Below are 230686 nucleotides of genomic sequence, written 5' to 3'. Positions count from 1 at the left end.
TCGTCGCTCGCCGGCGGCGCGGACTCCGCCGGGGTGGTGCGTGGTGTCGCCGGGGACCTCGGTGGCACGGTGTTCATGTTCCCCGGGCAGGGGTCGCAGTGGGTCGGCATGGGCCGACAGCTGTACGACACCTTCCCGGTTTTCGCGCGCAGCCTCGACGAGTGTGCGGCCGCGATGGCCGATTGGGTCGACTGGTCACTGCTCGATGTGGTGCGTGGCGTGGAGGGGGCGCCCACGCTGGACCGGGTGGATGTCGTTCAGCCCGCGCTGTTCTCCGTGATGGTGTCCATGGCCGCTCTGTGGCGGTCCTGGGGCGTGGAACCGGCCGCGGTGGTGGGCCACAGCCAGGGTGAGATAGCCGCCGCCCACGTGTGCGGTGCGTTGTCTCTGAGGGACGCCGCCGGAGTCGTGGCGCTCCGCAGCAAGGCCCTGGTGGATCTGATCGGGCATGGCGGGATGGCGTCAGTCGCGGAGTCCGCGGACATCGTGGCGGAACGTATCGCTCCGTGGAACGACCGGGTGAGCATCGCCGTCGTCAATGGACCCCGCTCGGTGGTGGTGTCCGGGGAACCGGACGCACTCGACGAATTCGTCGAGAAGATGAAGGCCGAAGGTGCTCAGGCCCGGAGGATATCGGTTGATTACGCCTCCCATTCTCCCCAGGTGGCCCGGGTCCGCGACCAGGTGATCGGACCGCTGTCCCACGTGAGCCCGAAGGCGTCGACGCTTCCCTTCTATTCGACCCTGTACGGCAAAGTCATGGACACCACAAAGCTGAACGGTGAGTACTGGTACAGCAATCTGCGCGAAAAGGTACTCTTCGCATCGTGCGTGCAGCGGCTGGACGACGACGGGTTCCGGGTGTTCATCGAGATGAGCCCGCACCCTGTTCTCACTGTCCCGGTGCACGAGATGGTCGAGGAAGTGGACGACGCTCTGGTCCTGTCGTCGTCACGGCGGGATCAGAGCGAGGTGGAGGCTCTCGTCGGCTCTCTGGCGCAACTGCACGTCCGGGGCGGGGCGGTGGACTGGGACGCGGTGTTCGGGGCACGTCGGCGGGTGGATCTGCCGACGTACGCGTTCCAGCGGGAACGGTACTGGCTGAACTCTTCGCCGACGGCGGTCTCGGCGGACATGCCCCCGACGGAGCTGCCCGCAGGCGGCGATGACCTCGTTCCTCTGCCGGACCGGCTCTCCGCCCTCTCCGGCGATGATGCGAAGGCACTTGTGCTGGACCACGTCCTCGAGAAGGTCGCCGTCGTCCTCGGACACAGATCCGCCGAAACCATCGACCCCGACCAGGAGTTCAAGGACATCGGATTCGACTCGCTGCTCTCGGTCGAGCTGAGCAAACGCCTGGCCGCGTCGACCGGCCTCAAGCTGCGGGCGAATCTGGTGCTCCGGCATCCGTCACCGAGACGGATCGCCGGGCACATCATGTCCTCGATGCCCGACCGTGATCCACAGTGAACTGACTGTGTTCCGGGCGCCTTTCCGTCCGGTAGGACCATCCCGCCGGCGGGACACCGCACGTTCCACAGCGTATGTCCCGCCCGGCACTCGTTGTGTTGACCGATGTATCCGCGCCTGTAAAAGTAGAGGCGATTTCTGAATTCCTCCGGTTTGCGGGCCTGTTTGTGAGGGACTGATCTGTGTGCGTTCGTTCGGTGCGTCGTCTGCACATAAAGGGTTGTGGCTGGCGCAGAAAATGGCTCCCGACACGCTGAACCATGCGCTGACCATGTGGGATGTGGACGGTGAGCTGGACACGACGGTCATGGAATCCGCGTTTCTGCACGTGATGGGCGAGGCGGAGGTGCTGCGCGTCAATTTCGTCGACGACAGCAGCGGCCTCCGCCTGGTGCCACGCGCATTGGGGGACTGGCAGCCGTTCTTCCTGGATCTCAGCGCTGAGGCCGATCCTGAGCAGGCGGCGCGCGAAGCGCTGGCCGACACGGTGCGGCAGCCGTTCGACCTGGAGCGGGATCTGCTGTTCCGGCTGGGTGTGGTGAAACTCGCGGCAACCCGTTCCCTCGTGGTGATCGCCTACCACCACCTCATATCGGACGGGTACGGCGCGGGTGGCCTGCTCTCGCGGCGCCTCGCGGAGGTGTACACGGCCCTGGTGCGGGGGGCGGAGATACCGGAGCTGCCGCACCCGTGGGACGCCGAGTCGTTCGCGGTCGAGGCGACGGACTATCTCGCCTCCCGGAAGTTCACCGAAGACACGGAGTTCTGGCGCGACTACCTGAAGGATGCGCCCGCGCCCGCGCAGGTACCGCGCGTCGCCCTGTCCGACGCGATGCGGTCCGCGCTCGACGAACCGATGAGCAGCGCCGACCGCTGGGGGCAGCTGGCCGGCTGCATCGGCATGGTGAGCCGGACGCTGACCGTTCCGCGGGCCGAGGCGGACACGTGGACCGAGGCCGCGAAGTCCATGGGCGTGTGGATGTCGTCGATGCTGACCGCGGCGGCGGCAGCGTACTTCCGGCACCGCTGCGATCAACCGGAGTTCCTCCTCTCACTGGCCGTGGCCAATCGGGTCGGCGTGGCGGCCAGGACGCCCGGTCTGACGGTGAACGTGGTGCCGGTGCGCGTGGCGGTTCCGCTCAACGCGACCTTCAGCGAGATCGCCGACGCGGTGGTCGACGAGACGTACGAACTCTTCGATCACACCGCGTGCCACTACTCGGACATCCAGCGCGCGAGCGGAACCGTACTGAGCGGTCGCGGCAGTTTCGGTGCCGTCATGAACGTGGTCGAGTTCGCGGAGGAACTCCGGTTCGCCGACGCTTCGGCGCGCCTCCTCGGTGCGACGACAGGGGCCTTCGACGAACTGTCGATCGGCGTCTGCACTGACGGCAGCGCCGACAGCGACTTGTTCGTACGGCTCGACGCCCCCGCGGGCCTGTACTCCCGCGCGGAGCTCCGCTTCATCGGCGCGGAGCTGATCGAGTACATCCGTGCCGTGGTGGCTGCCGCTGCGCAGCCGGTCGGCCGGCTGGACGTGGTGAGCGGCGCCGAGCGGCACAGATGCCTCACGTCACCGAACGACACGGCTGTGCCGGTACCGGGGCTGACGGTAGCGGAGCTGTTCACCCGCCAGGCGGAGCTGACCCCCGAGGCCGTCGCGGTGGTGTCCGGCGACTCGTCGGTCTCGTACCGGGAACTGGACGAGCGGTCGAGCCGTCTGGCCGTGGCGCTGCGACACCGGGGGGTCGGTCCCGAGACGGTCGTGGCGGTGGCACTGCCCCGGTCGGTGGACCTGGTCGTCGCCTTGCTCGGCGTGGTGCGAGCGGGTGGAGCCTACCTGCCGATCGACCCGGCGGACCGGGTCGGGCCAGTGCAGAGCGACTCCTCGGTGCGCGCACTGCTCACCGATGCGGCGGCAGCCGACCTGCTCGCCACTCAGCCGGACGTTCCGGTATACCTGTTCGACGCCCTCAGCGCGGACAGCGCCGATGAGGACAGTGAGGGCGCGCCGGAAGCTCCGGTCCCGGCGCATCAGGACCACCTGCTGGCCGTGTTGCCCGGCTCCGGACCCACCGGTCCGTCCTGCGGAGTCGCCGTGACGCACCGGAACCTGGAGCGGTTCGCCATGGACCGCCGCTGGCGGGACGGCGGCCACAGCGCTGTGCTGTGGCACACGCCGCACACGTCCGACGTGCTCGCCCTCGAAGTGTGGATGCCTCTCCTGAACGGTGGCCGGGTGGTCGTGGCTCCTCCGGGAGTGCTGGACGCCGCTGCGCTGGCCGAGGTCCGAGCGACACATGACATCTCCACGGTGTGGCTGCCCGCCGGTCTGTTCTCGGCGGTCGCGGCGGAGCGCCCAGAGAGCCTTGCCGGGGTGCGCGAGGTGTGGACCGGTGGTGACCGTGTGTCCGCGGCCGTGGTGCGACGGGTGCGGGAGGCCTGCCCCGAGCTGACCATCGCCCGCGGTCACGGCCGGACGGAGACGACGGTGTTCGCCGCGTGCCACCGTCCGGCAGCGGACGCACCGGAGCGTCACCCCGGCGCGGTCGGCCACCCCATGGACAACACCGCGCTGTACGTGCTGGGGCCGGGACTCGCGCCGGTGCCCGCCGGCGTGGCCGGAGAGCTGTACGTGGCCGGTCCCGGCGTGGCGAGGGGGTATTCCGGCCGCCCCGGGCGGACCGCGGAGCGGTTCGTGCCCTGTCCGTTCGGTCCGGCAGGCGGGGTCATGCACCGGACCGGAGACCGGGTGCGGTGGGGAGCCGACGGCCTCGAGTACCTGGGCCGGATCGAGGACCAGGCGCGGATAGGCGGTGTCCCGGTCGAGCCGGCCGAGGTCGAGGCGGTGCTGTCCGAGCACCCGGGCCTCGCCCAGTCGGCGGTGGTCGTCAGGGGGGACAACTCCGGGCAGCAGCGGCTGGTCGCCTATGCGGTGCCGATCGCCCCAGGGGCCGGCCTCTCCGATGAGGAACTGCGCCGGTACGCCGCGGGGCGGTTGCCGGAGTCCATGGTGCCGTCGGTGTTCGTGGTGATGGAACGCCTGCCGGTGACGGTGGATGGGGGAATCGACCGGGCGTCGCTGCCGGAGGCCGTGTTCGAGGACGAGCGGTACCGGGCACCGCGCAACCGCACCGAGCGTGTTCTCGCTGAGGCGTTCGCCGACGTGCTCGAGGTGGACCGGGTGGGCATCGACGAGGACTTCTTCGACGTCGGCGGAAACTCGATGCGGGCGATCAGGCTGGTCGGCCTGATCCGGGCGGAGCTGAACCAGGAGGTGTCCATCCGCGCGTTGTTCGCTGCGCGAACCATCGCCGGTTTGTCGGACATGTGGGGGGACCTCAACCGGTCGAGCAGGCCGGCCTTGCGCAAGAGGACGAAGGACGGCGAAGTGCTCTGAGGATCTGTGCCCCGCACCACCGGTGCACCCACCAGCCGGTGGGCGGTACGGGGAAGGCCAAGCGCGTGCATTCGTGTCCCGTCGGCGGGACACGAATGCGTGGCCCGCACGGCAGAGCAGATTCATCGATGCGCATCGGCTGTGTCCGGCATACTTGAATGGCTCATCGTGCCGGTCTACGTTGGCGGCACAACCGATGGAAATTCGAACCCGCCCGGACGAGTGTCCTTCTGAGAGCGGGAGATTACCGGTCGAAGATGCGAACAACGCATCGCACTGCCATGCCAGCGGGAGAATTCTCTATGAGTGATCGTGAACATGAGATCTACGACGTGGTCGGTATTGGGTTCGGTCCGTCCAACCTGTCGCTCGCCATCGCCCTGGAAGAGTCCCGGGCGAGTGTTCTGGAGAATGAGGTCAGCACGCTTTTTTTCGAGCGTCAGCCCTCTTTCGGCTGGCACCGCAACATGTTGTTGCCGTCGGCGACCATGCAGATATCCTTCCTCAAGGACCTGGCCACCCTGCGTAATCCGACGTCGGCTTACAGCTTCGTCGCGTTCCTGTACGAGTCGGGGCGGCTCCCGCAGTTCGTCAACAACCAGGACTTCTTCCCCACGCGCCAGGAGTTCCACCAGTACCTCGAGTGGGCGCAGGCACGGTTCGCCGATCGTGTCGTGTACGGCTCGTCAGTGACCTCGATCCGGTTGCCGCCGGGCACCGAACCGGAGCTGGCGGACCGTCTGCGACTGGAGGTGACGGATGCCGCCGGCCAGGTCGGCCGCGTGGTCGAGGCGCGGAACGTGATCGTCTCGACGGGACTGGTCCCCAGCATGCCCGAGGGGGCCGTGCAGGACGAACGGGTGTGGCACAGCTCCGAGTTCTTGGAGAAGTACCGCCGGATGAACCCCGCGGAGCTGCGCCGGGTGGCGGTGGTGGGGGCGGGCCAGAGCGCCGCCGAGATCACCAGGTTCCTGTACGACGAGCTTCCGCACGCCGAGGTGGTGGCGGTCATCCCGTCCTACGGCTACTCCGTCGCGGACGACACGCCCTTCGCCAATCAGGTCTTCGATCCCGCGGCCGTCGACGACTACTACTTCGGTACTGACCAGACGCGGGAGGCGTTCTGGCGGTACCACCGCAACACGAACTACTCGGTCGTCGACGACGAAGTGATCCGGGCTCTGTACCGCAGGTCCTACGACGACGTCGTACAAGGTGTCAGCCGCCTGCAGTTCCTCAACCTGACGAGGGTCACCGGTGTGAAGCGTGTGGGTTCCGAGACCCGCGTCACCCTCCAGGTGGGCCCCGACGCCGAGGTGCGCGAACTCGACTTCGACGCATTCGTCTGCGCGACCGGCTACAACGCGATGGAGCCAACCAAACTGCTTGGCGATCTCGACCGTCACTGTCTGCGCGACGAGTCGGGCAGATACCGGATGGAGCGGGACTACCGCGTTGTCACCGCCCCGGAAATGCGGTGCGGCATCTATCTTCAGGGCGGCACCGAACACACCCACGGACTCACCTCCTCGCTGCTGTCGAACCTCGCTGTTCGTAGCGGTGAGATAGCCGAGTCCATCATCTCCCGGCGTGCCGGGCAGAACGCCGAGCGCGCGATTCCCGCCAGGGCCGGAGGAGATGTCCGCTGAACGCCGCAGCATGAACGGCGGGACCAGTTCCGCGTCTGCGACGCCTGGTCCCGCCCGCGGTGGAATCCGGGTGGGCCGGGAAGCGCCCTGGTACATCGCGGTATTTCACCGATCGCGCCGATCACTACGTGGCTCGGGCGTGCGGAAGGAGACCTTGGATGAGAAGTCCGGCGGAAGAGCGGTGGATACGCCGCTTCCGTGATGACGACGGGTGCGGGACGAAGCTCATCTGCTTCGCCCATGCGGGCGGGTGGGCGAGCGCATTCCGCACCTGGCCTTCGGGGCTGCCGTCGGACATCGGTGTGCTCGCCGTCCGATACCCGGGCCGGGAGGATCGGTTCGCCGATGCTTTCCCTTCCGGACTGGAGGCCCTCGCGGACGACATCACCGACGCGCTCCGGGAGCTGACGCGGCATCGGCTGGTGCTGTTCGGTCACAGCATGGGGGCATCGGTGGCACATGAGGTGGCCGTGCGCCTCCAGGAACGGGGAAGTCCGCCGGCCGCCCTGTGCGTGTCCGGCAGACGTCCGCCGCATGCGATGGAGGGCCAGCGTCGGTTGTCCGGCACGGACGAGGAGATCATCGCGGATGTCGTGCGCTTCGACGAGAGCAGCGCCGCTGTCTTCGCGGACCCGGACCTGCGGGCGTTCGTGCTCCCTTCCGTCCGCGCGGACTACCGGTTGGTGGACGACTATGCCGGTGGCCGCCGGACTCCGCTGCACTGCCCGGTGTACGGCTACTCCGGTGATCACGATCCCGAAGTGACTCCGGAGCAGATGCGCGGCTGGGCGGACATGACCCACGACGCCTTCCGGCTGCGGGTGCTGCCCGGTGGCCATTTCTACCTCAAGACCGAGCAGGCCGCGCTGCTGGCGGACATCAGCGACGTACTCGGACGCATCAAGGACCGTGCGAACGCCGCCCCATGATGCACGCCCTCTGCACGTCTTGCCGGAGGTCGTCCTCCACCGCGCCGGTCCTCGTGCGGGCCTCGGCACCCGGCCGCTGAGCAGCGGCTTGCGCCAAGCCGCTTCCGCGGGGACTGCCCAGGCGGCAGCGATCGGCTTCATTGCACGCCGGAACGCTCCACCACGACGTCGCCGATCACGGTCCGGGCCTCGACGCACACAACCTCCTGCTCGCGCGTATCCAGGAGCGAGAGGGAGGTGTAGGCGGTGCCGGTGGCGGAGTCGAGGGACAGGTGAGCGCCGCTGGTCTCGGCCACGCCGACCCGGATGTTGCCGAACGTGGTGACAGCGACCACGGACCCTTGCATCACCTCGGCCACGTCGATGTCGCCGTGGGTCGTTCGGGCCTCCACATTGGCGTGTGCCCGGCTGATCCTGATGGCACCCTTCTCGAGGTTCAGGCAGGCGGCGCCGCGTGCCTCTCCCATGGTGGCGTCGCCCTCGCCCTTCGCGCGGATCGTGGTCCTGCCCTCGATCAGCCCGAGGCGCACGTCGCCATGGTCCGCCGTGACCTCGACGGCGCCTACCGCATGGTCGACCGTGATGTCACCCAGGGCGGCTGCCAGCCGCAGACTGCCGGTGCGGTGCAGTTTGATGTGCCCCAGGCCCGTGCTGAGCCGGCACTCTCCCAGCTCCCCCGCTCCGAGGAAGTCCGCAGCCACACCCCGGCCGTGCAGGCTCGATCCGGTCGGCACGGCGATCGCCACGATGATGGCACCACCGCTTCCGTCCTGCTCCGCAACGCTCACGAGCAGCCGGCCGTGGACGTGGTCGACGCGCAGATGCTCGGCGGTCCGCACGTCGTCCTGGTCGTCGCTGTCGCGCGGATACACCTCGACCGTCGTCTCGGTGCTGTCACTGGCGACGATCCGGACCTGGCCGAACGCCAGGTCGAGCACCACCAGCACCGGTGAGGGCGTGTCGAACGTCAGCATGGGGCCCGCCTCCGGGGTCTCTGTGGCTGCCGGTCCGACGCGGACGACAGCCCGAACGACGCAGTTCCACGCTTCGTCGCGGGGGTTCGCCGCCGGCCCCGGGAGCTTCCCTCCTCCACTGGTGCCATAGTGGCACCATAGCGGCACCCGAACAGGGGTGGTCACTCCTCGTGTCACCGATGGCCGGGTGCGGCGCCGGCCTCGATGCCGGGACCGGATCTCACCGAGGCCCGGTCCCGGAGGTGCGTGGTCGGGGAGCCCGGAGAGGTCTCACCTCCGGACTCGGCGGAGAGGAGTGTGGAACGGCGCTGAGCGGAATCGCCTGATTTCCCGGGGGGCGGCAGGAGGGCAGCAGCTCTCGCTGAATCCGTGGCAGCGCGCAGGCGTCGGATCATCATAAGGGAGTGCAATGCAGGGGGCGGATGTGTCCGGAGGCAGCGCAGGTGTGCCCCTGTGGCATGACGCAAGAACACAGCGGCGAGTACGGGTGGGTCGCTTCGGCGTCGCCGCCCTTGTGTGCGGCCATGCTCGCGATTCCGTGGCAGCACTGCTTCAATGTTCCGGAAATGGCCGTGGACACGAAGGGACCAAGGGGTCGCACATGCCTGAGGAAAAGTTTATGAACAATGCCCGTGCGGCGGTGCCCCGGCGATATCTGATGTGCCGTCCCACGTACTTCGGCGTCACGTATTCAATCAATCCGTGGATGGACCCGAGCATAGCCACATCGGCCGAGGTCGGTCTGTCCCAGTGGAAGCGGCTGCACGACACGTTCGTGGAGTTGGGGCACGACGTGCAACTCATTGAGCCCGTGCCGGGGCTGCCCGACATGGTGTTCGCCGCGAACGGCGCCATCGTCGTGGACAGCAAGGTCCTTGTCGCCCGCTTCCGGCACGCGCAGCGCGACGAAGAATCCGCCGCGTACCTCGAGTGGTTCGGCCGCGGTGACTGGTCCGAGGTCCGGCAGGCCGAGTACATCAACGAGGGAGAGGGTGACTTCCTCTGCGCGGGCGGGGAGATCCTGGCCGGCAGCGGCTTCCGCTCCGACGTCCGGGCGCACGACGAGGTCCGTGAGTTCTTCGGCCGCCCCGTGGTGAGCCTGACGCTGGTCGACCCCCGCTTCTACCACCTCGACACGGCGCTCTCCGTGCTCGGGGACGGGGAGATCATGTACCACCGGGCGGCGTTCTCTCCGGAGAGCCAGGCGATCCTGGCCGAGCGCTTCCCCGACGCGATCCTGGCCGGCGAGGAGGACGCTGCGGCATTCGGCCTCAACGCGCTGTCGGACGGCCGGAACGTGATCCTGCCGCGGCAGGCGGTCGGCCTCGCGGCACAGTTGCGCGAGCGCGGCTACACACCCGTGGGAGCCGACCTGGCTGAGCTCCTGAAGGCCGGCGGCAGCGTCAAGTGCTGCACGCTCGAGCTGCGGACCAAGCCGAGTTGACGGTCCACCGCGGCCGCCGCGTCCGACTGTCCCGTTGACCGGACACCTGTGGCCGGCGCGCTTGTCTCCGCGCGGGCGCCTTCCGGTCCACGTCCTGTAGCCGCGGGGTGCAGGCGTACCCGGGACCGAGTACCCGGGGGCTCGTGCCGTGGCCCTGGAGACCCGTTCACCCCGTTGGCGGGCGGGGCGGCACCCTCGCCGAGGTGCTAAGCGGTAGCGGCAAGGTGTTGATACGCGTACGCGGAGGAAACGAGGGTCGCGTGGTGGTACCAGCCGGGAAAGGAACGGCCCTCGAAGTCACCGAGGCCGAAGTCACGCTTCAGGGCGTCGACGGCGGCGGCGGCGCTCGCTTGCCGCGTGGTCAACGACATGATGTCGTCGAAGGGGCGGTGGGTGAGGTTGGTGATCCACACGGGCCCGGGGCGATCATCCTGGGTCACTTCGGTGAGGAGCCGAAAGGGGCCGTCGGGAGCAGCGGTGCCTCGGGCTCCGGGCAGGTGCACCAGGGCGGACCGGACCTGCGTGTGCCACTGCCGGCCGGACTCGGTGGTGACCAGGGCGGTGTCGACGGCGCCGGCGGCCAGGCACTCCCCGGCGCCGACGAGTCCGCGGCTGTGCGGGGCACCCTCCCCGGTGGGACAGACCCACAGGCGCGGGTGGAGTGCGACGACGAAGTCGTGTCCCCGCCGGCTGAGCCCGCGCACCAGGGTCTCGCAGGCGGAGGTGTCGCTGACGTCGGTCACGACCGGGACGGAGCCGTGCGCCGCGCGGCTGGCGAGCGCGTCGACGAGATCGAGCATCTGCCTGCTCAACGGCCGGTGCTGCACGGTGTCCGGGATGCGTGCGCGTCGACGCAGTTGCGCATCCTTCGTCCATGGAGCGGGCAGGTGCAGCCGCCAGTCGACGGGCACCTGCACCGGGCCGATGGAGAGGAACGCGCCGATGCTCAGCTGGCAGTTGAGGGTGCGATTCGCCGACGGGTCGAAGTACCGGTGCACGCCCACCGACCGGTCACCGGACTTGGGTGTGACGACGCGATGGAGCGTCCAGGCGGAGGCGGGCTTGCACGCCTCCACCCAGCGGGTGAGCTTGCGCATGACCGGGTCACAGTCCCAAGGGCTGCTGGACACGAACTGGCGAAGTGACTGGGCGGCGGTCCGGGAGGTGGAAACGTGCCCCGCCAGGCGGCGTACGGACTTGTTCCCCGGCGTGATCAGCAGCCCCGACAGGTAGGCCTGAGCCCACCTCCGTTGGTCGGCCCGCCTGATGTCGCTGAAGATGGTGTCGGAGAAGGCAGCCAGGGTGGTACTGCCGTCGGCCACGAGCGAGCCCCCGCCGGTGGCCGCGCCGGGTCCGGTCATGTTCAAAGGTGCCTTCCCCCCTGCCTCGGACCGGTGCAAGAGCGGGTCTTCGATCCTGAGCGGTACGTCCGTGTGCCGCGGCTGATCATCGGTCACTGCGCGTAGTTCACCTGCCGTTCGGTGCTCCCCGGTGGCGAGAGACCCGCGGCCGGAGAGTTCGCATTGCTCACCCAACTTGATTACACGGGCTGCGGGTTGGGAACAACGATACGACGTTGCCGCTGGTCCCGGACGGGGAGTTGCAAGTGATCCTCTCCCCCGCGCACGGGCGGGCAAGGCCTGCCGTCACCGGCGCTCAGGCGCACCCGCCGGGTGGCGCACCCTCGTGCCCTCCGACCGCGGGCCTCACGCCACCGGGGCATCGAACGGCGGGTGCGCCGCGCGGAGTGACGGAGAGTCAGCGGCGGCGAACAGGGCGTACCGCGTTGGCGTGTTACGGGCCGGGGGTTCGCGCGAGGGCTTGGTCGAGGACGGGGATGTGCTCGGCTGTGGTGTCGCCCCGGAGTTGCCCGGTCGCAGGATGCCGGCGAGGGCTTCGCCGGTGTTGGCCAGGAAGCAGAGCATCGGGTGGTAGCTGAGCCGCGCTTGCAGGTGGCAGCGGCCTGTTCCGTCTCGGAGTGGCCGGTGACCGGGGTGGCGTCGAGGTCCAGGACCAGGCCCCGGTAGTGGTTGACCACCCCGTATCCGTCGGCGCTGACGACGAGCTTGGGGCGGCACCGGGTGCTGTGCCGCAGAAAGTGCTTTCGCTGTACGGATGGGACCTTGGACAAGCCGCATCGTTGCAGCTCACAAGGCACTTTCGTTTTTCCGGCAATGATGTGGGCGCGCTCCCAAATGAACGCGCAGGTTAAGGCGTGCACCGCCACGAGGGGACTGTCCGTTTGGTGGGAGTTCATAGGGATGTGGAGCGCTCCACGGTCCTAAACCTGTCGGAACTAAACCTGCCGGAACTTGAATCCCCGGACCGGTGCAGAAGAGCCGGAGAGGCCTGCACTGTGCGAACTTCGATAAGTCTGAACCGGGCGAGGCAAGTGGCTTGATCTCGACTCCCCCTTGAGTTTTACTCGGAGACCAGTTCGAGGGGTGCATCGCAGAACGGGGGTATTCGGTCGTGTCAAAATTGGACCCAGCACAGTCTGTTCTGTTCCGGCGAAGAGCAGAAGCAGTTCCGCGGAAGAGTAGAGGTGTCAGCGAAGAGCGGCAGTCCAATCAGGTGCTCACGACAAAAGTCGGCCTGCAGTTTCCGGCCGGACTGACTTTCGAGAATTGGGAGTCGGCCGGTCGTCAGCTCTCCGGAATCGTGAATTCTACTTCCTGGTGGCTCGGTGACTGGCTGGTGTACGGGAAAGACCACTACAGTGACCGGTACGAGCGTGGAGTTCGTGCTGCCGGTCTCCAGTACCAGACGCTGCGGAATTACGCGTGGGTGTCCCGCCGGTTCGCCATCAACCGGCGCCGGGGAGCGCTGAGCTTCCAGCACCACGCCGAGCTCGCTTCCCGTCCGGTCGAGGAGCAGGAGCGTTGGCTCGACCAGGCCGAGCAGCAGGGGTGGAGCACCAAGCAGTTGCGCAGGGCCATGCGTCTGGAGCGCGGGGACGAGGCGCGCGAGGTCGGGCAGGCAGCCGCGACGCGGCAGCTCGCCGTGCCGGACAGCCGGCTCCAGTGGTGGCACAAGGCGGCGGCAGAGTCCGGGGTCGAACTTGAGCAGTGGGTACTGGCCACCCTCGACAGCGCGGCTGAACAGATCCTGGAAAAGCTGGCGGCTGAAGAGATCCTGGAGAAGTTGCAGGAGCAGGCCGGTGGCGCATCGGGAGGGGCGGGCCGACCGCCGGTGAGTCTTTCCGATCCGCGCCGCGGCGAGTAACGACCGTCCACGGCTGACAGCGAGGAGTACTTTGCTGCCTGCCGCACTCCGGTGATGTGCTTCGGGCTGATCCGGTAGTTGCTCCAGGGCTCCGGCCTCGCACGGAAGGCTTCAGGGTCCCGGTCGTGCGACGATGCCGGTATGAATCGCCTGGCCGACTCGCAGTCCCCCTATCTGCTCCAGCACGCCTCCAACCCGGTGGACTGGTGGCCCTGGGGGCCGGAGGCTTTCGGGGAAGCGCGGCGGCGCGATGTACCTGTTCTGCTGTCGGTCGGCTACTCCGCGTGTCACTGGTGTCATGTCATGGCGCACGAGAGTTTCGAGGACTCGCAGACGGCCGCTTATCTGAACGAGCACTTCGTCGCCGTCAAGGTGGACCGCGAGGAGCGGCCCGACGTGGATTCCGTCTACATGGAGGCGGTGCAGGCAGCCACCGGCCAGGGCGGCTGGCCGATGACGGTCTTCATGACCGCGGACGGTGAGCCGTTCTATTTCGGCACCTACTTCCCGCCCGAGCCGCGGCACGGCATGCCCTCCTTCCCGCAGGTACTGGAGGGGGTACGGACGGCCTGGCAGGAGCGCCGGGACGAGGTGGGCGAGGCCGCCGCGCGCATCACCCGCGACCTGGCGGCCAGGGACCTGGCCTACGACGCGCCCCGGCCCCCGGACGAGGCGGATCTGGCGAACGCGCTGCTGGGGCTGACCCGGGACTTCGACGCGGCCCGCGGCGGTTTCGGCGGGGCCCCGAAGTTCCCGCCGTCCATGGCGCTGGAGTTCCTGCTGCGGCACCACGCCCGTACCGGAGCCCGGGGCGCGCTGGAGATGGTGGAGCGCACCTGCGAGGCGATGGCCCGCGGCGGTATTCACGACCAGCTCGGCGGCGGATTCGCGCGCTACTCGGTGGACGCCTCCTGGGTGGTGCCGCACTTCGAGAAGATGCTGTACGACAACGCCCTGCTGTGCCGGGTGTACACCCATCTGTGGCGGGCCACCGGCTCGGAGCTCGCCCGGCGGGTCGCGCTGGAGACCGCGGACTTCATGGTCCGCGAGCTGCGCACCGCCGAGGGCGGTTTCGCTTCCGCGCTCGACGCCGACAGCGACGACGGCACCGGACGGCACGTCGAAGGCGCCTACTACGTCTGGACCCCCGGACAGCTGCGGGAGGTGCTGGGCGAGGACGACGGGCGGCTGGCCGCCGCGCTCCACGCGGTGACCGAGGCAGGCACCTTCGAAGAGGGAGCGTCCGTGCTCCAGCTGCCGGGGGACGCGGCCCCCGGGGAGCTGCGGGAGCGGCTGCTGACCGCCCGCGAGCAGCGGCCCCGCCCCGGCCGGGACGACAAGGTCATCGCGGCCTGGAACGGCCTGGCGATCGCCGCGCTGGCGGAGACCGGGGCCTGCTTCGACCGGCCGGACCTGGTGGCCGCGGCCGAGGGGGCCGCGGAGCTGCTGGCCGGCCTCCACCTGGACGAGGCGGGCAGGCTGGTCCGCACCTCCCGGGAGGGCACCGCGGGGTCCAGTGCCGGGGTGCTGGAGGACTACGCGGACGTGGCGGAGGGCCTTCTGGCGCTGTATGCGGTGACCGCGGTGACCCGCTGGCTGGATCTCGCCGGCTCGCTGCTCGACACCGTGCTGCACCGCTTCACCGGCGAGCAGGGCGCGTTCTACGACACGGCGGACGACGCGGAGGAGCTGATCCGCCGCCCTCAGGACCCGACGGACGGCGCCACCCCGTCCGGCTGGACGGCCTCGGCCGGAGCGCTGCTGTCGTACGCGGCCTACACCGGCAGCAGCCGGCACCGGGAGGCCGCGGAGCGGGCCCTGGGCATCGTCCGGGCGCTGAGCGGCAAGGCGCCGCGCTTCATCGGCTGGGGCCTGGCCGTGGCGGAGGCCGCGCTGGACGGTCCGCGGGAAGTGGCCGTGGTCGGCCCGGCCGGGGATCCGCGCACCGTCGAGCTGCACCGCACGGCACTGCGGTCGACGGCGCCCGGGGCGGTGGTGGCGCTGGGGGATCCCGCCGTGCAGGACGGCGGCGGTCTGCCGCCGCTGCTGCGGGACCGGCCGCTGCGGGACGGAAGCCCCACGGCGTACGTGTGCCGGCACTTCACCTGTGACGCACCCACGTCGGACCCGGAGGCGCTGGCGGCCCAGCTGGGCGGAGCGCCGGCCTGAGGCGCGGGCTTTCGCTTCGCGCCGGCCGAGGCCCGGGCCGCCGCTCAGGTGTGCTGGTAGGCGACCAGTGAGATGCCGACGTAGTGCACGGCGAAGGCGGCGAGGGTGAGGGAGTGGAACACCTCGTGGAAACCGAACCAGCGCGGTGAGGGGTTCGGGCGCTTCAGGCCGTAGATGACGCCGCCCGCGCTGTAGAGCACCCCGCCGGTGATGACCAGCACCAGCACGGTGATGCCGCCGGCCCGCAGGAAGTCGGGCAGGAAGAACACCGCGGCCCAGCCCATCGCGAGATAGCACGGGGTGTAGAGCCAGCGTGGGGCGCCCACCCAGAAGACCCGGAAGGCGATGCCGGCCACGGCCGCCGCCCAGATGCCCCAGAGCAGGGCCCGGCTGCGTCCGCCGTCGAGCAGCAGGATGGTCAGCGGGGTGTAGGTGCCGGCGATGATCAGGAAGATGTTGGCGTGATCGAGCCTGCGCAGCACCGCGGAGGCCTTCGGCCCCCAGGTCCCGCGGTGGTAGAGGGCACTGACGCCGAACAGCAGGCAGGCGGTCAGGGTGAAGACGGCGCAGGCGATCCGGGCCTCGGTGCTGCCGGCCAGCGCGGTGAGGAACACGCCCGCAACCAGCACTGCGGGAAACATGCCGGCATGCAGCCAGCCGCGGAGTCGCGGCTTGAGGAGCGGAGGGCTTTCCGCGGTGCTCGCCAGGGTGTCCGTCATAGCACTGATGCTACCTACGGGACCGTAGGTTCTGCGGGGGTGCAAGCCCTCGTGTCCAGGGTGGGGTTGGCCACACTCGGCCCGGGAAGTGGTGATGCTCACCTGAGCCGTACTGGACACAGACGAGTACAAGGAGGAGGATCAGATGAGCGTGGTCGATACCGGATGAGCGATCAGTGGCGGCGTCCGGATCGCAGCCCCCACGGGGCCGCATTCGTGTGATCAGCCTGTTGTCCGGACGTCCGTGCAGACGTTCGGCGAGCACCCTCAACCTCAGGAGCGAACAGTGGCGCCCTCCACCACGGCTTCCACCATCCAGGCACCCACCAAGCACCAGGAGCTCCTCGCCTGGGTCGACGAGATCGCTGCCCTCACCCAGCCCGACCGCGTCGTGTGGTGCGACGGCTCCGAGGCCGAGTACGAGCGCCTCTGCGAGGAGCTCGTCGCCAAGGGGACCTACCGGAAGCTCAACCCGGCCAAGCGCCCCCACTCCTACTACGCCGCCTCCGACCCCAGTGACGTCGCCCGGGTCGAGGACCGCACCTTCATCTGCTCCGAAAGGCAGCAGGACGCCGGCCCGACCAACCACTGGAGGGCCCCCGCGGAGATGCGGGAGCTCTTCTCCGGTGAGCAGGGCATCTTCCGCGGCTCGATGCGCGGCCGGACGATGTACGTCGTGCCGTTCTGCATGGGGCCGCTCGGTTCACCGCTCTCGGCCCTCGGAGTGGAGCTCACCGACTCCGCCTACGTGGCCACCGCCATGCGCACCATGACCCGCATGGGGCAGGCCGTCCTCGACGAGCTGGGGGACGACGGCTTCTTCGTCAAGGCCGTGCACTCGGTCGGCGCCCCGCTCGCCGAGGACGAGCGGGACGTGCCGTGGCCGTGCAACTCCACCAAGTACATCTCGCACTTCCCCGAGTCCCGGGAGATCTGGTCCTTCGGCTCCGGGTACGGCGGCAACGCCCTGCTCGGCAAGAAGTGCTACGCGCTGCGCATCGCGTCCGTCATGGCGCGTGACGAGGGCTGGCTGGCCGAGCACATGCTCATCCTGAAGCTGACCCCGCCGCAGGGCGAGGCCCGCTACATCGCCGCCGCCTTCCCGTCCGCCTGCGGCAAGACGAACCTGGCCATGCTGGAGCCGACCATCCCCGGCTGGAAGGTCGAGACGATCGGTGACGACATCGCCTGGATGCGCTTCGGCGAGGACGGCCGGCTCCACGCCATCAACCCCGAGGCCGGATTCTTCGGCGTCGCCCCCGGCACCGGCGAGGACACCAACGCCAACGCCATGCGCACCCTGTGGGGCAACTCCGTCTTCACCAACGTCGGTCTGACCGACGACGGCGACGTCTGGTGGGAGGGCATGACCGAGGAGCCGCCCGCCCACCTCACGGACTGGCGGGGCAACGACTGGACCCCGGAGTCCGGCACCCCCGCCGCGCACCCCAACGCCCGGTTCACCGTGCCCGCGTCGCAGTGCCCGATCATCGCGCCCGAGTGGGAGGACCCGAAGGGCGTGCCGATCTCCGCCATCCTCTTCGGCGGCCGTCGCGCCACCGCCGTCCCGCTGGTCACCGAGTCCTTCGACTGGCAGCACGGAGTGTTCCTCGGGGCCAACGTCGCCTCCGAGAAGACCGCCGCCGCCGAGGGCACCGTCGGTGAGCTGCGCCGCGACCCGTTCGCCATGCTGCCGTTCTGCGGCTACCACATGGGCGACTACTTCGGCCACTGGCTGAAGGTCGGTGCGCGGGCGGACGCCGCCAAGCTCCCGAAGATCTACTACGTCAACTGGTTCAAGAAGGACGGACAGGGCCGGTTCGTCTGGCCCGGCTTCGGAGAGAACAGCCGGGTGCTGAAGTGGATCGTGGAGCGCCTCAACGGTGAGGCCGAGGGTGTCGAGACCGCCATCGGCACGCTCCCCGCCCCCAACGCCCTGGACACCGAGGGTCTCGACCTGTCGCAGGAGGAGCTCGACTTCCTGTTGGAGGTCGACCCGGAGGTCTGGCGCCAGGAAGCCGCCCTCATCCCCGAACACCTCAACACCTTCGGCGACCACACCCCGAAGGAACTGTGGGACGAGTACCGCGCCCTGGTCGAGCGCCTCGGCTGACCGGGCGCGCGGCACGCGCGTCCCGTACCGACCGGAACCCACCCGCGCCCCGGCGCCGGGTGGGTTCCGGTGTTGCGGGCCCGGCTCGCCGGAGCCGTACCGATCATGGCCGGTCGCTGCATTCCCGACGGCGGTGAAAAGGCGTTCGGCAGCAAGGAAGGGGGGACTATAGTCCGACCGAAATAGCAAAGGGCGCCGGCTGAGCGGCCGGACGTGCGGCCGACGACGACAGTGAGGGAACCGCGACGATGAACGACGTGACGCCGGAACCGAAGGGCTTCGCGGTGCACACCGCACCGGTGGGTCTGGCCGACGACGGGCGGGACGACTTCACCGTGCTGTTCTCCACCGAGCCCGCCACCGTCAGTGCGGTGTTCACCCGTTCGCGCTTCGTGGGGGCCAGCGTCGAGCTGAGCCGGGAGGCGGCACGCGACGGGCAGGCCCGGGGAGTCGTCGTGCTCGCCCGGAACGCGAACGTGGCCACCGGGCCGGAGGGACTGCGGAACGCCCGGGAGGTACGCGACACGGTCGCCGCCTCGCTGGGCGTCGACGCCGGCGAGCTGCTCATCGCCTCCACCGGGGTCATCGGCCTGCAGTACCCCATGGAGCGGATCCGCCCGCATCTCAAGGGGATCACCACGCCGCTGCCCGAGGGCGGGTTCGGCCGGGCGGCGCGGGCCATCATGACCACCGACACCCGGCCCAAGGAGGTGCGGGTCCGGTGCGGTGACGCCACGCTCACCGGAATCGCCAAGGGCGTCGGGATGATCGAACCCGACATGGCCACCCTCCTCACCTTCTTCGCCACCGACGCCCGGCTCGACCCGGCCGAACAGGACCGGATCTTCCGGCGGGTGATGGACCGCACGTTCAACGCCGTCAGCATCGACACCGACACGTCCACCAGTGACACCGCCGTGCTCTTCGCCAACGGGCTCGCGGGGGACGTCGTGCCGGAGGAGTTCGAGCAGGCCCTGTACAGCTGTGCGCTCCAGCTGGTCAAGGCCATCGCCGGGGACGGCGAGGGCGCGAGCCGGGTCATCGAGGTCCGGGTCACCGGCGCCCGGGACGACGCGCAGGCCAAGCGCGTCGGCAAGACCGTGGTCAACTCACCGCTGGTGAAGACCGCCGTGCGCGGCGCCGACCCCAACTGGGGCCGGGTGGCCATGGCGATCGGCAAGTGCTCCGACGACACGGACATCGACCAGGAGAAGGCGCGTATCCGGTTCGGTGACACGGAGGTGTACCCCCTCGGCGGTGGTGAACGGACCGACGCGGAGGTACGGGAGGCCGTCGCCGGGCACATGCGGGGCGAGGAGGTCCTCATCGGCATCGATCTGGCCATCGGCACCGGCGAGTTCACCGTCTACGGCTGCGACCTGACCGAGGGGTACGTCCGCATCAACTCGGAGTACACCACCTGACCGGCCACGAGCGTCCGGCAGCCAGTACTGACCGCCCGGGCGGTCAGTACTGGCTGTAGCCGCCGAGGAAGTTCCCGATGCGGGTGATCGCGTCGGTGAGCTGCTCCACCGACGGCAGCGTGACGATGCGGAAGTGATCGGGCTCCGGCCAGTTGAAGCCCGTGCCGTGCACGATCATGATCTGTTCCGCCCGCAGCAGGTCAAGGACCATCTGCCGGTCATCCTTGATCTTGAACACCTTCGGGTCGAGCCGCGGGAAGACGTACAGCGCGCCCTTCGGCTTCACACAGCTGACCCCGGGGATCTGGGTGAGCAGCTCGTAGGCCGCGTTCCGCTGCTCCAGAATGCGTCCTCCGGGCAGCAGCAGGTCCTCGATCGACTGCCGTCCGCCGAGGGCGGCGGCAACCGTGTGCTGGGCGGGCATGTTGGCGCACAGCCGCATGTTCGCCAGGATCGTCAGGCCCTCGATGTAGTTGGTGGCGTGCTCCTTCGGCCCGCACACCGCCATCCAGCCGCAGCGGTACCCGGCGACCCGGTAGTTCTTGGACAGGCCGTTGAAGGTCAGTGTCAGCAGGTCGGGGGCGATCGCCGAGGTGGGGGTGTGCGTGGCGCCGTCGTACAGGATCCGGTCGTAGATCTCGTCCGAACACACCACCAGCCGGTGCCTGCGGGCGATCTCGGTCAGCTCGCGCAGGACCTCCTCGCTGTACACGGCGCCGGTGGGGTTGTTCGGGTTGATGATCACCAGGGCCTTGGTGCGGTCGGTGATCTTGCGCTCGATGTCGGCGAGGTCCGGCGACCAGTCGGCCTGCTCGTCGCAGCGGTAGTGCACCGCCGTGCCGCCGGCCAGGGACACCGAGGCGGTCCACAGCGGATAGTCCGGCGCCGGGACGAGCACCTCGTCCCCGTCGTCCAGCAGCGCCTGCATGGACATCTGAATGAGCTCGGAGACGCCGTTGCCGAGGTAGATGTCGTCGACCCCGAGCAGGATGCCCTTTGTCTGGTAGTGCTGCTGCACCGCCCGCCTGGCGGCAAGCAGTCCTTTGGCATCGCCGTAGCCGTGGGCGTTGCCGACGTTGCGGAGGATGTCCTCCAGGATCTCCTGCGGGCAGTCGAAGCCGAACGCTGCCGGGTTGCCGGTGTTCAGCTTCAGGATGCGCTGCCCCGCCGCTTCGAGACGCTCCGCCTCCTCGAGTACCGGACCCCGGATCTCGTAACAGACATTGGCGAGCTTCGTCGACTGGATCACCTGCATGTCCGCCACTCTACGAGCCCGCGCGCGGGAGCGCCCCGTGTTTTGGGCCACGTGGGTCCCGCACGGACCGTCCCGTCCCCCCTTGTCGCGGGTGCCCGGTCCCACGGGGTCACGCCGGGCCGGGCGGGCCGCCCTCCGTGGCCGTCGGTGTGCGGCGCACCGAACGGCCGGCCAGCGCGTCGGTGCGGCGGCCGTCGCGGAGGGCGAACGCACCGTTCACCAGGACGTGCGGGATTCCGGTGGGCAGGACCCGGGGCGCGGCGTAGGTGGCGCCCTCGGCGACCGTCAGCGGGTCGAAGAGCACCAGGTCGGCCCGGTAACCCTCGCGCACCAGGCCGCGATCGGGGAGCCGCAGCCGGCGGGCCGGGCGGGACGTCAGGTGCGCCACGCACTCCGTCAGCGGCAGGATGCCGAGGTCGCGGGAGTAGTGCCCGAGGTACCGGGGGAAGGTCCCGTAGGCCCGGGGGTGCGGCTTCTCGCCGCACAGGATGCCGTCGCTGCCGCCGGTGTGAGCCGGGTGGCGCATGATGGCCCGCACATTGTCCTCGTGCCCGACGTGCTGCAGGATCGTCGTGCCGAGCCGGTCCGCCAGCAGCAGGTGCCGGGCCTGAGCGAAGCCGCTCACCCGCCGGCCGATGTGTTCGGCCGCGAGCGCCGGGTCCCGTACTCCGGAGATCTCGACGGTGTGCCAGTCCACCGGGACGCCGTGGCAGCCGTCGGAGCCGCCCACCTCCAGGTCGTGGCGGATCCGCTCCGCCACCGCGTCGTCCCGCAGCCGCGCCAGCAGCTCCCCGGGGCCGCCCTCGTGCGCCCAGCTGGGCAGCAGCGCGGCGAGCGTGGTGCAGCCGGCGAGGTAGGGGTAGGTGTCCAGGCTGACGTCCAGACCTCCGGCCCGCGCCGTGTCGAGCAGCTCCAGCAGCTCGCCCGCGCGGCCGGCGTTCACCTCGAAGTTCATGGTGGCGTGGGCCAGGTGGAGTGCGCAGCCCGACTCCTGGCACAGCCGGGCCATCTCCGCGTAGGCCGCCAGGGCTCCGGCTCCGTAGGACCGGTGGTGGGGGCAGTAGTAACCGCCGTACCCGGCGACCACCCGGCACAGTTCGGTGAGCTCGGCCCCGGTGGCGTACATCCCGGGGGTGTAGGTCAGCCCGGAGGACATGCCGACGGCGCCTTCCGCGAGTCCCCGGGCGACGTGCTCCCGCATTCCGGTGAGCTCCCGGTCGGTGGGAGGCCGGTCCTCCCAGCCCATCACCAGGGCGCGGACAGTGCCCTGCGGCACGAGGTAGGCGGCGTTGAGCGCGACACCCCGGTCGAGCCGGTCCAGGTACTCGCCCACGCCGCGCCAGTCGGGCTCGGCGTCACCGTCGTCACCGTTCCAGCCGGCGATGGCCGCCCGGATCCCGGGGAGGCTGCGGTCGTCGACAGGGGCGTAGGAGAGGCCGTCCTGGCCGAGGACCTCCAGCGTGACGCCCTGGGCGAGCTTGGCGGAGTGGTCGGGGTCGCGGAGCAGCGCCAGGTCGCTGTGCGCGTGCATGTCGATGAAGCCGGGGGCCAGCACCAGCCCCGCGGCGTCGATGACGTCCCGCCCGCCGAGCCGCCTGCCTCCGGCCGTGATCGCGGCGATCCGCGGCCCGGAGACCCCGACGTCGGCGGTGTACGCCGGGGCGCCGGAGCCGTCGATGACGGTGGCGCCCCGGAAGACGGTGTCCACGGCGCCTCAGTCCAGCACGGCCAGGGCGTCGATCTCCACCAGCAGTCCTGCCGGGAGACCGACGTACACCGTGGTCCGGGCGGCCGGCGCGGCCCGCAGGTCGGCGAAGTACTCGTTCCAGAGCTCGTTGAACTCCGCGAAGTGTGCGGTGTCGGTCAGGTAGACGCGCACCATCATGGCGTCCTCCCAGCTCGCGCCGCCCTCCTCCAGCACCGCCCGGACGTTCTCCAGTGTCCGCAGGGACTGCTCCCGCAGTCCGGGGCCGACCGGTGCGGGGGCTTGCCCGGGCACGGCCGGGCCGAAGCCGACCTGTCCGGCGACCTGCAGGATGTTTCCCTTGCGCACCCCGTGCGAGAAGCGCGCCGGCGGGGTGGTGTGAGTGGCGGGGGTGAGGGCGCGCTTGGTGGCCGGCCCGGTCTGTTCGGTCATGCGGTGGTGCCTTTCGGGAGAGGGCGCCCGGAGTAGTCGGCGCTGACGGTGTCCGCGGTCCGGCGGACGTGGGGGAGCAGGGCGGTGAGGTCGCTCTCGCTCGCCACCACACTCGGGGCCGAGACGGACAGCGCCGCGACGACACGCCCGTCCGGGCCCCGGACCGGCGCGGCGACGCAGTTGATGGACTCCTCGTGGCCGCCCAGGTCGGCGGCCCAGCCCTGCTCACGGACCCGGGCGAGCTCGGTGAGAAACGCCGCCGGCCCGGTCGTCGAACGGGAGGTGTATCTCGGGTAGGTGAGCCGCTGGGCGACTTGCCGGCGCTCGGCCTCCGGCAGGTCCGCCAGCAGCAGTTTCGCCACGGCGGCGACGGTGAGCGCGACCGGTTTGCCGATCCTGGAGTACATCCGTACCGGGTACCGGCTCTCCACTTTGTCGATGTACAGCACCTGATCGTCCTCCCGGACGGCGAGGTGCACGGTGTGCCCGGTGCGCTCGTTCAGCGCTGCCAGGTGCGGGTGGGCGATCTCCCGGACGTCCAGCTGCTCGACCGCCTCCTGAGCGAGCGCGAACAGCTGTGCGCCCAGCCGGTAACGCTGGTCGGCCTGCCGGTGGACCAGCCCGTGCTCGTGCAGGGTGCGCAGCAGCCGCAGCGCGGTGGACTTGTGGGCGTCGATGTGGCGGGCGGTCTCCTCCAGGTTCGCGGGCCCACGGGCCAGCAGGGGGAGGATGCGCAGGGCGCGGTCGAGGGTCTGGCTCATGCGGGACTCTCCTGCCGTGTCCAGCCCTGGCGCAGCCGCAGCGCCGCCCACTCGGCGGGCGGCAGCGCCGCCAGGCGGTCGGCCAGCTCCCGGGACGGCGGCACCGCCATGTCGCCGGGCTCGGTGAGCGCGGCCGCGGCCGTCAGGTGGCCGTGCCGCAGCCGGGCCGCGGGCGGCAGGCCCCGCAGCAGGGCGGAGAGGTAGCCGGCTGCGAAGGCGTCCCCGGCGCCGACCGGGGCGACCACGTCCACCTGTGGCGCGGGCTCGTGCACCGAGCCGGACGCCGGCAGCAGGGTGGCGCCCCGTGCGTCCTGTTTGACGACCACTGCGGCGGGTTCCGGCAGCGCGGCCCGGATGGCGGCGGGACCCCCGGTGATGCCGAAGGCGGCTTCCGCCTCGTCCTCTCCCACGAACACCAGGTCGCTGCCGCGCGCCAGTTCGAGCAGGACGGTGCCGCCGTCCGCCCGGCTCTCGTGCCGGGCCCACAGCGCGGGGCGGTGGTTGACGTCGAAGGACACCAGGGGACGCCCGGGGGTACGGGCGGTCAGCTCGCGCAGCAGGCGCAGGCAGCTGTCCGACAGCGCCGCGGTGACACCCGACAGGTGCAGGATCCGGGTGTCCGCCCAGGCACTGTGAGGCGGGGAGCCCGGAGCCATCGCGGCGGCGGCGGACCCCTGCCGGTAGTGGACGGCCTCGGCCCTGCGGCCTGCGGCCTCCGCGTCCCCCGTCCCGCCGTCGGTACGGAAGTAGAGGCCGGTGGGCCGCCCGGGGTCGCGGTGGACGGCGGAGACATCGACCCCGGTGGCGGCGATCGTGCGCAGCAGGTGGTCGCCGAATCCGTCGGTGCCCAGGCGGCTGACCCAGCGGACCGGGTGCCCGGAGGCGGCCAGTGAGCAGGCGACGTTGGACTCGGCGCCACCGACCCCGCGCGTGAAGTGCGGGGCGTCGGCGAGGCTCTGCCCGGCGGCGGAGGGCCGGAGCACGAACAGGGACTCGCCCACACACACCACGTCGGGCATCGGGCCGGCTCCGTCCGTTCGTTGACCAGGTCTGCGGCGGATGTTAGACAGGGCTTCGCGGTACACGCAATGGTTGTTGCGCCCTGTGCAACATACCCGGTGGGCATGTTGCGTGCTTCCTTCCTCCTCGACACTCCCAGCACTCGGAGACGTTCATGCGCACCGCACTCGACCGGCTCGCCGACGAGGTCGTCGACCACCGCTTCAAGGGCCTGCCTCCCGACGCGGCCGGCCTGACCGTCGGGGAGCTTGCCGCGGAGCGCCGCAGCCTCCACCGCGGCGGCTTCACCACCCCGGTCCTGACGCTCTCCGCGGAGGCCGTGGAGCACAACCTGCTCTCGCTGGACCGCTTCGCCACCCGCCACGGTCTGGAGCTCGCCCCGCACGGCAAGACGTCGATGGCCCCGCAGCTCTTCCAGCAACAGCTCGATCACGGAGCCTGGGGCATCACGCTGGCCGTCCCGCATCAGGTGCGGGTCGCCCGGGCCTTCGGGGTGCAGCGGATCTTCCTCGCCAACCAGCTGGTGGACGCCGCCGCCCTGGCGTGGCTGTCCGGAGAGCTGGACGCCGACCCCGACTTCCGCTGTGTCACCTACGTGGACTCCGAGCGGGGGGTGGCCCTGATGGATGCGGCCCTCCGGCGGGCCGGCGCGGTCCGTCCCCTGGAGGTCGTGGTGGAGCTGGGGGCGGCCGGCGGGCGCACCGGAGTGCGCGACGAGGGTGAGGCGGCGGCGGTCGCCGATGCCGTGGCGGCGGTGCCGACGCTGCGGCTGGTGGGGGTCGCCGGATACGAGGGGGAGGTGCCGGACGCCGACGGTGAGTCCGTGCGTGCCTGGCTGCGCCGGCTCACCGGGCTGGCCGTGGCCTTCGACCGGGCCGGAAGGTACTCCGGGACCGCGGAGATCGTGGTCAGCGCCGGCGGCAGCGCCTGGTTCGACGCGGTGGCGGAGGCTTTCGCGGAGCTGCCGGCGCTGTCCCGGCCCGTGTGCAGGCTGCTGCGCTCCGGCGCGTACGTCAGTCACGACGACGGGCGCTACCGGTCGGTCACCCCGTTCAACCGGGTCCCGGAGGAAGGCTCGCTGCTCCCGGCGTTCCGGCTGTGGGCGCAGGTCGTGTCCCGTCCGGAGCCGGGCCTGGTGCTGATCAACGCCGGCAAGCGGGACATCGCCCACGACCTGGATCTGCCGGAGATCCAGGTGATCCGGGACGTGGCCGGCGTCGTCCGCGGCGGCGACGGGCTGGCCGTGACCCGCCTTGCCGACCAGCACGCGTTCGTCGTCGATACCGGTGGTGGCAGCCTGCCCGAGGTCGGTGACTGGGTGGGGCTCGGCATGTCGCACCCCTGCACCATCTTCGACAAGTGGCAGCTGATTCCGCTGGTCGCGGGGGACGGCACGGTGACGGACTACATCCGCACCCTGTTCTGACCCGGGTCAGCCGGGCCGCTTCCGGGGGCGGCGACCGCGGTGTCACACCTTGCGCTTGAAGGCCCGCACCGACAGCGGTGCGAAGACCGCCGCGATCGCGCCCGCCCACAGCAGCGACTGGATCACCGGTGCGGCCACCGGGCCGCCGAGCATCAGCCCTCGGCAGGCATCGGCGAGGAGACTGACCGGGTTGACGTCCACGAACGCCTCCAGCCAGCCGGGCATGGTCTCGGCGGGCACGAAGACATTGCTGACGAAGGTGACCGGGAAGAGGGCGGTGAAGCCGAAGATCTGCACCCGCTCGGCATCCTTGGCGAGCACCCCGACCAGCACCGCCACCCAGGAGAAGGCCAGCGCGAACACCAGCAGCAGGGCGAAGGCCGCCAGCAGCCCCAGCAGGTCGGTGCCGATCCGGAAGCCGAGAATCATGCCGACGCCCAGCACCAGCACGATCGACCACAGCTGCTTGACCTGGTCCGCGGCGATGCGCCCGGCCAGGGGCGCCCAGCGGGCGATCGGCAGCGAGCGCAGCCGGTCGAACACCCCTTTGGTGAGATCGGTGTTGAGACCCTGTCCCACGTACAGCGTCACGAACAGCATGTTCATCACGAGCATGCCGGGCAGCATGAACGTCAGGTAGTCATTGACCGAGCCCATGATCGCGCCGCCGAACACGTAGGTGAACAGCAGCACGAACATGATCGGCTGGATGCTGAAGTCGCTGAGCTCCCAGGGGTTGTGCCGGACCTGGACGACGGTCCGCCAGGCCAGCGTCATGCTCTGCCGGATGCCGGTGGCGAGGCCGACCCGGGCAGCGAGCTCCCCGGGCGCGGACGCGGGCGTTCCGGGCACCGCCGTCCCGGGGGCAGGCGGTCCGCTCATGAGGACGTCCCTTCGGTTCCGGGTCCTCCGCCCGCCGCCACGCTGCCGGAACCCCCCGGCGTCCGAGGGGGCCCTCCGGTGAGGGAGAGGAAGACGTCGTTGAGGCTCGATCCGCGCAGCGCCAGCTCGGTGACCACCACACCCGCCTCGTCCAGCCGCCGCAGCAGGACGGACAGCAGCGCCGGGTCCGAGACCGGGGCGGTGACCAGCTGTCCCTTCACGTCCGGCGGGTTGCCGGACACCTCCGCGACCACGTCGCGCACGACAGCGAGGTCCGCCTCCTTCGCCGGACGCACCGCGAGGGTCTGCGCACCGATCCTCGCCTTCAGCTCCTCCGGTGTGCCGGCGGCGATCACCCGCCCGAGGTCCACCACGACGATCCGGTCGGCCAGTGCGTCGGCCTCCTCCATGTACTGCGTGGTGAGCAGCACCGTCACCCCTTCGGCGGTCAGCTGCCGGATCAGGTCCCACAGCTCGCTGCGCGCCCGCGGGTCGAGGCCGGTGGTGGGTTCGTCCAGGAACAGCAGGGGCGGCCGGCCCACCAGGCTTGCCGCCAGGTCCAGGCGCCGCCGCATGCCGCCGGAGTACGTCGAGACTGCCCGGTGCCCCGCCTCGGCCAGGGAGAACTGCTCCAGCAGTTCCCGGGCCCGCTTCTTGGCCCGGGCCCGGGGGATGCCGAGCAGCCGCCCGATCAGCAGCAGGTTCTCCGCCCCGGTCAGCAGTTCGTCGACCGAGGCGTACTGCCCGGTGAGGCCGATCAGCTGCCGCACCCGATGGCCGTCGGACCGCACGTCGTAGCCGCCGACGGTGGCGGTGCCGCTGTCCGGCTCCAGGAGGGTGGCCAGCACCCGCACCACGGTGGTCTTGCCCGCGCCGTTGGGCCCCAGAAGCCCGACCACGGAGCCCTGCCGGACCGACAGGTCCACCCCGTCCAGCGCGGTGGTCGTGCCGAAGCGCTTGACCAGCCCTTCGGCCGTGATCGCCTGGTCCATCGTCTCTCCTCAGCGGGGCATACCCGGTGCCGCCGTGGGAAGCGGGAGCCCTTGCCCGGCCCCGCGGAGCCCCGGTGCGGCACCCGCGTGCTTCCACTATGACCAGGGTCACCGCCGAAAGGCGACTCAACAGCACATATATGGGCGTTTCGCGCCGAGCGGCCGCACGCCGCTCCGGCCCGCCGTCCCGTGCTCGCAGTGCGGGCACGGGACAGCGGGCCGGGGAGTGAGGGCCGGGGAGTGAGGGCCGGGGTCAGGGCAGGCCGTGCACGTGCGGTCCGACGACACGGGACCAGGCGTCGCCCGCGTGCCGGTCCCAGTTCACCGACCAGGTCATCGCCCCGCGCAGATCCGGGTAGGTCCGCTCCGGCACGAAGCTGCCGCACCGGGTGCCCCGGGTCAGGCAGTCCAGTGCGGCGGTGACCGTCTCCGGGCTGACGTAGCCGCTGCCGGCGCCTCGGGGGGAGGCGGGCACCCCGATGCCCACCTGGGAGGCGTCCAGCCCGCTCTCCAACTGGATGCAGGCCAGCGCGGTCAGGAAGTCGACACTGCCGGCGGAGTACACCTTGTTGTCGCAGCCCATCATCGAGCCACTGTTGTAGTACTGCATGTTGACGACCGTCAGAAAGTCCTTCGTGCCGAGCGCCAGCTTGAAGTACTCCGAGCCGGTGTGCTGCATGTCGATGGTCTGCGGCGCCATCGTGTACACCAGGCTGTCGCCGGCAGCCGCGTGTATCGCCTCCATGGCCTCGGTGAGGTACCTGGCGTTGATGCCGTGCTCCAGGTCGATGTCGACGCCGTCGAAACCGTACTCGTCCATCAGCGCCAGTGTGCTCGTCGCGAAGCGCTGCGCGGAGGCCGCGTCGTTGACGATGACGTTCCCCACCTCGCCACCGACCGAGATGATCACGGACTTGCCCTCCGACTGCTTGGCGGCGATGTCCTGGATGAACTCCTGCTCGGAGCCGTAGCCGAGAACCGGGTCCAGGTTGAACTCGATCTCACCGGGCCGGGCGGTGGCGTCGGCGAAGGCGACGGCGATGATGTCGTACTCGTCCTGCACCTCGCGGAGCTTCATGAGGGCCGAGCCGTTGTCGAAGTTGTGCCAGTAGCCGGTCAGCGCGTGGCGGGGCACGCCACCGCCACCACCACCCGGTCGCGGCCGGGTGGTGGCCGTCACCGGTGCCGAGCGGGCCGATTCCCCGGCGGCGTTCTCGGACCGCACCCGGAAGGAGTACGCGGTCTGCGGCTCGAGACCGCTGACGGTGGCCGAGGTGGCGGAGGTGCTGACCGTCCGGGAGCCGTCGACATAGACGTGGTACCGCTCGGCATCGCTGACCGCGTCCCAGCTCAGCGCAACGCTGGTGCTGGTGCTGGTTCCCACGGTGAGCCCGCCCGGGACGGACGGCGGAGCTTCCGGCGGCTCGGTCGGGCCGCCGCCCTCGCCGCCGGGACCGGTCAGCGCCACGTCGTCGGCGTGATAGGCGGCGGAGCCGTACCAGCCGTGCAGATGGACCGTCACCTCCGTGGTGCCGCTCCCGGTGCGGAAGCCGACCTTCAGCTGCTGCCAGTCGCCGCTGCCGGATGTCCAGGTCGAGGTCTCCTGCATTCCGGATCCTGCGGCGCCCACGAACGTGTAGCCGCCGCGGACCCAGGTGCTCAGCTCGTACTCCTCGTCCGGCTGCACGCTCACCCGCTGCTCGCAGCGGGCATGGTCGTGCCCGGAGGGGGTGGCGACCAGGGCCGAGGTACCGCTGCGGACGGGGTCGCCGGTGACGGCACCGGTGCCGCCGCTGCAGCTCCACCCGCTGAGTCCCTGCTCGAAGCCGGGGTTGGTGATCAGGTTGCCGGCGCTGCCGCCGGTCTCCGAGGCGGTGGCCGTGGCGGCCCAACCGCCCAGTGCCAGTGCTCCGGCCATTGCCACAGCCGCGGTGCGCACCGAACGGCTGTGCCGTCCGGTGCGCCGTCCGCGCGGTGTACGGGTGCGTTCCACGTTGCTGCCTCCGTGCCTGAAGGAAAGGGGGGTGCGGAGAGGGATGCGGGTGGCCACCGCTTGGCGAGCAGACTGGTCCAGACCAATTGTTCTGTCAATACCCCCGGCAGCAGCCTCCGCTGACGGCCCCTCGGCACTTTCCGGCCCGAACGAGCGTCTCCGTACCGCATCGGCGCTGGTTCCCCGGGTAAGCGTGTCGATAAGCTGCCCAACTGGCAGACTCGCCTACACAGCACGGGCAGTTCGGCCCGGGGGGAGCGGCATGGTCATGGCTATCGCGGTCACCAGCGCCGATCTGGTGCTGCCCGCCACCGACCGGCACACACCGGGCGCACACGTGCTGACCTCGCCGAGGCAGCAGGACTTCCCCTCCGCCCTGAACGAAGCCCGGCAACTGCTGGACCGGTTCGGCTCCTACCTGGTGGTCTACCCCTCCACCACCCCCCTCCCGTACGTGCAACGCCTGCACGCCGTCCGCGCCCTCCTCGAATCGGACCGGATCGCCCTGCTGCCCAGCTCACTTCCCCCGCTCGGCACCGCCCTGCTGATCCGTCAGCTCCGACAGCTCTCCAGCTGCGACTTCGGCCCAGGAGTGCTCGGCTCCGCCGCCCGGCTCCTGACCCACTACATCTACACCGGTGCCCTGCTGGCCTCCGGCCGCGCGGCCGCCCGCACCCCCGTGCCTCTCCCGCCCGGCCACGGGGCGCGACCGCCCAGCGGCCAGTGCGCCGTACTCGCCGGACCCACCCCGCAGCTCATCAGAACCGCCGGCGAGGGGACGCTCACCGGGCCGCAGTTCGGCACCCTGCTCACCTACGCCCAGAGCGGCGGCCTCTCCCACCACTGGGTCACCGGCCGGCTCGCCCGGCAATGGCAGGTCCAGGGCACGGACGCGGTGCCGCTGCCCGCCGAGTCCACCGACTGGTGGGGCACCTCGCGGCTCGTGGAGTTCGCCGCCGCCATCCCCGATGTCTCCCTGCTCCACCAGATGGTGAGCTCGGTGCGGCAGGAACGCTGCCACTGGTGCAGCCTCGCGCTCATCGGCGACCGCTGCGCCTTCTGCTCCGCCACCGTCATCCCGGCCTCGGAACGCAGACTGCACGCCATACCCGCCGCCACCGCACGCCGGGCCCTGACCTGACCCGCATGAACAGCCGGCGACACCACCCAGCGCACCAGCGCCCCGACCATCCGGCGCAGCGTCCCCGCACGCAAGGGTCCGCCCACCGCGACACGTATCGCCGCGTCACCCGTCCAGAGCCGGCAGAGGGAGAACTCGCCACATGAACGCCCGCCAGCGCCGCGGCACCATCCTGCTGCTCGTCTCGGTCCTGCTCGCCCTCGGTGCCTTCGCCGCCGTGCTCGCACTCATCAGGGACGTGGAATCACAGGTGGGCCCAAAGATCACCGCGTACGAGCTGAGCGAGGACATAGCACCCTACGAGGAGCTGCGCCCCGAGCAGTTCCGTGAGATCAGCGTGCCGGAGCGGTACGTACCCGACTCGGCGGTCACCGACCTCGCCGAGATCCAGGGCCGGGTCGCCGTCAACCCACTGCGCGAAGGGTCACTCCTGCAGGCCGACATGATGGCCGAGGAGCCCGAACTTTCCCCGGGGCAGCAGGAAATCGCCATCATGATCGACGCCTCCACCGGAGTGGCCGGCAAGATCCACCCCGGCGCGACGATCAACATGTACGCCGCCTACCGGGTCGAAAGCCGCACCGGGGAGGACGACGAGGAGTTCGAGATCGTCCGCCTCATGGTCAACAACGCCCGGGTGATCGAGGTCGGCGACCTCACCGAGATCGAGGCCGAACGCAGCCGCACCGACGCGGTGCCGATCACCTTCGCGCTGGACCACACCGACGCCCAGCGGGTGACCTTCGCCGAAGCCTTCGCCGAACAGATCCGATTGGCGCTGGTCGCCCCCGGGGAGGAGCAGGACATCCCCGAGGACGAACGGACCTACACGATCATCGGCGACATCATCGGCGACCCGCACGTCGATCTCTCCCGCCTTCTCGAGAACTGAAGCAGACAGATCTGATGACGACGCGCATTCTTCCCGCGGTGGGTGACCCGGATACCGCCCGCGCCATGGTCACCCTGCTGAGCCAACTGCCCGACACCGAGCCGCTGCGGGCGGTGCCCGACTCCGGCACCCTGCTCGACACCCTGGCCGCCCTCACCCAGGAGTCCCTGGCCGACCTGCCCGAAGTGGTACTCGTCCACGAAGGCATCGGACCACTCCCCGCACTCGAACTCATCCGCGAGATCGCGCTGCGCTTCCCCGCCGTGGGCGTCGTCCTGATGTCCACCGACCCCACGGCCGGCCTGTACTCGGCGGCGATGGACGCCGGCGCCCGCGGACTCGCAGGGCTGCCGCCGACCTACGAGGAGCTGTCCGCCCGCGTCGGCGCCGCCGCCCAGTGGTCCCTCGGAGTACGCCGTCACCTCGGTGCCGGGGACCACCTCCCGGCCGGCCCCGGAGGACGGATCGTCACCGTCTCCGGTGCCAAGGGCGGCGTCGGAGCCACCCTGCTGGCCACCCAGCTCGCCCTCGCGTCCCGGGGCGGAGAGGCCGAGCCACGCTCCGTCGTCCTGGTCGACCTCGACCTGCTGTGCGGCGACGTCGGCTCCTACTTCGACGTCCAGTTCCGCCGGTCGATCGCCGACCTCGCGGGGATGATCGACCTCTCGGCGCAGGTGCTGACCGAAGCGGTCTTCGTGCATGAGACCGGACTGGCGCTGCTCCTCGCCCCCGCGGAGGGCGAACGCGGCGAGGACGTCACCGAGCCCACCACCCGCCAGTTGCTCACCGCCTTCCGTACCCGGTACGACGTCGTGATCGTCGACTGCGGCTCCCAGATGAACAGCGCCACCGCCGCCGCCGTGGAAATGGCCGACACCGCCCTCCTCGTCACCACCCCGGACGTGATCTCCGTACGGGCCGTGAACCGTATGACGCGGATGTGGGACCGGTTGCAGATCCGCAAGACGGAACAGACCCTCACCGTCGTCAACCGGCTGGGCCGCACCAGCCACATACAGCCCCAGCTGATCTCCCGGATCACCGGCACCCCCGTCGCCCGGAGCATCGTCCCGGCGAACCACAAGGAGCTCCAGGAAGCCCAGGACGCGGGCCGGATCCAGGACCTCGACCCACGCGGCCCGGTGCGCCGCGCCATGTGGGCCCTGGCCGCCGAGCTCGGACTGTCCACCGGCAAGCCCGCCGCTCCGGCCGGCGGTCTGCGACTGAGAGGCAGGCGTTCATGAGCCCTCCCTCCCGCGGCGACCCGGCCGCGGTCCGGCGCCGGGACCGCGGTGCGGCCACCGTCGAGTTCGCCGGGATGTTCCCACTCATCCTGCTGATGATGGCGGTGATCTGGCAGTGCATCCTGATCGGCTACACCTTCTCGCTGGCGGCGAACGCCGCGGACGAAGGCGCCCGCGCGGGGGCGGGGGCGCGCACCGGTGCGCCGGCCGCCTGCACCGCCGCGGCCATGCGGCACCTGCCTGGCTCCTGGGAGGCGGAGACCGTCACCTGCCCGGTGGAGGGCACCGTACGGAAGGCCGAGGTGCGGCTGCGCGTCCCGGCGATCTTTCCCGGAGCGTTCCACCTGCCGATGACGGTCACCGGCACCGCCGGCGCGGCGGAGGAAGGGCGGGCCGGTCCATGACCGGGCCCTCGCACGACCGCGGCGTCACCGCCGTGGAGTTCGCGGGCTGGCTGCCGCTGCTGGTCCTGGTCGCGCTCGCCGCCCTCCAGCTGGGCTTCGTCGGTCACGCGGCCCAGCAGGCCGGTTCGGCCGCCCGGGCCGCCGCCCGGGTCGCCGCCCAGGAGGACATCGCAGACCAGTACGGCACCGCGGGACAGTCGGCGATGAGCAGCTGGCTCGACGGCTCCCTCAGCCTCGACGAGAGCTGCGGAGACGTGGCCACCGTGACCGCGAGCGTCGAGGTGCCGTCGGTCCTCCCGTTCGTCTCCGGCTTCGGCCGGGCCAGCCGGACCGTGACGATGCCATGCGACTGACGTACGCGACGAGACCGAGGCGAATGAGGAGCACCCATGGGTCTGAGGTCCCGGCTCACCAGCCAGGAGGAGCCGACCGCCGTAGGCCAGAGCGACCCCCGGCTGGTGGCGACATACCGCGCCAAGCTGCTGGAGGAGATCGACCTCGCGGAAATGTCCACCCTGCTCCTGCCCGAGCGGAGGGAGCGGCTGGAGCGAGTGCTCGGCCACATCCTCAGCCGGGAGGGGCCGGTGCTGTCCACTCAGGCGCGCGCCCTGCTCATCCGCCGGGTGGTGGACGAGGCGCTGGGGCTCGGCATTCTCGAACCGCTCCTGGAGGACGCCTCGATCACCGAGATCATGGTCAACGGCCCCGACCAGATTTTCGTCGAGCGCTCCGGCCGGGTGGAACAGCTGCCGTTGCGCTTCGCCTCCGAGGAACAGCTGATGCAGACCATCGAACGCATCGTCTCCACCGTGAACCGGCGGGTCGACGAGTCGAACCCGATGGTCGACGCCAGGCTCCCCACCGGCGAGCGGGTCAACGTCATCATCCCGCCGCTGTCCCTCACCGGGGCGACGCTGACCATCCGGCGCTTCCCGCGGGCGTACACCCTGGCCGAGCTCATCGACTTCGGCACGCTCGACGAGCAGCTGCTGCTCCTGCTCTCCGGCCTGGTACGCGCGAAGTTCAACATCATCGTCTCCGGCGGGACCGGCTCGGGGAAGACCACCCTGCTCAACGCCCTGTCCGGCCTCATCCCGGACGGCGAACGGGTCGTCACCATCGAGGACGCCGCCGAGCTGCAGCTCCAGCAGAACCACGTCATCCGGCTGGAATCCCGGCCGCCCAACGTGGAGGGCAGGGGCGAGATCACCATCCGGCACCTGGTCCGCAACTCGCTGCGCATGCGCCCCGACCGGATCATCGTCGGAGAGGTGCGTGGCGGGGAGACGCTGGACATGCTCCAGGCCATGTCCACCGGCCATGACGGCTCCCTGGCCACCGTGCACGCCAACAGCGCCGAGGACGCGCTGCTCCGGCTGCAGACCCTGGCGTCCATGTCCGAGCTTCAAGTGCCGTTCGAGGCCCTGCGCGACCAGATCAACAGCGCCGTCGACGTCCTGGTCCAGCTGGTCCGGAACCCGGACGGCTCCCGGCGCGTCGCCGAGGTCGCCGTCCTCGCCTCGCACGGCCGGGAAACCTTCCGGATCGCCACCGTCGCCCAGTTCCGGGCCGACCCCATGACCCGGGACGGCGCCGTGCACGGGCACTTCCGCCACCACCCGGTGCCGCGTGCCGTCGCGGACCGGCTCTACCTCGCCGGAGAACAGATCCCGCAGGCCTTCGGCGTCCACCTCGACGACAGCCTGATCACCACCCGGGAGGCCGGGTAGCCGATGAACAGCCTCTCCCAGCTCACCGCCGGCCTGGCCCTGCTGGCAGCGGTGACCGCAGTAGCCGGCATCCAGCTCTGGGCCTCCGGCCGGGCCCGCCGCCGCCGGCTGCTCCAGCGCCTCGCCGGCCCCGAACCGGGGGCGCCGGGTTCCCCCGCCGACCTCACCAAGCAGGCGCCGCACACCCCCCGACGCCGCTTCGACGCGGTGGACCGGCGGCTGCGGAAAACCGAGGCCGGCCGCCGGCTCACTCTCCGGCTCCGTGCCACCGGCCTTGACTGGACCGCGGGGGAGTACGTCGCGTACACCCTCGGCGCGGTTGCCGCCCTCTGGCTGATCGGCTCCGCCGTCCTGGCGCCCTTCTTCGGCCCGGTCTTCGCCCTGGTCGGGCTGTGGGGCGGCAACGCCTTCCTCGCCTGGCAGCGGAACAAGCGCACCGAACAGTTCATCAGCCAGCTCCCCGAACTGTCCCGGCTCATCGCCAACGGCACCGCCGCCGGTCTGGCCCTGCGTACCGCCCTGGCCATGGCCGCCGAGGAGATGGACGACCCCGCGGGCGCCGAACTGGCCACCGTCGCGGACCAGCTGGCCGTCGGCCGTTCCCTGGAGGACACCCTCGGCGAACTCGGGGAGCGGCTGCCGTCCCGGGAGCTGAACGTCCTGGTCACCACCCTCATCCTCGCCAACCGGGCCGGCGGCACCATCGTTGCCTCGCTGCGCAACCTGACCAGCACGCTGGAGCAGCGCAAGGAAACCCGCCGTGAGGTCCGCACGATGCTCGCCGAGATCAACGCCACCGCCGTGACCGTGCCGCTGCTGGGCCTCGGAGCACTTCTGATGATCAACACGATGGCGCCGGGGGCACTCGCCCGGGTCACCGCCAGCACCGCCGGGCAGATCGCCATGGTCGTGGCGCTCAGCATGTACGCCGTCGGCTTCGCCGTGGTGCGCCGGTTCGGCCGGATCGACGTCTGAGGAGATTGCCGTGACAGCAGTACTGGTGGCGCTCGCCATGGGCCTCGCCGTGTTCGGTGCCCTCGCAGGCATCCGGACCCTGCGGGCCGGTGCCCCGCTGCCGCCCGACCTGGTGCTCGCCCTGGAGATGGGTTCCACCCGGGTGACAGCCGGTGGTTCCGCGGTGGACCGGCTGGGGATGCGTTTCGCCCCCACCGTGCTGCGGCTGATGGGGCCCAAGGCCGTGGACCGGAAGCGGCGCCGGATCGACCAGGCCGGCAACCCCGACGGCCTGACCCTCGACCGGTACGCCGCCCGCCGTGCCGTCTACGGCATCTTCGGCGTACTGATGACGCTGATCTTCTTCTCCGCGGGATGGCCGATGCTCGGCCTCTTCGCCCTCGCCTTCGGACTGCTCGCGGCGGATGCCACGATCTGGCAGGGCATCCGGGCCCGCAAGGACGTCATCGAGCGCACACTGCCGGACTTCCTCGACGTCCTGGCCGTGGTGGTCTCCGCCGGCCTCGGATTCCGGCAGGCCCTGGACCGCGTTTCAGCCAGGTATGAGGGCCCATGGGCGGACGAAATCCGCATCACACTGCGCCAGATGGACATGGGAGTGCCCCGCAGACAGGCCTTCGACGAACTGCGCCGGAGGAACGACTCGGAGGCGGTCAACCAGTTCGTCACTGCCCTGCAGCAAGGTGAGGAGCTGGGTGCCCCCATCGCCGACACGCTGATCCAGATCGCCGACGACATGCGCCGGACGGATGCTCAGAACGCCCGTCGCCGGGCGGCGAAGGCCATCCCGAAGGCCACGCTGGCCACCCTCGTCTTCATGGTGCCGGCCACAATGATCATTATCGTGACGGGCATGATCCTGGGCTCCGGCACCGACCTGATGGGCGTCCTGGGCGACTGACCCGCGTGGCCCTGCCGGTGCTGCCCGACGCGGCCAGGCCGGTGATGCACTGTCAGCCGAGGGTCCGGTGGCGGCGCTCCGCCGACCACTGCACAATAAAGTTCGGAGCACTCACCAGCCCTGCCGGGCAACCGACTTGCCCGCTGGGTACAGGCTTGGATACGACGGGTCAGGTGCCAATCCGCGTGTCATGTGGCACAGTCAGTGGCGGTAGGTGTACGGGTTGGCCCGCGGGGAGGGGGTCGGGCATGGCACATCCCGCTTCCGGGTGGGCGCCCGTCGAACAACGCTGCCCCCTGCATCCGGTATCCAGCAGCCCAGATCCGCAGTGCGTCACGGATCGGCTGGGTACAGGTAGCGAGTGGACGGCTGGACGCGGGCCGGCCGAAAGGGAGGGACGACATGAAGAGCATGTTGCTGCACTGGAGACTGCGCGTCTCCGAGCGCCTGCGTGGCCGGTACGCCGACCGTGGTGCCGGTTTCGTGGAGTACGCGGGACTACTGCTCCTGATAGCCGGCGTGGTGGTGCTGGTGATCGGTCTCGGGCTGCCTGCACAGGTCTCAAATGCTGTGCAGAACGCTGTGAACGACATTCTTGGCAACTGAGGCTTCCCGCCAGGGCCAGAGACGACAAGGGTTCCGCCTTCCCGTTGTATATATGGATGGTGAGCGGATTACTGCTCATCGCCTTCATCTTCTTTGTGTTCGCTCAAGCAGCCTTCACGAGGAGTGGAGGTCAATCAGCTGCGGATGCTGCCGCTCTCGCCGCTGCGCGGGAATCACGTGATCATCTGCACGAGCTCTTTCTTGAAGCTGCCGGCGGAGGTGAGGACCTCGAGGAGCTGCTGGACGGCGAGGGTTTCGAGACCGATGGCGCCTGTGTTGAGGCCTCCCGGTTGGCGGAGCGCAATGACGCGAATGTGGTGTCGTGTCTTCCGGAGCCCGAGCGGGTCGGATACACCATCGATATCGAGACGCGAAGGTCCGTGGGGGAATCCGTGATACCTGGTACAGAGGACCAGAGGTCACGCGCTCAAGCGACTGCTGTCATTCTGGGGCTCTGTGAAGTCAGCGAAGAGGCTGACGACAGGGTCGAGCTGACCTGCGACGAGCAGAACTGGGACTTCGACCCGGATGACGAGGAAGCCCTTCCTGAGCCTCGTGATCTGTTCCACATCTATCTTGAAGACTGAACGTCGACGAGTTGAGCGCAAAGGACACGCACCCGATGAATCTCCGTGACAGCAAGTCCCGCCTCATCCTGATCGTTGTCGGGTTGGGTGCTGCACTGGTGATAGCCGTAGCCAGTTGCGGAGGAGGCGGGGATGACGGAAGTGCTCAGAGCACAGCCGAACGAGACGTCGCGGAGGGTGCTGAATCGGATAACGGTGCCGGGGAGGAAGGAGGTGACTCGGGTGGCGATTCGGGTGGAGAAGCGGCCGAGGAAATTCTGGCCACTGTCTCGGGAGAGGACAGCCTCACGCTGACCTTCACACGGGCTGTTCGGGAAGACGGTGGCTTCCTCACAGTGGAGGGAACGCTTCATAACGGAGGTAGTCGAACATGGTTCGACAGTGCTTGGTACGGCACTGAGCGAGAGTTGCAGGAGAACGGATTCTCCATGGCTGGCTCGACATTGACCGCCAAGAGTGAGGGGAGGCGGTACCTGATCCTCCGTGACACCACCGGTCGTTGTCTGTGCACTGGATTCGGTAGCGGCGTCGGCGCGGGCGATACCGTGCACTGGTTCGCGCAGTTCCCGGAACCGGATGCCGGGACCACCGAAGTTGAGTTCCACATTGGTCAAATGCCACCGGCCACGATCGAGATTCGTTGAGGGGCGACTGTCATGGGGTATCGCAGGGATCACGCAGTACGGGTCACCGTGGTCACGGTGGCCGGAACGGCCATGCTCGCTCTTTCCACTCCTGCATGGGCGAACGAGGTAGATGACTTTGAGCAGCCCCCCGGTTACGAGGCGCCGCCGCTTCCCGAGATCGACATGCGGGCGTCCGGATTGAAACTGGGGGATGGGGCAACGCTCGCAGAGCCCCGGGTGCTCGACATCAAGTTCATCACTGAGGACATCGGCGAGCCGGTCCAGTCGGACGACGGCAGTACCACCGGCGACGATGCGGTCGAGGAGGATTCCCTGGAGGTCGGGGCCGGTGGTGCCGAAGAGCCGGCAGATGAAGAGGAGGCCGAAGACAGCGAAGAAGGTGAGGGCGACGGAGGTGCAGGGGAGCAGCACCGAGAGGAAAGGACGGGTGATCTACGGAAGTTCACGCTGCAGACCGACGTACTCTTCGGGAAGGACAGTGACGAGGTCTCCGAGGAGACCCGAAAGGCTCTGAAAGTGGTAGCAGAGGCCCTCGACGAGCATCGGCCGGAGCGCGTCAATATTTTTGGGTTCACCGACAACCTCGGACCGTACGAGCATGGTATCCCGTTGTCCGAAAATCGAGCTAAGAATACCCATGCTGCTCTTCTCGACCTCTTGGACGATGCCTCTGGTATCAGATTCAATGTCCGTGGCTACAGCGAGGACTATCCGTTGTACGACAACGACACGGAAGAGGGCCGGCAGAAGAACCGGCGAGTGGAGATTTCCTGGCCCAGTGGCGCCTGATATACCGTGGACTACTCTCGGGTCATCCACTGCGTGGCGCTGAGCGTATAACTGCGGAGATTTTCGTTGAACGGGTCTTCGCTAACCTGATCAATCCACAATAGTACCAGGTTATTCTGTCTGGTTTCGAAGCAAATCCCCATACCTTCGTCCAGCACGGTATCCCGCAGTATCTGCTCTGCTGTGATCGGGTTGGGAAGCGTGGGGGCGTGTGCTGCTTTGCGGCATTCCTCCGGGGAAGGGTCGGGGGCATCGATGGTGCCTGCATAGATCTCGGGATGAAAGGCGATGCCGTCGTCCGGGATTCCGCCCTGCCCGCAGTGCAAGTAGTGAAAATCAGCTTCCTCGTCCAGGTGCTGCATCGATCCATACTTCACGCCGGTTGTGATGGTGAGTTCGTCCAGGTAAACCTCTGTCAGGTTGGCGCCGTAGCAGCGGCCGGAGGAGACTGTTACATCCTCGCGGAAGAGCGGTGCTCGCAAGGCAATCTCGGTCTTGTCTTCGGGGGGCCAGTAAGCGGAGTCCGACCCCCCGGTCCGGGCGGCCTCCGTCTCCTCGTCGTCGCCTTCCTCGCCGGTATCCCCCGATGGGGCCGTCATATCTTTGCCAGGACCGTTCGGAGTATCTCCGCTGCCGGCCTCGTGGGTGTCGGAGTGGGAACGGTCGGTGCTCGTCAGCTGCCAGACGGCAGTGCCGCTGATCAGCGCTCCGACCGCTGCTGCTGCCGCAGCAAGGGCGACTGTCCGGCGCCGGCCGCCGGTCGGGCGAGCAGTCATGGAGGGCGGGGACGCCGGCTTCTGCGGAGCTGTGGCGGGAGAGATGAGGGCCTGGTCCGGGGGCGTGGCGTGCAGGCGGTGGGTGACCTGGGTGGCGACCGGCGCGGGGAGCCAGTTCTCCTGGCGTTGCAGGGTGCGGCCAGGGGAGAGGGCGCGGCAGGTCTCGATGATGTCGCCCGGGCTCGGACGGTGGGCCGGATCCTTCGCCAGGCAGGCGCCGATGAGGTCGCGGAGCGGCTCCGGGGCGCTGTGCAGGTCCGGCTGCTCCTGGACGATGCGGTACATGACGCCGTGCGCCGAACCGTCGCCGAACGGGTGGCCTCCGGTCGCCGCGTGCTGGGCGATGATGCCCAGGGAGAAGATGTCGGTGGCCGGTGTGGCGGATTGTCCGGTGACCTGCTCGGGTGCCATGTATCCGGGAGTGCCGACGCGGACGTCGGATCCCGTGAGCGGCGTGGCGTCCGCGGCGCGGGCGATGCCGAAGTCGATGACCTTGGGGCCGTCGCCGGCCAGCAGGATGTTTCCCGGCTTGAGATCTCGGTGGACGACTCCGGCGGTGTGGATCGACTGCAGAGCCTCGGCGACCCCGGCGATCAGGAGCAGCACGGTGTCCAGCGGCAGTGGGCCATGGGCGCGCAGGACATCGGCGAGCGTAAGACCGGGGACGTACGCGGTGGCCAGCCAGGGGGCGTCGCCCTCGGTGTTGCTGTCCAGTACGGGGACGGTGAAGAGCCCTTGCACCCTGCGAGCGGCCCGTACCTCAGCCTCGAAGCGGCGGCGGAAGTCCGGGTCCTCGGCGAACTCCGCACGGATCACCTTCAGCGCGATGGGTTGTCCGCCCCGGGTGTACGAGAGGTAGACGCTGCCCATGCCTCCCGAACCGATCCGGGCACGGATTCCGTATCCGGCGACCTCGCGTGGGTCCCCCGGCCCCAGCGGCCGGAATGGTGACGATGCGTCATGCGGTGTCATGGTCCCCCCATATGGCCGGTAACTCCGAACCCACGCATCGTAATATCGTCACAGGGAAGCGCTTCCGGCGGCTCGGGGCGCCTGTCGGGCAAGGGTGCAGAGGGCAGCCGAAGGGGTGGGCATGTCCGCGCGGGCGCTCCGTCAGTCGACGTCGACAGCCTTGACGGCTCGCGCGGCCAGCTGCTCCAGGGCCGCCTTTTCCTCCTCGGTCAGCGGCGGACTCTCCTCGGCCGCGTAGTAGTTGAGGCTGACGAGGACGTTGGCCCGGCGTGCTTCGACGGTGACTCGGACGTCGCCGAGCGGATCGCGGTAGCTTTCGTCACCGAAGTGCAACTCCTCTGCATCGGCGTGCTCGCGCCGCTCCGCGAAGACTCCTCGGGCCTCACCGACCGCGTCATCACCGGTGCCCTGCCAGGGATGCAGACGGAACTCCAGGTGCAGCAGCCGGTCCTCGTTCTCCCAGCGGCAGGAACGGCGTTCGGTACGCAGATCCGCGTAACCGGAGCCGGCCGCCGCCGCGTCGGGAACAAGAGCCGCCACCTGCTCCGTACCCGATGCGCAGGGTTCCGGCAGGTCCCCGGCAAGGCCGCTGCCCGGCCACCAGGGAGCGGTCCACGGCCGGTCCAGCGGCAGGGTGGCGGCGAAGGCGAGGAGTACGACGCTCACGGCGCCCCATCGTCCGGCGGGGGCCATGGGGCGGCGGCTCTGCAGCGCGTGCCACAGCACGATGGCGATCAGCAGGAGCCCCAGCCACTGCAGGGCCGACAACTGCCAGTGGAACGCCCACCACACGACGGCGACCAGCAGCAGCGTCACCCCACTGTGGGACCACGGCCAGCGTCGGGCGGCCCGTGTCCGTGTCATCCCCACCTCCCCATGACAGGCTTGGCCTCGCCGACATCCTGCCCCATGGTGCGGTAGGCGTCCCCCTCCCGACGAGCGGGACGGAAGGGAGCGGAGCGGCGATGGGCACAGCGGGTTTCACCTATCAGGAGGTGGGGGCCACCCGGGACATGGACCGGCCGCTTCCCGCCGGCTACCACACCCTCCGGGTCCGGACCCGGCTCGGCACCGGTGGCGCCGTACAGCGGGTGGCCGGCAGCGCCGTGCTCAACTGGCGCATGCACCGGGCGGTCCTGGGCGTGACGCTCGAACCGGAGGCGCGGGAGGCAGCGCCCGGGGTGGGGGTCATCGTCGGCATCGGGGTGGGGCGGCTCCGGTTGCGCGCCCCCTGCCGGGTGGTGTGGACGCTCCGGGAGGCAGACCGCACCGGCTGGGGCTACGGGACACTGCCGGGGCATCCGGAGAGCGGCGAGGAGGCGTTCCTCGTCGAGCGGCTGCCTGACGACTCGGTCTGGCTGACGGTCACCGCGTTCAGCCGTCCCGCCGTCTGGTGGACGAGAGCCGCGGGACCGTTCGCCCGGTGGGGGCAGCGGGCGTATGCCCACCACTGTGGACGGGCACTGAAGCGGCTGGCCCGGGCCCACTGAAGCAACGCTCGGACCCTCGGCGCCAGCGGGGGGTGACCGGTCGGTAGCTTTCTGCGCCGGGACTCCCGGGCGGCCGGTCCCCCCGAGAGATCGAGGCTGGCCAGGGCGCTGGTCGAGGGGTGCACGAGTCATGCGGAAGAGTGCGTGGCAAGGGGTCCCACGGCCCTGCCCGGTGCGGTATCGTTCGGGCGTGCCGCCCCAGGGTGGCACCCGCTGACGGCCAGCGTCGCCACTCCCACCCCGGCGACGGCTGGCAGGGTGGACCGTGAGCCAACCCCCCCGGCTCCGGTCGAGCCCGCACCATGGGCCGGTCTGCCCTCTCCCCCCACTTGGGCAGGCCGGCCCACATACCTCTCTGTCAGCGGGGCGCGTCGCGGACTCAGCACCGACCGCCCGGCTTTCCCCCCGCCCCCGCTTCCGGCGTCGCTACGCTCGGGCCGTGCATCAGTTTCTGATCGTTCTCGCAGCCGGATACGGCGCCGTCACCGGACCGCTTCTCGCGCGACCCGGCTACCGGCTCTCCGTGGAGCCGGGGCAGCCCTGGCGCTCCGTCTGCCCGCACGGACACGCGGTTCCCCGCGGTCCGCGCGGCTGGCTCGGGACCACCGGCTGTGCCTCGTCCGTCGGCTGCCCGCAGGCTGCGGCGCACGGCCCGCGGAAGATCCCGCTGGCCCTGGTGACCGGGGGCTGCTGTGCGGCCGTGGCTGCCGCCGCCGGGATCCGCCCGGAGCTGATGGTGTGGCTGCTCCTGATCCCCGGCATGGTGCTGCTCGGTGTGGTGGACCGAGCCGTGCAGCGGCTGCCGGACGTTCTCACCCTTCCGCTGGGGGTGCTGGCAGCCGGTGGGCTGGGGCTCGCCTCGCTGCTCCCGGAGGCCGGAGGCAGCTGGTCCGGGGCGCTGCTGGGGGGTGCGGGACTGGGCGTCGGCTATTTTCTGCTGTTCCTGATCCACCCGCGTGGCATGGGCTTCGGTGACGTCAAGCTGGCGATTCCGGTCGGCACCGTCCTGGGGTGGTACGGCTGGGACGCTGTCTTCCTCGGTACGTTCGCCGGTTTCCTGCTGGCGGCCGGGTACGGCCTGCTCCTCGTCGTGGCGCGGCGGGCGAGCCGGCGGACGGAGATCCCCCTGGGCCCCTTCATGCTGCTCGGCGCGCTGGCCGCCGTGCTGCTCAGCGGACTCGCGGGGTGAATCCGCGCCGGTTGCACCCGTCGGGGACCGACATGCGTTACGGTGGAAGCCCCCCCTCGGGCCGGTCCGTAACCCCCCCCACGGACCGGCCCGCTTTTTCTGCGCCCCTTGTGCGCCCCCAGCGTCATGGGATGCCGGCTGTCCACTCCGTGAACCGGCCCATGAGCCCAGGTGTAACCTGACGCGGTACCGCACGGAGGGGCAGACACACGATGAAGAGCAAGCTGCGGCGGCTGGCTGTCAAGCTGTACGCGCGGCGGGTGGAAGGTCGTCTCGACACCGACCGGGCACCCAAGCACATCGGAGTGATCCTCGACGGAAACCGCCGCTGGGCCCGGGCCGCCGGCGGTACCACCAAGCAGGGTCACCAGGCCGGCGCGGCGAAGATCCAGGAGCTTCTCGGCTGGTGTGCCGAGACCGATGTCGAGGTGGTCACCCTGTGGCTACTGTCGACGGAGAACCTGGACCGGCCCGAGGAGGAGCTGGGTCCGCTGCTGACGATCGTCGAGGGTGCGGTGCGGGATCTCGCCGAGGACGGCCGTTGGCGGGTGCACCATGTGGGTGCCCTGGACGTGCTGCCCGAACGGACGCAGAAGGTGCTGAGCGAAGCCGAGGAGCTGGCCGGTGAGCGGGACGGCATACTCGTCAACGTCGCGGTCGGCTACGGAGGCCGTCAGGAGATCACCGATGCGGTCCGGTCACTGCTGGCGAAGCGGGCCGCGGAAGGGGCTTCACTCGAGCAGGTGGCGGAGCAGCTGGGCGTCGAGGACATCTCCGAGCACCTGTACACCCGTGGGCAGCCCGACCCGGACCTGGTGATCCGCACCAGTGGGGAGCAGCGGCTGTCGGGCTTCATGCTCTGGCAGAGCGCACATTCGGAGTACTACTTCTGCGAGGTCTACTGGCCCGCGTTCCGCAAGGTCGACTTCTTGCGCGCACTCCGGGACTACGCCGCACGTCACCGCCGCTTCGGTCACTGACAGCGTACTGACGGGGCGCGCTGACCGAGCGCACTGACCGAGCGCGCTGACCGAGCACGGACGTCGTACTCACCCGGCCGGTCTCCGGGCCCCGTCCGCCCCGCTTCGCCCGTCGGGTGAGGCGGGGCGGCCATGCCCGCGCGCCCCGCCGCACCGTGCGGTACCGCGTGGTGAGGGGGTGCGCCTGCCTGCTCCGCGGGCGCTACCGCGTCGGTCGTCCGTGGGCACTGAAGTGGCATCAGGCATGACAGGGCCGGTCACCGGGCATATCTGTGGCGGGCCGGTGCGTCGTCACCGGTCCGCCGGGAGGCCCGCTTGCGCATCACGGACTCAGCAGAGGACCGGTCCGCCGGCCCGTGCGGCACGGGCAGCGACCGGCCAGACCCCCGGCGCTCCACGCGCCTCGACTCACCAACCTCATCCGAGGGGGTTCGTCCACACGTGGTCAACAGCCAGAAGCGCCCGCAGGACCGGCGCATGTACGTTCTCGACACGAGTGTCCTGCTCGCCGATCCTTCTGCCCTGACCCGCTTCGACGAGCACGAAGTGGTCCTGCCGGTGGTGGTGATCTCCGAGTTGGAGGCGAAACGCCATCATCCGGAGCTCGGCTACTTCGCCCGGCAGGTGTTGCGCCGGCTCGATGACTACCGGGTCCGGTTCGGGCGTCTCGACACGCCGCTGCCGATCGGTGATCTGGGCGGGACTCTGCGGGTCGAGCTGAACCATTCCGATCCGGCGATCCTGCCGCCCGCGATGCTCAACGACCGGGGCAGGATGGGGGACAACGACACCCGCATCCTGGCGGTGGCCCGGAACCTGCAGGCGGAGGGGTACGACGTCACGGTCGTGTCCAAGGACCTGCCGCTGCGGATCAAGGCCTCGTCGGTCGGCCTGCAGGCCGAGGAATACCGCGCCGAGCTGGCCATCACCGAGTCCGGCTGGACCGGGATGGCGGAGGTCACGCTCAGTGGGGAGGCTGTGGATGAGCTCTTCGCCGCCGAGGAGACCGGCGGCCCCCCGGAGATCGCGGAACTCCCGGTGCACACCGGGCTCGTCATCGCTTCGGAAAAGGGCCGGGCGCTGGGCCGGGTGACACCGGACGGCCGGATCCGGCTGGTGCGGGGCGACCGGGAGGCGTTCGGTATCCACGGCCGGAGCGCCGAGCAGCGCATCGCGCTCGACCTGCTGCTCGACCCGGACATCGGCATCGTCTCGATGGGCGGCCGGGCGGGCACGGGGAAGTCAGCGCTGGCGCTGTGCGCCGGGCTGGAGGCGGTGCTGGAGCGCCGGCAGCACCGCAAGGTGATGGTCTTCCGTCCGCTGTACGCCGTGGGCGGTCAGGACCTGGGGTACCTGCCCGGCTCCGAGGCAGAGAAGATGCACCCGTGGGCGCAGGCGGTCTTCGACACGCTGTCCGCAGTGACGTCCCGTGAGGTCATCGAGGAGGTGGTGGCCCGCGGGATGCTGGAGGTCCTGCCGCTGACGCACATCCGGGGCCGGTCGCTCCACGATGCCTTCGTCATCGTGGACGAGGCGCAGTCGCTGGAGCGGAACGTGCTGCTGACGGTGCTGTCCCGGATCGGGCAGGGATCACGGGTGGTGCTGACCCATGATGTCGCGCAGCGGGACAATCTCCGGGTGGGCCGGTACGACGGGGTGGTCGCGGTGGTCGAGAGGCTGAAGGGGCATCCGCTCTTCTCGCATGTGACGCTGACCCGGTCGGAGCGGTCCCCGATCGCCGCGCTGGTCACCGAGATGCTGGAGGAGGGCCGCCAGTAGGAAGGTGTCGCCCCGGCGGGTGTGCCGGGCTGTCGGGCGGCCTGCCCGCTCCTCGAGCGGGCAGGCCGGCTGCTGCGTGCAGGTGCCGCCGGTGCGCGGTACTGTCCGGTCCGTTCGCGGAACGGCAGGCCGGACGGACCGGCAAGGGGCGGCGCAGCGCCACCCGGGGACGCCGGATGCTCTGGACAAAGGGGGCGTCCGGGACGGAGGGCGGGCGAAGCGTAGTGCCTGAGAGATGAGCCGATGCAGTCTTTCCGGAAGATGACAAGCACAAACGCCATGTGACCTTTCCCACACTCCGGTGAATTGCTTCCGCTCGCCGCCTCCGGCAGTGTGTGCCTCTGTCAGGCCCCGCATGCGGCATTGCCGTCCCTACAGGGACGGTTGGCACAGTAGCCATACAACTGAACAGCCGTTCGCCGCATGCCGCCCGAAGTACCATGCGGGTGCTGTGCAGAGTTGCACAGTCACCCTCACCGGGCCCGCGCCTCCCGTGACCAGTGGAGGACCGTGCCAGGGGCACGATTGCGCCCGCGTGGTCACCCGAGCGGGCGATGTTGGAAGGAAACCGTGTGAGCCGGATTTCGGTCCGGGGATTCGCAGTGGCGTCTGCTACCGCGGTGACAACCGTCGGTGCTGCCGTCGGTGTTGCCTCGGGAGATGGACAGAGTGGCACGGACGACCTCGAGGTCGTGGCAGCCGATGCTTCGCTACTTGTCGAGATACCCGTTGGCGGGAATGCCCAGCTTCACACTGCGTCGCTGACCAGGCAGGCAGAGACGCAGTCCACCGCCGCCGACGCGGCGACCAGGAAGGCTGCTGAGGAGACCGCCCGCAAGAAGGCCGCCGAGCAGGCCGCGGCCAAGAAGGCAGCAGCCGAGCAGGCCGCGAAGGAAAAGGCCGAGCGCGAAGCCGCCGAGAAGGAGCGGGAGCAGCAGGCCCGGGAGGCCGCCGCCAGTCGCAGCGCCGAGCGCACGGACGTGAGCACCGCGAGCGCTCCGGTCCAGGCTTCCTACACCAAGGCCCAGATCCAGGCGATGGCCCAGGAAATCGTGGGCGCCGGCCAGTATCAGTGCTTCTCGAACATCGTGGAGCGGGAGAGCGGCTGGAACCACACCGCTACCAACCCTTCGTCAGGTGCGTACGGTCTGGTGCAGTCCTACCCTGCATCCAAGATGGCGTCGGCGGGCAGTGACTGGCGGACCAACCCGGCCACCCAGATCCGCTGGGGCCTGAACTACATGAACGAGCGGTACGGCAGTCCGTGCGGCGCCTGGGAATTCTGGCAGGCGAACCACTGGTACTAGTCCTCCGGCGGTGGCCGATGATCCGGCCACGTTCCGAGCTTCACGCAGCCCTTCGTACTCATCCGGTGCGGGGGGCTGCTGTGGTTCTGGGCGCGGGGGCGCAAGGTACTCTCGGGTCGCACTGAGCAGGGCCGGGGGCGGAGGGAAAACGGGATGTCACGACTGGACCGGTTGAGAACCGGTTTGGCGCGCTTCGGTTCGCGGGTTTCCGCCTACCGGGAAGCCGCGGAGCGGGAGGCGGAGCGCCGGGAGCGCGAGGCCGCGGAGCGGGTCGTCGGGCCGGTTGAGCCGGTGCTGCCGGTGAGCCCGGTGCAGCTCGGGACAGCGGAGGTTGCTTCCGGGCGGGCCGGCGAGCCGGTGGCGTCCGGTGGTGAGGGGGGCGCGGGCGGCAGCGGCGGCGAGCCCCAGGGCTCTCCCTTGCCTCCGCAGGGCCCTCCCCGGCCGGAGCCCGCCGTCGCGATCCCGTGGGGGCTGCGGGTCGCGGCCGAGGCCGGCTGGCGGCTGCTGGTGCTGGCGGCGGCGGTCTGGGTGCTCCTCCAAGTAGTGGAAGCCATCAGCCTGCTGGTGATCGCGTTCGCCGCGGGCCTGCTGATCACCGCGCTCCTCCAGCCGCTCACCGGCAGGCTGAAGCGGATGGGTCTGGGACGTGGACCGGCCACCGCGGTCACCTCGGTCGGCGGCTTCGCAGCCATCGGTCTGATCGGCTGGTTCGTGGTCTGGCAGGTCATGGAGAGCGTCGACGATCTTGTCGACAGCGTGACCGAGGGCATCAACGAGTTGCGGGACTGGCTGCTGGACAGCCCGCTCGGAGTCGACGACGACGACTTCAACGAGCTCGTGGACAACGTCAACCGGTGGCTCAGTGAGCACAGCGCGGAGCTCACCACCGCAGGTCTCGAGGGCGTCAACTATCTGGTGCGGTTCTTCACCGGCGCCGGTGTGGCGCTCTTCGTCGTGCTGTTCCTGCTCTACGACGGCCGCAACATCTGGTACTGGTTCCTCAAGTTCTTCCCCGCCCCCGCGCGGCCGGGCATTGCCGGGGCGGGGCCGCGGGCCTGGATCACGCTCACCGGATATGTGCGGGGCACCGTGCTGGTGGCACTCATCGACGCGCTCGGTATCGGCATCGGGCTGTACATCCTGCAGGTGCCGATGGCCGTGCCGCTGGCGGTCATCGTGTTCGTGTCGGCGTTCGTGCCGATTCTCGGTGCCATTGTGTCGGGCGCGTTGGCCGTCGTGGTGGCCTTCGTGACCGAAGGGCCGCTCACTGCCGTGCTGGTCCTCGGCGTGGTGCTCCTGGTCCAGCAGGTGGAGAGTCAGATCCTGCAGCCGTTCATCCTGGGCCGGCTGGTGCGGGTGCACCCCCTGGCCGTGGTGCTCGCGGTGACCGGTGGCACGCTGCTGGCGGGCATTCCCGGAGCGGTGGTGGCGGTACCGCTGGTGGCGGTGCTCAACACCGTGGTGGTCTATCTGAGGGCCTATCAGAACGAGGCCGAGATGCGGGCGGATCCGCGTCGCAGTGGTGCGACGATCGCCTCGCTCGCGCCGACGGCGCCGTCGGTGGTCACCGGGGGCGGGCCGGAGCCCGGGGCCGGGCGGCCGGAAGAGCCGGAGCATCGTCCGGGGGAGCCACCGGACCGGAAGGACGACCCCGGCGACCACCGGGCTTAGCGTCGCATCGGCCGGGTTCTGCCCCGTCGCGGAAACCCCTGACCGACCCGGCACCGGTGCCGGGTCGGTCAGGGCTCACTCCGGCGTGCCGGTCAGGCCGGAGCGGGGCGGGTGACGGGCCTCGAGCAGGTGTTTCAGCTCGGTGGTCTCCTGCGGGCTCCAGGCGGCGGGCGGGACGATCGCGGCCCAGGCGTCCACGGGGTTCGAACCGTACCGGTGGCCGTGCGGCGCGGGGGCACCGTAGGAGACCGCCATGTCCACGGTCGTCTGCCAGAAGGTGACGAAGGGGAACCAGTCGATCGCCGTTGTCACGTCCGGGCCCAGCGGCGGGCGCAGCCACTCGGGCCGCTGGAACAGCAGATTCGGGGACCACCACACCACAGGGTCCGAGGCGTTCTGCAGGTAGACGACGCGCGGCTCCTGCCAGGGGATGTCCGGCCGGTTCAGGTCCCGTTCCGGGAATTGCGCGAAGCGCACATGCTCCCCGCCCCGGTACAGCGGGCGCCAGACCGGGCTGCCCGGATCCCGGTGCTCGGTCAGGGCGGCGTGGATCGGGCTGGAGTCGGGCGGGCCGATGAGCAGTGCCCCGTCGGTCCGGTCGATCAGGTCGTCCACGCTGTCGAAGGAGGCCTCGATGGCGGTGACCGCCAGGCTCTCCCCGAACACGACCAGCTTCGGACGTGTCTCGGGAGGTTCCTGTGCCCAGCGGGCGTGCACGGCTTCCACCAGCTCCCGGGTGGCGGCGCCCGCCTCCTCGCGGTCCACGGTGAATGAGGCCCAGCTCGGCAGGTAGGAGTACTGCATGGTGACGACGGCGGTGTCCCCGCCGTGCATGTACTCCAGAGCCTCCACCGTGGTGGGGTTGATCCAGCCGGTGCCCGTGGTGCCGCCGATGGCCAGCACCGAACGGTCGAACGCGTCGGTCCGCTCCAGCTCCCGCACCGCGAGCGCGGCGCCCTCCGGGTAGCTGTCGTAGGCGGCGCGGCCGGCGTAGACCCGGATCGGCTGGACGGCCTCCCGGCCGGTGAAGCTCTCGATCTCGTCGGTGGAGAGGACCGTCCCGGTGAAGGTCCGGCCCTTGTTCCCCAGGTCGTCCCAGTGGATCAGCGAGTCCGGGCTTCCCGAGACGCGAGGGGAGTACGGACGCAGGATGCCCGGATCGGTGCTGCGGTCCTTGGCCGCCGCGACCCGGTCGGCGAGGTGCAGTACCCCGCGCTCGAAGACCACATCCCGGGTGCCGAAGATCACAAGGGCGCTGCTGAGTGCCAGCGCCAGCGCCACAGCGGCCGGCCAGGGCACGAAGCGGTGCAGCAGCTCCGTGAGCCTGCGGGTGCCGAGCCGGATGACCCTGGCGAGGAACAGCAGGAGCCCGCACACCCCCAGCGAGATCAAGGTGATCATCAGGGAGTGCCAGGTCAGGGTGGGCGGCAGCCCTTGCAGCCGGCGCAGTTCACGCTGCATCTCGGCGCTCTGCGACAGCAGGAAGATGACCAGCGGCGGAGTGAGCAGATAGAACGTCAGCCAGCATCGGGCCCTGGCGGTCCGGCTGGGACGCCAGCGGAAGAGCAGCCGGTACAGCCAGCTGAGCAGCGCGCCGAGGCCGTAGCCGATGGCTGCCGTGATTCCTCCGATGGCGCCTTGCAGATACCACGGACGGGGGACCAGGGAAGGGGTCAGGGAGAGCCAGAAGAAGAAGACGGCGAGCAGGCAGGCGGCGAGGTCGGGCCAGCGCCGGACCACCCAGGTGGAGTCCGGGCGTTCCCAGTACGGCGCGCGCAGGAAGGCCGCTCCGTGCTCTCCGGTGCGCCGGACCGCGGCGTGCAGGGCGGCGGTGGCCGTCGGCAGGCCGCGGCGGGGTACGGGGGCCTCGCCCCCGGCGGTGTGCAACATGCCCCGGCCCCCGACCCCGTTCCCGTGCGTGAGTGCTCCGTCCTCGCGCTGAGGGGACGGACGCAGGCACCCAGCGTAGCGTTGCCCCGGGCCCGGGGTGGGCGTATTGGCCGCGGGGGCGGAACGGTGACCCGGGATGTTCGCAGCGGTTTGCTCTCTCCGTGTATACACGGCGGTTATACATGGTGTGTATAGTGCTCGCATGTCCATCAGCCAAACACTGCTCGGGCTCCTGGAGTCCGGTCCTCGCCACGGTTATGACCTCAAACGGACCTTCGATGACCGCTTCGGTCACGACAAGCCGTTGCACTACGGTCAGGTCTACTCGACCATGTCCCGCCTCTTGAAGAACGGCCTGGTGGAGGTCGACGGAATAGAGGCGGGGGAAGGCCCCGAGCGCAAGCGCTACGCCATCACCGATGCCGGTATCACCGATGTCGAGAACTGGCTCACCCGCCCGGAGAAGCCCGAGCCCTACCTGCAGAGCACCCTCTACACCAAGGTCGTACTGGCCCTGCTCACCGGCAGGGACGCCGACGCGCTGCTCGACAGCCAGCGCGCCGAGCACCTGCGGCTCATGCGGGAGCTCACCCGCCGCAAGACCGGGGGCGATCTCGCCGACCAGCTCATCTGTGACCATGCGCTGTTCCACCTCGAGGCCGACCTGCGTTGGCTCGAACTGACGGCGGCCCGGCTGGACCGGCTCGCCACGGAGGTCCGCTCGTGAACAGCTTCCCGCACCCGCCTCCGGACGCCCTGCTGTGCGCGGAGAACCTGCACAAGGCCTACGGCTCCACGCCGGCCCTGGCCGGCGCGGACTTCCGCATCTCCGCCGGGGAGATCGTGGCCGTCATGGGTCCGTCCGGCTCGGGCAAGTCCACCCTGCTGCACTGCCTGGCCGGCATCGTCCCGCCGGACGCGGGCACCGTCCACTTCGACGGCAGCGAGCTGTCCGGGCTGTCCGATGCCCGGCGCAGCGCCCTGCGGCGCTCAGCGTTCGGTTTCGTCTTCCAGTTCGGGCAGCTCGTCCCCGAGCTGACCTGTCTGGAGAACGCCGCCCTGCCGATGCGGCTGACCGGCACCGGCCGCAAGGAGGCCGAGGCCCGTGCCGCGCGCTGGCTGGAGCGGCTGGAGGTCGGCGATGTCCGTCACCACCGCCCCGGACAGGTCTCCGGCGGCCAGGGCCAGCGGGTCGCTGTCGCCCGTGCCCTGGTGAACAGCCCTCGGGTGATTTTCGCGGACGAGCCCACCGGCGCACTGGACTCCCTGAACGGCGAGCGCGTCATGCACCTGCTCACCGAGGCCGCCAGGGAATCCGGCACCGCGGTGGTCCTGGTCACCCACGAGTCCCGGGTCGCGGCGTACTCCGACCGCGAGGTCGTCGTCCGTGACGGCAGGGCCCGCGACCTGGCAGGTGCCGCATGACCGGCCCCGCTCTCGCGCCCGGCCGTGCCCCGGCGGCACCCGCTCCACCGGAGCCGCCGGGCCCCCCGGCCGGCTTCCGGCGCTGGGCGGCCGACCTCGCGCTGGGCCTGCGCTTCGCCCTGGCCGGCGGCCGTGAGGGCTGGACGAGGACGGTGCTCACCGGCGTGGGGGTCGGGATCGGGGTGGCCGTGCTGCTGCTGGCCGCCGCGGTGCCCAGCCTGCTCGGGGCACGTGTGGACCGGGAAGCTGCCCGTGGCTCCGGCTGGTCGGGCGAGCTGATGGAGCCGGGCCCGGGGACGATGCTGTACGCCAAGACCGACACCACCTTCCGGGACCGCGCCGTCCGGGGCCGCGAGCTCGAGCCCGACGGTGACCGGCCGCCCCTGCCGCCGGGCGTCGCGGAGATCCCGGGGCCCGGTCAGATGGTGGTCTCGCCGGCGTTGCGGGAGGTCCTGGAGTCCGACGACGGCGCGCTGCTGCGCGCCCGGCTGCCCCACGAGGTCACCGGCACGATAGGCGACGCCGGGCTGGTATCACCGACCGAGCTCGTCTATTACGCGGGCTCCGACACGCTCCACACCGTCCAGCCGAGCTGGGAGCTCCACCGCATCGACAGCTTCGGGGAGGCGCCCGCGAGCAGACCCCTGGACGCCTTCCTGCTGCTGCTCGTCGTGGTCACGTGTGTGGTGCTGCTGCTACCGGTCGGCGCCTTCATCGCCACCGCGGTACGTCTCGGCGGTGAGCGCCGCGACCGGCGGCTGGCCGCACTGCGTCTGGTCGGCGCCGATATCCGGATGACCCATCGGATGGCGGCCGGCGAGGCACTGGCCGGTGCCCTCCTCGGGCTGCTGCTGGGGATCCTGATCTTCTTCGTGGGCCGCCGGATGCTGGCCGGTGTCGAGGTCCTCGGCCTGAGTGTGTTCCCCACCGACGCCGTGCCCCACCCTTTGATCACCGTACTGATCCTGTGCGCGGTGCCCTCAGCCGCCGTCGTGGTCACCCTGCAGGCGATGCGCCGCATCTCCATCGAGCCGCTCGGTGTGGTCCGCGGCGCCGGGGTGCGCACCCGGAGACTGTGGTGGCGGCTGCTGCCGGCCGCGGTGGGGCTCGCCCTGCTGCTGCCGATGTCCGGGGCGGTCGGCGTCGGCGGTGAGTCCCTCGCTGTCGAGCAGGCTGCCGTGGGGATCGTCCTCCTGCTCGTGGGCGTGACGACGGTCCTTCCCTGGCTGGTGGAAACCGTGGTGGGGAGGCTGCGCGGTGGCCCGCTGCCGTGGCAGCTGGCCGTCCGCCGGCTGCAGCTGGACAGTGGCCCGGCCGCCCGCGCGGTCAGTGGCATCACGGTGGCCGTGGCGGGCGCCATCGCCGCCCAGATGCTGTTCAGCCCGGCCTCCGGGGAGTACTCCCAGGGCACCGGATACGACACCGGCCGTGGTGAGTACCTGGTGGAGACAGAGCGCCCGGGCGGTCCCGATACCGGGGAACTGCAGGACGCGCTCAACGCGGTGGAGGGGGTGGAGCGGACGCTCCCGTGGAGGGAGCGGACAGCCATGCACGGCCTGGGCGCCCTGCCGGGGGAGCCCGTCTTCTACCTTTCGCTCACGGTGGCCGACTGCGCGGCTCTCTCGGCCCTCGCCGATCTCCACGACTGCGCCGACGGCGATGTCTTCCTGGCTTCCGGTGAAAGCCTGCCGCTGGACCCGGCGGGAGAGGAGTTCGACCTGGCGTGGACGGACAGCGAAGAGGGGCCCGAAGTACCGGCGTCCGGGCGTGTGACCTGGACGGTGCCCACCGACGCGCGCACCGTGCCCTCATTCGTCAGTCCGATGGGATACGAGGTGCACGGTGTGTACGCCACCCCGGGTGCACTCGGCACCGGCCTGCCGGACGACGGCAGGACGAGCGTGCTGGTGCGCGGCGGGTCCGGGGACCCGGACATCGTCGAGCACCTCCGGAACACGGTGCACGGATTCGGCCCCTTGGTGAAGGTGTACCAGCTGAAGAGCACCTCCGTCGACCGGCAGTACGCCTCGATCGAGCGCTCACTGCACGTCGGCGCCATGGCGGTGCTGCTGCTGATCGGCGCGGGCATGCTGGTCGCCCTGCTCGAGCAGTTGCGGGAGCGTCGACGGCTGCTGTCCGTGCTGGTGGCCTTCGGCACCCCGCGGGCGGTCCTCGTCCGGTCGGTGCTGTGGCAGACCGCGATACCGGTGCTCCTGGGCATGACGATGGCGGTGGCCGGCGGGCTGGTCCTGGGCGCCGTGCTGCTGTCCATGGTCTCCCAGCCGTTCACGGCCAACTGGTCCGCGGTGGCGCTGCTGGCCGGCCTCGGCGGGGCGGTGATCATGCTGACCACACTGCTCGGCATGCCCGCCCTGTGGCGCATGATGCGGGCGGACGGTCTGCGTTCGGAGTGACCCCGCGCCGGAGCGCGGGGCGAGCGGTTCTACTCTGGTGGGGCTTTCCCGGTCTGCCGATGGAGATGACCCAGATGCCAGCCACCCCCCGCCCCGCCCCTCCGGAATTCACCTACACCGACCTGCTGCCCGTCGGCGCGGACGACACCCCCTACCGACTGGTCACGGCGGAGGGGGTGAGCACCTTCGAGGCCGCGGGCCGGACGTTCCTGAAGGTGGAGCCGGAGGCGCTGCGGCTGCTGGCCGCGGAGGCGATGCACGACATCTCCCACTACCTGCGGCCGGAGCACCTGACGCAGCTGCGGAGGATCCTGGACGACCCCGAGGCCTCGCCCAACGACCGGTTCGTCGCCCTCGACCTGCTGAAGAACGCCAACATCGCGGCCGCCGGTGTCCTGCCGATGTGCCAGGACACCGGCACCGCGATCGTGATGGGCAAGCGGGGCCAGCAGGTGCTCACCGAGGGGCGTGACGCCGAGGCGCTGTCCCGCGGCATCCACGACGCGTACACCCGGCTCAACCTGCGGTACTCGCAGCTGGCCCCGCTGACCATGTGGGACGAGAAGAACACCGGTTCCAACCTGCCGGCCCAGATCGAGCTGTACGCCGAGGACGGTGACGCCTACCGTTTCCTGTTCATGGCGAAGGGCGGCGGCTCGGCCAACAAGTCCTTCCTCTACCAGGAGACGAAAGCGGTCCTCAACGAGACGTCGATGATGAGGTTCCTGGAGGAGAAGATCCGCTCCCTGGGCACCGCCGCCTGCCCGCCGTACCACCTGGCCGTGGTGGTCGGCGGGACCTCCGCCGAGTACGCCCTGAAAACCGCGAAGTACGCCTCCGCGCACTACCTCGACGAACTGCCGGCCGAGGGTTCGCCGGCCGGCCACGGCTTCCGGGACCGGGAGCTGGAGGAGAAGGTCTTCGACCTGACGCAGCGGATCGGCATCGGCGCCCAGTTCGGGGGCAAGTACTTTTGCCACGACGTGCGCGTGGTGCGGCTGCCCCGGCACGGCGCCTCCTGCCCGGTGGCCCTGGCGGTGTCCTGCTCGGCCGACCGGCAGGCCAAGGCGAAGATCACCGCCGAGGGGGTATTCCTGGAGCAGCTCGAGACCGACCCGGCGCGCTTCCTCCCCGAGACCACCGAGGAGCACCTCGCCGACGACGTGGTGCGGATCGATCTGAACCGCCCGATGGACGAGATCCGGGCCGAGCTGACGCGGCACCCCGTGAAGACCCGGCTCTCGCTCACCGGCCCGCTGGTCGTCGCCCGTGACATCGCACACGCGAAGATCAAGGAGCGGCTGGACGCGGGCGAGGAGATGCCGTCCTACCTGAGAGACCACGCGGTGTACTACGCGGGCCCGGCCAAGACCCCCGAGGGCTATGCCTCCGGCTCCTTCGGTCCCACCACGGCCGGCCGGATGGACGCCTACGTCGACCGGTTCCAGGCTGCCGGCGGGTCACTCGTGATGCTCGCCAAGGGCAACCGCTCCCAGCAGGTCACCGACGCCTGTGCCGCGCACGGCGGCTTCTACCTGGGCTCCATCGGCGGTCCGGCCGCCCGGCTGGCCCAGGACTGCATCCGCAAGGTCGAGGTGCTGGAGTACGAGGAGCTCGGCATGGAGGCGGTCTGGCGGATCGAGGTCGAGGACTTCCCGGCGTTCGTTGTCGTGGACGACAAGGGCAACGACTTCTTCGCACCCGAGGATCCCGGCCGGACGTTCGTCCCCTCCATCCCGGTGCGCCGAACCCCGTAGCGGACCAGGCGGAGGCGCCTGCAGTGCTTCCCGGCGCACCGGTCGGATCCGCCCGCCCCCGGCGCGCGGACCGGCCGCGCCGGGACCCGGGACGTAGATTCCTGGTATGAGTGCGAGGAGAGAACCCCAGAGCCGGGCGGACCACCGCATCGAGCACGACTCGATGGGAGAGGTGGCCGTACCCGCGCATGCCAAGTGGCGGGCACAGACCCAGCGTGCCGTGCAGAACTTCCCCGTGTCCGGCGTGCGGCTGGAACGCGCGCACATCGAGGCGCTCGCGCGCATCAAGGCTGCCGCAGCCGTGGTCAATGCCGAGCTGGGCGTCCTGGAGGCCGAGATGTCCACAGCCATCGCGGCGGCTGCCGGAGAGGTGGCCGACGGTGACTGGGACGCGCACTTCCCGGTCGACGTGTTCCAGACCGGCTCCGGCACCTCGTCGAACATGAACATGAACGAGGTCGTGGCGACGCTGGCGTCCGAGCGCCTCGGGCGAGCTGTGCACCCCAACGACCACGTCAACGCCAGCCAGTCGTCGAACGACGTGTTCCCGTCCTCGATCCACATCGCGGCCACCGCAGCCGTCACCCGGGACCTGATCCCGGCCCTCGACCACCTTGCCGAGGCGCTGGAACGCAAGGGGCGGGAATTCGCCGAGGTGGTGAAATCAGGGCGGACCCATCTCATGGACGCCACCCCGGTCACGCTCGGTCAGGAATTCCGCGGGTACGCCGCCCAGATGAGGTACGGAGTGGAGCGGCTGCGTACCGCACTGCCCCGGCTCGCTGAACTGCCGCTGGGCGGCACCGCGGTGGGCACCGGGATCAACACCCCGCCCGGTTTCGCTCCCGCGGTCATCGCCGAGGTGGCTCGCACCACCGGACTGCCGCTCACCGAGGCCCGTGACCACTTCGAGGCACAGGGCGCCAGGGACGCCCTGGTGGAGACCTCCGGCCAGCTGCGCACCGTCGCGGTGTCCCTGACCAAGATCTGCAACGACCTGCGCTGGATGGCCTCCGGTCCGCGCACCGGGCTCGCCGAGATCACGCTCCCCGACCTCCAGCCCGGCTCCTCGATCATGCCGGGCAAGGTGAATCCGGTGATTCCCGAGGCCGTGCTGATGGTCGCGGTACAGGTCACCGGGAATGACGCCGCGGTCGCCGCGGCCGGTGCCACCGGAAGCTTCGAGCTGAACGTCATGCTCCCCGTGATGGGCAAGAACCTGCTGGAGTCGGTCCGGCTGCTCGGCAACGCGGCCGTGCTCCTCGCCGACCGCACCGTGGACGGCATCACCGCCGACGCCGAACGCTGCCGCGAGTACGCGGAGTCCTCGCCCTCGGTGGTGACACCGCTCAACCGCTACCTGGGGTACGAGGAAGCCGCCAAGGTGGCCAAACGGGCACTCGCCGACCGCATCACCATCCGGGAGGCGGTTCTCGCCGGAGGATACGTGGACCGGGGCGTGCTCACCCGGGAGCAGCTGGACACCGCCCTGGACGTCCTCGGGATGACCCGGCCCTGACCCGCCCCGTCCGGTGCCGGCGGAGACCCGTGCTGACCGGCCGGGCAGGCCGGTCCGTGCTACCCACAGCAACGGCATCATTGGGAACGGTCACCCCTCCGGGCGGGATCACCCCTAAACTCCGGTTATGACGACACCATCCGCGCGCGATCCCCGGACTCCGGAGAGGTGGGAGACCGGCGACCACATCCTGTGGCGGTACCGGGCGAACGGGGCGGCGGAAGTCCACATCTGCCGCCCCGTGACGGTCGTCCGAGACACCCCCGAGATTCTCGCCGTCTGGATTCCTCCCGGCACGGCGTGCATCCGGCCGCAACTCGCCGACGGCACCCCGGTGCACCGGGAACCTCTCCCCACCCGCTACACCAAGCCGCGCACCACCGTACGGTCGTACTGGACGGGACCCGGTGTGCTGAAGCTCGCCCGCCCGGGGGATCCATGGTCGGTGTGGCTTTTCTGGGACCGGGGGTGGCGCTTCAAGAACTGGTACGTCAACCTGGAGGAGCCGCTGCACCGCTGGTCGGGCGGGGTCGACTCGGAGGATCACTTTCTCGACATCGCGGTGTATCCCGACCGGAGCTGGGAGTGGCGTGATGAGGACGAGTTCGCCCAGGCCCAACAGGCGGGTCTGCTGGACGCCGAGCAGGCGGAGCGGGTCCGGGAGGCCGGCCGGGCCGCCACCGAGCTCATCCACTCCTGGCAACGGCCCTTTTCCGACGACTGGCAGATCTGGCGCCCCGATCCGCGCTGGAGCACCCCGGACCTGCCGCACGACTGGGACCGGCCCGGCCGCCCCTCCGGTCCCGCGGGGGGAATGAACGGACAGCCGCAGCACCCGAAGGCCTCTTGATATGCCCCCCGGCGCCGCCCGTAGGATCGACCCCCACGACCACAGATCAAGAGCGTTACCCCGCACGCCAGTTCCCACCTGGACGGATGGACATCCCCTCGTGACGGACCCGACTCCACCGCAGCCCGCGGCTCGCACGGCGGACGCACCTCCCCGTGCCGAGAACTCGGCGATCCCGCGTGCCCGGCCCGAGCACGCCACCGAGGCCCAGGAGTCCGTACGGCCCGGCCGGCCCGGAACCCCGGCCGCCCAGGAGCCGCCGGCCGTCAGAGAGCCCGCTGCCGGCGGAAAAGCGCGTGAATCCGAACGCCTGAGCTTCGTGGGAGCCGCGACCCGCCGCATCGCCCGGGGCATCGACCTCGACGAGACCGTCCTCGGCCTCTGCCGCGCCACCGTGCCGACCTTCTCCGACGCGATCCTCGTCTACCTCCGCGACCCGCTGCCCGTCGGCGACGAGCAGCCGGTCAACCCCATGGTGCTGCGGCTGCGCCGCACCGACCGGATCCCCGAGTCGCTGCCCGGCGGCGGTGCCCTGGCCGCCGTCAACGGCGCGGGCCTCGGCGCTCCGGCCCTGCCGCTGCTCACCGCTGCCGCCTCCCGGCTCGAGGTACGGGCCAACGGGCCGCTCGCCGAGGTGATGCGCGGAGTCCGGCCGGTCTTCGCGCTGTCCGATGTGCCGCGCTCCGCGCTGCGCGAGCTGACCGGCAGTGCCCACCTCCCCGAGGGGCAACGCGCGATCCTCGCCCCACTGCGGGGACGGCGCCGCGTCATCGGGGCGACGGTGTTTCTCCGCCGTCCGGACCGGGCGGCCTTCGAGCACGACGATCTGCAGGTCGCCGCGCAGCTCGCCACTCACTCTGCGCTCGGGGTCGACAAGGCGGTGCTGTACGGCCGAGAGGCGTCCATCGCCGACGAACTCCAGCGCACCATGCTCCCCGATGACCTGCCGCAGCCCACCGGCGTCCGCCTCGCCAGCCGCTACCTGCCCGCCGCCCAGTCCGCCCGGGTCGGCGGTGACTGGTACGACGCCATCCCGCTGCCCGGCAGCCGGGTGGCCCTGGTGGTCGGGGACGTGATGGGCCACTCCACAACCTCGGCCGCGATCATGGGCCAGCTGCGCACCACCGTGCAGACCCTGGCCGGGCTCGACCTGCCGCCGCAGGAGGTGCTGCACCACCTCGACGAGCAGGCACAACGGCTCGGCCAGGACCGGATGGCCACCTGCCTGTACGCGGTGTACGACCCGGTGGCCCACAAGATCACCGCAGCCAACGCCGGCCATCCGCCTCCGGTGCTGCTGCATCCGGACAGCAGTACCGATCTGGTCCTGCTGCCGCCCAACGCCCCCATCGGCGTCGGCGGTGTCGACTTCGAGGCCGTCGAGCTGGACGCCCCGGCGGGGTCGACGCTGGTGCTCTACACCGACGGCCTGGTGGAGTCCCGCACCCGCGACGTGTGGACGGGGGTGGAGCAGCTGCGGGAGAAGCTGACCGAGACGGTGCGGCTGACCCGCCCGGATGCGGCGCCCCCGCTGGAGCCGCTGTGCGACGAGGTCCTGGACATCGTGGGCCCGGGCGACCGGGACGACGACATCGCACTGCTCGCCGCACGTTTCGTGGGCATCGCGCCGGACAACGTGTCCTTCCGCCGCCTGGACCCGAAGGCCGAGTCGGTCCGGGAGGCCCGGAAGCTGGTGCGGGAGAGCCTGCAGCGGTGGCACCTGGAGGAGCTGCTGGACTCGGTCGAGCTGCTGGTGAGCGAGGTCGTCACCAACGCCGTGCGCTACGCGGAGCGGCCGGTGACGCTGCGGTTGCTGCGCACCGACGTGCTGCGCTGCGAGGTGGGCGACGATGTCCCGCAGCTGCCCCGGCTGCGGCAGGCGGGGCCGGCGGACGAGGGCGGTCGCGGCCTGTACCTGGTGCAGCGGCTGGCCCGCAATTGGGGCGCCACCCGGCTCAGCACCGGGAAGCTGGTCTGGTTCGAAGTCGCGATGTCGGCCGGGCCCGATCAGCCGCGGCCCTGACCCGTCACGGCCCCTGACCGGTCACGTCCGAGCCGTTGCCGTCCGCCGACGCAGGCGGCCAGGTCGCACAGGGCGCGTGTCACCGGGGGTGAGCAACGGAGCCGGACACCGGCCCGTGGTCCGGTCCCGGCCGAACGCGTGGGAACGGGGCGGCAGATGACTGGTCGCGATGTATCGCGTTCGGTAGGCTGGAGCGGTGAGTGCTGAGAATCCTCCTGCCGTGCCCTTGGGAAAGCGGAACGAGCCCGCGGCTGTCCGGGCCTCGGACGCCGACCGCGACCGGATCGCCGACATTCTGCGCGAAGCCCTCGCCGAAGGGCGTCTGGACAGCGAAGAGCATGCCGAGCGGATCGACGCCGTCTACCGGGCCAAGACCGTCGTCGAGCTGGAGCCGTTGATCCGCGACCTGCCGGCCGGCCAGCACGGGAGCCGCCCCGACCCCGCACTCCCACCGCACCCCGCGCGGCCCGCCGCCGTACCCGGCAGAGGGCCGGCCACCCGGAGTGCCAGGAACGTGGTGGCCATCCTCAGCGGAGCTTCCCGGCAGGGCCGCTGGCGGGTCGGTACACAGGTCAACGCCGTGGCGATCTGCGGCGGGGTCGAACTCGACCTGACCGAGGCGCTCTTCGAGCAGCAGGTGGTGACCGTGAACGCCACGGCGATCTGCGGCGGCATCGAGATCAAGTTGCCGGAGAACGTCACGGTCCGGCAGTCCGGCAGCGGCATTCTCGGTGCGTTCGAGGTCGAGGAGAGCGAGGCCCTGGACCCGCAGGCACCGGTCATCGTGGTGCAGGGAGTGGCGCTGTGCGGGGGTGTGGAGGTCCGTCAGGTGCGCGGCAAGCAGCTGCGCAATCTGCGCGGCGGCAGGGAGAGCTGACTCGCGCCGGCAGTGGGGACGGCCGCGCGTGTCGTCGCTCCGTGCATAAGAGTGCGCACAGCGGGTAGGGCACCCTGGACCGTCACCCACATGGCCGCAGGGTGAGCCGGGGGGCTGCGGCTCGTCACCAAGGACGGGTGAGGGCCCACCGGCCAGGAGCGACCCCCCGTAGCCGCCTTCAGGAGTTGACCGTGCTGCAACCGCCGCAGGATTCCCCGTGGTCCCCCGCCGTGCCCGACCCGCGCGCTGCGCGGAATGTGGCGGGCCCCTGGCACTCGGAGGCCGCTTGCCGGCGGGATGAGGCGGGGCTGTTCTTCGCCCCGTCCCATGAGCCCACGGCGTCCCGGCTCTCCCGCGAGCAGGCCGCCAAGGCGGTGTGCGCCCGATGCCCCGTGCTGCTGGAGTGCCGGGAGCACGCCCTGCTGCTCCCCGAGCCCTACGGGGTGTGGGGCGGCCTCACAGCCGCCGAGCGTCGCGTGGTGCTGACCCGCCGCCGGCGACGGGGAGCCGCCGAGCCGGCGCCCTCCCACGGCATCGGCCGCATCGCCTGAGCCCGCCGTCGGCGCCCCGCGGACACCGCGGGGCGCCGACGGCGTATCCGCCCTCAGCGGGCGCGGTCGAAGTCCACCGCACTGTAGGCCCGGAGCTTGGACAGCCGGTGCGTGGAGTCGATCTGACGGATCGTCCCCGAGCGGGAGCGCATCACCAGGGACTGGGTGGTCGCGGTCTCCGCGCTGTAGCGCACCCCGCGGAGCAGATCGCCGTCGGTGATGCCGGTGGCGGCGAGGAACACATTGTCGCCGCTGACCAGGTCGTCCGCGTGCAGCACCCGGTCCAGATCGTGGCCCGCGTCGAGGGCCGCGCGCCGTTCGGCCTCGTCCTTGGGCCAGAGCTTGCCCTGCAGGCTGCCGCCCAGACACTTGATCGCACAGGCGGAGATGATGCCCTCGGGGGTGCCGCCGATACCGAGCAGCAGATCGACGCCGGTGCCCTCCCGGGTGCTCATGATGGCGCCGGCCACGTCGCCGTCCTGGATGAACTTGATGCGGGCGCCGGACTCCCGGACTTCCTTCACGATGTCGTGGTGGCGCGGCCGGTCCAGGATCACCACCGTGACATCCTCGGGCGCCTTGCCCTTGGCCTTCGCCACCCTGCGGATGTTCACCGCCGGCGGCGCGTCGATGTCGACGAACTCGGCGGCCTCCGGCCCGGTGGCCAGCTTGTCCATGTAGAACACCGCGCTCGGGTCGAACATGGCCCCGCGGTCGGCCACCGCCAGCACCGAAATGGCGTTCGCCATGCCCTTGGCGGTCAGCGTGGTGCCTTCCACCGGGTCGACGGCGACGTCGCACTCCGCGCCGGTGCCGTCTCCCACTCGCTCACCGTTGAAAAGCATCGGTGCTTCGTCCTTCTCGCCCTCCCCGATGACGACCACACCGTTCATCGACACAGTGGAGACGAGGGTGCGCATGGCGCGCACGGCGGCGCCGTCCGCACCGAGCTTGTCGCCCCGGCCCACCCAGCGGCCGGAGGCCATCGCACCCGCTTCGGTGACCCGCACCAGCTCCAGGGCGAGGTTGCGGTCGGGGGCTTCGGGACTGACCTCTAGCGGGGGCGGGAGATGGTTCTCGGACATCGGGACGCACCTTTCTGCACGGCGGTGCCGTGGTTCTGAGGGTGCTCTCGACTCTATCCGGCGACTGTACATCTGAGCCTATTGGCCCACGAATGAGCGGAGAGTCGGGCGGTGGCTCCGGGGGGCCGCCTGCGGAGCCCCGGAGTCCATGCGGGACGATGGGGGAGTGGTGAGCGAGACACGTACGGCGCCCGCATCGGACGCGCCCGCCGAGAAGCAGGACGGGAAGCCCGACGAGAAGCCCAGGCTCAAGACCGTCAGGGACATGCTGCTGTCCCTTGCGGTGGTCAGCGCTGTCGCCTTCGGCCTGTACTTCTACCTGCCGCACGATGCGTCGCAGGACCCGGTCAAGCCGGTCGAGTACCAGGTGGAGGCAAACCTGGCGGCCCGGGCCGCCCCCTACGGGCTGCTGGCTCCCGAAGGGCTGCCGCCGGAGTGGCGTGCCACCTCGGTGCGCTACCAGCCGCAGGGTGAGCACGGCGCCACCTGGCGGCTCGGCTTCATGGATCCCGAGAACGAGTACGCGGCTCTGGCCCAGGCCGACGGGGCTCCCGGTCCGTTCGTCGACGCGCTGACCCACGGCGCCGAGGACACCGGCGAGACCCTCCGGATCGACGGCCGGGAGTGGACCCGCTACGAAGGTGCCAAGTACGACGCGCTGGTGCTGGCCGAACCGGAGGTGACCACGCTGGTCCTGGGAACCGCCCCGGTCGACCGGTTGGAGCAGCTCGCTGCCGCACTGGAGACCCGGGCCGACACCACCGCGTGACCCGCCTCACACCATGACGCGGCACACGGCCCGCCGGTGAGCCCCGGCGCGCCGCCCGGGGTCAGTGTTCCCCGGCCGCCTCCGACGCCGGTCCGTCAGCCCCGGACGTGCCCCCGTCCTCCTCCTCGGCCAGGGCCGCGTCCAGCCGGGCACGCGCTCCCTCCAGCCACCGGCCGCAGATCCTTGCCAGCTCCTCCCCGCGCTCCCACAGCTCGAGCGACTCCTCCAGGGTGGAGCCGCCGGTCTCCAGCCTGCGCACCACATCGACCAGCTCGTCCCGCGCCTGCTCGTAGCTGAGCGCGGCGCGCGCGTCCGTGTCCGTCGTCCCCGGGTCCGTCATGCGGGCCAGCTTAGGGCTGCCCGCCGACAGGTGCGGACGGCCGGGCGACCACCGGCAGCTCGCCGCCGGCCACCCGGGCACGCAGCTTCTCCCCCTCGGACACCTCCTCCGGCGCACGCACCACCGCGCCGTCCTCCCGCTGCAGCACCGCGTAGCCGCGCTGCAGCGTGGCGGCCGGGGACAGCGCGAGCACCCGCGCCCGGGTATGGCCCAGATCGCTCTCCGCGCGGTCCAGAAGATGCCCCAGCGTGCGCCGGCTCCGCTCCAGCAGCCCGCGCAGCTGCTCCGCCCGGACCTCCACCATCAGCTGCGGCTCCGCCATGCACGGCCGGCTGCGTGCCGCCGTGAGACCGCGTTCCTCCCGGTCCACGAAGCCCTCCAGGACCCGGCGGGCCCGGTCGCGCAGCTGCGCCACCCGGACCAGCTCCTCGCCCACATCGGGCACCGTCCGCTTGGCCGCGTCGGTCGGCGTCGAGGCCCGCACATCGGCGACCAGATCGAGCAGCGGGGAGTCCGGCTCGTGACCGATCGCGGAGACCACCGGGGTGGTGCAGGCGGCCACCGTGCGGACCAGCCGCTCGTCCGAGAAAGGGAGCAGGTCCTCCACGCTGCCGCCGCCCCGGGCCACGATGATGACGTCCACCGCCGGATCCGCGTCCAGCCCCTGGACCGCCTCGATCACCTGCGGCACGGCGTGCACGCCCTGCACGGCCACGTTGCGCACCGCGAATCGGACGGCGGGCCAGCGGTGCCGGGCGTTCTCCAGCACGTCCCGCTCCGCGGCCGAGGCACGGCCGGTCACCAGACCGATCCGCTGCGGCAGAAACGGCAGCCGCCGCTTGCGGTCGGCCGCGAACAGCCCTTCGGCGGCCAGCGTGCGCTTCAGCTGCTCGAGCCGCGCCAGCAGCTCACCCATCCCGACCGGGCGGATCTCGGCGACCCGCAGCGACAACTGGCCGCGCGGCGCGTACCACTCCGGCTTGCCGTGCACCACCACCCGGGAACCCTCCCCGACGATGTCCGCGACCTTGTCGAACACCGCGCGGAAGCAGGTGACGGTCAGCGACACCTCGTGCGAGGTGTCGCGCAGCGTGAGGAAGACCACGCCTGCGCCGGGGCGCCGGGACAGCTGAGTGATCTGGCCCTCCACCCAGACTGCGCCCAGCCGGCCGATCCACCCCCCGATGAGCCGTGACACCTCGGCGACGGGGAGCGGGGTACCGGGAGACGTCTGAGTGGCCATGGGGCCACGCTAACCGTGCCCGGCGACAGTGGGGACCGCCCCCGTACGATGGACCGCATGACTGCGAAGACTCCCGCGACCGCCCACCGCCGGGTCCTGCTCGCCGCCCCCCGTGGCTACTGCGCGGGTGTGGACCGCGCCGTGATCGCTGTGGAGCAGGCTCTGGAGCAGTACGGCGCACCGATCTACGTACGGCACGAGATCGTGCACAACAAGTACGTCGTGCGGATGCTGGAGAAGAAGGGCGCCGTCTTCGTGGAGGAGACCCAGGAGGTGCCGGAGGGCGCCATCGTGATCTTCTCGGCGCACGGGGTCGCTCCGGCGGTCCACGAGGAGGCCGAGCGCGGCAAGCTCGCCACCATCGACGCCACCTGCCCGCTGGTCACCAAGGTGCACAAGGAAGCCGTCCGCTTCGCGAAGGACGACTACGACATCCTGCTCATCGGCCACGAAGGTCACGAGGAGGTCATCGGCACCAGCGGCGAGGCCCCGGACCACATCACCCTGGTCGACGGCCCCGAGGGCGTGGCGAACGTCCGGGTCAAGGACCCGGAACGGGTCGTGTGGCTCTCCCAGACCACGCTCTCGGTGGACGAGACCATGGAGACCGTGGACGCCCTGCAGCAGCGTTTCCCGAAGATGATCAGCCCGCCCAGCGACGACATCTGTTACGCCACCCAGAACCGCCAGACGGCCATCAAGCAGGTGGCGGCCGGGTCCGACCTGGTCATCGTCGTGGGATCGCAGAACTCCTCCAACTCCGCCCGGATGGTCGAGGTCGCCCTCGGTGCCGGGGCGCAGGCGGGCTACCTGGTCGACAACGCCTCGGAGATGGACGAGGCGTGGCTGGAGGGCGTCACCACGGTCGGGCTCTCCTCCGGGGCCTCGGTGCCGGACGTCCTGGTGGACGGCGTGCTGGAGTGGCTGGCCGAGCGCGGCTGGGCCGATGTCGAAGTGGTGCAGCCCATGGACGAGCACATTCAGTTCTCGCTCCCCAAGGAGCTCCGGCGCGACCTGCGGGCCGAGGCCGCCGCCAAGCTGCAGAGCTGATCAGCGCCGGGCCGCACGTCCCGCCCGGCGCCGCCTGCGCAACAGCTGGAGCGCGCCGCGGACCAGCACGATCACGGTGGCAAGGAAGGTCCCGGCGAACAGCCAGGGCGCGCCCATGGCCAGTTCGGTCACCACGGTCAGGGCCTTCGCGGAGGGGAGCAGCCCCACCGCGAAGGCGATCGGGGCGGCGATGGGCGCGCAGATCAGGTCGGCCGGCCGCACCCACACCGCGGCGGCGGCGCAGGCCAGCAGGAACAGCACTCCGTAGAGAACCGGCGCGCCGCCCAGCTGTCCGCTGAGCCACCCGGCCGCCGCCATCACGACGGTGGCCAGCACGCCGCAGCCGAAACCGGTCAGCCGCGGACGCGGCAGCCGCGAGAGCGCCACGACCACCGGCGACGGCCGGCGGCCCGGTGGGCGGGGCGGGTGCCCGGCCGCTTCACCGGACCGGGCCGCACCGCCCGGCCCGGCCGGGGCCCGGGCGCCCGGGCCGGGCCCTGCGGGCCCCGCCGGCCGCGGCAGACGCGGCCGTTCCGGGGCGGTTCGTTGCCGGGAGTGCCGGGTTGTGCGCGTACTGTGCTCCACGCGCTCACGGTAGGACGGCTCCGCGGGCCGACAGGGTGATCAACACACCTTTTCCGCGCCCCCGCGCGGCAGGTTGCTCCATCCGGAGCCGCGCAGGGTGTCCCCGGCCACCTGGACGGAGGCGCCTAGTATGGACAGCTGGCCCTGTCATCCCCTCACGCACCCGGGAACCCCACGTGTCGCTCACGATCGGAATCGTCGGCCTGCCGAATGTCGGCAAGTCGACCCTGTTCAATGCCCTGACCAAGAACGACGTGCTGGCGGCCAACTACCCGTTCGCCACGATCGAGCCCAACATCGGCGTCGTGGGGGTGCCCGATCCCCGGCTCGGCGTGCTCGCCGAAATCTTCGGGTCCCAGCGGCTGATGCCCGCCACCGTCGACTTCGTGGACATCGCGGGGATCGTGCGGGGAGCGAGCGAGGGGGAAGGGCTCGGCAACAAGTTCCTCGCCAACATCCGTGAGTCCCACGCGATCTGCCAGGTGATCCGGGCCTTCAAGGACGAGAACGTCGTGCACGTGGACGGCCGGATCTCGCCCAAGAGCGACATCGAGACGATCGACACCGAGCTCATCCTCGCCGACCTGCAGTCCATCGAGAAGGCCCTGCCTCGTCTGCAGAAGGAAGCCCGGGTCAAGAAGGACAAGCAGCCGGTCATCAAAGCCATCGAGGAGGCGCAGGCCATCCTCGAGGACGGCCGCACGCTCTTCTCCGCCGGTATCGCCCAGGGCACGGAGCGGGCGGAGGCGCTCCACGAGCTGCACCTGCTGACGGTCAAGCCCTTCCTGTACGTCTTCAACGTGGACGAGGACGAGCTGACGGACGAGGCGTTCCAGGCCGAGCAGCGTGCCCTGGTCGCCCCGGCCGAAGCCGTCTTCCTCAACGCCAAGCTGGAGTCCGACCTCAGCGAGCTCGACGACGAGGAAGCGCTGGAGCTGCTGCAGTCCGTCGGGCAGGAGGAGCCCGGCCTGGCCACCCTGGCCCGGGCCGGCTTCGCCACCCTCGGCCTGCAGACCTACCTGACCGCCGGGCCCAAGGAGACCCGGGCCTGGACGATCAAGCAGGGCGCCACGGCACCCGAGGCCGCCGGTGTGATCCACACCGACTTCCAGAAGGGCTTCATCAAGGCGGAGGTCATCTCCTTCGACGACCTGGTCGAGGCCGGTTCCGTCGCCGACGCCCGGGCCAAGGGCAAGGCCCGCATGGAGGGCAAGGACTACGTCATGCAGGACGGCGACGTCGTCGAGTTCCGCTTCAACGTGTGATCGATCAATAACTCTGGCTTTGCGCCGGAGGGGCCCGACTCGTCGGAGTCGGGCCCCTCGCGCCTTCCCGTGCCGGGATGGTGCGGGGATTCCCCTGGGTTCGACTGTCCGGGGGCTTGATGCCACCTGCGGTCCCGGCGATGTGCTGACCGCCTGGCCGCTGCGAGCGGCGGAGGCAGGACGAGGCACGGGAGTGGGGGAGCGCGATCAGTCCGTAGCCGTCTGGTTTCTCGTTCTGTTCAGCGCATTGCCCCAGGGCCAGGCTCCTGGACAGGGTCGCCCGGCAGGCTCAGGTAGGTGTCACGCATCGAGGCGAGTATCGGATGTTCCGTCGGCAGCGCGGTGTCGTCGATGGCTGAGATCGTCCGGACGCCGATGCTGGTGCTGGTGACGAAGGCGGCCCGCATCCCGCGTGCCGCTTCGGCCGTCACCGGCGCGGTGGTGTGGGCGTGGTGCTGCTGGATCAGGGCCATGGTCACGCCGGGCAAGACGGCGCCCTCGGGCCAGACGAGGGCGCCGCCGGGGTCGATGAAGCCGACGTTCCAGGTACCGCCTTCGGACACGAGGTCATCGGGGCCGACGAACAGGGCGTCGTCGAATCCGGACAGCTGGGCGGTGCGCCGGGCGTGCAGGGCGCCGAACAGGCCGAGGTGCTTGACGCCGGGCAGGTCGCGTACGTACGGGATGGTTCTCACGCGCAACGGCGGCAGCGGCATGGGTCCGGTGGGGCGGGTGGTCACCAGGATGTGGGGGGTCGCCGGCGAGGAGGGGTGCCCGATGTCCAGCGCCGGGTCGAACACGCTCACCCGGACCACGAGCGAGCCGCCCTGCCCACTTATGGCGCGACGCACGTACTGCCGTACCCGGTCGGTGTCGAGCCGGGCGTCGAACACCGTCCGGCAGTCCCGTTCGAGCCGTTCCATGTGCAGGGCGAGACCGCGTACGCGCTGGTTGTCCACGCGCATCGAGGTGAAGTGCCCGTAGTTGGTCAGTGCCAGGGCCTTCAGGGACTCGGCTCCGGCGGGTTGGCCGTTCAGTTCCATCACGCGGACCAGTGTGGCAGCGGGCTGCCGGCTGCACGGTCCCTCAGCCCGGTGCCGGATCGGCGGCGTCACCTCTCCGGGGGCAGTCGATCCGGGCACTGACCAAGATCACACACCGTGATGTTGCCGTGATGTCAACCGCAGGCTACTTGTGAGTAATCTGACATTCACAGAAGCACTGGCCTGCTTCTGGTGGTGGGCGCGCGCTCCCTGAAACCCCCCTCAACAGCAGTAGCCACTGCTTGCCTGACAGGAGTTCAGATGCGCCTGCGTCATGTCCGCACTTTCCTCGGCGCCCTGTTGGCCGCCGTGCTGGTCGTACCCCTCACCTCGACCACCGCCCAGGCCAACACCTCGGAGCCCGTCGTCTTCGTGCACGGCTTCTCCGGCAAGAGCGGCCAGTTCTCCACGATGACCGCGAACTTCAGGGCGAACGGCTACTCCGCCGACCAGCTGCACGTCTTCGGATACAACTCGTTCCAGTCCAACACCACCACCGCGCGCCAGCTGTCCGACTACATCGACAACGTCCTCAGGCAGACGGGCGCGAGCAAGGTCGACATCGTCACCCACTCCATGGGCGGTCTCTCCTCGCGCCACTACATCAAGCACCTCGGCGGCGCCAACCGGGTCGACGACTGGGTGTCGATCGGCGGACCGAACAACGGGACCGCGATTGCCGGCTTCTGCAGCTTCCTCATCACCTCCTGCCAGGAGATGCGCGCCGGGTCGAGCTTCCTGGGAAACCTCAACGCGGGTGACCCGACTCCCGGCAACGTCAACTACACGACGTTCCGCTCGCCCTGCGACCTCGTCATCAACCCGGTCAACAGCACGGTCCTCGCCGGCGCCGACAACCGTACGACCGCCTGCCTCGGGCACATCGGGATGATCTCGAACACCGGGGTCATCAACGCGGTGCGCGCCGTCGTCTCCTGAGCAGGCACCCCCGCCCCACGGTCAGCCCGCTCCGAATCCGCATCGGCTTCGGAGCGGGCTGACGCGCTGCCCGGCCGGGCGGCCGCCTCCGGGCCCCCGGGGGGTCCGCTCCTGTCGCCGTAGCGCAAGATGCCTGCATGCAGGGCTCGTTCCGACAGAAGCAGGTGGTTCACGGGTGGACAGGTCCCAGGAGTCGACGGCCGTTCCGCGATGGGACCTGGGCGCATGGAACGGTTGGGCGATTCTCTCGCTGGTGGCCGGAGTGCTCAGCTTCGGAGCGTTCGGCCGGTACCTTCTCGGTGCCGGGCTGCTGCTGGGCGTCGTCGCCCTGGTGCTGATCCGCAAGCGCGGAGGCCGGGGCAGGAGGCTGGCGTTCGCCGGCATGGCGCTGTCCTCGGCCGCTCTGCTGTTCCACGGGCTGATCGCGGTGCTGGTGCTCCTCGGCCACGGGGAGGCGGAGAACGCCGCGGAGACCCTGGAGGAGGCTGCCGCCCGGGACGCTTCCGTCTTCGCCCTGCGACCCGGCGACTGTTTCGACTTCTCCGCCACCGCATGGGGTTCGGCCGGCCACGTGGACGAGGTGCAGCAGGTCCCGTGCGAGGAGGTGCACGAGGCGGAGCTGTTCGCCGTTGCCGAGTTGCCCCGGGGTGCGTATCCCGGCGGGCTCGCGATCGAGGTCACCGCCCGCAGGGAGTGCGGGCCGGCCCAGCACGCTTACGCCCCCGACACGTGGGCGCTGCCGGACGGAGTGGCCTCCTTCTTTCTGCACCCCACTCCCGAGTCCTGGGAGCAGGGGGACCGGGATCTGCTCTGCGTTTTCCGGGGGCCGCAGGAAGGGCTCCGTGGTTCCGTGCGTCAGGACAGCGGTGCTTTGGACGAGCACCAGTTGGTCTACCTCACCGCCACCCACGTGTTCCACGCGGCCTGGGAAGCCGAGCCGGCCGAGTACGCGTACGAGGACCTGGAAGCGAACCAGAAGTGGGCGGGTCTGATGGCCGAGGCTCTCGGGGACCAGGCCCGACAGCTGGGGGAGCACGCGTGGCCCGACGAAGCATCGGCTCCCGTCGGGGCGCTGATCCTGGAGCTGGAGGAGGCCCGGCTGCACTGGGAGCGGGCGCGGGACGCGTCGCACGCAGCAGCGTTCGACACGCTTGACACCTCCGGGCTTCAGGCGGCGAGCGAGCGGACCGTCGAGGTGCGGCGCGCGCTCCGTCTCCCCACGGAGTAGCGCACGGCCCGCCGGGCAGCTCTCGATGTCGAACGGTTGTGCGTCAACTACGCCGGACGGAGGACCTTGTCGGCCGCAGGGCCCGCCGGTGGCGGGGCCGGTTGCCTGACCTGCGGTTCCGGATACTGCCTGACGTGTCGTCAGCTCGCGTGATGGGCAGAGTGACGGTAAGTCGTCGACGACCTCAGTCGACTCGACGTCACCATGCATTACCCGCCAGTACCTGCAGAATCTCTTGTCGCCTTCCTGTGTATCAACAAACCTTTCGCCTGGCGGTGCAGTGGGTCGCACATACCTGCTTCCTCCCGTGCTGCTTTGTCATGTCTGCGTCCGTCGCACCCCATGTACCGACGAGAGGACTCCCCCACGATGGCAGTCAAGCGCAACTCCCGCCGCTGGAGAGCCAGAACAGCAGTGGCCACGGCCTCGCTCCTTGCTCTCGGGCTCGGCGCCGCCGTCCCGGCCGTGGCCGCCGACGACACTCCGACCGGAACCATCGAGAACGCCGGTGCGAACGACACCATCGAGGGCAGCTACGTCGTCGTGCTCGCCGACGACGGCTTCTCGGCGTCCTCCGCGGAGAGCGCTTCCCTGGCCGCCGCCTACGACGCGGAGATCACCAGCGTCTTCGAGCACGCCCTCAACGGCTTCGCCATCAAGACCTCCGAGGAGCGGGCCCTGGAGCTGGCCGCCGACCCGGCGGTGGCGAAGGTTGTCCAGAACGAGACGGTGGAGCTCTTCACCGAGACCCAGACCAACCCGCCGTCCTGGGGCCTGGACCGGATCGACCAGGTGGACCTCCCGGCCGACGACAGCTACACCTATCCCGCGCACGGCGGGGAGGGCGTCACCGTCTACATCATGGACACCGGTGTCCACTACAGCCACGAGGACTTCGAGGGCCGTGCGCGCTTCGGCTTCGACGCCTTCGGCGGGGACGGCAGCGACGGCCAGGGCCACGGCACGCATGTCGCCGGCACGGTCGGCGGGGCCGCGCACGGCGTGGCCAAGCAGGCCGACCTGGTGTCGGTGAAGGTCCTGAACGACAACGGCTCCGGCACCATCGAGTCAGTGGTCGGCGGCATCGACTGGGCCACCGCCGACGCCGACGGGCCGGCCGTGGCCAACATGAGCCTGGGCGGCAACGCCAATGCCGTGCTGGACGAGGCCGTCGCCGCGTCGGTCGCCTCCGGCATCACCTATGCGGTCGCCGCGGGCAACGACTACGGGGCCGACGCGGGCAGCAGCTCTCCCGCCCGGGTGGCCGAGGCCATCACCGTGGCCTCCACCGACCGCGCCGACCTGCGTTCGGGCTTTTCCAACATCGGCACCTCGGTGCAGATTTTCGCACCCGGCTCGGCCATCACCTCGGCCTGGCACACCAGCGACACGGCGACCAACACCATCTCGGGCACCTCGATGGCCGCACCGCACGTGGCGGGCGCCGCGGCGCTGCACCTGGCCGGCAGCCCGGCGGACAGCCCGGCGGAGGTCTGGCAGGCGCTCAGCGCCTCCGCGGTGCACGGGAAGGTGACCAACCCCGGTAACGGTTCCCCGAACAAGCTGCTCCACATCGGTGAAGGTGACGGCGGTGAGCCCGAGCCGCTCGACCCGCCGAACGGCAAGCGGTTCACCAACGACACCGAGGTGCCGGTCCTGGACCACCAGACGGCTGAGTCCGTGATCGCGGTCAAGGGCGTGGGCAAGGGCGTGATCCCCGCCAACCTGGAGGTCGACGTCGACATCACGCACACCTGGCGCGGTGACCTGACGATCGACCTGATCGCTCCCGACGGGACCGAGTGGAACCTGAAGGCGGCCAGCCCCTTCGACAGCGGCGACGACGTGCGGGAGACCTACACCGTGGACGCCACCGTCCTCGACAAGGCCAAGGGTGACTGGACCCTGCGCGTGCACGACGGCGCCACCCGGGACGAGGGGCACATCAACTCCTGGTCGCTGCAGTTCTGAGTCACCGCAGTGCTGCGGAACCGTCCACCGGTACGGTTCCCGCCCCCACGGCCGCGGGCCACGCCCCCCCGGCCGTGGGGGCTTCCCCCTGAAGGGGGCCGCCTGAGTGGTGACGGCGACTCATCACTTCGGGTGAAAGGACGGGCATTGCTTGTCCGTGACCACCCTCGGTTGCCAAGCTGTTGCTGATCGTCAACTCGGGCGGGAGTCCCTGGGGGGTCATGTGCCGTTCGGTGAGCAGCCCGCGTATCTCCGAGTCGCCGAGGACCTGCGGCAGCAGATCGCCGACGGCCGGCTTCCGCCCCAGGCCCGGCTTCCCTCGCAGGCAGACCTCCGCCGCGAGTACGGAGTTTCCGACACCGTCGCCCTGCAGGCGCGCAGGGTGCTCATGGCCGAAGGGCTGGTCGAAGGGCGTTCGGGTTCCGGCACCTACGTGCGGGTCCAGCCGGTGCCCCGCAGGTTGTTCCGCAGCGGCTACCGCACGCTGGGGGAGGCCGGCCCGTTCCGTCAGGAGCAGGCCGACGAGCGGCAACGCGGCACCTGGGAGGCGCACAGCGAGCGCCAGGAGGCGACCCGCACGGTGGCGGAGCGGCTGCGGACCGAGCCGGGCGCGGCGGTGATGTGCACCCGGTACGTCTTCCGCACCGGAGGGGAGCCGGAGATGCTGTCCACCTCGTGGGAGCCCCTCCGGCTGACCGGGCGCACTCCCGTGATGCTCCCCGAGCAGGGCCCGCTGGCGGGGTGCGGGGTGGTGGAGCGGATGGCGGCCATCGACATCATGGTGGACAACGTCACCGAGGAGGTGGGGGCCCGGCCCGCGCTTGCCCCGGAAGCGCAGGTGCTGGGCGGGCAGCCGGGACGTCCGGTCCTGGTGATCGCGCGCACGTTCCACGCGGGCAGCCTGCCGGTGGAGACGGCCGATGTGGTGCTGCCCGCCGACCGCTACCGGGCGGCGTACCACCTTCCGGTCCGCTAGCCGCACTGTCCAGGGAGGTTGGTCCTTCTGGCGGGGTCGTCTGCCGCCGGACGCGGTGGTGCGGTGCCGCCCTGAGGTTTGCCACCGTGTGCGCCGTGACATCGTGGTGACATGACCGTCTCAGTTCGCCCGGCTTCGGTCTTCGAGGACGTCCGTGCCCTGGTCGGTCCGAAGTCGCCGGAAGCCAACGTCTGCTGGTGCCTGAGCCACCGGATCCCGTCCAAGCTCAACAACGAGCTCCGTGGGCCGGCCCGCGGCGATTACGTGGCCGGGCTGTGCCGGGCGGAACCTCCGCCAGGGGTGCTTGCCTACGACGGTGACGATCCGGTCGGCTGGGCCGCTGTGGCACCGCGCTCGGACACGGCCTTCGCGCGCAGCCGTACGATCCCGCACGTTGACGACCTGCCGGTCTGGTCGCTGTGGTGCATCCGCGTACGCCCCGGTCATCGCAAGAGGGGTGTCTCGCACGCCCTCATCGCCGGCGCGGTCGAATTCGCCCGCGCTCACGGCGCACCGGCGATCGAGGCGTACCCGCTCGACAGCGGGGGCGCCAGGGTCGACATGACGATGGCGTATCCCGGGATCCGGAAGAACTTCGAACGCGCCGGGTTCACCCACGCCGCCGACACCACCTCGGTGCTCTCCGGTCATCCCCGGGTCGTGATGCGGCTCTACCTGCGCTGACGGAGCAGCCCGGGTCCCCACCGGAGCAGCCCGGGCCTCCACGGCCGGCTCCGCCGGTCTTCGGGCCCCAGCCCTTCGCTCAGGGCTCCTGCGTGCCCGGGAGCGGGAGTTCGCACCAGACGGTCTTGCCCAGTGGCCCTCGGCGCGTGCCCCACCGGCGCGACTCACGGGCCAGCAGATGCAGGCCGCGGCCGCTTTCCGCCTCGGGGTCGGCGGGCCGTTCCCGGGGCGGGTCCGGCAGCGGGTCGGAAACCTCCAGCAGCAGTGACTCCCCGCGCACCAGGCGCACCCCGATGGGGCCGTGGGCGTGCCGCAGCGAGTTGGTGACCAGCTCGCTGACGAGCAGCACCGTCAGGTCGGTGACCTCCTCCAGGCCCCACAGGAGCAGGGTGCGCCGGACGACGGTGCGGGCCCGGCCCGGGGCGGAGCTCTCCGCGGGGAACGTCCAGGAGGCGGCCCCGCCGTCGGGGATGCCGCCGAGCTGGGCGGTGAGCAGCGCGATGTCGTCGGTGAGGCCGCGCCCGGCCGGGGCCGTGCCCGGCCCGAGGCTCTGGATGATGTGGTCGCAGACGTCCTCCAGGGAGGGGTGCGGGCCCTTCGTCCGGCCCAGTGCTGCGCACAGCCTGTCCAGCCCTTCGGTGATGTCCTCGTCGCGCTTCTCGATCAGTCCGTCGGTGTAGAGGACCAGGACGGACCCCTCAGGGACGGTGCAGTGCCGTTCCTCGAACGTGAGGTCGCCCACCCCCAGTGGCGGCCCGGCCGGTACCTCCAGCAGCCCGGCCCGCCACAGCCCGGTGCGGGCGTCGCGGGTGGCCAGCACCGGCGGCACATGCCCCGCCTTGGCCACCGTGCAGCTGCTGGTCGCGGGGTCGTAGACGGCATACACGCAGGTGGCCATCAAGGGTTCCTGCGGACCCGGTGACAGGTCGTCGCTGAGCTCGTTCACGCGGTGCAGAAGTTCGGCGGGAGGCAGATCCAGCCCGGCGAGGGTGCGGACAGCGGTGCGCAGCCGGCCCATCGTGGCGGCGGCCCGCAGCCCGTGCCCCATGACATCGCCGACGACCATGGCCACCCGGCCACCGGTCAGCGGGATCACGTCGAACCAGTCACCGCCGACTTCCGTTCCGCTGCTGCCCGGAACGTAGCGGAAGGCGATCTGGACCCCGGGGAGGGAAGGCACGTGCTGCGGCAGCAGACTTCGCTGCAGCATCAGGGCCCCCTCCCGTTCGCGGACGTAGAGCCGGCCATTGTCCAGCGAGACGCCTGCCCGGGCCGCGATCTCACCGGCCAGCACCAGATCCTCGTGCTCGAACGCGGCCCGGCGGTCGGCCCGGCTGATCACCAGGAGCCCGAGGACGGTGCCGCGGGCCCGGATGGGAAGAGTCATCAGCGAGTGGATGCCGAGATCGAGGGCCGCCTGTGTCTTGGGATCCCCGGCATAGGTGGTGCCCAGCAGCTCGTTCCGGGAGCGGACGAGATGCGGAGCGCCGGTGGCAAGAACGCGACCGAAGACGGACTCCGTATCGAAGGTGATGTCCTGGTTGAGCTGCATCATCCGGTCCACGGTGGCGTTGTGCTGTTTGGCCGCGACACCGAGCTGGAGCAGGGAGGCCCCGGCGGGACCGGATGCCTCGGGGAGATCACCGCCCTGTGCCACCCCGGCGAGCAGCAGCACCGTCGCGTAGTCGGCGAACCGGGGGACGAGGGCGTTGGCGAGGGCTTCAGCGATGCGCCGGACATCGAGCCGTTCGCCCAGCGCGATGCCGACGTCGTCGAGAAGGGCGAGCCGCTGCCGGGCGCGTTCGATCTTCTCCAATGCCTCGCGGCGCTCGGTGATGTCCATCACCGTGCAGCTGATTCCGAGTGTCTGTCCCGATCCGTCGCTGAGCCGGCCGAACGACAGGGAATGGGCGCCCTTCCCGTCGGGGGACAGGGTCACCAGGTCGATCACGGAGCGGCCGGAGGTGAGGACCTCCCGGTGCAGTTCATCGAGTTCACGGGCGAGGTGGTCGGGCATCACCTCACGGATTCTTCTGCCGAGCAGCATGTCCGGGCGCCCCCCGTAGAGCTGGCAGAAGGAGTCGTTCACCCGGACGAAGCGTCCGTCGGTGTCGTAGATGGCGATACCGAGGGGCGAGGAGGAGAAGAGGGCGTCGAGAGCCGCCAGATCCTGCTCGATCGTGCGGAGCCGGTCCATCTCGACCAGATTGGCGAGAATGAACCGGGTGCCGTCCGCGTCCCGCAGCAGGGTGGCGCGGCCGTCCAGCTCGATGGTGTGGCCGTCGAGATGGCGCAGCGGGAGCACTCCTCGCCAGCTCGATTCCCGCAGCAGCGTCCGGTAGACGCCGGTGCCGGGGGTGACCTCGCTGCGGACCGGGAGGAAGTCAGCGAGGTGCCGGCCGACGGCGAGCCGGTCCGGCCAGCCGAGGATCTCCTCGGTCATGGGGCTCCACAGGATGATGCGCCCCCGGCTGTCGAGCATGACGATGCCGACCCGCAGCTCGTCGAGGAGGGTGCGCCCAGCATGCCGGTCCGCGGGGGGCAGCCCTGGAGAGCCCTGCTGCTCCGGCGCACTCGCACTCACGCTGACCACGTCCCTGCTCGGGTCCCCGACCGGTGATTTCCGGCGAAGTGGGCGAATTGCCCATGTACCCGATTGTGCCTGGGGTCAGCGGCGAGCGCTTTCTCCTTGCCCGACACGCTCCACCAGATAGCGCCACCGCGAACCCGCGGGGCGTGCGCCGGCGCCCATCTCGAGCCGCCGGATGAGGCGCTGGGCCTCAGCGCGGGTGGCGCAGTGGCCTATCCGGTAACGACCGCCGTTCTCGTCCTGCCGGATCACCTGCCAGGGCAGCAGGCTGCTGTCCTTCATTACTCACCCCCCGGTCCGCATATGCCGGACTGTAACGCAGCACCCCGGGCAGCGCACGTGTCTGTGGCGATCGGGTGTGACGCAGGGCTACCGGAAGGGGGGCTTTCCGGCCGTTCGGCTCTCCGGCGTTGCGGGCGCCGCGCAGGCCGGTGCCCGGCCGCACTCACTCCGCTCCGCGCCGCCGGATCTTGTTGCCCAGCCAGACCAGCGGGTCGTAGCGGCGGTCCACCACCCGCTCCTTCATCGGGATCAGCGCGTTGTCAGTGATCCTGATGTTCTCCGGGCACACCTCGGTACAGCACTTGGTGATGTTGCAGTACCCGAGGCCGTGGTCGCGCTGGGCGGCCTGTTTGCGGTCCACCCCCTGCTCCTCCGCAGCGTCCAGCGGGTGCATGTCCAGCTCCGCCACCCGCATCAGGAAGCGCGGGCCGGAGAAGGCCTCCTTGTTCTCCTCGTGGTCCCGGATCACGTGGCAGACGTCCTGGCACAGGAAGCACTCGATGCACTTGCGGAACTCCTGTGACCGCTCCACGTCCTGCTGCTGCATCCGGTACTCGCCGGGGCCGAGGTCCTTCGGCGGAGTGAAGGGCGCCACCTCCCGGGCCTTGGTGTAGTTGTAGCTGACGTCTGTGACCAGGTCCTTGATCACGGAGAACGCCCGCAGCGGAGTGACCGTGATGGTCTCCCCGGGGGTGAACTGCGACATCCGGGTCATGCACAGCAGCCGGGGGCGTCCATTGATCTCCGCGCTGCAGGAGCCGCACTTGCCGGCCTTGCAGTTCCAGCGCACCGCGAGGTCCTGGGCCTGCGTCGCCTGCAGCCGGTGAATGATGTCGAGGACGACCTCGCCCTCGTTGACCGGCACCCGGAAGTCCTCCAGGCCGCCGGACGTGTGGTCGCCGCGCCAGACCCGGAAGCGGCCCTCGTAGCCGGCGGCGCCGGGCGTGGTGTCGTCCGTCGGCGCGTCGGTCTGCGGCCCGGCGGTCTCGGCTGCGTCGCTCACTCCGTCGTCAGCTCCTCATCGGTCAGGTACTTTGCCAGCTCGTCCTTTTCGAACAGCTCCAGCAGGTCGGGCCGCATGGCCGGCAGCTCCCGGCGGACCAGCGCGATCCTGCCGCCGTCCGCGCCGTCCTCGCGCAGCGAGCAGAGCAGATTGACACGCCGCCAGGCGCGGTCCATCGCGGGGTGGTCCTCCCGGGTGTGACCGCCGCGCGACTCGGTGCGCTCCAGGGCGGCCCGTGCGATGCACTCGCTGACGAGCAGCATGTTGCGCAGGTCGAGGGCCAGGTGCCAGCCGGGGTTGTACTGGCGGTGGCCCTCCACTCCGGCTTCCGCCGCCCGGACCGTGAGCTCCGCGAGCCGCTCCAGCGCCTGTTGCATCTCCGGCTCCCGGCGGATGATCCCGACCAGGTCGTTCATGGCCTGCTGGAGCTCCTGGTGCACCGTGTACGGGTTCTCGGTGGCGCCGGACCCTCCGCTGCCGGAGAAGGGCCGCACAGCCTCGGCGGCGGCCTCCGCGATGTCGGTGTCCCCGATTGCGGGCCGTGGGCCGCCGTCAGGTGACCTCGCGTACCGGGAGGCGTGGAGCCCGGCCCGCCGGCCGAAGACCAGCAGGTCGGAGAGGGAGTTCCCGCCCAGGCGGTTGGAGCCGTGCATGCCGCCGGCCACCTCGCCCGCGGCGAAGAGGCCGGGGACGCCGGTGGCCGCCGCGGTGTCCGGGTCGACATCGACCCCGCCCATCACGTAATGGCAGGTCGGTCCCACCTCCATGGCCTCAGCGGTGATGTCCACGTCCGCCAGCTCCTTGAACTGGTGGTACATGGAGGGGAGTTTGCGTCTGATGTCTTCGGCGGGGAGCCTCTTGGACACGTCGAGGAACACCCCGCCGTTGGCGGTGCCGCGGCCTGCCTTCACCTCGGAGTTGATGGCCCGCGCCACCTCGTCCCGGGGCAGTAGCTCCGGCGGCCTGCGGTGCCCGGCCGGGTCCTCGTACCAGCCGTCGGCCTCCGCCTCGTTCTCGGCGTACTGCGTCCGGAAGACCTCGGGAATGTAGTCGAACATGAAGCGTCGGCCCTCGCTGTTGAGGAGGACCCCGCCGTCACCGCGCACCGACTCGGTGACCAGAATGCCCTTCACCGAGGGGGGCCAGACCATGCCGGTCGGATGGAACTGCACGAACTCCATGTTCACCAGCGGGGCCCCCGCCAGCAGCGCCAGGGCGTGGCCGTCCCCGGTGTACTCCCAGGAGTTCGAGGTCACCTTGAAGGACTTGCCGACCCCGCCGGTGGCCAGCACCACGGCGGGGGCCTCGAGGACGAAGAACCGCCCGGCCTCACGCTCATAGGCGAAGACGCCCGCCACCCGGCCCTGCTCGTCCTGCAGGACACGGGTGACCGTGCATTCCTGAAAGATCTTGAGGCCGGCCTCGGGGTCGCCCAGCTCGCGCTGATCCTGCTGCTGGAGGGCGACGGTCTTCTGCTGGAGGGTGCGGATGAGCTCCAGACCGGTGCGGTCCCCCACGTGCGCGAGCCGTGGGTACTCGTGTCCGCCGAAGTTCCGCTGGGAGATCCGGCCGTCGGGCGTGCGGTCGAACAGCGCGCCCCAGGTCTCGAGCTCCCACACCCGGTCGGGCGCCTCCTGGGCGTGCAGCTCGGCCATCCGCCACTGGTTGAGGAACTTCCCGCCCCGCATGGTGTCGCGGAAGTGCACCTGCCAGCGGTCCTTCTCGTTCGCGTTGCCCATGCTGGCCGCGATGCCGCCCTCGGCCATCACCGTGTGGGCCTTGCCGAACAGCGACTTGCAGATCACCGCGACCCGGCTGCCCTGCTCCCGGGCCTCGATCGCGGCCCGCAGCCCAGCGCCGCCGGCCCCCACGATCACCACGTCCCACTGCTGTCGCTCCACTGTGCTCATCGCTTGCGCTTCTCCTTCTCCGGCGGCCGGAAGGTCAGAACAGCATCGGGTCGGTGAACGCGCCGGTCGCCAGCAGATAGACGTACAGATCCGCGACCGCCAGGCTGATCAGCGAGGCCCAGGCCAGCTCCATGTGCCGGCCGTTCAGCCTGCTGATCCAGCTCCACAGCCGGTACCGCACGGGATGGCGGGAGAAGCTCTTCAGCCGGCCGCCCATGATGTGCCGGCACGAATGGCAGGAGAGGGTGTAGCCCCAGACGAGCAGGATGTTCGCCAGCATGATGAACGTCCCCAGGCCCATGTGGCCCCACTCGTAGTCCGCGTTGCGGAAGCCGAGCACGGCGTCGTAGGTGAGGATCACCGCGATGGCGAAGGCGGGATAGAAGAAGTACCGGTGGATGTTCTGGAAGATGAGCGGGAAGCGGCTCTCACCCGTGTAGGTGCGGTGCGGTTCGGCGACCGCGCAGGACGGCGGCGAGGCCCAGAAGGCGCGGTAGTAGGCCTTGCGGTAGTAGTAGCAGGTCACTCGGAACCCGAGCGGCAGGGCCAGGAAGATGAGCGCGGGGGACAGCGTCCACCAGTCGCCGAAAAGCGGATAGTTCGGCCCGGCCTGCATGTCCGGGCAGCTGGACGCGAGGCAGGGGGAGTAGAACGGCGACACGTACGGTGCCGCGTAGTAGTGGGCGTTGCTGAAAGCCCGCCAGGTGGCGTAGACGATGAAGGCGGCCAGCACCAGGACCGTGACGGTGGGCGCGAGCCACCAGCGGTCGACGCGCAGGTGCTTCGCCGTGATCGCCGCCCGGCCGGGGCCGGTGATGCCGCCACCGGGTGGCGGCGTCGGGCCGGATGCGGTTTCGGTGGCCAAGGATGTCTCTCCGGTGGGTGAGCTGAGCGAGGGCCTGCGGGCGGTGTGCACACCGGCGACGCCTAGGGCGCGTGGCGGTCGCAGACTCCCAGGCCCTCGTCGTCGGCATCGGCCCACAGCCTGCTGTCGTACGGCGTGTCCGAGACCGTGATCATCTCCGGCCCGGCTCCGGAACGGGACGGAGGCGCGGCGGCGGACAGCAGCGACAGGCTTTCCCGTAGATGGTCGGCGTCGCTCCGGACCCGGCGCATCTCCAGGCAGCTGCCCGCCTCCTGCTCCAGCCGCGTGACACAGCGGCTCAGGTCGTCGAGACAGCGTTGGGCGGAACGCAGTTCATCCTGCAGAGACATGGACTCCCGCCTTCGGTGGCCGTGGATCACCGGACGCATCGAGTGTGACGTGAACCACACCGTGTTGGGAAGGGATCGAGCGACATCTCCATGGAATTCCCCCGTAGGCGTGACGCCCCCCGGGAGCGAAGCCCGCGAGCGGCGTGGACGGGGCACGGTCCGTGGAATTCCTCAGGCTCGCCGGTGAGGTATGTCACTCACTCCCTCGCGGCAGCACCGCCGCAAAGGGGCTCGGGAGCGTGGAACAGGGGGCCTGCCCTTCGGGCGCGGTGGCTGCTACCACGCGGTTTACCCTGCGGCGGCACCGGCCCCGTACGATGTTGTACGAGGCCGGTGCATGAGTCTGCCGGGCCACTCGTCCATTTATCCGGGAGAAGCACCGCCGCATGCCCACGCGCCACGACATTCGTAATGTCGCTATCGTCGCCCATGTCGACCACGGCAAGACGACGCTGGTCGACGCCATGCTCAAGCAGGCAGGGGCCTTCGCAGCCCATCAGCACGTCGATGACCGGGTCATGGACACCGGCGACCTCGAGCGCGAGAAGGGCATCACCATTCTCGCGAAGAACACCGCTGTCAAGTACCACCCCAAGGGCAGCGCCGACTCGGTCGTCATCAACATCATCGACACCCCGGGGCACGCCGACTTCGGTGGCGAGGTCGAACGCGGGCTGTCCATGGTCGACGCCGTGGTCCTTCTCGTCGACGCCTCCGAGGGCCCGCTGCCGCAGACCCGCTTCGTCCTCCGCAAGGCTCTGATGGCCCGGCTGCCCGTCATCCTGTGCATCAACAAGACCGACCGGTCCGACTCCCGGATCGCCGCGGTCGTCGACGAGACCTACGACCTCTTCCTCGATCTCGACGCGGACGAGGAGCAGATCGAGTTCCCGATCGTCTACGCCTGCGCCCGGGACGGCGTCGCCTCGCTGACCGCGCCCGAGGACGGCACGGTACCTGCCGACAGCGACAGCCTGGAGCCCTTCTTCACCACGCTGCTCGAGACGGTGCCGGCGCCGGTGTACGAGGACGGCGCGCCGCTCCAGGCGCACGTGACGAACCTCGACGCGGACAACTTCCTCGGCCGCATCGCGCTCTGCCGGATCAAGAACGGCCACCTCCGGAAGGGCCAGTCCGTCACCTGGATGCGCCGGGACGGCACCGTGCAGAACGTACGGGTCAGCGAGCTGATGATGACGGACGCGCTGACCCGCAAGCCCGCCGAGGTGGCGGGGCCGGGTGACATCTGCGCGGTCGCCGGCATCCCGGACATCATGATCGGTGAGACCCTCGCCGATCCGGAGAACCCCGTCGCGCTCCCGCTCATCCAGGTGGACGAGCCGGCCATCTCGATGACCATCGGGGCCAACACCTCGCCGCTCGTCGGCCGCGGCGCCAAGGGCAACAAGGTCACCGCCCGGCTGGTGAAGGACCGGCTGGAGCGCGAACTGGTCGGCAACGTCTCGCTGCGGGTGCTGCCGACCGAGCGCCCCGACGCCTGGGAGGTGCAGGGCCGGGGGGAGCTGGCGCTGGCCATCCTGGTGGAGCAGATGCGCAGGGAGGGCTTCGAGCTGACCGTGGGCAAGCCCGAGGTCGTCACCCGGGAGATCGACGGCAAGGTGCACGAGCCGATCGAGCGGATGACCATCGACGCCCCCGAGGAGCACCTGGGAGCGATCACCCAGCTCATGGCCGGCCGCAAGGGCCGGATGGAGACGATGACCAATCACGGATCCGGCTGGGTCCGCATGGAGTTCCTGGTGCCCTCGCGCGGGCTGATCGGCTTCCGGACCGAGTTCCTGACAGACACCCGCGGAACGGGCATCGCGCACAGCATCTTCGAGGGCCACGAGCCGTGGGCCGGTGAGCTGCGCACCCGCAACAGCGGATCCCTGGTCGCGGACCGGGCCGGAACCGCCACCCCGTTCGCGATGATGAACCTCCAGGAGCGTGGCACGATCTTCGTCGAGCCCGGCCAGGAGGTCTACGAAGGCATGATCATCGGAGAGAATTCCCGCTCCGACGACATGGATGTGAACATCACCAAGGAGAAGAAGCTCACCAACATGCGGGCGGCCTCCTCGGACACCACCGAGAATCTGGTGCCGCCGCGCAAGCTCTCCCTCGAGCAGTCGCTGGAGTTCTGCCGCGAGGACGAGTGCGTCGAGGTCACCCCGACCGATGTCCGCATCCGCAAGGTCGTGCTGGACCAGAAGCAGCGTGGCCGCGCGGCCTCCCGCGCCAAGCACAGCTGACCCGTTCCCCGGCCGGGAGCCGCCGGGGGCGGGAAAGAGGCCCGTTCCGCACTGCCGCGGGGCGGGCCTCTTCGCGCGCTCAGCCGTGCGGCTTTTCGGGGCCTCACTCGCCCGTCAGGATGATGGTGTGCCAGGTGTATCCGTCGGCCGAGATGCGGTAGTGACCCTGGTGCTCCAGGCTCTGCGCCAGATGGCCGGCCGGGGTGCGGACGACGAATTCGGGGGGCGGGCCCTCCCGGACCTCGGTGAAGGTGCGGCCGCCGTCCTCGCTCCGGTGAATGCCGTCCTGGGCGTGCACCGTGAGGCTGCCGTCCCCGGCCGCCACCGGCTGGCCGAGGACAGTGGCCGGACCGGGCCCGGACGACGGGTCCCAGGTGCGCTCCCAGGTGTCTCCGAGGTCCGTGCTGCGGTGGATCCCGAGGACCGTCCCGTGTGCGTCGGGGCCACCGGTCACGGTCGCGTACAGCACATCGGGGCCGACCGTCAGCGCGTGGAAGACGGGGGCGTACTCCGGATCACCCGGTTGCGGGCCGGGCAGCCTGCTCGTCCGCCAGTTGCGGCCCCGGTCCGCACTGACGGCGACCGCGGGCTGTGCGGTCTCCGGATCGAGCCCGCTGACCGCGTGTGAGCCGTCCGGCAGCGTTCCGGCCACGGGGGTCATGTTCCGCAGCGGCGGCTGCTCGGCCAGCACGCCGAACTCACCGGTCTCCGGATCGAGCGCGGCGAGCCGTTCCGGCTCCTCGGCCTCTCCGGTGCCGTCACCGCCCCCGGGAGCGGTGGTGCCGGGGACGCTCAGCGTGTGCAGCGGGGCGGCGGCGGGGATCTCCTCGAGGGTGCCGGGCGTTCCGGTGCCGGCCGGCTCCCAGCTGCGGGCGCCGTCGAACGTCTTCCAAGCGGTGAGTTCCTCCTCCCCCTCGTGCGCGCCGAGGTACCCGGCATCGGTCTCCAGCCGGGCCCGGCCGGGGCCGGCGACGAGCAGCCGGGTGACGCCGGTGTCCTCCCCGGCGAGCTCCGGTGGAAGGTCCCGCAGCTCCCAGTCCGCCCCGTCCTCCAGGGCAAGGAGGTGCGAGCGGCAGCCTTCCTCCGGAGCCTCGGAACAGGCCAGGAGCTGAGCGAAGCCATGGCGCTCGTCGGCGAGGAGCAGCCGCTGGACTTCCCCCGGCAAGCCCTGTGCCGAGGGGATGCGCGGGGGCTCGACGGCGTGGGGATCGGCCGTCGCGGTCGTGGGGCCGGTCTCCCGGGGCGCCCCGTCCGTGGTGCAGCCGGTCAGGGGCGCGACGGCCAGGAGCAGCGCACCGCCCCAGGTCAAGGCACCGGTTCTCACTCGCCTGGACATGAGGAAGACGGTAGCCCGGCAGTCCTGTCCGCCGGTAGAGCGCTCCGGCATCCGAGGGGTTCTCGGTAACAGTTGGTGTGCCAGGTGGGCGATTCGGGGTGTGAGAGGTGACAAAACCTCTCTTATGGGTCCGGTAGCTGACTTATCGGAGCCGAGGAGGATCTGATGCGTGCAGGCACGCGCCTGACCCGGGTCGTCGCCACCGCGACGGCCATCGCCCTGGCCGCCACCGCCTGCGGAGGGGGAGACGACGACACGGGAGGCGTCGGGGCCGCTACGGCCGCCGACGGCAACGAGATCGTCCGCGCCTCGTGGGGTGATCCGCAGAATCCGCTGGAGCCGGCGAACACCAACGAAGTGCAGGGCGGCAAGGTCCTGGACATGATCTTCCGGGGGCTGAAGCGGTACAACCCGGACACCGGTGAGGCCGAGGATGCCGTCGCCGAGTCGATCGAGACCGAGGACCAGCAGACGTTCACCGTGACCATCGAGGAGGGATGGACCTTCCAGGACGGCACCCCCGTCACCTCGCACTCCTTCGTGGACGCCTGGAACTACGGCGCCAACATCGAGAACACACAGGTCAACAGCTACTTCTTCCAGTTCATCGAGGGCTACGAGAATGTCCACCCCGGTGATGAGGGCGACAGCCCGACCGCGGACTCCATGTCCGGTCTGGAGATCATCGACGACCGCACCTTCGACGTCACCCTGAGTGAGCCCTTCTCGTTGTGGCCGGAGACCCTCGGCTACAACGCCTACGCCCCTCTGCCCCAGGCGTTCTTCGACGACCACGACGCCTGGCTGGAGCAGCCGATCGGCAACGGCCCCTACATGATCGACTCCTATTCCAGGAGCCAGAGCATGAACCTCGTCAGGTACGAGGACTACGCGGGCGACGACGAGGCGCAGAACGACGGCGTCGAGCTGCGGGTGTACACCGACAACAACACCGCCTACACCGACCTGCAGGCCGGCAACCTGGACATCGTCGACGACATTCCCGCCTCCCAGCTCATCAACGCCGAGGACGATCTCGGCGACCGCTACATCAATGAGCCGGCAGGCATCATCCAGACCATCTCCTTCCCGCTGTACGACGAGGCCTGGCAGGGGGAGGACATGGCCCGGGTCAGACAGGGTCTGTCGATGGCCATCAACCGGGAGGAGATCACCGAACGGATCTTCTTCGGCACCCGCACGCCCGCGACCGACTACACCTCCCCCGTGCTGCAGGAAGCCGGCGGCTACCAGGAGGGGCTGTGCGGGGAGTTCTGCGAGTACGACCCGGACCGGGCCCGGGAGCTCATCGAAGAGGGCGGCGGCCTGCCCGGCGGCGAGGTCACTCTCAGCTCCAACGTCGACACCGGCTCCCACCGGCAGTGGATGGACGCGGCCTGCAACAGCATCAACAACGTGCTGGGGGACACCGGAGCCTGCACCGTCAACCCCGTCCCCACCTTCGCGGACTACCGCAACCAGATCACCGACCGTGAGATGACCGGGATGTTCCGTACCGGCTGGCAGATGGACTACCCGCTCATCCAGAACTTCCTGCAGCCCCTCTACTACACCGATGCCTCCTCCAACGACTCCGAGTACACCAGCGAGGAGTTCGACCGGCTCGTCAACGAGGCGAACGCGGCGGAGGATCCGGACGAGGCCATCGACACGTTCCAGGAGGCGCAGGAGGTCCTGATCCGGGACATGCCGTCCATTCCGCTCTGGTACCAGAACGGCACCGCGGGCTACTCGGAGAACGTCAGCAACGTGCAGCTCAACCCCTTCTCCGTGCCGGTCTACACGGAGATCACGGTCGACTGACCGGCCTCCCGTCCGGGGCCGCCACCGCGCACCGGTGGGCGGTGGCGGCCCCGGTGACCGACCCTCGCATCCGCAAGGAGGCCCCGTGGGGCGTTACGTCGCCAGGCGCCTGCTCCAGATGATCCCGGTCTTCCTCGGGGCGACTTTTCTGATCTTCGTCATGGTGTACGCCCTCGGCGACCCGGTCGCCGGGCTGTTCGGCGACCGGGCACCGGACCCGGCCACCGCCCGGGTACTGCGTGAGCAGTTCCATCTCGACCGGCCGGTGTGGCAGCAGTACCTGCTGTACCTGGGCAACATCTTCACCGGTGACTTCGGCACCGCCTTCGACGGCCGGCCCGTCATCGAGCTGATGGGCGCGGCGTTCCCGATCAGCTTCCGGCTCATGTTGATCGCACTCGCCTTCGAGATGGCCTTCGGACTGGTGCTCGGCGTCGTCTCCGGACTCCGCCGCGGGAAAAGCATCGACACCTCGGTGCTGCTGATGACACTGATCGTGATCGCGATCCCCACGTTCGTCCTCGGCACCACTGCGCAGTTCTTCCTCGGCGTCGAGCTGGGCTGGATGAACCCCGCGGTGAGCCCCGAGGCCCGCTTCTCCGAGCTGATCGTGCCGGGCCTGATCCTGGCCCTGGTCTCGCTGGCCTACGTCACCCGGCTCACCCGGACCTCGATCGCGGAGAACGCCCGCGCCGACTACATCCGTACCGCGGTGGCCAAAGGACTCTCCCGTTCCCGGGTGACCACGCGCCACCTGCTGCGCAATTCCCTGATCCCGGTGGTCACCTACCTGGGAGCCGACATCGGCATTCTGATGGCCGGCGCCATCGTCACCGAACGGATCTTCAACATCCAGGGGGTCGGTTACCAGCTCTACCAGGGCATCCTGCGGCAGAACTCGCCCACGGTGGTCGGATTCGTCACGGTCCTGGTGCTGATCTTCCTGTTGGCCAATCTGCTCGTCGATCTTCTCTACGCCGTGCTCGACCCGAGGATCCGCTATGCCTGACCCGCACCGGGACCCGCCCCTGGAAGCCCAGGAGGACGCGGCTGCCCGGGCCGCCGCCGGCGGCGACTCCGCCCCCGACCCCGGGGCGGCCCGCAGCCTCACCTCGGACGCCTGGCACGACCTGCGGCGCAACCCGGTCTTCCTCGTCTCCTCCGTCCTGATCCTCTTCCTGATTCTCATCGCGTTGTGGCCCGGGCTGATCACGGCCCAGGACCCGCTCACCTGCCGGCTCGGCCGGTCGCTCGACGGGCCGTCCTCCGGTCACTGGTTCGGCTTCGACACCCAGGGCTGCGACGTCTACGCGCGCACCGTGCACGGGGCCCGCGCCTCGATCGCGGTCGGGGTCTGCGCGACTCTGGGAGTCGCCCTGCTGGGCACCGTGGTGGGCGGCCTGGCCGGATTCTTCGGCGGGTTCTGGGATTCGCTGCTCTCCCGGGCCACCGACATCTTCTTCGCCATCCCGCTGATCCTCGGGGCGATCGTCTTCCTGAGCATGATCACCCTCTCCGGCATCTGGCCGGTGGTCCTGGTGATCGCGGTGCTCGGCTGGCCACAGATCGCCCGCATCGCCCGCGGCGCGGTGATCACGGCCAAGCGGCACGACTACGTGGAGGCCGCCCGCGCGCTGGGCGCGGGCAACGCCCGGCTGCTGCTGCGGCACATCCTGCCCAACGCCATCGCGCCGGTCATCGTCATGGCCACCATCATGCTCGGCACCTTCATCGCGCTGGAGGCCACCCTGAGCTTCCTGGGCGTCGGGCTCCAGCCGCCGACCGTCTCCTGGGGCGTGGACATCTCGACGGCCTCCGACGGCATGCAGTTCCGCAACGCCCCACACATCCTGCTCTACCCGGCCGCCGCACTGAGCATCTGCGTGCTGGCCTTCATCATGCTCGGCGACGCGGTCCGCGACGCCCTCGATCCCAAGCTGCGCTGAGGGAGCCGCACATGACCGAGGCGATCAGAACTCCCCGGACCGGCACCTGGGACGGTCCGCTGCTGGACGTGCGGGGCCTGCACGTCACCTTCCGCACCCGGGACGGCGTCGTGAGCGCCGTCAACGGTGTGGACTGCACGGTGGACGCGGGCGAGACGCTGGCCGTGCTGGGGGAGTCGGGATCGGGCAAGTCGGTGGCCGCTCAGGCCATCATGGGCATCCTCGACACGCCCCCCGGCCACATTCCCCGGGGAGAGGTCCTGTTCCGTGGCAGGGATCTGCTGACCCTCGGCCGGGAACAGCGGCGGGCCGTCCGTGGGGAACGGATGGCGATGATTTTCCAGGACGCCTTGTCGGCGTTGAACCCGGTGCTGTCGGTGGGATTTCAGCTGGGGGAAATGTTCCGGGTGCATCGGGGTGCGTCGCGGAAGGAGGCGAAGGCGCGGGCGGTGGAGTTGATGGAGCGGGTGCGGATTCCGGCTGCGCGGGCGCGGGTGAATGACTATCCGCATCAGTTCTCGGGGGGTATGCGGCAGCGGATCATGATTGCGATGGCGCTGGCGCTGGAACCGGATCTCATCATTGCGGACGAGCCGACGACGGCGCTGGATGTGACGGTGCAGGCGCAGGTGATGGAGCTGCTGGCGGAATTGCAGCGGGAATACCGCATGGGTCTGATCCTGATCACGCATGACCTGGGGGTGGTGGCGGATGTGGCGGACAGGATCGCGGTGATGTACGCGGGGCGCATTGTGGAGACAGCCCCGGTGCACGAGTTGTACAAACGGCCGGCGCATCCCTACACGAAAGGGCTGCTGGAGTCGATTCCGCGGCTGGACGACAAGGGCAAGGAGCTCTACGCCATCAAGGGACTCCCGCCCAATCTCCTCAGCATTCCGCCCGGCTGTCCCTTTCACCCGCGCTGTCCGAGGGCCCAGGACATCTGTGTCACCGACCGTCCGCCGCGCTACGGGGCCGGGGAGGGCCGGACCAGCGCCTGCCATTTCTGGAGGGAGACGCTCGATGGGTGAGCCGCACACACCTGCGGGTGCCGGGCCGGCCGGGGACGGCGCGGTACTGCTCGACGTCAGGAAGCTGGTGAAGCACTTTCCGCTCACCCGGGGTGTGGTGTTCCGGCGGCAGGTCGGCAGCGTGCGGGCGGTCGACGGGGTCTCCTTCCGGCTGTACCGGGGCGAGACGCTGGGCATCGTCGGTGAGTCCGGCTGCGGAAAGTCGACCGTGGCCAAGCTGCTGATGAACCTGGAGCAGCCGACCTCCGGGGCGGTCCTCCACAAGGGGGAGGACCTCACCCGGTTGTCGGGGAGGGCGCTGAAGGCGGTGCGCCGAAACATCCAGATGGTGTTCCAGGACCCGTACACCTCGCTGAACCCCCGGATGACGGTGGGTGACATCATCGGTGAGCCGTACGAGATCCACCCCGAGGCGGTTCCCAAAGGTGACCGGCGCCGCCGGGTACGGGAGCTGCTGGACGTGGTGGGGCTCAACCCCGAGTACATCAACCGGTATCCGCACCAGTTCTCCGGCGGCCAGCGTCAGCGCATCGGCATCGCCCGCGGCTTGGCACTCCAGCCCGAGATCATCGTGGCCGACGAGCCGGTCTCCGCGCTCGACGTCTCGGTGCAGGCCCAGGTCATCAACCTGATGGAGCGGCTTCAGGACGAGTTCGGGCTGTCCTATGTCTTCATCGCCCACGACCTGTCCGTGGTGCGGCACATCTCCGACCGGGTGGCGGTCATGTATCTCGGAAAGATCATGGAGATCGGCACGGACACCGAGATCTACGACCATCCGACCCATCCCTACACCCAGGCACTGCTGTCCGCGGTGCCGGTGCCCGATCCGGAGAGCCGGGAAAAGCGCGAGCGCATCATCCTGACCGGCGACGTGCCCTCCCCGGCCGATCCCCCGTCCGGCTGTCCCTTCCGGACCCGCTGCTGGAAGGCGCAGGACAAGTGTGCCCGGGAGGAGCCGCCGCTGCTCGTCCCGGAGACCTTCAGGTACGCGACGGGGCCGGTGAAACACCCCTCGGCCTGCCACTTCGCCGAGGAGAAACCGCACGTGACACATGGCTGAGCGCGGCTTCCGCGGTGCGCCGCGGGCGTGCGCCCCGCATCTGCATCGATGCACCGACACATGCTGTGGCCTGGGTGGTTATGATCCGTGACGCGTGGTGGGTATGACACCGGTAGTTCTCGGACGCATCCGCCGCCGACCCCACCCTCATCCGCACGTGCCCCTGGAGGTAAACCGCCGTGGCCCTCTCCGTATCCGCGGTGCTGCTGCTGGCGATCGTTGTCTTCTTGCTGGTCAAGAAGTCCGGGCTGAAGGCTGTGCACGCGCTCGTCTGTGTCCTGCTCGGTTTCTACCTGGCCAGCTCGAACCTGGCGCCGACGATCAGCGATGTGACCTCCAGCGTGGCAGGCATGATCAGCAACCTGAGCCTCTGAGCGGCGTCCTCCGGGCACCGGCGTAGGCTCGCACGCATGAGATCAGCGGTCCGAAGTCTCCTGCTGGTGCACGCGCACCCCGATGACGAATCGATCGGCAACGGCGTCACCATGGCCCGTTCCGCGGCCGCGGGCGACCACGTGACGCTGGTCACCTGCACGCTGGGTGAGGAGGGCGAGGTCATCCCCCGGGAGTTGGCGTCCCTCGCCCCGGACCGGGACGACCGGCTCGGTCCGCACCGTGCCGGTGAGCTGGCCGCCGCGATGAGGGCGCTGGGCGTCCGGGACCACCGGTTTCTCGGCGGCCGGGGCCGGTGGCGGGATTCCGGGATGATGGGGGCCGGCGGCAACGACCGGCCGGAGGCCTTCTGGCAGGCGGACGTCGACGAGGCGGCCGGTCTGCTGGCCGGGATCATCCGGGAGACGACGCCCCAGGTGATGATCACTTACGGCCCGGACGGCGGTTACGGTCACCCGGACCACATCCAGGCGCACCGGGTGGCGATGCGGGCGGCCGAGATCGCGGCCGGCCCCGGCCCCGAAGCCCACCGTGTCACCCGCATCCTGTGGAACTGCCTGCCCCGCTCCGCGGCCGGGGCCGCGCTCGAGCGGCTGCGGGCCGTGGGGCCGGGGAGGTTCGCGGGAGTGGCCGGCATCGGGGACCTGTCCGGGGTCGGGCCGGACGGTCAGGTTGCTCTCGCTGTGACGGGCAAACCCCGGGAACTGGCTGCCAAGGCGGCCGCGATGCGTGCCCATGCGACGCAGATCGACGTGGAGGACCGGGCGGGGGAGCCGGCGTTCGCCCTGTCCAACGCCCTGGTCCAGCCCCTGTGGTCCACCGAGTACTACCAACTCGCCGCAGGGGAACCCTTCCCTCCCGGGGCGGACGATGTCTTCGCGGGCCTTCCCGGTGCCACCGGCAGGGCGGGAACCTCCGGTACGGCCGAGTCCACCGGCGGGGGGCGGACCCGATGACCGCCGGGCGGCTCGCCGGTTACGCCGCGCTGGGTGTGCTGGGAATCATGGTCGGCGCGGCGGGTTCGCTGGTGCAGGCGGGCTGGTTCCCGCTCGGTCTGCTCCTGGCGCTCGCCGGGGCTGCCGGACTGTTCTGGGGAGGCGCCCTGCTGGCCCGCACGCGTGCGGGGGCGGCGGTTCCGGCCGCCGGCTGGGCCCTGACGGTGCTCGTGCTGACCGCCTCCCGGCCGCAGGGTGACTTCATCTTCGCCGCAGGGGCAGGGAGTTACCTCTTTCTCCTCGGCGGCATGACGACCGCTGTCCTCTGTGCGACGCTGGCCCCCACCGAGCGGCCGATGTTCGCCGTACCCCCTTCCGGGGCCGGCGTGTCCCGCTGACGGAGCCGCCGCCCGCTCGCACAGGCGTGCCGAACAGACTCCGTAATCCCCCTGGGCGAGGTGGAGGACCGGGCGGGCCCCAGTATGGTGGGGGCGCCGCCCGGTCCCGGTCGTGAGCCGGCCGGCTGTGGTGAAGCCAAATCGGGAGAACGTGCCTTGAGTCGTGAAACTGACAGTTCGTCCCCCGGAGCCGGGGGGTGGGAGCCGTACGGCAAGCCCACCGTTCCGGGTGCCGCCGACGGACCGGACACCTCCGCGGTGCCCGAGGAGAAGAAGACCGAGACCACGCTGACCACGCGGATCCGGATCAACATCCCGGGCTCTCGGCCCATCCCGCCGGTCGTCATGCGGGAGACCGTCCAAGGCTCGCCGACGCCCCCGGCCGACCGGAAGGCGGACGTGCCGCCGCCCCGGGCCGAGGGCGGCCCCGGGGCCGGAGAGGCCCCCTCGGGGCCCGGGGCAGCCCGGCCCGGGTCCGGCGGGCCCGGGTCCGGCGGACCCGGCAAGAAGCCCATCAGCTCCTGGTTCGAGCCCCGCAAGCCACCGGCCGGTGGCGGTGACACCCCGCCGGCCGGCACGCCCCGCGGCGACGTCCCGCCGGGTGCCGGGCCCGCGGCGGAGGAACCCCCACCCGGTGGCGGACTGCCTCCGCTGCCCGTGCGGCAGCCCAGCGGCCCCACCACGGGCCCGGGCACCGGCGAGACGCCGCTGCTCCCGCCGCCCCCCGGCGCGTCCGGTCCGCCCGCCCCCCCGTCCCGGCCGCTCCGTGAGGAGGAGCCCGCGGGCCCGCCCGCCGCCCCGTTCGCCGGACAGGCTTTGGGCCTGGGCGCTCCGATGCAGGACGCCGTTCCCTCCCCGGAGCCAGGGCACTTCGCCGGCCCCGGCGCCTCCCCGGAGCCGGGGCCGGGCGCGGAGTCCGCACCTCCCTGGTACGGACAGGATTCCGATCCGGAGGAGACCGCGGCCATGCCCGCACTCTCCGACCCCTACGCAACGGGGGGTGTCCCGCACGTTCCCGGATCGGTGCTGCCCCCGCAGGGCGGAGCGCCGGACCCGTTCCCCCCGTTCGCCGAGTCCGCTCCGCCGCCCCCGCCGGCCCCCGAGGAACGCCCGGTCAAGCGCCGGGGCCGCTCCTTGCTGAAGCTGGCCGGCGCCGGAGTCGTCGGCGTGTTCGTGGTGGCCTACGGTGCCGGCCTGGTGCTCAATCAGGACGACGTGCCCAAGGGCACCACGGTGCTCGGCCACGAGATCGGTGGCGCTTCCGTGCAGGAGGCCGTCAACAGGCTGGACGCCGCGCTGGACCAGTCCGCCAACGCTCCCCTCGTGCTGCTCGTGGGCAACGACGAGCTGGAGCTCAAGCCCGCCGTCGCGGGCCTGACGATCGACACCGAGGCAACCGTGCGGGCCGCGAGCGGGCAGGACTACAACCCGCTCACGGTCATCGGGTCGCTGTTCGGTGCGGAGCGGCAGGTCGCCCCCGAGTTCGCAGTCGACGGCGAGAAACTCGGCGCGGCCCTGACCGACCTCGCCATGGACGAGGACAGCGGTGCCGGGCCGAGGAACGGCTCGATCTCCTTCGAGGGCGGGGTGCCCACCCCCTTCTACGGCGAGGAGGGCACCACCGTCGATGCCGAGGCCGCTGCGCAGGCCGTCGAGGACGCCTACCGGCAGCGGGCCGAGAGCGGTGAGAATCCGCTGGTCGAGGTTCCGGTGACCACTCAGGAGCCGGAGATCGGCCGGGCCGAGGTGGAGCGGGCGATGGAGGAGTTCGCTGAACCCGCGATGTCGGGCCTCGTCACCGTGTCCGCGGGTGGGGTGGCCGCCATCGACTTCAGCCCGGAGTTCTCGCTGCAGCAGTTCGTGTCCATGGAGCCGGTGGACGGCAAGCTGGTGGACAGTTACGACCTGGAGGTCCTGCAGAGCCTGTACGGTTCCCAGTTCGCCAATGTGCTGGTCACCCGGGGAGACGGCAGTCGCACGCCGGTCGGTCCGGAGGATGTCGCCGGTGCCCTGCGGCTGGCGCTCCGGGAGACGGAGCCGGAGAAGAGGGTCGGGATCATCGACCTGGAACCGAACTGACGGGCCGGCGCCATCGTCAGCGGACCGGCCCGGTCCGCTGACGATGCCGGTAGTGATAGTGGTGGTGCACCGCGAACCCCAGCCGCTCGTACAGCCGGTGTGCGGCTTCGTTGTCCCGTTCCACCTGCAGGTAGGCCGCGGACGCGCCCCGGGCGAGCGCGTCCCGTGCCAGTTCGGCCATGACCGCGGTGGCCAGCCCTTCCCTCCGGTGCGCCGGAGCCACCTCGATCGCGGCGAACCCCGCCCAGCGGCCGTCCACCACACAGCGACCCACCGCCGCCGGGTCGGCGCCCCGGCCCGGCACTGTGGCGAAGAAGACATCCGGTCCGGCAGGGAGCACCCGCAGGGCGGCCTCCGGGTGGTCCGCCGCGCGGGGGTACCCGCGCAGCCAGGTGCCGGTCGGTTCGTGCTCCACGACGACCCGGTGGTCCGGTTCCCGGTCGGCGAGCGCCGCCAGCCCGGCGACCAGCAGCACCGCGTGACCCGTCGCCGTCCACCCCTGCCGGTCCAGTTCGGCGGCCAGCAGCTCCCGGCCGGCCGCGGAGCCGGTCGGCAGGTGCAGCTGAGCAGGGAGCCCGCGGGCCGCGTACCAGGAGGTGATCCGGTGGATGTCCGGCTCGCCCGGGCCGCTGGGGACGGCCGAGTTGGCCCGACGGGTCCAGCCGTCGGCCGCCCGGCAGATCCAGTCCCCGATCCTCTCCTGCTCCGGGGCGGGCCAGCCCCGTGCGGCCACCTCGGTCAGTTCCCGCACGTCACCGGCCGGAATTCCCCGCCGCCTCGCCGGAGCTGCGGGCACCACTTTGGCTGCGAACAGGGCACCCTCGGCCAGCCGTACCACTTCGCCGTTCCGCCGGGTGACCCGCAGCACGCCGTCCGTCCACGACGTGAGAACCCCCACTGTGTCGGTGAATCTTGCCGGTTCTGCCCCCGGGCCCGTCTCACTGCGGACGGACACGCGTTTACCCACGTCAGCGGCGCTGATGCGGATTTCTGCCCGTACGCCCGTGGTGAACTCCACTGTATTGATCCGCCCCTCGTGTGCGTCCTGAGTGCCGCACCCGCGATACTAGGCCTGAGCATCGACGACGCCGCGCTCCCGCGCGCCTGGCGGCGGAGCTGCGGAGAACCCCGCCGCCCCTAACGAGGAGGAACGACAGCGTGACCTACGTCATCGCGGAGCCTTGTGTCGACCTTAAGGACAAGGCCTGCATCGAGGAGTGCCCCGTCGACTGCATCTACGAGGGCGAGCGGATGCTCTACATCCACCCCGACGAATGCGTGGACTGCGGAGCGTGCGAGCCGGTCTGCCCTGTCGAGGCCATCTTCTATGAAGATGACACCCCGGAGGAGTGGAAGGACTACTACAAGGCGAACGTCGAGTTCTTCGATGAGCTCGGCTCGCCCGGCGGTGCCAGCAAGCTCGGGCTGATCGAGCGTGACCACCCCCTTGTGGCCGCGCTTCCCCCGCAGAGCCACGAGGAGTGAGCACCGGCCGCTGAGGCCCCTCGCATCCCGTCCCCTGGCCCCGCACGGCGTGTCCGTGCGGGGCCAGGTGTTCGCCCTCCCGCCCCGACCGGCCTCAGCGAACCACCCCGGGCCCGGCACCGCTCAGAAAGAAGCAGCACGTGTCATCCGTCTCCTCACGCCTGCCGGCCTTCCCCTGGGACCGGCTCGAGCCGTACAAGGCCGCCGCGGCGGCGCACCCCCGGGGGATGGTGGACCTGTCCGTCGGTACGCCGGTGGACCCCGTTCCGGCGCTCGTTCAACGGGCGCTCGCCGGAGCGAGCGACCGTCCGGGCTATCCCACCGTGTGGGGCACCGAGGAGCTGCGGGACGCCTTGGTCGCTTGGTGCGGGCGACGTCTGGGAGCCGGACGGCTGGACCATCGCCAGGTGCTGCCGGTGATCGGTTCCAAAGAGCTGGTGGCCTGGCTGCCGACGCAGTTGGGACTCGGCCCGGGAGACCGGGTGGCGTTCCCCCGGCTGGCCTATCCGACGTACGAGGTCGGGGCGAGACTGGCGGGGGCGGAGGCGGTGACGTACGACGACGTCACCGCACTCGACCCGGCCGGGCTGAAGCTGCTCTGGCTGAACTCACCCTCCAACCCCACCGGCCGGGTGCTCTCCGTGGCGGAGCTGCGTGCGGCGGTGGAGTGGGCCAGGGAGCATCGTGTGCTGGTGTTCAGCGACGAGTGCTATCTGGAGCTGGGCTGGGAGGCGGAGCCGGTCTCCGTGCTGCACCCGGACGTGTGTGACGGCAGCACCGAGGGCCTGGTGTCCGTGCACTCGCTGTCCAAGCGGTCGAACCTGGCGGGCTACCGGGCGGCGTTCCTCGCCGGTGACGCGGCGGTGCTGGGCGAGCTGCTGCACATCCGCAAACACGGCGGCATGATGGTGCCCGCCCCGGTGCAGGCAGCCACGGTGGCGGCTCTCCGCGACGACACGCACGTCGCGGAGCAGCGCGAGCGGTACGCCGCCCGCCGGACGGCGCTGCGCGACATGCTGCTGGCGCGGGGCTTCCGGATCGAGCACAGCGAGGCATCGCTCTATCTCTGGGCGACCCGGGACGAGCCTTGCTGGGAGACGGTGGACGAGCTGAGCCGGCACGGTGTGCTGGTCGCTCCCGGCGACTTTTACGGACCTGCCGGTGACCGGTTCGTGCGGGTGGCTCTCACGGCGACGGACGAACGCGTCGCCGAGGCGGTCCGCCGACTGCGATGAGCCGGACGGACCGGCCGCCGGACGGGGCCCGGGAACGCTCCCGGGCCCCGTCCGGCCGGGATGATTCAGATTCCCAGGCTCCCGAGGGGGAGACCGCCCAGCGACCCGGTGTTCGGCAGCCCGCTGCCCATGGCCGACGAGGCGGTTTCGCCGAGGATGGTGCCGGCGTCGCCCGCGGCGCTCCCGGCGGTGTCCTGGGCCACCGGGGTGGCGCTGCGGCCCGCGACACCGACGGTCCGGCCGGCCGCCGGTACGGCGGTCCTGACGGCTTCGCCTCCGGCCTCCCCCGCCAGTTCGGTGGTGGAGTCGGTGACGTCGCCGACCAGGGCGCCGTCGACGTTGCTCAGCCCGCCCAGGTCCGTGGCCTGCGGCAGTGCCGCGGCGCTGGCGGCGCCGGCAGCACCGACGACGGGGGCCGCGCCGGCGGCGAGCACGAGGGCGGCCTTGGCCATGCGGCGCTTCAGGGGGTGGGACATGTTGCTCCTTCGGCGGAGAGATACTCAACTCGGATGATGCGGTGCTGTCCGGCCGGGAAGACCGTCCGGACGCAGTGCCTATCGCCGTGGAGCCCCTTCAGGTTGCGGCCGGGCCAGGTAAAGGCTTGGTAACGCGTCGCATTATCGGCTTCTGTTGTCCTGGTTCACCGACGCTTTCCGAGGACTTCTGAAGAAACGTCACATCGCCGTGCCGGCAGGGAATTCCCGGAGACGCAGAGGGCCGGGCCACCGACTTCCCGGGAGTCCGGAGCACCGAGGATCCACTCGGTCGGGTGAAATGCCGCACGAATGTCCTGGGCCGTTGTAGCGGCTCCCGGTGCCGTCCGTGGAGGGCACCGGCCCGGCCCGGGGCGGCCCACCGGCGGCCCGGTGCGTCACTCCGCGAGGGCGACGGTCAGTCGCAGTTCCGCCGAGGTCCCGCGGGCATCACCCGCATCCGCCCCGCCCGTCTCCTGCCAGCCGCGCGAGGACCGGCGCGCCTCCCAGGTCATCCCCGCGTGGTCGATGCGCGCTATGCCCAGCTCAGCGGAGTGCGCCACCGCCCAGTGCGCCAGTTCCCAGCCCTGCCGCTCATTGCCCGGGGCAACCGGCACGACGACCTCGGCGGGCCCGCCGAGCGGAGCCACCGCCTCCCCGAACTCCCGGCTCAGCCTGCTGGTGATCTCCTCCGGGTCGCCGGCCGCAGGGGGAGTGCCGGGATGGCAGTTGAGCGCCGCCGCCGAACGTCCGGTCAGCGCCGCGGCCAGAGCGGCGGCGTCCGGCTCGTGCTTGGCGTACTCGTCCGGGAAGGCGCTGCGCTGGACCTCCTGGGCAGCCTCGGTCAGCGGCATGTCCAGGTAGTCCGGGACGAGCACCAGGTGATCGTAGAACTTGCCCGAGGCGTAGACAGGATCCATGATCTCCTCCTCGGAGCCCCAGCCCATGGAGGGCCGTTGCTGGAAGAGCCCGAGGGAATCCCGGTCGCCGTAGTCGATGTTGCGCAGGCTGGACTCCTGCATCGCGGTGGCGATGGCTATGGTCACCGCCCTTTCCGGCAGTTCCCGGGCCGAACCCACCGCCTCGATGGTGGCGGCGTTGGCCGCCTGCTGCGGCTGCAGCGTGTAGGGCTCGCCGTCCTCCCGTCCGGCCACCGTGCAGTGCGGTGCCCGGGCGCCGCCCGACTCGTAGTGCACCACCGCGTAAGCCACCAGGCCGAGAAGTACCGCCGCCGCCGAGCCGGCGCGGAACAGCCTGCGGCGGGGCGGCGGCCCGGGAGTGTCCGGGCGCGGGGGACGCGGGGGAGCGGCAGTCGGGGGAGGCACGCGACATAAGGTAACCGGTGCGGGCCCGTACTGCGCCGCGGGTACCCTCGCCTCCATGCAGCGACCCGTACTCGACCTCGGTCCGGACGCGGCCGCGCTCACCGCGCAGCTCGTCGACATCCCCTCGGTCAGCGGTTCCGAGGAGCCGCTCGCCGACGCCGTGGAGACGGCCCTGCGCGCGCTGCCCCACCTGAGGGTGGACCGGTTCGGCAACAACGTCGTGGCCCGTACCGAACTGGGCCGCGCGGAGCGGGTGGTGCTCGCGGGGCACCTCGACACGGTGCCGGTCGCCGGGAACCTGCCGTCCCGGCTCGATGCGGACGGGCTGCTGTGGGGCTGCGGCACCAGCGACATGAAGGCAGGCGTCGCGGTGCAGCTGCGCATCGCCGCGACGCTGTCCGAGCCGAACCGCGACCTGACCTTCGTGTTCTACGACAACGAGGAGGTCGAGGCCGAGCGGAACGGTCTGGGGCACCTCGCCGCAGCACATCCGGAGTGGCTGGCCGCCGACTTCGCGGTGCTCCTCGAGCCGTCCGGCGGGGAGGTCGAGGGCGGCTGCCAGGGCACCCTGCGGATGCTGCTGCTGCTGTCCGGGCAGCGGGCCCACTCGGCCCGGAGCTGGTTGGGGGAGAACGCCGTCCACGCCGCCGCCCCGGTGCTCGGCCGGCTGGCCGGGTACCGGCCCCGGCGCCCGGTGATCGACGGCCTGGAGTACCGCGAGGGCCTGAACGCCGTGCGGATCGAGGGCGGGGTGGCAGGCAATGTCATCCCGGACGCCTGCACCGTGACGGTCAACTACCGCTACGCACCGGACCGCAGCGAGGAGGAGGCGGTGGCGCACGTCATGGAGGTGTTCGAGGGCTGCGGCGTCGCGGAGTACACCGTCGACGACCATTCACCGGGCGCTCTGCCGGGGCTGGGACACCCCGCGGCCCGGGACTTCATGGCGGCGGTGGGCGGCCGGGCCCGGCCGAAGTACGGCTGGACCGACGTGTCCCGGTTCAGCGCCCTCGGCGTGCCCGCGGTCAACTACGGCCCCGGCGACCCGAACCTGGCGCACAAGCGGGACGAGCACGTGGACACCGCGCTCATCCTGCACTGCGAGGAGCGACTGCGGGCCTGGCTCGGTGACTGAGATGTTCCGCCCCGAACGGCTGCCCGTTCGTCCGGCGGCCCGCCGCACTTCACTCCCGGGACGTAACCTGCAGGGGGAAGACCAGGCGCTAAGGAGTACGGAATGAGCATCGGGGAACAGCCTTCCGAGCACCGGGGGGAGCAGCGCCTCGGCCCGGTCGTGCGACGTCGGGGCCAGGTGGTGCCCGGCACCACCGATCAGCGGCTGCTGGACAGCACCGGCCCGTCGGACTGGGTGCACGGTGATCCGTGGCGGGTGCTGCGCATCCAGGCCGAGTTCGTCGAAGGCTTCGGGGCGCTGGCCGAGCTCGGTCCGGCGGTGAGCGTCTTCGGTTCGGCGCGCACGCCTCCGGGCACCGTGGAGTACGACCTGGCGGTCCGGGTCGGCCGCGGGCTGGTGGACGCCGGCTTCGCGGTGATCACCGGCGGTGGGCCGGGTGCGATGGAGGGGGCGAACCGGGGGGCCCGTGAGGGCGGCGGGGTCTCGGTCGGTCTGGGGATCGAGCTGCCCTTCGAGCAAGGGTTGAACTCGCACGTCGATATCGGGGTGAACTTCCGCTATTTCTTCGTCCGGAAGACGATGTTCGTGAAATACGCGCGGGGCTTCGTCGTCCTGCCGGGCGGGTTCGGCACGCTGGACGAGCTGTTCGAGGCGATGACCCTGGTGCAGACCCAGAAGGTGACCCACTTTCCGATCGTGCTCCTCGGCACGGACTACTGGCAGGGCCTGGTCGACTGGATCCGGAGCAAGGTCATCAGCGAGGGCAAGGCGAGCGCCAAGGACGAGAACCTCTTCCACCTCACCGACGATGTCGACGAGGCCGTGGCTCTGGTGACCAAGCCGTGAGCCCCGAGCCCGCCCGGCCCCGTCAGGCGAGGCCGCGGCGGGCCACCCGTGGGGGCCGGTGACCGGCGATGGCCGCCACCATCTCGAGCACCTGGCGGGTCTCGGCCACCTCGTGCACCCGGTAGACCCGGGCACCCAGCCAGGCGGAGACCGCGGTGGTGGCCAGCGTCCCGACCAGCCGTTCCTTCAGCGGGACATCCAGCGTCTCACCGACGAAGTCCTTGTTGGACAGCGATACCAGCACCGGCCAGCCGGTGGCCGTCATCTCGTCGAGCCGGCGGGTGGCCTCCAGGGAGTGCCGGGTGGACTTGCCGAAGTCGTGACCGGGGTCGATGAGGATCGCGTCACGGCGTACGCCGAGCCGCACGGCACGCTCGGCCAGTCCCGCGGTGACCTCCAGGATGTCGGCCATCACGTCCCGGTACGCCACCCGGTGCGGCCGGGTACGGGGCTGCGCCCCGCCGGTGTGCGTGCACACCAGGCCGGCCCCGTGCCGGGCGGCGACCTCGGCGAGCTTCGGATCGACCCCGCCCCAGGCGTCGTTCAGCAGGTCGGCTCCGGCTGCGCAGACGGCTTCCCCGACCTCGTGCCGCCAGGTGTCCACGCTGATCACCACGTCCGGGTGCCGCCGGCGGACCTCGCCGACGAAGCCCACCGTGCGCCGGATCTCCTCGGCGGCGTCCACCGCCGCACCGGGTCCGGCCTTCACCCCTCCGATGTCCACGATCGCGGCACCCTCGTCGACCGCCTGTCCGACCCGGTCCAGCGCCGGCTCGTCGAGGAAGGTCGCGCCCTGGTCGTAGAACGAGTCCGGGGTGCGGTTGACGATGGCCATGATCACCGGTTCGTCGGTCGCAAACTCGCGGGTTCCCAGTCGCAGCATGCAGCGAGGATACGGCGGGGCCCGGACCGTCCGCGGACGGCCGTCTCCGCGGCGTGGGACGATCGACGGCAACAGCAGCCGAGTGAGGGCAAGGGGAGACGGCCGTGTTCTGGTTCTTGATGGCGGTGATGGTCGTGGTGGTGGCCGGCGTCACGCTGGCGGTGCTGGGCAGCGGCGACGGCTCGGGCGGGCCCACGACCGGCGGTCTGCCGGACGCGGAGCCGGACCGGCCGGACGACCCGCTGCCGCGGGACCGTCCGGTCGGACCGGCCGACGTGGTAGCGGTCCGGCTTCCTGTCGCGGCGCGCGGCTACCGCATGGCGGAGGTCGACGATGTGCTGGACCGGCTCGCCGCCGAACTGGCCGAACGCGAGGCCCGGATCACCGAGCTCGAGACCGCACTGTCCGGCGACCGGCCACCGGCGGTACCGGCCTCCGGGGAGGCACCGGGCCTTCCGTCCACGGGAGCCCCGTCCGGCCCGGCCGGTCCGCAGGAACCGCACTGACCTGCGGGAGCGCCGGCCTGCGGGAGCGCCGACCTTGGAGTCGCTGACCGGGGAACCCGGCTCACCTGCCGCGGAAGACCGGCTTTTCCTTGGCCACGAACGCCGCCACCGCCGCGTGGTGGTCCTCGGAGTCACCGGCCCGGACCTGCAGTTCCCCTTCGCGTTCGAGGGACTCCGCCAGGGTGTGCCCCGCCGCGTGGGCGAGCGATTCCTTGATCGCCGCGTAGGCGACCGTCGGGCCTGCGGCCAGCCGGCGGGCGACCTCGGTGGACACCGCTGCGAGCTCCTCGTCGGCGACCACCTGCTGGGCGATTCCCAGCCGCTCCGCCTCCCGGGCGTCGATCTTGCGGGGGAAGAGCAGCAGGTCGGCCGCCCGGCCTGCGCCGATCAGCCGGGGAAGCGTCCAGGACAGCCCGGAGTCCGCCGTCAGAGCGATGCCGGCGAAGGCCGTGGTGAAGGTGGCGCTCTCCGCGACCACTCGGTAGTCGGCGGCCAGCGCGAAGCCCATCCCGGCGCCCGCCGCGACTCCGTTGACGCCTGCCACCACCGGCTTCCGCATCTCCGCGATGGCGTTGACGATCGGGTTGTAGTGGACCGCCACGGTGTTCAGCGCCGAGCCGCCGCCCTGTGACAGCTCCCCGATGTGCTCTTTCAGGTCCTGCCCCACGCAGAAGGCTCGCCCTGAGCCGGTCAGAAGAACGGCCCGTACCTCCGGGTCCTCCGCGGCCCGGTGCAGGGCGGCGCGAAGCGCTTCTTTCGTGGCGATGTCGAGAGCGTTCATCGCCCCGGGGCGGTCCAGCGTGATGGTGGCCAGCTGGTCGGTCACGTCGTAGCGCACGGTGTCGGTGTCAGCCATGCGCCACAGCATGACGCATGTCCGGATCACCGGCAGGTGGTGCCCCGGCCCTCACCCGGCGCCGGTGGCCGTGGGAGGTGAAAGAGTGACGTACGCCATTCTCCGTCGGCGAGGCGCCGGGGAGATCGGTGCGGCAATGCGGCTCCTTCCCCGGATTGCGGCGTTTTGCGGGTACGTGTTGCCGAAGGGATACTCACCGATGTTGGTCATCGGGTCATTCCATGCGGGATAATGGTGAAGAAGCAATCTGTTCGATGCCGGTGACGTCTGGGTTGTCGGCTGCGACGAGCTGGTTTCAGGAAGGGGAACGAGCATGGCGGCCATGAAGCCGCGGACGGGCGATGGCCCGCTCGAGGTGAACAAGGAGGGGCGGGGCATCATCATGCGCGTTCCGCTCGAAGGCGGCGGGCGGCTCGTCGTCGAGCTGACCCCGGACGAAGCGGTCGCACTCGATGAGGAACTGAAGAAGGTGTGCGGCTGACCCCCGCCCACCGGCCTGAATCCTGCTGAGCTGCCCCGGAGCGTTTTCCCTGCGCCCGGGGCAGCGCGGTGCGCGCACCCGGGCCGCGGTCGCGGGGCCGGACATCATCGCGGACCACCGCTCACTTCCTGACCGCGCACAGCAGGCCGTCACCGACGGGGAGCAGCGCGGGTACCAGCTCCTCGCTCTCCCGGATCGTCCACAGCAGCTCCCGCAGTCCGAGCACCTCCGCGGGCTGCGCAGCGGAGTCGACGGTGCGCCCGTCCGCGAAGACGCCGGCGAAACAGACGACGCCGCCCGGGCGCAGCAGGCGCATCGACTCCTCCAGGCAGTACCCGTACCCGTCGCGGTCACCGTCGCAGAACACCAGGTCGTAGCCGCCGTCGGCGAGCCGGGGCAGGACGTCGGAGGCATGGCCGGGGATGAACCGGGCGCGGTTGGCTGCGAAGCCGGCCGCGCGGAACGCCTGCCGGGCGAACTGCTGCCGCTCGGGCTCCATGTCGACGGTGGTCAGGACGCCGTCGGCGCGCATGCCCTGGAGCAGGTAGAGGCCGGATATCCCGGTGCCGGTGCCGATCTCCACCACGGCCTTGGCGCCGGTGCTCGCGGCGAGCATCCGCAGAACGTCCCCGGTACCGGGCGAGACGGTGCGGAGCCCGGCCTCCTGGGCGCGCTCACGAGCCCAGCTCAGGGCCGCCCCCTCGGCGGAATCGGCGTCCGGTGCGCCGTACGCCTCGGCGAACGCCCAGCTCGTCAGCCGATTGCCGGTAATGGCCCTCTCCTGTCCCCGTCTGCCACGCGCTTTGACTGTATCGACTCCCGGGGGGAACCGGACGCGGGGACCGGGCGTTCATCCCACAGCGGAGTCCGCACGGCGCGGACCGCGGGCCGGTCAACAATGCTTATCCGGAGCTAACGGGCGAGGTGGCTATGGTAAGGACTCCACCGGACACCACCAGATCCGACAGGGGAGGTGCGGTCGCGTCCGTGGGCCGGGGAGTGCGCATGCGCTTCCGGAGGTCTGCCGGCGGACCACATTCCGTGACTGACACCGCTGACCGTGCCAAGGCCGCCACCGCCACCGCTGACGGCACCACCGCCACCGCGACATTCGGTACGGGCGCCGATGGTCAGGCGTGGACTCCACCCAGCTGGGAGGAGATCGTCAGCACCCACAGCGCTCGGGTCTACCGGCTCGCCTACCGGCTGACCGGTAATCAGCATGACGCGGAGGACCTCACCCAGGAGGTTTTCGTCCGGGTGTTCCGCTCGCTGTCGACCTACACACCCGGCACGTTCGAGGGCTGGTTGCATCGCATCACCACCAACCTCTTTCTCGACACGGTCCGCCGCAAGCAGCGCATCCGGTTCGACGCGCTCGGTGACGACGCGGCCGAGCGGCTTCCCAGCCGTGAGCCCTCGCCGCAGCAGCACTTCAACGACACCCACTTCGACGCCGACGTCCAGCTCGCCCTGGACACCCTTGCCCCGGATTTCCGGGCCGCGGTGGTGCTCTGTGACATCGAGGGCCTGAGCTATGAGGAGATCGCCACCACGCTCGGGGTGAAGCTGGGCACGGTGCGCAGCCGTATTCACCGTGGCCGTTCGCACCTCCGCAAGGCGCTGCACCACCGGTCGCCGCAGGGGGCGTCGGCGCAGCCGGAGCAGCCCTCTCCGGTGCTGACCGCGGCGCACACCGGGGAAGGCGGATCCGCGTGACCCGTGCCGCAGCGGGCGGCTCCGCGGAGCACCACCTGGGGGACAGCCTGGCCGCCCTGATCGACGGAGAGCTGTGCGACGACAGCCGGGAGCGGGTGCTGGCGCATCTCGCGACCTGCACCGGCTGCAAGGCCGAGGCCGATGCCCAGCGAAGGCTGAAGAGCGTGTTCGCGGACAGCGCGCTGCCGCCTCCCTCGGAGCGGCTCATGGCCCGGCTGCAAGGACTGCCCGCCGCCGGGGACAGCCGGCCCTCGCCCTTCGACGGCAGTCCTTCGGGCGCCGGTTTCGACCTGCTGCCCGGCTCCGGCAGGCCGGAGGACGCGCTCTTCGGCCCGTCCCGGCTGGCGACGGGGGCCGGATTCCGGATCCACGACACCGGTGCTTCGCGGGGACTCCGCGGCCATCGCTTCGCCTTCGCCGCGGCCGGTGCCTTCTCCCTGGCCGCGATCGCGATCGGTGGTGCGCTGACCACCGGCGGAGGAGCGACGCCGACGGCAGGGCCGGGCAGTGACGGCCCGCCCGTGACGGTCGCCAGTGGCCAGACACCCCCGCCCGCGGCATCCCGCCCGCCGGGCCGCGCGGCCGACCGGTCGAGTGAGCAGGCGGACGCGGTGCTGCTGGGCGACAGCGGGCCGCTGGGGGAGACGAACCCCTGGCCCGCGGTGGTCATGCCGCAGCCCGTCATCGGCCCGCAGCTGCCGGCCCTGCTGGTGACCCCGCAGAGTCCTCCGCACTCACCGGTTCCGGGACCGGTGGCCGGCCCGCTGCCCGCTCCGGGGGCGTCCGAGCCCGCGCCGGCCACTCCACCGCCCGTACCCCGGCCGAGTGCGAGCGTGCCCGGCGTGCTCGACGCAGTGAGTCCGCGCTGAAGTCGCTTCCCGGACCTGGTTGAATCCAGAGCCGGGAACAGGGCAGGCGGACACGATGGGGACAGCCATGGATGAGGGGCAGAGCAACTCCGGGGGAGATTTCCCGGACCGGCCGGAGGGCTCCGGACCTCTGCACGGGCCGGACCCCTACGGAACCCCGCCGTACGGCCGGCCGGGGCCGTGGGCCCCGGCGCCGCCGGTGCAGCGCCCCCTCCCGACTCCGCCCGGGGGCACGCCGCTGCCGCCGGGCGCGACGGCCGCACCTCCGCCGCCCGGCCGGGCCCAGGAGCCGGCCCCTCCGGGGCCCGTTCCGCCCGGTGTGCCGCTGCGCCGCTACGACCCCTGGGCGCCCGTCAGCACCGGTTCCGTGTTCCCGGGCGGAGGGCCGGCACCCGGCGGCCCGGGAGGTGGGGACACGCCTCGCCTCGACGCCGTGCCGCCCGGGAAACCCGGTCGTGCCAGGCTGCTGACCGGGGCGCTGATCGTCGCGCTGGCCGCCGGTACGGTGGGCGGGGCGGTCGGCGTCCAGCTGGAGCGCAACGGGGCCTTCAGCGAGGTCAGGCTGGAGCAGACCGCGGTGGAGGACCGGGACGCGGCCCCCGGCACCGTCGCGGGCATCGCTGAGGCGGTGCTGCCGGGAGTGGTCACGCTGCATGTGCGGGGAGGTGGTTCCGGCGGCACCGGTACCGGCTTCGTCCTCGACGATCAGGGCCACATCCTCACCAATGCGCACGTGGTGCGCCCGGCCGGCTCGGGCGGCCGGATACAGGTGACCTTCAGCAGCGGGGACACCGTCCGTGCGGAGATCATCGGCCAGGACAGCGGGTACGACCTTGCTGTGGTGAAGGTCACCGGTGTCTCCGGGCTCAGCCCGTTGCCGCTGGGCGACTCCGACATGGTGCGGGTCGGTGACCCGGTGGTTGCTTTCGGGGCCCCCTTCGACCTCGACGGAACCGTCACCGCGGGCATCATCAGCGCCACCGACCGGCCGATCACCGCGGGCGGAGCACGGGACGGCGGGGACGTCTCCTACGTGAACGCGCTGCAGACCGATGCCCCGATCAACCCCGGCAATTCCGGTGGGCCGCTGGTGGACGCGGACGGCCGGGTCGTCGGAATCAACAGTGCGATCCGCACCCCCGAACTCGACCAGGGCCCGGAGAACCCCGACGACGCCCGGGCCGGCAGCGTCGGGCTCGGGTTCGCGATTCCGGTCAACCAGGGCAAGCGGGTCGCCGAGCAGTTGATCAACACCGGTCGCGCCACCCATCCGGTCATCGGAGTGAAGCTGGACATGGGCTACGCCGGTGAGGGAGCCCGGGTGGCCGGGGGCACCGGAGGGCCGGCGGTCGTGCCCGGAGGGCCCGCCGCTGCCGCCGGAGTCAGGGAGGGGGACGTCATCACCGCGGTGAACGGTGACCGGGTGCGCAGTGGCGAGGAGCTCATCGTACGGGTCCGCGGATACCACCCGGGTGATGAGCTGCGGCTGACGCTCGAGCGGGACGGGCGGGAGGAGTTCCTGTCGGTGACTCTGGGCGAGGCGAGCGACGACTGACCTGGTGCTTCGGCTTCCGCCCCGGCTCCCGGCCGCCGGGAGGCTCCCGCCGGCCGTCCGGGGCGAGTACCGTTGCCCTCGGCTAGTGCTGCCGGGTCCGTGCCTGCGATGAGGGAGCTGTCAGGTGTTCTTCGATATTGGGTCGCTGGAGTTCATCGCGCTCATCATTCTGGCCATCCTGGTCTTCGGGCCGGACAAGCTGCCGAAGATGATCCAGGACGCGGCGCGCTTCGTGCGGAAGGTGCGGGACTTCTCCGACACCGCGAAGCGGGACATCCGAGCCGAGTTGGGGCCTGAGTTCAAGGACTTCGAGTTCGATGACCTCAACCCGAAGCGGTTCGCGAAGAAGCACCTGCTGGACAACGACCAGCTCGGACTCAAGGAGCTCCGCAGCGGCCTGGACGTCCGCAAGGAGCTGACCGAGGTGTCCGACGCCGTGAACGGGCGGGCGCCCGCACCGAAGCCGGGTGACGGGGCCGGTGGGGTGCGGCTCACCAAGGACGAGGCCCCGGCCGCGGGGCCGTCCGCCACGCCGAAATCCGAGGCCCCGCCATTCGACGCCGACGCCACCTGATGGGGGATTCGGGCGGTTTCCCGGGTGTTTGCCGCTTCTGTGCGGTGGGCATGCCCGACCCGCCGCGCCTGAATGACTATCCTCACGTGTGTCCGGGAGGTTCCCGTCCGGACACCCCGTGAGGAGGAGGCGTCCGCGCATGGAGACGACGAGCCGGCTTGAGCCGCACACTGCCCGGAGGCTGTCCGGAGCGCGCCCCGCAGCGGACGGCTACCGGGCGGCAGGCTTCCCCTGGTACGGCCTCGACGAAGCGTTCTCCGGTCCGCGGTGGCTGCTGCGGGTGGGGAAGGCCGCCGACGGGTCCGTGGAGTACGGCTCCACCGGACACGGGGAGGAGCCCTCGCTGCGCGGTGAGCCGGGCGAGCAGCACTTCGCGGTGGTGATCACGGTGGCGAACCGCCCCGTCCGCCCCAGTCCGGACGGCACAGGGGTGCTGGACGCCACCTCGGTCGGCTCTGCCGCCTGGCTGGCAGGGTCCGGACTCCTGGCGTGCACGTGGCCGACCCAGATGGAGCGCATCCTCCGCGAGGACTGGCTGGAGCAGCAGACCGTCCTGGCGTGGGACCTGGCCGACAACCTGGAAGGCGGGGACTGGACGGCCCTGTCGCTGCCGGTGGACGGCACACCGACCGACTTCCACTACCGCGAGTCGACCTACGGCTGGGTCCTGGCCGGGGCCGCCCCCGACGGTACCCACCTCGGGGCGTACGGCCGGGGGATGAGCGCCTACGGGTTGGGGTTCGCGGTGATCGGCGACCTCGGGGCCTACGCCTGACGGAGCGGCGCGGAAGGCACCGCGCGCTGAGCGGGCGGTGCACCTCGAAGTCAACCGGTGCGGATGCCGGTCCCGCGATGCCTGTCCCGCGCGGAGCCGATCAGAACTTGTTGCGCGGGGTCACACCCAGCGACATCCCGGCCAGCCCGCGCTTCCGGCTCCCCAGGGCGGAGGCCACGTTGCGGATGGCGGTGCCCGCGGCCGAGTCGGGGTCGGTCAGGACGACGGGCTTCCCCTCGTCCCCACCCTCCCGCAGCCGGACGTCGATCGGGATCGAGCCGAGGACCGGGACGTCGGTGCCGGTGGTGCGGGTGAGGCCCTCGGCCACCTGACGGCCGCCGCCCGTGCCGAAGATGTCGACCATCTCGTCGCAGTGCGGGCACGGCAGGCCGGACATGTTCTCCACGACACCCACGATCTTCTGGTGGGTCTGCACCGCGATGGAACCGGCGCGCTCGGCAACCTCGGCGGCGGCCTGCTGCGGGGTGGTCACCACGAGGATCTCGGCATTCGGAATGAGCTGGGCAACCGAGATGGCGATGTCACCGGTCCCCGGAGGAAGGTCCAGCAGCAGCACGTCGAGGTCACCCCAGAAGACGTCGGCGAGGAACTGCTGGAGCGCCCGGTGCAGCATCGGGCCGCGCCACACCACCGGTGCGTTGCCGGGGGTGAACATGCCGATGGAGATGACCTTCACGCCGTGCGCGGACGGCGGCATGATCATGTCTTCCACCTGGGTGGGCCGCGCGTCGGTGCCGAGCATCCGGGGCACCGAGTGGCCGTAGATGTCGGCGTCCACGACGCCGACCTTCAGCCCGTCCGCCGCCATCGCCGCGGCGATGTTGACCGTCACCGAGGACTTGCCGACCCCGCCCTTGCCGGAGGCCACGCAGTACACCCGGGTGAGGGACCCCGGCTGGGCGAACGGGACCTCCCGCTCGGTCTTGCCGCCGCGCAGCATGGAGGCCAGCTCCTTGCGCTGCTCGTCACTCATCACGTCGAGCTCGACCTCGACCCCGGTGACCCCCGCGACCCCGCGCACGGCCGTGGACACGTTCGAGGTGATGGTCTCCCGCATGGGGCAGCCGGAGACGGTCAGGTAGACCCCCACCGCGACGGAGCCGTCCGCCGCCACCTCGACCGACTTCACCATGCCGAGGTCGGTGATGGGGCGGTGGATCTCCGGGTCGTTCACCGTGGCGAGGGCGGCGCGGACCGCTTCCTCGGTCGGCACGGCGTCAGTCGCAACGGGGGTGTCGGTAGCCATGTACCCGATGGTACGGCCCGCCCACTCCATACGGGACCGGCCCTGGGCGTTGCCCGGGACGCCGGGTACGCTGCGGCTCCCGACCCAGGTGAACTCGAGGGAGTGGCAGGCGACGTGACCGTACGAGCCCGCAGGTGGCGCTCCGGCGTGGGGGGCGCACTGTGCGCCGGACTGGCCGCCGTGCTCATCGGATGCGGTTCCCCGGATCCGGACGAGGGCACCAATGGGCTCGCCCAGTTGCCGGCGGAGACCATAGAGGACCGCGCCCGGGAGGCGGCCGGGGACGCGGAGGCGCTGCGGCTGTCCGGCAGCGTCGTGACCGAGGGCGGCTCCTTCCGCCTCGACATGAGGCTGGGGCCGGAGGGCGGCATCGGCGAGGTCTCCACCCAGGGGACCACCTTCGAACTGCTGCGGGTCGGCGAGGAGCTGTTCATCAAGGCCGATGCCGCGTTCTGGGAGCACCAGCAGGTGGACTCCGAGGAGGAGGCCGGCCTCGACAGCAGCCCTGCCGACAAGCTGGTCGGCAAGTACGTGAAGGTTGCCCCGGAAGATCCGGCATACGAGCAGCTGAGCGGCTTCACGGACAAGAGCGTGATGCTGGAGGGGCTGCTCACCCTGGAGGGCGAGCGCCGGACCGGGGAGCGCGGTGAGCTCGGCGGGGTGCAGACCATCCAGGTGGTGGCGAGCGAGGGAGCCGGCGGAGTGATGGAAATCTCACTCATCGGCACCCCCTATCCGATGCGCCTGGCCCGCGGCGGGGAGGCCGGTGAACTGAGGATGGCCGACTGGAACAAGGAGTTCACCCTGCGGGCCCCCAAGGAGGACCAGGTCGTCGACTACGGGGACCAGATCCTCAAGGCCGGTCCCGAGGACTGACCGCGCAGGCCTTCGCGCCGGCTCCGCAGGCACGGAACACCCACGGCTGTGCGGCCCGCGGAGGCGTTCAGCGGGTGGCGCGGCGCCGGACCGGAAGGCCGGTGGGCAGCGGACCCCGGGTGGTGTTGGGGGTGGGCAACGGAGGAGCTGCTCCGGAGTCCTGCGGCAGCTGCCCGGGCCGCTGCGAGGGCGGCCCGGACGGCTCGAGACGGAGCAGCCGGCACTCCCGTGCCCAGCGCTCGGTCAGCTGTTCCGTGTCCGGAGCGTTCAGCCGCTTGCCCCGGAGCTCCTCGGCGGTCGCCCGCCAGAGCTCCCCGTCCGGCACCGGCTCGCGCACCACCGCCGGCCAGACCACCAGCCGGCCGCCCTTGTCCTTGCTGCGGACACTGACCGTGGCGGGGCCGCCGTCGGCCAGGCCCAGCCCGTCCAGCGGCTGCTCACCGGGACCGCCGACCAGGCAGACCGCCCCGTCGTGCCAGAGGTGCCACAGCGCCCGGGCGGGCCCCTGCGGGCCCCGGACCCAGACCAGCCCGGACTTCTTGGCGGATTCCTCGATCAGGGCCCGATCCAGCGGTGTCACGTCCATGGCGAGAGCCTACGAGAGCGGGCGCCGGTCCACGAGGGGGTCCGGCCGGGCCGGGTGCCCGGCCCCCGCCGCCACGGCCGTGACCGGAATCACGAGGCCAGGCCCAGGGCCGCCATCCGGCGGGTGTGGGCCTCGGTGATGCGGGAGAACATCCGGCCGATCTCCGCCAGGTCGAAGCCGTCCGCGACGCCGCCCACCAGCATGGTGGACAGCGCGTCCCGGTCGGCGACCACGCGCTGCGCCTGGGAGAGCGCTTCGCCCATCAGCCGCCGGGCCCACAGCGCGAGCCGGCCCCCGAGCCGGGGGTCGGCTTCGATGGCCGCCCGCACTTTGTCCACCGCGAACGCGGCGTAGCCGGTGTCGTCGAGCACACGCAGCATCAGTGACCGGGTGTCGGTGTCCAGCCGGGCGGCGACCTCCCGGTAGAAGTCGGCCGCGATCGCGTCCCCCACGTGGGCCTTGACCAGGCCCTCCAGCCAGTCGGAGGGTGCGGTGAGCCGGTGGAACTCGTCCAGGGCAGCGGCGAACGGCTCCATGGCCGCCGTCGGCTTCTCGTCGATCGCGGTCAGCCGCTCGGTGAGCCGCTCGAAATGGTGGAACTCGGCCGCGGCCATCCGCGCCAGCGCGGCTTTGTCGTCGAGGGACGGGGCGAGCTTCGCGTCCTCCGCGAGCCGCTCGAAGGCCGCGAGCTCGCCGTAGGCCAGGGCGCCCAGCAGGTCGACGACGGCTGCGCGGTACCGTGGATCTGCGGATGCCTGAGCCCAGTCCTGGGCGGCGATCTCCCCTGACGTGTCGGATCCGGCAGCTGGATTCTCGGGCGTCTCCATGGTCCGCAGAATAGCCCTCACCGGGCCCCGGCCGATCACACCTGACACATATGCGCGGATCCGGGGTACAGTGATATAGGCCCCCGGTCGACGGTGGGTCACATTCCTATCCGGAGCCCCTGGGAACGACCAGGGCTCCCGCGGATGCCCGGTCGGTGGCCCGATCGGCTCCGACCCGACCGCCCCCACGCGGATGTGAGTCCGTGTGAAGGACCCCGCTCGCGCGGTGCATGCGCTTGAGCGAGATGACCGGGTCCCGCGCCGGACGGCCTCCCTGGGCCGTCGCCCAACGGCACGGTGACACAGACCCGCCTCGCCGCCGTGTTTCGCGTCACACAGAAGAGGCAAGCATCCTGTCCACCACATTTCGAGACCTCGGAATTCTGGCAGAGACGGCCGAGGCCCTGGAGGCCGTCGGCATCGTCACGCCGTTCCCCATCCAGGAGCTCACCCTTCCCGTCGCCCTGGCCGGCTCCGACGTCATCGGCCAGGCCAAGACCGGCACGGGGAAGACTCTCGGATTCGGGCTGCCCGTCCTGGAAACCGTCACCGTTCCCGCCGACGTCGAAGCCGGCCGGGCCCGCCCCGAGCAGCTGACGGAAGCCCCGCAGGCGCTCATTGTCGTGCCCACCCGTGAACTGTGCCAGCAGGTCACCAATGACCTGCAGACCGCCGGCAAGGCCCGCAACGTCCGCGTGCTGGCCATTTACGGCGGCCGGGCCTACGAGCCGCAGGTCGAGGCGCTGCGGAAGGGCGTCGACGTGGTCGTCGGCACCCCTGGCCGGCTTCTCGACCTGGCCGGCCAGAAGAAGCTCGACCTGTCGGCGGTGCGGGCGCTCGTCCTGGACGAGGCCGACGAGATGCTCGACCTGGGCTTCCTGCCCGACGTCGAGAAGATCATCAAGCTGTTGCCCGCGAAGCGCCAGACCATGCTGTTCTCGGCCACCATGCCGGGGCAGGTCATTTCGCTGGCCCGCCGCTACATGACGCGTCCCACCCACATCCGGGCCACCTCCCCGGAAGGTGAGGGCCAGACCGTCGCCAACACCAAGCAGCACGCCTTCCGCGCGCACTCCATGGACAAGGTGGAGATGCTCTCGCGCATTCTGCAGGCCGACGGGCGCGGGCTTGTCATGGTCTTCTGCCGCACCAAGCGCACCGCCGCCGATGTCGCCGACCAGCTGAGCCGCCGTGGCTTCGCCGCCGGCGCCGTGCACGGCGATCTCGGGCAGGGTGCCCGGGAGCAGGCGCTGCGGGCTTTCCGCAACGGCAAGGTCGATGTCCTGGTCTGCACGGATGTCGCCGCGCGGGGCATCGATGTGGACGGCGTCACCCATGTGGTCAACTACCAGTCGCCGGAGGACGAGAAGACCTATCTGCACCGCATCGGCCGCACCGGCCGGGCGGGAGCGAAGGGCATCGCGGTCACCCTGGTGGACTGGGACGACATCCCCCGCTGGCAGCTGATCAACAAGGCGCTGGACCTGGGGCTCCCCGACCCGCCGGAGACCTACTCCACCTCTCCGCACCTGCGTGAGGCGTTGAGCATCCCCGAGGGCATCAAGGGCGTGCTGCCGCGTGCCGAACGGACCCGTGCCGGGCTGGGCGCGGAGGAGCTCGAGGACCTCGGCGGGACCGACCGCCGCCGGGGCGGCCGGGACAGCGACCGCGGCGCAGCCGAGGAGGCACCGAAGAGCACCCGGGCCCCCCGTCAGCGCCGCCGCACCCGCGGGGGCTCTCCGGCCGAGGCGACGGCCGGCCCGAGCACCGGCGCCGGTCCGGACGCCGCCCCCGCCGAGGCCGCGGAGGGTGCGGCCGGTCCGCGCCGCCCGCGCCGCCGCCGTCGTACCCGGGCCGGGGCCGCGACCGCTCCTCCCCAGCAGCAGGAGACGTCCGCCGGCCCTTCGGGCTCGTCCGGAGAGGTCACCCCGGACGCCCCCGCCCCGTCGCGCCGTCGTCGCACCCGGGGCGGAAGCGGCACCCCGGCCGCACCCTCCGAGGGCTGACCTCGGGCACAACCCTCCCCCGGGACCGCACCTCCCGTCCCGGGGCGCGGCTCAGCGGAGCGCGACCTGCTGCAGCCAGCGGTCCAGCAGCGCGGTCTCACCCAGTACCTCGAGACCTTCGCTGCGGGGCGGCAGCCGCCGGTGGAACACCCGCAGCAGGTCACTGAGCGGTCCGCGCAGCGTCACCGTGGCCCGGCCGTGCGCCCGTCGCCAGCCGAAGCCCTCGTCGTCCAGTTCGATGAACCACTCGGCTGCCCGCTCCTCGGTGCCCCCGGTGTCCGTCGCATGCAGGTGGATGCTCCGGCCGGCCGGCCCCAGCTCCACATCCTCCCCCTCGAACAGCTCGAGGAGCTCGTCGATCGCGTCGGCGGCCATGTCCGGGGCGACGTGGTAGGCGGAGCCGAGTGCGGCGGCCACATCCGCCCGGTGCACCACCACGTCGTGTGCCGCCCGGCGGGCCCAGAAGGCCGTGGTGCCCTCGATGCCCCACACCTGCACTTCGGCCGCCGGGCCCGCGGCCAGCATTGCGGACGCGAACCGGTCCGCCTCCGTGAGGAGCCAGGCCTCCATCGCCACCGGATCGTTGTCGGCCGGCCCGGAGGCGCCGGGCACCTGGCTGCCGGTGTCGTCCACCGGGCGGCCGGTGAGCACCGCCGTCCCGACCGTCCGCAGATTGCCCCCGACATGCCGCCCCAGGTCGGCCAGAGTCCACCCCGGACAGGCCGGGACGGGGAGCGACAGCTGCGCTGTGCTCAGCTGTGCTGCGAACTGCCTTGTTTGCGTGACCACTTCGGTGCAGTAACGGTCGTGATCCAGCGGTCTCATCGGTCCTGCCCTTCCCGGTCGGTCGTATGCGCGAGCGTAGTGAGCGGCACTGACAGCACCCGGGCTCGCGGCACCCGCGTGAACCGTGCCAGGTGCGGAAACCCTCGCCCCACGGACGTACCCGCATGTTCCGTGACGATGCTCCCCGGGTGTGGCGGAATGCGGGGGGACCGGCACGGTGCCCGCCCCGCGCCGGAAGGCTCTCCGGATAGAGTCGTGGGGTGAGCAGACCCCCCTTCATCCAGCCGCCCGGCGGGGTGCGCGCCCGTCGGCTCCCCACCCGGCGCGGGGAGTTCGCCGTGCTGGACGCCGGTCCCGGGGCCGACCCGTCGGGCACCGCCCTGTTGGTACCCGGCTACACCGGCAGCAAGGAAGACTTCATCGCGCTTCTCGGCCCGCTGGCAGCCGCCGGCTACCGGGCGGTCGCCGTTGACGGCCGGGGACAGTTCGAGACCCCCGGTCCGGCGGAACGGGCGGCCTACCGGCTCGGGGCGCTGGCCGAGGACGTGCTCGCACAGGCGGCCGAGCTCCGTGAGCACGGGCCGGTACACCTGGTCGGGCACTCCCTGGGAGGGCTGATCTCCCGCGGAGCCGTCCTCCGGGCGGCGGCGCACGGCCGGACGATGCCGTTCGCCTCGCTCACGCTGATGAGCTCCGGGCCGGGCCGGATCACCCGTCGGCAGAGGTGGAAGGTGCGGATGCTGTGCGGAGGGCTCCCGGTCCTCGGGCCGAGCGGGGTGTGGCGGGTGTGGAACCCGGTCGCCGAGGAGAACGAGGTCACAGATTTTCTGCGGCAGCGCTGGCTGGCAGGAAGGCCGGCCCAGTTGCGCACCACCGGCCGTACGCTGCGCCGTGAGCCGGACCGGGTCGACCGGCTGGCCGCCGCGGGCCTCCCCGTGCACGTGCTCTCCGGGGAGCGCGACGAGGCCTGGCCGGTGCCGGCGATGGACGAGATGGCGCAGCGCCTGAACGCGCACCGTTCGGTGATCAAGGGAGCCGAACACTCCCCGAATGTCGACCGGCCGGTGGCCACGGCGACCGCGATGCTCGACTTCTGGGCGGGCGTGGGGGCGCGTTCCTGACCTGGCCCGCAGCTCAGCCGGTGCCCGCCTCGAGGAAGCCGATCACCCCGTTGGCTATCTGCTGGACCGCGATCGCCGACAGCAGCATGCCCGACAGCCGGGTCACCAGCACCACGCCGCCGTCCTTGATCACCCGGACGATGAGGAGCGAGTAGCGCATCGTCAGCCAGAGGACGAGGTGCATGACGGCGATGGCGGCCCAGACCGCACTGTGGTCCCAGGCGCTGTCGGCGTTCTGCACCGCGAGGATCACCGTGACGATCGCGCCGGGCCCGGCGAGCAAGGGCATGCCCAGCGGAACAAGGGCCACGTTGACGTCCTTGGTCTGGGTGGGCTCATCGGTCTTGCCGGTCAGCAGATCGAGCGCCACCAGCAGCAGCAGCAGACCACCGGCGATCATCAGGGCGGGCAGCGACACCCCGAGGTAGTCCAGGATCTGGTGGCCCGCGAGGCCGAAGACGGTGATCACGCCGAGCGCCACCAGGGACGCCTGCCAAGCCATCCGGCGCTGTACTTTGACGGGACGGCCGGAGGTCAGGGCGAGGAAGATCGGGGTGGTCCCCGGTGGGTCCATGATGACGAACAGGGTGACGAAGACGGAGCCGAACAGGGCGAAGTCGAACACGTGGAGCCTCGGAAGCGGTGGAAGGTGAGGGCGGAAGCGGGTCAGGCCGTGACCGGCCGTGCCCCGGAGCCGCGGGCTGCGATCTCGGCGTACACGTCGGGAGCCGTGGTGTGCTCGCCCGGCAGACAGGTCTTGCGGCTGCCGTGGTAGTCGCTGGAGCCGGTCGTCAGCAGGCCGAGATCGGCGGCCAGGCCGCGCAGCCGGGCGCGGGCCGCCGCGTCATGGTCCATGTGGTCGACCTCGAGGCCGTCGAGTCCGGCGGCGGCGAGTTCGGCCAGGGCGCTCTCCGGGACGGTCCTGCCCCGCTTGACCGCGAAGGGGTGGGCGAAGACCGCGACCCCGCCGGCCTCACGGATGAGACGCACCGCGGTGAGTGCGTCCAGCTCGTGCTTGTCCACGTGCGCTCGCCCCCCGTCGGCGATCCACTCCTGGGTGAAGGCCTCGGAGACACTGCCGATCACGCCCGCCTCCACCATCGCCGTGGCGATGTGCGGGCGGCCCACCGCGCCGTCCGCCAGGGCACGGACGCGTTCCCAGGTGACCGGGGCGCCGAGCTCGCGCAGCTTGGCCACCATGGCGCGGGCCCGCGGTACCCGGTCGTCGTGCAACAGTTCCCGCTCCCGGGCCAGCCGGGGCTCCGTCGGGTCGAAGAGGTAGCCGAGCATGTGCAGGCTGACCGGGCCGAGCCGGCAGGACAGCTCGCAGCCGGGGACCAGAGTGAGCCCGGCAGGCAGCGCGGCGGCTGCTTCCTCCAGGCCGGCCACCGTGTCGTGGTCGGTCAGAGCCACTACGTCCAGGCCGGCCGCCGCCGCGGCACGGACCAGCTCGGCGGGGGAGTCGGTGCCGTCGGAAGCCGTGGAGTGGGTGTGCAGATCGATGCGCACGGCGCGGCTCTCCCAGGGGCGGCACGGACAGGTCGACCCCAGGGTATCGGTGCGCCGCCCCGGACCGTCAGGCGAGCAGCTGGGGGGAGATCGCCCCGCACGGGATGAGCTCCGACTCGGCCCCCGCCTCGCGCAGGTCGGTCAGTACCAGCTCGTCGTACATGAGCAGCCCGGACTGCTCCGGCCAGACGACGGCCCACAGCCAGAGCCCGCGGGCCTCGCCCGCGAACACGGCCCGGTCGGGCGGGGCGCCGCTGACGTTCCACAGCGGGGTGAGGCGGCCGGCCGCCAGCACCTTGGCATGCGGGGGCTGGTCGACCCGGATGTACGGAGCGGGATCGGGGCCGGTAATGCCGGCGTGCCGCGCCCCGAGGCCGACGCCCAGCTCCTCGGCGATCAGCAGCAGCTCACCGGGGCCGCCCAGCGGTGCCGGCCCCGAGCAGGCGACGGCGGTCGCCCGCCCACCGCTGCGGTCGTCGCCGGCCGACGCGACGCCGGTGAACAGCCAGCCCACCGGCAGTGGCCAGGGCATCCACACCGGCACGTGGGTGCGGTTCACGACCACACCGAGCGCTTCCACGCTGGGTGGCATGACCGGCTGGAGCGGGTGCACGGCACCGTGCACCGAGCACTGCCAGTAATCGGAGAAGAGGCCGGGTGCCCGTACCCGGCCACCGCACTTCGGGCAACTCGGTTCGCCCCTCATGGGCACCCACGCTCCTCGCGGACCGGCCCCGCGTCAAGGACAGTCACCCGGTCAGTGGAACCGAAATCCGGCCGGGGTCGCGCAGATCCGTGCCATGCGTCAGCCATCGCTCCTCCAGCGCCTCGCTTCCGTGCACGCGCTTCCATGCTGCCTCATTGGGGGTCATGGGCAGCAGGGGAAAGAACCGGACCGGGTCCAGCGGCGTGGGCAGGACCAGATCGGGGACGAGACCGCCGGACGCGCCGACCAGCACGGAGGTGTACGGGGCCCCGGGCCACAGAGGTGAGCCGACGTCCAGCGACGCGCCCGGGGCGACCACCACACCCTCCACCTGGGGGGCGGCGGCGAGCACCGCGAGCGGACGCAGCACCTGGTCCGTCCCGGCCCGGCCGGCCCGCAGCGTGAGCAGCAGCTCGGCGCGCGGCCCGCGGTCCGGATCGGCGACGCCCGCCGTGGGATCGGCCATCGGAGCCGCGGACATCCCGAGGGTGGCGTACCGCACGACGGGTGGCTCGGGGCCCGTCCCGGCGGTGATCCAGCGGAGCACCTCGATCCGGTCGGTGCCCAGGAAGGTCACGGAGGCCCGCGCCTCCGGCTCGCCCAGCGCAGACGTCAGCTGTTCCTCGACCGGCCCTCGCACATCCACGGCGGTGAGCCTACGGGGCCGCGGGGGCCGGTGCACGCTCGGCCCGGACGGCCCCTCAGCCGCGGGCCGGCCGGGAGGTGACGTACTGGTTGCGCCCGGTGGGCCGCGGGCGGACCAGCAGCGACACCAGGGCGACGCTCACTGCCAGGGCGATGGTCATGGTGGCTGCCGCGTGGCCGGGACCGAGCACGGCACGGGCGAGCACGCCCCCGAACAGCGCGGCTCCCGCTCCGGTGGCCAGGGCGAGGGTGTGATGCGGGAAACGTGTGGGGCGCCAGTGGGTGGCGGCGAACGCCACGGCGAGTCCGAGGACGATCGAGCCGAGCGTTTCCCAGACCATGAGACCTCCCGTAGGGGGCAGTTCGGACGCCTGCGTCCTACCCCTGGGAGCCGGTCCGCGAAACGGCGGCCGGAGGAATCCTCCGGCCGCCGTCTCGCCAATCCGCGCCGGGGCGCGAACGCCGTCCGGCTCAGAGCGCGCCGAAGCCCACCTTGCGCGACACCTGCTCGCCGATCTCCACGTAGGCCACCCGGTCCGCGGGGACCAGCACCTTGCGACCGCGCTCGTCGGTGAGGCTGAGCAGATTGCTGCCGCCGGAGAGCGCCTCGTTCACCGCGCGCTCCACCTCCTCGCCAGACTGTCCGCTCTCGAGAACGATCTCGCGCGGCGTGTGCTGAACGCCGATCTTGATCTCCACGGCTTGTCCCTCCGCATGCTTCGTGACGTGCGCGGTGGCCCGCGCCGTACCCGCCCAGCGTAGCCGCGCGGGGCCGACGACCCTGCCGGGTCGGCCACGCCGAGAGCGAACACCCCTCAGTCGTGCTGCATGGGGAAGCCGGCGATGCCGCGCCAGGCCAGGGAGGCGGTCAGGCTCTTCGCCGTGTCCCGGGGGATCCGGCGGCCGGAGCCCAGCCAGTAGCGGGCGGTGATCTGGGCCAGTCCGCACAGGCTCACCGCCAGCAGCATCGACTCGTCCTCCGGCAGGTCGGTGTCCTCCGCGATCAGCGGGCTGACCAGCTCCGCGCAGTCCAGTGAGACCTTGTCGACGCGTTCCCGCACCGCGGGCTCGTTCGTCAGGTCGGACTCGAAGACCAGCCGGAACGCGCCGCCCTCCTGCTCGACGTAGTCGAAGTAGGCGTCCATGGTCGCGGCAATGCGCTGTTTGTTGTCGCTGGTGGACACGAGCGCGTGCCGCACGGTGGCGACCAGCGCGTCGCAGTGCTGGCCGAGCAGAGCCAGGTAGAGCTCGAGCTTGCCGGGGAAGTGCTGATAGAGCACCGGCTTGCTGACACCGGCCCGGTCGGCGATGTCGTCCATCGCTGCGGCGTGGTAGCCCTGGGCGACGAACACCTCCTGGGCCGCGCCCAGGAGCTGGTTACGTCGGGCTCGGCGCGGCAATCGGGTGCCGCGGGGGCGTGCCTCGGTGTGATCGATGGCTGTCACGCCGCCTCCCATTTCGGTTCAGTGCGCTGCGGGTGCTGGGGTCATGCGCTCCGGCCGCAATCGTACGGTCGGGTAACCCTCCTCCGTGCATCGCGAGACGAGCATTTCACTCCGTGGACAAGCGAACGGGTCGCCGCGAGGCCCGGGCCGGCCCGTCGTTCACCGGTAGTCCTCGTCGTCCAGTTCCACCACGCGGGCCTGCTCCGCCAGATCCGCGGCGTTCGCCTCGGCCGGTACCGGACCGGTGAGAGGGACATCCCGGTGCTCGAGCAGCTCGGCCCGCTGCTCCGCGGCGTCGGCCTCCGATGCCTCGTTGTCCAAGTTCTCCTCCTCGTGGGGGAACTCTTCGAGACTGTCCGGTTCGGTGGGGTCGATCGGCATGGTCACTACCTCCGTATGGACGCGCGTGGCTCCAGCCTAGGAGCCCCCGGAACAACACGCGAACGGCGTGGCGTCGCCGCCAAGGCGGATGCGGGCCGCCCCGCTTCGTAGTATTGCGTCATGTCACCGACCCAAGAGCAGCGTGCCGAGGCAGCGCTGGCCGCCGCGGAGGGCTGGCCGGGAGTACGGGAAGCCGAGACGATCCGGTGTCTGGACCTGCCGGGATCGGCCCTGGCGGTGCGCCGCCGGGCTGCCGAGCGGGACGAGCTGGAACCGGCCCTCCTCGTGCACGGTCTCGGCGGCAGCTCGCGGAACTGGTCCGCGCTGATGGAGCGGCTGGCCGGAACCGTCGAGTGCGAGGCGCTGGACCTGCCCGGGTTCGGGGCGTCGCCGCCCCCGGACGACGGTGACTACTCGGTGGCCGGACACACCAGAGCCGTCCTGCGCTACCTGGCGGCCAGCGACCGCGGGCCCGTGCACCTGCTCGGCAACTCCCTGGGCGGCGCCGTGGCCACCCGGGTCGCCGCGCTCCGCCCCGATCTGATCCGGACGCTCACCCTCATCTCGCCCGCACTGCCGGAGCGCAGGCCGCAGCGCGCCGTGCTCCCCACCGCGCTGCTGGCCGCGCCGGGTGTGGCCGGGCTGGTCCGGCGGATGACCCGGGAGTCCTCCCTGGAGCAACGTGCTCGCGGAATACTGCAGCTGTGTTACGGGGATCCGGCGCGCATCGCACCCGAGGAGCTCAGGGCGGCGATCGAGGAACTCGAGCGGCGGCAGTCCCTCCCGTACTTCTGGGACTCGCTGAGCCGTTCCGCGCGGGGGATCGTGAACAGCTACACGCTGGGCGGCCAGTACTCGCTCTGGCGGCAGGCCGAGCGGGTCCTCGCCCCGACCCTGCTGGTGTACGGGGGCCGGGACCGCGTGGTGTCGTACCGGATGGCGGACCGGGCCGCTGCGGCCTTCGGCCGGTCCCGGCTGCTGGCCCTTCCGGACGCCGGTCACATGGCGATGATGGAGTACCCGGAAGCCGTCGCCGACGCCTTCCGGGAACTGCTGGCGGACACCGGTGCGGAGCCCGCTCCGTCCCCGCGTCTCCCGGGTCAGGGAACCCGGCCCGCCGCCGAAGCACCTGGGAGCTGAGGCCGCTCATGGAGAGGCGCGAGCACCCGGCCGGGACAGCGGACCCGGACCGGGTGACGACCCCGCGGACAGCCGGCCCCCGGCAGGGGCCACGACAGGATTACGTCGATGCCTTCGACGAGCAGCACTACGGCGCACCCCCTCCCTCCTCGTCCGAGCCCGACCCGGCCGTGCCGGGCCCGCGCAGGCACGCCGGCGGCTCCCGGCGGGCGGCTGCCCGGCGGGAGCCGGGGGACCGGCCCGGCGGCTGGGGCCGGTCCCTGACCGGGGTGACCGCGGCGGCCGTGGTGACGGTGCTGGCCGTCACCGTCACCGGGCAGGTGGGGGATGCCGAACAGGAGGCTGCCACCGGCCCTGCCGAGCGGGGCGACACCTCCGCGGATCCCAAGTCGGCCGGCGGGGGCGGTGTGGAGGCCGGGAGGCGGGACGGTCAGGAGCCGGCCTACGAAGAGCACCTGGACTCGGTGTCCGACCTGGATCCGGAGCTGGCCGGCTCGGGGGAGCTGGTCCCGGTGCCCGGCAGCGATCCGCCCGCGGACCCGGACGCCACCACGCTGCTGCGCTACCGGGTGGATGTGGAGCCCGAGACCGACTGGGACGCCGGGGTGTTCGCGGAGATCGTGCACCGGACACTGAGCGACCCGCGCAGCTGGGGCAACAACGGCGAGCGCAGCTTTGCCCGGGTTTCGTCCGGCCAGTACGACTTCGTCGTCACCCTGGCGACCCCGGGCACCACTGCCGAGTGGTGCGCGAAGTCCGGCCTGAACGTGACGGTGGAAAACGTCTCCTGCGACTCCGCCTCCACCGAGCGGGTCATGATCAACGGCTGGCGCTGGGCGCAGGGAGCCGAGACGTACGACGGCGACATCCGCGGCTACCGGCAGATGCTCATCAACCATGAGGTGGGGCACCGGCTCGGCTACGGTCACGTGGTGTGTCCCGGCGAGGGGGAGCCCGCGCCGGTGATGATGCAGCAGACCAAGTTCCTGACCATAAACGGCCTCACCTGCGAGAAGAATCCCTGGCCGCACCCGGACAACTAGCCGGACCCGCCGGCGAGCCGGTGGACTCGGCCCCGAACCGGCGCGCCGGACGTGGGCGAGTTCGGGCGGCGAGTTCGGGCAGGGAGATGCCGAGTGTCGCACCGAGCCGGACGATGGTGCCGCGCACAGGAGTCGGCAGCCTGCCCGTCCCGGCGATCCTGCGGAGCAGCCCGGGGCCCGGCACGGGTTCCGGCTCCGGGTGCGTGCGTCGCGCCGCACAGGGTTGAGGGCGCGGCCGACGGCGCGCGGAGCTCCTCTACCGCGCCGTAACGCCCCACTTCGCCAGTAGTTACGTTTCTTCACCCCTTCCGGTGGTTCCTCGGGTAACTGTCCGTCACGCCACGGCCTTGCGGACATACCGTCCTTTCGCAGGCGTCGCCGCGCCGTCCGGCGCCGGGCGGCGCCGTGACACACGACGACCGAAGCCCTGAGGCCGGCTGTTCCGGCCGGAGCGCTCCTGTCCAGGGCATGCCCGCCGAACCGACCGTTCCGGCCGCGCCGGAACCCCCCCACGGAACAAGGAGAGAACGATGAGAGTGCTGCTGCTCGGTGCAGGTGGGTACCTCGGACGATTCGTGGCCGACCGGCTGCTTGCCGACCCCGCTGTTCAGCTCACCGCGCTGGGCCGCGGTGACGACGCCGACGTCCGGTTCGACCTGTCCACCGGAAGTCCCGGAGCGCTGACCCGGTTCCTGGACGCCGTGCAGCCGGGGGTCGTCGTCAACTGCGCGGGGGCGATCCGCGGGACCGCCAGTGAGCTGACCCGGCACAACACCGTGGCCACCGCCACGCTGTGCGAATCTCTGCGGCGCAGCGGCTGCGGCGCGCGGCTGGTGCACCTGGGTTGCGCAGCCGAGTACGGGCCGTCCGCACTCGGTTCCTCGCTTGCCGAGGACGCCACCCCCCGGCCGGGTGGCCCCTACGGAGTCAGCAAGCTGGCCGCGAGTGAGCTGGTGCTCGGTTCCGGTCTGGACGCGATCATCCTGCGGGTGTTCTCCCCGGCCGGCCCGGGGACCCCGGCCGGTTCTCCGCTCGGGCGGCTGGCCGACTCCCTGCGGCGCGCGATGCAGCACGGGGAGAGTGAGCTGAAGCTCGGCGGGCTGGCCGTGCGCCGGGACTTCGTGGACGTCCGGGACATCGCCCGGGCGGTGCACGCCGCGACGCTCTCCGCGGCTCAGGGCGTGGTCAACATCGGTACCGGTCAGGCCGTCCGGCTCCGGGAGGCCGCGGTCTCGCTCGCCCGGATCTCGGGATACACCGGCTCGCTGCACGAGCTGGACGCCCCACCGGCCGGCCCGCCGGCTCAGCGCAGTGCCGATCAGGCCGTCCCGGCCGCCGTCCCGCACGCCCCCTACCCGGACGGGTGCGGTGCCTGGCAGCAGGCCGACGTCCGCACCGCCCGTGACCGGCTGGGGTGGCGGGCCAGGATCAGTCTGGAGGAGTCGCTGGGGGACATCTGGATGGAAGCGGCGTGCCGCATGTGACCCTCCGGGGACCGGGAGCCCGGGCCCCCCGGCCCTGACAGTGTTCCGGGGCCGGTCCGTCCCTGACCGGGCCGTCCGGGACGGGGAGCCGCTGCCCGGCCTCTGGGACACGGGTATCTCGCGTCTCGGGACGGCGGTCTCGGAATGAGACAGGGCGTGTCACTGTTGTCGGACGTACGACTGTTCCCTCAGATCATCGGAGCCCCCGTGTCGCTGCCCCCCCTGGTCGAGCCGGCTGCCGAGCTCACCGTCGACGAGGTCCGCAGGTACTCCCGCCACCTGATCATCCCGGACGTCGGGATGGCCGGGCAGAAGCGCCTGAAGAACGCCAAGGTGCTCTGTGTGGGCGCCGGCGGGCTCGGCTCCCCGGCCCTGATGTACCTGGCTGCCGCAGGCGTCGGCACCCTCGGCATCGTGGAGTTCGACGAGGTCGACGAATCGAATCTGCAGCGGCAGATCATTCACAGCCAGGCCGACATCGGCCGCCCCAAGGCGGAGTCCGCCAAGGACACGGTGCTCGGGATCAACCCGTACGTCACCGTCAATCTGCACAATGAGCGGCTCGACTCCTCCAACGTGATGGAGATCTTCGAGCAGTACGACCTGATCGTGGACGGTACGGACAACTTCGCCACCCGGTACCTGGTCAACGACGCCTGCGTGCTGCTGAACAAGCCGTACGTCTGGGGTTCGATCTACCGCTTCGACGGCCAGGCGTCGGTCTTCTGGTCCGAGCACGGTCCCTGCTACCGCTGCCTCTACCCGGAGCCCCCGCCCCCCGGCATGGTCCCCTCCTGCGCCGAGGGCGGTGTCCTGGGCGTGCTGTGCGCGTCGGTGGGATCCATCCAGGTCAACGAGGCCATCAAACTGCTCGCCGGAATCGGTGAGCCGCTGCTCGGCCGGCTGATGATCTACGACGCCCTGGAGATGACGTACCGCCAGGTCAAGATCCGCAAGGATCCGGACTGCGCGGTGTGCGGGGAGAACCCGACCGTCACCGAGCTGATCGACTACGAGGCGTTCTGCGGCGTCGTCTCCGAGGAGGCCCAGGCGGCGGCCATGGAGTCGACGATCACCGCGAAGCAGCTCAAGGAATGGATCGACGCGGACGAGAAGATCGACATCATCGATGTGCGGGAGCCGAACGAGTACGAGATCGTCTCGATCCCCGGAGCCCGGCTGATCCCGAAGAACGAGTTCCTGATGGGCGATGCCCTGGGGAGCATGCCGCAGGACAAGCGGATCGTCCTGCACTGCAAGACGGGTGTCCGCTCCGCGGAGGTCCTTGCCGTGCTGAAGAACGCGGGCTTCTCCGACGCGGTGCACGTCGGCGGGGGAGTCATCGGCTGGGTGAACCAGATCGAGCCCGACAAGCCGGTCTACTGACCAGGATCCGGAAGGGCCCGACAGGGACCCCGACGGAAGGGGCCGCCGGATGACCGGTGGCCCCTTCCGCGTACCGGGGCCGGAAACAATGCCCTCGGTCAGCCGCAGACGAGGCCGTCCTTCGGGACCATGCCGGCGAGCAGGTACTCGTCCACCGCCTCGGTGATGCAGGGGTCCGTGCCGTTGTACGCGCCGTGCCCCTCACCGTCGTAGGTCAGCAGGATGCCGACGCCCTCGCCCAGCTCCTGCTGCATGCGCTCGGCGCCCGCGTACGGGGTGGCCGGGTCACCGGTCGTCGCGATCAGCAGGATCTCGGAGGAGCCCTCGGCGCTCACCTCGGGGTTGTCGCTCTCCCCCTCGACCGGCCAGCCGTCGCACCCGGTCAGGCTCCACACCAGGAACTCTCCGAACACCGGAGAGGCGGCCAGGAATTCGTCCCGGTGTTCGTCGACGGCAGTGCGGTCCAGGCCGGCCGAGGAGTCGGCGCAGCGGATCGCGACGTGGGCCGCGTTCTGGTTGGAGTAGGTGCCGTCGTCGCCCCGGCCGTTGTAGGCGTCCGCGAACAGCAGCAGCACGTCGCCGCGGCCCTCCAGCGCCAGCTCCAGGGCGGTGGTCAGGTAGGGCCAGGTTTCCTCGGAGTACAGCGCGGCGGCGATGCCGGTGACGGCCAGCGTCTGGGTGAGGTCGCGGTCGTCCTCCGTGGGCAGCGGTTCCTCGGCGAGCCCGGCCAGCAGGCCGGCGAGGATCTCGTTGCCCTCCTCCGGGCCGCTGCCGGTGGGGCACCCTTCCGGGTCCTGCCCGGCGCAGTCGGCCATGTAGTTCTCCAGCGCCAGCTGGAACCCCTCGGCCTGCTGCAGCGACTGCTCCAGGAGGTTGCCCGTCGGGTCCACGACGGCGTCCAGCACCGCCCGCCCCACCCGTTCCGGGAACAGGTTGGCGTACACCCCGCCCAGCTCGGTGCCGTAGGAGATGCCGAAGTAGTGCAGCTTGGTGTCGCCGAGGACGTGCCGCAGCAGATCCAGATCCCGTGCGGTGTTGGTGGTGGTGACGTGCGGCAGCACGTCTCCCGAATTCTCCTCGCAGGCGGCGATGTACTGCTCGTCCAGCTTCTCCAGGGCCGCCTCGTCCTCCGGTGTCTGCGGGAGGCTGCCGTGTTCCTGGTCCACGGCGTCCTGCTGCTCGCCGTCGAAACAGACCACGCCCGCGCTCTCGCCGACCCCCCGCGGGTCGAAGCTGACCAGGTCGAAGCCGGTGCGCAGGGAGGCGTAGTCCTCCGACACGAGCGGCATGGTGAAGACCCCGGACGCGCCGGGGCCGCCGAAGTTGAAGACCAGGGAGCCGACCCGGTTCCCGTCCCGGGAGGAGCTCTCCGCCCGGATCAGTGCAAGGTCAATGGTGTCGCCGCCGGGTTCGCTCCAGTCCAGCGGAACGGTGAGCTCGGCGCACTGCCAGGGGGTGCCGTCGTCCAGCTCACCGGGGGGCTGCCCCTCGCCCTGCAGCTCGGTCGGTGCCCCGCAGCTCTCCCATTCCAGCCGCTGCTGGGCCAGGTCGTCCGGCACCCCCGGATACGCCTGGGCGGCGGGGGTGGACCGGTCCGTGGCACCGGAGCCGTCCCGTTCCCGGTCGTCGGCCGATGTGCTGCCGCTGCACCCGGCGGCCAGCAGGGCAGCGGCCAGAGCCGCGGCGGCGGCGCGGCGGTGCGGTCGTGGGTTTCTGGGCATGGACTTCCCCTGGTTGACGATCACGTACAGATCATGCCGTCCTCCGGCGTGGCGCCGGACAGCAGATGTGCATGGACGGCGGTACGGACGCAGGCGTTGCCGCTGCTGAAGGCGCCGTGGCCGTCCCCGTCGTAGGTCAGCAGGACGCCGACGTCCTCGCCGAGCTCCTGCTGCATGCGCTCGGCGCCCGCGTAGGGCGTGGCGGGGTCGCCGGTCGTCGCGATCAGCAGGATGGGACGGGCGCCCGGGGCGCGGACATGCGGCTGGTCCCGTTCTCCGGTCACCGGCCATGCGGTGCAGCTCAGCAGGTTCCACACCAGGTACTCACCGAAGACCGGCGAGATCTCCGCGAACTCGGGGCGGTGCCGGTGGACGTCCTCGATGCCGGGCCGGGAGGCGAAGTCGGCACAGTTGATCGCGGTGTTCGCGGAGTGCAGATTCCGGTACCGGCCCAGCTGGTCGCGGCCGTTGTACCGGTCGGCGGCGGCCAGCAGCTGCCCGCCGTCCCGCCTGTCCAGGGCTTGCCGCAGGGCCTCGGTCAGGACCGGCCACAAGTTCTCGGAGTACAGCGAGGCGAGCACGCCGGTCACGGCCAGGCTCTGGGTGAGCTCGCGCCCGCTGCCGGTGGGCAGTGGCTCCCGGTCCAGACCGGCCAGCAGGCCGGCGAGGATCTCATTGCCCTGCGCGGGTCCGCTGCCGGTGGGGCAGTCGGGCCCGTACCGCTCGGCGCAGTCGGTGAAGTAGTTGTCCAGTGCCAGCTGGAAGCCCGCGGTGTGGGCGAGGGAGCGCCCCACCAGGTCGCTGGTCGGGTCCACGACGGAGTCGAAGACCGTGCGGCCCACCCGTTCGGGGAACAAGCCCGCGTACACGCCGCCCAGCTTGGTGCCGTACGAGGCTCCGTAGTAGTGCAGCTTGCTGTCGCCCAGCACGTGGCGCAGCAGGTCCAGGTCCCGGGCGGTGGCCACGGTGGTGAGGTGCGGCAGCAGGTCTCCGGCGTTCGCCCGGCAGGCCGCGGCGTACTCCTGCTTCCGGTCGAGAAAGGCCGCCTCCTGGGCGGGTGTACGGGGGTGGCTGCGGTCGGAGTCCTGGGTGGCGGCGTCGAGTTCCTCGTCGTCGAGGCAGATCACGCCCGCGCTCTCCCCGACCCCGCGCGGGTCGAAGCTGACAAGGTCGTAGGCCTCGCGCAGCCGGTCGAACCGCTCGCCCATCCGGGGCAGCGCGGCCACTCCGGAGCCCCCGGGGCCGCCGAAGTTGAACACCAGTGAGCCGACGCGGCTCCGGCTGCCGGTGGCCTCGGCCCGGATCAGTGCGATGCCGAGGGTCTCGCCCTCCGGCCGGGAGTGGTCCAGCGGTACGGTCAGCTCGGCACACCGCCAGGGCCCGCCGGGTGCCGGTCCGCTGCCCTGCAGGGGGGTGGGCGCCCCGCACTCCGCCCAGTCCAGTGTCTGCTCGGTGAACACGGCCGGGGGAGAGCCGGGGCCGCCCGGTGTTCCGTCGTCCCCGTCCGGAGGGAACGTGTCGGCGACCTCCGGTTTCCCGTGCGGGGCGGGGATTCCGGCCTTGCTGCTCACACAGGCGGTGACCGCCAGCAGGGCACCGAGCAGTGCGGCGACCGTGCGTATTCCGTGCCGCCCGGCACCGGCCATCGGACCCCCCGAGTCCCCAGTTCGATCGGTTTTCGCTCAGGGCAGGTTACGGGATCCGCCGGCACAGGGGGTGCGGGCCCGGGGCCGTCTCCGGCGGGCCCGGGGTGGTCAGAGCGCCTCTTTGCGGGTGAGGTGGGTGAACGCCAGCCAGCCGGGCAGCACCGGCAGCCAGAAGGTCATCAGCCGGAACAGCAGCGTCGCCGGCATGGCGCTGTCGGCCGGCATGCCGGCGAACGCCGTCAGTCCGGTGAAGAGCGCGGCCTCCACCGCGCCCAGGCCGCCCGGGGTGGGCGCGGCCGAGCCCAGCGCGTTGCCGGCCAGGAAGATCAGAGCCACCGTGGTGAAGTTGACGTCCCCGCCGAAGGCACGTACCGAGGCATCCAGGCAGAGGGAGAACGCCAGTGTCATCAGCACCATGCCGCCGATGCCGCTGAGCAGCTTCCGCGGACGCTGGACCACGTCGAGCATCCGGGGCACCACACCGGCGAACAGAGACCGCAGGCGCTCGGAGAGGAACCTGCGCACCCCCGGCACGGCGGTGACGATCAGCGTCAGCACCGCCGCCGTCAGCAGGCCGGCGATCACCGTGCGGGAGGGGGAGAGCGTCGGGGTCTGCTGGGTACCGGTGAGGTAGGCGAAGACCAGCAGCAGAGTGACATGGCTGCCCAGACCGAACAGCTGATTCGCCCCGACACTCGCCGCCGCATGGCCGGGCCGTACACCGGAGCGCTGCAGGTAGCGGGTGTTGAGCGCGACGCCGCCGATGGCCGCGGGTGCCACCAGCTTCACGAACGAGCCCGCCACCTGAGCCAGCACGGTCCGCAGATACGGGACCTTCTCCGGGACGAAGCCCAGCAGGCTCACCGCCGCCGCGAAGTAGGACAGCACGGAGAACGCCGCGGCGGCGATCACCCAGGCCCAGTTGGCATCCTCCACGACCCGGTGGAAGTCGATGTGGATGAGCTGCGTGATCAGGAAGTAGGCGGCGAACGCACCGGCGATCAGGGTCACCAGGGTGCGGGGTCTGATGCGTTCCAGCCGGGCGGGCTCCAGCGGGGCCCGGGGCCTGATCAGCAGCATCTGCTGCCGGATCTCGGACAGCAGATCCGGCTCCTTGGCGTTCTCCAGAGCCTCGTCCATCACCTGCTTCTCGGCCTGCCTGGCGGCCCGCACCGCCTTCCGGCCGGTGGCGGGCAGGTCACCGACCGCCTCCCGGTAGGCGCGGGAGGCGGTCAGGACCGCTTCCCGCTCCCGCTGGGAGCGTTCCCGGCCGAGCTGTCGCAGCTGCTGCCGGGTGCCGCGGCTCAGGGCGATCGGCTGGAGCAGCGGCAGGCTGTTGGCGACCGCGTCGGAGCCCAGCACCCGCACCGCCGCCGCCACCGACCGCTCTGCGCCGACCCGGAGCCCGAAGGTGGTGAGCAGCTGGGCGATATCCATCCGCAGCAGCAGATCCCCGGCCGCGATCTCTCCCCCGCGCAGGTCGGTCACGTAGACCTCGCCGTCGCGGCCCACGAGCAGTGACCGGCCGACCAGCCCGCGGTGGGCGATCTGCCGCGACTGCAGTGCGGCGACCTGCCGCCAGGCGTTCTCCATCAGCGCGCCGGAGATCTCCTCCTCCGGAACGGAGTCGAGATCTCTGGCGTCGATGTGCTGGTAGACCAGCATCACCGCGTCGGGACCCAACTCGGAGGTGGCGATCAGCTCGGGTGCGTTGGCACCCGAGGCGTGCGCGGCGTAGGCGAGCAGGGCCTCCTGCTCCAATGCCTGCCGCAGCGACTGCAGGCTGCGCCGCTGGGTGATGCCCCGCACCACCACTCGGCGCCAGGCCCGGTAGAAGAACCCCTGGGCCTGCTGCTCCCGGTCGACCACGGTGACGTCCAGGGGCGGGCCGGACTCCAGGGTCACCAGATAGCGGCGGCTGATCTCGTCACTGCTGCCGCGCTCCTCCCGCCCGGCGTCGCCGGGCTCGTCCGCGCGGACCGCGCCCACCGCACGGAAGCCGAGCCGGCGCAGGCCGGTGAGCAGCTGCTGCCCGGTGGGCCGGACGTTGGGCTGGCCGACCGCGTACAGCGTGCCGTAGGCCACTGTCCAGCCGATGAGCACCGTCACCAGGATGGAGAACGGGGTGGTGTGGCCGCCGATCAGGACCGCGAGGGCGTCCAGTACCAGCACGCCCCACATGAGGATCCGCCAGCGCGGCCGGTGGGCCATGCCCACGGCGGTCATGTAGGCGATGACCGGAGCCAGGTAGCCGTGCACCGGCTCGGTCATGCCTCCGCCGCCGGGAATGGTGGTGGTGAGGGCGTTGCGCACCTCCTGCGGCGCCATCCGGGCGACCCACAGGCTGAAGGAGAGCGCGACGCCGTGGGCCAGCACGGCGGCCAGCACTCCGTCGGCGATCCGCAGCCCGTCCCGTTTGATCAGCCGCTCGACCGCGAAGGCCACCGGAACGATGAGGACGGCGATGCTGGCCGCGAAGCCGGCGAAGCTGATCAGAACCGGCGGGGCCTGCCCGGCGGCGTCACCGATGTCCCGTTCCAGGCCTTCGGTGGTGCCGATCGCAAAGGTCGCGACCGCCAGGACCAGGCTGATGCCGAGCAGGCCCAGCAGGATGCGCACCAGGTCGGCGGGCCGGTGCACCCGGGCGGCGAGGATCGGCTCGTCCCCGTCCAGTCGTTCCTCACCGGGCCGCTCCGGCTCCTCCTCGGGGGCCGTCGCGGCCGGCCCCACCGCATGCGCCCCGCTGGGCGTACGCTCCGCTCCGTGCGCCGCGGATCCCGCTCCCGCGCGCGGCGCAGCGCCGGACGTCGGCCGGGTCGTTTCCCCGGCCCGTCCGTCCTGCTGCTCCGTCTCTTCTTCGCCCCGTATCACGTGTCACCGCCGGAACGATCGTTGCACGGTCCGGCGCCCGCCGCGCAGTGTCCCCCGAATACGGCACCATGGCCCGCATGGCCGGACCGACGCGTGTGAGCGACTACACCGACCGGGTGCTCTCCGCCGCCGAGCGGATACCGCCGGGGCGGGTGCTGACCTACGGGGACATCGCCGCCGGGCTCGCGGAGGGCGGGCCGCGGCAGGTGGGCGGGGTGCTGTCCCGGTACGGCGGCGCGGTCCCGTGGTGGCGCGTGGTACGGGCGGACGGCCGGCTGCTCCCCGGCCACGAGCAGCGCGCCCTGGCGCACTACCGAGCGGAGGGCACGCCGTTGCGGGACGGCGATCCGCCGCGGCTCGACATGCGGCGCGCCCGGTGGGACGGCACCCCGTGAACCCGCCGCCCGGGCCGGGCCGGCGGGCTGCGAGGGGAACATGCGTGCACAGCTCACACCTCCCAGCTTCCGTCATCCGGCAGCGCCGCGGGGAAGTCGCCGCCCCGACGGAGAGCCGGACCCGGGGCCGCGGCCCCGCCGCCGACTGGCGTACCGTCGGCACGATCGCTCTTCTCCCTGTTGCCGTGGAGGGGAGCTCCCGCGAGAACCTGCGATGCACGTGAGCCTCTCCGATCCGTTCCCCGAACCCTTCACCGATCAGCCCCCCGGGGGCCCGGGCGGACCCGGGTCCGCCGACCCCGGCACATACCGGCTGGTACGGACGCCGTCGGCGCCCGCGGGGTTCCCTGTCGTGGACGCAAGTCAGCGGGCCGTGGTTGAGCACCCCGGCGGGCCGCTGCTGGTGCTGGCCGGCCCCGGCACCGGCAAGACGACCACCCTGACGGAGTCCGTGGCCGAGCGGGTGCGGCGCGGTACCGACCCCGAACGCATCCTGGTGCTGACCTTCAGCCGGAAGGCAGCCGCCGAGCTGCGCGACCGGATGACGGCCCGCCTCGCGGGCCGGTCCCCCCAGGCCACCACCTTCCACTCCTTCGCCTACGGTCTGGTCCGTGCCCACCAGGACCGCGAGCTGTTCGCCGAGCCGCTGCGGCTGCTCTCCGGCCCGGAACAGGACCTGTACCTGCGCGAGTTGCTCGCGGGGCAAGTGGACCTGGAACGCACCGGGCGCGGCATCCGCTGGCCCGCGGAGCTGCGGGAGTGCCTGACCACCCGCGGGTTCGCCGACGAGCTGCGGGCCGTGCTCGCCCGGAGCCGGGAGCTCGGCCTCGGACCCCACACCCTCGCGGCGTTCGCCCGGCGCACCGGCCGCCCCGACTGGGAGGCGGCGGCCCGCTTCCTCGCCGAGTACCTGGACGTCATCGAGTCCCAGGGGGTGCTGGACTACGCCGAGCTGGTGCACCGGGCCGTGACGGTCGCCGAGCGCGAGGAGAACACCCGGCGGGTGCGCGGGGCCTACGACGCGGTGTTCGTCGACGAGTACCAGGACACCGACCCCTCCCAGGTCCGGCTGCTGCGGGCGTTCACGGACGGCGGCCGGGACCTGATGGTCTTCGGGGACCCCGACCAGTCGATCTACGCTTTCCGGGGCGCGGACGTGAACGGCATCCTCGACTTCCCGGGCACCTTCCGCACCACCGCCGGGCAGCCCGCCCCCGTATCGGTGCTGCGGGCCGGCCGCCGCAGCGGAGCACGGCTGCTCGCCGCCACCAGGCAGCTCACCCGGCGGATGCCGCTCGCCCGGCTGCCCGCAGGCAAGGTGCGCGAGCACCGTGAACTGTCCGCCTCCCGGGCCGGCGGCAGGGTGCAGGTCTTCACCTACCCCACCCCGGGTGCCGAGCTCGCCAACATCGCCGACCTGCTGCGCCGCGCCCACTTGGAGGAGGGCCTGCCCTGGCGGGAGATGGCGGTCCTGGTGCGGGCCGGCAGCCGGTCCATCCCGGGCGTGCGCCGGGCACTGACCTCGGCCGGCGTCCCCCTGGAGGTCGACGGTGACGATCTCCCGCTGCGGCACGAACCGGCGGTCTCCCCCCTGCTGACGGCGCTGCGTGCGGTGGCCGCACCACAGGCGCTCGACACCGCGACCGCTCTGACGCTCCTGACCTCTCCGCTCGGCGGCATGGACGCCGCCGAGCTGCGCCGGCTCGGCCGGGCACTGCGCCAGGAGGAGCGGGAGGCGGGCACCGCGGTCCCCGCGCCCTCCGACGAGCTCCTCGCCCGCGCCCTCGCCGAGCCGGAGCGGCTCGTCGCCCACGACCCCGCCTGTGCCGCGGCCGCCCAGCGGCTCGGTCTGCTGCTCCGCAAGGCGCGGGAGCGGCTGACCGGAGGCGGCAGCGCGGAGGAGGCGCTGTGGGACCTGTGGGACGGCACGGCCTGGCCGCAGCGGCTGGAACGGGCGGCCCGGCGGGGTGGTGCCGGCGGCCGCAACGCCGACCGGGACCTGGACGCCGTGTGCGCGCTGTTCGACGCCGCCGCCCGTGCCGAGGAGCGCACCGGGGGCCGCGGTGCCCTCAACTTCCTGGCGGAGCTCGATGCCCACGACATCGCGGCCGACACCCGAGCCCCGGGCGCGGTGCGGCCGGAGGCCGTGCGGCTGCTGACCGCGCACCGGGCCAAGGGGCTGGAGTGGTCCCTGGTGGTGGTCGCCGGAGTACAGGAAGGTCTCTGGCCCGACTTGCGACGCCGCGGCTCGCTGCTGGAGGCCGACCGGATCGGCCGGCAGGGCCTGGCGGAGCCGCTGAGCCCGGCCGCGCTGCTCTCCGAGGAACGCCGGCTGTTCTACGTGGCCGCCACCCGGGCCCGGGACCGGCTGGTGGTGACCGCGGTGCGCGGCGCGGACGACGGCGACCAGCCGTCCCGGTTCCTCACCGAGCTGGGGGTGGAGCCGGAGAACGTGAGCAGCCGGCCGCGGCGGCCGCTGTCCGTTGCCGCGCTCGTCGCCGAACTGCGCGCCACCACAGTGGACCCCGCCGCCTCCCCCGCGCTGCGGAAGGCCGCCGCGGAACGGCTCGCCCGCCTCGCGGTACTGCGGGACGACGAGGGGCACGCCCTGGTGCCCGCCGCCCACCCGCAGCGCTGGTGGGGGCTGCGCGAGCAGACCGTCAACGACGTTCCGGTGCGTGACCCGGAGCGGCCCGTCGCCCTGTCCGGCAGCGCCCTGGGGCAGCTGCTGAACACCTGCTCGCTGCAGTGGTTCCTGGACCGCGAGGTGCACGCCGCCTCACCGGCCACTGCCGCCCAGGGCTTCGGGAACGTGCTGCACGTGCTGGCCGACGAGGTGGCGTCCGGCAGTACCCCGGCGGACCTGGCGGTGCTCATGGAACGGCTGGAGACCGTCTGGGACTCCCTCGCCTTCGACGCCCCCTGGCAGTCCAGGAAAGAGAAGGAGGAGGCGCGGGCCGCACTGGAACGCTTCCTGAACTGGCATGTCCAGCAGCGCGACACCGGGCGGACACCCGTCGCCACCGAGGAGCCGTTCGACGTCACCCTGCGGGCCGGGGAGCACGAGGTCCGGATCCGCGGGGTGCTGGACCGCGTGGAGCGGGACACCGAGGGCCGCGCTTACGTCGTGGACTTCAAGACCGGTGCCCGGGCGCTGAGCCCCGCCGAGACCGCGTCCGACCCCCAGCTGGCGGTCTATCAGCTGGCGCTGCGGCACAACGGTGCCACCGAGGACAGCGCCGCGCGGCTCGGCGGTGCCGAGCTCGTGTACCTGCGCCAGGCCGCCTCCCGCAAGGAAGGCGGCGAACTCCGCCCGGCGGTCCGCCGACAGCCGCCGCTGTCCGGTGACCCCGGCACGGACCCGTCCCCCGCCGGGGCCGCCGGGGGATGGGTCGGGGAGCTGCTGGCCGAGGCAGCCGGGCGGGTGCTGGACGAACGCTTCACCCCGGCCCCCGGCCGGCACTGCGGCAACTGCAGTTTCCACAGCGCGTGCAGCGCCCGGCCCGAGGGCCGTCACGTGGTGGACTGACGCCGCGCCGGCCCCGGAGACGAGCCCGGGCGCAGCCCGGTTCGCCACCGTCCCGCGGCCTGTGGTCCGATGGCGGTCCACAGACTTGAGGAGCAACCAGTGACGACGAAGCAGAGCATCCTGGCCGCGGCGGCGGTGACCGCCCTGGCGCTGGGCACCGCGGGATGCGGCAGCGACGGTGGTGAGTTGGACGGCCTCAGCGCAACCGAGGTCGCCGAGCGGACGGTGGAAGCGATGAACGAGGTCGAGTCCCTCTCCGTGGACGGTACCTTCGAGACCCCCGACGGCGAGATGCAGCTCCAGGCATCGATCTCCCGTGCGGGCCAGTGCACCGGCACCATGACGATGACCGAGCAGGGGGAGACCGAGTTCCGCTCCGTCGACGGGACCATGTACATCAAGGCCGCTGACGAGTTCTGGGACATGACCGGCACCGACGGCACCGAGCTGAACGAGAAGATAGCGGGCCGCTGGCTCGCCTTCCCCGACGGCCAGGGCGGATCCCCGGTGGGCTCTGCCTGTGACATGGACCAGATGGTCGCCGAGCTGGAGTCCGAGGACCTCGGCGAGGACCTGGAGCGGATCGACGGTGAGGACGTCGACGGCACGCCCACGGTCGGCCTGCAGAAGCAGGAGGGGGAAGAGGTCCGCACCACCTACATCGCCGACTCCGGTGAGGCCTACATCATGAAGATGACGGTCGAGGGCACCGAGGACGAGGGCAGCGTGACCTACTCCGACTACAACCAGAAGGTGGAGGTGGACGTTCCCGACGAGAGCGACACCGTCTCCCTCGAAGAGGTCTTCAGCTGACCGCACCGGCACCGGACGGGAGCGGCCCTGCGGCGGCCCCGCGAGCACCGGCCGCCGCGGAGACGGCACCGCGCTCTCCCGTACCGTGACGGCGCCGGGCCCGGTGGCGAGGCACTAGCCTCTTGTCCCGTGCCCGCCAGACTCAGGGACCCCGGGGAGCTCGCGCAGCTCCTCGGGATTCCCTTCACCCCGGAACAGACCGCCTGCATCACCGCGCCGCCCGCCCCGCAGGTCATCGTGGCAGGTGCGGGCTCCGGCAAGACCACGGTGATGGCGGCCCGCGTCGTCTGGCTCGTCGGCACCGGGCAGGTCGCCCCCGAGCAGGTCCTCGGCCTGACCTTCACCAACAAGGCCGCCGGAGAGCTCGCCGAACGCGTGCACCGGGCGCTGCACCGGGCCGGGGTGCTCGTCCCCGCAGAACTCTCCGGCCCGTCCGGCTCCACCGGCCCGGCCGAGCCGCCGGACGGCATCGCGGGCGAGCCCGAGATCTCCACCTACCACGCTTTCGCCGGCCGGCTGCTCAAGGAGCACGGGCTGCGGCTGGGCCTCGAGCCCGCCTCCCGGCTGCTTGCCGACGCCTCCCGGTTCCAGCTGGCCGCCGAGGTGCTGCGCGCCGCTCCGGCCGAGTTCGAGGCACCCACCGCCGCCTCCACCTCCACCCCCCGGCGGCTCGGCTCCCTGATCGAGGACCTCATCGCCCTCGACGGCGAGCTGTCGGAACACCTGGTCTCCCCGGAGCGGCTGCGTGCCGCCGACCGGGCGCTGCTCGACGAGCTGGCCGGGGTGCGGCTCACCAACGCCGACCTGCGCCGGATACCGGAAGCGGCCCGGGGCCGGCAGCAGCTGCTGACCGTCGTGGAGGAGTACCGCAGGCGCAAGCGGGAGCGGGATCTCATCGACTTCGGCGACCAGATCGCCCTGTCCGCGGTCCTCGCCCGCGACGTTCCCGAAGTGGGCCGGGTGCTGCGCGAACGGTACGCCGTGGTGCTGCTCGACGAGTACCAGGACACCTCCGTCGCCCAGCGGATCCTGCTCTCCGGACTCTTCGGCGCCGGCACCGGTCACGCCGTCACCGCCGTCGGCGACCCCTGCCAGGCCATCTACGGATGGCGCGGCGCCTCGGTGGCCAACCTCGACGAGTTCCCGGACCACTTCCCGCACCGTGACGGCAGCCCCGCGCGCCGCTTCGCCCTGCACGAGAACCGACGCAGCGGCGGCCGGCTGCTCACCCTGGCCAACGCGCTCGCCGCCCCGCTGCGCGCCCGCCACCCCGGAGTCGACGCGCTGCGGGCAGCCCCCGGCGCCGAACACGAGGGCGGGGTGCGCTGCGCCCTGTTGTCCACCCAGGCCGAGGAGCTGGACTGGCTCGCCGACTCCCTCGCCCACCTGGTGCACACCGGCACGCCACCCGGAGAGATCGCCGTGCTGTGCCGCACCGCGGGTGACTTCGCCGAGATCCAGCGGGCGCTGGTCGACCGCGAGCTGCCGGTCGAGGTCGTCGGCCTCTCCGGCCTGCTGCACCTGCCCGAGATCGCGGACCTCCTCGCCGTCTGCCAGGTGCTCGCCGACCCGACGGCGAACGCCGCCCTGGTGCGGCTGCTCACCGGACCGCGCTGGCGCATCGGACCGCGCGACCTGGCGCTGCTCGGCCGCCGGGCCCGGCTGCTCGTGCGGCGGCCCGGCGGCCGGCCCGGCGAGGACGCGCTCACCGCTGCCGTGGAGGGCACCGACCCGGCCGAGCTCACCTCGCTCGCCGACGCACTCGACACCTTCGCGGGACGCTCCCCGCAGGAGCCGGAGGACGGGCTGCCGTTCTCCGCGGAAGCCAGAGTCCGGTTCGCGCACCTCGCCGCCGAGATCCGTGAGCTGCGGCGCTCGGTCGGTGACCCGCTGATGGACGTGCTGCACCGCGTGCTGGCGGTCACCGGACTCGAGGTCGAGCTCTCCGCGTCCCCGCAGGCCCTGGCCGCCCGCCGCCGGGAAACCCTGGACGCCTTCCTGGACGTCGCAGCCGGCTTCGCCTCCGGCCGGCAGAGCACCGCGCTGGACCGGGAGGCCACCCTGCCCGCCTTCCTCGCGTTCCTGCGGGCCGCCACGGAACACGACAGAGGGCTCGACAGCTCACTGCCCAGCGCCGAGAACACCCTCAAGGTGCTCACCGCGCACAAGGCGAAAGGCCTGGAGTGGGATGTGGTGGCCGTCCCCGGGCTGCACCGGAAGGGCTTCCCCAAGGAACGGGCACAGGACTCCTGGCTGCGGCACGCGCACACCCTCCCGCACCCGCTGCGCGGCGACGCGCCGACCCTGCCGGCCGTCGGGGAATGGACCGCCGCCGCCTACCGCGACTACCAGGCGGAGGTCCGCGAACACCGCGGGCTGGAGGAGCTGCGGCTCGGCTACGTCACCTTCACCCGCCCGCGGTCCCTGCTGCTCGGCTCGGCGCACCGCTGGAGCCCGGGCCTGCGCACGCCCCGGGAACCGTCGGAGTTCCTGCTGGCACTGCGCCGCCACTGCGAGGCCGGGCCGGGGCACGGCGAGGTCGATGCCTGGGCCGAGCCGCCCGAGGAAGGGGCGGAGAACCCCACACTGGACGCCGCGGCGGAGGAGCACGCGTGGCCGCTGCCACTGGACGCCGGGTCCGCCGGCCGTCGCCGCGTCGCCGCCGGAGAGGTACTGGCCCTGCTGCGCGGCGTGACCGGTGGGCCCGGCGGTCCGGAGGTCCCCGCGGACCCTGCCCACGTGGACGGCGGGCCCGGTGCGCCGGCCCCCGGGCCCGCCGCCGCCGGGGACGACGGGCTCACCCCGGAGGAGCAGCGGACCGCCGCCTCCTGGGACCGGGACCTGGAGTCGCTCTCCACCGAGCTGCGCCGGGCCCGGCAGGGGGTCCGTGAGGTGTCGCTGCCGTACTCCCTGACCACTTCCCAGCTGCAGCGGCTGGCCGAGGACCCGGAGGGGTTCGCCCGCGAACTGGCCCGTCCGATGCCCCGCCCGCCTCAGCCGGCCGCCCGGCGCGGCACGCGCTTCCACGCCTGGGTGGAGTCCCGCTTCGAAACCCTGGCGCTGCCGATGCTCGGCCCCGACGAACTGCCCGGCGGAGACCCCGACGAGGACACCGAGATCCGGGACGAGCGGGAACTGGCGGTGCTCAAGGAGGCTTTCGGACGCACGCCCTACGCCCACCGGACCCCGTACCGGATCGAGGCCCCGTTCCAGCTGAGCCTGGCGGGACGGGTGATCCGCGGCCGGATCGACGCCGTGTACCGGGACGGCGACGGATTCGAGATCATCGACTGGAAGACGGGGCGCGGCCAGGACGCCGATCCGCTGCAGCTGGCCGTCTACCGGCTGGCCTGGGCGGAGCGTCACGGTCTGCCGGTGGATCGGGTCGGCGCCGCCTTCCTCCACGTCCGCAGCGGTGCGCTGGTCCGGCCGGCCGGTCTTCCGGACCGGGCGGGGCTCGAGCGGCTGCTCATGGGACAGGACCGCTGAACCCGCGCTCTCCCGGATAGGCTCTGCCCATGCGTATCACACCGGACAACGCCGTCCAGTCGGTCACGCTCGCAGGTACCGGAGGCATCGACCGGGCCTCCGGTCATCGCCTGGATGAGGCTTGGCTCGCAGCCGCCTGGAGCCATCCGACCACCCGCGTGTTCGTGGTGTCCGGAGGCCAGGCTCTGGTGGAGGACGCCCCGGACGGGCGGACCGAGCTGGTGCTGATGCCGTCCTTCGACGCGCCGGTGACCGAGCAGCACCGGTACTTCCTGGGGACGGACGAGAGCGGCGTCCGGTACTTCGCCCTGCAGAAGGACAGCCTCCCGGGCCGGATGGACGCGGCGGCCCGCCCTGCCGGGCTCCGCGAGGCCGCCGGGCTGCTGAGCGAGCGGGACAGCGAGCTGCTGGTGCACGCTGTGGCCCTGGAGAACTGGCAGCGGATGCACCGGTTCTGCTCGCGGTGCGGGGAGCACACCGTGATCGCGGCGTCCGGGCACGTCCGCCGCTGCCCGGCCTGTGGCGCCGAGCACTATCCGCGCACCGACCCGGCGGTGATCATGCTGGTCACGGACGCCGAGGACCGGGCGCTGCTCGGCCGGCAGGTGCACTGGCCCGAGGGCCGCTTCTCCACCCTGGCGGGTTTCGTGGAGCCGGGGGAGTCCATCGAGCAGGCAGTGGTCCGGGAGGTCGCGGAGGAGGTCGGTGTCACGGTGGGCGAGGTCGAGTACATCGCCAGCCAGCCGTGGCCGTTCCCGTCGGCCCTGATGCTCGGTTTCGTGGCCCGTGCCGTCGGGGGCGAGGTGCGGGTCGACGGCGAGGAGATCGAGGAGGCGCGCTGGTTCTCCCGGGACGACCTGCGGAGCGCCATCGAATCGGGAGAGATACTGCCCCCGGCAGGCATCTCGATCGCGGCCCGCCTGGTCGAGCTCTGGTACGGGAAGCCACTGCCCCGGCCGTGAGCCCGAGCCCCGGCACGCGGGGTGCCGGGGCTCGGGCTCACGGGTCACCGGACAACCGTCACCCGGCGGCCATCTTCTGCTTCACCTGGGCCAGCGAGGGGTTGGTCAGGGTCGAGCCGTCCTCGAAGAGGAGGGTCGGCACCGTCTGATTACCGTCGTTCGCCCGCTCCACGAGTTCTGCTGCCGCCGGGTCGTGCTCGATGTTGACCTCGGTGTAGGCGATCCCCTCGCGTTCCATCTGGCCCTTCAGCCGACGGCAGTAGCCGCACCAGGTGGTGCTGTACATCGTCACGGTTCCCGGCATGGACTCCGCACTCCTTCGCTTCGGTTGCGCGTGATGGGTGATCCGGTCAGCTCGGGCGCCCCGCCCGGCCGGCGCCCGTGGCCCCGGTCCCGCTGAGCTGCCCAGCGGGGAACATCCACCGGCCCGTCGTCCATTCCCGGTATGAGGGAAGGACCGCGGCCTGTGGACAAGCAGCCGGTACCGCCGGGTGGACCTGGCAGCATGGGGTGGGTGACAGCAGCACAGGCCACTCCTTTCCCGCAGGTCCCGGCACCGTCGAACTTCCCCGTACCGCCGGCGGACGCCGACGCGGTGCTCGAAGGGCTCGACCCCGAGCAGCGCGAGGTGGCGACGGCGCTGCAGGGCCCGGTGTGCGTGCTGGCCGGGGCCGGCACCGGCAAGACCCGGGCGATCACCCATCGCATCGCCTACGGGGTGCGGGCCGGAGTGCTGCCGCCCGCCGCGGTGCTGGCCGTCACCTTCACCCACCGGGCCGCGGGGGAGATGCGCGGGCGGCTGCGGGAGCTCGGGGTGGCCGGAGTGCAGGCCCGGACGTTCCACTCCGCGGCGCTGCGTCAGCTGCAGTACTTCTGGCCGAAGGCGGTCGGCGGGGAGCTGCCGCGGCTGCTGGAACGCAAGGTCCAGTTGGTGGCCGAGGCGGCGGCGCGCCGGCGGGTACGGCTGGAGCGGGCGGAACTGCGGGATGTGACGGCGGAGATCGAGTGGGCCAAGGTCACTCAGACCACCCCCGAGGACTACCCGGCGGCGGTGACCGCCGCGGACCGTGAGGCGCCGCGCGATCCTGCGGAGACCGCCCGGATCTACGCGATGTACGAGCAGCTCAAACAGGAGCGCTCGGTGATCGATTTCGAGGACGTGCTGCTGCTCACCGTCGGCGTCCTGCAGGACCGTCCCGACATCGCCGAGGTGGTCCGGCGCCAGTACCAGCACTTCGTCGTCGACGAGTACCAGGACGTCAGCCCGCTCCAGCAGCGTCTGCTGCAGCTGTGGCTGGGGGACCGGAACAGTTTGTGCGTGGTCGGTGACGCCAGCCAGACGATCTACTCCTTCACCGGGGCGACCCCCGACCATCTGCTCACCTTCCGGTCCCGGCACCCGGACGCAACCGTGGTGCGGCTGGTCCGGGACTACCGCTCCACCCCTCAGGTGGTGCATCTGGCCAACGGGCTCCTCGGCCGGGCGCGCGGCCGGGCGGCCGAGCACCGCCTCGAGCTGGTCTCCCAGCGGTCCGCGGGCCCCGAGCCCTCCTGGAGCGAGTACCCGGACGAGCCCGCCGAGGCGGCGGCCACCGCCCGGCGGATCCAGGAGCTCATCAACGGCGGGGTGTCGGCCGGCGAGATCGCCGTGCTCTTCCGGATCAACGCCCAGTCCGAGATCTACGAGCAGGCCCTGGCGGATGCCGGTGTCCCCTATCAGCTGAAGGGCGCCGAGCGCTTCTTCGAGCGACCGGAGGTGCGCCAGGCCGGGCTTGCCCTGCGGGGAGCGGCGCGGGCCGGCTCCAACGACAGTGCGCTGGCCGACGCCGTGGGCCTCGCCGAGCAGGTCGGCGCCGTGCTGGGCAGCACCGGGTGGACCCCTGAGCCCCCCGCCGGGTCCGGCGCCGTGCGGGACCGCTGGGAGTCGCTGCGCTCGCTGGTCCGGCTGGCCGAGGACTTCGGCGCCGCGCGGCCAGGGGCTTCGCTGGCCGACTTCGTCAGGGAGCTCGAGGAACGGGCGGCCGCGCAGCACGCGCCGGCCGTCGAGGGAGTCACCCTGGCCTCCTTGCACGCGGCCAAGGGCCTGGAGTGGGACGCCGTCTTCCTGGTCGGGCTCACCGACGGCATGCTGCCCCTCACCTACGCCCGGACGCCTGAGCAGATCGAGGAGGAGCGGCGCCTGCTGTACGTCGGCATCACCCGGGCCCGGCTGCATCTCGCTCTGTCCTGGTCCCTGGCCCGCTCGCCGGGGGGCCGCGCCAACCGGCAACCCAGCCGCTTCCTGGACGGTCTGCGTCCCGGGACGGCCGGCGCCGGGCGTTCCACGGGCGGTGGCGGGGGCATCGAGCGGGGTGCCGCCGCCCCGCGGCGGCGCACACCGCGCGGCCCGGTGCGGTGCCGGGTGTGCGGGCGCACGCTGACCGACGCACCCGAGCTCAAGCTGCGCCGCTGTGTGGACTGCCCCGCGCAGCGCGACGAGGCGCTGTTCGAGCGTCTCCATGAGTGGCGCCGGGGCCGGGCCGCGGAGCTCGGCCGTCCGGCGTTCGCCGTGTTCACCGATGTCACGCTGACCGCGATCGCCGAGGCGGTGCCGGCCACCGAGTCCGAATTGTCCTCGGTTTCCGGTGTGGGAGCCCGGAAACTCCGGCAGTTCGGCACCGAGGTGCTGGCGCTCTGCGCAGGGGAGGAACCGCTCGCCGAAGCGGAGGACCCCCTTCCGGAAACTCTCCCGGAAACCGGCACACTCTCTTCGGAAAAATAGTTTGCGCTCGCCCGAGCGATCCGCATAGCGTGTTCACACGGCCAAGGAGGAGCCTGCCGCTCCCCCCTGAGCCGTGCTGTACTGAACGACCCGGCCGGCGCACACCGGCCCTGAGACTCCCGACGCAGAGAGGAGGCGATCCCCATGACCATGAAGACGATCACCAAACTGGTCGGCCGCGAGGCCGTCGCCTCCTGCCCGCTCGAGTCCGGCCTGCCCGGCACCGGTGCGGCAGTGCGTCCGGCGGCTTCCCGTATCCGGGAGCGCAGCAGCGCGCGACCGATCCAGGCGCCTGAGGTAGCAGCGGCGGCAGTCGACTGCAGCGATGCAGCCCATGGTGCCGGCAATCAGCTTTTTGGACACCAGAAGACGCAGCTTTGCACGATGTGGGCCCTCCGCGGGCTCGATCCCTGGAGTGACCCCACCTGATCGGCGAGATCAGGTCGGCACCTTTCCAGGGCCGCGGAACCCACACCGGGATCCGCGGCCCTTCTGTTTGCCCCGGCGCCCGGCTACCAGCCGGAACAGACCGACAACCGACGAGACGAGGACACACCACCGTGCGACTCGCAACCACCGCCCCGTCATCGCCCGACCTGGACTCACCACCTGATCCGGAGAATTCTGTGTTCCCGCAGTTCACCCTCAACGAGCTCGACGAGGCCATCGAGCAACTCGACACCGACGTGCCCTGCCGCACCTACGACCCGGAGGTCTTCTTCGCCGAGTCACCCTCGGATGTCGAGTACGCGAAGTCCCTGTGCCGGGCCTGCCCGCTGCGCGACGCCTGCCTCTCGGGCGCCAAGGACCGCCGTGAGCCCTGGGGAGTCTGGGGCGGCGAGCTGTTCGTGCAGGGCGTCGTCGTCCCGCGCAAGCGGCCCCGAGGCCGGCCCCGCAAGAACCCGGTCCTCTCATGAGCACCGCAGTGGTGTCCGGAGCCTCCCTCTCGCGGAACGGCAGCGAGGCGGACCGGACATGAGGACAGGAACGATCGGACAGCCGACAGCTCACGGCCCCGGACAGGCAGCGGACATGAACAACGACCACACACCCCACAGCACCGAACCGCCTGCGGGCGACGCCCGTCAGACCCGGAACAGGACCCGCCACATGCAACTCATCTCGGAAGCCATGGCCCGCTCGCAGATCCACGAACGCATCCGCGAGGCGGAATCCCAACGGCTGGCCCAACGGTTGGCCACCGCGGGGCGCCTGGAGCGCCGCTCCCGTCGGCTGCACCGGCGGGCCGAGGCTGCCTCCCAGCGCGCCCGGCGTGCCCTGGCGAGGGCCGTCATGCAGTAACCGCGGTACGGGAGCGGCCCTGCTGACCGCCCCCGGGAGCCGGGCCGGCCGGGGAAACCCCGGACGTCCCGGCTCCCGCCGCACCGCACGCGCACTCCGGGTGCGGATCCACGGGGATCCGGCTCACGGACAGCTCCGGGAGCACCACCTCCGTCCGGATCCCGGGCGGAGACCCCGGCGTCCCGTCGAGATGGCTCAGCGCGAGTGAAGCCGTGAACCCGGCCACGAGCGCAGCCAGGGCGGCGTCGCAGGCGGGCACCCCGCCCCGTCTGGCGTTCCGCCACTGACCCACCAACAGCGGCCAGCCCGGCTCCCGCTGGGTCCGCCCGCGCAGCAGGCACTCCGCGCAGCCGGTCACCCCCGGCAGCACCAACGGTCCGGCGAAGCCGGTCCCCTCCACCACGCCCGCGTACAGATGCGGCGTGCCGGACTCCAGCACCGGGCGGACGGCCGCGGGATCGGGCGCGTAGGCCGCGAGCCCGTCCCGGGGGGCGACCACGACCAGCCGGGCCCCCTCCTGCCGGTCCGCGCGCGGTGCCCGGGACCAGGGAACCGCGGCGTGCACGGCGGCGCGGGCCGCCGCGTCGCGCCGCCGTCCCGCCTGTTCCGCGCGCACCCCGCCGGGGGAGACGTCACCCGGGGCGACCTCCCCGCCGTCGACGACCTCCACCCGGCCGACCCCGGCCTGAGCCAGGGTCACCGCGGTGGCTGCCCCGACCCGGCCCGCCCCCCGGATCTGCACCCAGGCGTGACGGCGGGCCAGGAGCGTGCGCAGGCCGGCGCCCGGGTCGGGATGGAGCAGCGACAACGAGGCGAGATCCGGCCGCAGCGCTTCCGTCACCTGAGCCGCCCCGCTGCGGTCGGCCGTGGCGTCGTCCAGCACACCCACCTGCGCGAGCTGCCGGGCCAGCCGGTCCGCCGCTCCGCGGCCGAGCCCCAGCGCCGCGGCCGCGTCCCGCAGGGCCGGAAGGCCCCGGGTGCCGTCGAGGAGGCTGAGGAAGCTCTCCGTCGCACTGTCCAACGGGCCGAACAGCACGGAGTGCGCCGGGGTCACGCCGTAGCGCACGGTCTGCCGGTCCCGCCAGCCGCGGCGCAGCGAAGGTTTGATCATCGGATGCACAACGGCCCCTCACGCTCGTGGAGTGCGACAGGGGCCCAGCATGCGGCCGTCGGGCCGTCCACGGTGCCGGGTTGTCCACAGGCCGTGGCGGTTGTCGCACAAGCTGGACGCGCGTTGACCGCCGGCCGGACCGGTTGCGAAGGGAGCAGGACATTTCCGGCTGTCAGCGGGTAACGTCATCGTGTGCCCGCCGATCCGCTGAACCGCACCGGTCCGCCGCCGCGCCCGACCGCGGCGGGTCCTGCCCGGGTGGACGGGAGGCCGGCCGGGCCGGTGGAAGTGCGGCGCAGTTCGCGCCGCCGCCGCACCGTCTCGGCCTATCGCGAGGGCGATCGCACCGTGGTGCTCATCCCCGCGCGGATGACCGCGGAAGAGGAGCGGCGCTGGGTGTCCGTCATGCTCGACAAGCTGGCGGCCCAGGAGCACCGGCGCATCCTGGACGGCGATGATCTGCAGGCCCGGGCCTCCGAGCTCTCCGAGCGCTATCTCGGCGGGCGCGCCCGTCCGCGCAGCGTGCGCTGGGTCACGAACCAGAACGCCCGCTGGGGCTCCTGCACTCCCGCGCTCGGCAGCATCCGGCTCTCCCACCGGCTGCAGGGGATGCCGGAGTACGTGCTCGACTACGTCCTCCTGCACGAGCTCGCCCACCTGCTCGTGCCCGGGCACGGGCCCGGTTTCTGGCGGCTTCTCGACTCCTACCCGCGCACCGAACGGGCCCGCGGTTACCTGGAGGGAGTGGTCGCGGCCGAGCGGTTGCCGCACGCCTTGCCCCCCTGCCGGCCGCCCGGGGGGTGACGGCGGTACTCGACGCGGCCGGACGCCGGAGCCGGCGGGTCCGGGCAGGCCGTTCGGACACCGCCCGGATCAGAGCAGCATCCGGGTGCGCCGCATCAGCCGGACCACCGAGTCGTCGGCCGCGCCGGCGACCTCGTCGTACCCGAACCAGCGCAGCTCCAGCGATTCGTCACTGATCGCCGGCGGCTTCCCGTCCGGGGCCACCACCGCGTACTGCACGTCCAGATGCCAGGCGCACGGGGTGCGGTGCCGGTCCAGCCGCACCGGCCCGGGCAGCAGCCGCAGCCCCGGCAGCCCCGACTCCTCGGTGGCCTCCCGCAACGCGGCACCGGCCAGCGTCACATCCTGGGGCTCACAGTGCCCGCCGGTCTGCAGCCAGCGCCGCAGCTTGCGGTGCAGGGTCAGCAGCACCCGCTGCCGCGGCGGGTCCACCACCAGCGCGCTTGCGGTGAGGTGGCCTTCGCCGCAGGACTTCCACATGCCGTCCCGGTGAGCGGCCAGGTGGGAACGGTACTCCCGGGCCAGCCGGCCCTGCTCCGGATCGGGGGCCGCCCAGCCGCTCAGCACCCGGACAGCGTCCTCGTGCAGCCTCACCCGGCGCGACCGCCCTCCGGCGCATCGCCCTCGGTGCCGCTGCCGCCGCGGTCCTTGCCGTCCGCCGCATCCGGACCCTCGCCGGCCGTGCCGGACGCCGGCTCGTCCTCGGCCGCATCCCCCAGCATCCGGTCCAGCTCGGAGAAGTCGGGCTGCTCACGGTGCACGAAGCCGTCGGGGTCGTCGAGGTCACCGGCGGTCGGCAGCATGTCGGGGTGCGCCCAGAGCGCGTCGCGCCCCTCGGAGCCCCGGGCGTCGGTCAGTGAGGCCCACAGCCGGGCGGCGTCGCGCAGGCGGCGCGGCCGCAGTTCCAGCCCGATCAGGGTGGCGAACGTCTGCTCCGCCGGGCCCCCGGAGGCGCGGCGGCGGCGCAGCGTCTCCCGCAGCGCGGAGGCCGACGGCAGGTGCGGTTCGGCCGCGGCGTGCACGACGGCGTCCACCCAGCCCTCGACCAGTGCCAGTGCGGTCTCCAGCCGGGCCAGCGCGGCCTTCTGGCCGGGGGTGTCCTCCGGCTGGAAGAGCCCCTGCTGCAGCTTCTCCTGCAGCTCCTCGGGACGGCTCGGATCGAGCTGCCCGACCATGTCCTCCAGTTTGGCGGTGTCCACCTCGATGCCGCGCGCGTAGCCCTCCACCGCGCCGAAGAGGTGCGACCGGAGCCACGGCACGTGCTCGAAGAGCCGCTGGTGGGCGGCTTCCCGCAGCGCGAGGTAGAGCCGCACCTCGTCCTGGGCCACGCCCAGACCTTCTCCGAACAGGGTGATGTTCCGGGGCAGCAGGGCCGCCTTGCCCGCGGGGCCGAGCGGCAGCCCGATGTCGCTGGAACCGACCACCTCACCGGCGAGCACCCCGACGGCCTGCCCGATCTGCGTGCCGAACATCGCGCCGCCCATGGACCGCATCATCCCGAGCAGCGGGCCGGCCATGGCCTGCATCTCCTGAGGGAGCACCTCGCCCATCGCGGTGCCGACCCGCTCCGCGACCGGGTCCACCAGTTCCTTCCACACCGGCAGTGTCGCCTCGACCCACTCGGCGCGGCTCCAGGCCACCGTCGAGTGGGCGCCCGAGGGCAGGGAGGTGACCGCGTCCAGCCAGAGGTCCGCAAGCCGTAGCGACTCCTCGACCTGTGCGTGCTCCCGCGGTCCGACGGCGGCGTCCTTGGACCCGTCCGGGCTGCCCTGGGTCACCGACTGCCGGGCCACATTCCTCGCCAGGTCCCAGTTCACCGGGCCGCCCTCGTAGGACAGCATCTGACCGAGCTGCTGGAAGGCCGCGCCCAGATCCTGCGGCTGCATCCCTCCGGCTCCCAGCGAGCCGAACATCGCGGCCAGCGGATTGTCGGCGGGGTCGGGGCCCCCGCCCCGCTTCTTCCTGGACTCGCCGTCCTCCGGCTCCTCCGGCGGGAGGCCGAATCCGAATGGGTTGTCGCTCACGGAAATCCTCGGCTCTTGTGTCGTCGGACGGGGAATCGGACGGTCCGGCCGGCCGGCCGGTCAGGAAACGCGCACGATCCGGTGGTCTGTCCCCCCAGCCTAGAGGTGTCTCAGGCAGGATGGGGGGCGCGCACGTCGTACCGAAACAACCGTTGGAGACGTCTTGTGAGTTCCCCGGAACCGACCGTTCGCGCAGCGCGAAAAGCCCCCGCGGCCGGGCTGACCGTCGCGGTCACCGGCGCCGCGGGCGGCGTGGGCGCCCTGCTCACCAGGCGTCTGGCGGGCGCCGAGGGAGTCAAGCGGGTGCTCGCCCTGGACGAGCGGCTGGGTGACTTCCACGGGATCCACGCCACCGGCGGGGCCCAGGCCGCCGGAGCCACGCCCGCCGGCGAAGCGACCGCCGGCATCGAGTGGCACACCCTGGATGTCCGGGATCCGCTGATCGCCGAGCGGCTGCGCGGGGACGGCAGTCCGGTGGATGTGGTGGTGCACCTTGCCGTGGACCTCGATCTGGAGGCGGACCCTGCCGCCCGCAGCGCCTACAACGTCCGCGGTACCCAGACCGTGCTCACCGCGGCGGCTGCCGCGGGCGTCCGGCGTGTCGTGCTGTGCACCTCGGCGATGGTCTATGGAGCGCTGCCGGACAACGAGGTGCCGCTCTCCGAGGACGCCGAGCTGCGGGCGACCGCGGAGGCCACCGGGGTCGGTGACCTGCTGGAGATCGAGCGGCTGGCCGAACGGGCCCCGCGGGCCCATCCCGGGCTGAACGTCACGGTGATGCGTCCCGCGGTGCTCGTCGGCGGGACGGACACCGCACTGACCCGCTACTTCGAGTCGCCGCGGCTGCTGGTGGTCGCCGGTTCGCGCCCGCGCTGGCAGTTCTGCCATGTCGAGGATCTGGTCAGTGCCCTGGAATACGCGGCGCTGGAGAAGGTCGAGGGCCAGGTCGCGGTGGCCTGTGACGGCTGGCTGGAGCAGGAGGAGGTGGAGGAGCTGTCCGGGATGCGGCGCATGGAGCTTCCCTCGACGGTGGCCCTGGGCGCCGCCGCCCGGCTGCACCGGCTCGGCCTCACCCCCTCCCCGGCGGGGGACCTGGCGTACACGATGCACCCCTGGGTGGTGAGCGGCAGCCGGCTGCACGAGGCGGGCTGGCGCCCGCGGTGGACGAACGAGGAGGTGCTGGCCCAGCTGCTGGAGGAGGTCGCCGGCCGGCACACCGTGGCGGGCCGCCGGCTGGGGCGCAAGGACGCCGCCACCACGCTCGGTGCCGCGGGGGCGACCGTGGCCCTGGTCGGCACGGCCGCCCTGGTCCGCCGGGCCCGTCGCAGGCGGCGCTGATGGCCGGCCGCCGGGCCGCGCGGGTGATGGGGCAGCATGGCGACATGCAGAACACCGATCCGACCGGTCCGATCCGCCTGCTGGCGATCCGGGACACCCCGCTCTCCGTGGACGAGGTCTTCTCCGCCGTGGGCGACGACGCCGCGGGCGGCACCGCGCTGTTCGCCGGCACGGTCCGGGACCACGACGGCCACGCGGAGGGGGCGTCCGTCACCTCCCTGGCCTATTCCGCACATCCGACGGCGGAGGGCGAACTGCGCCGGGTGGCCGAGCGGGTGGTGGCGGACTTCCCCGTCCTGGCACTGGCCGCCGTGCACCGGGTGGGGGAGCTGGCCATCGGCGACCTCGCCGTGGTGGTGGCGGTGTCCTGTCCGCACCGGGGCGAGGCGTTCGAGGCCTCCCGGAGGCTGATCGACGACCTCAAGCACTCCGTGCCGATCTGGAAGCACCAGACCTTTGCGGACGGCACCCAGGAGTGGGTCGGAGCCTGCTGAGCGGGTCCCCTCGCCCCGTCCGGCGCGGTATTGCTCCGGTTGCCCCGCCGACTGCTCCGGTTGCGCCACCCGCACGTACGGCCCAGCGTTGTTCCCGGGAGCTGCCGGCGTCCCGCGGACCCCGTCCGGGGAACGTCCGGCCGGGTGATGTGCTGACGCGGGAGGTTCGCTCATGGACGTGCTGTTGTGGTGGCTGATACCGGCGGCGGGGGCGCTGGGGGCGGGAGTCTGGAGCGCTCTGGCCGTCCGCCGGGGCACCGGATCGGGCGCTGTGCACGACTCCTCGGGGGTCAGCCGGCACCTCGCCTTCCGGGCAGCCATGGAGCGGACCGGGCGGGACCCCGGACCCGGGGGCGTCTCCGGCGCGGGCCAGGGTGGGTGACCAGGATCCCGGACGGCCCCGGCGGACGCTCGCCGGCGGCGTCACGTACTGTCGGGACATGCCTCGCCGTACCGCGACCCTGGTGACGTCAGCTCTGCTTCTCATAGCCATGTTGTCCGTCGCCGTGCTGGTCAGGGTGGATTACGCGGAGATGTCCCCCGGCCCCACCTTCAACACCCTGGGCTGCGGAAAAGGCGGCCGGGAGGACCTCGAGGCCGCCTGCGAGGCGGACGACGATCCGGTGCTCGCCATCGCGGACGCCGAGACGTACGAGACCAGCGGTCACCTGAACATGACGACCGTCCGGGTCACGGGCGTGGGTTACCGGATGAACATGCTCGAGGCGGTCCGGGGCTGGCTCTCCCCGGACAGCGCGGTGGTGCCGCACGGGACGCTCTATCCGGACGACCGCACGGCCGAGGAGGTCGACGCGGAGAACGCCGAGGAGTTCAGCCGGTCGCAGGAGAGCGCCAAGGTCGCCGCGCTGACCGAGCTGGGTTACGAGATCCCCACCCGCACCATCGTCTCCTCCGTGATCAAGGACAGCCCGTCGGAAGGTGTGCTGCACGCCGGGGACGTGATCCTGGCGGTGGACGGCACGGAGGTCGGGGAACCGGCGGAGGTCGCCGAGCTGGTCACCCGCCACGAGGCCGGCGAGGACGTGGTCTTCACCGTCGTGCGTGCGGAGGAAGCGGAGGAGGGGGAGCCTGCCGGCGAGGAGCCCGAGGTCACCGAGGACGTCACCGTGACCACGGCCGCCGCGCCGGACGACGGCCGCGCGATCGTGGGAATCCAGGCCGGAACGGGTCACGTCCTGCCGTTCGACATCGAGATCGAGCTCGCCGACATCGGCGGGCCCAGCGCCGGGCTGATGTTCGCCCTCGGGCTGATCGACAAGCTCACCCCGGACGACCTCACCGGCGGGTCCTTCGTGGCCGGCACCGGCACCATCGACCTCGAGGGCAACGTCGGGCCCATCGGCGGGGTGAGCATGAAGACCCTCGCGGCCCGCGAGCGGGGCGCCGACTTCTTCCTGACCCCGGAGGAGAACTGCGCGGCCGCGGCCGCGGACTCCCCGGACGGGCTGACCCTGGTGAAAGTCACCACGATGGACGACGCTCTGGACGCGCTGGCCTCGATCCGGGACGGGGACACCGGGAGCGTGGAGACCTGCGCGGCCCGCTGACCGGCCCGCCGGGGGCGCCCGCCGGCGGGCCGCGTCCGGCTCAGCCCTCGAAGGTGGCGGTCAGCGCCTCGGCGAGCCCGGGCACCAGATCCGGGCCGGTGAGCACCTCGGTGTCGGAGTCCTTCTCCCGCAGACGGATGGCCGATTCCCGCTTCCCGTCGCGCAGCACACCCACGGTCATCCGCACTTCCTGCCGGTCGGGGTGGGCAGCGACCCACTGGGCCAGCGCTGCCGCGTTCTCCTCGCCCCGCAGGTCCGCCGGCACGGACTCCTCGGCGGACGGCGGCAGCATCAGCCGCTCCACGGTCAGTGCGCAGCCCGCCACCGCGTCCGGCCAGCCGATGGTGGCCAGGAACTCGTCCAGGGGGGCACCGGCCGGCAGTTCGTCCTGCTCCACCGGGGTCAGTGAGCCCCCGGGCGGTGCGGGGGCGTCGTCGTCCAGCCCGAGCCGGTCGGCCAGTTCCGGTTCCTGGGAGCGGAGGCGGGTGGTGTCGACGAGGGCGAACAGGCGCGCGGGACGGTCCCAGCCGAGCCCGGCGGCGTAGGTGTCGATCTCCAGTACGGCCCGGGTGAGCGGGTTCACGGCCGCCTGGGCAGGTCGGGGACTGTCGAGAGGGATGTTGTTCATGCCTATATCGTGCCGTCCCCGACCCCGGAAACGGGAACCGAGTAAAGCTTCAGTAAGTTAGTCGAGTGGGCCCCTCATGTCCTGGGCCCTCCATCCACTGCGAATCTTTGAGGTGCGCACCTTGGCTTTCCAGATGCCGGACCGGGGCTCGGGCCGCCCCAACGGTCCTAACGGCCCCAGAGGTCCAAGAGGTCCCCAGGGGCCCGGCGGGCCCGGCATGCCGCGAATCAGTATGGGCCGACCCTCGGGCGGCGCCAAGACACTGCTGATCACTGCGGCCATCCTCGCCGGCCTCGCCATCTTGTTCGCGATGTTCGCGGGGTTCTGGACGGATTGGCTCTGGTATCAGTCGGTCGACTACACCAGCGTCTTCACCACGCAACTCCTCACGCGGATCGTCCTCTTCGCTGTCTTCGCCCTGCTGATGGCGCTGGCGGTCGGCTTCAACATCTGGCTCGCGCACCGGCTCCGGCCGCCACTGAGCGCGATGTCCATGGAGCAGCAGAACCTCGACCGTTACCGGATGAGCATCGCGCCCTACAAGAAGTGGGTGCTGCTCGGCGTCTCGCTGCTGATCGGGCTCATCGCGGGCGGATCCGCCTCCGGACAATGGCGCACCTGGCTGGAGTGGGTGAACGGGACCACGTTCGGGATCACCGACCCGCAGTTCGGACGCGATGTGTCGTTCTTCGCCTTCGACCTGCCGTTCTACCGTTTCCTGCTCGGTTTCGGTTTCGCGATCGTCGTGCTCTCGCTGATCGCCGCCGCGCTGGTGCACTACCTGTACGGCGGGCTGCGGATCACCACGCCGGGCAACCGGATCACCCCTGCGGCCACCAGCCACCTCTCCGTGCTGCTCGGCCTCTTCGTGGCGCTGAAGGCGGTGGCCTACTGGTTCGACCGGTACGGTCTCGCGCTGAAGAGCAGCGACTTCCGGGACGCCGAGGGCTGGACCGGGCTGCGGTATGTGGACGCCAACGCCTATCTGCCGGCGAAGACCATCCTGACGATCATCGCGGCCATCTGCGCGGTGCTCTTCTTCGCCACCCTGTGGCGCCGGGTGTGGCAGCTCCCGGTCATCGGCCTCGGCCTGATGGTGCTTTCCGCGGTGCTGATCGGCGGCGTGTACCCCGCCCTGGTGCAGCAGTTCCAGGTCCGCCCGAACGAGGCGGCCATGGAGCGGCCGTACATCCAGAAGCACCTGGACTCCACCAAGGAGGCGTACGGGGTCGCGGACATCGAGATGGAGAGTTTCGGCGGGCAGGAACCGGTGGCGATCACCGACGAGAACCGCGCCGAACTGCGGGACGACGTCAACCAGGCCGCCAGCATCCGTCTGGCCGACCCGAACGTCATCTCTCCGGCCTTCCAGCAGCTGCAGCAGATTCGCGGTTACTACCGTTTCGCCAGCACGCTGGACGTCGACCGGTACCCGACGGAGAACGGCGAGCAGGACACCGTGATCGGTGTCCGTGAGATCGACATCGAGCGACTGCCGGACCGGAACTGGATCAACGACCACTTCCGCTACACCCACGGCTTCGGTGTTGTCGCGGCCCGCGGTGACGACATCGCCGGCAACGGCACCCCGGTCTTCACCGAGGCGGAGCTGCCTCCGCAGGGTGAGCTCGGTGAGTACGAGCCGCGCATCTACTTCGGCGAGTCGACCACGAACTGGTCCATCGTCGGCGGTCCGCAGCCCGAGCTCGACTACATCCGGGGCGAGCAGAGCCCGGACGCCGAGGAGGTGCCGCCGCTGGAGGAGGGTGAGGAGCCCCCCGCCGAGGAGGAGGCCCCGGCGGAGGAGGAGGCACCGGCCGAGGAGGAGGCACCGGAAGAGGAGCCTGCCGACCCGAGCCGTGAGGTCGACTACAGCTACACCGGTCCGGGCGGTATCAGCCTGGGCAACTACTTCAACCGGGCCGCCTACGCCCTCACCATGGGCGAGCCGCAGATCCTCTACTCCGGAGCGATCGGCGAGGGTTCGCAGATCATGTACCGCCGGACCCCGCAGGAGCGGGTCGAGGCGGTCGCGCCGTGGCTGACGATCGACGGTGACCCGTACCCCGCGGTGGTGGACGGCCGCGTCCAGTGGATCGTGGACACGTACACCACCAGCAACGGGTTCCCGTATTCCTCCCGGACGATCCTGGACGAGGCCACCGAGACCGCGCTGACCGACGCGCAGCGGCAGGTGCTCGCCCAGCAGAACCAGATCAACTACATGCGCAACTCCGTGAAGGCGACGGTGGACGCGTACTCCGGCGAAGTGGTGCTCTACGAGTGGGAGGAGGGCGAGCCGGTCCTGGAGACCTGGAAGAAGGCATTCCCCGGCACCGTCACCCCCAGGAGTGAAATCAGCGAGGAGCTGATGGCGCACCTCCGGTACCCGCAGGATCTCTTCAACGTCCAGCGGGACCTGCTGCAGCGGTACCACGTCGACTCGGCCAGCCTGTTCTACACCGGCGGTGAGCGCTGGGAGGTCCCGAACGACCCGACGTCCCCGAACAACCCGGTGCCGGCCTACTACCTGAGCATCAGGATGCCGGGGACCGACGAGCGGTCCTTCTCGCTGACCACGACGTACAACCCGCGGGACCGCGAGACGCTGGCCGCCTACATGGCGGTGGAGGCGGACGCCCGCAGCGAGGACTACGGCACGATGCGGGTCCTCCAGTTGCCGAGCAACACCTCGACACCGGGACCGCAGCAGGTGCAGAGCCAGTGGAACGCGGACCCGGTCATCGCCGAGTCGATCAACATCATCCAGCGGGGCGACTCCGAGGTGCAGTACGGCAACCTGCTGACCCTGCCGCTCGGCGACGACCTGCTGTACGTGGAGCCGGTCTATGTCCGGGGTGCCGGTGCCGAGTATCCGCGCATGCAGAAGGTGCTGGCTTCGTACGGCGAGCAGACTGCCTACGAGGACAGTCTCGATGACGCGCTCGACGTGCTGTTCGGGATCACCGAGTCCGGTGAGGACGTCGAGCCGGCCGAGCCCGCAGAGCCGGGCGAGGAGCCCGAGGAGGCAGGGGAGGCAAGCCTCGCCGACCTCCTGAGCGACGCGTTCGAGGCCCGGGAGGATGCCGAGGCAGCTCTCGCGGAGGGCGACTGGTCCGCGTTCGGTGAGGCCCAGGAGCGGCTCAACGCCGCTCTGGACAGCATCTCCGAGCTGGACGAGGCCGCCCGCCAGGAGGACGCCGAGGACGAGGCCGAGGAGGACGAGCCGGACGACGAGTGACCTGCGCACACCCCGCGGAACGGGTCGTCAGGACCGTGGTAAGGTCTTGTCTGTCGCCCGAGAGGGAGACCCGCCGCGGGGTGGAGCAGCTCGGTAGCTCGCTGGGCTCATAACCCAGAGGTCGCAGGTTCAAATCCTGTCCCCGCTACCAAGGAAGGGCCCGGAGTCATCAGACTCCGGGCCCTTCGGCATGGCGTCCCCTCGCGGCGCGCGCCTCTGCGCCTCCGCACCGCGTGGCGGGCTCGCCGGGCCTCGCCGAGTGTCCCCCTCCCCGTCCGCCGTGCGGAGCCGCATGTGACGGAGCCGCATGTGACAGAGCCGCCCGGGAGGTGTCAAGGGTCCGTTTCCGGGCTACTCGGCAGTCCGGCACGGAGCCGGTCACCGGTCGGCTCCCGAAGTGCACTCCTGGGCATGAGTTCGGCTTTTCCGAGGGGAAGGAGCTGACCTGCGGTGTCAGTGGGTACCGACATACTTCACTCCGTCAGCAGGTCAACTCCCCAACCGGTTCCGCGTTTGGGTGTTGCCATATCGGGAAGTCGACAAACCTACGTAGTGACTTCACTGGCTGCGCTAACCCGGTGTACGCAGGTTTCAGGTGGTGCGACGATGGACCTTATGGGGGACAAGGCGAGGTTCGAGAACAGTGCCGTAGCGGCGCGGGAGGGTGCGAGGCTACTGCGACACGGAGAGCTGGACAGCGCGGAAGCACCGCTGCGCGCTGCCGCGGCGGACGGGGACCGCTCCGCCGCCAACAACTTGGGATTCCTGCTGCACCAGTCGGGGCGCGGCGAGGAAGCGGCCGACTGGTGGCGGATCGCCGCTGTGGCCGGCTCCGCTCCGGCCGCGCACTCGCTGGGCCGCTACCACCGGGAGCGCGGCGACGAGGTCGCCGCCGAGTACTGGCTGCGGCAGGCCGCGGAGTCCGGGCACGACTCGGCCGCCTACGCGCTGGCCGACCTGCTCGACCACCGGGGCGACCCGGGCGCCGCGGAGTGGTTCCGCACCGCGGCGGAGCGCGGCCACCGCGAGGGGGCCTACCGGTACGGCTGCCTGGCCGACGACCCGGTGACCTGGTTCCGGTTCGCTGCCGCGCGCGGCCACCGGCGGGCCGCGCTCCGGCTCGGAGTGCACATGGAGGAGCAGGGCGCGACCAGCGAGGCAGCACGGTGGTACCTGCAGGCGGCGGAGGCGGGAGAGAGCCGGGCGGCCTGCGCCCTCGCCTTCTTGTTGCGCGACGCGGGCGAGGCGGAGAGTGCGGAGGGCTGGTGGCGGCGGGCCGCCCGGGACGGCAACGGCAATGCCGCCAACGCCCTGGGCGCGCTGCACGCCGAGCGCGGGGAGCGGCAGGAGGCCGAACGCTGGTACCGCGTCGCCCTGGAGGCGGGCGACATCAACGGCGCGTACAACCTCGCGCTGCTCTGCGCCGGTCAGGGACGGATGGGCCAGGCCGAGCAGTGGTACCGGCGGGCGGCCTACGCGGGTCACCGGGAGGCCGCCAACGCGCTGGCCGTCCTGCTGCTGCAGCGCGGCGACGCGGACGGCGCCGAGCCCTGGTTCTCCAAGGCGGCCGAGGCGGGCAGCGTGGACGCGGCGTTCAACCTCGGCATCCTGCACGCCGGGCGCGGCGAAACAGCCCTGGCGCGCCGCTGGTACGAGCAGGCCGCGGTGGCCGGGCATGCCGAGGCGGCTCTGCAGATCGCCATCGAACGGATGAGGGACGCGGGGAGCCAGGAAGACCGGCAGGCCGCGGAGGAGCAGCTGCGCCGGGCCGCCGAGGGCGGCAGCCTGGAGGGTGCCTTCCGGCTCGCTGTGCTGCTGGAGCGCCGGTCGGCGAAGGCGGCGGCGGGATCGTCCGGGTCGCTCGGCACCGAGGAGAAGGACGGCGGGACACCGGAGCACGAGCACTGGTACGCCCACGCCGCCGGCCGCGGGCACCGGCGCGCCCAGGTCCGGCTGGGGATGTGCGCTGCTGCCCGGGGCGACGTGGTGGAGGCGGCCCGCTGGTACCGGGTGGCCGCCGAGGCGGGCAGCCGCAACGGTGCCTTCAACCTCGGGCTGCTGCTGGCCCGGGAGGGTAGCGAGCCGGAGGCCGCGCTGTGGTGGACCCGGGCCGCCGAGGCCGGGCACGGGCGGGCGGCACTCCAGCTCGCGCTGCTCGCGTCCCGCCGGGGCGACCTGGAGGAGGGCGGCCACTGGTGCACCCGGGCCATGGACCTGGGACCCGCGGAGGTCGCCGAGCGGGCCGCCAAGCTGCGCAACGCGCTGCGGCAGGAACTCACGGCCTGAGGCCGTCAGCCCGGTCCACGGCGGGGACCGGGCTGACGGCGGCCGTGTTCAGGCGGCGGGGTCCAGGGCGGCGTCGAACGCCCCACGTGCCAGTCGGTGCAGGAGCGCCGCGGTGTCCGCCCGGGCCGGCAGCGCGCCGGGGCGGGCGAAGTGCGGGGTGGAGTTCAGCAGCCCGAACACGGCGTGCACCGTGGCGCGTGCCTGTTGCTCCGGCAGGCGGGGGTGGACCGCCCGGATCACCGTGACCCACAGCTCCACATACTGCCGCTGGAGCTGCCTGACCTGCTTGCGGTCCGCCTCCGGAAGCTGGTCCAGCTCCCGGTCGTGCAGAGTGATGAGCGGACGGTCCTCGAGCGCGAAATCGATGTGGCCCGCGATGAGGGCATCCAGCGTGGCGACCGGCGGAAGGGCCTGCTCCGCGGCTGTCCGGACGCGCTCCAGGCCGCCGTCCCGCAGCCTGCTGCTGATGCCCACCAGGAGCTCGGTCAGCATCGCGTCCTTGCCGGGGAAGTGGCGGTAGAGGGCGGGCCCGCTGACGCCGACGGCGGCGCCTATCTCGTCCACGCCGACCCCGTGGAAGCCGCGCTCCGCGAAGAGCCGGGAAGCCTCCCGGAGAATCTGCTCGCGGCGGTCGGACGGGCGGCGTCCGCGAGCGGCTCGGGTGGTCGTGGGGCCAGTCATGGGGCCATTCTAGACAGGGCGGTTAGTGAGCGTTAACCTCGCTGTCCGGGCGGACACGTTAACGTTGATTAACACCACCGCCGGCAGCACGTCATCGACGCGACCCGTCTCCGACGTCTGCCGTCACTGACGTGATCCGTCACCGACCACGAGGGGCTGGAGGGCCATGCGGCAGGCACCGGTGCTGAGCAGCACCGTCGATCCGGGGTCCGGGGCACACCGGGCCAACGACAGCGCGCACCGCACCCTGGTGGGCCGGCTCCGGGAGAAGCTCGCCGCGGCCCGGCTCGGCGGCGGCGAGCGGGCCCGGGCCCGGCACACCGCCCGCGGCAAGCTGCTGCCCCGCGACCGGGTGGACGCCCTGCTCGACCCCGGCTCCCCCTTCCTGGAACTCGCCCCGCTCGCTGCCGACGGCATGTACGGCGGTCAGGCCCCGGCGGCCGGAGTGATCGCCGGCATCGGCCGGGTCAGCGGCCGGGAGGCCGTGATCGTGGCCAACGACGCCACGGTCAAGGGCGGCACCTACTACCCGATGACGGTGAAGAAGCACCTGCGGGCCCAGGAGGTGGCGCTGGAGAACCGGCTGCCCTGTCTGTACCTGGTGGACTCCGGAGGCGCCTTCCTTCCGATGCAGGACGAGGTGTTCCCCGACCGGGAGCACTTCGGGCGGATCTTCTACAACCAGGCCCGGATGTCCGGCGCGGGCATCCCGCAGATCGCCGCTGTCCTCGGGTCGTGCACCGCGGGCGGCGCCTACGTTCCGGCGATGAGCGACGAGGCCGTGATCGTCCGCAACCAGGGCACGATCTTCCTGGGCGGCCCGCCGCTGGTGAAGGCGGCGACCGGTGAGGTCGTCACCGCCGAGGAGCTCGGCGGAGGCGAGGTGCACGCGAAGGTGTCCGGTGTCACCGACCACCTCGCCGAGGATGACGCGCACGCCCTGCGCACCGTTCGCAACATCGTCTCCACCCTGCCGGGCCGCGGCCCGCTGCCGTGGACGGTGGAGCCCGCGGAGGAGCCGCGGGTGGACCCGGCCGGCCTCTACGGGGTGGTCCCGGTCGACTCCCGCACCCCCTACGACGTCCGGGAGGTCATCGCCCGGCTGGTGGACGGCTCCCGTTTCCAGGAGTTCAAGTCCGAGTACGGCACCACCCTGGTCGCCGGCTTCGCCCGGATCCAGGGGCACCCGGTCGGCATCGTCGCCAACAACGGCATTCTGTTCGCCGAGTCCGCCCAGAAGGGCGCGCACTTCATCGAGCTGTGCGACCAGCGCGGCATCCCGCTGGTCTTCCTGCAGAACATCTCCGGCTTCATGGTCGGCAGGTCGTACGAGGCCGGCGGGATCGCCAAGCACGGCGCCAAGATGGTGACGGCCGTGGCCTGTACCCGGGTGCCGAAACTGACCGTCGTGATAGGCGGCTCCTACGGGGCGGGCAACTACTCCATGTGCGGGCGGGCCTACTCCCCGCGCTTCCTGTGGATGTGGCCCAACGCCAAGATCTCCGTGATGGGCGGCGAGCAGGCGGCCTCCGTGCTGGCCACGGTCAAGCGGGACCAGATCGAGGCCCGCGGCGAGGAGTGGACCGCCGAGGACGAGGACGCCTTCAAGGCCCCGGTGCGCGAACAGTACGAGACCCAGGGCAACGCCTACTACGCCACCGCGCGGCTGTGGGACGACGGCGTGATCGACCCGATGGACACCCGCACGGTGCTCGGGCTCGCCCTCACCGCCTGCGGGAACGCACCGCTCGGCGAGCCCGGCTACGGCATCTTCCGGATGTAAGGGGAACCACGTCACCATGAGGATGTTCGACACCGTACTTGTCGCCAACCGCGGTGAGATCGCCGTCCGCGTCATCCGCACCCTGCGGCAGCTGGGCATCCGCTCCGTCGCCGTGCACAGCGACGCGGACGCCGGGGCCCGCCATGTCCGGGAGGCCGACACCGCCGTCCGGATCGGCCCCGCGGCAGCGGCCGAGAGCTACCTGTCGGCCGACCGGCTGCTCGATGCGGCGGCCCGCACCGGCGTTCAGGCCGTCCACCCCGGCTACGGCTTCCTGGCAGAGAACGCCGCCTTCGCCCGCGCCGTCACCGGTGCCGGTCTGGTCTTCATCGGCCCCACGGCCGAGGCCATCGAGCTCATGGGTGACAAGATCCGGGCCAAGGAAACCGTCAAGGCGGCCGGCGTCCCCGTCGTGCCCGGCTCCTCCGGTTCCGGGCTGGACGACGCGGCGCTGGCCACCGCCGCCCGGGAAGTCGGCCTGCCGGTGCTGCTCAAGCCCTCGGCGGGCGGCGGCGGCAAGGGCATGCGGCTGGTCCGCGACCCGGAGCTGCTGGCCGAGGAGATCGCCGCCGCCCGCCGGGAGGCCCGCAGCTCCTTCGGGGACGGCACTCTGCTGGTGGAGCGCTGGATCGACCGGCCCCGGCACATCGAGATCCAGGTGCTCGCCGACGAACACGGCAACGTCATCCACCTCGGTGAGCGGGAGTGCTCGCTGCAGCGCCGGCACCAGAAGATCATCGAAGAGGCCCCCAGCCCGCTGCTCGACGAGCGGACCCGCGCCGCGATGGGCGAGGCCGCCGTCAACGCCGCGCGTTCCTGCGGCTACCGCGGCGCGGGCACGGTGGAGTTCATCGTTCCGGGCAGCGACCCGGACGCGTACTTCTTCATGGAGATGAACACCCGCCTCCAGGTCGAGCACCCGGTCACCGAGCTGGTCACCGGCCTCGACCTCGTCGCCTGCCAGCTGCGGATCGCCGCGGGCGAGCCGCTCACCCACCGGCAGGAGCACATCCGGCTCACCGGCCACGCGATCGAGGCCCGGATCTGCGCCGAGGACCCGGCCCGCGGCTTCCTGCCGACGGGCGGGACCGTCCTGGCACTGGCCGAACCGCAGGGCGGCGGAGTGCGCACCGACTCCGGGCTGCTGGCCGGCGGTGCCGTGGGCAGTGACTACGACCCCATGCTGGCGAAGGTCATCGCCCATGGCCCGGACCGGGCGAGCGCCCTGCGCACGCTCCGCCGCGCGCTGGGCGACACCGTGATCCTCGGCGTGCAGACCAACACCGGCTTCCTGCGCCGCCTGCTGGACCATCCCGACGTCCGGGCCGGCGAGCTGGACACCGGGCTGGTGGAGCGCGACGCCGACCGGCTGGTGCCCGCCGGGGTGCCGCCCGAGGTCCACCGGGCCGCGGCGCTGCTCCGGCAGCACCGGATGGCCCCGGTCCCGGACGCGCACGGCTGGACCGACCCGTTCTCCGTCCCCTCCGGCTGGCGGGTGGACGGCACCCCCGTTCCCGTCGTCCACCACCTGCGCGTCCCCGGCCAGGATCCGGTCGAGGTGGCCGGTCCGGTGGAGGGGGAGGTGACCGGCGACCGGCTGAGCGTCCCGGTGGACGGGCTGCTCCACCACTTCCGGTACGCGGGGGACTGGCTGGGCCGCGACGGGGACACCTGGCAGGTCCAGGACCACGATCCGGTGGCCCCCGCCGGGGCCCACGGGGCGCTGGGCGCCGACGCACTCACCGCGCCCATGCCCGGCACGGTCACCGTGGTCAAGGCGGCCGTCGGTGACGAGGTGACCGCGGGCCAGGCCCTGCTGATCGTCGAGGCAATGAAGATGGAGCACGTGATCGCCGCCCCGCACGCCGGCACCGTCGCCGAGCTCGAGGTCATCGCGGGCAGCACGGTCGCCATGGACCAGGTCCTCGCCGTCGTCAGCCCGCACGACCCGCTCGAGAGCACCTCCGGAGAACCGGAGCACGCCGCCCGGCAGGAGGAAGCACCATGACCGGAACCCTGGATCTCGGGCTGCCCGCGCAGGTCCGCGCCGACGGGCTCCCGGCCCGGGTGCGGATCCACGAAGTCGGTCCCCGGGACGGCCTGCAGAACGAACAGGCGGTCGTCCCGCTGGAGGTGAAGTCCGGTTTCATCCACCGGCTCGCCGACACCGGGCTCACCACCGTCGAGGCCGGCAGCTTCGTGCACCCCCGGTGGGTGCCGCAGCTCGCCGACGCCGAACAGCTGATGCCCGAACTCGGCGACCTCGCCGGCCGCGTCCGGCTGCCCGTGCTGGTGCCCAACGAGCGTGGCCTCGACCGGGCCCTGGCCCACGGGATGCGCGACATCGCGGTCTTCGCCAGCGCCACCGAGTCCTTCGCCCGGGCCAACCTGAACCGCACGGTCGAGGAATCCCTGGCCATGTTCGCGCCGGTCGTCACCCGCGCGAAGGAAGCCGGGCTGAGTGTCCGGGGCTACGTCTCGATGTGCTTCGGGGACCCCTGGGAGGGCCCGGTGGAGACGGAGCAGGTGGTGCACGTCTGCCGTCGGCTGAGCGACCTCGGCTGTGACGAGATCAGCCTCGGCGACACCATCGGCGTCGCCACCCCCGGCCACGTCACCGCGCTGCTCACCGCCCTCGGCACCGCCGGAATCGCCACCGACCGCCTGGCCGTGCACTTCCACGACACCTACGGCCAGGCACTGTCCAACACACTGACCGCGCTCCAGCACGGCATCACCACGGTCGATGCCTCCGCGGGCGGCCTCGGCGGCTGCCCTTATGCCAGGAGCGCGACGGGCAACCTCGCCACCGAGGATCTGCTCTGGATGCTGCACGGCCTCGGCATCGATACCGGGGTCGACCTGGGCGCTCTGGTCGCCACCAGCGACTGGATGGCCGGGCAGCTGGGACGGCCGAGCCCGTCCCGCACTGTACGCGCGCTCTCCCACAAGGAGTCCTGACCATGCCCCTGGACCACCGGCTCGCCTCCGAGCACGAGGAACTCCGCCGCACTGTCGAGGCGTTCGCCCACGACGTGATCGCCCCGAAGATCGGTGACCATTACGAGCGGCACGAGTTCCCCTACGGGATCGTCCGCGAGATGGGCCGGATGGGTCTCTTCGGACTGCCCTTCCCCGAGGAGTACGGCGGCATGGGTGGTGACTACCTCGCGCTGTGCATCGCCCTGGAGGAACTCGCCCGTGTCGACTCCTCCGTCGCCATCACCCTCGAGGCAGGCGTCTCCCTCGGCGCCATGCCGCTGTACCGCTTCGGTACCGAGGAACAGAAGCGTCAGTGGCTTCCGCGCCTGTGCTCCGGCGACATGCTGGGTGCCTTCGGCCTCACCGAGCCGGAGTGCGGATCGGATGCGGGCGGCACTCGCACCACCGCGGTCCGGGACGGTGACGAGTGGGTGATCAACGGCAGCAAGAGCTTCATCACCAACTCAGGCACCGACATCACCGGTCTGGTCACCGTCACCGCCGTCACCGGCCGCAAGCCGGACGGTGCGCCCCGGATCTCCACGATCATCGTCCCCTCCGGCACCCCCGGCTTCACCGTCGCCGCCCCGTATTCCAAGGTGGGCTGGAACGCCTCCGACACCCGGGAGCTGTCGTTCGCCGACGTCCGGGTCCCGGTGGCCAACCTGCTGGGGGAGGAGGGCCGCGGTTATGCCCAGTTCCTGCGCATCCTCGACGAGGGCCGGATCGCCATCGCCGCGCTCGCCACCGGCCTGGCCCAGGGCTGTGTGGACGAGTCGGTGTCCTACGCCGGTGCCCGGGAGGCGTTCGGCAGGCCGATCGGCGCCAACCAGGCGATCCAGTTCAAGCTGGCCGACATGGAGATGCGCGCCCACACCGCCCGCCTGGCCTGGCGCGACGCCGCGTCCCGGCTGACGGCCGGGGAGCCGTTCAAGAAGGAGGCCGCCATCGCCAAGCTGTATTCCTCGGAGATCGCGGTCACCAACGCCCGGGAAGCCACCCAGATCCACGGCGGCTACGGCTTCATGAACGAATACCCGGTCGCCCGGATGTGGCGCGACTCCAAGATCCTGGAAATCGGCGAGGGTACCAGCGAGGTCCAGCGCATGCTCATTGCCCGCGAACTCGGCGTCCCCTCAGCCTGACTCGAACTGACCCCCCCCGGGGACGGCGGCCGACTGCCGTCCCCGGGGGGCGGAGGCGCGGACCGGGTCCGGAAACCCGTCACGAGGAAGAGAGTTACCATCACGTAACTTACTGACGGGTTATATAACCTGCTGTGACGCTGCTAGCTTGCGCTCACCTGCTACGGAGCAGAATGAGGAGTGAGCCGTGGGTCACCAGATCGCCCGTTCACGTTCCTTCGTCCCGCCCGGGGCCGGGCCTGTTCCGGGCCGGTCCGCTGTTCCCGGCCGAGGGTGGAGGCGGCAGCGCCTGCGACGGCTGTTCACCGCGGTGGCCACGGCAGTCTGCGTGGGGCTGTCGGTCACGCCGGCCTCCGCCGCCGCTCCCCCGGAACCCGGGGAGTCCCGGGGCGTGACCATCCCCGCCTTCTACCATCCGCCTGCCGAGCTGCCCGCCGCCAACGGCGCGGTCATCCGCACCGAACCGCTGCCCCTCGGCCTGAGCCTTCCGGGCCTGGACGGCCGGGTGATGCCGGGTACGGCAACCCGGCTGATGTACAAGTCCACCGACTCCAACGGCCTGCCTGTCGCGGTGACCGGCGCCTACCTCGAACCTTCGGCGGCCTGGCAGGGCGGAGGACCCCGCCCCTTGGTGGCGCTGGCCTCGGGCACCATGGGTCAGGGTGACCAGTGCGCACCGTCGATGACGCTGCAGTATCCGCTGACCCTCACGGGGGAGACCGTCTCGGTCGGCTACGAACTCCTCGCGATGTACCGGCTGCTGTCCACCGGGGCGGCGGTCGTCGTCACGGACTACGTCGGTCTCGGCACCACGGACCGGCTCCACACCTACGTCAACCGCCTCGACCAGGGGCACGCCCTGCTGGACGCGGTCCGCGCGGCACGTTCCGTGCCCGGGGCATCGGTCACCGGCGACTCGCGCATCGGTCTGTACGGCTACAGCCAGGGCGGTGGTGCCGGAGCGGCAGCCGCCGAACTCCAGCCCTCCTACGCACCCGAGATCGAGCTGGCCGGCACCTATGCCGGTGCGCCGCCCGCCGACCTGACCGCGGTCATGAAGGGCATCGACGGCAGCGCCCTGGCCGGCGCGCTGGGCTGGTCCATCAACGGTTTCGCCCAGGCCGACCCCGACCTGCGGGCGGTTGTCGAGGCCCACCTCAACGCCACCGGCAGGGCCGCGCTGGAGGACACCTCGACCATGTGCGTCGGTGAGGCGCTCTTCGGCTACGGCTTCACGAAGAGCTCCCGGTGGACCACCGGTGGCCAGTCCATTGGCGAGATCATCGCGGCCGACCCCCGCGCACAGGCTGCTCTGGACAAGCAGCGTATCGGCACGCTCGAGCCGGCCGGCCCGGTGCGCCTGGCCACCGGTGTTCAGGACGACATCGTTCCCCACCGCCAGTCGCGTCAGCTGGCCGTGGACTGGTGCCGCAAGGGCGGCAATATCACCTACGCCCCCGTCCTGCTGCCGAATCTCGGGGACAAGCTCCTGACCAACCACCTCGTGCCGCTCCTCGCCGACCAGGGTGCGGCGATCTCCTGGCTCACCGACCGCCTCGCGGGCAAGGCGGCCACCTCCAACTGCTGGACGATGCCCTTCCAGCCCTGACCCGACACGTCACGGCGGCCCGCAGCGCCACTGCGCGGGCGGGTCACCGTGACGTGGAGTGCCGGGCAGGTGGGGTGGAGACGCCGGATGTCCGACACGTTGCTGCCCGATATCGGGCAGGATTGTTGCGAAAAGGGTCTTGCACCCGCAGTATCTAGGGGTGTTCGAACGTCGTACGCCCCACGAGGACCTCGTGGACCATCTGGTGCGCAGCACCTCGCTGGGACGCGGGGAGGCTGCTCGGGTGGTACTCGACGTGCTGGCGTACTTCGACGAGACGACCGAGGAATTCGTCCGCAGGAGACACCGCGAGCTGCAGTCCGGAGGGCTGACCAACACCGGCATCTTTCTGCGGATCGCGGAGGAGCTGCCGCACCGGGCGGTGGCCCCGCCGGAGCTGTCCCAGCGGCAGCTGCGCAGGATCGTATACGGCTGAGGCGCCGCAGAGCGCCCCGGTGCGACGGGCGCCGCTCCGCTCTGCGGGCAGCTCCAGGGCACAGCGCCGGCCACCGCACGCGGGCGGTCAGCGGCCGGGCGAGCCTCTCGGGAACCGAAGAGCAGAAGCAAGCACCAGGAGGAACCACCATGTGCGGAATCGTCGGATACATCGGCAGGCGCGACGTCGCCCCTCTCCTCCTGGAAGGGCTGCAGCGGTTGGAGTACCGGGGCTACGACTCGGCGGGGATCGCCATCCACAGCAGTGGCAAGGGCGGCGGCCTGAAAACGGTCAAGAACAAGGGCCGGGTCCGTGAGCTGGAGGAGAAGGTGCCCGCCCGCTTCGCCGGCACCTGCGGCATCGCGCACACCCGCTGGGCCACCCACGGTGCCCCCAATGATGTGAACTCCCACCCGCACCAGGACAGCGAGGGCAAGGTCGCGGTCGTCCACAACGGCATCATCGACAACTTCACCGAGCTGCGCGCCAAACTCGTAGCCGACGGGGTCGAGTTCACCTCCGAAACCGACACCGAGGTGGTCGCCCACCTGGTCGGCCGGTCGCAGGCGGACACTCTGGAGGACAAGGTCCGCGAGGCGCTGCGCCACATCGAGGGCACCTACGGCATCGCCGTACTGCACGCCGACTTCCCCGACCGCATCGTGGCGGCCCGTAACGGTTCGCCCGTGGTGCTGGGCATCGGTGAGAAGGAAATGCTGGTCGCCTCCGACGTGGCCGCCCTGATCAGCCACACCCGTCAGGTCATCACGCTGGACGACGGTGAGATGGCCACCATCAAGGCCGACGACTACCGCACCTACACCACGGACGGCAGCCGCACCTCCGCATCGCCCACCACGGTGGAGTGGGAAGCGGAGAGCTACGACATGGGCGGCCACGACACCTACATGCACAAGGAGATCGCCGAGCAGGCGGAGGCCGTGGACCGGGTCCTGCGGGGCCGGATCGACGACCGGTTCGCCACGGTCCGGCTCGGTGGCCTCAACCTGGACGCCCGGGAGGCACGCACCATGCGCCGGGTGAAGATTCTCGGCTGCGGCTCCGCCTACCACGCCGGCCAGATCGGCGCCCAGATGATCGAGGAGCTGGCCCGTATCCCCGCCGACGCGGAGCCGGCCAGCGAGTTCCGCTACCGCAATGCGGTGGTCGACCCCGACACGCTCTACATCGCGGTCAGCCAGTCGGGGGAGACGTACGACACCCTGGCCGCGGTGCAGGAGCTGAAGCGCAAGGGTGCCAGGGTGCTCGGAGTGGTGAATGTGGTCGGCTCGGCCATCGCCCGGGAGACGGACGGGGGCGTCTACGTGCACGCCGGTCCGGAGGTCTGCGTGGTGTCGACCAAGTGCTTCACCAACACCGCTGTCGCCTTCGCGCTCCTGGCCCTGCACCTCGGCCGCATCCGGGATCTGTCGGTCGCCGACGGCAAGCGGATCATTGCGGGGCTGCGGAAGCTGCCCGACCAGATTTCCCGGATCATGGCCGATGAGGACCGGATCGCGAAGCTCGCCGCCGACTTCGCGGACGCCAAGAGCATGATGTTCGTCGGCCGGGTGCGCGGCTTCCCGGTGGCCAAGGAGGCCTCGCTGAAGCTGAAGGAGGTCTCCTACATCCACGCCGAGGCCTACCCCGCCTCCGAGCTGAAGCACGGCCCGCTCGCCCTCATCGAGCCCGCGGTCCCGACGGTGGCGATCGTCCCGAACGACGATCTGCTGGAGAAGAACCGGGCCACGCTGGAGGAGATCAAGGCGCGCAGCGGCCGGATCCTCGCTGTTGCCCACCAGGAGCAGGCCAAGGCCGACGACACGATCATCGTCCCGCAGAACGAGCCCGAGCTCGACCCGGTCCTGATGGGTATCCCGCTGCAGTTGCTCGCTTACCACACGGCGCTCAGCCTGGGCCGGGACATCGACAAGCCGCGAAACCTCGCGAAGTCCGTGACCGTGGAGTAGGAACGAGCAGGTGGCGGCCCCGTGGAGAATGTGCCACCGGGCACCCTCCACGGGGGCCGCCAACTGGCGCCGGCGTCGCCCATTACGCCGGCGGAAGGCCGCCGCCGGGGTCCGTCACCTCCCGTCAGCGGCCAAGTGGTGATGCACCCGTTATGCCCATCACAAGCGCACAATCCACCTGGTGGGCGGGAAAATTTGATGCTGCGTCCGAGGACGGACCCACGGATCGTCGCTCAGGCGGCGGGGGTCTCCCCGCCTGACGCGTGGTCAGGGGATGACGATCACGGGGCGGCTGGCGCGCCGGGCGAGCCGCCCGGAGACGGACCCGAAGACCCGGCCGAGGAAGCCGTGGGTGGACCCGACCACGATGGCGTCCGCCGCGTACTCGCGGCCGACCTCCTCCAGTTCGTGGCAGATGTCACCGCCGCGTTCCAGCAGCACCCAAGGGACTTCGGCCAGGTGGTCGGCGCAGGCCAGTTCCATCCCCAGAACCTCGGTGCGGTGGTCCGGGACGTCCACCAGCGCGGGCGGTTCGCAGCCGGCCCACACCGTCGTCGGCAGCCGGTTGGCCACGTGCACGATGATCAGCCCTGAACCTGCCCGGAAGGCCATGCCCACGGCGTAGGCCAGGGCCCGCTCACTCGCGGTGGAGCCGTCGAAGCCGACCACCACACCGTGCTGGAACGCGGGATCCTGTGAAGTGCAGGAGTCAGCCGCCGACTCGGCTGGAGTCGTGGAATCAACGACTCGCTTGCGGTCGGACGGCTCGGGAAGCTCGTATCCAGCCATGGGTGTCTCGGCGGGTGTCAGCGAGGAAACCTCGTGCGGACGTGGGGAGCGCGAAGCGGGACGAGCGGAGAGAGACCGCCTCTTCCACAGGTTCCACCTCCAGAATACGTCGTGGGTCATGTCCTGCCCAGAGTGAGTGCCGACAACCTCTGTGGCCCTGCCGGGCAGCATCGCGCAGCGGTCGGGCCGACGCAATGATGCTCCGCGTTTCACGTGACGGAGGACACGCGAGCGCGCGCAGGGAGTAAAAAGGTGCCGGAGTGGCGGACGGTGCAGGGGGTCGCAGAGGGGGCGCAGGGAGTCGTGGGGGGAGCATTTCGCAAGGGGTGTCCTGGCTGCGCGGTGCTGGGGGGCCCGGCCCGGGCAGCCCTTCCCGGAGTCACGGCAAGGGTCGGCCAGGCGTCCTCCCGGAGCCGGTGCGGGGCCGATCCGCCGCGGTCCGGGCGGAGACCGGGGGCAGGGGTGCGGTCCGCTGCGGACGGCCCGTCTGAGCTGCGCATCTGCCCTCCGGCGAAGGCCCGGGAGGGCGGGTGGAAGGGTGTTCCGGTACTTCGGATGCCGGCCGTGGGCCGCTGACAGCTTTTATTTTCAGCCAACTTCGCCTCGCACCATACGGGGTGACGAATCGTTCTGCGATCACCTCTTGTACACCAGTGCGCACGGGGAGAGGCGGCGCTCGGTCAACGCGGGGAACGACCCGGACGGGGAGGCGTACTTCCCCCGACCGCAGTTACGTGGAACGCTTCCTGATCGAATGCTTCGCGCCACGTTGTCATGTCGATATAGCGCCGAGTGGTGAACTTGTCCCGCCGACCTCGTCCGACGCAGTAGATTCGATCTTGGCAATCACGTCGGGGGAAACGTGCAGGACCGAGAGGATGCGACGACCGAGGGAACTGAGGAGCATGAGCCAGGACCCAACGCACGGCCCCGAACCAGCCGTCAAGCTCGCTGCCCGGCGCCGCCGCGAGATCGTCGCGGTGCTGCTGTTCAGCGGCAGCCCCATGTTCGAGAGTTCCATCCCGCTCTCCGTGTTCGGTGTCGACCGACAGGACGCCGGAGTGCCCCGCTACCGGCTGCTGGCCTGTGCGGGGGAGGACGGGCCGCTGCGCACCACCGGCGGCCTCGAGTTGCGGGCGCCCTACGGACTGGGTGCCCTGGCACGCGCCGGCACGGTCATAGTCCCGGCCTGGCGGTCCATCACGGGGCCGCCGCCCAGCGCTGCGTTGAGTGCGCTGCGGCGTGCGCACAACGAGGGCGCCAGGGTGGTGGGGCTGTGCACCGGTGCCTTCGCACTCGGTGCGGCCGGGCTTCTGGACGGCCGCCCGGCCACCACCCACTGGATGTACGCCCCGACTCTCGCTAAGCGGTATCCCTCGGTGCACGTGGATCCCCGCGAGTTGTTCGTCGACGACGGTGACATCCTCACCTCGGCCGGCACGGCCGCCGGTATCGACCTGTGCCTGCACATCGTGCGCACCGATCACGGTGCCGAAGCGGCCAACGCGCTGGCCCGCCGGCTGGTCCTGCCGCCCCGCCGCGGCAACAACGCCGAGTCCGGACACCACCGGCATCTGGACAGGTCTTTACCTGAGGACATCGGGGCCGACCCGCTCGCCGAGGTCGTCGCCTGGGCCCTGGAACACCTGCACGAACAGTTCGATGTCGAGACGCTGGCCGCGCGCGCCTACATGAGCCGCCGCACCTTCGACCGGCGGTTCCGGTCGCTGACCGGCAGTGCGCCGCTGCAGTGGCTGATCACGCAGCGCGTGCTGCAGGCCCAGCGGCTGCTGGAGGTCTCGGACTACTCCGTCGACGAGGTGGCCGGGCGCTGCGGCTTCCGCTCGCCGGTCGCGCTGCGCGGGCACTTCCGGCGGCAGCTGGGCGCCTCCCCGGCTGCCTACCGGGCTGCCTACCGGGCCCGGCAGCAGGCATCCGGGGATGCGGCCGCCCGCGGCGGGAGGCCCGTCCTCGACGGCCAGCCGTCCCGGGTGCCGGGCCAGCGGGGACGCCCCGTCCAGTGAGCAGTACCCGCTACCGGGCAGTGCTCACCGCCGTGCGGCCGAAGCGTAAGGTGATCGCATGAACGATCGCATGGTGTGGATCGACTGCGAGATGACCGGACTCTCGCTGGCCGACGACGCGCTCATCGAGGTGGCCGCCCTGGTCACCGACTCGGAGCTCAATGTGCTCGGCGAGGGCGTGGACGTCGTGATCCGCCCGCCGGACGGTGCGCTGGAGTCCATGCCGGAGGTGGTGCGGGCGATGCACACCGCCTCCGGCCTGCTGGACGAGTTGGAGGCCGGTACCTCGCTGGCCGACGCCGAGAAGCAGGTCCTCGACTACCTCCGCGAGTTCGCCCCGGAGGCCGGCCGGGCCCCGCTGTGCGGCAACTCCGTCGGGACCGACCGGGGTTTCCTCGCCCGGGACATGCCGCAGCTCGTTTCCCACCTGCACTACCGGATCGTCGACGTCTCCTCGGTCAAGGAGCTCGCCCGCCGCTGGTATCCCCGGGCCTACTACAACAGCCCGGAAAAGGGCGGCAGCCACCGGGCGCTGGCGGACATCCAGGAGTCGATCGCGGAGTTGCGCTACTACCGCGAGGCCGTCTTCGTACCCCCGCCCGGTCCGGATTCCGACACCGCCAAACGCCTCGCGGCCCGGCACGTCCATCGGTAGACGAAACCCTGGCGCGAGCACCCGCACGAAGCCTGTACACTCATTACCGGCCGGTGCAGAGAGCGCAGTAACCTTCCGCAGCCGGTCATGGTGGGTGTAGCTCAGCTGGTAGAGCACCTGGTTGTGGTCCAGGTGGCCGCGGGTTCAAGTCCCGTCACTCACCCCACGGCCTCATGGGTCCGACCTGCGAAACGGGTCGGACCCATGAGGCGTTTCCGGGGGCATGGGTGCGGGTCCGGGGAGCGGACCTGCTGTGCGGCGCCACGGCCCGTCCTCGTTAGGATCACAGCCCCTGTCCGCCCCTCGCGCGCAGGGCTGCCATCGATCCTTCTCCGGAGAGGCGTGACGGACTCATGGATGCTGCGGCCATACCGGAGCTGCGGGCGGAGGCGAGCCCGGCCGGTTTCTGGGACACGGTCAGCGGGACCCAGGCGCACCCCGAGCTGTGGCTGGTGCTCGCGACCGCGGGCGTGGCGCTGCTGCTCGTCGGGCCCTGGCAGGTCTGGCGGATCACCCGGAACAGCATCACGATCGCCCATGAGGGCGGGCACGGACTGGTCGCGCTCCTGACCGGACGGACGCTGCAGGGCATCCGGCTGCACTCCGACACCTCCGGCCTCACCGTCTCCCGCGGCAAGCCGACCGGATTCGGCATGATCCTCACCGCTGCCGCCGGATACGTCGCGCCCTCCCTGCTCGGGCTCGGTGGGGCCTTGCTGCTCACCGGTGGCTACGTCACCCTGCTGCTCTGGGGTGCCACGGCGCTGCTGCTCGCCATGCTGGTGATGATCCGCAACCTGTACGGCATCCTCACCGTGGTCCTCACCGGAGCCGCCTTCCTGCTGGTCTCCTTCCTGACGGACCCGGAGGTGCAGGCGGCCTTCGCCTACGTGGTGGTCTGGTTCCTCCTGTTCGGCGGAGTGCGGCCGGTGTTCGAACTCCAGCGCAAGCGGAGGCGCGGTGCGGCGGGTGACTCGGACGCCGACCAGCTGGCCCGGCTCACCCGGATGCCGCCGCTGGTCTGGCTCCTGGTCTTCCACGCCGTCACCCTGGCGTGCCTCTTCGGTGCCGGAAGCCGGCTGCTGAATGTCTGAGCAGCGTGGTGGCACTGGGTGACGCACTAAAGTGAAACCCATGACCGTACACCTGTCGCCCGAGCACCCTTCCGGCACCTCACTGTGGCCCGCGCCGCTCGCTCCCGGCAGTGTCGACGCGACCGTCACCGTGCCCGGCTCCAAGTCGGTCACGAACCGCGCGCTGATCCTGGCGGCGCACGCCGCCGACCCGGGCTGGCTGCGCCGTCCGCTGCGTTCGCGGGACACCCTGCTGATGGTGGAGGGCCTCCGCTCGCTGGGGATCGGCATCGAGGAGACGGTCTCCTCCAGCTCCTCGGTCTCCGGCGTCCCCGAGGGCCGCGGCGAGGCGTGGCGGGTCATCCCGGCGGCTCCGCAGGGCCCGGCCACCGTGCACGTCGGCAACGCGGGCACCGTCATGCGCTTCCTGCCGCCGCTCGCGGCACTCGCCGAGGGCCCGGTCCGTTTCGACGGCGACCCGCGGTCGCACGAGCGCCCGCTGCACGGCGTCATCAACGCGCTGCGCGTGCTCGGCGCCCGGATCGAGGACGAGGGCCGGGGCGCCCTGCCCCTCACCGTGCACGGCACGGGCATGATCGAGGGCGGGCCCGTCGAGATCGATGCCTCCTCGTCCTCGCAGTTCGTCAGCGCATTGCTGCTCTCCGGCCCCCGCTTCAACCAGGGGGTCGAGGTGCGCCACGTCGGCGGGCCGCTGCCGTCGATGCCGCACATCCGGATGACGGTGGACATGCTCCGGGCCGCCGGGGCCCAGGTGACCGCCCCGGAGTCCGGCGGTGAGCCCGATGTCTGGCGGGTGACGCCGGGCGCGCTGCTCGGCCGTGACCTGGTGGTCGAGCCGGATCTGTCCAACGCCCAGCCGTTCCTGGCGGCCGCCCTGGTCACCGGCGGAACGGTCACCATTCCCGACTGGCCCGAGCACACCACGCAGCCCGGTGACGCCCTGCGGGAGCTCTTCACCCGGATGGGCGGCGAGTGCCGTCTCGACGGGCGTGGCCTCACCTTCCGGGGCACCGGGCGGATCCTGGGCCTCGACGCCGACCTGAGCGAGGTCGGTGAGCTCACTCCGGGCATCGCCGCGGTCGCCGCACTCGCGGAGGGGGAGTCGGTGCTCCGCGGCGTGGCGCACCTGCGGCTGCACGAGACGGACCGGCTGGCCGCGCTCACCCGGGAGATCAACGGCCTCGGCGGTGAGGTCACCGAGACCGCGGACGGGCTGCGCATCCGCCCGCGCCCGCTGCACGGCGGCGTGTTCCACACCTACGAGGACCACCGGCTCGCCACCGCGGGCGCCCTGCTGGGCCTGGTCGTCAAGGGTGTCGAGGTGGAGGACATCGCGACCACCGCCAAGACCATGCCGGACTTCCCGGAGCTCTGGCACGGCATGCTCGCCTCCTCCGGGCCGAAGGCCTGAAGGCGCGGCCGGGAGCATGCGCCGTTACGGCAAGAACACCGACGAGGACGACATCCGGTTCCGTCCCGGCACCCATGGGAGCAGGCCGCGGACCCGGATCCGTCCCAAGCACGAGGACGCCGCCGAGGGCTTCGTCCTGACGGTGGATCGTGGCCGCTACACCTGCCTGGTCGGTGACCGGTCGGTGACCGCGATGAAGGCCCGCGAGCTGGGCCGTAAGGGAGTGGTGGTCGGCGACCGGGTCGCGGTGGTCGGTGACCTGACGGGCAAGAAGGACACTCTGGCCCGCATCGTGCGGGTGGAGAAGCGCACCTCGGTGCTGCGCCGGACAGCCGATGACGATGACCCCTACGAGCGGGTCGTCGTCGCCAACGCCGACCAGCTGGCGATCGTCACGGCGCTCGCCGACCCCGAGCCGCGTCCCCGGATGATCGACCGCTGCCTGGTCGGGGCCTACGACGCCGGGCTCGACCCGCTGCTCATCCTGACCAAGTCCGACCTCGCCGCACCGGACGACCTGCTGGACGCCTACCGGCCGCTCGGCATCCGGTACGTGGTGACCAGCGCCGATGAGCTCGCTGCCGGAGGTGCGGAGCGGGTCCGGGAACTGCTGTACGACCGGGTCACGGTGTTCTTCGGCCACAGCGGTGTCGGTAAGACCACGCTGGTCAACGCGCTGGTTCCGGAGCGGCAGCGGGCCACCGGGGTGGTCAACGCGGTCACCGGGCGGGGGCGGCACACCACGACATCCGTCCTCGCGCTGCCGTTGCCCGGCACGCGGGGGTGGGCGATCGACACCCCGGGGGTGCGGTCCTTCGGGCTGCATCACGTGGACCCGTCCCGGGTGATCAATGCCTTTCCCGATCTGCAGCCCGGTACCGCCGAGTGTCCCCGCTCGTGCAGTCACACCGAGCCGGACTGCGCGCTGGACGCCTGGGTGGCCGGGGGCCATGCAGAGCCGGCCAGGCTCGACTCACTGCGCCGGCTGCTGGCCACCCGGGAGCGCCGCGAGGGGGAGTGAGGCACCGGCGGGGCCAGCGGGAGACGGGGCGCCAGGGTACTCCACCCGGCGGATCGTTGTGTCGCCCGGCGCGCGGGTGCGGCCCCGCCGGTGTGCCCCTTCCGAGCCCGGCCGGATACTGTTTCGGGCATGCCCGACTACCACGATGATCTGCGCCTCGCCCACGTGCTGGCCGACGCCGCCGACGCCACGACGATGGAGCGGTTCAAGGCTCTCGACCTCGAAGTGGAGACAAAGCCGGACATGACTCCGGTCACCGAGGCGGACCGGGGTGCCGAGGAGCTGATCCGTTCCGCCCTCCGCCGGGCCCGGCCGCGCGACGCGGTGCTGGGTGAGGAGTACGGCAGCGAGGGGCACGGAACGCGACGCTGGATCATCGACCCGATCGACGGTACCAAGAATTATGTGCGCGGAGTGCCGGTCTGGGCGACCCTGATCGCGCTGATGGAGGAGGACGAGAACGGCGACCGGCCGGTGGTCGGGGTGGTGTCCGCACCGGCGCTGCAACGCCGCTGGTGGGCCGCGCTGGACCGGGGGGCGTTCACCGGTCGCAGCCTGACCTCGGCCTCCCGGATGCATGTCTCACGGGTGAAGGGTCTGGAGCACGCTTCGTTCGCGTACTCCTCGCTGACCGGCTGGGAGGAGCGGGGCAAGCTCGACGGCTTTCTGGAGCTGTCCCGGGACTGCTGGCGCACCCGGGCCTACGGGGACTTCTGGACTTACATGATGGTCGCCGAGGGTTCGGTCGATCTCTGTGCCGAGCCGGAGCTGTCCATGTGGGACATGGCGGCCCCCGCGATCGTGGTGACGGAGGCGGGGGGCCGCTTCACCGGCCTGGACGGGGTGGACGGGGTGCACGGCGGGAACGCCGCGGCCTCCAACGGGCTCCTGCACGGTGATCTGCTGGCCTACCTGGGCGACTGAGCGCGGTCCCCCGGTGGCCGCCAGGGCCCGGTCGCCGGTTCACGCCCCGTGCGCCGGGGCGGCGGGCGGCCCGGGCGACCTCGCGGCACGACAACCGCCCGCATACGCAACGTCGCACCCCTTGTTGGGCGCGTGACCTTATGTGATGCTGAGCATGTCTGCGCTTGTGACTTTGTGAAAGCCTTCACTGGCCCCGAAAGCGGCCGGGGCGGCCTCACCCAGGAGGTGGCTCACTCCATGCTCGTACGCGACGCCATGAGTACCGTTGTCCTCACCATTGGCCCGGATCACACCCTGAGACAGGCGGCCGCGCTGATGTCCGAGCGGAAAGTGGGCGCGGCGGTCGTGCTCGACGGCGACACCTGCGGAATCGGCATCCTCACCGAACGGGACGTGCTGCGCTCGGTGGGAGCGGGAGAGGACCCGGACCGGGAGCGGGCCGGCGCGCACACCACCACCGACGTGGTGTTCGCGGCACCGGCCTGGACCCTGGTCGACGCCGCCACCGCGATGACCCAGGGCGGTTTCCGGCACCTCATCGTGCTGGACGACCGGGAGCCCGTCGGCATCGTCTCGGTACGGGACATCATCAGCTGCTGGGCTCCGGTACTCAGTGTGCGGTGACACGCGGGGACACGCGTGAGCGTGCACCGACGTGCCACACCGGGTACCGGAGCCGGGCAGGTCCGGAGCGGCCGGAGCCTTGGGCGTCCGGCCGCTCCGGAGTGGGACGGCAAGCGGCCTCAGGCGCGGAGGGCCTGGACCGCGGCCTCCAGCCGCTTGCCGTAGTCCTCGTCCGCCTTGCGGAAGTTGGCGATGGCCCGCTCGGCGATGTCGTCGCGCGAGACCTGGGAGATGAAGCCCGCGAGGTTGTCGATCAGCCGCTGCTGCTCGTCCGCGGACATCAGCCGGTAGAGGTTGCCGGCCTGGACGAAGTCGTTGTCCTCCGCGTGCGCGGGGGCCGTGGCCTCGACGGTCGCGCCGGTGGTGTCGACCGGCTCCCACAGCGGGCGGTCCGTCTGGACCGGGCCGCCGAAGCTGTTCGGCTCGTAGTTCTTCGTCCGGCCGTGCCGGCCGTCGTAGAGCGCGCCGTCACGGCCGTGCGAACGGGCCTCGGTGGCGTGCGGGCGGTTGACCGGGAGATGGTCGGCGTTGATGCCCACCCGGTAGCGGTGCGCGTCGCCGTAGGCGAAGAGACGCCCCTGCAGCATCTTGTCGGGGGACGGCCCGATGCCCGGCACGAAGTGGTGCGGGGAGAAGATGGACTGCTCGACCTCGGCGAAGATGTTCTCCGGGTTGCGGTTGAGCTCCATCTTCCCGATCTCCATGAGCGGGTAGTCCGCGTGCGGCCAGACCTTGGTCAGGTCGAACGGGTTGAAGCGGTAGGTGGGCGCCTCGTCCGCCGGCATGACCTGGACGTACACGGTCCAGGAGGGGAAGTCGCCGCGCTCGATGGACTCGCGCAGGTCGCGCTGGTGGCTGTCCGGGTCCTTGCCGGCGAGCACGTCGGCCTCGTCCTGGAGCAGGGACTTGATGCCCTGGTCGGTCTTGAAGTGGTACTTGACCCAGAAGACCTCGCCGGCCTCGTTGCTCCACTGGAAGGTGTGCGAGCCGAAGCCGTGCATGTGCCGGTAGGAGGCGGGGATGCCACGGTCACCGAACAGCCAGGTCACCTGGTGGGTGGACTCCGGCGAGAGGCCCCAGAAGTCCCAGACGTTGTCCGCCTCCTGAGAGCCCGTGTACGGGTCGCGCTTCTGCGTGTGGATGAAGTCGGGGAACTTGATGGCGTCCTTGATGAAGAACACCGGGGTGTTGTTCCCGACGAGGTCGTAGTTGCCTTCCTCGGTGTAGAACTTGACCGCGAAGCCGCGCGGGTCACGCACCGCGTCCGCCGCGCCCAGGTTCCCCGCCACGGTGGAGAAGCGCGTGAAGACCTCGGTCTGCTTGCCGACCTCGGAGAGGAACGCGGCACGGGTGTACCGGGAGACATCGGCGGTCACGGTGAAGGTGCCGTAGGCACCCGCGCCACGGGCGTGCACGATGCGCTCCGGAATCCGCTCCCGGTTGAAGTGCGCCAGCTTCTCCAGCAGGAGCTGGTCCTGGACCAGTACGGGGCCGCCCGCACCGGCGCTCTGGCTGTTCTGGTTGTCCGCGACCGGTGCTCCGGCCTCGGTGGTGAGCGGTCCCGTTACGGTCTGGTCGGTCATCTACCTGTCACGCCCTTCAGGTCTTCGGATGATGAGTGTGCGCGGGCTCTTGGCCTTTGCCGTACCCGATCCTATATTGGACTTTGTCCAAGTCAAGACGTAGCCCGAAGTCGTACCTCTTCGAGTCCTGTAACGGCTCGCGTTAGGGTGGAAGCATGAGTGACTTGCTACAACGACTCCGTGACCGCGGCTGGCGGCTCACCGCGCAGCGGAGGGTCATCGCCGAGGTGCTGGAGGGGGAGCATGTTCACTTCACCGCTGACGAGGTGCACGCCCGGGCGGTCGAGCGACTGCCGGAGATCTCCCGTGCCTCTGTCTACAACACGCTCGGTGAGCTGGTCTCGATCGGCGAGGTGGTCGAGGTCACCACGGACGGCCGGGCCAAGCGGTACGACCCGAACGCGCACCAGCCGCATCAGCATCTGGTGTGTTCGGGGTGCGGGGTGATCCGGGATGTTCACCTGTCCGGTGACCCGATGGGGGCGCTTCCGGAGGGGGAGCGCTTCGGCTTCAGCGTCTCGGAGGTGTCCGTCACCTACTACGGCCGCTGTCCTGCCTGTGCGGGTGCCGGCGTCGGCTGAGCGGTCGCGATTTGCATCGGCCCACGTCGCGGGGCTAGAGTGAAGGCACAACGACGCGGGGTGGAGCAGCTCGGTAGCTCGCTGGGCTCATAACCCAGAGGTCGCAGGTTCAAATCCTGTCCCCGCTACTGAAGACAAGGGCCCGGATCTTCTCGAAGATCCGGGCCCTTGTGCTGTGCCCGGCCACCGAGTAGCCTCCGCTGAGCAAGCGCTTAGACAGTCAGGGAGGTACCCAGTGCGCCGTACGGTGTTCAACGAGGACCATGAGGCGTTTCGGCAGACCATGCGCGATTTCATCGCTGCCGAGGTCGTGCCGGTCTATCCCTCATGGGAGGAGCAGGGACACGCTCCGCGTGACTTCTACAAGAAGCTCGGCGAGCTGGGTGTCTTCGGGATCGAGGTGCCGGAGGAGTACGGCGGCGCGGGGGAGAACAGCTTCAAGTTCCAGGCCGTGATCACCGAGGAGTGCGCACGGGCCGGAGTGAGCTTCGGCGGCTCCGGGGTGCACACCGCACTGTGCCTGCCCTACCTGCTCGAATACGCCACCGAGGAGCAGAAGCAGCGCTGGCTTCCGCCCTTCGTCTCCGGCGACATGATGACCGCCATCGCCATGACCGAGCCCGGTACCGGATCCGACCTGGCCGGCATGCAGACCACGGCGAAGCTCTCGGCGGACGGCACCCACTACGTACTCAACGGCGCGAAGACCTTCATCACCGGTGGCGTGCAGGCCGACCGGGTGCTGGTGTGCGCCCGTACCGCACCGGCCGGGCCGGAGGACCGGCGGGCCGGAATCACCCTGCTGGCCGTGGACACCACGAGCGAGGGCTACGCGGTCGGCCGCAAGCTCCAGAAACTCGGGCTGCTCTCCTCCGACACCGCCGAGCTCTCCTTCACCGACGTGAAGGTTCCGGTGGAGGACCGCCTCGGTGAGGAGGGCAAGGCGTTCGGCTACCTCACGCACAACCTGCCGCAGGAGCGGCTCGGCATCGCCTTCGCCGCCTACGCGCAGGCTTCCGCGGCCATCGGCTTCGCCCAGGCCTACGTCAAGGAGCGCACGGTCTTCGGCCGGGAGGTCGCCTCCTTCCAGAACACCAAGTTCGTCCTCGCCGACTGCCGGGCGGACGTGGACGCCATGCAGGCCGTCGTGGACCGGGCGCTCGAGGCACTGGACGCCGGTGAGCTCACCGCGGCGGACGCGGCGTCCACCAAGCTGTTCACCACCGAGCGGGCCGCCCAGGTCATCGACAAGTGTCTGCAACTGCACGGTGGTTACGGTTACATGCGGGAGTACCCGATCTCCCGGCTGTACGCGGACACCCGCGTGACGCGGATCTACGGGGGAACCAGCGAGGTCATGCGGTCCATCATCGCCAAGGCAATGGGACTCTGACCCCGGCCGTCAGGTAGAACTGGTTCTATGAACAAGACCTTGCAGTACCTGCTCGAAGTGCTCGACCTGGAGCGGATCGAGCAGGACATCTTCCGGGGGAAGAGTCACGCCTCCGTGATCCCCCGGGTCTTCGGAGGGCAGGTGGCCGCGCAAGCACTGGTGGCCGCCTGCCGCACCGTCGACGAGGACCGGCTGCCGCACAGCCTGCACTCGTACTTCCTGCGCGGCGGGGATCCCGGGGCCCCGATCGTGTACGACGTGGACCGGATCCGTGACGGCCGGTCCTTCACCACCCGGCGGGTCGTCGCGATCCAGCACGGCCAGCCGATCTTTCACCTCTCGGCCTCCTTCCAGGTCCACGAGGAAGGGCTCGAGCACCAGGAGCCGATGCCGGCCGCCCCGGCCCCGGAGACGCTGCTCACCGCTGACGAGATGCTGCCGAAGTACGCCGGTCACTTCCTGCACGAGAGCGTGGTCGAGCTCATGCTGGAGGCCCGGCGGGCGGTCGACCTGCGGTACGTGGCGGAGCCGCCGTTCGCCACCGCCGGTGCCCCGCGCGATCCGGTCTCCCAGGTGTGGTTCCGCACCAACGGGAAGCTGGAGGGCGTCCACGACAGCCCGATGCTGCACATGTGCCTGGCCACCTACGTGTCCGACATGACACTGCTGGACTCGGTGCTCCTGGCGCACGGGCGCGGCGGCTGGACGGTCGGGGACGTGGTCGGGGCGAGCCTGGACCACGCGATGTGGTTCCACCGCCCGTTCCGCGCCGACGAGTGGCTGCTCTACGACACGGACTCACCCACCTCCCAGAGCGGCCGGGGCCTGGCCCGGGGCCGGATCTTCACCCAGGACGGAAAGCTCGCGGTCTCCGTCATCCAGGAGGGCGTGGTGCGCGTCCCGCGGGCCCTGAGCTGACCGAGTGGGCCCGGTTCCGGCCGGGCGTCCTCCCGGTCGCGCGGAGGTGCTCCGGCGGTACACGGTTCAGGCCAGGCCCGCCGCGTCCAGCAGGTAGGCCGTCATCGGCTCGTAGGAGCGCGGGTTGACCACGTGGTCGTCCAGCGGCACGCAGACGCTCAGGGTGCCTTCCGCCTCGCCGAGGAAGAGTGCCGGGTCGTTGCTGTCGGCGAAACCCACCGCCTCGATACCGGCCTGCGCCGCGCAGCCCGCCCAGCCGTGGTCCGCGATCACCAGGCCGGGCAGCTCCTGACCCTCCCGCGGCAGCGCGCGCAGGATCTCGGCCATCGGCGCGGGGGAGTGGGTGTGCCACAGCGTCGCGCCGCGCTCGTGCACCGCCACCCCGGCCACCTGCGTCACCACGCCGCCGTCGGCCGTCAGGCCGAGCGGCACCCGGACCAGCTCGCAGCCGGCCGCCCGCAGTGCGGCGGCCACCTGGGCGTGCACATCGAGCAGGCCGCCCGGGTGCCCGGTGGCGGTCAGCACCGGCCGCCGGTCCGCCGCCGCCTTGCGGAGCAGGGCGGCCGTCCGGTCGAGCGCCGCGAGGGTGAGCACGGGGTCGATGGTGTCCTGTCCCTGGCGGTGCTCCGGGTCCTCGTCCACCCCGCAGCGCTCCGCCATGACCGCGAGGACGTCCTGCTCGTCCGTCCAGCGGTCCCCCAGCTCCAGGCCGAGCCAGAAGTGCCGGTTGCCGTTCGCCAGCTCACGGTAGTGCGAGAGGTTGTTCTCCCGAGGTGTGGCGACCCGGCCGGCGATCCGGCTGCGGAGCAGGTGCTCGAGAAGCTCGGAGCGGGAGGGCACGGCAGTCAGCGTCGGCATACGGACATTGTGACCCGTATCGAGGAGCGCTCGTACGGAGTGTCCAAACCGTGACGCCCCACCGTGCGAAACGTCCACCCGCGCGCACCCGGGGCCGCCACTACTCTCGAACGCATGCGCAGTACAGAACCGCCCCGAGGCCCTGTCGATTCCTCCCGCATCCCCCGGTACGCAGGTCCGGCGACCTTTGCCCGGCTGCCCCGGCTGGACGAGGTGGGCGGCACCGCGGACGTCGCCGTCGTCGGTGTCCCCTTCGACACCGGGGTCTCCTACCGGCCCGGTGCCCGGTTCGGCGGCAACGCCATCCGCGAGGCGTCCCGGCTGCTCCGCCCGTACAACCCCGCACAGGACGCCTCCCCCTTCGCGCTGGCCCAGGTGGCAGACGCCGGGGACATCGCTGCCAACCCGTTCAGCATCGACGAGGCCGTGGAGACCGTGCAGGCCGCCGCCGACGAGCTCCTGGACTCCGGTTCCCGGCTGATGACCCTCGGTGGCGACCACACCATTGCCCTGCCGCTGCTGCGGTCGGTCGCCCGGAAGCACGGCCCGGTCGCGCTGCTGCACTTCGACGCGCACCTGGACACCTGGGACACCTACTTCGGCGCCGAGTACACCCACGGCACCCCGTTCCGCCGGGCGGTGGAGGAGGGCATCCTCGACACCTCGGCGCTCTCCCACGTCGGCATCCGCGGACCGCTCTACGGCCGTAAGGACCTCGACGACGACGAGAAGATGGGCTTCGGCATCGTGACCTCCGCCGATGTGATGCGCCGCGGGGTGGACGAGGTCGCCCAGCAGCTGCGGGAGCGCATCGGGGACCGGCCGCTGTACATCTCCGTCGACATCGACGTCCTGGACCCGGCGCACGCGCCGGGCACCGGAACGCCGGAGGCGGGCGGGCTGACCTCCCGGGAACTGCTGGAGATTCTCCGCGGTCTGGCCGGCTGCCACCTGGTCTCCGCCGATCTGGTGGAGGTGGCCCCGGCCTACGACCACGCCGAGATCACCTCGGTCGCCGCCTCCCACACCGCCTACGAGCTCACCACCCTCATGGCCCGGCAGATCGCCGGTGTCCGCGCGGACGGCTGACTGTCGCCGCCGGGCGGGGCCGGAGGCTCCGTTCCGGCCCCGCCCGGGCCGGCGAGGGATCGCCGTGCGGCGGCGGCCCGCCACCGCACGGCGATGCCGCCACGGGCTGCGTGCCGTCCCAAGTAAGGGCTCCCGCAATGAATTAGCTATTGCAAGCACCCTGAGCGGGCTTGTCCGCCGCGCACGCCCCGTCGCGGGCGGAAGGCCGGTCCCGGCTGTCGCCGCTGCCCGCTCCCCGGCGCCGGGCCGCCGCGAGTGCCCGGAGCGTTGTGCAGCTGTAACAAAGAAATCCCCCCGTACAGGCTAAGCAAGCGGTCACTCATGGTGGTAGGTTCCAAACCTGCCACCGGTAGGCGCGGCCGTCACCGATCGGCGGCACTGATGCGGAAGGGATCGCGCAGCGATGAGTATTCGTGCCCATGGACGTGCCTGGAAGACCGCCGTTGCGGGTGCCACCGTGCTCTCACTGACCCTGGCCGGGTGCTCCAGCGGCCCGGGAGACAGCGGCTCCACCGTCTCGGTTCTCGCCGCCGACTACGGGGAACGCACCGCCATCCCCATCTCGGAGTACTGGGACGACCTCACCGCCCGGTTCACCGAGGAGAACCCGGGCATCGAGGTCGAGGTCGAGCTGGTCCCGTGGGAGGAGCTCGATGTCACGCTCGCCCAGCGGTACGAGGCAGGCAACCCGCCGGACATAGCCCAGGCCGGCTCCTACGCGGAGTACGTCGCGGAAGACGCCCTCCACCCGGCCGGCGACATGCTGTCCATGCCGGTGATCTCCGACTTCGTTCCCACCCTGGCCTCGGCCGGCGAGGTGGTCTACAAGCAGTACGGCATGCCGTTCATCAGCAGCACCCCGCAGCTCTTCTACAACGACGCGTTGTTCGAGCAGGCCGGCATCGACGGGCCGCCGGACTCCTGGGACGAGCTGCAGACGGCCGCCCAGGCGCTGAGCGACGCCGGGGTCGCCACCCCGTACGCCCTGCAGTTCGGGGCGGACAGCATCCACGAGGAGGCCATGGCCTGGATCCTCGGCGCGGGCGGCAGCTACACCAACATCACGGACGCCTACGTCCTCGACCGGCCGGAGAACATCGAGGCGATCACCTGGCTCAAGGACAATCTGGTCGGCGCGGACCTGGTGGGCCCGGACCCGGCCCTGGGCCGCGGGGCCGCCTACCGCGGCTTCCTGACCGGAGAGGTCGGGATGCTGCTCGCCCACCCCTCGCTGCTCGGCGCCATCGCCGCGGCCGGGACGCCGGCCAAGCACGCGCCCTTCCCGTCCCTGGAGGGCGGCCCGGCCGCCCCGACGGGCCACTCCGACTGGCTGCTCGGCTTCCGTGGCTCGGGGAACGCGAAGCAGATGGGGACATTCCTGGACTTCCTCTACCGCAAGGAGAACGTCGCCAGCGGCACCGGCGACTACGGGTCCATCCCGTCCACCGTCTCCGGCGGTGAGTCGCTGCTGGAAACGGAGGACTACCGCGCGCTGTGGCCCTTCATCGAGCAGATGCCCATCGCCCGCCTCCAGCCGATGAGCCGTCACAGCTGGCTGGAGGTCCGCTCCGAGATCAGGACACAGCTCGCGGCCGCGGTCGCCCCGGACGGCGATCCCGAAGCCGTGCTCCGCGCTCTCCAGGCCAGGGCCGACACCCTGCAGAGCGAGCAGTAGCGGCCCGCCCGGCCGGCGCGCTCACCCGGGAGCGAGCGGCGGCCGGGAAGGGCCGGGAGCTCAGGGCGCGGTCAGCACCCGGGGGCCGTCCTCGGTGACGGCCACGGTGTGGGAGAAGTGCGCGGACCTGCTGCCGTCCTCCGAACGCCTGGTCCAGGCGTTCTCCGTGCTGACATGGGTGCCCTGTCCGCCGGCCAGGAACACCGGCGAGATGACGAAGACCATGCCGGGTGTCAGATCCGGGCCGCTGCCGGGCAGGCCGTTGTTGGGCACGGGTGGTCCGTCGCGCAGCGCGCGGCCGGTCGCGTGCCCGCCGATTCCCTCCGGAATCGCGTACCCGGAGGAACGGCCGGTCTCCGCGATGGCGTGCGAGATGTCACCGAGGCGTCCTCCGGGGGCGGCTGCCGAGATGCCTTCCTCCAGGGCGGTCCGGGTGACCTCCAGCAGCTTCTGATCCTCCAGACCGGGGACGCCGACGATCATGCTGAAGGCGGAGGCCGCCGCCCAGCCGTCGAGTATCGCGCCGCAGTCGACGCTCAGCAGGTCTCCCTCGGCGAGCCGGTAGTCGTCGGGGATGCCGTACACGATGGCGTCGTTGACCGAGGTGCTGAGGGTCGCGGGGTACGGCAGCCCTCTCGCGGTGAGGGAGTTGCCCAGCAGCGCCGACTCGGCCCCCGCTTCGGTGAGGATCTTCCGCGCCACGTCGTCCAGTTCGTGGAGGGGCACCCCCACCTCTGCCTCGCGCCGCACCGCGGCCAGTGCTTCGGCGACGATCCGGCCCGTCTCGTGAAGTGCGTTGAGCGCTTCGTCCGTGTTCCGCTCCGTCATGGCCGTGCCTCTCGCTCGAACAATGTCTCATTCCGGTAAAGGTGTGTGCCTGTGCCTTGCTCGGTGAGGACTGGCGTAAACACCGTCAGCTCTGTGTGCGGTGGTGAGAGGGCGCTCGGACGGCGCTCCGGCAGGGGTGCCCGGCCCGCCGCGGCGGACACCGTGCCGGTACCCGGCAGAAACCGACAGGAGGAGAAATGAAGGTGCGTCAGCGGGCCCGGGACGCGGGAATCGTCATCGGCGGCTTCTCCCCGGGGACACACAACGCCCTCACGGACGTGCCGGAGGTACGGGTCGGGCACACCACCCTCCGTCGTCCGCCGGCGGTGCACAGCGGGGTGACGGCCGTCGTCCCCGGAAACGTGGCTCCCGGCGCCGCGCTGCCCGCGGGAGTGTTCACCGGGAACGGCTTCGGCAAGCTCGTCGGGACGACGCAGCTCGCCGAGCTGGGCGTGATCGAGACCCCGGTCGTCCTCACCTCCACCCTGTCGGCGTTCCGGGCCGCGGACGCCCTGGTGACCTGGACGCTGTCCCGGCCCGGCTGCGAGGAGGTGCAGAGCGTCAACCCCGTCGTCGGCGAGTGCAACGACGGCCTGCTGTCGGACATCCGGAGCCGGCCGGTCCGGGAGGAGCACGTGCTGGCCGCGCTCGACGGCGCCCGTGGCGGGCCGGTGGAGGAGGGCTGCGCCGGCGGAGGGACGGGGCTGGGAGCCCTGGGCTTCAAAGGCGGCATCGGCACCGCCTCCCGGGTCCTCGAGGTGGCCGGCACGCCGGTGACCGCCGGAGCGCTGGTGCAGGCGAACTTCGGCGGCACCCTGCGGCTGCTCGGCACCACGGTCACCCCTGCGTCGCTGGGGGTCCCGCCGGATCCGCAGCCTCGGCAGGCGGAGGCCGGCTCCTGCGTGATCGTCGTCGCCACCGACGCGCCGCTGGACGCCAGACAGCTCACCCGGCTCGCCCGCCGTGCCGTGTTCGGGCTGGCCCGGGTGGGTGCCGCCTACGGACACGGGAGCGGCGACTACGGGCTGGCGTTCTCCGTCCGCCCCGGCCCCCGGCCCGTTCCCGACGCCGCTCTGGACCCGCTGTTCGAGGCCGTCCTCGACACGGTCGAGGAATCGGTGCTCAACGCACTGTTCGCCGCCACCACGACCACCGGCGTGCACGGCCGCACTGTGCACGCGCTGCCCGTCTCCCGGCTTCCGCTGCACCGGCCGGACCACGGCTGACGCAGCCGGACCGGGCGGAATGAAAATCCCGCTCACCGGCGTTGAGTCCCCGGTGGAGTGATCGGGATGACCCTCACGGTGGGAGGCCGGCAAGTGACGGTGAGTGATCCGGTGGATGCCGAACGCCGGCCCGGCTGGGTCCGGCGGCTGAGCGGCTACTGCTGGCGGTACCGGCGCACGGTCCTGCTCGCGCTGGGATCCTCGCTCGCGGGCATGGCCGTGATGGCCCTCATGCCGCTGATCATCAAGGTGATCATCGACGACATCGTCGTCGGCGGGGGCGACGGCCTGGGCCAGTGGATCGTGCTCCTGCTCACCGCGGCCGTCGTCGTCTACGGCCTGACCTTCGTGCGCCGCTTCTACGGCGGACGGCTCGGCCTCGACGTGCAGCACGATCTGCGCACCGGCATGTTCCGCACCCTGACCGGTCTCGACGGACGCCGTCAGGACCAGCTGAGCACCGGTCAGGTCGTCGGCCGCGCCACCAGCGACCTCCAGCTCATCCAGGGCCTGCTCTTCATGTTGCCGATGACCATCGGCAACCTCATGCTGTTCGCCGTCTCACTGGTCGTCATGCTGGCGCTCTCGCCGCTGCTGACCCTGGTCGCGATGGCGGTGGCGCCCGCCCTGTGGTTCATCGCCCGGCGCAGCCGCCTCCGGCTCTTCCCCGCCACCTGGTACGCCCAGGGCCAGGCCGGCGCCGTCGCGGGAGTCGTGGACGGGGCGGTCACCGGCGTGCGGGTCGTCAAGGGCTTCGGCCAGGAGGAACAGGAGACCGGCAAGCTGCGCGCCGCCGGCCGCCGGCTGTTCGCGGCCCGGATGCGCACGGTCCGGCTGAACTCCGTCTACACCCCCGCGCTGCAGGTCGTGCCGTCCCTCGGACAGGTGGCGATGCTCGCCTTCGGCGGCTGGATGGCCACCCGTGGCGAGATCACCCTCGGTACCTTCGTCGCCTTCTCCACCTACCTCGCCATGCTCGTCGGCCCGGTGCGGATGCTCACCGTCATCCTCACCATGGGCCAGCAGGCCCGGGCCGGTGTGGAGCGGGTCCTGGAGCTCATCGACACCGAACCCGGGATCAGGGAGAGCCCCGACGCCCGCGCGCTGCCGGCTGATGCCCCCGCCACCGTCGAGTTCGAGGACGTCACCTTCGGCTACGGGGACCACCCCGTCCTCGACGGGCTGTCACTGCGCATCCACCAGGGTGAGACGCTCGCCGTCATCGGCACCTCCGGCAGTGGCAAGTCCACCGTCTCTCTGCTGCTGCCCCGCTTCTACGACCCCGACAGCGGAACCGTCCGGGTCGGCGGCCACGACGTGCGGGAGCTCACCCACCGCTCGCTGCGGTCCGCGATCGGTCTCGTGCCCGAGGACAGCTTCCTCTTCTCCGACACGCTGCGCGCCAACCTCGCCTACGGCAACCCGGAGGCCACCGAGGACCAGATCCGCGCCGCGGCCCGCGCCGCCCAGGCGGACGGCTTCATCTCCCAGCTGCCCGACGGCTACGACACCGTCATCGGGGAGCAGGGCCTCACCCTGTCCGGTGGCCAGCGCCAGCGCATCTCCCTGGCCCGCGCCGTGCTCGCCGACCCCCGTCTGCTCATCCTCGACGACGCCACCTCCGCCGTCGACGCCCGCGTGGAGCACGAGATCCATGACGCGCTGCGCGGCGTGATGGCCGGCCGCACCACCCTGCTCATCGCCCACCGCCGCTCGACTCTCCAGCTCGCCGACCGGATCGCGATCCTGGACGCCGGCCGGCTGGTGGACACCGGAACCCACGAGGAGCTGACCGAGCGCTGCGAGCTGTACCGCAAGCTGCTCAGCGACCCGGGCGAGCTGGGCGGCGTCGCCCACGACCCGGCCGGCCACGCCCGTCCCGCCACCGACCCCGCCGGCCACGCCTCCGAGGCCGGCGCCGAGGACGCCCGGACAGACAGCGGAGCGGGGGTCACTCCTGAGCTCTGGGTCCGGGACAAGGAGACCGCCCCCGCCCTCGGCACCGCCGGAGTCCCCGCCCCGCAGCCCGCCGCCGGAGCCGGCTTCGGCGCCGCGACGGCCGGGGCGACCGCCACCCCCGAGCTGCTCGCACAGGTCGCCGCCCTGCCGCCCGCCGACGAGACCCCCGACGTGGACGAGGCCCGCGCCCTGGAGGGGGAGCGCAGCTACGGGCTGCGCCGGCTGCTCCAGGGGCTGGGCCTGCCGCTGCTGGGGGCCCTGCTGCTGGTCGTCGCCGACGCCGGGGCGTCCCTGCTGCTGCCCATCCTCATCCGGCACGGCATCGACGAGGGCGTCCAGCAGGCCGCGCTCGGCGCCGTCTGGCTCGCGGCCGGCCTGGCACTGCTCGTTGTCCTCGGCCAGTGGATCACCCAGTACGGTGCCATCCGCGCCGTCGGACGCACCGGCGAACGCGCCCTGTACGCCCTGCGGATCAAGATCTTCTCGCACCTCCAGCGGCTCGGCCTGGCCTACTACGAGCGCGAGCAGGCCGGCCGGGTCATGACCCGCATGACGACCGACGTGGACTCTCTCACCACCTTCCTGCAGACCGGGCTGGTGCAGGCGCTCGTCTCCGTCATGACCTTCTTCGGCATTCTCGGGGTGCTCTTCACCCTCGACTCCGAACTCGCGCTGATCGTGCTGGTCACCCTGCTGCCGCTGATCATCGGCACCTACTTCTTCCGCCGGGCCAGCGTGAAGGCCTACGAGCTCGCCCGGGAACGCGTCAGCGGTGTCAACGCCGACCTGCAGGAGTCCGTCTCCGGGATGCGGATGATCCAGGCCTTCGGCCGCGAGGAGGACAGCTACCGGCGGTTCTGGACCCGCTCCGACGGCTACCGGCAGGCCCGGGTCCGCGGACAGCTCCTCATCTCGGTGTACTTCCCCTTCGTGCAACTGCTCGCCACCCTCGCCACCGCCGGAGTGCTGATCGTCGGTTCCCAGCGGGTCGGCGCGGGGACCCTCACCGCCGGTGCGCTGGTGGCGTACCTCCTGTACATCGAGCTGTTCTTCGCCCCCGTGCAGCAGCTGTCCCAGGTCTTCGACGGCTACCAGCAGGCCGTCGTCGCGCTGCGCCGCATCCAGGAGCTGCTGCGCGAGCCCACCACCACCCCGCTGCCCGAGCGGCCGCAACCGGTGGGGCAGCTCCGTGGCGAGATCGAGTTCGACCAGGTGCACTTCCGCTACACCACGGAGGAGGGGACCTCGGAGGAGGCCCTGTCCGGCATCGACCTGCGCGTTCCCGCCGGGCAGACCGTCGCCTTCGTGGGGGAGACCGGGGCCGGCAAGTCCACCCTGGTCAAGCTCGTGGCCCGGTTCTACGACCCGACGTCGGGCACGGTCCGCGTCGACGGCACCGACCTGCGGGAGCTGGACCTCGCCGGGTACCGGCACCGTCTGGGGGTCGTTCCGCAGGAGCCGTACCTCTTCGAGGGCACGGTCCGCGACGCGATCGCCTACGGCCGCCCGGAAGCCACCGACGCCGAGGTGGAGGCGGCCGCCCGGGCGGTCGGCGCGCACGCCATGATCGCCACCCTCTCCGAGGGTTACCTGCACCAGGTCGCCGAGCGCGGCCGTAATCTCTCCTCGGGCCAGCGGCAGCTGATCGCCCTGGCCCGGGCGGAACTCGTCGAACCCGACATCCTGCTGCTGGACGAGGCCACCGCCGCCCTGGACCTGGCCACCGAGGCGCTGGTCAACCAGGCGACGGACCGCCTCGCCGTGCGGCGCACCACGCTGGTGGTGGCCCACCGGCTGACCACCGCGGCCCGCGCCGACCGGGTGGTGGTGCTGGACCACGGCCGGGTCGTCGAGGACGGCCGGCACGCGGACCTGCTCGCCCGGAACGGCCGGTACGCCGCGCTGTGGCGGACCTACGCGGGCGAGCCCGCCCCCGTCCGCTGACCGGGGCCGGGCCGCCTGTCGGTGTCCGTCACCGCCGGCGGCGGTTCCGCGGGTGGTCGCGGGCGGTCCGTTCGTTGCCCCGGCGGTAGTTGCCCGTCCAGCGGGCCATCACCTGCTGCGGATCGCCCGCGGTGACCTCGGCCCGGAACTCCCCGGCCCGGGAGCCGCGGAGGACGGCAGCCGGCCGGCCGTGGTGGGTGATGCGCACGCTGCCGTCGGCGTGCTCCTCGAACCGGAATCCGTGTGCCGTGCCCATGAGCGGGACGCTACGCCGCGGACCGGCCCGCCGCAGCCGGATATCGCCGCCGCGCGGCCGGGGCCACCGCCGGGCCCGCCGTCCGCCGGTGGTGCCCGAACCGGACGGGTCAGTCCCGGGTCAGGCGCGCGAGATAGCTGTCGACCGTCTGGAGCTGCCCGCCGGGCAGCTCCGCTCGCTGGTCCCACCAGCTGATCGCGCTGATCTCGTCGCTCGGTGCGAACTCCGTCCGCCCGGTGACCCGGGCCGTGAAGAGCCCGCCGTAGCGGATCCGGCGGTTGGGCAGCGCGGTCCGGGCGAACCCCGCGAAGCGCAACGCCTCCGGCGCGACAACCTGCCCGGACTCCTCCAGCAGCTCCCGCACCGCTGCCTCCCGGGGTGTCTCACCCGCGTCGATGCCGCCGCCCGGCAGCTCCCAGCAGTCCCGTCCGCGCACTCGTACCAGCAGCAGCAGATCCCCGTACCAGAGTGCGACCAGCACGTAGGTCAGCTCGAAGTCGGTGAACCGGGTCTCTTCCGGCACCCGTTCGAAGGCCAGCAGTTTCATCCCCAGCGGACCGGTGGCCAGCGGCACGGCAGAAGATCCCGTCATGGCGCCGACCCTACGGTGTCACCCCGGTCTCCGGACAGCCCCGTCCACCGGGCCGGAGCCGATCCGGCAAGGCCGCCCACCAGGGCGGAAGTGCGGCCATGTCCGCCCGCGGCGTCGGGTGCCTGTGATCGACTGGTGCGGTGGAGATTATCTGGACAAGTGCCGTAGCGGTGGCGGGGACCTTGCTGGGGTCCGTGGTCACGCACACCTTCCAGCGCCTCGCGGCCAAACGCACCGAGCTGTTCACGCGCTCCGAGGCGCTGCGGCAGGAACGCATCACCGCGTACAGCACGTTCGCCGGAGCAGTGGAGGACTACCGTCACGGCCAGGCCAAGCGCTGGTACAGCGGGCAGGAGGACCCGGACGGGAAGGCCTACCGGGCGGCACGGGACGAGGCACACCTCCTCCGGACCAGGGCGCGGCAAGCGCTCTACCGGGTCAGGCTGCTCACCGAGGACGGAGAAGTGACACGCACGGCCGAGCAGGCGTATCGGTGCACCCGGGAGGTGTCGATTGCCGAGGACGGGGCGGACCGGGACGTACGGGACGCCCGGGCGAAACAAGCCATCGAAGAGTTCGTCTCCGCTGCCTCCGCACTGGTTCGCTGAGCCGGCACGGGCAGCGGTCCTGCGGGGTCAGGGGCGGGGCGGGGCGGTGGAGGCGCGGATCATCAGGTCGGCGGGGACGGTGGCCGGACCGCCCTCCGGCGGGGTCTCCAGTCCCATGGCCAGACGTCCGGCGCGGACCCCCGCCTCGTGGAGCGGGATCCGGACGGTGGTGAGGGCCGGGGCCGCGTCGGCGGCGAACGGCAGGTCGTCGAAGCCGGTGACGGAAATGTCCTCAGGGATGCGCAGCCCTTGCTCGCGCAGGGCGGCGGTGGCGCCGAGGGCCACGGTGTCGTTGGCGGCGAGGACGGCGGTCAGTCCGGGTTCCCGGCGCAGCAGCTCCTGTGCCCCCTCGTAGCCGGAAGAGCGGGTGAACGCGCCGTGGACGGTGAGTCGTTCGCGGTCCGCCCCGAGCCCGGCGGCGGCCAGGGCGGCACGGTGGCCCTCCAGGCGGTGCCGGGTGGTGGTGCGGGCGGCCGGGCCGGCGAGGTAGCCGACGGTGCGGTGGCCGAGGGAGAGCAGGTGCTCGGTGAGGCGGCGGGCCCCGCCGCGGTTGTCGAAGGTCAGGGTGCACCGCCCGATGGTGCCGGGCTCGCCGCCCTCATCTGCTGTGCCGCCCGTTCCGTCCGTGCCGGCGGAGGGGTCCGGGAGGGTGTCCGGAAGGGCCAGCGGGGGGCGGCCGCACAGGATGACGCGGGCGCCCGCCGCCTCCAGCCGACGGAGCCGGGCGGCCAGTGCGCGGGTGTGCGCGGGGTCCTCCACGGCGCCGCCCGTGAGCACCACGGCGGCGGCCCGCTGGCGCTGGAGGAGGGTGAGGTAGGTGAGCTCACGCTCGGGTGAGCCTCCGGTGTTGCAGATCACGGCCAGCTTCTGCACCCGGCCGGAGCCCAGTGGGCTGATCTGGGACTGAACGGCGCTCGCCAGCACCCCGAAGAAGGGGTCCGCGATGTCGTTGACCAGGATGCCGATCAGGTCGGAGGTGGCGGCGGCCAGCGAGCTGGCCGGGCCGTTCACCACGTACTCCAGCTCCTCCACGGCGCGCAGGACGCGGGTGCGGGTGTCGCCGGCGACCGGGTAGTTGCCGTTGAGTACCCGGGAGACCGTCGCAGCCGAGACCCCGGCCCGGGCCGCCACGTCGGCCAGCGTCACTGTCATGACTTCGTTCCTCCCCGGTGCCGCCCGCGCACGTCTTGTCGAGGGCGCTGGGGGCAGGTTAACTTCTCTCCTGATAGAAAGCGCTTACTACCCGAACAACACAAAGGAGTCCGGCCATGGCCCACTCGGCCGCGGAGCGCAGAATCGTCCGGATCGCCATGAACGGCGTCACCGGGCGGATGGGATACCGCCAGCACCTGGTCCGTTCGATCCTCGCCATCCGGGAGCAGGGCGGCGTCGACCTGGGCGACGGCACGGTCATCTGGCCCGAGCCGGTGCTCGTCGGCCGCCGGGAGCACGCACTGCGCGCGCTCGCCGAACGGCACGGGCTCGAACCCGACGCGGTCTCCACCGACCTGGACGCCGTGCTCGCCGACGACGGAGTCGACCTCTACTTCGACGCCCAGGTGACGCTCGCCCGTGAGGCCGCCATCCGGAAGGCGATCGCCGCCGGAAAGCACATCTACACCGAGAAGCCCACCGCGACCGGGCTCGACGGCGCCCTGGAGCTGGCCCGGCTGGCCCAGGACGCCGGAATCAAGCACGGCGTCGTGCAGGACAAGCTGTTCCTTCCGGGCCTGCTGAAGCTCAAGCGGCTCATCGACGGCGGCTTCTTCGGCGAGATCCTGTCAGTGCGCGGCGAGTTCGGCTACTGGGTGTTCGAGGGCGACTGGCAGGACGCCCAGCGTCCCTCGTGGAACTACCGGTCCGAGGACGGCGGCGGCATCGTCGTCGACATGTTCCCGCACTGGGACTACGTCCTGGACGAGCTGTTCGGCCGGGTCGAGTCCGTGCAGGCACTGACCACCACCCACATCCGGCAGCGCTGGGACGAGAGCGGCAACGCCTACCCGGCCACCGCCGACGACGCGGCCTACGGCATCTTCGAGCTGGCCGGCGGCGTCATCGCGCAGATCAACTCCTCCTGGTCGGTGCGGGTCAACCGGGATGAGCTGGTGGAGTTCCAGGTGGACGGCACGGAGGGCTCCGCCGTTGCCGGGCTGCGCAACTGCCGGGTGCAGCACCGCTCCACCACCCCGAAGCCGGTGTGGAACCCGGACCTCCCGGCCACCGAGGTCTTCCGCGACCAGTGGCAGGACGTGCCGGACAACACGGTGTTCGACAACGGCTTCAAGACTCAGTGGGAGCTGTTCCTGCGCCACGTGGTGCTGGACGAGCCCTACACCTGGGACCTCCTGGCGGGCGCCCGGGGCGTGCAGCTGGCCGAGCTGGGCCTGAAGTCCTCCGCCGAGGGGCGCCGGATGGCCGTCCCGGAGCTGAAGCTGTGAACGTGGCCGGGACCCGAAGAGACGAGAGACGACCATGACCCTTCATCTGCCCGCACCCGACGGGACGTTGCGCCCGTACACCCCCCGTGCCCAGCCCGCTGCCCGCCCGGCCGGCGGTGCTCCCCCGGCGTCCCGGACCGTGTACTCCGCGGCGCACGTCGTCGCGGACCCCTTTGCCGACAGCACCCCGGACGGGCCGGCCGCCGTCGACTGGGACGCCACCCTCGCCTTCCGCCGCCACCTCTGGTCGCACGGTCTCGGAGTGGCCGAAGCCATGGACACCGCGCAGCGCGGCATGGGCCTGGGCTGGCCGCAGGCCGCCGAGCTGATCCGCCGGTCCGCCGCTGAGGCCCGGGCCACCGGCGGTCTGATCGCCTGCGGCGCGGGGACCGATCAGCTCACCGGGCCGGCCGGGCTCGCCGAGGTCCGGGCCGCGTACGAGGAGCAGCTGGAGCTCGTGGAGAGCACCGGCGCCCGTGCCGTCCTGATGGCCTCCCGGGCGCTGGCCGCCTGTGCCTCCGGCCCCGAGGACTACGCCGGCATCTACGGCCGGCTGCTGCGCCAGGCGACGGAGCCGGTCATCCTGCACTGGCTCGGCCCGATGTTCGATCCCGCCCTGACCGGCTACTGGGGCAGCACCGACCTCGATGCCGCCACCGACACCTTCCTGGACCTCATCGCAGCGCACGCCGACAAGGTGGAGGGCGTCAAGGTATCCCTGCTGGACGCCCGGCGGGAGGTGGAGCTGCGCCGCCGGCTGCCGGACGGGGTGCGCTGCTACACCGGTGACGACTTCCACTACCCCGAGTTGATCGCGGGCGACGAACGCGGCTTCAGCCACGCTCTGCTGGGCATCTTCGACCCGCTGGGCCCCCTGGCCGCGGAGGCGGTCCGGGTGCTGGACACCGGTGACACGGAGGGCTTCCGGGAACTGCTCGACCCCACGGTCGGACTCTCCCGCCATCTGTTCCAGCCGCCCACCCGTTACTACAAGACGGGGGTGGTCTTCCTCGCCTGGCTGGCCGGGCACCAGGAGCACTTCGCCATGGTCGGCGGCCTGCAGTCGGCCCGTTCACTCCCGCACTTCGCCCGCGCCTACGAACTGGCGGACGGAATCGGACTGTTCCCCGACCCGGTGCTGGCCGAGGCCCGGATGCGGCAGCTCCTCGCACTGTACGGGGTGGTCAGGTGAACGGGCTGAGCCGTCTCTCGGTCAACCAGATGACGGTGAAACAGCTGTCCCTGCCCGAGCTGGTCGCGGGCTGCACGGAGCTGGGCATCCCGGGCGTGGGGCTGTGGCGCGAACCGGTGCAGGCCTACGGTGTGGACGCCGCGCACCGGCTGGTGCGGGACGCCGGGCTGGCCGTCACCTCGCTGTGCCGCGGCGGCTTCTTCACCACCGCCACGAGCCTGGACGACAACCGCGCCGCCATCGACGAGGCGGCTGCGCTGGGCACCGGCACTCTGGTGCTGGTCTCCGGCGGGCTGCCGCCCGGCAGCCGGGACCTGGCCGCCGCCCGGCAGCTGATCAGCGAGGCGCTGGCCACCCTGGCGCCCTACGCGGCCGAGCGCGGGGTACGGCTCGCCATCGAGCCGCTGCACCCGATGTACGCCGCGGACCGCTGCGTCGTCTCCACGCTCGCCCAGGCCCTTGACCTGGCGGAGCCGTTCCCGGCCGGGCAGGTCGGGGTGGTCGTCGACACCTATCACCTGTGGTGGGACGACACCGTGGCGCAGCAGATCAGCCGCGCGGGGGCGGCCGGCCGCATCCACAGCTTCCAGCTGGCCGACTGGACGACCCCGCTCCCCGAGGGAGTGCTGACCGGCCGGGGCCAGCTCGGCGACGGCTGCATCGATCTGCCCTGGTTCCGTGAGCAGGTGGACGCCACGGGCTTCGACGGCCCCGTCGAGGTGGAGATCTTCAACGAGGCGATGTGGGCGCGCGACGGCCTGGAGGTGCTGAGGGAGACCGCCGAACGATTCCGGAGCACCGGCTGACCGCCGGGGACGGCCGGCCGGCCCGGTGCGGTCAGCCGTCGCCGTCGATCCGGCCGATGCCGCTGACCGTGACCAGCACCCGGTCGACGCGCAGATCCTCCAGGCAGCCCTTGAGCCGCTGCTCGTCGTGGCCGGTCAGGGCCGGCCGGACGGTGCCGGCGTAGTCGCCTTCGCCCAGCGGGACCAGTCCGGCGCCGTGCAGTGGTACGGAGGTGGCGTCCCGGCAGCGTTCCCAGGTCTGCCGGGCGGCCAGGTCGCCGCGGAGCTCCGTCACCTCGTTCCGGTCGACGCTGAACACCACCGAGGTCGCCGCTCCGGCGCCGCGTTCCGGTGGTGCTGTCTGCGTGAGCGCCGCCAGACCGACGACGAGGCCGGTGACCGCCCCGGCGGCCAGCAGGGTGCCGAGGGCGGTCAGCAGCGGCCGGCGCGGGGGTCCGCCGGGGAGACCGGGAACCTCCGGCAGGTTCGCGTGCCGGCCACCGGTGCCTCCGGTCGGCGCGGCCAGCGGCGCGAGCCGGCCGCTCAGGCGCTGCTGTGCGGCGGGCCGGACGGTGTGGCGGGCGAGGCGTTCCACGACCCAGGCCAGCCCGGACATCGCGACACCTGCGGCCATCAGGATGGGCACGAACACGTGGGTGTGGTGGCGGGCCGGGTCGGCCGGGTCCTCGAGCCAGGGGAAGCGCCTGCCGCGGTCGGGGTGCTCCGTGCGGGCTGTGCGGTCGGCCTCCCGGAGCTGGGCCAGGATGTCCTGCTGCCGCCGGTCCCCGGCTTCGATGCGCTTCTCCAGACGGGTCAGCCGGTCCAGCAGGACGAACCCGAGCGTCAGCACCAGGACGATCAGCAGCAGGACGCCGGAGAGGACGGCCCGCTGCCATTGCCAGCGGTACAGGTAGATCACCAGGTAGGCGGCAGCGCCCACCGCGGCGGACCCGGCGCCCAGCTGGACGAGGAGTGTGAGGGGCCTGAGGTTCGTCATGGGCGGGCCCCGGCTCTCCGGACTGCGTCGTTCTTCCCGGCCTGGGCCGGCACCCGGGCTCCGGGGGCCGGCCCGGGTGCGCCGGCCGGGGTGCGCGGGGCCGCTCTCCGCGGCGTTTCCTCCCGGGCCGGGTATGCGGCCGGCACCGGGGTGCCGACGGGTTCCGTGCCGGTGACTTCGCCGGTCACGCCGTCCACGAGGACCGGGGAGCCCGGCGGGAAGCGGAGTACCGCGTCCGGCACCCCGGTGACGGCGGGCAGCCGTAGCTCCCGTGCGAGTACCGCGAGGTGGGACAGCGGACTGCCGGTCTGGGCGACCAGCCCGGCGAGGCGGGGAAGGAGCGGCGCCAGCGCCGGGTCCAGGGTCCGGACGACGAGCACCGCGTCGGCGGGCGCCGGTCCCGTGCCGTCCCAGGCGGTGCCGGTGATCCGGCCGCCGGAGACTCCCTGGCCCGCGCCCTCGCCCTGGCCCCGGTGGTGCTCGGGAACGACATGTCCGCCGTCCGCCAGCCGGAACCGGTCCGGCAGTGGGGCGGCTGCGGTGCGCGGGACCCGGCCGCGGAAACCGTCCGGCAGCTCTCCGTCCAGCACGGCGCGCTCCAGTTCGGCCCAGTGCAGGAGCGCCCCCCGGCAGGGGACGGGCTCCGGCAGCCGGGCTGCCGCCTCGTGCACGAGCCTGGTCTGGAACTCGTGCACCCAGCGGATCCGCAGCCGCAGGCCCTCCCGTACCGGCAGCGTGGCGACCTCCGGTGCGCGGCCGGCCTGCCCGCTCCCGGTGGCGCGCCGGGGCCGGGCCGGCGATCCGGCCGGTGCGGGCAGCACGGGCAGCACGGGCGGTTCGGTGAGGCTGGGCGGGACGAGAGTGAGCACCTCGGGGCGGTCGGCGATGAGCCGGGTGCCGGACACCCCGCGTTCCCGGCCGTCCTCGAGAGCGGCCAGCGCGCAGGCCGCGGCGGTGCCCTCCGCCGCCGGGAGCAGCCCGCCGGCCAGCGCCTCCTGGGCGTGCAGCGCCACCAGAACGGCACGGCTCCACCGCAGGGCGCCGAGCAGGTCGTCCGGAGTGAGGGCGGGGGGCGGCGCCGTCCCGGTGAGCTCCCGGTCGACGTCCGCGAGCAGCGCGGCGGCCAGCTGCGGAAGGGTGACGCGCAGCCGTCCGACGCGCCAGGAGGCGGCCAGCTTGCGGAATCCGGGCAGCGGGTTGAGGCGGCTGCGGAACCGGCGGCGTTCCCCGGTGACGCCGAGCAGTCCCAGGTCCGCCACGGCCCGGCCCTCCACGGTGGTGACGGCCGGCACTGTGCGCAGGGTGCGCCGGGCGGCGGTGCCGCCGAGGTGCAGCGCGGTGGCCAGACCGTGGGCCATCGGCACCACCCACAGGTCCTCCTCGAGCGGCTGGAGCACGCCCGGCAGGGTTTCGGCGATGGGTCCCGCACCGAGCAGCCGGGCCCGGCGGGCGGGCCGGGGGGCCATCGCGGTGATCGGCCGGCTCTGGAACAGCCACAGCCGGCCGTCCCATGCGTCGAAGCCGAATTCGATGTCCTGCGGGCTGCCGAAGACCCGTTCGGCCCGCCGGGCGAGGGCGGCGAGGCGGAGCAGCTCGCTCCGGCCGAGCGGGACGGACGGCTCGGAGGGTTCGGCGCGCAACAGCCGGCCGAGCCGGGTGAGGTGGAGGCTGGTGCCCGGGAGCTCCCCGCTGACCAGGCTGTCCGGGCCGCCGCGCACCGCGCTGACGAGGATCCGGTCGGTGCGTCCGGTGACGGGGTCGGCGCTGAACAGCACCCCTCCGACGCGGGAGCGCAGCATCGGCTGGACGAGCACCGGCATCGGTGCGCCGTCCGGTCCGGCGGAGGCGCGGACGGTGGCCAGCGCGGCGAGGAAGGCGTCCCAGCCGCGGACGTCCAGTACGGAGGCGAACTGGCCGGCCATGGAGGACTCCGCGGTGTCCTCATGGGCGGAGGAGGAGCGCACCACCAGGGGCAGGGTGCTGTCCGCGCTGAGCTCCTGCCAGGCGGACCGGACGGCCGGGGACGGAGGGGCGCACCCGGGTGCCCCGGGTGCGAGGACGACGAAGCCCGGCAGAACCCTGAGCCCGGCCGCCGCCGCGCGGGCCAGGTGCGTGGCCTTGCCACCGGTCAGCTCGGTGTTCCGGGCTCGTGGATCGTCCAGCCGGAGTATCTCTCCGGGGCCGCCGGTCGTGATCATGTGTGTCCCCTCCCCCTTGCGTCACGTCCTGGAGGGACGCACGGCAGCGTCCCGTGCCTGACAGCTGAACGGGACAAGTCAAGAATCCCGTATCCCGGTGGCGCCTCGGCCGCGGGGGTGCGGGAGAGAGCCGTGGCCGGCGGCCCGGTGGACCGTCCGGTTGCGGGGTCACCGGATCGCGCCGGAAACGGCCTGAACCACACGGTCCGTTGGGCAACCCTTCCGGATGGCCGTGGGTCGTACCGGGGGGAACACGGGGGAGCAGGAGGGGAGCCGGAGGGCCCAGCCCGGAGCTGGGTCCCCCGGCCGCTCCGGGGCGGCTGCCGTCCCGTCACCCGTGGCCGGGCGCCCCCGTTGTCCGCTGCCTCCGTTACCGTCGTGCCATGTCGCAGAGCGCCGTACTCGAGGGCGTCCTCGAGCGCATCACCTACGCCAACGAGGACAACGGCTACACCGTGGCCCGGGTCGACGCGGGCAGGGGCGGTGAACTGCTGACGGTCGTCGGTGCGCTGCTGGGGGCTCAGGTCGGTGAGTCGCTGCGGATGGAGGGCCGCTGGAGTTCCCACCCGCAGTACGGGCGGCAGTTCACCGTGGAGAACTACACCACCGTGCTCCCCGCCACGGTGCAGGGCATCCGCCGCTACCTGGGCTCCGGGCTGATCAAGGGCATCGGGCCGGTGACTGCGGACCGGATCGTCGAGCATTTCGGGACCGGGACGCTGGACGTCATCGAGGCCGACGCCAAGCAGCTCATCGCCGTTCCCGGGCTCGGCCCCAAGCGCACCGCGCTGATCGCCGCGGCGTGGGAGGAGCAGAAGGCCATCAAGGAGGTCATGGTCTTTCTTCAGGGCGTCGAGGTGTCCACCTCCATCGCGGTGCGGATCTACAAGAAGTACGGGGACGCCTCGATCTCCGTGGTGAAGAACCAGCCGTACCGGCTCGCCGCGGAGGTGTGGGGCATCGGGTTCCTCACCGCCGACCGCATCGCGCAGGCCGTCGGCATTCCGCACGACAGCCCGGAGCGGGTGAAGGCGGGCCTGCAGTACGCGTTGTCCCAGTCCGCCGACCAGGGGCACTGCTACCTCCCCGAGGAGCGCCTGATCGCGGATGCGGTGAAGCTGCTGCAGGTGGACACCGGCCTGGTCATCGACTGCCTGGGCGAGCTGGCGGGTGAGGACGAGGGGGTGGTGCGGGAGGCGGTGCCCGACCCCGACGACCCGGAAGGCACCCGTACCGCCGTCTACCTGGTGCCGTTCCACCGGGCGGAGCTGTCCCTGGCGGGGCAGCTCCGCCGGCTGCTGCACGCTGAAGCGGACCGGTTGCCGTCCTTCCGGGACGTCGACTGGGAGCGGGCCCTGAGCTGGCTGGCGGGCCGTACGGGCGCGGACCTCGCGCCCGGACAGCGGGAGGCGGTGCGGCTGGCGCTGACGGAGAAGGTCGCGGTGCTCACCGGCGGGCCGGGCTGCGGGAAGTCCTTCACTGTGCGTTCCGTCGTGGAGCTGGCCCGGGCGAAGGGTGCGACGGTGGTCCTCGCCGCCCCGACGGGGCGGGCGGCCAAGCGGCTCGCCGAGCTGACCGGCGCGGAGGCGTCCACGGTGCACCGGCTGCTGGAGCTGAAGCCGGGCGGGGACGCCGCCTTCGACCGGGACCGGCCGCTGGACGCCGATCTGGTGGTGGTCGACGAAGCCTCGATGCTCGATCTCCTGCTGGCGAACAAGCTGGTCAAGGCGGTGGCGCCGGGGGCCCACCTGCTGCTGGTGGGAGACGTGGACCAACTGCCGTCGGTCGGCGCCGGGGAGGTGCTTCGCGACCTGCTCGCGGAGGGCAGCCCGGTACCGGCTGTCCGGCTCACTCAGATCTTCCGGCAGGCCCAGCAGTCCGGGGTGGTGACCAACGCCCACCGGATCAACGAGGGCCTTCCGCCGCTGACCCAGGGCCTGCCGGACTTCTTTCTCTTCGTGGAGGACGACACGGAGGAGGCGGGACGGCTCACCGTCGACGTCGCGGCCCGCCGGATTCCGGCGAAATTCGGCCTCGATCCGCGGCGCGATGTCCAGGTGCTCACCCCCATGCACCGCGGTCCGGCGGGGGCGGGGGTGCTGAACGGGCTGTTGCAGCAGTCGGTGACGCCGGCGCGTCCCGGCCTTCCCGAGAAGCGTTTCGGCGGCCGTGTCTTCCGGGTCGGTGACAAGGTCACGCAGATCCGGAACAATTATGAGAAGGGCGCGAACGGAGTCTTCAACGGCACGGTCGGAGTCGTGACCGGTCTGGACCCGGACGAACAGCGCCTGACGGTGCTCACCGACGAGGACGAGGAGGTGGCCTACGAGTTCTCGGAGCTGGACGAGCTGGCGCACGCCTACGCCGTCACCATCCACCGCTCGCAGGGCAGCGAGTACCCCTGCGTGGTGATCCCGGTGACGACGAGCGCCTGGATGATGCTCCAGCGGAACCTCCTGTACACGGCTGTCACCCGGGCGAAGCACCTGGTCGTGCTCGTGGGGTCCCGGCGGGCGCTGGGGCAGGCGGTGCGCAGTGTCTCCGCGGGGCGGCGGTGCACCGCCCTGGACGCCCGGCTGGCGGGGCGGCTATGCCCGTGATGTACCGGGTTGGGCGGCACGGCGTGCCAGAATCCAGCCCATTGGCAGACCCCGAGTGCACGCTGCGGCGTCAGATGGGGGACAGTGGAGGCAGTCAGGGCACCTCGAAGCAGAGGCACTACGTCGGTGAGGGATGACGTGAGCGAACACCGCGAAAGTGACAGCGCAGTAGTACTCCGGTACGCGGACGGCGAGTATCGCTATCCGCTGGTCGACAGCACGGTCGGGGACCGTGGCGTCGACATCGGCAAGCTGCGTGCCGAGACCGGTCTGGTGACCCTGGACTCCGGTTACGGCAACACCGCCGCGTACCGGTCTGCGATCACCTACCTCGACGGTGAGCAGGGCATCCTCCGCTACCGCGGATACCCGATCGAGCAGCTGGCCGAGCACGGCACCTTCCTGGAGACGGCCTACCTGCTGATCTACGGCGAGCTGCCCTCGGTGGACGAGCTGTCCGGGTTCCGCCACAAGATCACGCAGCACACCATGCTCCACGAGGACGTCAAACGGTTCTACGACGGTTTCCCGCGGGACGCCCATCCGATGGCGATGCTTTCCTCGGTGGTCAGCGCGCTGTCGACGTTCTACCAGGACAGCCACAACCCGTTCGACGACGAGCAGCGTTACCTCTCGACCATCAGGCTGCTGGCGAAGCTGCCGACGATCGCGGCCTACGCCTACAAGAAGTCGATCGGTCACCCGGTGGTCTACCCGAGCAACGACCTCGGGTACGTGGAGAACTTCCTCCGCATGACCTTCTCCGTACCGGCGGAGGCCTACGAGCTGGACCCGGTCGTGGTCAGCGCGCTCGACAAGCTGCTCATCCTGCACGCCGACCACGAGCAGAACTGCTCGACCTCGACGGTGCGTCTCGTCGGTTCCTCGCAGGCCAACCTCTTCGCCTCCATCTCGGCGGGCATCAACGCTCTGTGGGGGCCCCTGCACGGCGGGGCGAACCAGTCCGTGCTGGAGATGCTGGAGAGCATCCACGCCAGCGGCGGCGACGTCGACTCGTTCATCCGCAAGGTGAAGAACAAGGAGGACGGCGTCCGGCTCATGGGCTTCGGGCACCGGGTCTACAAGAGCTTCGACCCGCGCGCGAAGATCATCAAGAACGCGGCGCACGACGTCCTGTCCGCGCTCGGCAAGTCCGACGCGCTGCTGGACATCGCGCTCAAGCTGGAGGAGCGCGCGCTCAGCGATGACTACTTCGTCTCCCGCAACCTGTACCCCAACGTCGACTTCTACACAGGGCTGATCTACCGCGCCATGGGCTTCCCGAGCAGCATGTTCACCGTGCTGTTCGCGATGGGCAGGTTGCCGGGATGGATCGCCCAGTGGGGCGAGATGATCACGGAGCCGGGCTCCCGTATCGGCCGTCCGCGGCAGATTTACACCGGAGTGGTCCAGCGCGACTACATTCCGGTCGAACAGCGCTAGTAAGCGCTCGTACCGGGTGTGATGTCCCCGTGCAGGGCCCGGTGCACCCGTACGGTGCGGCCGGGCCTTCGCCGTGCCCGACCGGGCCGTCGGGGGTGCCGGGCAGAGCCGGCTGGCCGGCTTGGAGCGGGGGAGGCCGCAGTGGCTGCTGTGGGCGGGTGAGGCATCACCCGAGGTGATGTGATGCAGGTCACATTGTTTTTCTTACAACCATTCGCCGGGTTGTTCGGTCTAATGGTCGTGTCAGCGCGGATTCGGCTGGATCCACGCCGGCAGCTGTCAGGCAGGGGTCCCGTGGGGGGACGCTCTTGGCCGATGGCAAGGAAGTGCCCCGAGCCGGGCCCTGTGGGGGGACCTGGCACGGGGCACTTCTGCTTCTCCGTGGCGTCTGCCCTGTTGCGTGCTGAGGGCCGGAAGGGGGGGAGGGCTCAGGCCTGGCCGACCAGCTCGTAGCCGGCCTCGTCGACGGCGCCCCGGAGCGCTTCCTCGGTCAGCGGGCTCTCCGATGTCACGGTGAGAAGGCCGGTGGCGGCCTCCGCCTTGGCCTCGGTGACGCCGGGCAGTGCCGCCACTTCCGAGGAGACGGCCCCTTCGCAGTGTCCACAGGTCATGCCGCTGATCTTGTACGTGGCGGTGCTGCTCATGACGGTCTCCTTGTTCCTCTCGGGGCTTCCTCCTCCGGAGCCTATACCCCTCGGGGGTATCATTCAAGTGGTCCCGGCTCTTCGGCTCCGCCCGGCGATGCCTCGCCGGGCGGAGCCGAAGAGCCGCAGTGAGCCTGGAGAGCACCCGAGGGGCCCGGGGCCGCCCGAGGGCCGGCCGGACGCCGTACCGGGCTTTCAGGAGGACCCGAGACCCCTTCCGGTGGCCGGTGCGCAGGGCGGGGAGTGCTCACCGGTGTCTGCGCCGCTGGGAGGGCCGCCGGGTCACCCACTGCCGGATGGTCTCGGCGTACCACAGGGGTCTGCCGGCCCGGACGAGGTCCGGGGACGGGAGCAGTCCGTGCTTGCGGTAGGCGCGGACGGTGGCCGGCTGGACCCGGATGTGCGCGGCGATCTCCTTGTAGGACCAGATCCCGGGGTCGGTCATCTCTGCGCTCCTTCCTCTGCCGCGTGGTGGGGGCGCGGCAGCCGTCGGGGGAGCCGCGATGCGGCGGACGGCAGGCCGGGGGCCTGCATGCCGGACAACGACCGTGTCCCGGTCCGGGCAGGGGCTGTTGATCACCTGTGACGGGAGCGGGCCACAACGGTGACAGCGGTGACCGGCCCGGGACGGTGCGGGGGACGGACGCGGAACGGCCCGCCTCCCGGGAGAGGCGGGCCGTCCGGCCGGAACGGTGCGGGCCCGCGCGGCGACGGGCCGGGCAGTCAGGAGTCGCGGGAGGCGGGGACCTCGGCGGGCGCGCTGCCGTCGCTCTCCTGAGCCGCCTCCAAAACGGCGTACTTGCGGTTCCGCGCGCTCAGCAGGACCGCGGCACCGGTGGCGGAGAGGACCGAGCCGATGAGCACGGCGGCCTTCACTTCCTCACCCGTCGCGCTGATGACCCCGCCCACCGAGAAGCCCAGCTCGGTGATCAACAGGGAGACGGTGAAGCCGATACCGGCCAGCATCGCCGCCCCGGCCACGTCCGGCCAGCTCAGATCCGGATTGAGCTTGGCGCGGGTGAACCTGGCGACGAGCCAGGTCGCACCGAAGATCCCGAGCAGCTTTCCGGCGAACAGGCCGAGGATCACACCCAGGGCCTCCGGCTGCTGGTGGAGGGTGGTCACGGTGCCGACCGAGACCCCGACGCCGGCGGCGAACAGGGCGAACACCGGCACCGCCAGACCGGCCGAGTACGGGTGCACGAGGTGCTCGATGGTCTCGGCGGGGGAGTGCTTCTCGCCTTCGTTGGTCGTGGTGCGCAGCAGCATGCCCATCGCCACGCCGGCGATCGTGGCGTGCACGCCGCTGTTGACCATCAGCGCCCAGATGACGACGGCGAGCGGCACGTAGATGTACCAGCCGCGGATGCCCTTGTTGTGCAGGACGTAGAAGACCACCAGGCCGGCCAGTGACCCGCCCAGTGCCAGCAGGCTGAGGTCGGCGGAGTAGAAGACCGCGATGATGGTGATGGCGATCAGGTCGTCGACGATCGCCAGGGTCAGCAGGAACACCCGGAGCGCGGAAGGGAGCCTTCGCCCGACGACGGCGAGCACGCCGAGCGCGAAGGCGATGTCGGTGGCCATCGGAACGGCCCAGCCGTTCAGATCACCGCCCTGCGAGCCGACGATGGTGACGTACACCAGCGCGGGCATCACCATGCCGCCGATGGCGGCGACCACCGGAAGTACGGCGGCGGCCGGGTTGCGCAGCTCGCCGAGGACCATCTCCCGTTTCAGCTCGATGCCGACGATGAAGAAGAACACCGCGAGCAGCCCGTCGGCCGCCCAGTGTCCGATCGACATCCGCAGCCCCAGCGCGTCGGGGCCGATGTAGTGGTCCCGGACGGACTCGTAGCCCTCACTCAGGGGGGAGTTCGCCAGTACGAGCGCCAGCGTGGAGGCCAGCAGCAGCATCAGACCGCCGGAGACCTCCAGGCGAAAGAATTCGGCCAGGGAACGGCGGTCACGCTCGGCGTAGTTGCCGGGCAGGGGGGAATGGGGTGCGGACGGGGGCGTCATGGGGGGAGGGCCTCCGAGGGCGAGTACAGGGACGGGTACGAACGAACTGCCGACCAGACTTCCCGGCGCACCCAACGATCAGTCGCGATGTTGTGCTCATACCGTACCGGTAGCCGGGTGATCACCTGCAAGAGGACAAATGCCCAGCTGTGGTCACCGGCTGTCATTGCCCGACGGGACTCGCCGCATTCCTGCACGCCCGGAACTTTCCCGGTGACAATCATCACACCGGAGGTTCGTAGCGCTCGGTGACCGTCCATGACCGCCGGCCGCGGCGGGAACCGCGGGAGGCCGCCCGGGCGTCCCCCGTTCCGGGCGGTGTCTGCGCCCGCCGCCCGCTCCGGAGCGTCCCCCGGCTGTCCGGGCAGCGGGCCGGTGGCGTATAAATATGGCCAGAATCGCTACAGGGGGATGTGGCATGGGGGATTTCGTTTCGGCAGCGCTGGAGTTTCCGGCCGTCGTGTTCACGTTCCCCCTGCTCGTGGTCCTCGGCTACTGGCTCTTCGTCGCCCTCACCGGACTCTCCGGTGACGGAGTGGACACCGACCCCTCCGATCCGCCCGCCTCCTCCGGCTCCGGCCACGAGGGTGCCGCCGGACACTCCGGCTTTCTCGGTTTCCTCGGCCTCGGCGGCGTCCCCGTCACCCTGGTCTTCTCCCTGGTGGTCCTCACCGCCTGGTTCGTCAGCCTGGTGGGAGTCGTCCTCTTCGACGACCCGCTGATCCGCTGGGCCTGGTTCGTGCTGGCGCTGTTCGTCGCCTGGCACACCACCTGGCTGCTGGCCAGGCCCCTGCGCCGGCTGCTGCACACCGGCGCCCCGCAGCGCAACGCCGACTTCGTCGGCAGCATCTGCCTGGTGCGCACCGGCCGGGTCGACGCGGACTTCGGGCAGGGCGAGGCGACCGCGCCGGACGGCTCCACGGCGCTTCTGCAGATACGCACCGACGAACTGGGCGTGCTCACCTCGGGGAGCAGCGCGCTGATCTACGACTACGACGTCGAGGGCGACTTCTTCCGGGTCACCGCCGCGGGCGTGACCGCCGACCCGTTCGGCTGACGCCGCACCGCGTTGCGGCCCGGACATCCGCCGCTCTGGACGTTTCGAACTGACCTAAGGACGAAGGATGGATTCCACCCTCTGGACGGGTATCGGCATCACCGCCGGCGCTGTCCTGCTCATCATCATTGTCATGATGCTCACCCTCACCAGGCTGTTCCGGAAGGTGGAGCAGGGCAAGGCGCTCATCGTCTCCAAGATGCGCAAGGTCGATGTGACCTTCACCGGCATGGTGGTCCTCCCGGTCCTGCACAAGGCCGAGATCATGGACATCTCGGTCCGTGCGATGGAGATCAGCCGGACCGGGAAGGACGGCCTCATCTGCGCGGACAACATCCGCGCCGACATCCGGATCTCCTTCTTCGTCCGGGTCAACAAGACCGCCGAGGACGTCATCCGGGTCGCTCAGGCGATCGGCACCCAGCGGGCCAGCGACCAGGCGACCCTGCAGGAGCTGTTCAACGCGAAGTTCTCCGAGGCGCTGAAGACCGTCGGCAAGCAGCTCGAGTTCGAAGGCCTCTACACCCAGCGCGAGGAGTTCCGCGACCAGATCATTCACGTCATCGGCCGTGACCTCAACGGCTACCGCCTGGAGGACGTGGCGATCGACTACCTGGAGCAGACCCCGCTGCACCAGCTGGACAAGGACAACATCCTCGACGCCCAGGGCATCCGGAAGATCACCGAGCTGACCGCCCAGCAGAACATCCACACCAACGAGTTCAAGCGCAACGAAGAGAAGGAAATAACCCGGCAGAACGTCGACGCCCGGGAAGCCGTCCTGGAGCTGGAGCGCCGCCAGGCCGACGCCGAGATCAAGCAGCAGCGCGAGATCGACACCGTCCGGGCCCGCGAGGAGGCCGAGACCTCCCGCATCCAGGCCGAGGAGCGGCTGCGCTCGCACGCCGCGCACATCCGGACCGACGAGCAGCTCGCCGTCCAGAGCGAGAACCGTGAGCGGGAGATCGCCGTCGCCAAGCTCAACCGCGAGCGGATCATCGCTGTGGAGAACGAGCGCATCGAGAAGGACCGGATGCTCGAGGTCATCGCGCGCGAGCGGGAGACCGAACTGCAGCGCATCTCCAAGGACAAGGAGCTGGAGGGCGAGCGGCGCGACATCGCCGACGTCATCCGCGAGCGGATAGCCGTGGAGAAGACCGTCGCGCAGCAGGAGGAGGAGATCAAGAAGCTGCGCACCGTCGAGGAGGCCGAGCGCGAGCGCTCGGCACTGATCATCCGCGCCGAGGCCGAGGCACAGGAGCGGCTGGTCAAGGACATCAAGGCGGCGGAGGCCGCCGAGCAGGCCGCCGGACACCGCGCCAAGGAAGAACTCACCATGGCGGAGGCACGGCGCAAGTCGGCCGAGCTCGACGCCCAGGCCGCGATGCGGCTGGCCGAGGGCAAGCAGGCGGACGCCGCCGCCGAGGGACTGGCCCAGGCCCAGGTGCAGGAGCGCAGCGCCGAGGCGATCTCCCGGATCGGCACCGCCGAGGCGGACGTGGAGCGGAAGAAGCGGCTCGCCGAGGCCGAGGGGCTGCGCGAGAAGATGCAGGCCGAGGCCGACGGCCTCAAGGAGAAGGCCGAGGCCATGACCGCGCTCGACGCCGCGGGCCGGGACCACGAGGAGTTCCGGCTGCGGCTGGACGCCGAGAAGGAGGTCCGCATCGCGCGGATCGACGTGCACCGGCAGATCGCCGAGGCACAGGCCACCATCGTCGCCACCGGCCTGGAGAACGCCAAGATCGACATCGTGGGCGGCGAGTCGGTGTTCTTCGACCGCCTCATCAACTCCATCTCCGCCGGCAAGAGCATCGACGGCCTGGTGGACAGCTCCGACAGCGTGCAGGCCCTGGCAGGCCCCTGGCTCGACAAGGAGAACTCCACCTTCACCGGTGATCTCGGCGCCATGGTCGCCGGCCTGGGCGCCGACGGCCTGCGGGACCTCACCCTCGCCGGGCTGCTCGGCAAGCTGATCGCCGGCGGCGGCGAGCAGGCAGACCCGCTGCGGAGCCTGCTGGACACCGTCACGGCCCAAGGGCTGGCCGACACCAAGCTGTCCCAGCTGGCCCTGCCCCGGCAGCTCAACCACTCCCAGTAGCGCCGGTGCCGTCCTCGCCTCCGGCCCGCCGCGGCCGGGGACGGGGACGGCCCGCACCACCCCGCACATCCCCATCCGCCCGTCCGCGGACGACTCCGGCGTCCGCGGACGAGGCGCCGCAGCACGCAGGAGACCCATGAGCACCGAGATGGACGCGGGCACCTACGAGGTGCTCAGGGACCGGATGAAGGCCGCGGCGGGCCGGCTCGCCGAACGTGCCGCGACCCTCAACACCCGGCGCATCGAGACCTTCGGCGGCCGGGAGCTCGAGCTCACCGCCACCGACCGGATCCGCACCGAGCACAACTGCGTGCCCCGGGACATCGTCCAGGTCGGCGGCCTGCTGCTGTTCGGCTACAACGTGCACTTCGGCCTCAAGCAGACCACGGAGATCCACGACGTCTTCGGCCTCTTCCACTACCGGGGCGGTGCCGAGGGCCAGCACTTCACCGAGGCGCCGGTGGACGCCGTCCCCGGACTGCTCGACGACCCCGCGTTCCAGCGGGACTTCGCCAGCCTCTACCGCTACTACAGCCAGGCCCAGCTGCTCCAGCTGCGCCGTGTCGGATCCCTGCTGCTGGCCGTCTTCCGGACCGGCGAACGGATCAGCGACATCCGCGTGCTGCGCTGGCGCGTCGGGCCCGACGGCATCCCCGCCTACGTGGACGCCAAGGGCGAACGGGACCACGTCTTCCCCGCCTCGCACGACTTCGAGTGGACCGCCACCGGCCGGGAGGACCACACCGCCGGGGTGCACCCGCACGTCACCATCGGCGGCGAATTGTTCGTCGACACCGTCGGCGGCTCCCTCACCCTCAAGGTCGAGGACAACACCGAGTCCGGCGAGGGCATCTACCGCGAGCCCGTCGAGGAGCCGCTGCAGTCGCTGGCCGACGCCGACATCTCCTGGGCCCGGGTCGGCCCGCTGATCCTGCTCCGGATCCTGCCGTACAACGAGCGCGACCACCGGCACCTGGTGTTCAACACCCGCACCCGGGAAGTCGTGCGGCTCGACGGCATCGGCCAGGCCTGCCGCAGTCTCCCCGAGGACCAGGGCATCATCTTCCCCGGCGGCTACTACCTGGCCGCCGCACCCGCCGGGTCCGCGGCGAAGACCTTCGACACCGACACCCGCGACCTCGAGTACAAGGCGGCGATCCGCTCGCCCAACGGCGAGGACGTGCTCTACGCCTTCCACGCCCGCGCCGAGGGCCGCACCCTGCTGCTGCCCTACAACCTCATCCGCAAAGAGGTCGCCAACCCGATCGTCAGCCACGGCTTCTCGCTGTTCGAGGACGGGACGATGGCCGTCTTCCGGGAGGACTCACCCGAGCCCACCCGGGTCCACCCGATACAGGTGTGGCGCACCCCCTTCGTCTCCGACGCCCACGCCGCGAGCGAGCCCCAGGGTGACGGCCCGCTGGCCCGCATCGGCAACGCCGAGCTGGTTCGCGGCATCTCCGACGCGCTGACCGTGGCCCGGATGGCCGATGAACTCGAGCCCGGCACCGCCGTGTTCGAGGCAGTGGTGGCCGCCTGCTCGCGCTTCGCCGACCAGTACCACTGGCTGGGCCTGGACGGCCTGGAGTCCCTCGGCGAGCCCGTGGAAACGCTGCGTGCCACCGCCGAACAGGTCATCGACGAGTACCAGCGGGTGCTGGAGCTGCGCCGGCAGGCGGCCGAGGCGGTCGGGAACACCGCCGCCGAGGTCACCACCCTGGTGCGCCGGGCCCGCGGCGAGGCCCCGAAGGGCGCCGCCCAGTGGGTCGCCCTGCTCACCGAACTCCGCCGGGCCCAGGGCCGCGCCCAGTCGCTGCGCGAGATGCGGCACGTCGACCTGGGAGCCCTGGACCGGATCGGCGAGGAACTCGCGGAGACCCTGGCCGGCACCGGCCGCCGGGCCGTGGCCTTCCTCTCCCGCGAGGACGCCTTCGACGACAGCCGGGCCGCCGTGGAGGAACTGACCGAACGCGCCGCCGGCGTGGAGCGGGTCGCCCTCGCGGATCCCCTGGCCGCCGAGATCGGCGAACAGGCCGACAGCCTGCGGATCGTCACCGACGTCATCGGTGGCCTGGACATCGCCGACGCCACCGTCCGTACCGGGCTGCTGGAGCGCATCGGTGAGGTCATGGGCGCCGTCAACCGGGCCCGGGCAGTCCTGGACGGCCGACGCCGCGAGCTGCTGGAGACCGAGGGCCGCGCCGAGTTCTCCGCCGAGTACGCCCTGCTCGGGCAGGCTGTCTCCGGGGCACTCGCCGCCTCCCGCACCCCCGAGGAGTGCGACGAGCAGCTCGGCAGGCTGCTGCTGCAACTGGAGAACCTGGAGTCCCGCTTCGGGACCTTCGACGACTTCCTCACCCAGCTGGCCGAGCAGCGCGAGGAGATCTACGAGACCTTCTCCGCCCGCAAGCAGGCGCAGCTGGACGAACGGGCCCGGCACGCCGAGCGGCTGGCCGACTCCGCCCGCCGTGTGCTCTCCACCGTGTCCCGCCGGGCCGGTGGACTGGGGACCCTCGACGAGGTCAACGCCTACTTCGCCACCGACCCGCTGGTCGCCCGGGTCAGCGCCGCCACCGCCGAACTGCGCGATCTCGGCGAGACCGTACGAGCCGAGGAGCTCGAGGGCCGGCTCAAGGCCGCCCGGCAGGAGGCAGGCCGGGCCCTGCGCGACCGGGCCGACCTGTACGGCGCGGACGGTACCGTGCGGCTGGGCCGCCACCGGTTCGGCGTCAACACCCAGCCGATCGACCTGACCCTGGTGCCCCAGGACGGCGCGCTGGCCTTCGCGGTCACCGGCACCGACTACCGGGCGCCCGTCACCGACCCCGCCTTCGACGAGACCCGCATGTTCTGGGATCACCCGCTGGTCTCCGAGTCCCCGGAGGTCTACCGCGCCGAACACCTGGCAGCGAGCCTGCTGGCGCAGGCCGACGAGGCTGGCCAGAGCGAGCAGCTCCTCGCGGCGGCCCGCGAGGACGACCTGCTGCCGCTGGTACGCCGGGCCGCCGAAGCGGCCTACGACGAGGGCTACGACCGCGGAGTGCACGACCACGACGCCGCCCGCATCCTCGCCGCAGTGCTCCGGCTGCGCAGCGGCGCCGGCCTGCTGGGGTTCACCCCGGACGTGCGGTGCGCCGCCCAGCTGTTCTGGGCCTTCGGCACGGCCGGGCCCGACCGGGAGGCGTGGACCACCCGAGCCCGCTCGCTCGCGCGGGCCAGGACGGCGTTCGGCGGCAGCGCCGCCGTCACCGAGCTGTCCGCCGAGCTGGCGGACGCGGCCGGTACCTTCCTGGAGACCGCGGGACTGCCCCGGCCGTCCGTCCAGGGCGACGTGGGTGCCTACCTCTTCGAGGAACTGGCCTCCGAGAACGAGGGGTTCGTGACCAGCGCGGCTGCGCGGTCGCTTCTCGACGACTTCCGGAGCGCCCTGGGGAGCGGCGGGGCCAAGGAGTTCGCGCAGGATGTGCAGGCCCTCGGCAGCGACCTGGCTGCCCGGCACCAGCTGGTCACCGCCTGGCTCGGCGCGTTCGCGGAGTCCACCGGCCGGGAAACCACCGACCTGCCGGAGGCCGCCGCGGTAGAGCTGTGCGGCGACACCCTGCGCCGCCGCGACACCGACGCCCCGCTCGTCTCCCGCACCGGTGGGCTGCTGGGCGCGCACCCCCGCCTGGACGGCGGGCAGCTCACCGTGCGCATCGACGAGTTCCTGGCCCGCACCACCGAATTCCGCACCACCCGGGTGCCCGCTCACCGCCGGTACGTCCGGCTCCGCAACGCCCTCCTGGAGGCGGAGCGCGAACGGCTGAGACTGAGCTCCTACCGGGCCGAGGTCATGTCGGCGTTCGTCCGCAACCGTCTGCTCGACGAGGTGTATCTCCCGCTGATCGGCGACAACCTCGCCAAGCAGCTGGGCGCCGCGGGCAGCGAACGGCGCACCGACAGTCAGGGTCTGCTGCTCCTGCTTTCCCCGCCCGGCTACGGCAAGACCACCCTGATGGAGTACGTCGCCGCCCGGCTCGGGCTGGTCTTCGTCAAGGTGGACGGCCCGGCCCTGGGCTACGGCACCACCTCGCTCGACCCGGCCGCGGCACCCGACGCCGCGGCGCGCCGCGAGGTCGAAAAAATCAACTTCGGCCTGGAGATGGGCAACAACGTCTTCCTCTACCTGGACGACATCCAGCACACCTCACCGGAGCTGCTGCAGCGCTTCATCCCGCTGTGCGACGCCCAGCGCCGGATCGACGGGGTCCGGGTCGCCGACGGCGAACCCGCCACGTACGACCTGCGCGGCAAGCGGTTCGCGGTGTGCATGGCCGGCAACCCGTTCACCGGCGGCGGCACCCGCTTCCGGGTGCCGGACATGCTCGCCAACCGGGCCGACGTGTGGAACCTCGGAGACGTGCTGTCCGGCCGCGAGGAGCTGTTCGCGCTCAGCCACATCGAGAACGCGCTGACCTCCAACCCCGTCCTGGCGCCGCTGGCCGCCCGCGAACGCGCCGACACCGACCTGCTGGTCCGGCTGGCCCGGGGCGACGAGTCCGCCTCCCCGGACCGGCTCCAGCACCCGTACAGCGCCGCCGACCTGGAGCAGATCCTGTCCGTGCTCCGCCAGCTGCTGCACGTCCAGCGCACCACCCTGAAGGTCAACGCCGCCTACATCGCCTCGGCCACCACGGACGACGCACACCGCACCGAACCGCCCTTCCTGCTGCAGGGGTCCTACCGCAACACCTGCCGGCTCGCCGAACGCATCGTGCCGGTGATGACGGACGAGGAGACCGAAGCGCTGATCGACGACCACTACCTGGCCGAGGCGCAGACGCTCACCCGGGGCGCGGAGGCCAACCTGCTGAAGCTCGCCGAACTGCGCGGCCGGATGAGCCCCGAACAGGCCGCGCGCTGGGCGGAGATCACGCGCACCTTCACCGCGGGCAGGTGACCGGCTGACCCCGGCCCGGGGCGCGGCCCCGGGCCGGTACGGGCCGCTGACCTCCACACCTGGCGGAGTCAGTCGTGGTTGTACGGCCGGAGGCTGGACATGACCAGCTCCAGCGTCTCGTCGTCCGGCTGCTCCTCGAAGCCGGTGTCCATCACCAGACCCCAGACCGCGAGATCGGCGTTGGCGTCGAGGTAGGACACGGAGATCGACTTGCCCTCGCCGACGTCGCACTCGTCGTCCTCGTCGAGCGGTACGTTCTTGGCCACCCCGTAGGAGACGTGCCCCTCGATGCCGTGGTCGCTCGAGAACGGCTCCGCCTCGGTGTAGTCCAGCTCGCCTTCCTTCGCCTGGTCATAGGCGGCCCACACCAGGCTGCCGGCGGATCCCTCCGCGGCCTCGTCGGTCCCGGACCCCCCTTGCGCGCCCCGGGTGCCGGTGACGAGACGAGAACTGTGGCCGCACCAGTTGTCCTGGAACGTCGCCGGGGCGGAGAGGCTCATCACCGGGCTGCCGTCGCCCTCGATGGTGTCCTCCCAATAGATCATCATCCCTTCGGTGCTGACCTCCCAGTCCGGCGGAACGTCGAAGGCGAGGTACCGCTTGCTGCTCACCACGACCTGCCAGTCGTCGGCGATCACCGGGTCGGGGATGGAACGGACGCCCTGCCGCGGGTCGTCGGGGACGTCCGGCTCCTCCTCTTCCTCTTCCTCCTCCGGCTCTTCCTCGTCCTCGTCCTCGTCGCCGGTGGGTTCGGCCGCGATCGGAGGGGTGTCGTCGTCCTGGCCGCCGGTGAAGACGAAGTACCCACCGACGCCGAGTGCGGCGACGACGGCGAGTGCGGCGACGACCGCGAGAGCGGTCTTCCCCTGCTTGCCGCCCCCTCCGCCGGGCGGCACCGCGGACGCCTTGTCCCACTGGACCGTCGGCTGCTCGTACGGGTTCGGCGGGTACCCCTGCTGCGGGTACCCCGCGGGCGGCATGCCGGGCGGAGGGGCGGCCGGTACTCCCGGCGGCGGCGTGGGCGGCATGCCCGGCGGCGGCGCGGGCTGCTGGTAGCCGGGCTGCTGATAGGGATTTGGCTGTTGGTACCCGGGGCTCTGGTACGGGTTCGGCGGCTGTCCCTGGGGGTGCGGGGAATCCGCGTCCCCGGGCTGCTGGTCTGCTGGGCTCATGCAGCAGACTCTAGAATCCCGCGGCCCGCCGGTCTGTTTCCGCGCCGGATCGGTCCCCGATCGCTACTGACTTGTGGCACGCGTGTTCCCAACGGCTGACACGCGCTGCCGGGGGACCTGACGCGCCGCCGCGCGTCAGGCGCTGGTGCCCGGTGGGACGGGGGGCGGGAACTCGTAGGAGACCCCGGTGAGTTTCTCGGAGTACTCCCAGAGCCGTGCGGCTGTTCGGGTGTCGCGGACGGCCCGGAAGCCGTTCCGGGGAGCCGGACCGCCGCGCTGCTGCAGCGGCCCACGGGGGGCGATGTAACTCCCGCCGGGCAGACCGGGAACGGTCGCGGCGTACAGCGTGGGCCATGCTCCCTGGATCACCGGCTTGGCCAGCATGCTGATGACCCCGGGCACGACGGCTTCCCACAGCCGGTTCCGGCGCTCGCGGTTCTGGCGGGCCATCCCGTGCGTGTCGGTCATCCCCGGAATGGCGATCATGCTGCGCAGGCTCACGCCCGCCGTGACCGCCAGGCGGTGCAGATGCATGGCGAAGTACACGTTGGCCTTCTTGGAGATCCCGTAGGCGGCCGTGGCCGAGTACCTGCCCCGGTTCTCCCCGTTGATGATCCTGTCCAGTGGAAACCGGGTGGTGATGTGGGTCTCGCTGGACACCGTGACCACCCGCGGGTCACCGGAGGCGAGCAGGTGGGGAAGCAGCAGCCCGGTGAGCATGAACGTGCCCAGGTGGTTGGTGCCGAAGTGCGACTCGTGGCCGGCCACCGTCGTGGACTCGGGGACCATGACGACACCTGCGTTGTTGATCAGCACGTCGAGCCGGTCGTGGTCCCAGGCATCCGCGAACTCCCGGACGGACTGCGGCACGGAGAGGTCGAGCGGACGCAACTCGGCCCGGCTGTCCGGCACCTCCGCCCTGAGCCGGCCCAGTGCGGCCCGGCCGCGTTCCGCGTTGCGGCAGGCCATGACCACGTGCGCGCCCCGGCGGGCGAGCTCGCGGGCGGTGGCGTAACCGATGCCACCGTTGGCCCCCGTCACGACGACAAGCCGTCCCGACTGATCGGACATGGCCTTCTCCGTCCATGTCACCGGAGGCGCCGAGCGGAAGGGCATGGGGTCTTCTCCTTTCGGGCGACCGGTTCGCTGTGGAGTGACGGGCCGAGCCCGGGGCCGGGTGCCGTGGTGCCCGTGGGTGCCGGTGATGCTTCTCCTGCCGACCGGGTCCACGGCCCGATCGTAGCCGGGCGCCGCGCACGCACGGAGGCGTCTCCCGGCCGGAACCCGCGTCGCCGCCCGGACGCTGACATCCGGTCAGATCCCGCCGGACCCTTCGGCCCGGTCCGGCCCGCCGCGGCCGGCCGCCGGGCGGCGCCGCCGGGCGGTGACGACTGCCGCCGCCCGGCCACCCGCTGCCGCCAGGGCCAGTACCGCCAGAGCCAGCACCACCGGGCCGGCTCCCAGATCGTTCAGCCACCGGGTCACGTCACCCTGGAACGCGGTGGCGCGGGAGACCACCGGGTCGCCGGCGCCACCGTACAGCTCCCACCAGCCGTAGTACGTGACGTAGAACCCGGCGAGCAGCAACAGCGCTCCCGAGGCCCGGGTGACGTACGGCAGGGCACGGCGGATGCGGGCGACCAGGGCCTGCCGGGACAGCGCCACGGCCAGGGTCAGCACTCCCACCACCGCGCCCATCCCCCCGGCGTAGGCCAGGAACACGGTGAGGACGCCCGGTACGCTGCCGCCGCGGAACGCCGTGCCGGTGAGGGCCAGGAACGGACCGACGGTGCAGGACAGCGAGGCCACGGCGTAGGAGATGCCGAAGAGCGCCATGCCGCGGGCCGAGCCCGCCGGATTGCGGCCGCTCGGGCCCGCCTTGGGCAACGGCACCCGCAACTCCCGCCCGGCCAGCAGCCAGCCGCCGGTGCCGACCAGGATCAGGCCGACCACCATGGTGATGCGCGGCAGCCAGCTGTCCACCGTCAGTGCCAGCGGGGAGACGAGCAGCCCGAAGGTGCCGAAGACGACCACGAACCCGGTGGTCATCGCGCCGGTGGCCACCGCCGCCCGCCGCAGCGGGCCGAGCCGGCCGCCGGCCTGCCGCCCGGCCGGTCCGCTGTCCGGACCCCCGCTGTCCGGCCCACCGCTGACGAACAGTGCCAGGTAGGCGGGCAGCAGGGCGAAGCCGCACGGGTTGACAGCCGCCAGCATGCCGGCCGTCACGGCCAGCGCGAGGGGAAGTTCGTTCACCGTCGGCCGCCGCTCACCGGCCGGACGCTGCGGCGCCGGCGAGTTCGGCGAGGCGCTCGTCGAGGTCGCCCTCGTTCATCGTGCCGAGCTCGATGTCCACGTTCCCGTCCGGGTCGACGAACGCGAAGGCCGGCTGTGCGGGCACGCCGAACGAGGTCCACAGCGCACCGTCCTCGTCGCGGGCGTGGGTGAAGCCGTCGAGGCCGTAGTCGTTGACGAAGTCGCCGTCCTGCTCCGGGCTGCCGTTGCCCGGGACACCGACGAACGTCACCTCCTCGCCCCACTGCTCGTGCGCGGCCTTGATGCCCGGGGCCTCCGCCTGGCACACCGGGCAGTTGTACGCCCAGAACCACAGCACCGCACTCTCCCCGGCCAGCGAGGCGCCCTCGAACGACCCGCCGTCCACCGTGCTCGTGCGGAAGTTCAGCGCTGCGGGGATGTCCGGATCCGCGCCGTCGCCGTCCGCCCCGTCGCCGTCCGGGGAGCCGTCGTCCGCGCCGCCGTCGTCCGGGTCGTCCGGGCCGGTGGCGTCGCCGGACGGGGCCGCAGCGTCCGAGGCCCCGTCGTCGCCGGCACCCCCGCAGGCGGTGAGGGCGACGAGTGCGACGGCGATGGCCGCCGCAGCGGCCGCGCGAAGAGGAAGACTGCGCATGGGCATGCCCCGATTTCTCCTGGAGTGGCGTGCGTTCCGTGGCACGGGAACCCGCCGGCCGGCCTCGATCCTTCCCTCCACGGCCCTCCACTTCCCGGCCGCACCCGCAGCCCGGCCCCGGCAGCGCGGTTCGTCGGCCGACGAACCGCTGTGGAACGAGTTGCCGGGCCGCCCACGCCACCGGCCGGCAGCCCGCGGCGGGACGAATGAGAAGAGCGGCGGCGGCTCTTCTCATCCGCGATGCGGAAATTCATTCGGAGTGTCGAAAGAATCCGCTGCGCTCACCGGAGACAATCTTTCGGGTCACTGGCGGAACATTTCCGCATGAGGTTCGTTTCCCGCGAGCGGGGGCGCCGCAGCACCCGGCCCGCGGGCTCGCCGGTCGGCTCACCGTGCTCCCGCACGGGGCGGCCGGCGATCAGGGTGTGCAGTACGCCGGTGGCCAGGTGCCAGGGTTCCTCGAACGTCGACCGGTCCCGTACCCGGTCCGGGTCGAGCACCACGAGATCGGCGACCGCTCCCTCCCGCACGAGGCCACGGTCGTTCCAGCCGAGCCGGGAGGCCGGCAGAGAGGTCATGCGGCGCACCGCCTCGGGCAGCTCCAACACCCGCTCGGAACGCACGTAATGGCCCAGCACCCGGGCGAACGTGCCGAAGCTCCGCGGATGCGGCCTGCCCTCGCCGGGGCAGCGCAGCACCCAGCCGTCGCTGGCCACCGCCACCGCCGGGTGCCGCATCACCAGACGCACGTCGTCCTCCGACATCGAGTGGTTGACCGTGCCCACCTGGCCGCGCTGCGCCCGCAGCAGCTCGGTCACCGCCTGCCCCGCCCCGCAGCCCAGCGTGGCGGCGACCTCGGCGACCGTCCGGCCGATCGCGGTGCGGAACGGGCCCGGTGGGGTGGCGGCGAGCACGATGCGGTCCGGCCGGAAGTCCGCCCCCTCCCGGGCCGCCAGCTCGGCGGCGAGCCGCGCCGACTGCTCCGCATCGTCCAGCCGGGCGAGCAGCGCCTGCACCCCGCCGTCCATCGCCCAGCCCGGCAGGGCGCTGGTGAGCGTGGTGCTGGAAGCGCTGTACGGGTACTGGTCGGCGGCCACGTCGACCCCGTGGGCACGGGCTGCCTCGATCTGCCGCAGTGCCCCGGCCACCGCACCCCAGTTGCTCACCCCCGCCGCCTTCAGGTGGGAAATCTGCAGCCGCACGCCGGACCGCCTCGCCACCGACAGCGCCTCCTCGACGGCTTCCGCGAGCCGGGAACTCTCACTGCGCAGGTGCGTGGAGTGGAGCAGCCCCGCCCGCGCCGCCTCGGTGGCCAGCGCGACGAGCTCCTCGATGCCGGCATACATGCCGGGCGCGTAGATCAGCCCGCTGGACATCCCCACCACGCCGTCCGCCGCCGCCTCCCGCAGCAGCCCGGCCATCCGCTCCCGCTCGGCGGCGCTCGGCGACCGGTCTTCCGGGCCCATCGCGGCGATGCGCAGTGAGCCGTGTCCCACCTGGAGGGCGAGGTTGACCCCCAGTGGCAGGCGGTCCACCGTTTCGGCGTAGTCGCCTGCCGTGCACCACTCCCAGCTGAGGCCGTCGTCGAGGAAGCCGCAGTGCGCCACCAGGTCGTCGCGGAAACGGGGGTTCAGGGGGAACGGTGAGAACCCGCAGTTTCCCGTCACCAGCGTGGTGACGCCCTGCGCGGTCTGGGTGAGCGCCTGCGGGCTGCCCATGACGGTGAAGTCGGCGTGCGAGTGCAGGTCGATGAAGCCGGGGCACACCACCGCCCCGGCCACCTCCAGCACCCGCGCCCCCCGGCCCGCCGCCGCGCGGGCCTCCGCCGCGCCGCCGACGGCGGCGATCCGGCCGCCGGCCACCGCCACGTCCGCAGCCCGGCCCGCCCGCCCTGTGCCGTCGAGTACCGTGCCGCCGCGCAGAATCACAGGTGGGGTCATCGCCTCACCCTGGCATCACCCCACGCGGGAAGGGAACGGTGTCGCGGACGGATCCGCCCGGCTCAGCGACCGGCAGGGGGCGTGCGGGTAGCGACGCTCATCCGGTTCCACGCGTTGATGGTGGTGATCAGCGCGATGAGCCGGGCCAGTTCGGGCTCCTCGAACTGCTTCGCGGCCCGCTGGTAGACGTCGTCCGGCACGAAGCCGTCGGTGAGTACGGTGATGGCCTCGGTCAGGGCGAGGGCGGCACGCTCCTTCTCCGTGTAGACATCCTCGACCTCGTCGAAGGCGTTGAGGAAGTAGATCCGCTCCTCGGTCTCACCGGCCTTCCGCGCGTCCTTCACGTGCATGTCGATGCAGAAGGCGCATCGGTTGATCTGCGAGGCACGCGTGAGGACCAGCTCGGTGAGGACCGGGTCCACGCCCTGCTTGGCGGCCTCGTGCAGGCCGAGCATCGCCTGGTGGACGTCGGGGACGTGCTTCCACATGTTCATTCGCTGAGTCGCTGTCATGGTTCCGACCGTACGAGCCCAACTGACCGGTTGTATGGTCCAGTTCCGTGTCTGCTGATGGAGCCATTCCGCGCGGGCGGCCGGACTTCGACCTCCACCTGGACCTGCGCCTCGACCTGACGTCCGCCCGGCACGAGGGTGGCAAGCGCGAGAGGCTGATGCGCGCCTTGCGCGAGGCCGTCACCGACGGCCGGCTGGCTTCCGGCACCCGGCTGCCGTCGTCCCGCTCGCTGGCCGCCGACCTCGGCGTGGCCCGCAATACCGTGTCCGGCGCCTACGCCGAACTCACCGCCGAGGGCTGGCTGGTGACGCGGCAGGGCTCCGGTACCCGCGTGGCCCGACGCGCCGGCATCGGGAAAGCGTTCGCTGCTCCCCGCGTACCGCAGGGTCCGGCCGCGGCTCCGCAGCGTCGTGCCGCGCCCCGCCACAACCTCGTCCCGGGGACCGCCAACGCGTCCTCCTTTCCCCGGTCCGAGTGGCTGCGCTCCGCCCGCCGCGCGTTGACGGCCGCACCCAGCGAGGCGTTCGGCCCCGGTGATCCGCAGGGCCGCACGGAACTGCGGGAGACGCTGGCCGGCTACCTGGCCCGGGCCCGCGGCGTGCGCACCACCCCCGACCGCGTGGTGGTCTGCGCCGGGTTCGCCCACGGCCTGCGGCTGCTGTCCGGCCTGGCCCAGGGCCCGGTGGCGGTCGAGGAGTACGGCCTCGGCCACCACCGGACCCTGCTGTCCTCGGCCGGGCTGCACACGGTGGTGCTGCCGGTGGACCAGGCAGGCGCGGTCACCGGGCCACTCACCGCCTCCGGTGCCCGGACGGTGCTGCTGACACCGGCCCACCAGTTCCCCACCGGTGGACCGCTGGAGCCGGCTCGCCGGGCGGCGGTGATCGACTGGGCCCGATCGGTGGACGGGCTGGTGCTCGAGGATGACTACGACGGCGAGTTCCGTTACGACCGGCAGCCGGTCGGCGCACTCCAGAGCCTGGACCCGGAGCGTGCGGTGTACCTGGGCACGGTGAGCAAAAGCCTGAGCCCTGCGTTGCGCCTGGGATGGATGGTGCTGCCGCGGCATCTGGTGCCCCGGGTGCTGGCAGCCAAGGGGGAGCGGGAACTGCGCACCAGCATTCTGGAACAGCTCACCCTCGCGGACTTCATGGGCTGCGGGGCGTACGACCGGCACGTGCGGCGGATGCGGCGGCGCTATCAGTCACGTCGGGACCAGCTGCGGGCCGCCCTGGAACAGTGGGTTCCCGAGGTGCGGGTCTCCGGCATAGCAGCCGGGCTGCACGCGGTGCTGGACCTGCCGGACGGCACGGAGGACCGGATGCTGGCCGCAGCGGCGCGGCACGATGTGGCCGTGAGAGGGCTGGGTGCCTACCGCACCCCGGACAGCCCGGGGGCAGCACCCCGGGACGGCCTCGTCGTCGGCTACGGCACGCCGCCCGACCACGGCTTCCCGGCCGCCGTGTCCGCGCTGTGCCAGGCCCTCCGCGAAGGGCTGGGCCACCGGCCGGGCGACGCCCGGCCGGACCGGTGAGGCCGGCCATGTGCGGGCCTGCCCCTCGACTCGCCCGCCACCCGCTGGGGAAACGGTCCGGGGGCCCGGCACGTCGCCGTCGCACTCCCGGGCCGGTGGCCGGGATTCCGGGAATGCCCACGCGCCCCTCACCCGGCCACGAACCCGACGTCACTCCACGCTGGAGAGGAACTGCGTCGCGGCCAGCTCCGCGTACAGCGAGTCGGAGGCGACCAGTTCGCCGTGCGTGCCGACGGCCTTGACGGTGCCCGCGTCCATCACCACGATCCGGTCGGCCATCGTGACCGTGGACAGCCGGTGTGCCACGACCAGGACGGTGGTGTGGCGGGCCGCCTCGGCGACCGTGTCCCGCAGCGCCGCCTCGTTGACCGCGTCGAGCTGCGAGGTGGCCTCGTCCAGCAGGAGCAGCCGGGGCCGGCGCAGCAGGGCGCGTGCGATCGCCACCCGTTGGCGCTCCCCGCCGGAAAGCTTGGTGCCCCGGTGCCCGACGAGGGTGTCGAGACCCAGCGGAAGCTGAGCCACCAGCCCGGTCAGCCGGGTCGTCTCCAGAATCTCCCGCAGCCGGTCCTCACCGGCGTCCGGGGCACCGAGCAGCAGGTTGTCGCGCAGCGACCCGGAGAGCACCGGCGCGTCCTGCTCCACGTAGCCGATGGCGGCCCGCAGCCGCGGTATCTCCCAGTCCTGCACATCCGTCCCGTCCACCAGCACCCGGCCTCCGGTGGGGTCGTAGAACCGCTCGATGAGGGAGAAGACGGTGGTCTTGCCCGCTCCCGACGGACCGACGAACGCCGTCATCCCGCGCGGCGGAACGGTGAAGGTGACACCGTGGTGCACCGGTTCCAGGTCCTCGGCATACCTGAAGCGCACGTCCTCGAAGGTCACCGAGGCAGGCTCGGCGCCCGGCCCGGGCAGCGGCGCGGCCGGGAACGCCGGCTCGGCCGGCAGCCGCTCCGCCTCCTGGATGCGCGCGACGGCGGCGGCCCCCACCTGGTACTGGGTGATGGCGGCCACCACCTGCTGGATGGGCGCCATCAGGTAGAACACGTACAGCAGGAACGCCACCAGGGTGCCGATGTCGATCGCCCCGGTCGCGACCCGTGCTCCGCCGAAGCCGAGCACGGTGATGAAGGCGACCTGCATGGAAAGCCCGGCCGTGTTGCCGGCCAGCGCCGACCACAGGGCGGCCCGGACGCTCTGCCGCCACGACTCGTGCGCCGCGGCGTGCACGGCCTGTTCCTCCCGGTGCTCCGCCCCCGAGGCCTTGACCGTCCGCAGTGCGCCCAGCACCCGTTCCAGCGCGGCACCCATCAGTCCGACGGACTCCTGGGCCTGCTTGCTGGCCTTGTTGATGCGCGGCACGATCACCCCGACGACCGTGGCGGCGAGAACGATGACGCCGAGGGTGACGCCCAGCAGCGGCAGGTCGACGATGCCCATCATGAGCAGCGTGGCCAGCAGCGTCAGACCGCCGGTGCCGAACCCGACCAGGGAATCGGTGGTCACCGCCCGCAGCAGCGTGGTGTCCGAGGTGATGCGGGCCATCAGGTCACCGGGCTCGCTGCGGTCCAGCGCGGTGATCCGCAACCGCAGCAGGTAGGAGGCGAGCGCCCGCCGCACGGACAGCACCACGGACTCCGCGGTGCGCTGCAGCACGTACGAACCCAGCGCGCCGAGGACGGCGTTCGTCACGACCAGCACGGACATCAGGATCAGGGCCCCGGTGATCGCCCGGTCCGCGGACAGGTTCTCGATCAGCTGCCGGGCCACCAGCGGCAGGGCGAGTCCGGCGGCGCCGGTGAGCAGCGACAGCACGGCGCCGAGCAGCAGCACCCACCGGTACGGCCGCGCGTACCCGAGCAGCACCCGCCACGCCGCAGGCTCCTCCGGGGTCGCCGGGGTCGCCGGGGCCGCGTCGCCGGGGCCACCGTCCTGCGGTGGCTCGTCCTCCTGGTCCTGCGCCGTGCGCGGTATCGGGGACGTGCCTGTTTCGGTGACCACGGAGCGTTCCGCCTTCCTGTACCGCCGGGTTGCGGTCCCACTCTCCCCCAGGACGCCGCGCCCGTCACCCGGGTTCACCGGCCGCCCCCCGGCGGGCGGACGGTGCCCCGGCCCGGCAAGCGCCCGAACGGCTCCGCCCGCGTGGACTGTCCGTTTCCGGGCCTGCGCTGAGCGGTCATGGATGACGCCTTCCTCGCCGCGACCCGGGACTCCTACGATGTACTGGCGGCCGCGGGTTACGCCGACCGGCTGCCCCTCGACCTGGACAGCAAGCCCCTGGACCGCGCGCTGTACGGCGCGTTCGCCGACCTGGTGAAGGCGGGCGGGAACGGCCCGGTCGCGGACGTGGGCTGCGGGCCCGGGTGGATGACGGCCGAACTGTGCCGTCTCGGGCTGGGCGCCTTCGGCATCGACCTGTCGCCCGGCATGACCGGCCTGGCCCGAAGCCGCTACCCGGACCTGCGGTTCGAGGTGGGGTCCATGCTGGCCCTGGACCTGGCGGACGGCGTGCTCGGCGGGTTGCTCGCCACCTACTCGATCATCCATGTCCCGTGGGAGCGGCGGCCCGAGCTGTTCACCGAGTTTCTCCGGGTGCTCGCGCCCGGAGGGCAGCTGATGCTCGTCTTCCAGGTCGGCGACGAACGGGGGCACCGCACCGAGGCGTTCGGAAAACCCGTCTGCCTCGACTGGTACCGGCAGCGGCCCGGCGAGGTCGCCGAGTTGCTGCGCGACGCCGGGTTCGACGTGTGGGCCGAGATTCTGCGGCAGCCCGGCGCCGGCGAGAAGGTCCCGCAGGGCTACGTCCTGGCCCGAAAGCCGCCCGCCGCGCCGTGAGGTGCGCCGCGCCGGATCAGGGGCACCGGACAAGATCCAGGGCCGGTTGGTGCGGTGGCGCCGCGCCGGTGCGGGGCGGTGGGCGGGTGTGCGGCGAGCAGTTGAAGGCCGTCACCGGGCCGGCCGGCGGCGTCCGCCCGGGAAGCCGGGCTTCCCGGGCGGACGCCGTACCTCAGCGCACGTCGGGCTCGCACATTCCGCGCGGCTGCTCTCCGGCGTGGGGATTCACAGTGGTTCTCCCCCTTTGAGCCGCCGATGGGTGGCGCTGCGTTCTCGGAACTTCCGCAGCTTGGTGACCAGTTCGCGCAAGCGCTCGGGGGGCCACGGCTGCTGTTCCTTCGGCTGCGCGCTCACCGCGTGGCTCCCCGGACGTCGGACGCCGGTCTGCCGGCCGGAACCGGGCCGCCCGGGCGGGCCGGGGGAGCGGTCCGCAGCGACGGGTGGACGATCCCGGCTCGCGCGCGTGCGGGCCGGCCCTCCCCGGCGGCGCTTGCCGCGGGTCCGACTTCGAACGCCGCCTGTTGCCGCGTCGCGGGGCGAGTGGTGAGGGATGTCATGGATGGTGCCTCGTTCCGGTTGTGCTCCGCCGTTCAGCGATTGATCATCACTGAGTACCCATGTGGCTACCTGGGGTAACCAACTGAGGCTTCCAATCCGGGAGCGGCGGAAACCTGTCGTCACCGAAAGGTGAACCCCAGAGGTGGGGCCGCACGGGAACGGGAGCGTTTCCCCGTCGCACACATGACAGCGGTCTCGAACCAGAACTGCCGGTCGTCCCGGAACATCAGCTGCTGCCTCGCGCGTCACCATGGCCGACATCGCTGCAGCGGCCGACGTGGGCAAAGGCACGCTCTTACGGGCCTTCGGTGATCGCGCCGGGCTGCTCCGCGCGCTGTACGAGGCAGGACTCGAACCGATCAGGCAGGCCCGTCGAGTTCGGCCCACCGCCGCTTGGGCCCGCGGCCCCACCGCGGGATCGCCTACCCGCCCTGCTCGATGCCGTCC

At 71.4% G+C, this 230686-nt stretch carries 192 protein-coding genes, 3 tRNA genes and 3 pseudogenes (2 of these 198 cut by a window edge); 125 read left to right on the top strand and 73 right to left on the bottom strand.

The window, feature by feature from the left end; translation table 11 throughout:
* From PJ985_RS05260 to PJ985_RS05245, 4 genes are all read left to right on the top strand, one after another.
* A protein-coding gene (locus PJ985_RS05260) for a type I polyketide synthase (RefSeq protein ID WP_271682343.1) crosses the window boundary here: on the top strand, positions 1-1470 show its end. 1650 nt of this gene lie to the left of the window's left edge; 1470 of the gene's 3120 nt are visible here — the last part of the coding sequence; its start codon lies beyond the left edge, outside the window; its stop codon occupies positions 1468-1470.
* Between the two features lie 184 nt (positions 1471-1654).
* Positions 1655-4870 (top strand): non-ribosomal peptide synthetase, encoded by a 3216-nt coding sequence (locus PJ985_RS05255; RefSeq protein ID WP_271682342.1) that lies wholly within the window; start codon positions 1655-1657, stop codon positions 4868-4870.
* Positions 4871-5172: 302 nt separating this feature from the next.
* Positions 5173-6519: a lysine N(6)-hydroxylase/L-ornithine N(5)-oxygenase family protein gene (locus PJ985_RS05250; RefSeq protein WP_271682341.1), complete on the top strand. Its 1347-nt coding sequence runs from the start codon at positions 5173-5175 to the stop codon at positions 6517-6519.
* A gap of 158 nt (positions 6520-6677) precedes the next feature.
* Positions 6678-7448 carry a thioesterase II family protein gene (locus PJ985_RS05245; RefSeq protein WP_271682340.1) on the top strand — a complete coding sequence of 257 codons (771 nt, stop codon included), beginning with the start codon at positions 6678-6680 and terminating at the stop codon, positions 7446-7448.
* Between the two features lie 137 nt (positions 7449-7585).
* Here PJ985_RS05245 and PJ985_RS05240 read toward each other — a convergent pair whose 3' ends face one another.
* Complete coding sequence (locus PJ985_RS05240) at positions 7586-8422, bottom strand: DUF4097 family beta strand repeat-containing protein (protein WP_271682339.1); 837 nt, start codon at positions 8420-8422, stop codon at positions 7586-7588.
* 619 nt (positions 8423-9041) lie between these two features.
* Here PJ985_RS05240 and ddaH point away from each other — a divergent pair.
* Positions 9042-9866 (top strand): dimethylargininase, encoded by an 825-nt coding sequence (gene ddaH, locus PJ985_RS05235; RefSeq protein ID WP_271682338.1) that lies wholly within the window; start codon positions 9042-9044, stop codon positions 9864-9866.
* Positions 9867-10072: 206 nt separating this feature from the next.
* On the opposite strand, the gene PJ985_RS05230 is transcribed toward ddaH, so the two are convergent.
* Positions 10073-11227: an IS701 family transposase gene (locus PJ985_RS05230; RefSeq protein WP_271682337.1), complete on the bottom strand. Its 1155-nt coding sequence runs from the start codon at positions 11225-11227 to the stop codon at positions 10073-10075.
* Positions 11228-11669: 442 nt separating this feature from the next.
* A pseudogene (locus tag PJ985_RS05225) lies at positions 11670-11886 on the bottom strand (IS1380 family transposase); the annotation flags it as partial.
* 452 nt (positions 11887-12338) lie between these two features.
* On the opposite strand from PJ985_RS05225, the gene PJ985_RS05220 reads away from it, so the two are divergent.
* Complete coding sequence (locus tag PJ985_RS05220; RefSeq protein WP_333909831.1) at positions 12339-13091, top strand: LmbU family transcriptional regulator; 753 nt, start codon at positions 12339-12341, stop codon at positions 13089-13091.
* Between the two features lie 141 nt (positions 13092-13232).
* The gene (locus PJ985_RS05215; protein WP_271682335.1) at positions 13233-15260 is read left to right on the top strand and encodes a thioredoxin domain-containing protein; all 2028 of its coding nucleotides are present in this window, start codon (positions 13233-13235) and stop codon (positions 15258-15260) included.
* Positions 15261-15304: 44 nt separating this feature from the next.
* Here the strand turns inward: PJ985_RS05215 and trhA are convergent, their stop codons facing one another.
* Positions 15305-15979: a PAQR family membrane homeostasis protein TrhA gene (trhA, locus tag PJ985_RS05210; RefSeq protein ID WP_271682334.1), complete on the bottom strand. Its 675-nt coding sequence runs from the start codon at positions 15977-15979 to the stop codon at positions 15305-15307.
* A gap of 286 nt (positions 15980-16265) precedes the next feature.
* Between trhA and PJ985_RS05205 the strand changes: the two genes are divergently transcribed.
* Positions 16266-18092: a phosphoenolpyruvate carboxykinase (GTP) gene (locus PJ985_RS05205; protein WP_271682333.1), complete on the top strand. Its 1827-nt coding sequence runs from the start codon at positions 16266-16268 to the stop codon at positions 18090-18092.
* A 248-nt stretch (positions 18093-18340) separates the two neighbouring features.
* Positions 18341-19516 (top strand): bifunctional glutamate N-acetyltransferase/amino-acid acetyltransferase ArgJ, encoded by a 1176-nt coding sequence (gene argJ, locus PJ985_RS05200; RefSeq protein WP_271682332.1) that lies wholly within the window; start codon positions 18341-18343, stop codon positions 19514-19516.
* Positions 19517-19559: 43 nt separating this feature from the next.
* Here the strand turns inward: argJ and PJ985_RS05195 are convergent, their stop codons facing one another.
* From PJ985_RS05195 to PJ985_RS05175, 5 genes are all read right to left on the bottom strand, one after another.
* Positions 19560-20771 (bottom strand): pyridoxal phosphate-dependent aminotransferase, encoded by a 1212-nt coding sequence (locus PJ985_RS05195; RefSeq protein WP_271682331.1) that lies wholly within the window; start codon positions 20769-20771, stop codon positions 19560-19562.
* Between the two features lie 109 nt (positions 20772-20880).
* Positions 20881-22479: an N-acyl-D-amino-acid deacylase family protein gene (locus PJ985_RS05190; RefSeq protein WP_271682330.1), complete on the bottom strand. Its 1599-nt coding sequence runs from the start codon at positions 22477-22479 to the stop codon at positions 20881-20883.
* Between the two features lie 6 nt (positions 22480-22485).
* Complete coding sequence (locus PJ985_RS05185; protein ID WP_271682329.1) at positions 22486-22908, bottom strand: RidA family protein; 423 nt, start codon at positions 22906-22908, stop codon at positions 22486-22488.
* Positions 22905-23669: an IclR family transcriptional regulator gene (locus PJ985_RS05180; RefSeq protein WP_271682328.1), complete on the bottom strand. Its 765-nt coding sequence runs from the start codon at positions 23667-23669 to the stop codon at positions 22905-22907. Before PJ985_RS05180 ends, PJ985_RS05185 begins: the two co-directional genes overlap by 4 nt.
* On the bottom strand, positions 23666-24688 hold the full coding sequence (locus tag PJ985_RS05175) for a sugar kinase (RefSeq protein ID WP_271682327.1): 1023 nt from the start codon (positions 24686-24688) through the stop codon (positions 23666-23668). Before PJ985_RS05175 ends, PJ985_RS05180 begins: the two co-directional genes overlap by 4 nt.
* 155 nt (positions 24689-24843) lie before the next feature.
* Between PJ985_RS05175 and PJ985_RS05170 the strand changes: the two genes are divergently transcribed.
* Positions 24844-26115, top strand: coding sequence for an alanine racemase (locus PJ985_RS05170; RefSeq protein WP_271682326.1), 1272 nt, complete (start codon positions 24844-24846; stop codon positions 26113-26115).
* Between the two features lie 42 nt (positions 26116-26157).
* On the opposite strand, the gene PJ985_RS05165 is transcribed toward PJ985_RS05170, so the two are convergent.
* The 3 genes from PJ985_RS05165 to PJ985_RS05155 all read right to left on the bottom strand — a co-directional run bounded on the left by PJ985_RS05165 (position 26158) and on the right by PJ985_RS05155 (position 29982).
* On the bottom strand, positions 26158-26997 hold the full coding sequence (locus PJ985_RS05165; RefSeq protein WP_271682325.1) for an ABC transporter permease: 840 nt from the start codon (positions 26995-26997) through the stop codon (positions 26158-26160).
* A complete protein-coding gene (locus PJ985_RS05160) occupies positions 26994-27989 on the bottom strand; it encodes an ATP-binding cassette domain-containing protein (RefSeq protein ID WP_271682324.1) in 996 nt (331 codons plus the stop codon). Before PJ985_RS05160 ends, PJ985_RS05165 begins: the two co-directional genes overlap by 4 nt.
* Before the next feature lie 253 nt (positions 27990-28242).
* The gene (locus tag PJ985_RS05155) at positions 28243-29982 is read right to left on the bottom strand and encodes a chitinase (RefSeq protein WP_443033412.1); all 1740 of its coding nucleotides are present in this window, start codon (positions 29980-29982) and stop codon (positions 28243-28245) included.
* Positions 29983-30250: 268 nt separating this feature from the next.
* On the opposite strand from PJ985_RS05155, the gene PJ985_RS05150 reads away from it, so the two are divergent.
* The 12 genes from PJ985_RS05150 to PJ985_RS05095 all read left to right on the top strand — a co-directional run bounded on the left by PJ985_RS05150 (position 30251) and on the right by PJ985_RS05095 (position 39898).
* Positions 30251-31123: a hypothetical protein gene (locus PJ985_RS05150; protein WP_271682323.1), complete on the top strand. Its 873-nt coding sequence runs from the start codon at positions 30251-30253 to the stop codon at positions 31121-31123.
* 142 nt (positions 31124-31265) lie between these two features.
* Positions 31266-32015: a Flp pilus assembly protein CpaB gene (gene cpaB, locus PJ985_RS05145; RefSeq protein WP_271682322.1), complete on the top strand. Its 750-nt coding sequence runs from the start codon at positions 31266-31268 to the stop codon at positions 32013-32015.
* 14 nt (positions 32016-32029) lie between these two features.
* Positions 32030-33259: an AAA family ATPase gene (locus PJ985_RS05140; RefSeq protein ID WP_271682321.1), complete on the top strand. Its 1230-nt coding sequence runs from the start codon at positions 32030-32032 to the stop codon at positions 33257-33259.
* The gene (locus PJ985_RS05135) at positions 33256-33663 is read left to right on the top strand and encodes a TadE family protein (RefSeq protein WP_271682320.1); all 408 of its coding nucleotides are present in this window, start codon (positions 33256-33258) and stop codon (positions 33661-33663) included. The genes PJ985_RS05140 and PJ985_RS05135 overlap by 4 nt, the downstream gene beginning before the upstream one ends.
* Positions 33660-34016, top strand: coding sequence for a TadE/TadG family type IV pilus assembly protein (locus PJ985_RS05130; RefSeq protein WP_271682319.1), 357 nt, complete (start codon positions 33660-33662; stop codon positions 34014-34016). The genes PJ985_RS05135 and PJ985_RS05130 overlap by 4 nt, the downstream gene beginning before the upstream one ends.
* Before the next feature lie 36 nt (positions 34017-34052).
* On the top strand, positions 34053-35393 hold the full coding sequence (locus PJ985_RS05125; RefSeq protein WP_271682318.1) for a CpaF family protein: 1341 nt from the start codon (positions 34053-34055) through the stop codon (positions 35391-35393).
* 3 nt (positions 35394-35396) lie between these two features.
* Positions 35397-36368, top strand: coding sequence for a type II secretion system F family protein (locus PJ985_RS05120; protein WP_271682317.1), 972 nt, complete (start codon positions 35397-35399; stop codon positions 36366-36368).
* Between the two features lie 10 nt (positions 36369-36378).
* Positions 36379-37269 carry a DUF5936 domain-containing protein gene (locus PJ985_RS05115; protein WP_271682316.1) on the top strand — a complete coding sequence of 297 codons (891 nt, stop codon included), beginning with the start codon at positions 36379-36381 and terminating at the stop codon, positions 37267-37269.
* Positions 37270-37671: 402 nt separating this feature from the next.
* The gene (locus tag PJ985_RS05110) at positions 37672-37875 is read left to right on the top strand and encodes a hypothetical protein (protein ID WP_333909830.1); all 204 of its coding nucleotides are present in this window, start codon (positions 37672-37674) and stop codon (positions 37873-37875) included.
* Positions 37876-37934: 59 nt separating this feature from the next.
* On the top strand, positions 37935-38462 hold the full coding sequence (locus PJ985_RS05105) for a hypothetical protein (RefSeq protein WP_271682315.1): 528 nt from the start codon (positions 37935-37937) through the stop codon (positions 38460-38462).
* Positions 38463-38497: 35 nt separating this feature from the next.
* Positions 38498-39106 carry a hypothetical protein gene (locus PJ985_RS05100; protein ID WP_271682314.1) on the top strand — a complete coding sequence of 203 codons (609 nt, stop codon included), beginning with the start codon at positions 38498-38500 and terminating at the stop codon, positions 39104-39106.
* 57 nt (positions 39107-39163) lie between these two features.
* Positions 39164-39898 carry an OmpA family protein gene (locus PJ985_RS05095; RefSeq protein WP_271682313.1) on the top strand — a complete coding sequence of 245 codons (735 nt, stop codon included), beginning with the start codon at positions 39164-39166 and terminating at the stop codon, positions 39896-39898.
* Between the two features lie 11 nt (positions 39899-39909).
* Here the strand turns inward: PJ985_RS05095 and PJ985_RS05090 are convergent, their stop codons facing one another.
* Both PJ985_RS05090 and PJ985_RS05085 read right to left on the bottom strand, forming a co-directional pair.
* Positions 39910-41646, bottom strand: a complete 1737-nt coding sequence (locus PJ985_RS05090) for a serine/threonine-protein kinase (protein WP_271682312.1) — start codon at positions 41644-41646, stop codon at positions 39910-39912.
* A 141-nt stretch (positions 41647-41787) separates the two neighbouring features.
* Positions 41788-42510 carry a hypothetical protein gene (locus PJ985_RS05085; RefSeq protein ID WP_271682311.1) on the bottom strand — a complete coding sequence of 241 codons (723 nt, stop codon included), beginning with the start codon at positions 42508-42510 and terminating at the stop codon, positions 41788-41790.
* 101 nt (positions 42511-42611) lie between these two features.
* Here PJ985_RS05085 and PJ985_RS05080 point away from each other — a divergent pair, with 101 nt between their 5' ends.
* The 6 genes from PJ985_RS05080 (at position 42612) to PJ985_RS05055 (ending at position 50062) form a co-directional block, all read left to right on the top strand.
* Entirely contained in the window at positions 42612-43136 is a 525-nt protein-coding gene (locus tag PJ985_RS05080; RefSeq protein ID WP_271682310.1) for a DUF1990 family protein, read from the top strand.
* Positions 43137-43575: 439 nt separating this feature from the next.
* The gene (locus PJ985_RS05075) at positions 43576-44325 is read left to right on the top strand and encodes a prepilin peptidase (protein WP_271682309.1); all 750 of its coding nucleotides are present in this window, start codon (positions 43576-43578) and stop codon (positions 44323-44325) included.
* Positions 44326-44537: 212 nt separating this feature from the next.
* Entirely contained in the window at positions 44538-45305 is a 768-nt protein-coding gene (locus tag PJ985_RS05070; protein WP_271682308.1) for an isoprenyl transferase, read from the top strand.
* 477 nt (positions 45306-45782) lie between these two features.
* A complete protein-coding gene (locus PJ985_RS05065) occupies positions 45783-47084 on the top strand; it encodes a PhoH family protein (RefSeq protein WP_271682307.1) in 1302 nt (433 codons plus the stop codon).
* Positions 47085-47638: 554 nt separating this feature from the next.
* Positions 47639-48391 carry a transglycosylase SLT domain-containing protein gene (locus PJ985_RS05060; RefSeq protein ID WP_271682306.1) on the top strand — a complete coding sequence of 251 codons (753 nt, stop codon included), beginning with the start codon at positions 47639-47641 and terminating at the stop codon, positions 48389-48391.
* Positions 48392-48544: 153 nt separating this feature from the next.
* Positions 48545-50062, top strand: coding sequence for an AI-2E family transporter (locus tag PJ985_RS05055; protein WP_271682305.1), 1518 nt, complete (start codon positions 48545-48547; stop codon positions 50060-50062).
* Positions 50063-50137: 75 nt separating this feature from the next.
* On the opposite strand, the gene PJ985_RS05050 is transcribed toward PJ985_RS05055, so the two are convergent.
* A complete protein-coding gene (locus PJ985_RS05050) occupies positions 50138-51952 on the bottom strand; it encodes an alpha/beta hydrolase (protein ID WP_271682304.1) in 1815 nt (604 codons plus the stop codon).
* 202 nt (positions 51953-52154) lie between these two features.
* Here PJ985_RS05050 and PJ985_RS05045 point away from each other — a divergent pair, with 202 nt between their 5' ends.
* From PJ985_RS05045 to PJ985_RS05005, 9 genes are all read left to right on the top strand, one after another.
* Entirely contained in the window at positions 52155-52679 is a 525-nt protein-coding gene (locus PJ985_RS05045) for a PadR family transcriptional regulator (protein ID WP_271682303.1), read from the top strand.
* Positions 52676-53377, top strand: coding sequence for an ABC transporter ATP-binding protein (locus PJ985_RS05040; RefSeq protein WP_271682302.1), 702 nt, complete (start codon positions 52676-52678; stop codon positions 53375-53377). The genes PJ985_RS05045 and PJ985_RS05040 overlap by 4 nt, the downstream gene beginning before the upstream one ends.
* A complete protein-coding gene (locus PJ985_RS05035; RefSeq protein ID WP_271682301.1) occupies positions 53374-55791 on the top strand; it encodes an FtsX-like permease family protein in 2418 nt (805 codons plus the stop codon). Before PJ985_RS05040 ends, PJ985_RS05035 begins: the two co-directional genes overlap by 4 nt.
* A 74-nt stretch (positions 55792-55865) precedes the next feature.
* A complete protein-coding gene (locus tag PJ985_RS05030; RefSeq protein ID WP_271682300.1) occupies positions 55866-57548 on the top strand; it encodes a fumarate hydratase in 1683 nt (560 codons plus the stop codon).
* Between the two features lie 106 nt (positions 57549-57654).
* On the top strand, positions 57655-59067 hold the full coding sequence (locus PJ985_RS05025) for a class II fumarate hydratase (RefSeq protein ID WP_271682299.1): 1413 nt from the start codon (positions 57655-57657) through the stop codon (positions 59065-59067).
* Between the two features lie 127 nt (positions 59068-59194).
* Positions 59195-59917 (top strand): cytidylyl-2-hydroxypropylphosphonate hydrolase, encoded by a 723-nt coding sequence (gene fomD, locus PJ985_RS05020; protein ID WP_271682298.1) that lies wholly within the window; start codon positions 59195-59197, stop codon positions 59915-59917.
* Between the two features lies 1 nt (position 59918).
* On the top strand, positions 59919-61940 hold the full coding sequence (locus tag PJ985_RS05015) for an ATP-binding SpoIIE family protein phosphatase (protein ID WP_271682297.1): 2022 nt from the start codon (positions 59919-59921) through the stop codon (positions 61938-61940).
* Positions 61941-62136: 196 nt separating this feature from the next.
* Complete coding sequence (locus PJ985_RS05010; RefSeq protein WP_271682296.1) at positions 62137-62817, top strand: DUF1707 SHOCT-like domain-containing protein; 681 nt, start codon at positions 62137-62139, stop codon at positions 62815-62817.
* A 191-nt stretch (positions 62818-63008) separates the two neighbouring features.
* Positions 63009-63368, top strand: coding sequence for a WhiB family transcriptional regulator (locus PJ985_RS05005; protein WP_443033411.1), 360 nt, complete (start codon positions 63009-63011; stop codon positions 63366-63368).
* Positions 63369-63421: 53 nt separating this feature from the next.
* On the opposite strand, the gene glpX is transcribed toward PJ985_RS05005, so the two are convergent.
* A complete protein-coding gene (glpX, locus tag PJ985_RS05000) occupies positions 63422-64453 on the bottom strand; it encodes a class II fructose-bisphosphatase (RefSeq protein WP_271682295.1) in 1032 nt (343 codons plus the stop codon).
* Between the two features lie 169 nt (positions 64454-64622).
* Between glpX and PJ985_RS04995 the strand changes: the two genes are divergently transcribed.
* Positions 64623-65222 carry a DUF4245 domain-containing protein gene (locus PJ985_RS04995; protein WP_271682294.1) on the top strand — a complete coding sequence of 200 codons (600 nt, stop codon included), beginning with the start codon at positions 64623-64625 and terminating at the stop codon, positions 65220-65222.
* 61 nt (positions 65223-65283) lie between these two features.
* Here the strand turns inward: PJ985_RS04995 and PJ985_RS04990 are convergent, their stop codons facing one another.
* Together PJ985_RS04990 and xseA are read right to left on the bottom strand one after the other, a co-directional pair.
* Positions 65284-65562, bottom strand: a complete 279-nt coding sequence (locus tag PJ985_RS04990) for an exodeoxyribonuclease VII small subunit (RefSeq protein WP_271682293.1) — start codon at positions 65560-65562, stop codon at positions 65284-65286.
* 10 nt (positions 65563-65572) lie between these two features.
* On the bottom strand, positions 65573-66805 hold the full coding sequence (gene xseA / locus PJ985_RS04985) for an exodeoxyribonuclease VII large subunit (RefSeq protein ID WP_271682292.1): 1233 nt from the start codon (positions 66803-66805) through the stop codon (positions 65573-65575).
* A 48-nt stretch (positions 66806-66853) separates the two neighbouring features.
* Between xseA and PJ985_RS04980 the strand changes: the two genes are divergently transcribed.
* On the top strand, positions 66854-67855 hold the full coding sequence (locus PJ985_RS04980) for a 4-hydroxy-3-methylbut-2-enyl diphosphate reductase (protein ID WP_271682291.1): 1002 nt from the start codon (positions 66854-66856) through the stop codon (positions 67853-67855).
* On the opposite strand, the gene PJ985_RS04975 is transcribed toward PJ985_RS04980, so the two are convergent.
* Positions 67856-68242 (bottom strand): DUF6542 domain-containing protein, encoded by a 387-nt coding sequence (locus PJ985_RS04975; protein WP_271682290.1) that lies wholly within the window; start codon positions 68240-68242, stop codon positions 67856-67858.
* Positions 68243-68616: 374 nt separating this feature from the next.
* Between PJ985_RS04975 and ychF the strand changes: the two genes are divergently transcribed.
* Positions 68617-69705: a redox-regulated ATPase YchF gene (gene ychF / locus PJ985_RS04970; RefSeq protein WP_271682289.1), complete on the top strand. Its 1089-nt coding sequence runs from the start codon at positions 68617-68619 to the stop codon at positions 69703-69705.
* A gap of 239 nt (positions 69706-69944) precedes the next feature.
* On the opposite strand, the gene PJ985_RS04965 is transcribed toward ychF, so the two are convergent.
* Positions 69945-70748: an aminotransferase class IV family protein gene (locus PJ985_RS04965; protein ID WP_271682531.1), complete on the bottom strand. Its 804-nt coding sequence runs from the start codon at positions 70746-70748 to the stop codon at positions 69945-69947.
* Between the two features lie 261 nt (positions 70749-71009).
* On the opposite strand from PJ985_RS04965, the gene PJ985_RS04960 reads away from it, so the two are divergent.
* The 5 genes from PJ985_RS04960 (at position 71010) to PJ985_RS04940 (ending at position 76546) form a co-directional block, all read left to right on the top strand.
* Positions 71010-71687, top strand: a complete 678-nt coding sequence (locus PJ985_RS04960) for an esterase/lipase family protein (RefSeq protein ID WP_271682288.1) — start codon at positions 71010-71012, stop codon at positions 71685-71687.
* 175 nt (positions 71688-71862) lie between these two features.
* The gene (locus tag PJ985_RS04955; protein ID WP_271682287.1) at positions 71863-72915 is read left to right on the top strand and encodes a septum formation family protein; all 1053 of its coding nucleotides are present in this window, start codon (positions 71863-71865) and stop codon (positions 72913-72915) included.
* Between the two features lie 369 nt (positions 72916-73284).
* On the top strand, positions 73285-74886 hold the full coding sequence (locus PJ985_RS04950; protein ID WP_271682286.1) for a S8 family serine peptidase: 1602 nt from the start codon (positions 73285-73287) through the stop codon (positions 74884-74886).
* Between the two features lie 223 nt (positions 74887-75109).
* A complete protein-coding gene (locus PJ985_RS04945) occupies positions 75110-75862 on the top strand; it encodes a GntR family transcriptional regulator (protein ID WP_271682285.1) in 753 nt (250 codons plus the stop codon).
* 111 nt (positions 75863-75973) lie between these two features.
* Positions 75974-76546 (top strand): GNAT family N-acetyltransferase, encoded by a 573-nt coding sequence (locus PJ985_RS04940; RefSeq protein ID WP_271682284.1) that lies wholly within the window; start codon positions 75974-75976, stop codon positions 76544-76546.
* Between the two features lie 79 nt (positions 76547-76625).
* On the opposite strand, the gene PJ985_RS04935 is transcribed toward PJ985_RS04940, so the two are convergent.
* From PJ985_RS04935 to PJ985_RS04910, 6 genes are all read right to left on the bottom strand, one after another.
* Positions 76626-79130, bottom strand: a complete 2505-nt coding sequence (locus PJ985_RS04935; RefSeq protein WP_271682283.1) for a SpoIIE family protein phosphatase — start codon at positions 79128-79130, stop codon at positions 76626-76628.
* 84 nt (positions 79131-79214) lie between these two features.
* Positions 79215-79418, bottom strand: a complete 204-nt coding sequence (locus tag PJ985_RS04930) for an SPOR domain-containing protein (protein WP_271682282.1) — start codon at positions 79416-79418, stop codon at positions 79215-79217.
* A 163-nt stretch (positions 79419-79581) separates the two neighbouring features.
* Positions 79582-80421, bottom strand: coding sequence for a succinate dehydrogenase/fumarate reductase iron-sulfur subunit (locus PJ985_RS04925; RefSeq protein ID WP_271682281.1), 840 nt, complete (start codon positions 80419-80421; stop codon positions 79582-79584).
* Positions 80418-82331, bottom strand: a complete 1914-nt coding sequence (locus tag PJ985_RS04920; RefSeq protein WP_271682280.1) for a fumarate reductase/succinate dehydrogenase flavoprotein subunit — start codon at positions 82329-82331, stop codon at positions 80418-80420. Before PJ985_RS04920 ends, PJ985_RS04925 begins: the two co-directional genes overlap by 4 nt.
* A gap of 34 nt (positions 82332-82365) precedes the next feature.
* Positions 82366-83196, bottom strand: coding sequence for a hypothetical protein (locus PJ985_RS04915; RefSeq protein ID WP_271682279.1), 831 nt, complete (start codon positions 83194-83196; stop codon positions 82366-82368).
* Positions 83197-83258: 62 nt separating this feature from the next.
* Complete coding sequence (locus PJ985_RS04910) at positions 83259-83546, bottom strand: hypothetical protein (protein WP_271682278.1); 288 nt, start codon at positions 83544-83546, stop codon at positions 83259-83261.
* 386 nt (positions 83547-83932) lie between these two features.
* Here PJ985_RS04910 and typA point away from each other — a divergent pair, with 386 nt between their 5' ends.
* Positions 83933-85801, top strand: a complete 1869-nt coding sequence (typA, locus tag PJ985_RS04905) for a translational GTPase TypA (protein WP_271682277.1) — start codon at positions 83933-83935, stop codon at positions 85799-85801.
* 103 nt (positions 85802-85904) lie between these two features.
* On the opposite strand, the gene PJ985_RS04900 is transcribed toward typA, so the two are convergent.
* Positions 85905-87137, bottom strand: a complete 1233-nt coding sequence (locus PJ985_RS04900; RefSeq protein ID WP_271682276.1) for a WD40/YVTN/BNR-like repeat-containing protein — start codon at positions 87135-87137, stop codon at positions 85905-85907.
* A 165-nt stretch (positions 87138-87302) separates the two neighbouring features.
* Here PJ985_RS04900 and PJ985_RS04895 point away from each other — a divergent pair, with 165 nt between their 5' ends.
* The 9 genes from PJ985_RS04895 to PJ985_RS04855 all read left to right on the top strand — a co-directional run bounded on the left by PJ985_RS04895 (position 87303) and on the right by PJ985_RS04855 (position 96806).
* The gene (locus PJ985_RS04895) at positions 87303-88961 is read left to right on the top strand and encodes a peptide ABC transporter substrate-binding protein (RefSeq protein ID WP_271682275.1); all 1659 of its coding nucleotides are present in this window, start codon (positions 87303-87305) and stop codon (positions 88959-88961) included.
* A gap of 85 nt (positions 88962-89046) precedes the next feature.
* Complete coding sequence (locus tag PJ985_RS04890) at positions 89047-89970, top strand: ABC transporter permease (protein ID WP_271682274.1); 924 nt, start codon at positions 89047-89049, stop codon at positions 89968-89970.
* Entirely contained in the window at positions 89963-90907 is a 945-nt protein-coding gene (locus PJ985_RS04885) for an ABC transporter permease (protein ID WP_271682273.1), read from the top strand. Before PJ985_RS04890 ends, PJ985_RS04885 begins: the two co-directional genes overlap by 8 nt.
* 11 nt (positions 90908-90918) lie before the next feature.
* A complete protein-coding gene (locus tag PJ985_RS04880) occupies positions 90919-91938 on the top strand; it encodes an ABC transporter ATP-binding protein (RefSeq protein ID WP_271682272.1) in 1020 nt (339 codons plus the stop codon).
* A complete protein-coding gene (locus PJ985_RS04875; RefSeq protein ID WP_271682271.1) occupies positions 91931-93001 on the top strand; it encodes an ABC transporter ATP-binding protein in 1071 nt (356 codons plus the stop codon). The genes PJ985_RS04880 and PJ985_RS04875 overlap by 8 nt, the downstream gene beginning before the upstream one ends.
* A 179-nt stretch (positions 93002-93180) precedes the next feature.
* On the top strand, positions 93181-93375 hold the full coding sequence (locus PJ985_RS04870) for a hypothetical protein (protein ID WP_271682270.1): 195 nt from the start codon (positions 93181-93183) through the stop codon (positions 93373-93375).
* A gap of 36 nt (positions 93376-93411) precedes the next feature.
* A complete protein-coding gene (gene mshB / locus PJ985_RS04865) occupies positions 93412-94350 on the top strand; it encodes an N-acetyl-1-D-myo-inositol-2-amino-2-deoxy-alpha-D-glucopyranoside deacetylase (RefSeq protein ID WP_271682269.1) in 939 nt (312 codons plus the stop codon).
* A complete protein-coding gene (locus PJ985_RS04860) occupies positions 94347-94727 on the top strand; it encodes a DUF6113 family protein (RefSeq protein ID WP_271682268.1) in 381 nt (126 codons plus the stop codon). The genes mshB and PJ985_RS04860 overlap by 4 nt, the downstream gene beginning before the upstream one ends.
* A gap of 156 nt (positions 94728-94883) precedes the next feature.
* The gene (locus PJ985_RS04855; protein ID WP_271682267.1) at positions 94884-96806 is read left to right on the top strand and encodes a hypothetical protein; all 1923 of its coding nucleotides are present in this window, start codon (positions 94884-94886) and stop codon (positions 96804-96806) included.
* A 16-nt stretch (positions 96807-96822) separates the two neighbouring features.
* Here the strand turns inward: PJ985_RS04855 and PJ985_RS04850 are convergent, their stop codons facing one another.
* Positions 96823-97824, bottom strand: coding sequence for a GNAT family N-acetyltransferase (locus PJ985_RS04850; RefSeq protein WP_271682266.1), 1002 nt, complete (start codon positions 97822-97824; stop codon positions 96823-96825).
* 140 nt (positions 97825-97964) lie between these two features.
* Here PJ985_RS04850 and fdxA point away from each other — a divergent pair, with 140 nt between their 5' ends.
* Together fdxA and dapC are read left to right on the top strand one after the other, a co-directional pair.
* The gene (gene fdxA / locus PJ985_RS04845) at positions 97965-98291 is read left to right on the top strand and encodes a ferredoxin (protein WP_271682265.1); all 327 of its coding nucleotides are present in this window, start codon (positions 97965-97967) and stop codon (positions 98289-98291) included.
* Between the two features lie 140 nt (positions 98292-98431).
* Positions 98432-99526, top strand: a complete 1095-nt coding sequence (gene dapC, locus PJ985_RS04840) for a succinyldiaminopimelate transaminase (protein WP_271682264.1) — start codon at positions 98432-98434, stop codon at positions 99524-99526.
* A 65-nt stretch (positions 99527-99591) separates the two neighbouring features.
* On the opposite strand, the gene PJ985_RS04835 is transcribed toward dapC, so the two are convergent.
* Together PJ985_RS04835 and PJ985_RS04830 are read right to left on the bottom strand one after the other, a co-directional pair.
* Positions 99592-100002, bottom strand: coding sequence for an ATP-binding protein (locus PJ985_RS04835; RefSeq protein ID WP_271682263.1), 411 nt, complete (start codon positions 100000-100002; stop codon positions 99592-99594).
* A gap of 395 nt (positions 100003-100397) precedes the next feature.
* Entirely contained in the window at positions 100398-101324 is a 927-nt protein-coding gene (locus tag PJ985_RS04830; RefSeq protein ID WP_443033410.1) for a hypothetical protein, read from the bottom strand.
* 55 nt (positions 101325-101379) lie between these two features.
* On the opposite strand from PJ985_RS04830, the gene dapE reads away from it, so the two are divergent.
* Together dapE and PJ985_RS04820 are read left to right on the top strand one after the other, a co-directional pair.
* The gene (gene dapE, locus PJ985_RS04825) at positions 101380-102459 is read left to right on the top strand and encodes a succinyl-diaminopimelate desuccinylase (protein WP_271682262.1); all 1080 of its coding nucleotides are present in this window, start codon (positions 101380-101382) and stop codon (positions 102457-102459) included.
* A gap of 102 nt (positions 102460-102561) precedes the next feature.
* Positions 102562-103305: a TIGR00730 family Rossman fold protein gene (locus PJ985_RS04820; RefSeq protein ID WP_271682261.1), complete on the top strand. Its 744-nt coding sequence runs from the start codon at positions 102562-102564 to the stop codon at positions 103303-103305.
* Between the two features lie 22 nt (positions 103306-103327).
* On the opposite strand, the gene folP is transcribed toward PJ985_RS04820, so the two are convergent.
* Complete coding sequence (folP, locus tag PJ985_RS04815; RefSeq protein ID WP_271682260.1) at positions 103328-104188, bottom strand: dihydropteroate synthase; 861 nt, start codon at positions 104186-104188, stop codon at positions 103328-103330.
* Positions 104189-104292: 104 nt separating this feature from the next.
* On the opposite strand from folP, the gene PJ985_RS04810 reads away from it, so the two are divergent.
* Positions 104293-104694, top strand: coding sequence for a DivIVA domain-containing protein (locus tag PJ985_RS04810; protein ID WP_271682259.1), 402 nt, complete (start codon positions 104293-104295; stop codon positions 104692-104694).
* 61 nt (positions 104695-104755) lie between these two features.
* On the opposite strand, the gene PJ985_RS04805 is transcribed toward PJ985_RS04810, so the two are convergent.
* On the bottom strand, positions 104756-105550 hold the full coding sequence (locus PJ985_RS04805; protein WP_271682258.1) for an enoyl-CoA hydratase/isomerase family protein: 795 nt from the start codon (positions 105548-105550) through the stop codon (positions 104756-104758).
* A gap of 313 nt (positions 105551-105863) precedes the next feature.
* On the opposite strand from PJ985_RS04805, the gene PJ985_RS04800 reads away from it, so the two are divergent.
* Positions 105864-106031 carry a DUF3117 domain-containing protein gene (locus PJ985_RS04800; protein WP_271682257.1) on the top strand — a complete coding sequence of 56 codons (168 nt, stop codon included), beginning with the start codon at positions 105864-105866 and terminating at the stop codon, positions 106029-106031.
* Positions 106032-106152: 121 nt separating this feature from the next.
* Here PJ985_RS04800 and PJ985_RS04795 read toward each other — a convergent pair whose 3' ends face one another.
* On the bottom strand, positions 106153-106803 hold the full coding sequence (locus PJ985_RS04795) for an O-methyltransferase (protein WP_271682529.1): 651 nt from the start codon (positions 106801-106803) through the stop codon (positions 106153-106155).
* A gap of 158 nt (positions 106804-106961) precedes the next feature.
* Here PJ985_RS04795 and sigE point away from each other — a divergent pair, with 158 nt between their 5' ends.
* From sigE to PJ985_RS04770, 5 genes and pseudogenes are all read left to right on the top strand, one after another.
* Positions 106962-107750: an RNA polymerase sigma factor SigE gene (gene sigE, locus PJ985_RS04790; protein ID WP_271682256.1), complete on the top strand. Its 789-nt coding sequence runs from the start codon at positions 106962-106964 to the stop codon at positions 107748-107750.
* Positions 107747-108619 (top strand): anti-sigma factor family protein, encoded by an 873-nt coding sequence (locus PJ985_RS04785; RefSeq protein WP_271682255.1) that lies wholly within the window; start codon positions 107747-107749, stop codon positions 108617-108619. Before sigE ends, PJ985_RS04785 begins: the two co-directional genes overlap by 4 nt.
* Positions 108612-110174: pseudogene (locus PJ985_RS04780) on the top strand (S1C family serine protease); the annotation flags it as partial. The gene PJ985_RS04785 and the pseudogene PJ985_RS04780, both read left to right, overlap by 8 nt.
* A gap of 124 nt (positions 110175-110298) precedes the next feature.
* Positions 110299-110748, top strand: a complete 450-nt coding sequence (locus PJ985_RS04775; protein WP_271682254.1) for a sec-independent translocase — start codon at positions 110299-110301, stop codon at positions 110746-110748.
* Between the two features lie 139 nt (positions 110749-110887).
* Positions 110888-111523 (top strand): hypothetical protein, encoded by a 636-nt coding sequence (locus PJ985_RS04770; RefSeq protein ID WP_271682253.1) that lies wholly within the window; start codon positions 110888-110890, stop codon positions 111521-111523.
* A 100-nt stretch (positions 111524-111623) separates the two neighbouring features.
* Here PJ985_RS04770 and PJ985_RS04765 read toward each other — a convergent pair whose 3' ends face one another.
* Entirely contained in the window at positions 111624-112790 is a 1167-nt protein-coding gene (locus tag PJ985_RS04765; RefSeq protein ID WP_271682252.1) for an Mrp/NBP35 family ATP-binding protein, read from the bottom strand.
* A 114-nt stretch (positions 112791-112904) separates the two neighbouring features.
* Here PJ985_RS04765 and PJ985_RS04760 point away from each other — a divergent pair, with 114 nt between their 5' ends.
* Positions 112905-113666 (top strand): hypothetical protein, encoded by a 762-nt coding sequence (locus PJ985_RS04760; protein ID WP_271682251.1) that lies wholly within the window; start codon positions 112905-112907, stop codon positions 113664-113666.
* 67 nt (positions 113667-113733) lie between these two features.
* On the opposite strand, the gene PJ985_RS04755 is transcribed toward PJ985_RS04760, so the two are convergent.
* Both PJ985_RS04755 and PJ985_RS04750 read right to left on the bottom strand, forming a co-directional pair.
* Entirely contained in the window at positions 113734-114252 is a 519-nt protein-coding gene (locus PJ985_RS04755) for a hypothetical protein (RefSeq protein ID WP_271682250.1), read from the bottom strand.
* A gap of 89 nt (positions 114253-114341) precedes the next feature.
* On the bottom strand, positions 114342-115079 hold the full coding sequence (locus PJ985_RS04750; RefSeq protein ID WP_271682249.1) for a ferritin-like fold-containing protein: 738 nt from the start codon (positions 115077-115079) through the stop codon (positions 114342-114344).
* A 245-nt stretch (positions 115080-115324) separates the two neighbouring features.
* Here PJ985_RS04750 and PJ985_RS04745 point away from each other — a divergent pair, with 245 nt between their 5' ends.
* Positions 115325-117085: a DEAD/DEAH box helicase gene (locus PJ985_RS04745; protein ID WP_443033420.1), complete on the top strand. Its 1761-nt coding sequence runs from the start codon at positions 115325-115327 to the stop codon at positions 117083-117085.
* Positions 117086-117136: 51 nt separating this feature from the next.
* On the opposite strand, the gene PJ985_RS04740 is transcribed toward PJ985_RS04745, so the two are convergent.
* The gene (locus tag PJ985_RS04740) at positions 117137-117910 is read right to left on the bottom strand and encodes a maleylpyruvate isomerase family mycothiol-dependent enzyme (RefSeq protein WP_271682248.1); all 774 of its coding nucleotides are present in this window, start codon (positions 117908-117910) and stop codon (positions 117137-117139) included.
* 221 nt (positions 117911-118131) lie between these two features.
* On the opposite strand from PJ985_RS04740, the gene PJ985_RS04735 reads away from it, so the two are divergent.
* Positions 118132-118992, top strand: coding sequence for an alpha/beta fold hydrolase (locus tag PJ985_RS04735; RefSeq protein WP_271682247.1), 861 nt, complete (start codon positions 118132-118134; stop codon positions 118990-118992).
* Between the two features lie 13 nt (positions 118993-119005).
* On the opposite strand, the gene PJ985_RS04730 is transcribed toward PJ985_RS04735, so the two are convergent.
* The 8 genes from PJ985_RS04730 to PJ985_RS04695 all read right to left on the bottom strand — a co-directional run bounded on the left by PJ985_RS04730 (position 119006) and on the right by PJ985_RS04695 (position 123678).
* Positions 119006-119617, bottom strand: a complete 612-nt coding sequence (locus tag PJ985_RS04730; RefSeq protein ID WP_271682246.1) for a MarC family protein — start codon at positions 119615-119617, stop codon at positions 119006-119008.
* Between the two features lie 41 nt (positions 119618-119658).
* Complete coding sequence (locus PJ985_RS04725; RefSeq protein WP_271682245.1) at positions 119659-120501, bottom strand: PHP domain-containing protein; 843 nt, start codon at positions 120499-120501, stop codon at positions 119659-119661.
* 67 nt (positions 120502-120568) lie between these two features.
* Positions 120569-121207 (bottom strand): DUF6758 family protein, encoded by a 639-nt coding sequence (locus tag PJ985_RS04720; protein WP_271682244.1) that lies wholly within the window; start codon positions 121205-121207, stop codon positions 120569-120571.
* 43 nt (positions 121208-121250) lie between these two features.
* Positions 121251-121853 (bottom strand): suppressor of fused domain protein, encoded by a 603-nt coding sequence (locus tag PJ985_RS04715; RefSeq protein WP_271682243.1) that lies wholly within the window; start codon positions 121851-121853, stop codon positions 121251-121253.
* A gap of 55 nt (positions 121854-121908) precedes the next feature.
* On the bottom strand, positions 121909-122193 hold the full coding sequence (locus tag PJ985_RS04710) for a hypothetical protein (RefSeq protein WP_271682242.1): 285 nt from the start codon (positions 122191-122193) through the stop codon (positions 121909-121911).
* Positions 122194-122323: 130 nt separating this feature from the next.
* The gene (locus PJ985_RS04705; protein ID WP_271682241.1) at positions 122324-122551 is read right to left on the bottom strand and encodes a DUF3107 domain-containing protein; all 228 of its coding nucleotides are present in this window, start codon (positions 122549-122551) and stop codon (positions 122324-122326) included.
* Positions 122552-122667: 116 nt separating this feature from the next.
* Positions 122668-123297: a TetR/AcrR family transcriptional regulator gene (locus PJ985_RS04700; protein ID WP_333909829.1), complete on the bottom strand. Its 630-nt coding sequence runs from the start codon at positions 123295-123297 to the stop codon at positions 122668-122670.
* 159 nt (positions 123298-123456) lie between these two features.
* Positions 123457-123678, bottom strand: coding sequence for a hypothetical protein (locus tag PJ985_RS04695; RefSeq protein ID WP_271682239.1), 222 nt, complete (start codon positions 123676-123678; stop codon positions 123457-123459).
* 120 nt (positions 123679-123798) lie between these two features.
* On the opposite strand from PJ985_RS04695, the gene PJ985_RS04690 reads away from it, so the two are divergent.
* The 4 genes from PJ985_RS04690 to moeZ all read left to right on the top strand — a co-directional run bounded on the left by PJ985_RS04690 (position 123799) and on the right by moeZ (position 128731).
* Positions 123799-124818 (top strand): alpha/beta fold hydrolase, encoded by a 1020-nt coding sequence (locus PJ985_RS04690; RefSeq protein WP_271682238.1) that lies wholly within the window; start codon positions 123799-123801, stop codon positions 124816-124818.
* 8 nt (positions 124819-124826) lie between these two features.
* On the top strand, positions 124827-125861 hold the full coding sequence (locus PJ985_RS04685; RefSeq protein ID WP_271682237.1) for a DUF3152 domain-containing protein: 1035 nt from the start codon (positions 124827-124829) through the stop codon (positions 125859-125861).
* Positions 125862-126391: 530 nt separating this feature from the next.
* The gene (locus tag PJ985_RS04680) at positions 126392-127345 is read left to right on the top strand and encodes an NAD-dependent epimerase/dehydratase family protein (RefSeq protein WP_271682236.1); all 954 of its coding nucleotides are present in this window, start codon (positions 126392-126394) and stop codon (positions 127343-127345) included.
* Between the two features lie 207 nt (positions 127346-127552).
* The gene (gene moeZ / locus PJ985_RS04675; RefSeq protein WP_271682527.1) at positions 127553-128731 is read left to right on the top strand and encodes an adenylyltransferase/sulfurtransferase MoeZ; all 1179 of its coding nucleotides are present in this window, start codon (positions 127553-127555) and stop codon (positions 128729-128731) included.
* A 98-nt stretch (positions 128732-128829) separates the two neighbouring features.
* On the opposite strand, the gene PJ985_RS04670 is transcribed toward moeZ, so the two are convergent.
* The 3 genes from PJ985_RS04670 to PJ985_RS04660 all read right to left on the bottom strand — a co-directional run bounded on the left by PJ985_RS04670 (position 128830) and on the right by PJ985_RS04660 (position 134969).
* Positions 128830-130452: an alpha/beta hydrolase gene (locus PJ985_RS04670; RefSeq protein ID WP_443033419.1), complete on the bottom strand. Its 1623-nt coding sequence runs from the start codon at positions 130450-130452 to the stop codon at positions 128830-128832.
* Between the two features lie 20 nt (positions 130453-130472).
* Positions 130473-132098, bottom strand: coding sequence for an alpha/beta hydrolase (locus PJ985_RS04665; protein WP_271682234.1), 1626 nt, complete (start codon positions 132096-132098; stop codon positions 130473-130475).
* 108 nt (positions 132099-132206) lie between these two features.
* Complete coding sequence (locus PJ985_RS04660) at positions 132207-134969, bottom strand: lysylphosphatidylglycerol synthase domain-containing protein (RefSeq protein WP_443033409.1); 2763 nt, start codon at positions 134967-134969, stop codon at positions 132207-132209.
* Positions 134970-135046: 77 nt separating this feature from the next.
* Here PJ985_RS04660 and PJ985_RS04655 point away from each other — a divergent pair, with 77 nt between their 5' ends.
* The 5 genes from PJ985_RS04655 (at position 135047) to nudC (ending at position 144157) form a co-directional block, all read left to right on the top strand.
* On the top strand, positions 135047-135364 hold the full coding sequence (locus PJ985_RS04655; protein WP_333909828.1) for an MGMT family protein: 318 nt from the start codon (positions 135047-135049) through the stop codon (positions 135362-135364).
* A 214-nt stretch (positions 135365-135578) separates the two neighbouring features.
* Positions 135579-138893 (top strand): ATP-dependent helicase, encoded by a 3315-nt coding sequence (locus PJ985_RS04650; protein WP_443033408.1) that lies wholly within the window; start codon positions 135579-135581, stop codon positions 138891-138893.
* 99 nt (positions 138894-138992) lie between these two features.
* Positions 138993-139706 carry a hypothetical protein gene (locus PJ985_RS04645; protein WP_271682232.1) on the top strand — a complete coding sequence of 238 codons (714 nt, stop codon included), beginning with the start codon at positions 138993-138995 and terminating at the stop codon, positions 139704-139706.
* A 129-nt stretch (positions 139707-139835) separates the two neighbouring features.
* Positions 139836-143195, top strand: a complete 3360-nt coding sequence (locus tag PJ985_RS04640) for an ATP-dependent DNA helicase (RefSeq protein WP_271682231.1) — start codon at positions 139836-139838, stop codon at positions 143193-143195.
* A 29-nt stretch (positions 143196-143224) separates the two neighbouring features.
* A complete protein-coding gene (gene nudC, locus PJ985_RS04635) occupies positions 143225-144157 on the top strand; it encodes an NAD(+) diphosphatase (protein WP_271682230.1) in 933 nt (310 codons plus the stop codon).
* Between the two features lie 58 nt (positions 144158-144215).
* Here the strand turns inward: nudC and PJ985_RS04630 are convergent, their stop codons facing one another.
* A complete protein-coding gene (locus tag PJ985_RS04630) occupies positions 144216-144461 on the bottom strand; it encodes a mycoredoxin (RefSeq protein ID WP_271682229.1) in 246 nt (81 codons plus the stop codon).
* A 291-nt stretch (positions 144462-144752) separates the two neighbouring features.
* Between PJ985_RS04630 and PJ985_RS04625 the strand changes: the two genes are divergently transcribed.
* The 4 genes from PJ985_RS04625 to PJ985_RS04610 all read left to right on the top strand — a co-directional run bounded on the left by PJ985_RS04625 (position 144753) and on the right by PJ985_RS04610 (position 148220).
* Positions 144753-146918: an ATP-dependent DNA helicase UvrD2 gene (locus PJ985_RS04625; protein WP_271682524.1), complete on the top strand. Its 2166-nt coding sequence runs from the start codon at positions 144753-144755 to the stop codon at positions 146916-146918.
* Positions 146919-147062: 144 nt separating this feature from the next.
* The gene (locus PJ985_RS04620) at positions 147063-147347 is read left to right on the top strand and encodes a hypothetical protein (protein ID WP_271682228.1); all 285 of its coding nucleotides are present in this window, start codon (positions 147063-147065) and stop codon (positions 147345-147347) included.
* Positions 147348-147478: 131 nt separating this feature from the next.
* Entirely contained in the window at positions 147479-147835 is a 357-nt protein-coding gene (locus PJ985_RS04615) for a WhiB family transcriptional regulator (protein ID WP_271682227.1), read from the top strand.
* A gap of 58 nt (positions 147836-147893) precedes the next feature.
* Positions 147894-148220, top strand: coding sequence for a hypothetical protein (locus PJ985_RS04610; RefSeq protein WP_443033405.1), 327 nt, complete (start codon positions 147894-147896; stop codon positions 148218-148220).
* Here PJ985_RS04610 and PJ985_RS04605 read toward each other — a convergent pair.
* Positions 148210-149331, bottom strand: coding sequence for a ThiF family adenylyltransferase (locus PJ985_RS04605; RefSeq protein ID WP_271682225.1), 1122 nt, complete (start codon positions 149329-149331; stop codon positions 148210-148212). The genes PJ985_RS04610 and PJ985_RS04605 overlap by 11 nt on opposite strands.
* A 192-nt stretch (positions 149332-149523) precedes the next feature.
* On the opposite strand from PJ985_RS04605, the gene PJ985_RS04600 reads away from it, so the two are divergent.
* Complete coding sequence (locus PJ985_RS04600; protein ID WP_271682224.1) at positions 149524-150135, top strand: M48 metallopeptidase family protein; 612 nt, start codon at positions 149524-149526, stop codon at positions 150133-150135.
* 69 nt (positions 150136-150204) lie between these two features.
* Here the strand turns inward: PJ985_RS04600 and PJ985_RS04595 are convergent, their stop codons facing one another.
* Both PJ985_RS04595 and PJ985_RS04590 read right to left on the bottom strand, forming a co-directional pair.
* A complete protein-coding gene (locus PJ985_RS04595) occupies positions 150205-150729 on the bottom strand; it encodes an NUDIX hydrolase (RefSeq protein ID WP_271682223.1) in 525 nt (174 codons plus the stop codon).
* Positions 150726-152159 carry a zinc-dependent metalloprotease gene (locus PJ985_RS04590; RefSeq protein ID WP_271682222.1) on the bottom strand — a complete coding sequence of 478 codons (1434 nt, stop codon included), beginning with the start codon at positions 152157-152159 and terminating at the stop codon, positions 150726-150728. The genes PJ985_RS04595 and PJ985_RS04590 overlap by 4 nt, the downstream gene beginning before the upstream one ends.
* Before the next feature lie 165 nt (positions 152160-152324).
* Here PJ985_RS04590 and PJ985_RS04585 point away from each other — a divergent pair, with 165 nt between their 5' ends.
* From PJ985_RS04585 to PJ985_RS04570, 4 genes are all read left to right on the top strand, one after another.
* Complete coding sequence (locus PJ985_RS04585) at positions 152325-153497, top strand: SDR family oxidoreductase (RefSeq protein WP_271682221.1); 1173 nt, start codon at positions 152325-152327, stop codon at positions 153495-153497.
* Between the two features lie 44 nt (positions 153498-153541).
* Entirely contained in the window at positions 153542-153991 is a 450-nt protein-coding gene (locus tag PJ985_RS04580; protein ID WP_271682220.1) for a molybdenum cofactor biosynthesis protein MoaE, read from the top strand.
* Positions 153992-154163: 172 nt separating this feature from the next.
* Positions 154164-154373 carry a hypothetical protein gene (locus PJ985_RS04575; protein ID WP_271682219.1) on the top strand — a complete coding sequence of 70 codons (210 nt, stop codon included), beginning with the start codon at positions 154164-154166 and terminating at the stop codon, positions 154371-154373.
* Positions 154374-154431: 58 nt separating this feature from the next.
* Positions 154432-155559, top strand: coding sequence for a YlbL family protein (locus PJ985_RS04570; protein WP_271682218.1), 1128 nt, complete (start codon positions 154432-154434; stop codon positions 155557-155559).
* Between the two features lie 40 nt (positions 155560-155599).
* Here the strand turns inward: PJ985_RS04570 and PJ985_RS04565 are convergent, their stop codons facing one another.
* A complete protein-coding gene (locus PJ985_RS04565; protein WP_271682217.1) occupies positions 155600-156187 on the bottom strand; it encodes a PPA1309 family protein in 588 nt (195 codons plus the stop codon).
* Positions 156188-156320: 133 nt separating this feature from the next.
* Between PJ985_RS04565 and PJ985_RS04560 the strand changes: the two genes are divergently transcribed.
* The 3 genes from PJ985_RS04560 to PJ985_RS04550 all read left to right on the top strand — a co-directional run bounded on the left by PJ985_RS04560 (position 156321) and on the right by PJ985_RS04550 (position 161714).
* Positions 156321-159428: a UPF0182 family membrane protein gene (locus PJ985_RS04560; protein WP_271682523.1), complete on the top strand. Its 3108-nt coding sequence runs from the start codon at positions 156321-156323 to the stop codon at positions 159426-159428.
* Positions 159429-159502: 74 nt separating this feature from the next.
* Positions 159503-159579, top strand: a tRNA-Met gene (locus PJ985_RS04555).
* A gap of 455 nt (positions 159580-160034) precedes the next feature.
* Positions 160035-161714 carry a tetratricopeptide repeat protein gene (locus PJ985_RS04550; protein WP_443033404.1) on the top strand — a complete coding sequence of 560 codons (1680 nt, stop codon included), beginning with the start codon at positions 160035-160037 and terminating at the stop codon, positions 161712-161714.
* A gap of 48 nt (positions 161715-161762) precedes the next feature.
* Here the strand turns inward: PJ985_RS04550 and PJ985_RS04545 are convergent, their stop codons facing one another.
* Positions 161763-162395: an SACE_7040 family transcriptional regulator gene (locus tag PJ985_RS04545; RefSeq protein WP_271682216.1), complete on the bottom strand. Its 633-nt coding sequence runs from the start codon at positions 162393-162395 to the stop codon at positions 161763-161765.
* 166 nt (positions 162396-162561) lie between these two features.
* On the opposite strand from PJ985_RS04545, the gene PJ985_RS04540 reads away from it, so the two are divergent.
* The 7 genes from PJ985_RS04540 (at position 162562) to glmS (ending at position 172320) form a co-directional block, all read left to right on the top strand.
* Positions 162562-164178, top strand: a complete 1617-nt coding sequence (locus tag PJ985_RS04540) for a carboxyl transferase domain-containing protein (protein ID WP_271682215.1) — start codon at positions 162562-162564, stop codon at positions 164176-164178.
* Between the two features lie 22 nt (positions 164179-164200).
* A complete protein-coding gene (locus PJ985_RS04535) occupies positions 164201-166186 on the top strand; it encodes an ATP-binding protein (protein WP_271682521.1) in 1986 nt (661 codons plus the stop codon).
* Positions 166183-167139 carry a hydroxymethylglutaryl-CoA lyase gene (locus PJ985_RS04530; RefSeq protein WP_271682214.1) on the top strand — a complete coding sequence of 319 codons (957 nt, stop codon included), beginning with the start codon at positions 166183-166185 and terminating at the stop codon, positions 167137-167139. The genes PJ985_RS04535 and PJ985_RS04530 overlap by 4 nt, the downstream gene beginning before the upstream one ends.
* A gap of 2 nt (positions 167140-167141) precedes the next feature.
* Positions 167142-168305, top strand: coding sequence for an acyl-CoA dehydrogenase family protein (locus PJ985_RS04525; protein ID WP_271682213.1), 1164 nt, complete (start codon positions 167142-167144; stop codon positions 168303-168305).
* A 289-nt stretch (positions 168306-168594) separates the two neighbouring features.
* Positions 168595-169914, top strand: coding sequence for a lipase family protein (locus PJ985_RS04520; protein WP_271682520.1), 1320 nt, complete (start codon positions 168595-168597; stop codon positions 169912-169914).
* A gap of 160 nt (positions 169915-170074) precedes the next feature.
* On the top strand, positions 170075-170350 hold the full coding sequence (locus PJ985_RS04515) for a hypothetical protein (protein ID WP_271682212.1): 276 nt from the start codon (positions 170075-170077) through the stop codon (positions 170348-170350).
* A 149-nt stretch (positions 170351-170499) separates the two neighbouring features.
* A complete protein-coding gene (gene glmS / locus PJ985_RS04510; protein ID WP_271682211.1) occupies positions 170500-172320 on the top strand; it encodes a glutamine--fructose-6-phosphate transaminase (isomerizing) in 1821 nt (606 codons plus the stop codon).
* Positions 172321-172587: 267 nt separating this feature from the next.
* On the opposite strand, the gene PJ985_RS04505 is transcribed toward glmS, so the two are convergent.
* Positions 172588-173109, bottom strand: a complete 522-nt coding sequence (locus tag PJ985_RS04505; protein ID WP_271682210.1) for a universal stress protein — start codon at positions 173107-173109, stop codon at positions 172588-172590.
* A 905-nt stretch (positions 173110-174014) separates the two neighbouring features.
* On the opposite strand from PJ985_RS04505, the gene PJ985_RS04500 reads away from it, so the two are divergent.
* The 8 genes from PJ985_RS04500 (at position 174015) to PJ985_RS04465 (ending at position 180862) form a co-directional block, all read left to right on the top strand.
* On the top strand, positions 174015-175133 hold the full coding sequence (locus tag PJ985_RS04500; RefSeq protein ID WP_271682209.1) for a GlxA family transcriptional regulator: 1119 nt from the start codon (positions 174015-174017) through the stop codon (positions 175131-175133).
* A gap of 58 nt (positions 175134-175191) precedes the next feature.
* Complete coding sequence (gene orn / locus PJ985_RS04495; RefSeq protein ID WP_271682208.1) at positions 175192-175788, top strand: oligoribonuclease; 597 nt, start codon at positions 175192-175194, stop codon at positions 175786-175788.
* 90 nt (positions 175789-175878) lie between these two features.
* Positions 175879-175954, top strand: a tRNA-His gene (locus tag PJ985_RS04490).
* Positions 175955-176141: 187 nt separating this feature from the next.
* On the top strand, positions 176142-176882 hold the full coding sequence (locus tag PJ985_RS04485; protein WP_271682207.1) for a M50 family metallopeptidase: 741 nt from the start codon (positions 176142-176144) through the stop codon (positions 176880-176882).
* 40 nt (positions 176883-176922) lie between these two features.
* Positions 176923-178293, top strand: a complete 1371-nt coding sequence (aroA, locus tag PJ985_RS04480; protein ID WP_271682206.1) for a 3-phosphoshikimate 1-carboxyvinyltransferase — start codon at positions 176923-176925, stop codon at positions 178291-178293.
* A 16-nt stretch (positions 178294-178309) separates the two neighbouring features.
* Positions 178310-179314, top strand: a complete 1005-nt coding sequence (gene rsgA / locus PJ985_RS04475; RefSeq protein WP_271682205.1) for a ribosome small subunit-dependent GTPase A — start codon at positions 178310-178312, stop codon at positions 179312-179314.
* Between the two features lie 129 nt (positions 179315-179443).
* Complete coding sequence (gene hisN / locus PJ985_RS04470) at positions 179444-180238, top strand: histidinol-phosphatase (RefSeq protein ID WP_271682204.1); 795 nt, start codon at positions 179444-179446, stop codon at positions 180236-180238.
* 237 nt (positions 180239-180475) lie between these two features.
* On the top strand, positions 180476-180862 hold the full coding sequence (locus PJ985_RS04465; protein WP_271682203.1) for a CBS domain-containing protein: 387 nt from the start codon (positions 180476-180478) through the stop codon (positions 180860-180862).
* 119 nt (positions 180863-180981) lie between these two features.
* On the opposite strand, the gene PJ985_RS04460 is transcribed toward PJ985_RS04465, so the two are convergent.
* A complete protein-coding gene (locus PJ985_RS04460; RefSeq protein ID WP_271682202.1) occupies positions 180982-182445 on the bottom strand; it encodes a catalase in 1464 nt (487 codons plus the stop codon).
* 155 nt (positions 182446-182600) lie between these two features.
* Between PJ985_RS04460 and PJ985_RS04455 the strand changes: the two genes are divergently transcribed.
* The 4 genes from PJ985_RS04455 (at position 182601) to tesB (ending at position 185337) form a co-directional block, all read left to right on the top strand.
* On the top strand, positions 182601-183026 hold the full coding sequence (locus tag PJ985_RS04455; RefSeq protein ID WP_271682201.1) for a Fur family transcriptional regulator: 426 nt from the start codon (positions 182601-182603) through the stop codon (positions 183024-183026).
* 54 nt (positions 183027-183080) lie between these two features.
* Positions 183081-183154 (top strand) — tRNA-Met (locus tag PJ985_RS04450).
* 107 nt (positions 183155-183261) lie between these two features.
* Positions 183262-184419, top strand: coding sequence for an acyl-CoA dehydrogenase family protein (locus tag PJ985_RS04445; RefSeq protein WP_271682200.1), 1158 nt, complete (start codon positions 183262-183264; stop codon positions 184417-184419).
* 27 nt (positions 184420-184446) lie between these two features.
* Complete coding sequence (gene tesB, locus PJ985_RS04440) at positions 184447-185337, top strand: acyl-CoA thioesterase II (RefSeq protein ID WP_271682199.1); 891 nt, start codon at positions 184447-184449, stop codon at positions 185335-185337.
* A 66-nt stretch (positions 185338-185403) separates the two neighbouring features.
* Here tesB and PJ985_RS04435 read toward each other — a convergent pair whose 3' ends face one another.
* Positions 185404-186195: a phosphatase gene (locus PJ985_RS04435; RefSeq protein ID WP_271682198.1), complete on the bottom strand. Its 792-nt coding sequence runs from the start codon at positions 186193-186195 to the stop codon at positions 185404-185406.
* A 114-nt stretch (positions 186196-186309) separates the two neighbouring features.
* On the opposite strand from PJ985_RS04435, the gene speB reads away from it, so the two are divergent.
* Together speB and PJ985_RS04425 are read left to right on the top strand one after the other, a co-directional pair.
* Positions 186310-187284 (top strand): agmatinase, encoded by a 975-nt coding sequence (speB, locus tag PJ985_RS04430; protein ID WP_271682197.1) that lies wholly within the window; start codon positions 186310-186312, stop codon positions 187282-187284.
* A 403-nt stretch (positions 187285-187687) separates the two neighbouring features.
* Positions 187688-188959, top strand: coding sequence for an ABC transporter substrate-binding protein (locus tag PJ985_RS04425; protein ID WP_271682196.1), 1272 nt, complete (start codon positions 187688-187690; stop codon positions 188957-188959).
* 60 nt (positions 188960-189019) lie between these two features.
* Here the strand turns inward: PJ985_RS04425 and map are convergent, their stop codons facing one another.
* Positions 189020-189787, bottom strand: a complete 768-nt coding sequence (map, locus tag PJ985_RS04420; protein WP_271682195.1) for a type I methionyl aminopeptidase — start codon at positions 189785-189787, stop codon at positions 189020-189022.
* A 197-nt stretch (positions 189788-189984) separates the two neighbouring features.
* Here map and PJ985_RS04415 point away from each other — a divergent pair, with 197 nt between their 5' ends.
* Both PJ985_RS04415 and PJ985_RS04410 read left to right on the top strand, forming a co-directional pair.
* Positions 189985-191013 (top strand): P1 family peptidase, encoded by a 1029-nt coding sequence (locus PJ985_RS04415; RefSeq protein ID WP_271682194.1) that lies wholly within the window; start codon positions 189985-189987, stop codon positions 191011-191013.
* A 66-nt stretch (positions 191014-191079) separates the two neighbouring features.
* Positions 191080-194916 carry an ABC transporter ATP-binding protein gene (locus PJ985_RS04410; protein ID WP_271682193.1) on the top strand — a complete coding sequence of 1279 codons (3837 nt, stop codon included), beginning with the start codon at positions 191080-191082 and terminating at the stop codon, positions 194914-194916.
* A 28-nt stretch (positions 194917-194944) separates the two neighbouring features.
* Here the strand turns inward: PJ985_RS04410 and PJ985_RS04405 are convergent, their stop codons facing one another.
* Positions 194945-195172 (bottom strand): hypothetical protein, encoded by a 228-nt coding sequence (locus tag PJ985_RS04405; protein WP_271682192.1) that lies wholly within the window; start codon positions 195170-195172, stop codon positions 194945-194947.
* Between the two features lie 109 nt (positions 195173-195281).
* Positions 195282-195764, bottom strand: a complete 483-nt coding sequence (locus PJ985_RS04400; protein ID WP_271682191.1) for an NUDIX domain-containing protein — start codon at positions 195762-195764, stop codon at positions 195282-195284.
* A gap of 140 nt (positions 195765-195904) precedes the next feature.
* On the opposite strand from PJ985_RS04400, the gene PJ985_RS04395 reads away from it, so the two are divergent.
* On the top strand, positions 195905-196372 hold the full coding sequence (locus tag PJ985_RS04395; RefSeq protein WP_271682190.1) for a hypothetical protein: 468 nt from the start codon (positions 195905-195907) through the stop codon (positions 196370-196372).
* A gap of 27 nt (positions 196373-196399) precedes the next feature.
* On the opposite strand, the gene PJ985_RS04390 is transcribed toward PJ985_RS04395, so the two are convergent.
* A complete protein-coding gene (locus tag PJ985_RS04390; RefSeq protein ID WP_271682189.1) occupies positions 196400-197524 on the bottom strand; it encodes a LacI family DNA-binding transcriptional regulator in 1125 nt (374 codons plus the stop codon).
* 116 nt (positions 197525-197640) lie between these two features.
* On the opposite strand from PJ985_RS04390, the gene PJ985_RS04385 reads away from it, so the two are divergent.
* From PJ985_RS04385 to PJ985_RS04375, 3 genes are read left to right on the top strand one after another with little or no spacing between them, the layout of a single operon-like run.
* Positions 197641-198813 (top strand): Gfo/Idh/MocA family protein, encoded by a 1173-nt coding sequence (locus tag PJ985_RS04385; protein WP_271682188.1) that lies wholly within the window; start codon positions 197641-197643, stop codon positions 198811-198813.
* Between the two features lie 34 nt (positions 198814-198847).
* A complete protein-coding gene (locus PJ985_RS04380) occupies positions 198848-200005 on the top strand; it encodes a dihydrodipicolinate synthase family protein (RefSeq protein WP_271682187.1) in 1158 nt (385 codons plus the stop codon).
* Between the two features lie 29 nt (positions 200006-200034).
* Complete coding sequence (locus PJ985_RS04375) at positions 200035-200811, top strand: sugar phosphate isomerase/epimerase family protein (protein ID WP_271682519.1); 777 nt, start codon at positions 200035-200037, stop codon at positions 200809-200811.
* A gap of 31 nt (positions 200812-200842) precedes the next feature.
* Here PJ985_RS04375 and PJ985_RS04370 read toward each other — a convergent pair whose 3' ends face one another.
* The gene (locus PJ985_RS04370; RefSeq protein WP_271682186.1) at positions 200843-201787 is read right to left on the bottom strand and encodes a hypothetical protein; all 945 of its coding nucleotides are present in this window, start codon (positions 201785-201787) and stop codon (positions 200843-200845) included.
* On the bottom strand, positions 201784-203985 hold the full coding sequence (locus PJ985_RS04365) for a PEP/pyruvate-binding domain-containing protein (RefSeq protein WP_271682185.1): 2202 nt from the start codon (positions 203983-203985) through the stop codon (positions 201784-201786). Before PJ985_RS04365 ends, PJ985_RS04370 begins: the two co-directional genes overlap by 4 nt.
* A 383-nt stretch (positions 203986-204368) precedes the next feature.
* Here PJ985_RS04365 and recD2 point away from each other — a divergent pair, with 383 nt between their 5' ends.
* Positions 204369-206585 (top strand): SF1B family DNA helicase RecD2, encoded by a 2217-nt coding sequence (recD2, locus tag PJ985_RS04360; RefSeq protein ID WP_271682184.1) that lies wholly within the window; start codon positions 204369-204371, stop codon positions 206583-206585.
* 138 nt (positions 206586-206723) lie between these two features.
* The gene (locus tag PJ985_RS04355; RefSeq protein WP_271682183.1) at positions 206724-208028 is read left to right on the top strand and encodes a citrate synthase; all 1305 of its coding nucleotides are present in this window, start codon (positions 206724-206726) and stop codon (positions 208026-208028) included.
* A gap of 428 nt (positions 208029-208456) precedes the next feature.
* On the opposite strand, the gene PJ985_RS04350 is transcribed toward PJ985_RS04355, so the two are convergent.
* The 3 genes from PJ985_RS04350 to nhaA form a co-directional block, all read right to left on the bottom strand.
* Positions 208457-208735, bottom strand: coding sequence for a heavy-metal-associated domain-containing protein (locus PJ985_RS04350; protein ID WP_443033403.1), 279 nt, complete (start codon positions 208733-208735; stop codon positions 208457-208459).
* A 184-nt stretch (positions 208736-208919) separates the two neighbouring features.
* A complete protein-coding gene (locus tag PJ985_RS04345; protein WP_271682181.1) occupies positions 208920-209117 on the bottom strand; it encodes a helix-turn-helix transcriptional regulator in 198 nt (65 codons plus the stop codon).
* A 278-nt stretch (positions 209118-209395) separates the two neighbouring features.
* A complete protein-coding gene (gene nhaA / locus PJ985_RS04340; RefSeq protein WP_271682180.1) occupies positions 209396-210691 on the bottom strand; it encodes a Na+/H+ antiporter NhaA in 1296 nt (431 codons plus the stop codon).
* A gap of 418 nt (positions 210692-211109) precedes the next feature.
* On the opposite strand from nhaA, the gene PJ985_RS04335 reads away from it, so the two are divergent.
* From PJ985_RS04335 to PJ985_RS04325, 3 genes are all read left to right on the top strand, one after another.
* A complete protein-coding gene (locus tag PJ985_RS04335) occupies positions 211110-211748 on the top strand; it encodes a hypothetical protein (RefSeq protein ID WP_271682179.1) in 639 nt (212 codons plus the stop codon).
* Between the two features lie 67 nt (positions 211749-211815).
* On the top strand, positions 211816-213846 hold the full coding sequence (locus PJ985_RS04330; protein ID WP_271682178.1) for a flotillin family protein: 2031 nt from the start codon (positions 211816-211818) through the stop codon (positions 213844-213846).
* Between the two features lie 136 nt (positions 213847-213982).
* On the top strand, positions 213983-218785 hold the full coding sequence (locus tag PJ985_RS04325) for a DNA repair ATPase (RefSeq protein ID WP_271682177.1): 4803 nt from the start codon (positions 213983-213985) through the stop codon (positions 218783-218785).
* 68 nt (positions 218786-218853) lie between these two features.
* Here the strand turns inward: PJ985_RS04325 and PJ985_RS04320 are convergent, their stop codons facing one another.
* The 6 genes from PJ985_RS04320 to PJ985_RS04295 all read right to left on the bottom strand — a co-directional run bounded on the left by PJ985_RS04320 (position 218854) and on the right by PJ985_RS04295 (position 225314).
* Positions 218854-219957 (bottom strand): hypothetical protein, encoded by a 1104-nt coding sequence (locus tag PJ985_RS04320; protein ID WP_271682176.1) that lies wholly within the window; start codon positions 219955-219957, stop codon positions 218854-218856.
* A gap of 135 nt (positions 219958-220092) precedes the next feature.
* Positions 220093-221073, bottom strand: coding sequence for an oxidoreductase (locus tag PJ985_RS04315; protein ID WP_271682175.1), 981 nt, complete (start codon positions 221071-221073; stop codon positions 220093-220095).
* A 198-nt stretch (positions 221074-221271) separates the two neighbouring features.
* Positions 221272-222210 carry a cytochrome c biogenesis CcdA family protein gene (locus PJ985_RS04310; protein ID WP_271682174.1) on the bottom strand — a complete coding sequence of 313 codons (939 nt, stop codon included), beginning with the start codon at positions 222208-222210 and terminating at the stop codon, positions 221272-221274.
* Between the two features lie 13 nt (positions 222211-222223).
* Entirely contained in the window at positions 222224-222868 is a 645-nt protein-coding gene (locus PJ985_RS04305) for a redoxin domain-containing protein (RefSeq protein ID WP_271682173.1), read from the bottom strand.
* A 275-nt stretch (positions 222869-223143) separates the two neighbouring features.
* Positions 223144-224802 (bottom strand): N-acyl-D-amino-acid deacylase family protein, encoded by a 1659-nt coding sequence (locus PJ985_RS04300; protein WP_271682172.1) that lies wholly within the window; start codon positions 224800-224802, stop codon positions 223144-223146.
* A 62-nt stretch (positions 224803-224864) separates the two neighbouring features.
* Positions 224865-225314, bottom strand: coding sequence for a carboxymuconolactone decarboxylase family protein (locus PJ985_RS04295; protein WP_271682171.1), 450 nt, complete (start codon positions 225312-225314; stop codon positions 224865-224867).
* A gap of 47 nt (positions 225315-225361) precedes the next feature.
* Between PJ985_RS04295 and pdxR the strand changes: the two genes are divergently transcribed.
* The gene (pdxR, locus tag PJ985_RS04290) at positions 225362-226849 is read left to right on the top strand and encodes a MocR-like pyridoxine biosynthesis transcription factor PdxR (protein ID WP_443033402.1); all 1488 of its coding nucleotides are present in this window, start codon (positions 225362-225364) and stop codon (positions 226847-226849) included.
* A 150-nt stretch (positions 226850-226999) separates the two neighbouring features.
* Here the strand turns inward: pdxR and PJ985_RS04285 are convergent, their stop codons facing one another.
* Positions 227000-228712 (bottom strand): ABC transporter ATP-binding protein, encoded by a 1713-nt coding sequence (locus PJ985_RS04285; protein ID WP_443033418.1) that lies wholly within the window; start codon positions 228710-228712, stop codon positions 227000-227002.
* A gap of 312 nt (positions 228713-229024) precedes the next feature.
* Between PJ985_RS04285 and PJ985_RS04280 the strand changes: the two genes are divergently transcribed.
* Together PJ985_RS04280 and PJ985_RS04275 are read left to right on the top strand one after the other, a co-directional pair.
* Positions 229025-229681 carry a class I SAM-dependent methyltransferase gene (locus PJ985_RS04280; RefSeq protein ID WP_271682170.1) on the top strand — a complete coding sequence of 219 codons (657 nt, stop codon included), beginning with the start codon at positions 229025-229027 and terminating at the stop codon, positions 229679-229681.
* Between the two features lie 802 nt (positions 229682-230483).
* Positions 230484-230686: pseudogene (locus PJ985_RS04275) on the top strand (TetR/AcrR family transcriptional regulator) (its annotated part continues 29 nt past the right edge of the window); the annotation flags it as partial.

The sequence above is a fragment of the Streptomyces sp. ACA25 genome (assembly GCF_028200735.1).
GTDB lineage: Bacteria > Actinomycetota > Actinomycetes > Streptomycetales > Streptomycetaceae > Streptomyces.
Note: the sequence above shows the minus strand (reverse complement) of the source record. Positions and strands in the feature narration are given on the sequence as shown.

Coding starts and splice junctions, on each gene's coding strand:
- PJ985_RS05250 (WP_271682341.1), top strand. CDS start 5,173: ATGAGTGATCGTGAACATGAGATCTACGACGTGGTCGGTATTGGGTTC.
- PJ985_RS05245 (WP_271682340.1), top strand. CDS start 6,678: ATGAGAAGTCCGGCGGAAGAGCGGTGGATACGCCGCTTCCGTGATGAC.
- PJ985_RS05240 (WP_271682339.1), bottom strand. CDS start 8,422: ATGCTGACGTTCGACACGCCCTCACCGGTGCTGGTGGTGCTCGACCTG.
- ddaH (WP_271682338.1), top strand. CDS start 9,042: ATGAACAATGCCCGTGCGGCGGTGCCCCGGCGATATCTGATGTGCCGT.
- PJ985_RS05230 (WP_271682337.1), bottom strand. CDS start 11,227: ATGACCGGACCCGGCGCGGCCACCGGCGGGGGCTCGCTCGTGGCCGAC.
- PJ985_RS05215 (WP_271682335.1), top strand. CDS start 13,233: ATGAATCGCCTGGCCGACTCGCAGTCCCCCTATCTGCTCCAGCACGCC.
- trhA (WP_271682334.1), bottom strand. CDS start 15,979: ATGACGGACACCCTGGCGAGCACCGCGGAAAGCCCTCCGCTCCTCAAG.
- argJ (WP_271682332.1), top strand. CDS start 18,341: ATGAACGACGTGACGCCGGAACCGAAGGGCTTCGCGGTGCACACCGCA.
- PJ985_RS05195 (WP_271682331.1), bottom strand. CDS start 20,771: ATGCAGGTGATCCAGTCGACGAAGCTCGCCAATGTCTGTTACGAGATC.
- PJ985_RS05185 (WP_271682329.1), bottom strand. CDS start 22,908: ATGACCGAACAGACCGGGCCGGCCACCAAGCGCGCCCTCACCCCCGCC.
- PJ985_RS05180 (WP_271682328.1), bottom strand. CDS start 23,669: ATGAGCCAGACCCTCGACCGCGCCCTGCGCATCCTCCCCCTGCTGGCC.
- PJ985_RS05175 (WP_271682327.1), bottom strand. CDS start 24,688: ATGCCCGACGTGGTGTGTGTGGGCGAGTCCCTGTTCGTGCTCCGGCCC.
- PJ985_RS05170 (WP_271682326.1), top strand. CDS start 24,844: ATGCGCACCGCACTCGACCGGCTCGCCGACGAGGTCGTCGACCACCGC.
- PJ985_RS05165 (WP_271682325.1), bottom strand. CDS start 26,997: ATGAGCGGACCGCCTGCCCCCGGGACGGCGGTGCCCGGAACGCCCGCG.
- PJ985_RS05160 (WP_271682324.1), bottom strand. CDS start 27,989: ATGGACCAGGCGATCACGGCCGAAGGGCTGGTCAAGCGCTTCGGCACG.
- PJ985_RS05150 (WP_271682323.1), top strand. CDS start 30,251: ATGGCTATCGCGGTCACCAGCGCCGATCTGGTGCTGCCCGCCACCGAC.
- cpaB (WP_271682322.1), top strand. CDS start 31,266: ATGAACGCCCGCCAGCGCCGCGGCACCATCCTGCTGCTCGTCTCGGTC.
- PJ985_RS05140 (WP_271682321.1), top strand. CDS start 32,030: ATGACGACGCGCATTCTTCCCGCGGTGGGTGACCCGGATACCGCCCGC.
- PJ985_RS05135 (WP_271682320.1), top strand. CDS start 33,256: ATGAGCCCTCCCTCCCGCGGCGACCCGGCCGCGGTCCGGCGCCGGGAC.
- PJ985_RS05130 (WP_271682319.1), top strand. CDS start 33,660: ATGACCGGGCCCTCGCACGACCGCGGCGTCACCGCCGTGGAGTTCGCG.
- PJ985_RS05125 (WP_271682318.1), top strand. CDS start 34,053: ATGGGTCTGAGGTCCCGGCTCACCAGCCAGGAGGAGCCGACCGCCGTA.
- PJ985_RS05120 (WP_271682317.1), top strand. CDS start 35,397: ATGAACAGCCTCTCCCAGCTCACCGCCGGCCTGGCCCTGCTGGCAGCG.
- PJ985_RS05110 (WP_333909830.1), top strand. CDS start 37,672: ATGAAGAGCATGTTGCTGCACTGGAGACTGCGCGTCTCCGAGCGCCTG.
- PJ985_RS05100 (WP_271682314.1), top strand. CDS start 38,498: ATGAATCTCCGTGACAGCAAGTCCCGCCTCATCCTGATCGTTGTCGGG.
- PJ985_RS05090 (WP_271682312.1), bottom strand. CDS start 41,646: ATGACACCGCATGACGCATCGTCACCATTCCGGCCGCTGGGGCCGGGG.
- PJ985_RS05085 (WP_271682311.1), bottom strand. CDS start 42,510: ATGACACGGACACGGGCCGCCCGACGCTGGCCGTGGTCCCACAGTGGG.
- PJ985_RS05080 (WP_271682310.1), top strand. CDS start 42,612: ATGGGCACAGCGGGTTTCACCTATCAGGAGGTGGGGGCCACCCGGGAC.
- PJ985_RS05070 (WP_271682308.1), top strand. CDS start 44,538: ATGAAGAGCAAGCTGCGGCGGCTGGCTGTCAAGCTGTACGCGCGGCGG.
- PJ985_RS05065 (WP_271682307.1), top strand. CDS start 45,783: ATGTACGTTCTCGACACGAGTGTCCTGCTCGCCGATCCTTCTGCCCTG.
- PJ985_RS05060 (WP_271682306.1), top strand. CDS start 47,639: ATGTTGGAAGGAAACCGTGTGAGCCGGATTTCGGTCCGGGGATTCGCA.
- PJ985_RS05055 (WP_271682305.1), top strand. CDS start 48,545: ATGTCACGACTGGACCGGTTGAGAACCGGTTTGGCGCGCTTCGGTTCG.
- PJ985_RS05050 (WP_271682304.1), bottom strand. CDS start 51,952: ATGTTGCACACCGCCGGGGGCGAGGCCCCCGTACCCCGCCGCGGCCTG.
- PJ985_RS05045 (WP_271682303.1), top strand. CDS start 52,155: ATGTCCATCAGCCAAACACTGCTCGGGCTCCTGGAGTCCGGTCCTCGC.
- PJ985_RS05035 (WP_271682301.1), top strand. CDS start 53,374: ATGACCGGCCCCGCTCTCGCGCCCGGCCGTGCCCCGGCGGCACCCGCT.
- PJ985_RS05030 (WP_271682300.1), top strand. CDS start 55,866: ATGCCAGCCACCCCCCGCCCCGCCCCTCCGGAATTCACCTACACCGAC.
- PJ985_RS05025 (WP_271682299.1), top strand. CDS start 57,655: ATGAGTGCGAGGAGAGAACCCCAGAGCCGGGCGGACCACCGCATCGAG.
- fomD (WP_271682298.1), top strand. CDS start 59,195: ATGACGACACCATCCGCGCGCGATCCCCGGACTCCGGAGAGGTGGGAG.
- PJ985_RS05015 (WP_271682297.1), top strand. CDS start 59,919: ATGCCCCCCGGCGCCGCCCGTAGGATCGACCCCCACGACCACAGATCA.
- glpX (WP_271682295.1), bottom strand. CDS start 64,453: ATGTCCGAGAACCATCTCCCGCCCCCGCTAGAGGTCAGTCCCGAAGCC.
- PJ985_RS04990 (WP_271682293.1), bottom strand. CDS start 65,562: ATGACGGACCCGGGGACGACGGACACGGACGCGCGCGCCGCGCTCAGC.
- xseA (WP_271682292.1), bottom strand. CDS start 66,805: ATGGCCACTCAGACGTCTCCCGGTACCCCGCTCCCCGTCGCCGAGGTG.
- PJ985_RS04980 (WP_271682291.1), top strand. CDS start 66,854: ATGGACCGCATGACTGCGAAGACTCCCGCGACCGCCCACCGCCGGGTC.
- PJ985_RS04965 (WP_271682531.1), bottom strand. CDS start 70,748: ATGGAACTGAACGGCCAACCCGCCGGAGCCGAGTCCCTGAAGGCCCTG.
- PJ985_RS04960 (WP_271682288.1), top strand. CDS start 71,010: ATGCGCCTGCGTCATGTCCGCACTTTCCTCGGCGCCCTGTTGGCCGCC.
- PJ985_RS04950 (WP_271682286.1), top strand. CDS start 73,285: ATGGCAGTCAAGCGCAACTCCCGCCGCTGGAGAGCCAGAACAGCAGTG.
- PJ985_RS04940 (WP_271682284.1), top strand. CDS start 75,974: ATGACCGTCTCAGTTCGCCCGGCTTCGGTCTTCGAGGACGTCCGTGCC.
- PJ985_RS04930 (WP_271682282.1), bottom strand. CDS start 79,418: ATGAAGGACAGCAGCCTGCTGCCCTGGCAGGTGATCCGGCAGGACGAG.
- PJ985_RS04920 (WP_271682280.1), bottom strand. CDS start 82,331: ATGAGCACAGTGGAGCGACAGCAGTGGGACGTGGTGATCGTGGGGGCC.
- PJ985_RS04910 (WP_271682278.1), bottom strand. CDS start 83,546: ATGTCTCTGCAGGATGAACTGCGTTCCGCCCAACGCTGTCTCGACGAC.
- typA (WP_271682277.1), top strand. CDS start 83,933: ATGCCCACGCGCCACGACATTCGTAATGTCGCTATCGTCGCCCATGTC.
- PJ985_RS04900 (WP_271682276.1), bottom strand. CDS start 87,137: ATGTCCAGGCGAGTGAGAACCGGTGCCTTGACCTGGGGCGGTGCGCTG.
- PJ985_RS04895 (WP_271682275.1), top strand. CDS start 87,303: ATGCGTGCAGGCACGCGCCTGACCCGGGTCGTCGCCACCGCGACGGCC.
- PJ985_RS04885 (WP_271682273.1), top strand. CDS start 89,963: ATGCCTGACCCGCACCGGGACCCGCCCCTGGAAGCCCAGGAGGACGCG.
- PJ985_RS04880 (WP_271682272.1), top strand. CDS start 90,919: ATGACCGAGGCGATCAGAACTCCCCGGACCGGCACCTGGGACGGTCCG.
- PJ985_RS04875 (WP_271682271.1), top strand. CDS start 91,931: ATGGGTGAGCCGCACACACCTGCGGGTGCCGGGCCGGCCGGGGACGGC.
- mshB (WP_271682269.1), top strand. CDS start 93,412: ATGAGATCAGCGGTCCGAAGTCTCCTGCTGGTGCACGCGCACCCCGAT.
- PJ985_RS04860 (WP_271682268.1), top strand. CDS start 94,347: ATGACCGCCGGGCGGCTCGCCGGTTACGCCGCGCTGGGTGTGCTGGGA.
- PJ985_RS04835 (WP_271682263.1), bottom strand. CDS start 100,002: ATGTCCCACCCCCTGAAGCGCCGCATGGCCAAGGCCGCCCTCGTGCTC.
- dapE (WP_271682262.1), top strand. CDS start 101,380: ATGCAGCGACCCGTACTCGACCTCGGTCCGGACGCGGCCGCGCTCACC.
- PJ985_RS04820 (WP_271682261.1), top strand. CDS start 102,562: ATGAGCATCGGGGAACAGCCTTCCGAGCACCGGGGGGAGCAGCGCCTC.
- folP (WP_271682260.1), bottom strand. CDS start 104,188: ATGCTGCGACTGGGAACCCGCGAGTTTGCGACCGACGAACCGGTGATC.
- PJ985_RS04805 (WP_271682258.1), bottom strand. CDS start 105,550: ATGGCTGACACCGACACCGTGCGCTACGACGTGACCGACCAGCTGGCC.
- PJ985_RS04800 (WP_271682257.1), top strand. CDS start 105,864: ATGGCGGCCATGAAGCCGCGGACGGGCGATGGCCCGCTCGAGGTGAAC.
- sigE (WP_271682256.1), top strand. CDS start 106,962: ATGGTAAGGACTCCACCGGACACCACCAGATCCGACAGGGGAGGTGCG.
- PJ985_RS04770 (WP_271682253.1), top strand. CDS start 110,888: ATGGAGACGACGAGCCGGCTTGAGCCGCACACTGCCCGGAGGCTGTCC.
- PJ985_RS04765 (WP_271682252.1), bottom strand. CDS start 112,790: ATGGCTACCGACACCCCCGTTGCGACTGACGCCGTGCCGACCGAGGAA.
- PJ985_RS04755 (WP_271682250.1), bottom strand. CDS start 114,252: ATGGACGTGACACCGCTGGATCGGGCCCTGATCGAGGAATCCGCCAAG.
- PJ985_RS04750 (WP_271682249.1), bottom strand. CDS start 115,079: ATGGAGACGCCCGAGAATCCAGCTGCCGGATCCGACACGTCAGGGGAG.
- PJ985_RS04745 (WP_443033420.1), top strand. CDS start 115,325: ATGACCGGGTCCCGCGCCGGACGGCCTCCCTGGGCCGTCGCCCAACGG.
- PJ985_RS04740 (WP_271682248.1), bottom strand. CDS start 117,910: ATGAGACCGCTGGATCACGACCGTTACTGCACCGAAGTGGTCACGCAA.
- PJ985_RS04720 (WP_271682244.1), bottom strand. CDS start 121,207: ATGAGGGGCGAACCGAGTTGCCCGAAGTGCGGTGGCCGGGTACGGGCA.
- PJ985_RS04710 (WP_271682242.1), bottom strand. CDS start 122,193: ATGGTCTGGGAAACGCTCGGCTCGATCGTCCTCGGACTCGCCGTGGCG.
- PJ985_RS04695 (WP_271682239.1), bottom strand. CDS start 123,678: ATGCCGATCGACCCCACCGAACCGGACAGTCTCGAAGAGTTCCCCCAC.
- PJ985_RS04690 (WP_271682238.1), top strand. CDS start 123,799: ATGTCACCGACCCAAGAGCAGCGTGCCGAGGCAGCGCTGGCCGCCGCG.
- PJ985_RS04685 (WP_271682237.1), top strand. CDS start 124,827: ATGGAGAGGCGCGAGCACCCGGCCGGGACAGCGGACCCGGACCGGGTG.
- PJ985_RS04680 (WP_271682236.1), top strand. CDS start 126,392: ATGAGAGTGCTGCTGCTCGGTGCAGGTGGGTACCTCGGACGATTCGTG.
- PJ985_RS04670 (WP_443033419.1), bottom strand. CDS start 130,452: ATGCCCAGAAACCCACGACCGCACCGCCGCGCCGCCGCCGCGGCTCTG.
- PJ985_RS04665 (WP_271682234.1), bottom strand. CDS start 132,098: ATGGCCGGTGCCGGGCGGCACGGAATACGCACGGTCGCCGCACTGCTC.
- PJ985_RS04655 (WP_333909828.1), top strand. CDS start 135,047: ATGGCCGGACCGACGCGTGTGAGCGACTACACCGACCGGGTGCTCTCC.
- PJ985_RS04650 (WP_443033408.1), top strand. CDS start 135,579: ATGCACGTGAGCCTCTCCGATCCGTTCCCCGAACCCTTCACCGATCAG.
- nudC (WP_271682230.1), top strand. CDS start 143,225: ATGCGTATCACACCGGACAACGCCGTCCAGTCGGTCACGCTCGCAGGT.
- PJ985_RS04630 (WP_271682229.1), bottom strand. CDS start 144,461: ATGCCGGGAACCGTGACGATGTACAGCACCACCTGGTGCGGCTACTGC.
- PJ985_RS04620 (WP_271682228.1), top strand. CDS start 147,063: ATGACCATGAAGACGATCACCAAACTGGTCGGCCGCGAGGCCGTCGCC.
- PJ985_RS04610 (WP_443033405.1), top strand. CDS start 147,894: ATGAGGACAGGAACGATCGGACAGCCGACAGCTCACGGCCCCGGACAG.
- PJ985_RS04605 (WP_271682225.1), bottom strand. CDS start 149,331: ATGATCAAACCTTCGCTGCGCCGCGGCTGGCGGGACCGGCAGACCGTG.
- PJ985_RS04580 (WP_271682220.1), top strand. CDS start 153,542: ATGCAGAACACCGATCCGACCGGTCCGATCCGCCTGCTGGCGATCCGG.
- PJ985_RS04575 (WP_271682219.1), top strand. CDS start 154,164: ATGGACGTGCTGTTGTGGTGGCTGATACCGGCGGCGGGGGCGCTGGGG.
- PJ985_RS04570 (WP_271682218.1), top strand. CDS start 154,432: ATGCCTCGCCGTACCGCGACCCTGGTGACGTCAGCTCTGCTTCTCATA.
- PJ985_RS04565 (WP_271682217.1), bottom strand. CDS start 156,187: ATGAACAACATCCCTCTCGACAGTCCCCGACCTGCCCAGGCGGCCGTG.
- PJ985_RS04560 (WP_271682523.1), top strand. CDS start 156,321: ATGCCGGACCGGGGCTCGGGCCGCCCCAACGGTCCTAACGGCCCCAGA.
- PJ985_RS04550 (WP_443033404.1), top strand. CDS start 160,035: ATGGACCTTATGGGGGACAAGGCGAGGTTCGAGAACAGTGCCGTAGCG.
- PJ985_RS04545 (WP_271682216.1), bottom strand. CDS start 162,395: ATGACTGGCCCCACGACCACCCGAGCCGCTCGCGGACGCCGCCCGTCC.
- PJ985_RS04540 (WP_271682215.1), top strand. CDS start 162,562: ATGCGGCAGGCACCGGTGCTGAGCAGCACCGTCGATCCGGGGTCCGGG.
- PJ985_RS04535 (WP_271682521.1), top strand. CDS start 164,201: ATGTTCGACACCGTACTTGTCGCCAACCGCGGTGAGATCGCCGTCCGC.
- PJ985_RS04530 (WP_271682214.1), top strand. CDS start 166,183: ATGACCGGAACCCTGGATCTCGGGCTGCCCGCGCAGGTCCGCGCCGAC.
- PJ985_RS04525 (WP_271682213.1), top strand. CDS start 167,142: ATGCCCCTGGACCACCGGCTCGCCTCCGAGCACGAGGAACTCCGCCGC.
- glmS (WP_271682211.1), top strand. CDS start 170,500: ATGTGCGGAATCGTCGGATACATCGGCAGGCGCGACGTCGCCCCTCTC.
- PJ985_RS04505 (WP_271682210.1), bottom strand. CDS start 173,109: ATGGCTGGATACGAGCTTCCCGAGCCGTCCGACCGCAAGCGAGTCGTT.
- PJ985_RS04500 (WP_271682209.1), top strand. CDS start 174,015: ATGAGCCAGGACCCAACGCACGGCCCCGAACCAGCCGTCAAGCTCGCT.
- orn (WP_271682208.1), top strand. CDS start 175,192: ATGAACGATCGCATGGTGTGGATCGACTGCGAGATGACCGGACTCTCG.
- PJ985_RS04485 (WP_271682207.1), top strand. CDS start 176,142: ATGGATGCTGCGGCCATACCGGAGCTGCGGGCGGAGGCGAGCCCGGCC.
- aroA (WP_271682206.1), top strand. CDS start 176,923: ATGACCGTACACCTGTCGCCCGAGCACCCTTCCGGCACCTCACTGTGG.
- rsgA (WP_271682205.1), top strand. CDS start 178,310: ATGCGCCGTTACGGCAAGAACACCGACGAGGACGACATCCGGTTCCGT.
- hisN (WP_271682204.1), top strand. CDS start 179,444: ATGCCCGACTACCACGATGATCTGCGCCTCGCCCACGTGCTGGCCGAC.
- PJ985_RS04465 (WP_271682203.1), top strand. CDS start 180,476: ATGCTCGTACGCGACGCCATGAGTACCGTTGTCCTCACCATTGGCCCG.
- PJ985_RS04460 (WP_271682202.1), bottom strand. CDS start 182,445: ATGACCGACCAGACCGTAACGGGACCGCTCACCACCGAGGCCGGAGCA.
- PJ985_RS04455 (WP_271682201.1), top strand. CDS start 182,601: ATGAGTGACTTGCTACAACGACTCCGTGACCGCGGCTGGCGGCTCACC.
- tesB (WP_271682199.1), top strand. CDS start 184,447: ATGAACAAGACCTTGCAGTACCTGCTCGAAGTGCTCGACCTGGAGCGG.
- PJ985_RS04435 (WP_271682198.1), bottom strand. CDS start 186,195: ATGCCGACGCTGACTGCCGTGCCCTCCCGCTCCGAGCTTCTCGAGCAC.
- speB (WP_271682197.1), top strand. CDS start 186,310: ATGCGCAGTACAGAACCGCCCCGAGGCCCTGTCGATTCCTCCCGCATC.
- PJ985_RS04425 (WP_271682196.1), top strand. CDS start 187,688: ATGAGTATTCGTGCCCATGGACGTGCCTGGAAGACCGCCGTTGCGGGT.
- map (WP_271682195.1), bottom strand. CDS start 189,787: ATGACGGAGCGGAACACGGACGAAGCGCTCAACGCACTTCACGAGACG.
- PJ985_RS04415 (WP_271682194.1), top strand. CDS start 189,985: ATGAAGGTGCGTCAGCGGGCCCGGGACGCGGGAATCGTCATCGGCGGC.
- PJ985_RS04410 (WP_271682193.1), top strand. CDS start 191,080: ATGACCCTCACGGTGGGAGGCCGGCAAGTGACGGTGAGTGATCCGGTG.
- PJ985_RS04405 (WP_271682192.1), bottom strand. CDS start 195,172: ATGGGCACGGCACACGGATTCCGGTTCGAGGAGCACGCCGACGGCAGC.
- PJ985_RS04400 (WP_271682191.1), bottom strand. CDS start 195,764: ATGACGGGATCTTCTGCCGTGCCGCTGGCCACCGGTCCGCTGGGGATG.
- PJ985_RS04390 (WP_271682189.1), bottom strand. CDS start 197,524: ATGACAGTGACGCTGGCCGACGTGGCGGCCCGGGCCGGGGTCTCGGCT.
- PJ985_RS04385 (WP_271682188.1), top strand. CDS start 197,641: ATGGCCCACTCGGCCGCGGAGCGCAGAATCGTCCGGATCGCCATGAAC.
- PJ985_RS04380 (WP_271682187.1), top strand. CDS start 198,848: ATGACCCTTCATCTGCCCGCACCCGACGGGACGTTGCGCCCGTACACC.
- PJ985_RS04375 (WP_271682519.1), top strand. CDS start 200,035: ATGACGGTGAAACAGCTGTCCCTGCCCGAGCTGGTCGCGGGCTGCACG.
- PJ985_RS04370 (WP_271682186.1), bottom strand. CDS start 201,787: ATGACGAACCTCAGGCCCCTCACACTCCTCGTCCAGCTGGGCGCCGGG.
- PJ985_RS04365 (WP_271682185.1), bottom strand. CDS start 203,985: ATGATCACGACCGGCGGCCCCGGAGAGATACTCCGGCTGGACGATCCA.
- recD2 (WP_271682184.1), top strand. CDS start 204,369: ATGTCGCAGAGCGCCGTACTCGAGGGCGTCCTCGAGCGCATCACCTAC.
- PJ985_RS04350 (WP_443033403.1), bottom strand. CDS start 208,735: ATGATACCCCCGAGGGGTATAGGCTCCGGAGGAGGAAGCCCCGAGAGG.
- PJ985_RS04345 (WP_271682181.1), bottom strand. CDS start 209,117: ATGACCGACCCCGGGATCTGGTCCTACAAGGAGATCGCCGCGCACATC.
- nhaA (WP_271682180.1), bottom strand. CDS start 210,691: ATGACGCCCCCGTCCGCACCCCATTCCCCCCTGCCCGGCAACTACGCC.
- PJ985_RS04335 (WP_271682179.1), top strand. CDS start 211,110: ATGGGGGATTTCGTTTCGGCAGCGCTGGAGTTTCCGGCCGTCGTGTTC.
- PJ985_RS04330 (WP_271682178.1), top strand. CDS start 211,816: ATGGATTCCACCCTCTGGACGGGTATCGGCATCACCGCCGGCGCTGTC.
- PJ985_RS04325 (WP_271682177.1), top strand. CDS start 213,983: ATGAGCACCGAGATGGACGCGGGCACCTACGAGGTGCTCAGGGACCGG.
- PJ985_RS04320 (WP_271682176.1), bottom strand. CDS start 219,957: ATGAGCCCAGCAGACCAGCAGCCCGGGGACGCGGATTCCCCGCACCCC.
- PJ985_RS04315 (WP_271682175.1), bottom strand. CDS start 221,073: ATGCCCTTCCGCTCGGCGCCTCCGGTGACATGGACGGAGAAGGCCATG.
- PJ985_RS04305 (WP_271682173.1), bottom strand. CDS start 222,868: ATGCCCATGCGCAGTCTTCCTCTTCGCGCGGCCGCTGCGGCGGCCATC.
- PJ985_RS04300 (WP_271682172.1), bottom strand. CDS start 224,802: ATGACCCCACCTGTGATTCTGCGCGGCGGCACGGTACTCGACGGCACA.
- PJ985_RS04295 (WP_271682171.1), bottom strand. CDS start 225,314: ATGACAGCGACTCAGCGAATGAACATGTGGAAGCACGTCCCCGACGTC.
- PJ985_RS04280 (WP_271682170.1), top strand. CDS start 229,025: ATGGATGACGCCTTCCTCGCCGCGACCCGGGACTCCTACGATGTACTG.